Consider the following 227,696-nt stretch of genomic DNA (forward strand, 5'->3'; position numbering starts at 1 on the left):
TTAATAGGACGAAGAAGGCTCCGCTGAAGGGGAATGTGGCGCCGACGCCCGCGTTGCCGGACAGGACCAGCGCCGCGGTCTCCCCGCTCGCCTTCGATCGCTTCATCCAGGGGATCGTGATGGAGCCGATGGTCGCCACGATCGCTGCCCGTTGTGAGCCACCGCTCCGAAGAGTCCGGATGCGACGGTCGCCGCATACGCCGACCCGCCGCGATATCTGCCCAGAAGTGAGCTCAGGATGTCGACCATCCGGCCGACCAGGCCGGTCCGGCTGAGCAGTTCGCTGACGAACACAAAGGCCAGTGCGGCGAACGTGATCTCCGACTTCAGGCCGTCGACCAGGCTCTTCCAGCCGACTGCCAGGGCGTCCGACCCGGCGAATGCCGCGGTCACGAGAAATCCGACCGCCATGGCTTCGCCGATGTTCCGCTTGAACACGGCATTCCAGATCACGATCGCCGCGATGAAGGCCGCTAAGGCGTAGATCGCGTTCATCGGAAGTCCTCGATCAGGCCTGCTTCGGCGTACGCCGCTTTGACTGACTGTCCAGTCAGGAACTTGTGCAAGAGCATCGCATCCGGTGCCGCCTCGGTGCCGAGCCCGACCGAGAAGTGGCTCCAGTGCTGGACTTCTTCGGGTAGTGGACCGACGATCCGCACGTCTGGGACGAACTTCAGCTCGCTCAGCTGCTGGATCGCCAGATCTGCACGTCCGTCCACAACGGCCAGTGCCGTGAACCCCTTGTCCACCACGGTAGCGCGCGCGTTCACCTCGGCCGCGATACCGAGGTGCTCGATCATCGACGCGAAGTAGATACCACTGGCTCCGGTTCGGGAGTACGCGACCGAACGTGCCGACGTCAGCGCTTCGCAGAGTGCTGGAACGGTTGATATGTCCGGGACCTGCGTGCCTGCCGCGACGGCGACGCCGATTCCGGTCTTGGCAATGGGAACCACAGAGTCGAACACCGCCAGCGACTCGGTCACCGCGACGATGACGTCCGGTTTCGCACCGGCTTCGATTCGCTTCATCAACACTGTCGTCGGATCGAACACCGTGTCTACCGCGACACCGGTTTCCGTTGTGAACTGGGGAATCAGCGAGTCGAGGGCCTTCTTGACCGCGAGGGCGCTGAACAGGTGGAGCATCGTGGGATTCCGTTCGTCATTGAACAAGAGCCTGTCGCTGCTGCTCGGTCAGCGGCCTGGTGGGCATGCCGTGCAGCAGCAGGAAAATCTTGGCTGTGTGTTCGATCTCGTCGAGCGCGTCGATGGCTGCGGCGAGATCGGCTCCGGCGATGACCGGTCCGTGGTTGCTGAGCAGCAGGGTCGAATGATCCGCGGCCGCACGGGCCACGTCGGCGGAAATTCCTGTGTCTCCTGGGGCATAGTACGGAAGCAGAGGGAGCTTACCAACACGCATCGCGAAATAGGCTGTCAGGGCTGGAATCGCGTCGGCAGAGTCGATGTCGGCAAGGCATGAGACCGCAGCAGAATACGTCGAATGCGTGTGTACCACGGCATTCGCGGTCGGTCGTTCGCGCAGCATGATGGCGTGCAGGAACGCCTCTTTGGACGGTCTGGGTCCACTCAGGTGCTTGCCGTGAACGTCCATCACGGACACTTCTCCAGGCAGGAGTGTGCCGAGAGATGCCCCGGTCGGTGTGACGAGAACCTTGTCGCCAACACGGACCGAAACATTTCCCGTGCTGCCATGGGTCAAGCCGCGTTGGTAGAGCGACCGCGCCGCAGTGACGAGTTTGTCGCGTTGATGGATCATCGCGTTGCCTCCACGAGCAGCTCGACGGCGCCGAAGTTGCCGGATTTCAGCAACAGGGCCAGATCCGGCATCTCGACCGGGTGAATCCACGGCACACCGGCGTCCGCCAGTTCGCCGATCGTCCCGCCGCTGATTCCCAGCGCGCTCACCACAGCACCGGACGTCTCACCGCCGGTCACGACAAGCCGCCGGACACCACGGCTCACCAGCCCTGTGGCAACCAGCGCGCATGTTGCCTCGAGAATGCCGGAAGCTTCCTGCACCCCAAGGACTTCCTGCGTCCGCTGCAGGTCGACCGGGCCCATGGACGAGTAGATCAACGGCGCCGCGCCGTCCGGCAGACCGTCGTACCAGGTCAGGGCCGCGGCGGCGAGGACCTCCGGATCGGTGTGGGTCACGGGATCGATCCGATACGCCGGCCTGCTCGCCCGGATCATCGCGGCCACTTGCTCCAACGTTCGCGCGGAACAACTGCCCGAGAGCACTGCCGCTCGCCCGGCCAGGGACGGATTCGTCGACAGGCTCAGAGTTCCCGGTTTGGCTGCGGCAATGCCACGGGCCAACCCGGCCGCACCGGCCACCAGCGCCCGTTCTCGAAGCGCTTTCCCCAGAACGCGCAAGTCTTCCGAATCGACCGCGTCGAGGAACAGATAACGCGCGGTGCAGTGCTCCAGAATGCTCCCAAGATCACCGTGCCGCACCGAATCCAGCTCCACGACTCCGACATCCCGGTCGGTCTGTGCTCGCAGGAGCCGGGGCAGGGAGGACTCACGCATCGGATTCACCGGATGGTCTCGCATGTGCGACTCGGCCAGCAACAATGAGCCGACGAACAAGTACCCCTGGTATTGCGTTCGGTGGTGCTCCGGCGAGCTTGGCGTCATCGGGACGACGTCAACCGACATCGCATCGGCGACGGCATCCAGGAGCGGCCCGATATTGCCTGCGGGCGTCGAGTCGAAAGTGGAGCAGTACTTGACGTAGATCTGGTCACTTCCGTGACGACGTAACCATTCAAGCGCCTCCAACGACTGGGCGACCGCTTCTGAAGCCGGTGCCATTCGGCTCTTCAACGCGATGACAATGGCGTCGTGCTCGGGCAGTTCCGCCGAAGACGGCGGCACACCGAAGAAAAGCAGAGTTCGCAGGCCTTCGGACCGGAAGGCCACGGCGACGTCCGCGCCGCCGGTGAAGTCGTCCGCGATCGTTCCGATCATGCTGTGACCACCGACCTCAGTTTCGCCGCGGCCGAGCGCGGCCCGGAAATGACAGGGACATCAAGTGCCGGCGCGCACGGCGTCAGCGAGTACTGCGCGAGCAACACAGCATCCACCGAGGAAACGTAAGGAAGACAGGCCTCAAGGATGCGCGCAGGAACCGTGACCACACCGACGGCATCTGGATGGTCAAGCCGGGCCATGGTGTCCCGCAAGGCAGACTCCAGCGAGGCGACAACGAGAATTCTTTGATACGCAAGCGCTTCCTCGAAAGCTGCCGCATCGGGAGCCAGGACCGCGACAGGGAATTCCGCCGCCGCGACGAATCCGTACATCGAACACGTCAACAGCACAGCATCGGCGTTGTCGGCGGCGTACGAGATGAGCCGCCGCATCCGGGCTTCCAGGGAAGGCGTGACACCGCCGGATTTCTCCGCATCCGGCAGCAGCTTGTCATCGAGGATGTTCCACGGATCAGCCTCGGGGAATTCCTCAGCCAGAGCCGAAACGGCCGGCTCGATCGCCGTCGTCGTCGCACTGATCAAAGCGATTCGCATGCCGCCAACTCCTTCACCCAGCGCAGTCCCGCGACCGTGTCCGCCACCGGCCGGTACTCGCAGCCGATCCAGCCCTGGTAATCAGCGCGCAGAACGTCGAACACCGAATGCCACGGGACTTCCCCGGTTCCGGGCTCATGGCGATCAGGGGGATCGGCGATCTGGACGTGAAACGTCATTGGCAGGAATTCCCGCAATGCCGCAACGAGATCGTCCTCCACGATCTGCGCGTGGTAGACGTCGAACATCAGCCCCACGTGCTCAGCACCCACCGCCTCGACAACCGCGGCCGCCTGCGCGTGGGAGTCCAGCACGAATCCAGGCTTGTCACGTTGGTTTTGGACTTCCAGGACCAAGCGGACGCCGGTATTCCTGGCCAATTCGGCGGCCAACGCCACATTTGCCACGTAGTCGACGAAACTGGACTCGGACGACCGGATTCCGCCGACGAGATGCAAGAATGAGCTGCCGAGCGCGACCGCGTAGTCGAGCCCTTGGGACACCGCCGCACGGAAATCAGGGTCCAGGCAGGTCCGCGGAGTGTTGATCAACACCTGCCTGAGACCGGCATCGGACAACCACTTCCGCACCTGCGCGGGCTTGTACGGGTACGGCGATGCGTACTCGACGCCGGCGAACCCGGCAGCGGCAGCCGCGTCGAACCGTTGCTCGAAGGGAAGTTCGGGGAACAGCCACGAGAGGTTGGCATCGAAACGCATCACGTCACCAGGTTTTCCGGAGTCCGGCCCTGCAGGACGTCGATCACCTGCCGGGTGGCCATCAGGCTTGATCGGGACCGCGCCTCGACGGTCGCGGCTCCAATGTGAGCGGTGACAATCACGTTGTCCAGTCCCCGCAATCTGCTGTCCGCGGGCAAGGGCTCTTCGCGCAACACGTCGAGTGCAGCGCCCGCCAAGGAGCCGCTGAGAATCGCATCAGCGAGGGCATCCTCGTCGACCACTTCCCCACGAGCCGTGTTGATCAGATAGGCGCTGGGTTTCATCAGGCGCAGCGCTTCCGCGTCGATCAGGTGCCGCGTCGACTCGGAGAGGAAGATGTGCAACGTAAGGAAGTCGGCCGCCCGAAGCACTTCCTCGAAACTCACAGACGAGACACCTGGTTCGGCTACAGGTTCACGGTCGTAGGCGAGCACGCGCATGCCGAGCGCCAAAGCCATCCGTGCCACGGTTTTGCCGATCGAACCGAGACCGACGATGCCGAGCGTCGCGCCTTCGAGCTCACGGCCGCTGCGCTGCTCCCACCCTCCCGCTTGGACACTCGCGATGTTCTGCGGGATGAGCCTGGCGCAGTTGAGCATCAGAGCAAGCACATGCTCGGCCACCGACCGGCGGTTGGCGCCTGGCGTGAACGTGACGGCGACGCCGTTGCGGGAAGCCGCCTCGATGTCGATGTTGTCGTACCCGGCGCCGCACCGGCCGATCACCCGCAGGCGGGACGCGGCGTCGATCACCTTGGCGGTGAAGGCGTCCGTGCCCGCGACGATCCCGTCGACGTCCTCGACGACGTCGAGCAGTTCCTGGCCGGGCTGTTTGAAGACCGTCTCGAACCCGGCGGCGCCCAGCAACCGGTCGACCTCGCCGCCCGGCGCCAGGTAGGCGGTGGTCACAAGCACTCGCTTCGTCATGTTTCCCCTGATCAACGGGGGCCAAATGAAAATACTATAGGATTGATGTCAATACTATAGTTTCAGCCGGCACACTATCGTCGTCCCAGTGACGAAGGAGGGTGCATGACGTCCCCACGGCGGCGCTCCGAGCGGCAGCCACTCGCTGACAAGATGTACGAGGTCCTGCTCGGACAGTTCACCGACGGACGGTGGACCGCCGGCGAACCGGTGAACATCGGCGCGCTGTCCCGTGAACTCGACGTCAGCCAGACCCCGCTACGGGAAGCCCTCGCCCGGCTGGAACACACCGGGCTGGTGCGCCGCGAAGCACTGAAGGGCTACCGCGTCGCTCCCCTGCTCACCGAATACGAGCTGGTCAAGCTGATGGACGCCCGTAAGGTGCTCGAACCCGCGATGGCCTATGAAGCAGCCAGGCGAACCACCCCGGAGTTCCTCGACGAGGTGCTCGACGCGGTGAACGCGCAGGCTTCATTGGACAGCAAGGTGTTCAGCGACTACTGGAAAGCCGACGAGCGCTTCCACCTGCTGATCGCCAAGCAGGCGGACAACCCGTTCCTGGAGACCGCGTACAAGTCACTCGGCGGTCAGGTCCAACGGTTCCGCTTCTTCGCCACGCTCGGCTCCGCGCGCGGCGCCCCCGGCCTCGCGGCCGAGGAGCACCGGGCTGTGCACGCCGCGCTCGTGTCAGGTGATCCCGACGCGGCCGCGGCACGGATGCGTGAGCACATCGAGAACGCCAAGGCACGTGTGCTGAACGACCGCAAGGCGGTCATGAACGACTGAACATGGCAGTGATGTCGGCGTACGCGATCGCGTGGTCGGTGAAGCCGAACGTGCCGTGCTCCTTGAGCTCGCGGGCGGCCGCGATGAAGCTGCCGAGCGCGGTGCGCGACAACGTGCTGCCGAGGCTGACCCGCCGGACGCCGAGCTCCTCAAGTTCCGCCAGCGGGATCGGATCGCCTGTCAGACCCATGACCACGTTCACCGGCCGGTCGACCGCGCTCACCACGGCGCGGATCTCGTCCTTTGTGGTCAGCCCCGGGGCGTAAAGGCAGTCCGCGCCCGCTTCCTGGTACGCCTGCAACCTGCGGATCGTGTCGTCAAGGTCGGTATGGCCGATCAGGTAGTTGTCGCAGCGAGCCGTGAGCAGGAATTTGAATGGCAGGGTTCGCGCGGCGTCGACAGCGGCCCTGATCCGCGCGGCGGCGATGTCGATGTCGTAGCGCTCACCCACTGCCACCCGGCCACGGCCGTAGCCGCGGTCCTCAATGGATCCGCCGACAATGCCGGTTCCTGCAACCGTCAGGATGAACTCGCCGACCTCGTCCGGGTCGTCGGCGAAGCCTTCCTCCAGGTCGGCGCTCACCGGCAGGCCCGTGGCCCCGGCGATGGACCGCAGGTAGGCCAGCATTTCGTCCTTGTCGGTCGCGCCGTCGCGGCGGCCGAGTGAGAAGGCGAACCCGGCGCCGGTGGTCGCTAGCGCCTCGAAGCCGACGTGCTCGAGGATTTTGCTGGTCCCGACGTCCCATGGGTTGGGAATGATGAAGGCCTGCTCACGATCGTGCAGGTCAGCGAACGCGGCGGCTTTTTCCAGCTGAGTGGTCACGGCACGTTGGGTACACCTGCCCACCGACAATTCTCCGACAACCACCTGTCCCCAGCGAGCACAGTGGGTTCATCCACCGGTGAAACCACCAGGTCAGCACCCATTCGGCGGTTGTGTACCGGCCAGTAGGCCCATCGTCACCCCCTGCCATCTGGTAGAACAAGCACCCGTTACGGGCGAAACTCCGATGGAACCGCGGCCAGGCGGTGTGCGTCGGAGCACATGCACGGGGCATTCGATTCGACTGGGGTGAGGGCCGCCATGCCCAACGGGTTTGGAACCGTTCCCGAGGAACTGCGGAACGCGGCGAACAAGATCGGTGACGTTGTCAGCAAAGTGGTCGGTGCCGTCTGGCAGCCGCCGAGCGGCGACTACGGCCACCAAGGTGTCCAGATGGGCTGGTCGGCGTTCATCGAGGACATGAAGAAGAACATCGACGGCCTGCGGGAGAAGGCCGACGGCCACGGCAACGGCTTGATCAGCGCCGCGACGTCCTATTTGGAGAGAGAAACCGGAGTCGGCGACCTGCTCGGCAAAGCAGGCGAGTTCCTCGGTGACACCGCGTCCGGGCTCACCGGCGGAGCGATCGGCATAGCCCCCAACATCTCCTCGCGGCTCAACCCTGAGTCGGCTCCGGGTGTCGGCCCGGCCGCCGCACCCGGACGGATGGTGTTCTGATGGCCGCCGAACTCGGTCAGACCATGGACCCCCGCGAGCTCATCCCGGGGATGCCCGAAGCGATCTCCAACGACCTGAAGTCCCTTGTGGAGAACGTCAAGCAGGTCGCGACGGTCGGCCGCGACCTCGGCAGCGTCGACGTGGTGGAGTGGACCGGCGATGCCGCGTCCTCGTTCCTGGAGATGTTCGGCCAGGAACCGCCGAAGTGGATGCAGGCGGTCGAGGACATGGGTCTCGGCGGCCAGGCCCTCGCCGACTTCGGTGACACGCTGACCTGGGCGCAAGGCCAGGCCCAGAAGGCGATCGAGATGTACACCGAGGCGATGGCCGCGTCCCGTGCCTTCGCCGCGCAGGCCTTGGAGACCGCCCAGCAGGGCGGCATCGTCACCCAGGTCACCGACCCGGCCGCGGCGGCGTTCCACAATGCACAGACCGTTCTGCAGAACGCGCGTGACCAACTGGCTTCGGCGGGCGGCACGATCGCCCAGATGTTCGGCATGCAGCCGGACGGCGAGGGCAAGTACACGGCGCAGGGCCCGGAGCGTGGTTTCGGCGTCGACGGCCACAACCCCAACAAGCCCGGTTGGCATCGCGGGCCTGGCGGCAAGAGCTACAACCGCGAGTTCGGCAGCCAGAACCAGGGCAACATGGGCGACATGATCGGCGGCGTGATGCAGGGCGTGCTGAAGTCGCTCGGCATCGAGATCCCCGAGGGCGAGTGGAAAGCCGCGGCCGAGGCCAAGCTCTGGGGCGCGGAGGCCGAAGGCAAGTTCGACTCGGGCTTCTTCAGCGGCGAGGGCAAGGCCAGCATCGACACCATCGGCGCCGGGGCGGAGGCGCACGCCAAGTGGGGTCCCGACGGCCTCAACGCGGGTGCGAGCGCCGAGGCGTACCTGGCCAAGGCGGAGGCCGAAGGCAAGCTCAACCTCGGCGACCACGCCAGCGTGTCGGGCAAGGGCGAGGTCTTCGTCGGCGCGAAGGCCGAGGCCGAGGCCAACATCGGCTGGGGCGGCGCGGACGTCAGCGCGGGTGCCTTCGCCGGTGCCCGGGCCGAAGGCGAAGTCGGCGCCGAGGTCGGCGGCATCGGTGCCGGTGTCCAGGGCGAGGTGTGGGCCGGTGCCGGTATCGAGGCCGACGCTCAGCTGGGCATGGGTGACGACGGCAAGTTCCACGTCGGCGGTTCGTTCGGCATCGGTCTCGGGTACGGCGGCAAGGTCGGCTTCGACGTCTCGGTCGACCCGGGCAAGGTCGTGGACACTGTCGGCGACGTCGCCGGAGCCGTCGGCAACGGCATCAGCAGCGCGGGCAAGGCCCTCGACCAAGGAGTCAGCAACGTCGCCGGCGGCGTCAAGGACTTCTTCGGACTGTAAAGCGGATGGAGATTCAACCGAATGGCAACCACGATTCCGGTACCGATCGAGTTCTCGCTGCCGGACGGATGGCGTGCCGCCCCGCCTGACGAGGTCGGTTCGCCCAACGTCGCGTTCGTGGCGCTGAAACCGCCCGCGGTCAACGGGTTCACCTCGAACATCACGATCTCCGGCGAGATCCGGCCGGACGTGCCGCTCGACCAGATCGCCGACGAGGCACTCGCCAAGCTGCGCAACCAGGTCGTGCAGATGAAGGTGGGCAACCGTGGCCAGCACGGCAGCCCGGAGAACCCGGGACTCACACAGGCCGTGCGGGTGCTGATCCAGGCAGGCGGCCGCCAGATGGACGTGGCCCAGCTGCAGGTCTTCATCGGCATGCAGGACGTGCGCGACCCCGACCGGCAGGCCGTGCTGCACATCGTGCTGTCCGCGGACTCCGACGAGTTCGAGCGCGTGATCAGCGACTTCCAGCAGTTCCTCACCACCGTCCGGCCGGATCCGGCGGCACAGAACACCAACGGGGGCTGGTGACCATGACCGAGTGGTCAGAGCGTCTTGCGCGCCGGATCGAGGCGATCGACCAGGCAGCGGCGGACAACCGGATGCGCGCCGAGGCGTACCGGCAGATGACCGAGGAGCTCAAAGCCGTCGAAGGCACCGCCACGTCACCGGACGGTATGGTGACCGTCGTCGCCGGAGCGGGTGGTTCGGTCAGGTCCATCACCTTCAGCGACGCGACAAGGTCGACGGACCCGGCCCTGTTGTCCAAGACGGTGATGCACACCATCGCCAGGGCACAGGCGGACGCAGCCCGGTCGCAAGCCGAGGTGGTGCGTCGTGGGCTCGGTGGCTCCGAGTTGCTCGACCGGGTGCTGGCCGAGGAGGAGAAGGTGTTCGGTGACACGCCGACGCCGGATCCCGGGGTGCATTCGCTGCGGCGAGCACCCGCACCCACCACCAGCCGGCCGGGTTACGACGACTACGAGGACGGATTCGACATCTACCAAGGAATGCGCCGTTGAGCCCAATAGCGATCATCGCGATCGTGGTCGGTGGCCTGATCGTGGTGGGCGGCCTGCTCACATGGATGATCATTTGGCTGCGTAAGGACTACCAGCAGCACGAGGCCGGCGTCCTCGACCGGCTGACCGAGGAAGCGCCCAGACGCGGCTGGCGGTTCGAGGAACGCGCGGACAACTACACCGACGTGTTCAACGACGTCGAGCGCTACCCCAAGCTGTCCGAGCCGATCGTCGGACATGCCGCGTCGCCCAAGGCTTTGCGGGCACACGACGTGGTCACCGGCGAGCACAGGGGCAGGCCGTTCATGGCGGCCAAGTTCTGGACGTCGAAGCCGATGGACACCCGTGACGGCGGCGGCTGGGAGTGGTTCCACGCGATCTGGGTGAACACGCCCGCACCGAGGCCCACGCTGGATGTCCGCTCGGTGCCCCGGATGCAGAGCGCCGTCGGGTCCGCGCTGGGTGTCGGCGACCTGAAGATCGGGCACCCCGAGTTCGACGCCCGCTACCAGGTGACCGCGCAGAACGAGCAGTTCGCGCGTGACGTGCTCAGCCCCCAGCTGATCGACCTGCTGCTGACCGATCAGCGCACGTTCCAAGGATTCTGGATCCGCGGCCAGCAACTCGAGGTGATCGGAGACATCGTCGAGGACCACCGCGACCCGGAAAACCTGGTGCCCGCATTGGACCTGCGCAACGACATCATGGACCGAATCCCCCACCAGGTATGGGGATAACCCCCAAACCCCCAAACCTCCAAACCCAACAACCCGCCCCAACCGCACCCGCGCCCTCGGCGAGCGCAGCGAGCCGAGGAAAGCAGGGGGCGAACCAGCGACGCGCGTGTCTGCAAGCGCGGCGGGAGAGTTGATCCATCCGCGGCGCACAGCGGCAAGCGACAACGCTGGAGGCGAGTCGGATGGATAACTCGCCCGCAATGCGATTGCGGACACGCGGTAAACCGATTCGACCAGCCACGCTGAAACGGCGGCGAACTCCCGGCGAACTCGCTGTGCCGCAAAGGCGGACACGGCGTGCCGGAACGGCGGACACGGGGTGCCGCAAAGGCGGACACGGGGTGCCGCAAAGGCGGACACGGGGTGCCGCAAAGGCGGACACGGGGTGCCGGAGTGGTGGACATGGGCAATATCCTCGGCCTATGCGGGGATTACTTGTGACAGCTTTGGTGGCGGCGGCCTTCGGGGCCGCCGCCACACCTGTTTCCGCGGCAACGCCGCCCACCAGGACCGAGACCGATGTCCAGCGCACTGTGGCCGATCCGGCTGCCTGCGGTGATTACGGCGTCGAGTGGAACATCGATCTGCACTCGGTGAACTGGACGTTCTTCGACGACAACGGCAAGCGCGTCAAGCTGGTCCAGCACATCACCGAGGACAACACCGTGCGCAACACCGTCACCGGCCTGACGTTGCGCGACAGCCCGGTCGACTTCGTGCAGACGTCGACGTTCAACCCGGACACCGGGGTCCGCGAGAAGATCTACATCACCGGCACGTCGGTGAACGTGCGCCGTGGCAACCAGCACCTCGTCGACCGTGGACCGATCGTGATCGACGGCCAGACCGGCAAGATCCTCTTCGCCGTCGGGCCGCATCCGATCCGCGAGCTGCTGGACGGCAGCTTCGACATCGCCCGCGCACTGCCTGGGTTCTGCGAGATCCTGCGCTGACACGCGCAGGGGCGCGCGGTCCCCGGTTTTGGCCACTAATGGCGTAATACTGCGTCGGTGCTCGTCACTCCGACCGGTTTGGTGATCTCCCCAGGAGACCTCGTCGACCTGTTGGAATGCGAGCACCGCAGCGTTCTGGACCACGCGCTGGCGCTCAAGCTCGACGGCGCGCCGCAACCGGCCGAGCCGCAGAACTTGCTGGTCGCCAAGCATGGTCTGGCCCATGAGCAGGCGGTTCTCGAGCAACTCGAGGCCCGCTACGAGGTCACCAAGATCGATTTGCCCGCTCCGCAGCCGGATGCGCTGATCCAGGCGGCCGAGCAGACCCGGCGGGCGGTGCGGGCCGGTGCGCCCGTGATCTACCAGGCCGTTTTCTACGACGGGAAGTTCTACGGCCGCGCGGACTTCCTGATCCGTGACAAGAACGGCGGTTACGAGCCACACGACACGAAACTGACCCGGCACCCGAAACCGTCGGCAGTCCTGCAGCTGACGACCTACGCTGCCGCGCTGCGAGACGCCGGGTACCCGGCGGGCCCGGACATGCACCTGATCCTGGGTGACGCAACCAGGCATTCCTATCGTGTCAACGACTTCCTGCCGCTGGTGCAGGACTTGCGGGCACGACTGGCGGAGCGGCTGGCCAAGCCCGCGCGCCTGCCCGAGCAGCTGTGGGCGGATGAACGTGCGGCGTGTGCCACGTGCAAGTTCGGCACGCACTGCGCGTCCGGCCGCGAGAACGACCGTGACCTGTCACTGGTCGCCAACATCCGGGCTGATCAGCGCAGGAAACTCGCCGCTGCGGGCATGTCGACGATCGACGACCTGGCCAACGCGACCGCGATGGACCGGCCGTCGACCATGTCCGCGGCCACCTTCAACGGCCTGCGGTCGCAGGCGGCGATCCAGGTCATCCAGGACGCTTCGCGCACGCCGGACGATCCGGTCGGCAAGGTGGCGTACGAGGTGCTCTCCCCCGAAGTGCTCGCCACCCTGCCGGAGCCGGCCGACGGCGACGTGTTCTTCGACATGGAGGGCGACCCGTTCGCCTTGGCAGGCCAGGGTCTTGAGTACCTCTTCGGCGCGGTGACCGTCACCGGCGGCAAAGAGGAGTTCCGGCCGTTCTGGGCGCACAGCCGCGCGCAGGAAAAACAGGCGTTCGAGGACTTCGTCGACTTCGCGCTCGAGCGCACGGTGAAGTACCCGGGCTCGCACATCTACCACTACGCGCCTTACGAAGTGAACGCCCTCAAGCGGTTGGCGGCCTTGCACGGCACGCGCGAGGAAGCCGTGGACACCTTGCTGCGAACGGGTTCGCTCATCGACCTGTATGCCGTGGTACGCAAGGGTTTGCGGGTATCGCAGCGGTCGTACTCGATCAAGTACCTGGAACCGCTGTACATGCCGGACAAGCGGGACGGTGACGTGGTCAACGCCGTGTCCAGCATTGAGGCGTACGAGGAATACCTCACACTGCTCGCCGCCGACGACATCCCGGAAGCGGAAGCGGTACTGGACGGGATCAAGGACTACAACGAGTACGACTGCGTGTCCACGCACCGGTTGTACCGCTTCCTGTTGCAGGTGCGCACCGAGGCCGGAATCGAGCCGCACCAGCCGGACGAGTCCGAAATGGACGTCCTGATCAACGAGACCGCCGAGGCCGAAGCCGCGGAGCGCCGGGCCGAACGCGCGGCCCGGATCGCGGCCGTGGTCGAGCCGTTGCTGGCTGACTTGCCTGAAGACCCAAGCCAGGCAACGGAAGACGAGCAGGCGCGGGCGTTGCTCGCGGCAGCGGTCGGGTACCACCGGCGCGAAACCAACCCGGCGTGGTGGGACTTCTTCCGCCAAGTCGGTGCCCCGCTGTCCGATCTGGAGTCCGATACCGCTTGCACGGTCCCGGTTTCCGTGCGAGCCGAAGACTGGACGGCACCCAAAGGCCGGGTGCGTAACGCGAAACGCCTCCTGCACGCGCGGTGTGATCCCGACCGGCCGCACCCGTTCGCCCCAGGCGAGCAGGTACGCGTGCTCTACTCAGGAACTCCGGTCAACTGGACGCGCAACGCCAAGGTCATCGAGGAGACGGCCGAGCAGATCACCCTTGAGGAGAGCGCGAAGCCGGACGAGACGACCAATGACGTGCCGATCGCGGTCCTGCCCGGTGACCCGGTGAAGCCGCAGCCGAAAGACGAGGCGGTGTACTCACTCGCCGAGGGCGTGGTCGAGATCCTGCCGATGCTGCCCGCGCATCCGGGCATCGACCTGTTGCGCAGGCTGCCGCCGCAGACCATCAGCGGCAAGCTGCCCCACGGTGAAGACCTTGTCGCCACAGTGATTTCCGCGGTCGACGCGCTGGACGGCTCGACTCTGGCCGTGCAGGGACCGCCGGGTGCGGGCAAGACGTACTTGGCCGGGCGGTTGATCGCGCACCTGATCCGCAAGGGCAAGTCGGTCGCGGTCACGTCGAACAGCCACAAGGCCGTGGAGAACGTGCTCAGCTCCGCCTTGGCCGCCGGTCGCGAGCTCGGCGTGCCGATTCCGTGCGCCAAACGCGCGAAAGGCATGCCTGCCAAGGATTGTGAGTGGGAGCAGCCGAAGGACAACAACTCACTGGTCCGGTGGCGCTCCGACCAGGGCAGCGGGCACCTGGTCGGCGGCACCGCGTGGACGTTCGCCAACGCCGCCATGCGGGAACAGCGTTTCGACGTGTTGATCATCGACGAGGCCGGCCAGTTCGCGTTGGCCGACGCGCTCGCGGTGTCGACCTGCGCCCGTAACCTCGTGCTGCTCGGTGACCCTCAGCAGTTGCCGCAGGTCGTGCAGGGCACGCATCCGGCAGGCGCGGACGCGTCCGCCCTGGGGCATCTCCTCGGCGAAGCCGACGTGATTCCGCCCAGCCTCGGCTACTTCATGGACCAGACCCGGCGTATGCATCCCGGGGTGTGCGACCCGGTTTCCCTACTTTCGTATGCCGGACTGCTGCACGCGCACCCGACTGCGGAGGGGCGACGGGTCGACGGCATCGAACCTGGCCTGTACACGCGCTATGTCGATCACAGCCACAACATCACCAGCTCGCCCGAAGAAGCCGAGGCCGTGGTGGCCACGGTGAAGTCGTTGGTCGGCCGGACCTGGGTGGACGGTGAGGCCACCAGGCCGCTCACCGACGGCGACATCCTCGTCGTCGCACCGTACAACCTGCAGGTCAGGGTGGTTCGGCGGGCGCTGGAGGAGGCCGGGTTCACCGAGACAAGGGTCGGCACGGTGGACAAGTTCCAAGGCCAGGAAGCGCCCGTGGTGCTTGTCACAATGACCTCGTCCGCCGCGGTCGATCTCCCACGCGGGCTGGACTTTCTGCTGTCCCGCAACCGGCTGAACGTCGCTTTGTCGCGTGCGCAGGCGCTTGCGGTGCTGATCTGTTCACCGCGGCTGGTTCAGGCGGACATTCGTGATGTCGAACAAATGCGGTTGGTGTCCGGAATGATCGGTTTGCAACGTGGCGCCCGCCACTGGCCCGCCTGACACTTTTTTGGTTGCTCTGCGTGGCGGATAAGATGGGGGTCACCGTCCTGAGAAAGGCGTCATAGCTCCATGACCAGCGATTTCGACGCTGCGCCGGCCAAGTTCACCACGCTTGGGCTCACCTTCGACGACGTTCTGCTACTGCCCGCCGAATCCGACGTTGTGCCGAGCGGAGTGGACACCTCCACCCAGGTCTCGCGCAACATCCGACTGCGTGTCCCGCTGCTGTCCGCGGCGATGGACACCGTGACCGAGGCACGGATGGCGATCGCCATGGCCCGCCAGGGCGGCATCGGCATCCTGCAGCGCAACCTGTCCATCGAAGACCAAGCCCGGCAGGCCGAGACGGTCAAGCGTTCGGAAGCAGGCATGGTCACGGACCCGGTGACGTGCTCACCGGACGCCACGCTGTCCGAAGTGGACGCCATGTGCGCCCGCTACCGGATCTCCGGCCTGCCGGTCACCGACGAGAACGGCAAGCTGATCGGCATCATCACCAACCGCGACATGCGCTTCGAGGTGGATCACACCCGGCCGGTCCGCGAGGTGATGACCCAGGGCCCGCTGGTCACCGCGCAGGTGGGCGTCTCGGCCGACGCCGCGTTGGGGCTGCTGCGCCGGCACAAGATCGAGAAGCTGCCGATCGTGGACGCCGACGGCAGGCTGCACGGCCTGATCACGGTGAAGGACTTCGTCAAGACCGAGCAGTACCCGTTGTCCACCAAGGACCCGGACGGCCGTCTGCTGTGCGGTGCCGCGGTCGGTGTCGGCGAGGACGGCGTCAAGCGCGCCATGGCCCTCGCTGACGCGGGCGTGGACGTGATCATGGTCGACACAGCCCATGGTCACGGGCGCAACGTGACCGAGACCGTCGCCCGGTTGAAGAAGGAACTCGGCGACACCGTGGACATCGTCGGCGGCAACGTCGCGACCCGCGCGGGCGCGCAGGCCCTGGTCGACGCGGGCGCGGACGGCGTCAAGGTCGGTGTCGGCCCCGGTTCGATCTGCACGACCCGTGTGGTCGCGGGCGTCGGCGTCCCGCAGATCACCGCGATCTACGAGGCTTCGCTGGCGTGCCGGCCCGCGGGGATCCCGGTGATCGGCGACGGCGGCATCCAGTACTCAGGTGACATCGCCAAGGCCATCGCCGCCGGTGCCAGCTCGGTGATGATCGGCAGCCTGCTCGCGGGCACGGCCGAGTCCCCCGGCGAACTGATCCTGGTCAACGGCCAGCAGTACAAGACCTACCGTGGCATGGGCTCGCTGGGCGCGATGCAGTCCCGTGGCGAGGCGAAGTCGTACTCCAAGGACCGCTACTCGCAGGACGATGTGCTGTCCGAGGACAAGCTGGTTCCCGAGGGCATCGAGGGCCGCACTCCGTACCGCGGCCCGCTGAAGAACGTCGTGCACCAGCTTGTCGGCGGTCTGCGGGCGGCCATGGGTTACACGGGCTCGCACACGATCGCGGAGCTGCAGGACGCGCAGCTGATCCGGATCACGGCGGCCGGGCTGAAGGAAAGCCACCCGCACGACATCACGATGACCGTCGAGGCCCCCAACTACACGGCCCGCTGATCATCCCTGGTGAGTGTTTTGGCCGATTGTGACCGGCCAAAACACTCACGACAGCGCCAGGTAGCTTTCGATCTCGTCGGCGCCCCGCCCGGCTCCGCCACTGTGGGCGATCACCGCGCGCATCCGGTCCAGGTTCGCGCGGATGTCCGGGTCCGTGCTCACCCTGGTCACGGCGGCACGCAGGTCGTTGCCAATCCTGTCCCCCAGCCCCAGCTCAAACACCCGATCCGCGTTCGACTTCTGCTCGGGTGTCATCGGCATCGTGACCATCGGGACGCCGTGGCTCAAGGCCTCCATGACGGAGTTCATGCCCGCGTGCGTGATGAAAGCGCTTGCCTGCTTGAGCACCGCCACCTGCGGGAACCTCGGGCGGATCTCGAAATTCGACGGTACCGGGCCGAGATCCACATCGCCGGTGGTCATCGCCACGTGCCACTCGGTGTCGGCGAACGTTTCGATACACGTCCGGTAGAAAGCCTCGTCGGTGAACACCGAACCGAGCGAGATGTAGAGCGACGGCGTGCCGCCCGGTGTCCATTCTTCCTGGTCACGGTCGCCGAGCAGAGGCCCGATGAACCGGTACCGATCGTCGAACGTGTCCCCGCCCGGTTGGAATTCCCGGGGCAGGAACACGAGATTCAGCCGCTCCGGCACCTCAAGAGTGCCTTCGAAATCAAGCGACACACCGTGTTCCGCCGCGAACCGGGCACAGTCCGCCTCGATCTCGGTGGGGTCGATGCCGGTGATCATCCACCGGTGCAACGGAAAAGCGTCGTTGGCGGCGAAGTTCGGGATGGTCCGCACGGCCGGGATGCCGAGTTTCTCCGCGACCAGCCGGGCCGGCCAGTTCGTCGTGTCGTAGATGATCGCGTCCGGCTTCGCGGTCGTGCAGTGGTCGAGCAGGACTCGATAGGTCGCGCTCAACGCCGCGAAGAAGTGCTTGAGCCACCCGGCCAGGAGGTTCTCGTCCGGCGGAATGTAGGGCGACATCTTCGGCAGCGGAAGATGCGTCGAGCCAGCGCCGACGGCCTCTTCCGTCGCGTATTCGACCTGGTGACCACGCCGGACGAGTTCGGCGACAAGCGGCAAGGTCGGAGTGATGTGGCCTTGACCCGTCAGCGTGACGAACAGCAAGCGCATGCGTCCACACTACGGATCCAGCTGCCGCACTTCATCCGCCCACCGATCAAGCAGCTGCATGTCATGCGAAATCGCGAGCACACCCGCCTTTGATTCCTTTTGGTAGTCACGAATCACCGCGACCAAAGCCGCTGTCGTCGACGCGTCCAGCATCGTGGTCATCTCGTCGCACACGAGATATGCCGGGCGCAAAGCCAAAGCACGGGCCAGACAGGCTCGCTGGAGTTGCCCGTCGCTGACCTCGTGGGCGCGCCGATCCAGCAGATCCGGCGTCAGAGCAACGAGTTCCGCGAGGTCGTCCACCCGATCGGGCTTGCCGTTGGCACGAGACGGCTCAGCGATGACTTGACGCAGCGTCATCCGTGGATCGACGGACAGCCGAGGTTGCTGGAACAGCACACCGATGCGGGTCCGGTACTGCCGCGGCGCGCGATACCGGAATCCTTCCACCACAGCACCGTCAATGGTGACCGTGCCGGAGAAAGGCTTGTGCAGCAACGACAACACCCTGGCCAAGGTGGATTTGCCGCTGCCGCTCGGCCCGGCGAGGCCGATGGTCGCGCCGGGCTCGACGGCCAGCGAAATGTCAGTGATCACCGGCTGGCGTGGGTGGTAGCCGGCGGTGATGGCCGTGGCGCTCAGCATGGCTGGTGGCAGGCGACGGCGTGACCGTTCACCCGAGTCAATTGTGGACGGTCAGCGCATTCGTCGGTGACGCGGTCGCATCGAGGCGTGAACGCGCAGCCTGGCGGCAGGTCGGTGAGCACGGGCGGCAGTCCTGGGATCGGTGTGAACGCCCGGTCGGGCAACGAATCGACCAGGCCTCGGGTGTACGGATGGCGTGGCGCGTCGAGGACTTCCTCGGCCGGCCCGACTTCGACGAACCGACCGGCGTACATCACGGCGATCCGGTCGGCCACTCGACGGGCGGCCGAGAGGTCGTGTGTGATGAGCAAGACGGCTCGGCCGTCGGCCACGAGCACACGCAATTCGTCGATCAAGGCGTCGACCAATGCCCGGTCGAGGCCGGTGGTCGGCTCGTCAGCGATGATCAGCCACGGGTCACCGGCGAGGGCCAAGGCCGTGGCCACTCGTTGTGCCATGCCGCCCGACAACTGGTGCGGGTACAAGTCCAGGTCGGCGGGCTTGAGACCGGCCCGCGCGGCAACGGAGTCCGCAGACGGCCTTTCCGAGGCCGGATGCAGGAACCGCAGCGCCTCATCCAACTGGGCCCGGGCCGTGCGTACGGGCGTGAGGTGTGCCGCGGGGCTTTGCGGTACGAGCCCGATCTGCCTGCCGCGGACCTGCTGGCTGAGCACTTGGTCGGACGCGGACAGCAAGTCCAGCGAGCCGAGCATCGCGGTCCCGGCGACTTCCGCGTTGCCGGGCAGGAATCCCAGCAACGCACTCGCCAACACCGACTTGCCACACCCGCTTTCACCCACCAGCGCGAGACATTCGCCGGGCGAGACCGAGAACGACACGTCGCTGACCGCAGACACTCTCGCGTCAGGCAACGTGAACCGGACGGACAACGAGTCAACGGCCAGGTTCCCTGTGACACTCACCATGACAACTCCGAGCGACGCCGTGGGTTGAGCCGGTCCCGCCACACTCCGCTGAGCCCGGAGATCGCGAGTGTCGCGATCACCAGAACCAGCCCTGGCGCCAAGGACATCCACCATCCACCGGTCAGCAACGACCGCTTGGCATCGTTGATCATGTTGCCGATGCTGGCCATGTGCGGCGGCATTCCCAAACCGAGGAAGGACAACGCGGTCTCGTGCCAGACGGCGTGCGGGATCATCAAAGTCGTGGCCAGCAACACCTGCGGGGCCACGTTGGGCAGCAGATGCCTGCCCATCACGCGCATCCGGGACGAGCCTCCGACTATCGCGGCATCAATGAACGGCCTGCCGCGCAACGAAAGGATCTCCGACCGCACGATCCGTGCCGACGACAGCCAATGTGTCAGGCCGATCGAGATGATCACTGACGTCAGGCTCGGGCCGAGCACAGCGACGATCACGATGCCCAGCAACAGGTGCGGTACCGACGCGACCGTGTCGACCAACCGCATGAGCAGCCGGTCCACCCAACCGCCCGCGGCTCCGGCAAGCGCACCGACCAACGTTCCCAGGACCGTCGAGACCAAAGCGGCCACGATCCCGACCATCAGCGAGACGCGCAAGCCGTAGATCACCCGCAACAGGACGTCCCGGCCCATCTCGTCGGTGCCGAACGGGTGCGCGAAACTCGGTGGCCGGTTGGCGATCGCGAGGTCGACGAACTGCTGGTTGAGGTTGACCACCAGCGGCACGACGATCACCGTGACGGCCAGTACACCCAGGATGACCGCTGACGAAAGCAGCCGCACCCGCGGTGATTTGGGCGCCGCGGCCACTGCGATGCGTGATCGCGTGACCTGTCGCCATGAAGTGTCAACCATCGAACCCCACCCTCGGGTCAGCCAACGAGTAGAGCACGTCAGCGATCAGGTTGCCCAGCAGCACCGCCGCGGTGGCCAGCAGTGTCAATGCGCCGAGCAACGCGAAGTCGACGTTCAACGCGGCGTCCACAGTGGCCTTCGCGATCCCCGGCCACGAGAACACCGTCTCCACCAGCAGAGCGCCACTGATCAACTCCGGCAACCGGGAACCGAGCAGAGTGAGGAACGGCAACAGCGACGTCCGCAGCGCGTGCCCGAGAACCACAGTCCGGTCGGGCAGTCCTCTCGCCCGCGCACCGATCACGTAGTCCTGGGTCAGCGATTCCATCAGGTTCTGCCGGATGAACAAGGCGAACCACGGTGCTTGCGAGATTGCCAGCACGGCTGCGGGCAAGATGATGTGCCGGACGAGTTGCCCGAAATCCAGCGCCTGATCTCCGTCGGTGAGCCCGCCACCCGGTAACCACTGCAGTTGCTGCGCGAAGATGAACAGGGCACCGAGGCCGAGCCAGAACACTGGCGCGGCTTCCAGGACGTACGAGCCTGATGTGATCGCCCGGTCCAGCCAGCCACCCTGCCGCCACGCGGCCAGCGTGCCCAGCACCAGCCCGAGCACCAAGGCCATGCCGAACCCGACCGCCAGTAGCAGCGTCGACCAGCCGAGCCGGTCGCCGACCACCTGCGAAACGGGCTGCTGCAAGGACAAGGAGTCGCCGAAGTCGCCCGTGATCGCGTGCCCGAGCCATGCCGTGTACTGCTCCAGCACCGGTTTGTCGACGCCCCAGTTCTCCCGGATCTGCGCCACCCGCTCGGGGTCCGCGCCGATGATCCGTACCCCGAAGTATCGCTCGACCGGGTCGAACGGGGATGCCTTCGCGAGCAGGAACAGCCCGAAGCTGACGATCAGCAGGACCGGGACGGCGAACGCCAGCCTGCGCAGGACCAGCTTGCCGATACCGGATTTCATTTCGGTGACCAGTGTTCGAGGTTCCACCAGACCGCGTGGACCATGCCGTGGTCATGCGGCTCGACCTGTTCCTCGAGCCCGGTCCACTTGTCCCGCATGACATACGTGTGGTCGAGGAACACCAGGAACGCCCAGCCGGGGTCGGCGATGAACGCCTTCTGGAAGTCGCCGTACGCCTGCTTGCGAGCCGCGCGGTCGAGGTTCTTGCGAGCCTCGTCCAGTGCGGTGTCGACCTGAGAGTTCTTGTACAAGGTCATGTTGACGTAACCCGGCTGTCCACTGTAGCGCGAATGCAGCAAGGTGTAGGCCGCGGTGTCCGGGTCGTACGGATCACCGCCGCCCCACACGGCCGCGGTTTCCTTCTGCCGCTGCAACATCAGCTCGAACTTGGTCGCCTCGACCGGTGCGTCGATGCCCAGCTTGGCGAGATCACTGCCGACGGCGAGGGCGAGGTCCTTGCGCAGCGAGTCCTCGGCTGGGTACAGGATCGGCAGTCGCGCGGGCTGGCCGTCCTTGGCGCGCTTGCCGTCCGGCCCCAGCCGCCAGCCTGCCTCATCCAGCAGGGCACCGGCCTTCTGTGCGTCGAAGTCGAACTTTGCCGCCGGGTCGTACCATTCGGCGAGGTAGGGCGAGATCGGTGTCGCGGCTGGCTTTCCGGCACCGGCGAGGACGGTGTCGATCATCGCCTGCCGGTTGATGCCGGTGTTGATCGCGACCCGGACCTTCGGGTCCTTGGTGAACGGAAGCTCCGACGGAATTCCCAGCCCCCGGTAGTCCGCGGACGGGTTCTGCACGACCCGGTAGCCGGACTTGTCACGGTAAGTCTGGGCCAGTCGCGGCGGTAGGACGGTCGCGTCGAACTCACCGGAGGCCATACGGGTAGCGCGTGCGTTGTCGTCGGTGATGTAGACGAAGGTGACAGTCTTGATGGCTGGAGCTTTGTTCCAGTGGCCCTCGTTGGCTTTGAGCACCATCCGGTCGCCCTTGCGCCACTGGTTCACTGTGTAAGGCCCGGTCCCGATCGGCGCGGTGTTGAACGGGGCTGCGTTGATGTCTTGGCCGTCGAAAGCCTTACGCGGCACAATGCCCAGCGTGAGCGTCTGGTCGAACGGCGAGTACGGGTACTTCAGCTTGAAGACGACCGTGCTGTCATCCGGCGCCTCGACCTGGGCGAGCGGGTCGTAACGGGACGCGATGGTCGAGTTGACCTTGGGGTCGAGGACGGACTTGTAGGTGAACACCACGTCTTGCGCGGACAACGGTGTGCCGTCGGAGAACTTGACGCCTTGGCGGAGTTTCGCTGTCCAGGTCAGGCCGTCGGCGGATGCTTCGGGCAGCTTCTCGGCCAGGGCGGGCGTCAGCTTGAGCTTGGCGTCCCTGTCGACAAGGCCGTCGAAGATCTTTGAGGCGCCGTCGGGGGCGTAGCCGAGGATGGGGTTGAGGTTGTCTGGTTCTTGACCGGCGCCGATCACGATGGATGGCGGGCCGCTGGCGGGGCCTTCCTGGGGGACGGAACACCCCGCCATCACAAGGGCACCAAGCAGGACAAACCCGACGACCGTTCGCATACGGCCATCTCATACTAGTAGCCATGGTTTTGCAATAAGCGGTATATCACCAGATGAACGCTGGATGCTGTGGTTGCTTTCGGGGCGCTCTTGGGTCGCCGCGGCGCGCGCTGTGCCTACTTCGGCGCGCTCTGGCTCACTGCGGCGCGCTCTGGCTCACTGCGGCGCGCTCTGTGGTCACCTCGGCGCGCTCCTGTGAGAGGTCGGCGCGATTTGGTGTGGAGCCTCTGCGCCGCAAAGGACAGGGAAAGCGGGCAGGACCTGCGGCCCTGCCCCGCCGACAAGCTTATTTGCGGCGCTACTCCACACAAAATCGCGCCGACTACCACTTTTGGCGCGCCTTTCTGTGCCTGGGGCGCGCCTCCGCTGTTCTTCAGGCGCGCCTTCGCTTGGGGCCGGGCGCGCCTCCGCTGTTCTTGGGGCGTGACTGCCCTTGGGCTGGACGCCTCCGCTTTAGCGTGGGGCGCGCCTTCAGTTGGGGCTGCGCCATCCCGTCATCGCCGGGTGTCGCGTCGGTTGGCGTCGTTGTCCACGTCGATGCGTTCCTTTCGCACCTTCTCGCGGATCTGTTGCTGTTCCGTCACTTCCTCGGCCCTCATGCGAACTTGTTCCACCGGCACGGCTTCCTTGGCCACTACCGGCTTCTCCTCGTGCAGGACTACTTCCTGCTCTTCCTCGCCGATCCTTGCCTTGCCTGCGCGGCGGGGGTCGACCGGCTCGCGCTCGATTCGGATTTCTTCGTGCGACACTGGCACTGTGACCTGCTGTTCTTCGGTCACTACGTGCTTGCGCAGCCGTACTCGGCCGGACTCGACTCGCTTGGTTCCGACGTTCAACTGTTCCTCGGAACGGGTCATTACTTGGTCGCCTTGGCGGCGGTCGCCGGTGCGTTGGGTGGGCATGCCGTAGTACTCGTACAAGCCCATGCTTTCCTGTGCCGACAGCCTTCCGTCGGCTTCTATTCGCGGGGCGTCCTTGATCTTGTCCTTGCCCCAGTTGACGTGCAGGCCGTCGTTCCCTGATGTCGCGCCTGCCAGCGGGACGAAGCTCTCCTTGTGCCCGAACAGGCCAGTGTGGACCGTGACCCACTCCGGCTGCTGCGACTCTTCGCTCAGGTACACCGTTCCGACCCGGCCGACGCGCTCACCGCGCGTGTCGTATACCTCGCTGCCAACGAGTTCCTGCGGTCCCATGCCTTCACCCTCCGTGTCTATAAAGGACAACGTTCGGAAGTCCACGGTCCACTGAGTACGCATGCACTGCAAACCGGGCCGTATTGGACGGCAGGAGATATCCGCTTGTCGGCCACGCTCAGCGAGAACAAGACCGTCAGGGTGAGTGGTTTATCCACAGTGGAAGCGGGTAACGGGAGATACCGCCGCGTGCACTTGCGAGCCCTGTGGGTGACACAAGACTCGGACGCGGGTTTCCAAAGGACTACCAGCCCCACCGCGATGCGGCGGCAGGTGCCAGAAAGCTGTACGCGGGCAAAGGTGCCACGAACTCGGCAGCGTGGCCAGCCACAGCCGCCCGTGCGGTCTCCACGTCGGCCAACGGCAACAGGAAAGCCCTGCGCGCTGTTCCCGGCAAGGACACCGATTCCCTGGCCAGGGCCGCGACCGGGGCGAGCGCGTCCTCGCCCCACTGCGGCGAGCGAAGATACACATGTACCTCGACCAAACCGTCGAGCCGATCGAGATGCCCGCGCAACGTCGTCGCGGACGGTTTCAGCACCTCGACCGGGATCGCGGCCTCGTCATCGGCGAAAGTCCCGAACCGCAACGGCACCACTGGGCCATTGGTCACCATCCCGCAGAGCATCTGCAGGTGGGCCATGGCATCGTCCACGCCCAACGACCGGCCGTCCGGGACCTCGCTGACTACGACGGCCAAGTCCTCCCACGTGACAAGGCGGACACCGGTTGGAACGGGATGCTCAGCGCGGACGACACCATGCAGGCGTAGCCTCATCTCTCCTCTTCGCTCACACGTTCGGTCTGCACCGACGGGGGCGGGACTGGGGGCGGTACTGCCACGGGAATCGCGGGCAGCAGGCCGAACGTTCCGGCGATGCCCTGGGTACCTGGCGGCGGGATGGTGCCGCTGCGGCGGGTCATCTCCACGCGGTGCATGGCTTCCAGATACCGGATGTACGTGTCCACGCTGGCGATCACGATCTTAGCCTCGATGGTCAGGATCTCGATCCCGATCACCGACACCCTGATCGTCGCGTCGATCACGAGTCCCTTGTCCAGCAGGATGTTCAGCGCCTCGGCAAGGCCACCGGGGGCGGGTACGACTGGCGCGCTCATGTCACGGTCCCTTCCACGCCGAGCGCCACCCGCAACTCGGCGAACTGTGCTCGCAATGCGATCAGTGCCTGGCCAAGCCGTTCGACTTCGTCGTCGGTCAGCGAACCGGCCGCCACTCGGCGCAGCGCCTGCCGTTCCAGCAACTCGGCGACGACTTCGAGCACGGCGACCACCAGCCTGCCGAGGCCTTGTCCGGCGTCGGCGGGAATCCGGGCGTCACTCATCTATCCCCACCAGCAGCGCTCTCAGGTCGAGCCGGATCAGGTCGATACCGGCCAGCGAGATGATCACGTCACCCCTGATCACCGCGCCGCAGTCGACGATGCGGTCCAACAGGTCGGCCAAGGACGGTTCACTCACCTTTGAACCGCCAGCTCTATCCGGGTGAACGAGTACGGCGGCCACGGCCCGGTCGTGTGCACGGTCGCGCCAAGTCGTTCCAGCGGTTCGGAAAGCCGGGTGACACTGTCCCGGAATGACGTCTCATTGTCCTGTGGGACAAGGTAAGCGGCGTCCAGTAAGGTGTTCGGCCGGTGTTCCCGGCACGCCGCTTCGGTGGCGTGACAGGACAGCTTGGCGTGCATGTTCTGTGCCGCTTTGGCCTGGTCCCGGTCGCGGGACAACGCGCTTTGCCGGTGCCGCAGGTATTCCGTGCCCGACAGCCCATCGGCCGGCGCTTCCGGCTGGGCGGCGCACTCGACCCGCACGCCCCACTCGCGGTGGCCCGCGACACGGTCGAGCCAGGTCAACGCCTCCTCGCGGCGCTCCCGCAGTAGATCCAACGCCGCCTGCTCGCCGGTCACGACCGTGCCGAACCGCAGCGGCAGCACGGGTTCGTGCTCGAACACGGCACGCACCACGGCGTCGTGTTCACGGGCGAGCGTCGCCAACGCGCTGTCCTCCACTGGATCGGCCTCCAGGTTGGTGAACTGCGCGAGGTCGACATCGGCGACCACAGCGCCGATTCCGTTGTGGGCGATCAACCTCGGTTCGGCGGCTGTGCGCAGCGCGGGGAGTTCGATCTCGCTGTCGCGAGTGATCGCGTAGACGCACAGGCCTTTCTCCACGTTCGCGAGCTGGGCGGCGGACGGCGGCCGGTACGGCTTGACCGCTTCCGCGATCATGGCGCTGACCAGCTGTTCGGACAGCACCTCGACCGCCTTGGACCTGGCCAGCCGCAACGCTTCGGCGAGGATCTGCGGCGCGTGTTGCCGGGCGAGCAGTTCGATCTCAGCGCTCAAGACACACCGTCCGACGCCAGGGCGCGCTCCAGTTCGGCCACCCTGCCGCGCAGTTGTTCCAGCTCACCAGCGGGCTGGACGCTTCTCGGCGCGAAGAACGGATCACCTGTCCACCAGTCCATGCCCAACTCCTTGGCGGTGGACGCGGAGGCGATGAACAGGCGTAACCGCAGCGTCAGCAGTTCGATGTCAACGACGTTGACCGCGATGTCCCCGACGATGACGACGCCCTTGTCCAGTACCCGTTCCAGGACATCGGCGAGCGAACTCGGACTGTTCTCCACAGTGGACATACCTGCCTATATGTCAGTAGTGCCACGCGTATAGCGCCGGAGCCGTTCACAGGACACCAGTGCGCCGCCCTTGTCGACGTCGACGCGATACGTGGCCAGCACGCTGGTGCTGGCCGGGATTCGTTCCAGCTCAACCACATCGATCAGCACGGACCAGCCGTCCGGCGTTGCCCGCACGCCGGTGACGCCGTCCGGCTGACGCCCGGTGATCTGACTGAACTGCTCGGCTGCCAAGTGGATCGCGGTGACCGCCGTGAGGGTGGGCGGCGATCCCGGCGAGCTCTCGGATGACGGTTTCGGTTCATCAGACGATCGCACATTCATCGCGATCATGATCGGTGAGCGAGAACCCGTGTTACCGCGTCCCGGCGGCGACTCCCCAACGGCTGGCATGCCGGTTACGTGAGTTGTCGCAGTGCGCAGCCCCTGCTGGCGGAGTGCCAGTACGGCCGTTTCCGCAAATCTCGACTACTAGGCGTACTCGATTACAAGTGGATAACTCAGTCAAGGGAGTTTACTACCAAGATCTAGACGGCCGAAGATGGGACGAATACGGCCTGCTCCTATCGGGTGATATACGTAAACCGACCGGGGGTGACCATGATCCTGTTCGAAGGCCAGGACGTCGAAGAAGTGCACGAGGTGGTGAGTACCCACTTCGCGCCGCACCGGCTGCGCGTCATCGAGGACCGGGAACTCAATGGCCGGTTCGTCACGTCCCACGTCGGCCCGGTCTCGGTCTTCACGCTCGGTTACGGCGCGACCGTCGAAGTCCGGCCCGGCGAACTGCCGGACATCTACAACATCCATGTTCCGCTGACCGGGTACGGCACCCTATGGGTCGACGGACAGCAGGTCGGCACCGACAACAGCATGGTCGGTCCTGGGCAACGGCTGGACATGCGGTGGAGCGCGGACAGCGACACGCTGATCCTGCGGATCGTGCGCGAGGCGATCGACGACGCGCTCGGCAAGCGACTGGGCGAAATTCCGGCAACGCCGATCCATTTCGACGCCGACATGCACGCAGCCAACGCGGGCTCGTGGCTCGCCGCCGCGCGAATCTTCGGCGAAAGCGCGGCCGCGGGCCTGTTCGCCCAGTCCCCGCTGGCGGCGGCGCACTTCGAGCAACTGCTGCTGCAAGGCTTGTTGGACAGTCAGCCGCACACGTTGACCGATCAGCTGAACGAGTCAGGGAACATCGATCTGCCGGCGGTTCTGCGGCGGGCGATGGCGTTCTGCGAGGAACGGGCGGGCGATCCCATTTCCATCGCCGACATCGCCGTCGCCGCGCACACCGGCGTCCGGTCGTTGCAGCGGTTGTTCAAGACCCGGTTGCAGATGACCCCGCTCGAGTACCTCCAGCGGGTGCGCCTCGACCGCGCGCACCAAGACCTACGGACAGCGCGGGGAACCGTTGCCGAGGTGGCGATGCGCTGGGGCTTCACGCACCTCGGCCGGTTCTCCGCCCTGTACCGCAAGGCCTACGGACACACCCCCAGTGAGACTGTCCGTAGATCAACCCACGGAGAGCAGGCTGGCTCCCCGAGAGGACAACTTGTGTACCGCGGACCCGTTGGCGCGGTGGGTGATCACGAGCCCGGCGTCACGCAGCACAGTGGCGTGCTGTGACGCGCCCGCGACGGAGATGCCGATCGCCCTGGCCAGCTCGGAAGTGTTGACCCGCGGTGCTTCGGCGATCGTGCGCAGCACGTTCGCCCGGGTCCGGCCGAGCAGGGCGATCAGGGACTCCGGCCGTGGCGCGGATCGCTGCGACGTGACCGGTCCGCACCAGCCGAGCTCCCGTTCGACGGGATAGACCAGGATCGGGTCACGCTCGGGGTCGGCCAGCGTGATCGGGCCCTGCCAGCAGAAGAACGACGGCATCAGCGTCAGGCCACGGCCGCCCAAATGGATCTCATGGTCGACCGGGTAGTCGATTTCCAGCACGGGTGCACGCCATTTCATCGACGGGTGCAGCATCGTGAGCATGCTTTCGATGCCGCAATCCGTGGTCAGTTCCGCGCGCTTGTTGCGGTCGGCGCGGACATGCGAGCGAATCGTCTGCCAATGTGGCTGCAGAACGTCTTCGTGGTAACGCCGGATGCTGTTCGCGAGCTGGCGCATGGCGTTCGCGTCACCGTCGGCGATCCCGACCACCCACGTCGGCAGCTTGGTTTCCGCGGCCAGCAGCTGGATGTCGCCGCGCAGCACGGGTTTGCCCGTACTGAGCAGGCTTTCCAGGGCGGTGTCGAGATCGGTGGTGTCCACTGCGGGCGTCAGGAAGTCCGGTGAGTATCCCTTCGGTGGTGCCAGTGTGGCGAGAATGGCCGCCGACGGCCGCATTGCCGCCCGTGCCTGCCGCCGCCAGTTCTCGAACATCAACGAACCACTACTGCCCTGCAACAAATGCATGCTCAACAGCACTTCCCACAGCGGGTGCGGTTCGGCACGAACCCGGATTCGGGCCAGATCGTCCGCGGTGAAATGAATGCGCAGCACTCGTCCCCCTGCAACCAAGTTGGTGCGCCGGCACCCCCCGTGCCGGCCAAGGCAAACGATAGCCATCGGCGAATGCCATGGATATCCACTGGACGACAACCTCGCTGTCGTTGAGTGGATATCCGCCCGGAACCGCCGCCCGGAAACCCTCCCATGATCAACTCGTCGGACGCACCAGCTTTCACATATCCCTGAAACCCCGGGCCGATCATCCGACCTTTCCGGCTTGACCTAGATACCCCCTGCCCGTATGTTGCTCGTATACCGGTAAGGGGTATTCACGGGAGGCAACCGATGTCCGACGACCGTTACTTCACCCGCGACGGCGCCACAATCGCCTACCAGTACACCGGTAGCGGCACACCACTCGGCTACGCGCACGGCGTGTTCCTCAGCCGAGATGCCGTGCGGCGCATGGAGTTATTCGATTTCGACACCTTGTCCGCCGATCGCGGTCTGCTCACGTTCGACCAACGCGGCCACGGCCAGTCCACCGGACGTCCGGTCGTGGCCGACTACACCTTCGCCAACGTCGCACTGGATCTGCTGGGAGTGCTGGACGCGGCCGGGGTCGACGAGCCGATCGACTTCGCCGGATCGTCATGGGGCGCCGCGGCAGCCTTGCACGCGGCGGTGATCGAGCCCGCGCGGTTCCGCAGCCTCGTCTTGATCATCCCGCCGGTGGCCTGGGAGGACGGCCCCGTGCAGGCACAGCAGTGGTACTCCGACACCGCGGACGAGATCGAGCGGCTTGGTGGACCGGCGTGGCGCAAGGCTTGGGCGGACGCCGATCCGTTGCCCATCTTCGCCGACTACCCCAAGTTCGACCTGACGCCCGAGGTGCCCGACGAGCTGTTGCCGTCCGTGCTGCGCGGAATCGGCCAGTCCGACCTGCCACCGCAGGAACTCGTCGGCGAGTTGCGGATGCCGACCTTGATCATGACGTGGGAGACCGATCCCCTGCACCCGGCCGAAACCGCGCAACGGCTGCACGAACTGATCCCGGGGTCACAGCTGCACATCGCGGCTTCAGTGCCGGAGATCCAGACGTGGACCGCACGGACGGCCAAGTTCCTCAGTCTTCGCGAACGATCGTGAACGCCTCGGGCCGCCTTCCGCGAGTCCACTGGCGAAGGTCAGCCGGTTCGCACGTCGTTGAGCCACATCTGCAGGGCGACGCGGCTCTCGCGCAAGGTTCGGGCGTGCTCGCCGAGGCCGGTGTGTGAGTGGCCGTGCCGTGGCGCGTTGGGGCTCCAGAACTTGGAGAACGCGAGCTTGATGCAGTCCTCGACGGTGGTGGCGTGGTAGAGCAGCAGTTCGGCGACGCGTTCCTGAAGTGAACCCGGTTCGCAGCCGAGATCCGTGGCTTCCCGGTGCAGCCTGGCGTACTCGCTGACGATCCTGCCTCCGCGGCGGGCGACGTCGGCGGGCGGCGTGCCGGCCCGGCAGCACTCGGCGATGGTCTCCTCCGCGTTGGGCTGAGCCCGGATGCCCTGATCAACAAGATCGATCAAGGCCGCCAACCGGTTGGCCAGGTCGTTGGGCGGTTCGACCGCCCTCGCCTTCCGCCACATCCCCATGGCCACCTCCACCACCGACGTTGGTGCATGGATGACTTACACAGTAGTGCCCTCGAGGACAAAACAGCAGCTGAAACCCGAAATCCCGGACGCGGTCCGCCAGTCGGACTTGACCTTGACGCGGCGTCAACGTTTTAACTGGACGCATGCGAATCGGGGAACTCGCCGAGATGGTCGGCCTGTCGACCAGGGCGATCAGGCACTACCACCACCGTGGCCTGCTGCCCGAGCCCGCACGGCGGACCAACGGCTACCGAGAATACGGCGTGCGGGACGTGGTCGTGCTCGCCCGGATCCGCAGGCTGACCGAGCTCGGGCTGAGCCTGGACGAGGTCCGCGACGCGCTCGCCGACGAGCAGGGTCGTGACCTGCGCGAAGCACTGGTCGCACTGGACGGGGACCTGGCGAGGCAGGAAGCGGCGATCCGCGAACGCCGGGCCAAGCTGGCTGCCCTGATCGATCGAGCCGAGCTGCACGCCGATTCGACCGTCTCGGGTGAACTCGCCGGGCTGCTCGCCGAGATGCCCGCTCCGGGCGGGGAAATCGGTACGCTGGAACGGGAACTGCTCGCACTGCTGGACATGGCACCGGGCCGGGACGAGGTCGTGTCCGCGTTGCGCGCGCACGCCGCCGATCCCGCGATCCGGGCGCTCAGCGAGGATTTGGCGCGGCGACTGGAAGAACTCGCCGACGCACCGGTCGACGACCCGAGGATCGCGCCGTTGGCGATCGATCTCGTGCGTGGCATCCCGGCGAACCTCGTGCCGTCGGACGTGGATCTCGACCATCCGTTCAACGTGGCCGTACTGGAGTCGCTGAAACCGGCGCAGGCCGAGGTTTTCCGTCAGGCGATGCGACAGGGGGAGGCATGAAGAAACTACTTATCGCTCAGTGGCGCGGTTTCACGGCGCTGTGGTGGTGGATCAGACGCCGCAAGCACGGAACCGGCACTTTGATCGGATACGCCCGCGAGCAGATCCCGATGATCGTCGTGCTGACCGGTGCGCTGGCGCTGGAGACGGCCGTGGTCGGTTTGCTCGTGCCGTGGTGGTGGATCCACATCCTCGATGTCCTCGCGCTGCTCCAAGTTCTGGGCATCGGCGCGGTAATGGTCACCAGGCCGCACTACCTGACCGAGGACACGCTGGTGCTGTGCGAGGGATCGATGTTCGAGCTCCGCGTTCCGCTCACTGTGATCTCGTCGGCCCGCGTGCACCGCAAAGACCACAATGGACCGACTATCGAACTCGCCGACGACACCTTGAGCATCGTCATCGGCAACCAGACCGACGTCACACTCGTGCTGTCGGAACCGATCGCCGTTCCTGGCGGCGAAGCGACGACGATCCGGTTCCGTGCCGACGAACCACGCGACGCGGTCAAGGCGATCAATGAGGCGTCAAGCAAGCTGACGGCGAACGTCCATTAGGTGGTGCCGGACCTCGTGCAAAGTGTGCACGGCGACCCACTTCAGTGATTTCTCCATCGGGCCGGGGTACGTGTAGATCAGCGTGCGCCGCCAACTGGCCTCGTCCAACCGGTCAAGCACAGTGCGGAACAGCAAAGCCGAGTCGGAAAGCTGACGGGCAACGGCTTCGAAGTCCTGCTCGTTGTAACCCTCGTGCTCGGCACGGTCGTCCCGGCCCATCGGCACGCAGTCCGGCGTTTCGGTGCGCAACGCCAGCAACACGCGTTCCCGTTGGACGAGCAGGACATCGCGGACGTGACAGGCGTACTCCAGCGGCGACCAGACACCCGGGCTCGGCCGGTCACGCAGTTTCGCGTCGCTTCGCAGGATTTCCGCGAAGTCCGCGACACCCGCGCTGATCGCCTGCGCCGCCGCTGGATACTCGGTCAGGTCGTATGTGAAGCCACACTCCGAGCAGTGATCCATGGCCTCACATTAACTGAGCGGATCGAGCGTCATGTACGCCTCAAGCGGATTGCCGTCGTGCACAAGGGATTCGTGCGCGCCGACGTCGTCGAAGGCGAAGCCGTACGCCTTGCCGTCGACCATCTGCGAGTGGATCAGCCGTGAGTAGTGGTTGGTCACGGCGTCCTTGTAGAAGTTGGCGTTGCTGGTGTCCGGCTGGTTCGGGTTGGTGATCAGCGTCGAGCGGTTGAACCCGGCGCACAGCGTCCGCGAGATCGGCCCGCGGACCAGGTCGTTCGGCGCGTCGAGCAGCTTGTAGCAGCCGAAAACGCTGTCCGAGTCGGGTTTCTGGAACGAGGTCGCGAAGCCACCGGACGTGTTGGTGAACGTCATCGTGTTGCCCGACACCCGGCCGAAGTACTTGACGTTCGGCTGGTTGGCGAACGGCGTGACCGTCAACGTCCGAGTCGTGTAGTGCGACCAGACCCGGTCGATGTAGTTGCTCATCACGTTGGCCGGCAACGCACCGACGAGCACGCCGTGCCCTGGAGACAAGGCACGAATTCCGTTGTTGCGGATCAGGTTGCCCCAACCCTGTGCCCGCAGCCCGTTGAACACCGCCGTGTATCCCCCGGGCTTGAGGTGACCGGTGTTGCGGACCTGTCCGTTGCCCGCCTTGACGCCGACGGCGTACGGGGCCGAGAACATGTCCACCTGTGTGCTGTTGATCCAGATACCGGAGTCGTTGAGCGTGTACTCCGACCAGCTGAACAGGATGTCGACGTTGGGATCGGTGGGGTTCTGCACCGCCGGCTGGACAAGGCCGCCGGTGGTCAGCTTGAACACCAGCTTCTGGCCGTAGGAGAAGTAGATCCGGCCGGAGAACTTCGGGATCTGGATCGTCCTGGTCTGGCCGTTGGCCGGGCCGACGATGGACGCGTCCGGCGCGGGCGTCGGCGGATTGCCGCCCGCGGGCCAGGGGTGGAACGTGCCGTTGGCGTCGGCCCATCCTTGCCTGCCGGACGAAAGCTGCGTACCGAGGTTGTAGATGTACACCGGACCGCTGCGTCCCGAGCTGTTCTTGATCACGAGCGGGATGGTGGCCGGCACGGCTTGTGCCGCGGGGACAGCGACCACACCCGCCGCGACGGCTGCCGCGGCGACGACGACCGCGAATTTCTTGAGCACCTGCTGTTCCTCCTCAGGGTTGTCCCTCCTGGAGCGTCGACGCCCTCTGCAGGGGCGGTGCTACGAGCACCGGGGCAGGTACTTCAGGGCGCCGACGTGCGCTTTTCCCGTTTCGAACGTGAGAGCGCTCTCACAGGATCAAGGTGACCAGCCGGTATGTCAATGTTTACGGCCGGGCAACGTGCTGTCACTCGAGATCGGCACACGTCCGCTCGTCCGGCAACGCGGGCCGCAGCGTCACGTCGTAGCTGACGCCGTCCACCGACCACGTCGATCTTGGCGACACTTCGGCCACTTCAGCCGCGTCGAACAGCAGGCACATCCCGGCGTTGGTCCGCTCGGCCTGCTTGAACGACCGCAACGGCCACGCGGGCGCGCTCGACGGCGAGCCGGACGTGAACCCGACCGCGAAGACCTTGCTTGGCCGGTACGGACTCGCCTGGCCGGACACCTCCTCGAACCGTTGTCGCAAATCCAGCAAGGGCCCGAACCGCAGGTCGTCCTGATCCGGGTTGGCCGCGGTGGTCTTGTAGCGGCGGTCGCCCGAATTCAGCGTCAGGACAATGACACTGCCGTCGATGATGTTCGGGTTCGAGTACTGCGCGTCCTGGTCGAAGCCCGCGTCATGCATTGCGCTGTACAGCGCCTCGGCCTCGTCGGGATCGATGGCGATCTCCTCGGCGGTGAGCATCGCGCCGTCGCGTTTCCCGGGGCGCAGCACTCGCCCGTCACCGTAAAGGCTGAATTCCGGGACCGCCGCGGCGTCCACGTGACTCGACATAGCCGGAACTTCGGACAACCGCAGCACCAGCGCGTTCCGGTCGGTGGGGATAGGCGGGGCGGCCGCACATCCGACGAGCAGCACCACCGGCAACAGGCAACACAATCGCACACGTACCGGACGGATCCCGGCCACCGGGAGGTTGCCGAGACGGCCAGTTATGGGACAATTCCGCGTTAGGTCCGTGCTTGGGGGAATGACAACGTGCACATCATCGATGAAGCCGCCACGCTCACCGCGAACGGTGGAGGGCTATCGTGAGGGCCGTGTCCACACGCTCGACCAGTCGTCAGCACGGGCTCAGGTAACCGGTGGGGGCCCCGACTGACACCCGGCCGGACGACAACCTCCTGCCGCGCAACCTGCCGCCCGACGTCGGTGAGTTCACCGGCCGGGACGCGGATGTGGCCGCGATCCTGCGAGTGGGCACCCAGCCTTACAAGCGCACGGTCGTCGTTTCCGGCTTCGGTGGCGTCGGCAAGTCCGCGCTGGCCGTGCACGCCGCGCACAAGCTCACCGACCAGTTCCCGGACGGACAGCTCTTCGCCGACCTGCGCGGGGCAACCGGCCGCGAGGTCGACGCGCATGAGGTCCTCGGTCGATTCCTGCAGGCACTGGGCGTCCCCGCGCCCGCCGTCCCGGTCAGCACGGACGAGCGGATAGAGCAGTACCGGTCCCGGATCGCCGGCCGCCGGATGATCATCGTGCTGGACAACGCCCGTGGCGAGTACCAGGTCCGCCCGCTGCTGCCGGGTGACCACAGCAGTCTCGTCGTGGTGACCAGCCGGTCGCGGCTGACCGGGTTGGACAACGCCGAGTCGATCGAGTTGAACTTCCTGCCGATGGACGCGGCGATCGAGCTGCTCAGCCGGATCATCGGGGCCGAGCGGATCGAGAGCCAGCGCGCCGAGGCCGAGCGCATCGTCGAACTCTGCGGCGGGCTGCCGCTCGCGGTCCGCGCGGCGGGCGCGAAGCTGCTGGCCAGGCCGCACTGGCCGCTGAAATCGCTGGTCGTGCGGCTGTCCGACGAGCACAGGCGGCTGGACGAGCTGACCGTCGGCGATCTGGCGATCCGCTCAAGCCTCGGGTTGAACTACGCCGAGCTGGACGAGCAACAGCGCCGCGCGTTCCACCTGCTTTCCGTGCTCGACCTGCCGGACTTCGGCTGGTGGCCGGTGGTGCCGCTGCTGGACGTCTCCCCGCAGGAAGCCGAGGACATCGTCGAGCACCTGGTCGACCTGCGGCTGCTGGAAGTCGCGGGGGTCGACGCGATCGGCCGGGTTCGCTACCGCCTGCATGACCTCGTGCAGCTGTTCGGTGCGGAGCAACACGAGTCCGGTGTGGGGATGGCCGCCGCGGTCACCCGCACGATGAACACGTGGATGCTGTTGATCAACGAGAGCAGCCGCGAGATGCCGCGGGTGACGGTGGCACTGCGGCCGCCGACATTGCCGGACGTCACCGTCGACCCCGCGTTGATCGAGGACGTCCGCGCAGATCCCGAGGAATGGCTGAAGTCGGAGTCCGCCGCGGTCGTGCGGATGGTCGAGCGCGCGTACGAGCTGCGGATCAACTACAACACGATCGTGTCCCTGGCGGCGTTTCTGGCCACGCCGTTCTCGGCACGCAACGAGTTCGACGAATGGCAACGCACGCAGGAAGTCGCCCTTGAGGTGACCAGCGCGGTCGGTGACCAGAACGCCGAAGCGGTCGTACTAGCCGGGCTCGGCCAGCTGCACGCGGAGAAAGACGACTTCCCCGCCGCACTCGAACACTTCCGTAAGGCCGCAAAGCTCGCCGTGATCATCGGTGACGACGCCACGTTCGCGGCGGCGTTGGTCGGGATGGGCACTGTCCACCGCGAGTTCGCTGTCACGGGCGCTGCCGTCATCGACCTGACCGTCGCGGCGGCGCTGGGCGAGGAGATCAACCACCTCGGTGTGGTCGCGGTCGCGAACTACGGTCTTGGCGCGATCAGCCGCGACAAGGGCGACATCGCTGCGGCGACGGCCCAGTTCCAGCGCTGCATCGAGGTGTACCAGAAGGCAGGTGACCAGCGCGGCGCCGCATTGTCGTTGCGCGGCCTGAGCCTCTGCCACCGTGCCGTCGGCGAGTACGCGCCCGCGGCGGAGCTGGCCGCACAGGCAGCGACCATCCTCGAAGGTCTCGGCGACGACCTCGGCGCCGCGTACGCCCGTCAGTCATGGGCGAAGGCCGCATTGCGGCTGGGCGATCACGCCGAAGCCGCCGAGACGCTGGCGAATTGCCTGGAGACGTGTACCCGCAGGCAAGACCGGTTCGGCATGGCACTGATGACCCGGACCCTCGGCGAGCTGCGGCTGGCGTCCGGTGATCTGGCCGCCGCGAAGGACACACTGACCTCCGCAGTGGACCAGTGGGCCGCGTTGGACCTGCCGCTTTGGCAGGCGCGCACCTTGCGCGACCTCGCGGCCGCGACCGTCACCGACGAACCGGCCGCCGCCGAAGAGCACTGGGCCAGGGCCCGGCAGCTGCTCGAAGGGACCGAAGCACGCGAGGTGACCGAACTCGCAGCGACGACCCCGGCGGAGTGGCTCGCAACAGTACGCGGCTGAGAGAAAGCGCCAGTGGTGGCGCTGACCGCCTAGCAGAACGAGCGTCTCGTTCCCATCGCCGCCTTCGGCCCCGCCGGTCCGGCTACGCAGTGGATCGTCAACCAGCCTGGTTTCAGCCTGGCAACAGCGCGACTGTACGAGCAGCTGTACGGGCGACCGTTACCCTCCGGATAGCAAGAACACGCAGCGTGGTGAACGTTTTTCCGGGTCTACGACGATGTTGGGGATCATGACCGGCCTTCGTTACGGGGTACTGGGCCCGCTTGAGGTGGTCCGCGGCGGCAAACGCGTCGCGATCAACGGGCCCAAGCTGCGCGTTCTGCTGGCCACGCTGCTGCTGCAAGCCAACGCCACCGTCTCGATGGACCAGCTCGGCGAGCGGATGTGGGGTGAACGCCCGCCTTCGACCGCGCGCAAAAGCGTCCAGCTGTACGTGATGCGCCTGCGCCGGACGCTCGGCGACGACTCGGTGATCGAGACACGTCCGGACGGTTACCTGCTCAACGCCGAGCCGGAGCAGGTCGACATCCTGCGGTTCCGGCGGCTGACGGTGCAGGCCAGGGAGGCGGCCCGCGCCGGTGACCTGCTCGAAGAGCTGAACAGGCTGAACGACGCGCTGGCGTGCTGGCGCGGCCCGGCGCTGAGCGACGTGCCGTCGGAGTCGTTGCAGCGTGAGACGGTCGCCGAACTGGCCGAAGACCGGCTGCGGACCGAGGAACGACGGATCCAGGTACACCTGGACCTGGGCAGGCACCGCGAGGTGATCAGCGAACTGGTCCAGCTGACCAAGGACCACCCGTGGCAGGAGCAGTTCTGGGTACAGCTGATCCAGGCCCTGCACCGCTCGGAACGGCTCGCGGACGCACTGGACACGTACCGCACTGTGCACCGGAAGTTCCGCGACGAGCTGGGCATCGACCCAGGTCCGCAGCTACAACAGGTGCACAGCATGATCCTGGCCGAGCGCCCGGACCTCAACGGCGAGACGCCGCCCCCGTGCGCTGCGCCGATCAACCAGCTCCCGGCGGACCTGCGTGACTTCGTCGGCCGGGTGGACGTGGTCGAGAAGCTCAGCAGTATGCGCGGCCCGATCACCGTGGTGTCCGGACCGCCCGGTGTCGGCAAGACCGCGTTCGCGCTGCACGTGGCACATCGGCTGCGCGACCGCTTCCCCGACGGCCAGCTGTACGTGAACCTCCAGGGCTATGCCTGCGATCCGCCGCTGGCTCCGGCGACCGTGCTGACCAGGTTCCTGCGGGCGCTCGGTGTGGGACGTGAGGAGATCCCGGTCGATCTGGAAGGCCAGGCGGCCCTGTTCCGGAGTGCGTTGACGGCCAAGCAAATGCTGGTGGTGCTCGACAACGCCATCGACGCCGAACAGGTGCGACCGCTGTTGCCCGCCGAACCCGGATGCCGGGTGTTCATCACAAGCCGCAGCGACCTGCGTGGCCTTGCCGTGAACCCAGGCGCGGATCACCTGCCGCTGGACGTGCTGACCGAGTGGGAGTCCCGGGCGGTGCTGATCGAGCTGATCGGTGAGTCCCGTGCCGAGGCCGAGCCGGATGCGGTGGCGGAGCTGACGAAGGCGTGCGCACACCTGCCGCTCGCGTTGCGGATCGCCGGCGCGAACCTCGCGGCCAACCCACACCGCCGAATCGCCGACTATGTCGTGGAAATGACGCAGTCCGGGCGGCTCGCCGAACTCGCGATCGACGGCGACGAGGCGTCGGCCGTCCGGGTCGCGTTCGACAATTCCTACTTGCGGCTCAGGGAAAGCGACCAGACACTGTTCCGGTTGCTCGGCCTGACACCAGGTCCGGACATCAGCGTCGGTGCCGCGGCCGCACTGTCCGGCGAATCGCTCGCGGAGACCAACCGAGCGCTCGACCGGCTGACCGCGGCCGCTTTGTTGCAGCGGGAATTCGGTGGGCGGTACCACTTCCACGACCTGATCCGTGAGTACGCCATTTCGCAGAAAACCCCGGCGGACTCGGTCACCGCGCTCACCCGGCTGATCGATTACTACCTGCACACCGCGGATACCGCCGCGCGCATGCTGTATCCGGCAACGCCCCGGCTGCCACTGCCCGAATCGAGCGCCGCCCCGGCACCGATCACCGAAGCCACGGCGCTGCGGTGGTTGGACGACGAACGCTACAACCTCGTCGCTGTTGTGCCATGGGCCGCGGCTCACCCCGTACTTCGGTCCTATGCCTGGCGTCTCGTCGACGTTCTGCGTGGATATCTGCAGGCGCGTGGGCACGACCGGGAAACACTCACCGGGTTCGAGGCCGCCTTGGCGGCCGCGCGGGAAGCGGGCGAACCGGCCGCGCAGATCTCCATGTTGGACGTACTTGGCCTGATGTCCTACAACCTCGCCGACTACCAGCGGGCGATCGACTACCACAGCCGAGCACTGGCGGTCGCCGAAGAGATCGACGACCTCAACGCCGCCGCACAGGCACTGCACAACCTCGGCCGGATCCACATCCAGCAAGGCCAGCCCAAACTGGCCGAGGACTGTCACCGGCAGGCACTGGAAGCCGCGCGCAAGACCGGGAACCTGGCAGCCGAAATCCTGGCGCTGAACTACATCGGCGTGGCACACACGTCCTCCGGGCGCCCGGCCTTGGCGTTGGAGTTCCACGAGCAATCGTTGGCGCTGAGCCATTCGAGCGGCAACCGCACCGCTGCTTTCCGCGCCACCAACGGCCTCGGCATCGCCTACTGGAACCTCGGCGAGCTGGACAAAGCGGTGGCGCTGCAGCAGGAGGTGCTGGAGTACTGCCACGAGATCGGGGAACGCTTCGGCGAACTGATCACCCTGGTGTGCCTGGCCGAGATCCAATGCGATCTGGAGAACTACGACACGGCATTGAGCCACGCGCAAAAAGCCATCGCGTTGAGCACCAAGATGAGCGAACGCCGCAGCGAAGCAGGCGCACGCGAGATCATCGCGACCGTCCACAGCAAAACCGGAGCATTCCGCCGCGCGATCGCCGACTACACCGAAGCCCTACGCCTGGCCCGGCAAATCGGCTTCCGCTACGGCGAAATGTCCATCCTCATCGGACTCGCCGCAGCCCACCGCGGCCTCGGCGACGCAGAACTGGCGCTGACGTACAGCGAACAGGCGCTGACAAAATTGCGCGCAGGCGGCCAGTTGCTGCTTGAGGCGAGGGCTTTGACAGAACTGGCGTACGCCCATCTCGCCCTCGACCACCGAGACACCGCCAAGCAGTACATCGACAGCGCGATCAGCCTGGCCAGGGAACGCGGTCAACGGTTGACCGAGGAGCAAGCCCTGCGCATGAAATCACTCCTCACCAACACCTAGGTCGCCCGAAGCGTTCACCGACCCCGATTCAGTTCTTGGTCAGCCGCAGCACGCCGGAGCTGCCCTCCACCGCGACGGCGGTGAACTGGATTTCGTTGTACTTCATGAAATCGCCTTGGTTGGGGCCGGAGCTGACGGTCCCGGAGAAGCCGGAATCGGCAAGCAGGGTGATCGATATGCCTTCGGCCCCAACCGCCGAGACTTGCACCGTTGCTGGTCCCTTTGACGTGTTGACTCGGATCCGGCTGCCTACGTTGACCAGGACCTGACAGGCACCATCTCGGCATGACGCATAGTTCTTGCCGTCCGGTGCCGTCATGGGCTGGCCCGCAAGTGGCGGTGCCGCAGGCGTTGTGGACGTGGTCGGCGGAGCCGAACTGGATGTCGTTGGTGTCGTCGTGGTTGTTGTAGTTGACGTGGTTGTGGTTGGCGGTTGCGTGGTTTGGGGAGCCGTCGAGCCGCAAGCTGTGAGCATCCCGGCCACCAGTATTGAGGCAATGGCCTTCATGGTTTTCCTCACGCGGGGGTGATCAGGACTGTGACGGTGTTGTTCTTGGCACGTTCGCGGGCAGGGAAGAGCGGTGTGGCGCCAGCGCTTCGAACTACGGCTGGCATTCCGAGGGCATCAGCGACCGTTTGTGCCCGTGCGAAGCCGAGTTCGGTGGGGTTGCGGGGTCGGTTGTCGGTATGGCCGGTGATTACCAGCGATACCGCGAACGGCTTGAGTTGTGCCGCGAGTTCGGCGACCGCCGCCGCGCCCGAAGTGGACAGTCGGGCGTCCCGGTTGAACAGGGCTTCGTTGAACGTCACCAACACCGCGTCACCCTGACGGATCACCGCGAAGGCTGGACTGTTCAAAGCCTTGGCCATAGTCACGACCGGAGGCTCGGCGTTCAGCTGGGCGCGTACCGCATCCAACTGACGGGTCAACTCGGCGTGCTGCGCAACCAGGCCGGACATGTCCGGTGGCGGTGCCGGTGGTGGCGTGGTCGGCAACAAGATCCCGACAACGCCGACACCTGCGGCGACGACGAAAGCAACAGGCCACATTGGGCGGCGGCGGAAACGCTTGGCCTGCAACGCGGCGATCCGCCGCTTGCCCTGGACGGCAGCCTCATCGGCCGGGTCCAGCGATTGCACGCGCGACCAGCACTCGTCCGCATCGCCGAGTGCGCCTTGCTGGGCGTGGACTCGGGCGAGCAGGTCAAGTACGCGCGGGTCATCGCTGGATCGGCCGCCAAGCTCCGCCAGTGCCGACATGGCCTGCTGGTAGTCGCCACGACGAGCGGACTCGAGGGCTTGTGTGAGTGTCATCGGCGAGACCGAACGGTCGACGGGGCAGTGTCGTCAGGCAATGGCCGGTCGGGTGGGATCAGGCGGGCGAGCTCGTTGGCGATCGACGTGAGGCGTCCGTTGTCCCCACGCAGCTTGGCGTCCTCGCCTTCGCGGATCAGTTGCCGGACACGGGGGTCACGGCTGTCCGCGAAATGTTCTTTGAGCGAGTTGAACCGGATCGCGGGCAGTTCACCGGTCGTCTCCAGTACGCCGACGCCGATCCTCCGCAAGACCTCGATCTGGTGGTTGACCACCGTTATGTCCCCGGCTTTGGCCGCTTCGTCAAGTTTGCGTTCAGCGTCACGGGCGTCTCGTTTGGCGTTCGCGTCACCGATTTCCTCGGTCAAGTCCCTGACCCAGCCGCGCATGTCCTTGGCTTCGGCGAGCAACCTGGGCAGCTGGGCCGCTTCTTCCGCCTTGTCCAGCAAGGCTTCCGCTTCCCTGATCGAGGCTGCCGCCGACGCCGGCGCGTCCGGGTTGACGTCCGCGGTGTCCAGGCTCTGCCGGATCTTCTCCAGCAGCTTGCGTTCCTCCAACTCCCGGATGAACGCGTTGGGCTCGCTGGAGAGCCGGGCGTACTGCTTCTCCAGCGCGGCGAGGTGCCGCCGGAGGTCCGAGACGCTGGGAGTGTCCGAGCGGCCGAGCTCGACGGCGATCTCGAACTCCTCGTCCAAGATCGGCACATAGGCGTCGACGTGCGGGGTGAAGCTGCGGTCGATCGTGATCGACACCTCGATCTCGCTGCCAGCGGGCACATCGCGGTTGATCTCGTGCGGCCGGATGTCCAGCTGGCCGATCACGGTGTTGCGGTCGGCCCTGGGCCGTTCGCCCTCGATGATCGGCACACGGATCAGACCGGCGCCCGCGCCACGCCGGACATCCACTGTGGACTCAAGCACGATCCGTTTGCTGGCTGGCAGCTCGGCGTTCTTGTGCAGGATCCACTTCACCTCGTTGCCCTCAAGCCAGACACCGACCGAGTGGCTCAGCGTGGACTCCCCGCCCTCCAAGGTCATTCGCTGGTACGAGGTGCTGGCAGGTGAAGTCGGCAGCAGCTCACCGGCAGGCGCACGGAACTCGATGTCGAAGGTGTTCGACGCTTCCTGCGCGTGCAACCGGGTCGTGAACGTCCCGGCGCTGGTCAGCGGAACCTGACCACTGCGCCACGCAGGCTGATGAGCGTTGTTGACGAACTCGATCGTGAACCCGGTCCAGTCATCCCGGCTGTCGTCCACCGCCCGGCCGCCGACCAACGGGTCGGTCCCGCGGCCGGTCGGCTGGTGCTCGAAGTCCAGCCTGACCTGGCCAGCTTCGACCGGTGCCTGCACCACGTCACGCGGAATGCGCTGGGTCCGCGCGAAGATCGCAGCGCCACGAGCGACCACGGTCACCGGGTCCAACGTGTGGTCGAGCGGAATGCCAAGGCCTTCAGCCGGATCGGCCAACAGCGTGCGAAGCGCGGGCGCCATCGTGGCGCCACCGACGAGGATCACGCGGTCGATGTCGCCCGGCTTGAGGCCCTTCTCGGACAACGCGCGGCGGCAGAGCTCCACGGATCGCCGGTACAGCGGCATCGCCAGCCGTTCCACGTCCGTACGGCGGACCACGGTCTCGAACAGCAACCGCCGGTCGTTCTCGTCCGTCAGCTCGACGGCGACTTCGGCGACGTCCACCCGGGACAGTTCGATCTTGGCGTTCTCCGCGGCGATCTTCAGTTTGCCGACGTTGCTGCGCCACCGCGGATGCTCCCGGTCCATCGCGGGCAGATCGCCGTCCACCGCCATCGCCGGGATGAGCAGCTCGTCCACAATGGTCCAGTCGATCAGCTTGCCGCCGAGGAAGTTGTCCCCGGCGTGGTTGACCACAGTGAACTCGCCGTGCAGAACCTGTACCACAGCGGCATCGAACGTGCCGCCGCCGAAGTCGTAGACCAGCCAGAAACACTTCGACGGAACGCCAGCGGCCTGCGCGCTGTATGCCCAAGCCGCCGCGGTGGGCTCCTGCAACAGCGGCGCGAAGTCCAAGCCCGCCAACGCCGCTGCCCGCCTGGTGGCGTCACACTGGTCCAGTTCGAACGCGGCCGGGACCGTGATCACCGCGGCGTGGATCTCCTCACCGAGCTTGTTCCGGACGTCCGCGCGCAGCGACTTCAACACTTCGGCGGACAGTTGCTCCGGCGACATGCTGCGTCCTGAGTCGCCGAAAACCCTTGGCTTGTCGCGCATGCCCATTTGGAGCTTGAACTCGGCGTGGGCGTTCAGCGGGTCGGCTTCGACTCGGTCGCGAGCCTTCTTGCCGACGAACACGCTGCCGCTCTTGCCGATGTACACGGCCGATGGCGTGTAGTCCATCTCCATGTTGTTGCGCACGACGGTCCCGTCCGAGCCCGTCGACACCGCGATGGCACTGTTCGTGGTACCGAGGTCGATACCGAAGTCGACGGTTTCACGCGTCATGCTGTTGTGCTCCTTCACCTTCGGGTTGCGCCACCACGACCTGTCCGATTTGGATGCACCGGCCGGCCCGGTACACCGAAGGCCGCACGGTTTCCGCGACCGTTTCGGTCACGGTTCCCGGCCGCGGCTCATAAGCGATCACGTCAAGAGCGAGGCCAGGGTGGAACGGCATGCCGTCGTGGTCCTGGACCTGCACTCCGGCCTCGGCCAGGCTTTCCTGCGCGGCCTGTGCGTGCCGGGAAGCAAGCCTGCGCGCGCGGGCCGCGTCGCCGTTCTGCTCGGCGGTGAGCTTCTTGCTGACTCGCCACAGGTTCGTCGCCAGATCGGCCATCGCCGAGTCGTCCGACGGCGTCTCCACGATCTCCGGCGGCGGTTCGCCCGGAAGCTCGGGATAGGACTCCGGGATGCGGAACTCGATGGGAAACCTCCGCTGCCGCCAGGCGCCCCGCTTCACCGGTTCACCTTCCCCAACGCCCAGAAATGCATTCGAAGCCGACGGATCCCGACCACCACAATGGAGAAGGCGAGAAACACAAGGGCCCACGGGACCTGCCCCGGGATCAGGTCCTGGACGGCCGCGGCGAGGAAATAGCTCAGCACGACAACCCGCCACCAACGGGCGACCGGGCCGACCGGGATCTTGGCGTGCATGCGTCCCTCGCTGGTCAGGTACGCCGAGAACGCGATCAGCGGGATCCAGGCGAACGTGAACCAGTACGTCGACGTGAACTGGAAACGGTTGTCCCGCCTGCGCTGGCTGTAGTACTTGGTGCCGATGCCGAGGATGCTGATGGACAACGGCGCTCGCTTGACATCGCCGCCGACCCGTTTGTCGTTGGGCGGGATCGACGCCAGCGCCTGCTTCACCTCGCCATCCGGCAACACCCTGAGCAACGCCCGGCGGCGCCTCGCGGCCTTGTTGACCTTGCCGCGGTCGCAGTCCGCGCGCATTTCCCGTGTCAGCTCGGAAAGCCGGATGACTTCGAGGTTCTCGTTGATCAAGTCGATCGTCGCACGCAACCGCGCATATCCCTGAGCCTGTTCGAGCAACCGCACGGCCTCAGCAGGGTTGTCCGTGACCCGGTCGTCGGCGATGGCACAGTTGTTCACCGCCAACGCGACCTGATCGCTGAGTGCCACGGTCAGTTCGTCATCCTTGCCCAGCAACGCGTTGATCACCACCAAGGGCGCATGCGCCTTGGCCAGCAAGGAATCTGCCATGGCAACGGCCTTGCTCTCGTCTGCCTGCACGACATCTTTCGTCGTCTCGCATGCCTGCGAGATCTGTCGTTCGGCTGGACGGACCGCGTCGCGCAACGCGCTGTCGACAGCCTCGTCCGGCAGCCGCGAGTCGTCCAGCACCTCGACGAGGCGGTCGGCTGCCTCGACCCCCAACGAGGCAGCCCGCACCGCGAATTCGGCTGTCACCGCGGCGATGTGGTACGGCAGCCGGTCCCTGAGCCGTCGCACTGTGCCGGTGGTCAGCCGTGGGTCGTCGATCTGCTTGACGCGTTCCCTCGCGAACGCCCAGGACTCCGGGTTGGCGAAAACATCGGCCCAGGCGTCGAGGCTGATCTTCCACAGCGAGTCCAGCCGCGGCTCCTGCTTGAACGGCCCCTGGCTCTCGGCCGCGACAACCTCGCGATGCTCGTCCGGCGCCCACCGCCACAGCAACTCGTGTGCGAGACGTGCGACCGGGTCACGCATGGTCTCGAAGGCAGTCCGGATGGCGTCGGCGTCCAGGTCCGGGTTGAGGCGGCTCTCCAGAATCGCCTCCTCCCGCCTGCGCCGGATCTGTGCGGCGGTCGCGTCCACCGGCAGGCCGGTGACGCCGAAGATGTTGCCCCGGTAAAGATCGGGGCCGGTCACGGCGCGCAGCACGTGATCCAGGTCAGTCGCGGTCTGCATCACCGCACAGCTCCCTCATACTCGACCAACTGCCTGGCGAGCACCATCGCGTTCGGCGTGCGTCTCGTCGGGTTGGGCGCCAGGGCATCAAGGACGATCTCGTCAAGCGCTCTGTCCACTTCGAAATTGAGCGCACTCGGGCGCGGCGGCGTGGTTCGCCGCGACACGCCATCGGGATACGGGTATGTGTCGGTCAGCAGGAGATACGCGACCGCGCCCAGCGCCCAGACGTCCGAGGCACAGGATTCCGCTTGCGCGCCAAGGAGTGATTCGGGCGGCGAGAACGCCAGCGTCACTGAGCCACGAGGTTTGCACGGGTCGGGGTTGGCCACTTTGGCCAGCCCGAAGTCGCTCAGCCTTGCTCGTCCTGCTTGGTCGATCAGGATGTTCTGCGGGGTGATGTCCAGGTGCAGGATCGGCGGCCGCTCCTGGTGCGCGGCGGCCAGGCCTTGGGCCACTTCCCTTACGGTTCTTACGGTTTGACTCTTCGGCAGTGGGACCGGGCGGGGGTTCGCCCAGTTGCGGTGCAGGGTTCCGCCGGGGACGTACTCCATCGTCAGGAAGCTTCTGGTGCCTGCCGTGGTCTGCAGGGTTCCGGCTTCGTAGACCCGGACCACGTTCGGGTGCGTCAGGCGGGTGAGCAGGGCGGCTTCCGCTTGCGGGCCTTGGGTTTTGAAGACTTTCATCGCCTGCCTGCCGAGGTGCGGGTGCTTCACTCGGTAGACCTCGGCGAACGCTCCTTCACCGAGGTAGCGTTCCACCCGGTAACCCGGGACTTCTTTTCCTTCCTGCAGCAGTGCCACCCTCGCCTCCCCTTGTTCCGGGTCGGCTGAACTGTAGGGTCACACCACTGGGACCCCTCCCAGCGTCCTACGGGCGGAGGGCGGCCAGAATCAACGGGTGCCGGAACCGGAACAGGTGCCCGGCCTCGACCAGGAACCCGACCTCCTCGGCCTCCTCGACCGGCCCGACGAGCGAAGTGACCGGCACACCCATCGCCGACGCCACCGCACCGAGGTCGAAAGCCTCGCCCACCGAAGTCGCCTCACGGAGCAACTGCTGAGTCTCGGCGGACAACAACCCGAACCACCGCCGGACAACATCCTCAACGGAAGCAGAATCCCGGATAGCGCCAAGGACATCCAGGGCGAACCCCGGGTTCCCAGCTGTGAGCTCCGCGAGGGGTGTAGCACCGTCGCAGCCGATCAACGTGACGATGTCCGGCGCGGACAACCCGGACAGCCGAAGCACTTCGCCGCCGCCTGGACCAACGCTGGCCCGGAGCCGGTCGATCTCGGTCCGTCGAGGCAACGGCCGGCAAGCCGCCACCACGAGCAACGCCTCCACCTGGGCCTGCTTGCTCAACCGGTGCCAGGCCAACAACCCCGCCTCGTCCAAGTCCTGCAGATCGTCGACGACCACCACCGCGGGCCCGCTCACCGTGGCGGCGTCCTGCGGCGATCCCCACACCACCTGTACGCCAGTGTCCGCGAAAGCCGTAGCCAACAGTGCGGACTTCCCCGTCCCAGGCCCGCCCTCAACCCACACGGTCCCGCCACGCCCCTGGCCCAGCGCGTCCAGTCGCGCCCGCAGAACACCCAACTCACGCTCTCGCCCCACGAACGCCGTAGGTCGCGAGGGACGAGCAGGGGCCGTACGAGGGACCTCGGCGATCTCGTCGTGAACGCGCCGCAGGGCTGCCCCTGGTTCAATCCCCAGCTCGTCGACCAGCCGCTGCCGGGTCTCGTCGAACACGGCCAGCGCCTCATCGGAACGCCCGAACCGGGCCAAAGCGGACATCAAGAGCCCGGTCAGCGACTCCCGAAGCGGATGCTCACCGACCAACCGCTGCAGCTCGGGCACCACGAGCGGATCTGACGCCGCGATCAGCGTTTCCGCGTGTCGCTCCAACGCCGCCAGCCGCAACTCCCCCAGCCGCTGCCGCTGAACGGTGGCGAACGGCGAATCGACCCCGCCCAACGCGTCCCCGTTCCACAAGGCCAGTGCGGCATCCAAAGCGGCCCGGGCCGCGGCGACGTCTCGGCGGTGCCACGCCGCCTGCGCCGTCTCGCGCAAGGCGTCGAATTCGTGAACGTCCAGCTCAGCGGGACCCAGGCGGAGTGAATAGCCCGATCGCTCGGAGACGAGGACCTGGGTATCACGGCCCAGCGCGAGGCGCAGCCGCGAGATGTAGCTGTAGAGGCTCTTGCTTGCTCCCGGCGGCACCGAGTCGCCCCAGACCGCGTCCATCAGGGCTTCCCGGGACACCACCTGGTTGGCGCGCAGCGCCAGGACCGTGAAGACCGCGCGTTGCCTGCCGGGACCAAGGTCGATCTCGGCCGCACCCCGCCAGGCGCTGACCACACCCAGCAACCGGACGCGCAGGGATTGTGACACCCGGAGATCCTACTGGGTGCTTACGGGCAAGTTTTGCCCGACAAACGGCTCCGAACTGGGCTTTGATCTGGTGGTCGAGCGGACGTTCAGCGACCATTTAGCCGAGGTCTCGGTTCGACAAGACTTCATTAAGGTCGCTCGCGCAGACTCTTCGCCACACCGATCCAGCGTGTGGAGGAGTCGATGGAACAGGTGCGCGTGGTTGTCCAGACATCGGACCCGATGTCCCACGTGGGGCTGAGCAGCTTTCTCGGATCTCGCCGCGAACTGACCGTGGTCGACGGCGCCGAGGACCGCCCCGACGTGGTGGTCTTCTCGACGGACCACTTGAGCAGTGACGTGATGGCCCGGTTGCGGCAGACCGCGACCGATATCGGCAAGCCGACCGTCCTGATGACCGGGGATCTCGGTGAGGCCCCACTGCTGACCGTGGTCGAGTGCCATGTCGTGGCGATCCTGCCGAAGAAGACCGCGACCGGGACCCAGCTCGTCGACAGCGTGCTCGCCGCCGCCGATGGCAACGGCGTCATGCCGCGTGACGTGCTCGGCAAGCTGCTGCGCCGGGTCGAGGTGCTGCAGCGGGAGGTGCTCGCGCCGAACGGGCTGAACGCGTCCGGGTTGCAGCCGCGTGAGGTCGATGTGCTCCGGTTGATCGCCGACGGGTGGGACACCGAGGAGATCGCGCAGGAGCTGCGGTACTCCGAACGGACCGTCAAGAACGTCATCTACAACATGACCGCCCGTCTGCACCTGCGTAACCGGGCGCATGCCGTGGCGTACGCGCTGCGTGCGGGGGTGATCTAGGAGGCCTGCCGGATCTCCGACCGCGAGCCAACGCCGAGCTTGGCCATGATCTGCCCGACGTGGGCCTGCACGATCCGCCGGGGCAGCGACATCCGGGTGGCGATCTCCGGGTTGGACAGGCCATTGGCGACCATGGCGGCGATCTGTTGCTCCGCCGCGGAAAGCGTCTCCCAGTCGCTGCCGCCGACACCGGGGACGGCATGCATGGGCTCGCGGATGCCGAACTGGCTCATCCGGGACTTCGCCCTGGCGCGGTCCCAGTTCGCGCCGAGTTCCAGGTAGATCCGGAGGGCTTCGCCGTACGCGTCTGTCGCGGCTGTGCGGGCGTCGCGCGCGGCCAGCAGCACGGCTGCGTCTTCCAAGGCGACCGCGTGTTCGACTGGGCGCCCGACCGAGCGGTAGTGGTCGACGGCCACCAGCGCGGGTTCGGGATCGCCGGTGGCCAGGGCTCTGCAGCGGTGCAAGGCCGCGTACGCGCGAGCAGGCACGCGCTCGTGGTCGGCCTCCATCTCAGCCACCGCCATGGCGTCGTTCACCAGGGCTGAGTCATGCGCTTGGGACAGCCGGATGATCTCCGGCAGCCATTGATGGCGCAGCATCATCTCGGCGTAGGCCGGGTTGAGCACCGGCGCGAACTCAGCCAGGGCACCGGGGATGTCCCCGCGTTGAGTCGCGGCCAGCGCGCGGGCGGCCAGCAGGAAATCCTGGCTTTCCCGCTCCGAGTCGGTGATCACGAGGTAGCGCTCGGCCGCGTCCAGGTTCGCCGCGAGCGCGGCACGGTCGTCCCGGCGCCCGGCGATCAACGCCGACACACCGTGCAGCAACAGGCCAGCCGGACCGGCGTCCATCAGGCCCGCGTACGTGATCGCCGGGCCGTCCTCGGTGATCGCGTCCAGCTCGTAGAGCGCTTCGTCCCAGCGGCCGGTCCAGTAGTAGTGCACGGCACCGGCGACTTGCGGACCGACCGGCAGCCGGTGCTCGACGACGAGTTCGTTGGCGGCACGCAGGTTTTCGTCCGCGTCGGCCATCCGGTCCAGGTTCTGCAACGTGAAGAGCCGGTTGTCCAGCAGGTTGAAGTGCATGCCCGCCAGATCCGCCCGGCCGCGAACCACGTCGATGGCCGCGTCGATGTGGTCGAGCGCCGCCTCGTGGTCCCTTCGGACCGAATCGACGATCCACTGGGTCTGCAGCGCGTGCGCCATCAGGCCGACTTCGCCGCCCGCGGCGGCTTCCTCGTATGCCGTCTTCGCCATGGTTTCGGCGGCGTCGACGTCCGTGACGTCGCGCACGAGGTGAGCGAGCAGGAACTTGCGTCGTTGCCGCCACTCCTGTGGCACCGACTCGTCCACTTCGGACTCGGTGAGCGTCCTGATCGAGTCCTCCCTGCGGCCGCTGCGGTAGATGATCGCGGCGAGCAGCTGCCGGAGTTCCTCGGTGCGGACGGGGTCGGTTGACGCAGCAAGTGCCTGCTCGATTTGCTCGGCGGTGACCCTGGTCAGCCGGAAGAGCACCTTGACCTGGGTGGCCAGCAGGACTTCGCGCGCCGGATCGGCCGGGTCCAGCGTTTCGAGCACACCGGCCAGCAGGTCGGCGGCGACCAACGGGCCGTGGTTGGCGACCTCGGTGACGTGGTCAGCCAGCCAGCCGGACACCCAGGGTTCCAGGCTGGACGCGGCCACGAGTTGTTCGGCGACCCGGATCGCGGGCGCGTCCGTACCGGCCAAGGCCTTCGCGGCCTCACGGTGCAGCACGACCCGGACGGCTGGGGAGATCCCGCCGAGGATTGCCTCCCGCATCAACGGATGCCGGAACACCAATCGCGGTCCTTCGCCGAAGACCACGTTGGCGTCGACCGCGTCGACCAATGCCGTACGCAGGTCTACGGCCGCGCGCCCGGTCAACGCGACCACGTTGTCCATTGTGGCCTCTGGACCGAGTACCGCCATCCACCGGAGGACTTCGTGCGTCTGCTGCGGCAATGCACCACAGGTGCGTTCCACGGCGTCGGCGAGCGACCGAGGCGCAGCTTCGACGTGCACCTGATCGATGTGCGCGACCCCGTCGACCAGGTCGACGGCCGAGTCACGCACCAAACCACGGACCATTTCCCGCAGGTACAGCGGATTTCCCCCGGCTCGGTCGGTGACCCGGCGCAGCAGCCTGCCCGGCCTGCCGCCGACCAGCCGGCCGGTCAACGACTCCACGTCGTTGGGCCGCAGTGGTTCCAGGGAGATCAGCATGGCGCGCGAACGCAACTGGTCGAGCTCGGGACGACCGTGGCCGGTGCGTGAGCACGTCACGAGCAGCAGCGGCAACTGTTTCACCGCCGCGGACAACCGGCGCCAGACGTGCACGCTCGCTTCATCGGCCCATTGCAGGTCGTCGATCACCAGGACAACCGGCCCGTGCGCGCACATCCGGTCGACCAGCGCGAGCATCCGGTCGACCGCGTCGGAGATCGGGTCTTCGTCGTCCTTGCCCGTGTGCATCCGCAGCTGCCTGGCCAGCTCGGCACGGTCGGCGTCCGGGGATTTCACCGTGATGCCAAGGCACTCCATGATCAGCCGGAGCGGGAACCGGATGTCCGGTTCGTCGGCGATCGCCCAGCCGAGCTGACAGCCCTGCTCCCCCACGCCGGCCAGCGCCTCGATCAGCAGTTCCGACTTGCCGATCCCCGGGTCGCCCTCGATCCAGACCATGCCGCCGCGGCCGGCCACCACGTCCGTCACCCGGTCGCGGATCTTGGCCACTTCGGCGGCACGACCGACGAACAGCCGCGCGTCGCTCCGCGCGCTGGCCGCGACGTGCGCGGGCATCACCTCAAGCGGTACGACCGCGCGGTCCTCACCCGCCAGGATCTGCGCGTGCACCTGACGCAACGCCTGTCCTGGCTCAGCGCCGAGCTCTCGCAACAGTGTTTCGCGGGTCTCCTGGAAGACGTCCAACGCTTCGGCGTGCCGCCCACTTCGGGCGAGCGCCAGCATCAGCAGCTCCCGCAGGGATTCCCGCAACGGGTGCTCCCGCACCAGACTGCCGAGGTCGGCGGCGAGTTCCACGTGCTGACCGAGTTCGAGGCGCGCCCGGGCGGAGGCCTCGACGGCACGGAGGTAGGACTCCGCGAGCCGCGTGCGTTCGTGGGTGGCGAAGGGCCCTGGGATCCCGGCAAGCGCCTCGCCGTGCCACATTCCCAGCGCTTCACCCAGCGACGCCGCCGCCGCACCAGCCGACTGCTTGCCCGCCTGCGCGATCAGCCCGTCGTAGACCTTGACGTCGATCCGATCCTGCGGCAGTCGAAGTGTGTAGCCGTTGTCGGCGGACGCGAGCACGTCCTTGCCCAGTAGCTTGCGCAAGTTCGAGATGTACAGGTAGACCGCGCTGGCCGCACTGGACGGCGCGGCCTGTCCCCAGACCGCTTCGATCAGCTCAGCCCGTGACACCACCTGGCCCGCCCGAACGGCCAAGACGGCCAGCACCGCGCGCTGCCGTGGCGGTCCCAGCTTGAGCTCGACCTCGTCTTCGACCACGCTGACCGGGCCCAACACCTGGACACGTAACCGCGACACAGCGACAGGCTACAAGGTGTGAGAGCGCGTACACCAACCGTCAGCTGATCAGCTTCCGGAATATGCCACTTTCGTCAGGTTCATCTGTTTCGACTGGCAACGGGCCGGTCAGGTCGAAATGCGGCGGGACGACGGGCGCCAGCAGGGTGGCCACCCGCTCCCGGGCTTGCGCCTGGGCTTGCCGCAACGTGCGCATGACCGTCGTGGCGAGGTCAGCGGGCGTGAGCCCGAGGTAGGCGCTGGAAGGGAACTGCAAATCGGTGATCTGCCCGTGCTGCCCGACAGTCACAGTCACGATTTTGCGCGGCGCGGTCACCGACACCGAGATCTCGGCTACGCGTCTGTGCAGTGCGGCCAGGTCGTCGAGAGATGGAGACACGCCGGCTCTCCTCACATCTGACGAAATTCCTCGTCCTGGCAGTAAACGAGCCCACTGCCTCGATGAACAAGAAACCTGCCCGAGCGCACCGCCGATGCGTTCCCCTTCGCACTCACCCACCCCGGGTGTCCGAAGTGTCCAGTCCGGTCAGCGAGTACCGCTGGCCAGAAATATAGGTACCGCAACAAAGAATCTGTCCGTGCGGGCGCGTTCGGTCTGCTCGGCGAGCCATTCCCGATCCTCGGTCAACCTGGCGACCGCTGGCAGCATGCGCCCGTCGGTCCAGACCGTCGTGTGCACCTCGACTGTGACGTCGACAAAGCCGTTGTCCAGCAATAGGTTCCGATAACTGCGGGCGACGTACGGACTGGGCAGCGCGTCCGCGCGCTCGCGGAGTACCTGACGGGTCCGGTCCGGGTCCGACGAGTCGATCACCAAGTGTTCCCAGTCCTGGCCGACCAGGACGATCCGGCCGCCCGGGTCGAGCACCCGATGCGCTTGCGCCAAGGCCTTCGAGGGATCTGCCAAGGCGTGCAACACCTTGTCGGCCCGGTAGCCCATGACGTGGTCGACAGGCAGTGAGTACGCGTCGCCCAACCGGAAGTCGTGTGACCATCGGGCCTTTGCCGCCGAGAGCATCTCTGGATCGACGTCGACACCGACCGGTTTCGCGCCTCGCGCCGCAAGCTCCGCGACGGCACGACCAGTTCCGCACCCGACATCCACCACAGGCGCGCCCGGCGGCAACGCAAGCAGTTCGTAGGTGCGGGCACGCAGTTCAGCCGCACCCGGCAACGCGTCGAAGGCGTCCAGCGCTTCGATGAGGGAAGTGGACATGTCCGACATGCTGGGACTTAATGTCGACATGAAGTCAAGCGAGACGTTCGGCGTCGGGCAGGTCGCCGAGCAGTTCGGGTTAGCCACCCACGTCCTGCGGCACTGGGAGTCGATGGGCCTGCTCACCCCGGAACGGGACGGCGACCGGCGGCGCTACCGGGACGCCGACCTCGACCGGATCGCGGTGATCCTGAAGGCCAAGGAAGCGGGGTTCAGCCTCGACGACATCAGGGAGATGTTCGTGGTCGGGAATCCCGGCACGCGCAGGGAGATCATGCGACGCCACCAGGCCGACCTGATCGGCCGGATCGTGGCGTTGCAGGCGTCGCTCAAGCTCGTCGAAGGGGCATTGAACTGCGAGCACGAGGACATCACCCAATGCCCCAACTTCCTCAAGGCAGTGGGACTGGTCAGAAATCAGCGGTGAGGCAAGCCAAGCGGGCGCCCGCGGTGCCGGCGTGGCCGGGATCGGTGTGCGTGCGGGTCTCGTGGATGACGATGGACGAGGCTTCCCGCTCCCCGAAGCCCCACTTCACCCGGGCGACCGCGAAGCCGTTGCCAAGGCGGTCGGTGGTGAAGTCCAGCCAGATCTCGTTGCGCGGGTTGGCGTACACCGGGTTGACTGACGGCTGGACCGGGTCCTTCTTGTCCTGGAAGTGCGGTCCCGAGTCCGCCGGCGCCGGCCCACAAGGCTTGACGTGCACGTGCGCGCCGTACTGGCGCTTGGGCAGCAGGCCCTGAATCGTCAGCAACACGGTCGTGCCCTGCGGCGTGGAGACACTCAGCACGGACAACGTCGCTCCCGCCGGGGCGAGCTTCGGGTTGTAGGTGACGCCACCCGCGTTGGGTTTGTAGGCCTGGAGCTTCGAGGACGCCGTAGTCACCCGCATGGACGGGATCTCAGTCGCCGAGCCGGTGCCACCGATCAGCACCACCGCCGGGACGATCGCGGCCAATGCCAGGTAACGCATAGTCACTCCTCCATTCGGACGCCATTGTGGATAGTGCACCACGCACTGGCCCGCCGCCGAACGGCTGCCCCTGTTCTCTACCATCCGGGTGAGGGGAGGCGCGGAGAAGTGGCACAGGGGATGGAGCCACGGCTGACCGGGCGGGACCGGGAAACAGCCACATTGGCGGGGATTCTGGCCGACGCCGAGCGCGGCACCGGCCGTCTTGTGCTGATCTGCGGTGAGCCGGGTATCGGCAAGACACGGCTCGCCGAGCATGCGGCCCGAGCCGCACGGGATCTTGGCTTCGCTGTGCTCAACGGCCAGGCCGATCCGTTGCAGACCGGTTTGGCGTACGCACCCGTCGTGTCGGCGCTGCGCACACACCTCGATTCCCTGCCCGCGCGGACAAGCACCGAAATGCTGCGCGGCCTGCCTGATCTCGGCAGGCTGATCACCGACCCACGCCTGCCGCACCCCGCACCCGGCGGCGATCCGGCACTCAACCGGACCCGCATGTTCGAGGCCGCGCTGAGGTTCGTGCAGCTCAACGCTCCCCTTTTGCTCATCGTCGACGACTTGCACTGGGCCGACGACGGCACCATCGAACTCGTCCACTACCTCGGCCGGGGCGCCGGCCACGGCCAGTTCGTCGTCCTTGGCACCTGCCGGACACCGCAGTCCGGCCAACGGCTGACCGATCTCGCCACGCTCGTCCGTCGCAATGGGACTGAGCTGGTTCTCCAGCCGCTCAACGTCTCCGATCTCGCCAGCCTCCTGCAGGACCTGCTCGGCCAGCCACCGCACCACGATCTCCTTGCGGAAATGTCGGCGCGCACCAAAGGCGTGCCGCTGTTCGTCAGGGCCCTCGCACAGATGCTTCCCGGGCACGGGCCACTTCCCGCCATCGTGCGAGACCTCGTCCTCGGCAGGCTGCACGCACTCGACGAACCCGAACGCGCCATCCTCGACGTCATCGCCGTGGCCGGAACCTCGGCAACGGCGGAAGTTCTCGGCTTGCCGCCGGGCGATCCGGCGTTGCACAACCTGCTGCGGCAAGGCCACATCGAGGAACACGTCACCGGACGCCAACTCACCTACCGCGTCGCCCATCCGCTCTACGCCGAAGTCGCCTACGCCGAACTGACCGAAAGCGAACGCCGCAAGCTCCACGCCAAGCTGGCGGCCGCGATCGACACAGGCACGCCCGAGACCATCCTCGCGGCCGCGCCGCACTATCGAGGCGCGGGCGAACTCGTGGACACGCAACGAGCCATCGACATTTTCGCCGCCGCCGGAAAGCGGGCCCTGTACGCGTTGGCGGCCGATGAAGCGGTGGAGTACCTCGGCCGGGCACTGGCTCTGGCCAGGGACGCACGGCCGCAGCTCGTGCCGGAGCTGTTGGATTCGCTTGGCCTGGCGTATCAAGGTGCCGTTCGGCTGGACGACGCGGCGGCGGTCTGGCGGGAACGGCTGCAGATCGCACGAGCGGCTTCGGAGGAGACACGGCAGATCCAGTTGCTGGTGCAGTTGGCGATGCTGGAGTCCGAGCGGGGCGACGGGGACGCCGCGCAGCGCCATGTCGACGCGATCTCGCAGCTGCGAGGCGACCGGGACATCGAATACGCCGCGATGCGTATCGCGATTGTCGCCAGGCACATGCCCTTGGAAACCACCCGAGCCACCTACCAGCAGTTGAGCGACTTGTTCGGTGATCGGCCGGACGGGCCGTCACAGGCGATCTTCCACGCCACACAGGCCTATTCGGCCGTGCTCGATCACGAATTCGCCGCCGCGCACCGGCACTTCGTCCAGGCCGAACGGGTCGGTGGCGCCAGTGCAGCGCAGATCCCCGCACTCGCGTTCACGCCACGCCGGATCCACACCGGGGTGAGCCTGCTGCTTGGTGACATCGCCGGCGCTGTCCGGCTGGCAGACCTCGCACGCGCGGCGAACGCGGTGTTCGTCATGCCGTCCGCGGTGTACTCGATGCGGCTGCTCCAGCGGACCGCACAGTACTTCCAGGGTGATCTGCCCGCGACCATCACCGCGCTTGAGGAGGACATCGACGGCAGCACTCAGACCGGCCTGTACCGGCTGACCGCGCGGATGTACGCGTTCCGGGCCTGTCTGCTGGCCGAACTGGGCAGGCTGGACGAGGCGCGACAGAGCATGCGGCTGGCCAGGGCGCGGCCTGCCGTGCGGGACAACGCACTGGATTTCACCTGGGCCACGGCCGAGGCCACCATCGCGTGCTACTCGGGTCAGCCCGAGCGTGCGCCCGCTTTCACCGCGGACGCGTTCCGGTTCACCGACCCGATCATCTGCTATCTCCGGCTGCTCAGCGCGAGCCAGGCCGCGATCGCCGCCAAGGATGCCGCGTCGGCCACTGCCGTTCAGCAGGTGCTGCGTTCGACGAAGGATGACGCGCCGATGATCGACGTGTTGTCGGACCGCCACGACGGTTTGCTGCAGGGAGACGCCGAACTTCTCCGTGGCGCGGCACGCCGATTCGAGTCGATGGGCGCACCACTGCTTGCCGCACAGACCTTGTTGGAAGCCGCGGAGCTGGAGCCCGACCGCGACACCGTTCTCCGCTGTCTGAAGAAGCTGCAACACGTCAAACCATGGTTCGACCGTGCCCGCAGGCTGGCCAGGGCTCAGCGGATCGAACGCGGCGACGGCGTCCTCACCAGGCGGGAAGCCGAAATCGTCCGGCTTGTCGGCGCTGGACTGTCCAATGCGGACATCGCGGCCCGGCTCTTTCTCAGCGCCCGCACGGTCGAGACCCACCTGCGTAACAGCTACCGCAAGCTGGACATCACCTCACGGCTGCGGCTCGCCCAATGGGCTCTGCAACACGACGACGAGCTCTAAACGGGCGCTGTCCCGATCAGACCGTTGCGGGTGACCAATTCGGCCAGCTGTTGTTCGGTGAGGTTCTCGGTGCCCGCCGGCCGGGCGGGAATGACGATGTACCGGGTTTCCGCGTTGGCGTCCCACACCTTGATCTCGACCTCGGGCCGCAGTTCGAAGCCGAATTCCCGCAACACCTCGCGGGGATTTCGGACCACCCTCGACCGGTAGCTCTCGCTCTTGTACCAAGTGGGTGACGGGCCCAGTAAGGCGAGCGGGTAGCAAGAGCACAGCGTGCACACGACCACGTTGTGCTCACGCTCGGTATTGGCCACCGCCTGCAGGTCCTGCACGTGCAATCCGCCGCTCATCGAGAAGTCGAGTTCGGCGATCGCGGCGGGGGCGTCGGCGAGCAGCCGGTCCCGGAATTCCGGATCCACCCACGCCCTGGCCACGATCCGGGCGCCATTGGCTGGTGACGCACGGTTGAGAAAGGCCGCCAGCGTCTCGTCGAGAGCACCCGGAATCACCAGGCCGCGCTCTTCGAGCAGGCTTTCCATCCGCCGGACCCGTGCCGCGATCGGCGCGTCGGAATGATCACCACTCACAGCCGCTCCATGTACCTCTGCCACAGGCTCACCGTCACGGTGTGATCGCCTGTTCCGAACAATTCACCGGCGGTGAACCGGACTGCGTAAACCGTCTCCGCCGGCGCGGAAAACCCCCGTACGACGTCGTCGGGAACCGGATGAGCGCCCTGATTTCCCACGATCGTGCCGACCGCGCCCCGGATGTAGGACGGCAGGCGGGTGTGGTGCGGCGGATCGACGCTCTTGGCCCGGACCCGGTCACCGGTCGTGAACGTCATCCAGCTCCTCCTCGGTGAACACACCCTTCTCGATCAGGAGTGTGCGAATCGCCAAAAACCACCGCTCGTAGTAGGACGCCGCCAGGTACTGGCTGGGTGACAGGCGTTCGATCGCATCGCGGAACTCGTCGAGCTGATAGATCCCGTGCCGGATCAGCGCACCGTTGAGGGCGAAGACGTGTGCCTCCCAGTCCGCATGAAAGGGCGGCTCGTCCTGGTCGGCTTCGATCATGCCGAACCCCTGCACACCGCCCACATCGTTGATCCGGCTCATGATCCGATGTTAACTCTGGGAACAAGACCTCACGCCTAATTCGCAGTCACTGGGTTACCCTCAGTTCATGCAGACCAGGTCACGGCTGAAAGAGGCGTTGACGCTCACCGCCGTGCTCTGCTTCATCTACACGGTCGCGATCTTCTTCACCGCGCTCGGCGGCAAAGTCGACTACGTGTACGCCTGGATCACCGGGCCGGTCGCGATGGTCATCGGGCTTGCCCTGATTTTCCGCTGCCGGCCAGGCGGCTGAGGCCCCGATCGCGGTTACAGTGTCGCGGTGACCGAGCAGCGACTGTCCAATTGGGAACGGCGAACCGAGTGGCCGCTGAGCGCACTCGCCGTGGCGTTCCTTGTCGCATATGCCTGGCAGGTACTGCATGTCAGTGCGCCGGCAGGCGTGCATCTCGGACTGGAGATCACGCTCTGGGTGATCTGGTTGGTATTCGCTGCCGACTACGTGACCCGGTTGATCCTCGCCGAGCGGAAACTGCGGTTCATCTGGCGTCACCTGTTCGATTTGGTCGCGGTGGCGCTGCCGATGGTCCGGCAATTGCGGGTACTGCGGATTGTCACGGTTTTGCGGGTGCTCAACCGCAGGGCGTCGACGGCTTTTCGTGGCCGGGTGGCGATTTATGTCGCCATGGTGACCGTACTGGTCAGTTTCGCCGCGGCGCTCGCCGTGCTGGACGCCGAACGGGCCAATCCGGACGCCGGGATCGACTCGTTCCCGAAAGCCTTGTGGTGGACGCTGACCACGATCTCGACGGTCGGGTACGGCGATGTCTATCCGACCACGTGGGAAGGCAGGCTGGTCGCGGCCGCCCTGATGATCGGCGGAATCGCGTTGCTCGGTGTGATCACCGGAATGATCGCGTCCTGGCTGCTGGAACGAATTCAGCAAAGCGAGGCGACAGTGCAGCAGGAAACCGACGAACTGCACGTCGAACTGGTCACGCTGCGCGAGGAGGTCCGCCGGTTGCGCGAGGAGCTGGCCAATCAGGGCTCCAGTCCACCGCGGGCGATGAGCTGACGCACGATCACGTTGCGTTGGATCTCGTTGGTGCCCTCGCCCACGATCATCAGTGGCGCGTCCCGGAAATACCGCTCCACGTCGAATTCGGTGGAGTACCCGTACCCGCCGTGAATGCGGACCGCGGTCAACGCGATCTGCATCGCGGTCTCCGACGCGAACAGCTTCGCCATTCCGGCTTCCATGTCCACCCGGCGGCCCGCGTCGGCCTCCCGTGCCGCGTGCAGGGTCAGTTGACGCGCCGCGGACAACGACGTGGCCATGTCGGCCAGGTAGTTGCCGATGGACTGGTGCTGCCAGATCGGTTTGCCGAACGACTCCCGGCTTTGCGCGTACGCCAGTGAATCCTCCAGCGCGGCCCGGCCGACCCCGAGCGCCCGCGCGGCCACCTGCAGCCTGCCGGTCTCCAGCCCGGACATCATCTGGGCGAACCCATGGCCTTCCACACCACCGAGAACGGCGGCCAACGGCGCCCGGTAGTCCTCAAAGGACAGTTCACAGCTCTCGACGCCCTTGTAGCCGAGCTTCGGCAGATCGCGGGACACGGTCAGGCCAGGACCGTGTTCGGCCAGCAGGATCGAGATGCCTTGGTGTGCCGGTCGCGCGTCGGGATCTGTCTTGCACAGCAAGGCGATGAGCCTTGAGCGGCGGGAGTTCGTGATCCACGTCTTCGATCCGTTGACGACGTAGCCGTCAGCGGATTTGCGGGCCACCGTGCGCATGGCTTGCAGATCTGACCCGCCGCCGGGTTCGGTCAGCGCCATCGTCGCACGGACCTCGCCCGTGGCCATCCGCGGCAAATAGTGCTGTTTCTGCTCAGGTGTCCCGAATTTGAGCAGGAGCTTGCAGACGACCGTGTGCCCGCCCATCGCGCCTGCCAGGCTCATCCAGCCACGCGCCAGCTCCTCGGTGATCAGCACGTAGCACGGCGTCGAGACCGGAGTGCCGCCGTACTCCTCGGGGACGGCCAGGCCGAAGATGCCCAGTTCCTTCATCCGCTCGATCAACGCCTCGGGGTAGGTGTCGGCGTGTTCGAGCTCGCGGACGACCGGTTTGACGTCTTTGTCGACGAACTGTCTGACAGTCCGGACAATGAACTGTTCGTCGTCGGACAGCGTGGTCATACGATCTCCTCGGCCCGCAACTGCTGGATGTCGCTCGCGCTGTAGCCCAGCGTGCCAAGGATCTGGTCGGTGTGCTCGCCGACATCCGGCACCGGATCCATTCGTGCGGCGATCCCGTCGAGCTTCGCGGGCGGCGGCAACGCCGTCATCGACCCGCCGGGGATGCCGACATCCTGCCAGCGCCCGGCGAGCACCGGGTGGTCAAGGAACTCCTGTACCGAATTGACCCCGGCGTTCGCGATGCCCGCTTTGTCCAGCAGGGCCATGACCTCGGTGCTGTCGATCTCATTGAATCGTTGCGCGACAATGGCGTTGACTTCGTCGCGGTGCTCGACCCGCGCCGACCCGGTGGCGTACCGCGGGTCGTCGACAAGCTCGGGCCGGTCAAGGAACTGCTCGCACAACGAGATCCATTCGCGCTCGTTCTGGATGGAGAACAACACGTCCTTGCCGTCGGCCGCAGTGTAGGCGCCGTACGGGGAAATAGTGGCGTGTTGCGTACCGACTCGAGGTGGTTGTGTTCCGCTGTAACGGGTGTAGTACGCGGGCTGCCCCATCCACTCGGCCAGAGCGTCGAACAGCGTCACGTCCACCGAACGGGCTTTTCCTGTCATGGCACGGGTGTAGAGCGCGGTGAGGATTCCCGAGTACGCGTACATCCCGGCCGCGATGTCCGCAACGGACACTCCGACGCGTGCGGCTCCCTCAGGCGTTCCCGTCAATGACACGAGCCCGGTTTGGCACTGCACAAGAAGGTCGTACGCTTTGCGATCCGCCCATGGTTCGCCGTACCCGGAAATCGTGCACGTGATGAGCTTCTCGTACGTCAGGCTGTCCTTGTCCAAGCCGAGCCTCGCCGCGGCCCCAGGGGCGAGGTTCTGTACGAAGACGTCCGCGCCTGCCAGCAGCCGGTGCAGGATTTCCCTGCCGCGCCCGGATTTCAGGTCGAGCGTGAGCGATTCCTTCGACCGGTTCAGCCATACGAAGTAGCTGGATTGGCCGTGCACTGTGGTGTCGTAGCGGCGGGCGAAATCGCCGCCGCCCGGACGTTCCACTTTGATCACCCGGGCACCGAGATCGGCCAGTTGCCGGGTGGCGAACGGCGCGGCCACAGCCTGCTCAAGGCTGACGACGGTGACACCGGCGAGCGGAAGATCAGTCACTCCGCTACTTTAACTGCCCCCCAGTCATCGATACAGTCATCGATACCGCGTTGCAGGCAGGGCGAGTGAAACGGCCAGCGACTCGTCGAGGAACATCAGGCCGCGCTCCTCGAACTGGGCGAACGCGTCCTCGATCGCCCGCACCGGCACGTCGAGACCGAGCTTGTTCCTGACTGCCGACGCGGTCGTCGGCCGGTCACTGCACGCCAGGTAGATGCGCGCGAGTGTGTCGCGGAATGTGTACGTTCCCTCGCGGCCTTCGTGCCTGCCGTCGTAGATCCGCAGGTATCCCGGCGACGACCAGTAGGTCAGCATCGGCCGCTGTTTCGCTTCCCAGCGATCGCTCCACATGGCCACTTCACTGGCCAGGTCGGCATAGGTCTCGGCGGGCAGCGCGTCATCCATTTCGTATTCGAAGAAGTACGCGACCTTATCGAGGTCGACTGTCTTCGGGTACACGTACTGGTAGCTGCGTTCCGGTGCCCGGTGCCGCATCGTGAACCGGGTGTACATCGGGCTGAACCGCTCCAACCAGACACGTGCGGCACCGACGGGCGGCTGCAGGTGAACGAGGTTCGGGACAACGGCCGCTTGCTTGGCGTAGTCATCGGCGGTCTCGCCGGGAAATCCCCACAGGATGTTCCAGCCGACATCGATCCCGTAATACCGCGCCCAGCGCAGGAGGTTGACGTTCTGCGCGGCCCTGACGCCCTTGTCCATCAAGCGGAGAACGTGGGAGCTCAACGATTCCAGGCCTGGCTGCAAGTGCGTGACACCACCCGCGGCGAGGAGCTTGAGCTGGGCGCGGGTCAGGTTCGCTTTGACCTCGTAGAAGAACTCGTAGTCCGAACCGCTGTCGACGACCGCCGGGAAGACTTCCTTGAGATAGCGCGGGTCCATGATGTTGTCGACGGCTTCGAACCGGAACACGCCGTATCGCCGTGCCTGCGTGGCCAGTTCGGCCAGCACCCGCTCCGGCGACTTGGCGCGGAACTTCATCGTCGTGCCGTTGAGACCGCAGAACGTGCAATGGTGTTTGGCTCCCCACCAGCAGCCACGGGCCGACTCGAACGGAAGCCATACGACCTCGGGCAGCAGACCGGCTTTTTCGGCTCGCTGGAAGTACTCGTCGTACACCGGCACGGGTGTCTCGTCGAGTACTTCAAGGGGCGGCTCCGCGGGAGTCGCGCCGTGTCGACTTGCGACACCTGGCACTGCCAATGGATCAGTACCGTCGGCCAATGCCTTGAGCAGCCGGGGAAACGCGGTGTCGCCTTCGCCGATCACGGCGTAGTCGACGCAGTCGACCGACCGCACGAGCTCCAGGCCCATCTCACCGTCGAAATTGGCCCCGCCGAAGACGGTGACAATGCCCGGAAAGCGCTCCTTCAACCGTCGTGCCAAGGCGAACGACGCGGTGTTCTGCTGGAACGTACAGCTGAACCCGACGACTTGGACTTCGTGCCAGGGAAATCCCCCGACCAGGTCGTCGAGGAACGCAGGCACATCATCATCGCGAGTCCGCGTCAGCCGGTCGCGGACGCGCCCATCATCCGCCAAATAGGACAGTTCGGCCGCGAATTCGTCGGCGAGCAGGGCATCTTGATCAGGCGCGTCCGCGCCGAACGCCTCGACCGAGAACAACCAGTCGCCGATCATCCGGCCACGCATGTCCGCGAGCGCCTGGTAGTACTCGGTCCCGACGCGTGCGGCGAAATCCAGGTTGGCGTGCACCGTACGCACCGGGAAGCCGTTCGCCTCGCCGATCGCCCGCAGCAGTCCCAGTTGGATGGACGGGCGATCGACGTGCATGAACGGCATCGAGACGAGAGCCGTGTGCATGACTACGGCTTGACGTATCTCGTGCAGTACTTGCCGCAGACGAGAGGATCGTCGTACCCGCCGCTCTCATAGCTGATGGTCAGCTGCGTCTTCCCGCCGCGGAAGGCCTCACCGAACTCGGTGGCGTAGGACTGGAAGCTGTTCATGATCGTCTCGGCCGCGCCGGTGAGCATCTTGTCGAACAGCAACCGGTCCTTGTCCGGCAGTTCTCGAGCGAACTTGTCGATCTCCGGCAGCAGGGCGGCGAAATCCTGTGCGCTGGTGGCGTCGTCCATCTCTCCCCTTCGTGGTGGTTATCCCAGTGGTGGTCATCCCAGTTTGGCTCTGACCTCGTCGGCTTCCGGAATTCCGATCTGCTCGAACTTCTCGACCGCGCGTTGCCAGGCGATGTGGGCCGACTCGATGTCGCCCGCGTTCTTGTACGCGTCTCCCAGCGAGGTGAGGGCGATGGCCTCGGAGTGCCGGTTGCCCAGCTCACGGTTGACGTCGACCGACGACTGGTGGCAGACGATCGCGCGCTCGTGATCGCCGAGCCTGCTGTAGGCAAGCCCGAGGCTGTCCCACGTCTGTGCCGCGCCCACGCTGTCGCCGAGTTTCAGTTGCAGGTCAATGGCTTTCTGGCAGTAGTTGAGCGCGTCGACGTGCGCGCCGAGCAGGGCGTGCAGGAATCCGACGGCGTTGAGTGCCCGGCCTTCTCCCGGCTTGTGACCCGCCGCCCGGAACACGTCGAGGCAGTGCTGGGCGTACTTGAGCGCTTCGGCGTGCCGGTTCTCGCGTTCCAGCATCCAGCAGAAGCATTGCAGCACAAGGCCTTCACCGAGCCGATCGCCCGCTTTGCGGTAGAGGCCGAGCGCGACACCCAGCAGTTCGGCGCCTTCGTCCACCCGTCCGAAAAGGACGTGGGACGAGCCGATGAAGCACTGCGCGTACGCCTCTTTGGCCGGATCGCCCATCCTCCGTGCCGCTTCAAGCGCGGGCAGGAGCGCGCTGAGTTGCTCGTGCCGCAGTCCCCGGCGGGTGAAGTACCGGCGCAACGTCCATGCCAGCGACCAGACTTCCTCGTCGAAGCCGTGTGTCTGGTTGATGACGGCCAACATCACGCGGTATTCGGCGTTGAACCACGCCAATGCCCGCGCCTTGTCCGATATGGACTCCACGACGACATGGCCGGGAAGCTCAGGGAAGCCGGGCGGGTTCTCCCGGAACGGGTCGAGCAGGCGGTCCGCCCGATTTCCATTGTGGACGTAATAGCCGAGCATGCGCCGCCGGGCGGCATGCCGGTCGCTGTCCCCTTGGGCGAGTTCGGCGGCGTAGGCCCTCAGCAGGTCGTGGAACTCATAGCGGCCAGGGCTTTCCTCGGCGACCAGGTGCGCTCCGGCCAGCTCGGCCAACGGTGGGCGAACCTGCGCGACCGGCAGCCCGGCCATGCTGGCCGCCGCACGAATGCCGAAGTCAGGCCCGGGATGCAGGCCCAACAACCGGAACAGCCGCGCGCTGGTCTCGTTCAGCTGAAGGTAGGACCACGAGAACACGGCGCGGGGATCGGTCGCCGGATCGGCGCCGGATAACTCGTCCAAGCCTTCGCGCAGCTCGTCGGCCAGCGCGGCGAGGCTGAACTTGGGATGCGTCGCAGCCCGCGCCGCAACCACAGCCAACGCCAACGGAAGCCGAGCGCAGAGCCGGATGATCTCGTCCACCGCTTCGGACTCGGCCGCGACGCGTTCCGCGCCGATCCTCCGCACCAGCAGAGTGCGTGCCTCGGCGACGTCAAGCAGGTCGAGCATCAGCGGATGCGCGCCCTCGGCCACCAGCCCGGCAAGCTGATCCCGGCTGGTGACCAGCACGAGACACTGCGACGAACCAGGCAGCAGCGGGCGAACCTGCTCGGCGTCGCGGGCGTTGTCCAGCACGATCAGCACGCGACGGTCGGCCAGCAGACTGCGGTAGAGCCCGACCTGGGCCTCGAACCCCGCCGGAACCCGTTCGCGCGGCACGTAGAAAGCATCAAGGAACCCGCGCACGGCCTCAGCGGGCGCGACCGGCGTCCCCGTTGGATCGAACCCGCGCAGGTTCAGGTACAGCTGGCCGTCGGGGAAGTCCGCGCGCACCTGGTGCGCCCAGTGCACGACCAGGGACGTCTTGCCGACGCCCGCGGTCCCCGAGACCACGACGATCCGGGCCCGCTCGAGCTTGCCCAACTGTCCTAGTTGCTCTTCCCGGCCAGCGAACCCGTAGACGTCAGGCGGAAGTTGCGCGGGCGCGGCGCTGTTCGCCCGCCGCGGCTTCGGCAACTCGCCCCTGAGCAGCGAACTGTGCAGGGCCTGCAGTTCCGGTCCAGGGCCGGTGCCCAGTTCGTCCGCGAGCCGTTGCCGGATAACGGTGTAACGATCAAGCGCCTCCGCGTCCCGGCCCGCCGCGTGCAACGCTCGCATGAGGACGTGCTCGAACTGCTCGGCCAACGGGTACTCGGCAGCCAGATCGCGGAACACGTCGATGACCTGTGCGGGCCGCCCCAGCCGCAGCTCCACGTCACCCCATTGGACGATCGCATCGAGTCTTCGCCGCGACCAGCGATCCCGGACCTGATCGACCCATTCGCCCTGGACGCCCGCGAGGGGCGGGCCCCGCCACAGCGCCAACGCCTCAGCGAGCGTCGCGGCCTTGTCGGTGTCGCTGAGGTCCTTGCTCTGCTCGACCAGCTGCCAGAACCGGTGCATGTCCACTGAGCCGGGTGGGACGTCGAGGACGTACCCGGCGGGCCGGCGCTCCAGTCTTGCCGTGTCCTTGAGCAGCCTCCGGATCCGGCTGAGGTGCGAGTAGAGGACGTTGCGGACCTCGGCCGGTGGCGTCTCGTTCCAGACGCGGTCGATCAGCGTCTCGATCGGGACCGGTTTTCCGGCGTCCACGAGCAGGGCGGCCAGCACGGCTTGCTGACGTGGCGTTCCCACGTCGGCGAGCTTGCCTCCCGCCCTCAGCTGCACCTCCCCGAACAGCCGAAACTCCATGGATCTCGATGCTTGTCGGTCCGCAAGGTTGCTGCAAGGTCCGCGAGCAGGGCGTGGCGAAATCGTGAAGCCGGTCGGTTGCTCACCGAGCGGGGGAAGACGATGGTTCTGACGGCTCTTGTGCACGGCGCGACGCGCGGACAAGCCTGGGCGTGGGCGACGCTTGTCCAGCGATATCGGCCGCTGGTGTCGGCGATCTGCCGCAACCTCGGGATCACGGGCGTGGACGCCGACGACGTGGCCGGGACAGTGTGGCTTCGCCTGGTGGCGAACATGACGACGATTCGTGACCCGGAGGCCCTGCCGGGCTGGATCGTGACGACGACGCGGCGGGAGTGCTTGCAGATGCTGCGGGACCGGAGTCGCCAGGTGGCCCAGGAGACCGAAGACATGGCGGACGTGTCGTGCCCGGGGCCGGACAACCGGTTGCTGGTGGACGAACGACGCGACGCGCTGCGCGAGGCTATTGACGGACTGTCCGATAGGGATCAGCAGCTGCTGTCGATGTTGTTCGCGGATCCGCCTATTCCGTACGCCGAGATCAGTGCGCGGCTGGGGATGCCTATTGGAGCGATTGGGCCGACCAGGCAGCGGTGTCTTGCACGGGTACGCCGGAGTCCGGGTATCGCCGCGCTGCTGGTCAACGAATGTCACGCTAATAGGAGGCGGGCCGAAGCGGTTTGATACAGGGTTTCGGTCCGGCTGAGGTTCGGCTCAGGGTTCCGGGTACTTGGGTGCGGCCGGCTGGGGCGGCGCTCGTCCTGTTTCATCTGCCCCGGATGTCCGAATCGGGGACTAGGCCGTGTGGCCTATGGTTGGGGCGTGCGCTCTCGTCGGTTGATCGCCGGTCGTTATCGGCTGGAAGAGCAGCTCGGCTCCGGTGGAATGGGTGTCGTGTGGCGGGCCACCGATGAAGAGCTTGGCCGCGTTGTCGCCGTCAAACGGGCGCTTCCGGTCGCCGGTGCACAGGCCAAGCTGCTCAAACGGGAAGCCAAGGCCGCCGCGCGGGTGAATCACCCGAATGTGGTGACGTTGTACGACGTCGTCACTTCTGGCGATGAAGTGTGGCTTGTCATGGAATACCTGCCTGCCAGCACCTTGGCCGGACAGGGTGTGTTGCCTGCGGGCCGAGTCGCGCAGATCGGTGTGCAGCTCGCCGATGCGTTGACCGCGATTCATGCCGCCGGTGTGCTGCATCGGGATGTCAAGCCGAGCAATGTGTTGATGACCAATGACGGGCGGCCGAAGCTCACTGATTTCGGGGTCTCCCGCAGCGTCCACAATGACATCACGGTGAGCAGGACCGGCGGTCTTGATGGGACGCCCGGATATCTCGCACCCGAAGTCGCCCGCGGCGAGGACGCTACCTCCGCATCGGACGTTTTCTCGCTCGGTGCCACGTTGTTCGCGGCGGTCGAAGGTGTGTCGCCGGTCGGTAAAGCCGACAACCCACAGGTATTGGTGTGGCGTGCTGCTCGTGGGGACATCGCGGAATCGCACGGGCCGCTCCGGCAGGTGTTGTCCGCTTTGCTCAAGCCTGATCCGCGTAAACGGCCGACTGCCGCGCAGGCCAAGCAGATGCTTGAGGCCGTCGCCAACGGCATTCGCCAGCGGCCGCCGATCCTGGCAAGGGCGGCGATCCTGCTCGTTCTCGTGGCCACTTGGGGTTTGCTGAGCTATCCGAGTGAGTCTGCCTCCGCCGCTTCTCCCACTGTCGGGGATCCGCACACCGTCGATCCTTGTTCCTTGCTCGACCCGGGGGAACTGAAGCGGTTCGGCAATACCGATCTCGATCCCGACTACGGCAACTTCAACCGCTGTGACGTGCTCATCCGGCCCGAGGAAGGTCCTGGTGAGGTCGATGTCCGGCTGACCTTCGAGCTCGTGCCCAAGACCGGCGAGGTTCCGCCTGGCCAGATCGAACGGGTCGGTCTTGTCCAGGTGGTCAGGCATCCGATCTACAGCGACTCGTCGTGCATGCGCAGTTTGGTCATGCCGGACAAGCGTTACGCCATCCCGATCACCGCGAAGTTCAACCGGACCCGTTTTCCCGTCGACCTCTGTGCGGTCGCGGAGTCTGCCGTGAGTACCGCGCTCGACAGGCTGAAGGGCACCATCCCGCGTCGCGTGCTGCCACCGGCGCCGGACTCCCTGATCAACGTCGATGCCTGTGCCATGCCGGATGCGGACATTCTCGCGCTGTTCCCCGGCGTCGACGCGAACAACCCGGAGCCCGCGTTCGGCGACTGGGAATGCCGCTGGCGCAGCACGACAAGCAACAGCACGTTGATGGTCATCTTCGATCAACGGGATCCGCTCAACGCGAGCGACGGCAAGCAGACGACCTTCGCAGGCCATCCCGCGGCCGTGGAGGACAACGGATACGGCGACAACACGTGTGTGTCGTACATCCAGCACCGCGAGTACACCAACGACGATGCGCGGCCGGCCATCGAGGCGTTGATGGTGGTCGTGTTCGGCCAGCAGACAGCGGACGGCCGGCTTTGCAAACTCGTCACCGACATCTCCGAACCGCTGGCGGCCAAACTGCCTGGTTGAGCGTTCGGGAGGGCTCCCACACGAAAGGGGTTAGCTGTGGTCATCGGAAGGAGCAAGCCCATGACCGAGACGCTCGCGCCCGGGCACAGCAGCCTCGCCCTCGGTGTCCCGCCCGCGACGCCCGGAACGATCTACGCGCTGGCGATCGCCGGTGGCATCGTGTTCGGACCGCGAGAAGGCCGCACGATCCTGTTCGGACGCAACCGGCCGGAAGTACACGTGTGCATCGGTGAGGACGACCGCCGGGTGAGCAGGCAGCACGGTCTGCTCACGCACCAGAAGAACCAGTGGTGGGTGAGCAACACCGGCAGGTTGCCGATCCGGCTGCCCAACTCACGGCTGCTGTTCACCAACGAGGAGCCGATTCCCCTGGTCGAGGGCTACACGCCGCTGTTCGTCGGCGGCTCGGGCGGCCGTGAGCACCTGCTTGAGCTCTACGTGACCGGCTCCGACGTGCAAACTCCGACGTCACGGCACCTCGACCCGACGCATCCGCCGAAGACCTGGCGCCTCGACCCGACCGAACGCCTCGCGTTGGTCGTCCTCGGCCAGCGGTATCTGCTGCACGAAGCCAGGCCACAGCCGTTGTCGTGGACACAGGCGGCGAACCAGCTCGCGCACCTCCAGCCGGACGCGAACTGGACGGCCAAGAAGGTCGAACACCTGGTTGTGAAGGTCCGAGCCCGGCTGTCCAAGGACGGCGTGGCCGGCCTGACCCGTGAGGAGATGGACGAGCCAGTCGGAAACTCGTTGAACCACAACCTGATCCGCGAGTTGTTGACCAGTACGACGTTGGTGCCGCCGGACCTACGCCTGCTCAACCACCCCGACGACTGACCTCGCCTCGATCGCCTTGATGACCGCTGCCATGTCGGCGCCCGCGTAGCCGAGCGCCGATGTCTCGCTGAACAACGCCTCGCAGACGTCCATCAGTGGCGCGGGAATGCCCGCTGCCTTGGCGGCGTCGGTGATCAGCCGCGTGTTCATCCACACGTCGTCGATCGCGGCCTGCACCGAGTAGTCCTCGGCCAGCAGCTTGGGTCCCTTGACCCGCATGATCGGGCTGGACATCTGCCCGCCGGCCAGGACGTCGACGAACGTGCCGAGATCGAGCCCGAGCCGTTTGGCGAACTGGAAGGACTCGGCCAGCCCGGTCACGGTGGCGATCAGGAACACGTTCACCGACAACTTCATCCGAAGCCCGTTGGGAACGGCCCCGCACACGACCGTGTCCCGGCACATCGGCGCGATCAATTGCCGGACAACGTCAACGGCATCGGGATCGCCCGCGAGCATCGCGACCAGCTCGCCATTCTCAGCCGGGACACGGGATCCCGACACGGGCGCCTCGACATAACGGCCACCGGCCGCACGGATGTCGTCCTCAAGCCCTTGGGAATACGCCGTTTCGGTCGTACCCATGTGGACGATGATCCGCCCGGCGACCTTCTCGGCGAACTGCGGCGTGCCCCTCGTGAGGACCTCGTCGATCGCCGAACCGTTGGCCAGCATGAGGATGACCACGTCCGACCGCTTGAAGACCGTCGCCGCGTCCGGCGCGAGCTCGGCGCCAGGCAGATCCTTGCCCGCGGTCCGATTCCACACCAGCAGCGAAGTCCCGGCCTTCACGAGGTTGCGCGCCATGGGGATGCCCATGACGCCCAACCCGATGAACCCGACAGAAGGTGCTCCCATCCCGCCAGTCTGGCAGCGAACCGCAAGCCAGGTGGTCCCTGAAACAAGGGCCAATACTAGTCGGCCAACGCCAGCTCGGGCGCCGGCTTGCGCTCCGATTTGGACGGACGACTGGCCAGCAGCAGGAAGACCAGCGCCACGGCGGCCACGATCGCGGCGATCGGCGGCAGTGCGGTGAGACCCGCCGAGTTGATCACCACACCGCCGAAGATGCCCGACAGCCCGACGCCCAGGTAGATGGCCGAAGCGTTGAGCGACAACAACAAGCCACTGTTCGCAGGCGACAGCTCGATCAGCCAGTTCTGGATCGGCGGGTTCACCGACCAGGTGAACACGCCCCACAGGAACAGAACCACGCCCGCGGCCACCGCGGAAACTGCGGTCAACGGCAACGTCGCCAGCAACCCGACGAACACCACGAAGATCACCAGCAGTGGCCGCTGGCTGCCGAACTTGTCCGTGACCCGGCCGCCCAGGTTGTTCCCGATCGCACCACCGATGCCGTAAACCAGCAGTAAGATGCTGACCGTGGTGCCGTGCACGCCGGCGGTTTCGCCAAGCAGCGGAGCGATGAACGTGAACACGCTGAACGCGGCCAAGCAGCCGAGCACGGTCATCCCGAGCACGTACTGCACCCGCCGGTCGGCCGCGATGGTGAACCGGTCCCGCAGCCGCACAGCGGGCGGCGCGGCCACAGCCGGAATGCCGACCTGCACAGCCACAGCGCCCAGCAAGGACACCAACGCCACCAGCGCGAACACGCCGTGATACCCCAGGCTGGCGCCGATCAGGCTGCCCGCGGGCACCCCGATGATCAGCGCGAACGTCAGTCCCCCGAAAACGATCGCGACCGCCCGGCCCCGGTGGTCCGGCGGGTTCAGCGTCGTCGCGACCATCGTGGCAGCCGGTGTGAACACGGCCGCACCGAGCGCGCTCACCACGCGAGATGCGAGTAGCAGCTCGTACGTGGGTGCGATCGCCGCGAGGCCATTGCCGAGAGCACTGACCAGCAACGCGACGACCATGAGGCGTCGCCGTTCCCAGCGTCCGGTAGCTGCGGCGAGCAACGGCGAGGCGATCGCGTAGGCGATGGCGAAGGCCGTCACAAGCTGGCCCGCGGTCGCGGACGAGACGTTCAAATCCCGGCTTACCGCAGGTAGCACGCCAGAAACGATGTATCCGCTCGTCCCGACGGCGAAGGCACCTGCGGCGAGCAGATAGGTGCGTGGCGACATGACTCTCCCCGAATGGGCTCTTGTTCGATAACCACCGTACTACGACTTCCATCAAACTACGATGGTTATCGAACTTCCATTACCATTGAGGTCATGACCGAGCTGCCACACCCAGCGCGCGACGAAATCCGCATCGAGGCGGTGCTGCATGCGCTCGCCGACCCGGTGCGGCTGCGGATCGTCAAGGCACTTGCCGAGCTCCCGGACGGTGAAGCCATCGCTTGCGGCTCGCTCGACCTGTCGATCAGCAAATCGACGACGACCCACCACATCCGCACGCTGCGCGAGGCGGGCGTGGTCAGAGTGCGGCCTGAAGGCACCAGCCGGATGACGGCCCTGCGTCGTGACGACCTCGACGCGCTCTACCCAGGCATGATCGACGGGATCGTGAACGCGCCGCGTTAACTTGGTCACGTGAGCGAGATCGAGCGGGTCTTCGCCGAGGAGTACGGACGTGCGGTAGCGGTGCTCGTACGGGTCTTCGGCGACATCGACATCGCCGAGGAAGCGGTCCAGGACGCGTTCACCGAGGCCGTCAAGCGCTGGCCGGACGCGGGCGTACCGCCCAGCCCGGCCGGGTGGATCATCACAACCGCCCGGAACCGGGCGATCGACCGGCTCCGCCGCGAGTCGCATCGCGAGGACAAGCACGCGCAAGCCGCCTTGTTACAGGCGCAAGACGACACGCTGGACGAAGGCCCTGTTCAGGACGACCGGCTCCGGCTGATCTTCACGTGCTGCCACCCGTCGCTCGCGACAGCCGCCCAGGTCGCGTTGACGCTCCGGCTGCTCGGCGGCCTGACCACCGCCGAGATCGCGCACGCGTTCCTGGTGCCGGAGCCGACCATGGCACAACGGCTGGTCAGGGCCAAGGGCAAGATCCGCGACGCTCGCATCCCCTACCGGGTGCCGTCCGAGGCTGACCTGCCAGAGCGGCTGTCCGCCGTGCTCGCGGTCGTCTACCTGATCTTCAACGAGGGCTACACGGCCAGCTCGGGCGAGCGTCTCGTGCGCGAGGACCTGTGCGCCGAGGCCATCAGGCTCGGCCGGCTGCTCGCCGAACTCATGCCAGGGGAACCCGAGGTGCTCGGGCTGCTCGGCCTGATGCTGTTGATCGAGGCTCGCCGGGCCGCGCGGACCACGCCGCAGGGCGATCTCGTCCTGCTCGCCGACCAGGATCGGTCGTTGTGGGACAAAGCTCTCCTGGCTGAAGGCCGCCAGCTCGTCCGGGAATGCCTGCGCCGCAACGAACCAGGGCCGTACCAGATCCAGGCCGCGATCAACGCCGTGCACAGCGAGGATCCGACCGACTGGCGACAAATCGTCCAGCTGTACGACCATCTTCTTGCGTTCACGCCGACACCGGTCGTCGCGTTGAACCGGGCGGTCGCGGTGGCCGAAGTGGACGGTCCGGCCGCCGCACTGTCCCTGGTGGACGGACTGAAACTGGACAAATTCCACCTTTTCCACGCGATCAGGGCCGATCTGCTCCGCCGGCTCGGTCGCGTCACCGAGGCGGAGGCGGCCTACGACCGTGCGATCGAGCGTGCCGACAACGCGCCGGAACGTGACCATCTGCGCCGGGCGAAGGAAACTCTGTCGAGATCGACAGGTTGACACTCAGGTGGCTTTCAGGTTCGTTCGCGACCCTGAAGGACGTGAACCAACGGATCGCCGGGATCGACCTGGCACGAGGTCTCGCCGTGTTCGGCATGTTCGCCGTGCACGTCGGACCCGACCCAGCACGAACACAAGGTCTGCTCGGCGATCTGATGCAGGCGACGCACGGCCGCTCGTCGGTGCTCTTCGCCACACTCGCCGGGCTTTCGCTGGCGTTGACCACCGGCAGGCAACAGCCGGACGTCACTGCCCGCGACTACCTCAAGATCGCGATCAGGGCGGTGGTCCTGGTGGCGCTCGGCACGTATTTGACGTTGCTGGGCACCAACATCGCGGTGATCCTCGCGTACTACGGCACGTTCTTCGTGCTGGCGATGCCATTCCTGCGGCTTCGCGCGCCCTGGCTGCTCGGTATCGCTGGTGTGCTCGCGGTTGTGGGTCCGTTTGTGGCCATTTTGTCCAAACAGACGTGGACGACGTGGAGTGGTGACCCACTCGAACAGATCAGCGGCCAAGGCGTGTTGCAGTTCCTGCTCACCGGCTTCTACCCGGCGGTCACGTGGATGCCTTACGTACTGGCCGGAATCGCACTCGGCAGACTGGACCTGACCTCACCGAAGCTGCGGATGACACTGCTGACCGCCGGGCCGTTGATGGCCATCGCCGGTTACGGCGGTTCAGCGATCGCCGTCTCGCAGTTCGGCGGCAGCGTGGTGCCGCAACCTCTTTCGTTCCTGTGGCTGCTGGAGTCCACACCGCACAGCAACACCACGTTCGAAATCGTGGGTGCACTCGGCATCGCGATGTTCGTGCTGTCGTGCTCGTTGTACGTGGCCGAGTGGATCCCCGCACTGGTGCGCCCGATCACGTCGGTCGGCTCGATGTCGATGACGCTCTACACCGCGCATCTCTTCGCGATCGCGGGCCTGACGGCGGCGGCAGTCGAGATCGACCCGACGCTCGAGCTGATTCTGTTCATCTCGGTCGCGAGCCTGTTCGCCACCTTGTGGCTGATGCTGTTCCGCCGTGGACCGCTCGAGTACGCGCTGCGGGCCCTCACACAGCTGGTCCCCGCGCAGACACCACCACGTCCTCGGGTAAAGAGTTTGCCCAGCACTCGATGAGGATGTTGGGATGCCGGGATGGAGCTGACCGTCCTGCTGGCGTTCACCGTCGCATCCGCCCTGATCAGCCTAGCACCGGGGCCGGACATGATGTTCATCATCGCCAACGGGATCGCCCGCGGCCGTAGGGCCGGGGTGATCGCCGCGCTGGGGATGTCCACCGGCATCGCGATCCACACGGTCGCCGCCGCCGCGGGCCTCGGCGCCCTGCTGGCCGCCGCGCCCGTGGCGCTGGACGTCATGCGCATCCTCGGCGCTGTTTTCCTGGTCTACCTGGCCATCACCACACTGCGCGCGTCACGTAAAGCGGCCGCGGCACCCGAAACGCCCGTGCCGCAACGGTCCCTGCGCAAGATGTACGCGATGGCCGTACTGACCAACCTGTCGAACCCGAAGGTGATCCTGTTCTACCTCGCGTTCTTCCCGCAGTTCATCCACCAGCCCGGGTGGCCCGCATGGGTGCAGTTCCTGGTGCTTGGCGGAATCCTGATCTGTGTCGGGTTGTGCGTGGACGCCACGGTCGGGTTCGTTTCCGGCGCGTTGTCCGAATTCCTGGTGCGGCGCCCGGCGATCCGGCGCTGGATGGACCGGGTGTCCGCGGCGATCTTCGGTGCGCTAGCGGTTCGCCTGGTCGCCAATCCCCAATAGCTGCTCGGTCTTCGTCCACAGGCGCGCGGCGAGCTCAGGGCTGGTTCCCCTGGGCTGCCGCCGCTTCAGCCGGCTGAAGTACGCACCGTTGACCGACTGCGCGTCCGCGACCGTTGCCAGGTGCACCAACGGTCGCGCGCCCTGTTCCGGCGTGAGCGCGAGCTTGCCGATGGGTGAGCGCAGCACCAGCTTGAACAGACTGTTGTCACGGAAGAACTCCGAACCGACCGGGCCAGGGTGGAACGAGCTCGCGGTCACGCCCGTTCCTTGGACACGGCGCGAAAGTTCCTGCGTGAACAGGATGTTGGCGAGTTTGCTGTTGCCGTACGAGCGTTGCGCGCCGTACTTGTGGGTGTCGAAGTTGAGGTCGTCGATGTCCAGGCGCGCAAAGCCGTGTGCCGCACTGGCAGTTGTGATCACGCGTGCTTGCGGCGCGGCTTTGAGCCGGTCCATCAGCAGGTGCGTGAGCAGGAACGGCGCCACGTGGTTGACCTGGAACGTGAGCTCGATACCGTCCGGCGTAAGCACCTTCTTGCCGCTGATCAGCCCGGCGTTGTTGGCCAGGATGTCGATCTGCGGGTAGTCCAGCTCGTCCGCGAGCCTGCGGACGTCGTCGAGCTTGGCGAAGTCCGCGAAGTACGGGGTACCGCCGATCTCCTTGGCGATCTTGGTGGTCTTCTCCTTCGATCGGCCGACCACGGCCACATTCGCACCCAAGGCGGCCAGCTCGCGCGCCCCGGCCGCACCGATCCCGGCACTCGCGCCGGTCACCACGACAGTCTTGCCGTCCATGAAGCCCCCTAAAAACGGATAATGTATCCGCTAGGGTATCAGAGAACCGGATGAGCTATCCGCTAAGGCCCCTGATCAGCACGGACACGTACACGTCGGCCCGATCGGGGTCCAGTTCGACGGCGCGTTCCAGGCCGGCCATCAGGTTGCGGACGTCCTCGCCGGTGATCTCCGGCCGAATCACGCCGGCGGCCCTCGCCCGCTCGAGCAAGTGATCCGCCAGGCGCCGCATCTCGGATTTCGCGTGCGTGGTCCGCTCGTCGGCGTCCTCGATCGCGCAGATCACCTCGGCGAGCCCGCCCGACGTGCACAACTGCAGGTCAAGAGTGCGCCGGAGCAGGAACTCCATCGCCGCACGGATGTCCTGCATCTGCGACGCCTGCTCGGTGAGCTGCACCATCGTCGCCAGCTCCTTCCCGACCACGGCCTCGAGCAGTGCGCGCGGAGTCGGAAAATGCCGGTACACCGTGCCGACGCCGACGCCGGCTTTCCGCGCGATCTCGTTGAGCTGGAGGGAGACATTGCCCTCGGCGACTTCAGCCCGCGCCACCTCGAGCACCCGCTCACGGTTGCGCGCGGCGTCCGCCCGCAGATTCGTCACCACGCTCCAAGCCTAACTCCGGATCATCGCCAGCTCTGCCGGTGTGAGTGGGCTGCGGTACGCGGCTCGCAGGACCTTGGCGATGATCTCGCTGTCCTTGGTCTCCGCCAGCGTGACGAACCAGTCCGCACCGGCCGGATATGCCCATTGATAGGACCGTAGGAGGACATCCGTGCTCCGGTCGCTCAGCATCCGGCCGATCGTCTCATCAGGCCAGAACGGCACGCGTTGCTTGGCGTGCTCGAGGCAATCGGGCACGCTCACGTCGTCGTTGATCGCGAGGTGCAGCTCGGAGCTGACCAGCTGAAGGTAGTAGTCCAATCGGAGGTGCGCGATCAGCGCCTCGTCGTGCGGCGCGACGAACAACGGCAGTGCCTGCGCCAAACCTTCAAGCAGCACCTGATGGTTCGCGTGCACGGACAGGACACGCACCCACGGCACGTCTTCGGCGCAGCACCGCGCCGAGTAGCTCGCGCTTTGCAAGGCGTGTCCCAGGATTTCGTGCAATGAAAACTGCCTCGCCTGCACGTCAGTGAACCGCGCGTTGCGCATGTTCAAACGCAGCCGGGCATCCTGGCCTGCGCCGTCCAGCCAGTACGACCAGTACGCGTCGATGTCCGCCGTCTCGATGCTGAGGTTGTACGGTGCCGTAGTGCCCGTTGCCTTTCTCACCAACGGTTCGAACTTGGCTGCCGCGGCACGTAAGGCATCCGGTATTTCGTCGGCCGTCAGGTTCTGTTCGGAGTCAAGCAAATCCCGCCGCGTCGTCGGACCCCACTCGATTCCCAGGTCTTGCATGGCTTTGCGGGCCTGCTCGCCGCGCCACGTCACGTATTCCGAGCTCCAGCCGGCGACTTCGACGCCCTGGGTCCGCCGGACGAACTCACGCAACGGCAGTCGCTCTCCCAGCAACGCGCCGAGATAGGCGAGATGACAGTCGATCCTGTCGGCAAGATCGTCCGTCGCTTCGGCCTTCAGGCGTAACAACTCTTGATACGCGTGGACGCGGCCATTCACCTTGCCGACGTCGCCTTTGCCTTGGCGGCAGTCGTAGTCGATGACCGGCGGCGCCCCCACCGAGATCTCATAGGCGTTCCAAGCGTCCAGAACGTCCTCGATCTCGTCGCGCAGACTCGTTGCCACGCGGCAAACCCTAGCGATCCAGCCGCCGCACAACCTCCGCCATAAGTCGGCACTTGCCCGATTTGTACATAGTGGACGCTATGCGGGTGGCCACACGAGCAGGACCGGACAGGGCGCGTGGTCGACGACGAATCGGCTTGCGTGGCCGAGGCTTCGCGGGCCCGGGTGGCCGCGGTCGCCGTCGCGGGCCAGCACCAGCAGATCGGCGGTCTCGGCCGCCGCGACCACTTCTCGTTCGATCCGCCCGGTGCGCCCGACACGGGTGCACGGCCGGCCGAGCCGCTCGGCGGCGGCGGCCAGAAGGTGTCCGGCAGACGTGGCGGCGAGGCTTTCCAGCGCTGTGCCGGGGTCGCGTTCGGGAGAGTGGCGACCGAACAAACCGGCGAAGGCACCGTGGGCGGCACCAGGCACGTCCGCGCCACTCACGTGCAGCAGGATGATCTCGGTGTCGTCAGGTGTGTGCACGCGGGCAGCATCCACGCACGCCGGCCATGTGCCCTCGACAACCCAGACGACCACAGCCATCGCCTAGCCTCCGATCAGTCGCAACGACCCCCACAGTGCCACTACGGCCAGGATCAGACTCAACGGCACGGTCAGCAGGCCGAGCCGGGTGAACTCGCCGAGGTCGACTTCGTGGTTGTGCTGACGCACGATGCGCCGCCACAGCAAAGTGGCCAGCGAACCGGCGTAGGTGAGGTTGGGGCCGATGTTCACGCCGAGCAGCACGGCCAGTACCGCTCCTGGTCCGGCCGCGACAGTCAACGGCAGGAGCACCAGCACGGCCGGCAGGTTGTTGATCACGTTCGCCAGCACGGCCGCGAGCGCCGCGACGGCGAGCAGTGCGAGCAGCCCGGTACCGCTGGGGATCAACTGTCCCAGCCAGTCACCGAGGCCGTTGTCGACCACAGCGCGGACCACGATTCCCAACGCGAGGACGAAGGCCAGGAACGGCAGTGCCGCCGAGCGGACAATGGTTCGCACAGTCGTGCGGCGGCGGGCCAGCCCTCGTACCGCCAGCACCAGCGCACCGGCCATGGCGGCCCAGGCTGGGTCAATCCCGACCGCGGACGTGACCACGAATCCCACCAGCGTCAACACGACCGTGATCAAGGCGAACACCGGAACCTCGGTCGGCTCGCCAACGTGGGGCACGGCCATGCCCGCGTCCAGATCAGCAGCGAAGAATCGCCGGAAGACGAGGTACTCGACCGCGATCGCCACAAGCCACGGCAACGCCATGACCGCGGCGAACCGCGTGAAACTCAACCCGCTGGCCGCGAACGCCAGCAGGTTGGTCAGATTGGACACGGGCAGCAACAGAGACGCGGTGTTCGACAGGTGCGTGCACGCGTACACCGGCGGTTTGGGGCGAACTCCGGCTCGGGCAGCGGTCGCGTACACGACCGGGGTGAGCAGCACGATCGTCGCATCCAGGCTCAGCACCGCGGTGATCAGCGACGCGAGCACGAACACCCCGCTCAGCAGCCGCCGTGGCCGCCCACCGGCGGCTCGGGCAAGCGATCGGCCACAGGCTTGGAACAGGCCCTCGTCGGCGCAGAGCTGCGCCAATACCAGCACTGCGGCCAGGAATCCGATCACCGGCGCCAGCCGCTCGGTCTCGTCGACGGCGTTGGGCACCGAGATCGCCCCGGTGACGATCGTGATCACCGCGGCCGGGACCGCGACCAGCGCCTCCGGCCATCCCCACGGACGGACCACGGCACATGCCAGCACGAGCAGAAGCAGCACGATCGAGCCGAATTCCGCCAGCCACCCGCTCAGGACCAGCTCCATTCACTCGACCACTGCTTTACGCGACCACTGCCTTCCAGTACATGATCGAACCACGTTCACGACGGGCGCGAGGCCCGCGGCGACCTAGATCTCGGGCTGCACGGGACGACCGCCGAGGCGCACCCGCAGCTCCTCGAGAAAGCGCGGATCCGCCTGTTCCACCTCGACCAAGTCGACCTCGGCCGGTAGCGCGGCCGCGCACTCCAGCAGGTACTTCACGGCTTCGGTGACCAGGCGGTCGCGGTCGATGCCGGGGATCACCAGGTCGTGCAGAAGGGAATCAGGCACCAGGACCTGGTGGTGCGTGGTCAGATCGCCGTCCCTGATCTCCACCGCGAACCGATGGTCGTCGATGTCCAGCACGCGGACCGCCTGACTCATGGATCACAGGTACCCCGTCCGACCCGTAGCAACCGCGTTACCCCGGGGAAACACCGGCAGGTTTCCCTTTCGTGGAAGAAAGTTTCCACTAAGAGGAGGACTTGGATGCGTGGCATGCACCGGTCGATGTTCTTCCAGGTGCTGGCCGGGGTCGTGGCCGGGCTGGCGGTCGGTGCGATCTGGCCGGGCTTCGGCGCCGATCTCAAGCCCATCGGGGACGGGTTCATCAAGCTGATCAAGATGATCATCGCCCCGCTGATCTTCTGCGTGGTGGTCACCGGGATCGCGAAGGTGGGCGACCTCAAGGCGGTCGGCCGGATCGGCCTGAAGGCGATCATCTACTTCGAAGTCGTCACCACCGCGGCACTGGCCCTCGGCTTGCTCGTGGGCAACATCGTCGGCCCCGGACACGGGATGAACATCGACCCGAGCACGCTGGACCCGAACGCCGTCGAGCAGAAGACCGGCGGCGCGCACCTGCCCGGCACGGTCGAGTTCTTGCTGAACATCATCCCCTCCAGCGTGGTGAACGCCTTCGCCACCAACAGCTTGCTGCAGGTCCTGCTGTTCTCGGTGCTCTTCGGGGTCGCGCTGGCCGCGTTCGCCGAGCACTCCGGGCCGTCGCTGGTGCTCAAGATGCTGGACGAGCTGACCCAGATCATCTTCCGGGTCGTCGGCTACGTCATGAAGCTCGCACCCCTCGGTGCCCTCGGCGCGATGGCGTTCATCGTCGGCCAGTACGGCCTGTCCTCCTTGAGCGCTTTCGGCATGCTGATCGCCGCTTGTTACGGTGCCGCGATCCTGTTCTGCCTGGTCCTGGTAGTGATCGCCAAGGTGGGCGCCGACGTGAACCTGTGGAAGTTCATCCGGTTCACGCGGGAGGAGTTCGCGCTGGCGCTGGCCACGGCGTCCTCGGAGTCGGTGATGCCGCGGATGATGGCCAAGCTGGAGCAGGCGGGCTGTCAGAAGGCCGCGGTCGGGCTGGTCCTGCCGACCGGGTACTCGTTCAACCTGGACGGCGCCTCGATCTACCTGTCCCTCGCCACGGTGTTCCTGGCACAAGCAGTCGGCGTGCCGCTGTCACTGGGTGATCAGATCGTCATCGTGCTGGTGCTCATGCTGACGTCCAAAGGCATGGCGGGCGTTCCCGGCTCGGCTTTCCTCGCCCTGTCGGCGACGCTGGCCGCGGTCGGGTCGATCCCCGCGGCCGCGGTGTCGTTGCTGCTCGGCGCCGACCGGATCATGGACTCGATGCGCGTGTTCACCAACCTGCTCGGCAACTGCGTGGCCACGTTCGTGGTGGCCCGCTGGGAAGGACTGTTGAACCGGGATCAGCTGGACGAGGCCTTGGGGAAGGAGGCCGTGAAGACCGCGTGATCACCGACCGTGAGCGTGCCGCCGTGCCGGACAGCGATCTCCCTGGCGATCGCCAGGCCCAGCCCTGCTCCACCGGCGTCGCTGTCGCGTGCCTCGTCGAGGCGGGTAAACCGGTCGAACACACGCTCGCGGTCGGCCTCCGCGATTCCCGGCCCGTCATCGGCCACTTCAAGGATCTCCCTGTCCTCAGTGGACCTCACGCGCACGGTGACGGTCGAGACGGCGTGCCTCGTAGCGTTGTCAACAAGGTTACGCAGCAAGCGATCCAGCTGTTTCGCGTCACCGGTGACGAACGCGGGGCCGTCAACGATCAGCTCGGCGCAGTCGACGTAGCCGTGTGCCACTTCGGACAGATCAACCACGGTTGTCGGCAAAGGCAGCGCGGAATCCAAACGCGCCAACAACAAGAGATCCTCGGCAAGGGCTTCGAGCCGCCGGGTGTCGGTCACGGCGTCGCGCACGACCGCCAGCCAGTCCGCCTGATCAGGATGATCATGCGCCACCTCGAGGACTGTGCGCAGGCTGGCGATCGGGCTGCGCAGTTCGTGTGCCGCGTCCGCGATGAACTGCCGCTGCACCTTGACGGAGTTCTCCAGCCGGTCGAGCATTTCGTTCAACGTCAACGCAAGCCGGGTGATCGCGTCGCGCGTCGGCGGCACAGACACCCGGCGGTCCAACGCACTGGTACTGATCTCGTTTGCCTGTTCCCGGATCTTTTCCACCGGTCGCAAGGCCCGCGTGGTGCCCAGCCACGCCGCGAGTCCGATGAGGACCATCGACGCCGGGACAGCCGGAATCAGGAGCCGGTCCATGGCCACTGCGGGATTGCGGTCGGTCTTGGTCACCTCGAAGGTGTAGATGGCGGCCGTGCCCCGTGGCGTCGACACCTCGCGTTTCCACACGTTCACCGGTGGAGACACCTGGGGCAGCAACGACCGGATCCACTTCCTGTCGTCATCCGACAACTGGACGACGTCGCCGGGGAACATCACCTGTACCACGTTTTCCTTCGGCGCGGGAAGAAGAGCACGACCGATCTGTGTCTCCGCCGCGGCGACAGCCGGACTGGACTCCGTCTGCCCATTGGCGTACACCACTTCGTAGAGATACGCGGTCGACTCGTGGACTGTCGGCACGATCGGAACGCCCAGGTTCAGGGAGATCGCGATCGCGTTCACGGCGGCATCAGCTGCTCTGGTCTCAGCCATGAACCGTGCCGTGTTCACGTCGTCCACGGCGTGCCGCAGCCACACAACACCTGCGATGAGTGGGCCCACGGACATCAGTGTCGCGGCGATCCCGGCACGGACACCGATCGACAAACGGCTCATCCCCAACCGCCGGATCGGAATGTCCACACGCCGTTGCAACGAGTGCGCACTGATGTCGGCGGCTTGCACCCGGATCCACTCCACCGGACGCAACGCACGGGCAGCCGACGCCCACGCCACAAGGACCACGAGCAGCGCGGCAGCCGGAACCCCTAGCCACAGCACGATGTCCAGATCGGACGCCGACGTCGGCCCCGGGTAACCGAGAGGGACGTAGAACGCGATCCGCCCTTGGCCATCGTCGATCGTCTTGACATAGACCTCCCCGGCCGGCCACGAGGTGCTGTACCCCGGCCGGACGGTCGTCTGCACACCCGGGAATCGGAAGATCCGGCCCGCACTGTCGTCCTGGGTCGGCGGTGGCAGCATCGGCCCGCCGATGGCGTCCTCGATCGACTTGATGTCATTTCCCGAGCCCAGCACGCGTCCGTCGCTGTGCACCACTTCGAACACGCCGTCGCGGGTGTCGATGGGCTTTCCGGCTTGCCAGACCGCGATCAGTGAATCCGTGAGCGCTTGCGCCCCCGCCACATCGGCTTCGTTGCGGGAGTCGTCCAGACTGCCGATCGAAAGCCGCAGCCACAACGCGCCAGCGGTGAACAGCACGAGTGCGATCAGCCCGGCCGCGACGGCCGCCCGCACACCCGTGGACCACGACTTAATCGACACGGCCGACCAACCGATATCCCATACCGCGCACCGTTTCGATGCTGTGCAGCCCGAACGGCTGGTCGATCTTCCGGCGCAACGCGCTGACGTGGACCTCGACCACGTTGACATCCCCCTCGTAGTGTTCGTCCCACACGTGCTGGAGGATCTCGTCCTTGCTCAGCACCAGGTTCGGCCTGCGGGCAAGGCACTCCAGGATCGCGAATTCCCGCGCGGTCAGGCTGATTTCCCGCCCACCACGGCGAACCGTGCCCGATCCGGGGTCGACGACGAGATCGTCCACACACAACTTCGCTGGTGCCGCGTGGCCCCGTCGGAGCAACGCCCTGATCCGGGCGATCAGCACGACGTACGAGAACGGCTTGGTCAGGTAGTCGTCCGCGCCGGTGTCCAGGCCTTCAGCCTCGTCGTACTCGCCGTCCTTCGCGGTCAGCATCAGAATCGGGGTGGTCACGCCAGAGCGGCGCAGCTCGGCGCACACGCGGTAGCCGTTCATCCCGGGCAGCATGATGTCCAGCACGATCGCGGAATACGGCCGCTGCTCGGCCATCCACACCGCGTCGGGGCCGTTGTGCACGACATCGACGGTGAACGCGTTCGCTTCAAGGCCGCGTTTGAGCGCAGCGGCCAGCCGCCGCTCGTCCTCGACCACCAGAATTCGCATCACCGCTCACCCAACCACTCCGTGATCGACTTGCTGAAGGCGTCTTCAGCGAGCTTCAGCCGTGCTTCAGCACGCTGTTCCCAGTGTGGGCCGCGTGCTGATCACTCGTCCCACTTCAGTCACCCTCCGTGTCTGGCCGTTGGCGTTCGTATTCTTCACGCTCTACGGCCTGCTGTCGGTCACCAATCACCGTCAACTCGGTACAACCGGCTTCGACCTGGGCATATTCGAGCAGATTGTCCGGGCTTACGCCGGGTTCGAGGCACCGGTGTCGGAGCTGAAAGGCCCCGGTTTCGTGATGCTGGGTGACCACTTCCACCCCATCCTGGCCACCCTGGCGCCGCTGTACTGGATCTTCCCCAGCCCGATCACGCTGCTGTTCGCGCAGGCCGGTCTGCTCGCGGTGTCGGTCGTCCCGGTCACCCGGATCGCGATGAGCATGGTGGGCCGCCAGGCCGGGTTCGTGATCGGGGTGGCGTACGGGCTTTCGTGGGGCCTGCAGACCACTGTGGACTTCGACTTCCACGAAGTCGCGTTCGCCGTGCCGCTGCTGGCGTTCGCGATCGAGCGGCTGCTGCGCGAAGAGTGGACGGCTGCGGTCTGCTGGGCCGCACCGCTGATCCTGGTCAAGGAGGACTTGCCGCTGACTGTCGTGGCGATCGGCGGGTACCTGTGGCTCAAGGGCCAGCGGCGGCTCGGCGGCTGGGTGATGGCGTCCGGTCTGGTCAGCTTCTTGCTGATCCTGAAGGTGCTGATCCCAGCGATGAACCCGGCCGGGGTGTACGGGTTCGCCGGTGATCTCGGCAAGGGGTTCAGCTGGCTCGACCTGCCCGGCAGGCTGTTCGACCACGACAAGAAGCTGGTCCTGCTGCTCTCGGTGTTCGCGCCGACCGCGCTGCTCGCGTTGCTCTCACCGGTGAGCCTGATCGCCGTACCGACGCTGCTGTGGCGCCTGCTGTCGGTCAACCAGTCGCACTGGGAAGCAGGTTTCCACTACAACGCCGTACTGATGCCGATCGTCTTCCTCGCGCTGGCCGACGCCCTGGCCAAAGGCAAACTGATCCTGCCCGCGCAGACGTATCGCAAGGCGCTTCGGGTGGTCCTCTCGGTCTGCGTTGTCGCGTCAGTCATCGGGATCACCACGCTACCGCTCAGCAAACTCACCAACGCAACGACGTGGCAGGCGGATCCCCGGGTCGCTACCGCGCACAGGTTGATGGACATGATCCCGGACGGTGCCACGGTCGCCGCGTCGAACCGGCTCGCACCTCAGCTGACCGACCGCACCACGGTGCAGTTGTTCCCCGCGATACGGCCGCGTACCGCCACGGACGCGGAGTGGATCGTGGTGGACACGCACTTCGCGAACTGGCCGACGTCGGCAGCCGCACAAGCCGCCGAGCTGGCCGGACTGCGCGAGACAGAATACCGGACAGTTGCCGAGCAAGATGGTTACATTTTGCTCAAACGTGCTTGAATAATACGTATGACCATGAGCCGTCGCCAGTTGTTGACTTCCACCGCCGGTGTCGCCTTGGGACTCGGAGCGACCCCGGCGGAGGCCGCCCCCGCAGGCTTCCCCGACTACAAGTACCTGCGCCTGGCACTGGTGAAGAGCAAGCTGAAGTACAACCCGACGAACGAGCTGATCTTCCCGTGCATCCGTGGCACCAAAGGACGTATTCCCAACGCATTGGGGGCGTACTACCTGTACTACGCGCCGCACGACGCACCAGGCGGCATCTGTCTGGCCTACGCGAACTCCCTTGAGGAGGAGTTCACCGAGTACCCGAACAACCCGATCATCTCCCGGAACTGGCCAGGCGAGTACTCGGTGTCGCATGTCTCGTCACCGCACGCGATGTGGAACGACGCAGCCAAGCGGATGTACCTGTACTTCCACGGTGAGAACACGGTGACACGCCTGGCCAGTTCGGCCGACGGCATCAATTTCCGCTACGAGAAGGAAGTCCTGTCGACCAGGCTCATCCCCAACAGCACCGAAACCTCGTACGCCCGCGTTTTCCAGCACTCACTGCCGTCCCGCAACGCCAGCTACGTCATGGTCTTCATGACCAACACCAGCGCGAACCACCGGGACATCGGCTGGGGCTGGTCGGCGAACGCTCGCGATTGGACGTTCGCGCAGACCCCGTTGATCCGGCACACCGACGTCGGCGCGTCCGACATCTCCGGCCCACATCTGTTGTTCCGCAACGGCAGCGTGTACGTCGCGTACCACACCGACATCGGCAGCGGCGGAAACATCCTGATCACCGAGGCCGGTGCCGATTTCTCGCAACGCCGCCACCTCGGCATCCTGCACGACTCGCTGCCCGGCGCACCCGACAACGGCCGCAGTGCCGCACCGAGCTTCGGCACCTACAACGGCCGCGAGTACATGATCTACGAGGCCGGTACCCGGCTGGAGGGCAACATCGCCATCGCCAGGGCCGGGTAAGGCATGGATGAGATGCAGCTGATCCGCGAACTCGGCGACGAGACCCTGTTGGTCACCACCGAGGAACTCGCGCCCGCCCGGGCCCGTCTCCTTGCCGCCGGCAAGCCGCGCCGGACAAATTCGGGACGCTAGAAGCGATCGGGGCGGCAACCCGACAACGCCGCTTCGACGGTGCCGTCGACCAACTCCCGCGCGACAAGGCGGCCCATGGCTGGGGCGAGCGTGACCGCCGCGTGCATCACCGCCAGGTAGAGACCGGGTACATCGGCTACCGGACCGACGATCGGCTCGCCGTCGGCCGGCATTGGCCGTACTCCGAGTCGTGTGCTGAGCAGCTCGACGCTCCCGGCACCGCGGAAAGTGGACCGGACGGCGGCAACGGTTCGTTCGGGCGAGTCCGCGGCGGCGATCAGTCTGTCCGCGGTTACCTGCCGCAGATCGAAGTCCTGAGTGTTGACCACGGTGCGGACCAGACCCGCCGGCGAGCGAAGCCGGAAGAGCGGGCACGGCGACGGCTCGACCGGGACGCGAACGCCGAGCGGCGCGCCCAGCGCGGCCGTGGCGACACCGGCGGCCAACACCACAGTCGTAGCGGAGAGGGGCCCTACGGCCGTCTCGACCCCGGCAACCTGGCCCGCTGCATCCCGGCGGACCGCGGTGACCGCAGTGTCCAGATGTACCTGGGCGCCATGGTCGCGCGCGCCCGCGACCAGCCGCTCGGTCACGCCCACCGCGTCGACGGCGCCGTCGCCGGGTGCCCATATGGCCCACTCCGGCGGATGCCGAAGGTTGGGCTCGAGCGTCATCACGGTGGCCGCGTCCACAATCTCCTGCCCGGGACCTGCCTCCGGCGCGCCGCCCGCCGCGCGCCAGCTCAATGAGCCGGACCAGATCACCGGAAGTCCCGGCAACTCAGCCTCAATACGGCGGTACTCATCCGTCGCGGTGGCCCGAATCCCGGCCGCCGGACCGGCACGCACGCCAGACGCGCCAACCCAAGCGAACGAGTCCGCCGTCACGCCGGCACCTGGCCGCCCGGCATCGACCAACGTCACGGTGGCACCCGCACAGGCGGCGTGATAAGCCACCGACGCACCGACGATGCCAGCCCCGACAACGACTACGTGCCTACCCACCGATGCGCTCGACACGTTGGCGACCTTACTGTCCGCAGCGGCCCTAGCCCTGGCCGATCAAGTCGTTGGTGATCGCCAGCCTGGAGTCGACGCCCAGTTTGCGCAGGATCCGGGACACGTGCATCTGCACTGTGCTGCGGGACAACGAAAGCTGGGTGGCGATGTCCGCGTTCGGCCAGCCCGCCGCGACCAGCCTGGCGATCCGGATCTCCACTCTGGACAGCGGGCCGGTCGGCACGGTGATCGGCCGCAGGCCGAACGGCGCCAGCCGGGACTCGGCGCGGCGAATATCCCATGCCGCGCCGAGTTCGGTGTAGACGATGATCGCGTCGTGCAGGGCGTCGCGGGCCTCGTCCAGTCTGCGGTCGGCTGCCAGCAGGATCGCCGCGTCCTCGGCGGCCATGCCGTGTTCGACCTTGCGGCCGGTCACCGCGAAGTGTTTGGCCACGGTCAGCAGCGCGCCCGGGTCCTGTTCGATCAGCCCACGGCACCACTGCACCGCGGCGGCCGCCCTTGCCGGGCGGACCTCCATTTCGGCTTCGGTCTCACAGACCTTCAAGGCCTGCTCGGCCAGATCGTGCTCGCCGAGGTCGATCGCGAGCCGGACGAGCTTGGGCAACCACTGGTGCCGCAACATCATCCGGGAGTAGCCGTGATCCAGCGCCGGCGTGAGGATCTGGAGCGCCTCGGTCGAGCGGCCGCGCTGCTCGGCGGCCAGCGCCTGGGCCATCATCAGGAAGTCGATGTTGTCCTTGGCTTCCGGCGTCGGATCGGTCAGCTCCGCCGCCATCTTCAGGTGTCGCTCAAGGCTCACCGAATCATCCCGGTGCACGGCGATCAACGCGGCCGTGCCGTGCAGCAGACGGATCACGCCGTGCTGGCGCAGACCGTAGAAGGTGATCTCCGGTCCGTCGCGCATCACCGAGTCCAAATCGGCCAGTGCCTCGTCCCACCGGCCGAGCCAGAAGTAGTGCACGGCCGCGGCGATGTGCGGGCCACTCGGCAGGTTCACCCGGCTGACCAGATGCCGTGCCGCGTCCAGGGTCTGTCCCGCGTCGTCGAGCCGGTCGAGGTTCTGCAGCGTGAACATCTTGTTGTCCAGGAAGCTGACCAGCAGGTCCGCCAGCTCGGTCTGGCCCGAGATGGCCGAGATCGAGACGTTGATGTGCTCGAGTGCCTCCGGGTGCTTGCGCAACATCGACGCGGTCAGCCACAAGTACTGTGACCACTGCGCGATGGAGAAGGCATCCTTGTCCTCGAGTGCCTTCGCCAGTTCGGCCGCCGCGTCCTGCTCGGCCGACACCGGGTCGTAGAGTCCACTTCGGACGACCATCCACCGCAGCGCCTGGTGCCGGGCCCGCCAGTGCTCCGGTACGTCCGGGTCGCCGATCACCTGGTCGAGCGCCTCGATCGCCCGGGCGTTGTCGTGACCGAGATAGTCCAAATAGGCCAGAACAAGGCGCATTTCCGCGGCCCGCTCCGGATCGGTGGTCATCGCGAGCACCGACCGCGCTTCGGCCTCAGGGCTGCGGCCGAGCCAGAACTTGACCCGTGCCAGCCTCGCGGTGAGCGTTTCTCTTGCCTCGTCGCGCAGTCCTGGACTGGTGATGGCGCGTTCCAGCAGTTCGGCCGCGTTGGTCGGCGATCGGCGGGCGACTGCGTTGGTGTTGGCGATGAGCCACCGCGTTACCCATGCGTCCACCGGCACGCCCGCACCTTGCAACTGGGCTGCCACCAACGAAACTTGGGCCCCAGCCTCGTCGAGGGTCTCGGCTGCCTGCCGGTGCAGGGCGACGCGGACGGCCTCGGGCATCGCCTCGTACAAAGCGCGACGCACCAACGGGTGCCGGAACGCGAAGCGCTGTCCTGCCTCACGCAGCACGCCCGCGGCCGTCGCCTCTTCGATCGCCCTGATCAGCTCGGACGCCGGGCGCGTCATCACCGTCGCCAGATCACCGAGGTCGAACTCGACGCCGAGCAACGCGGCCCACCGCAACGCGTCCTTGGTGAGATTCGCCAGATGACCGGTCCGCCGCGTCACGACCGACGCCAACGTCGGCTGCGCCGTGGTCAGTCCTTCGATATCGATGTCGTCGACATCGGCGACGCCGTCGGCGATCGTAACGGCCTTGTCCCGTACCAAGGCGTGCACGATCTCGCGGATGAACGCCGGATTGCCCGCGGCGCTGTCGGTCAGCCCCAGCAAGGTCGGCCCCGGCTCGGCACCGATCAGCCTGCCGGCCAGCTCGGCCGTGCCCGCCTCGTCGAGCGGCTCGAGCAGATGAAGGTCACCGCCCCACGTCGACACGACCGACCGGAGCTGGTCCAGCTCCGCCCGGCGCGGCAACGGCCGCGCGGAACCGACGAGCAGCAAGGGCAGCTGACGGGTCAACCGGACCAACCGGTGCCATACCAACAGGCTCGCGTCGTCGGCCCACTGCAGATCGTCGAGAACCAGGACCACCGGCCCGTCCGCGCACAGCTGGTCGACCAGATCGATCAGCTGCTCGACGGCGGCCAGCAAGGGATCCTCGGGATGCCACGGCTGCGGGTTGCCTGATTCGCCCGCACGCAAGGACTCCGCGACCGCCACCCGGCGCGGATCCGTCGACCGGACTTCGACACCAAGACAGGAGGTGATCAGGCCAAGGGGAAACCGTCTGCCGACCTCGTCACCCGCCGCCCACAGCAGCTGGCCGCCGCGGTCGGCCGCGTCCCCCAGCGCCGCGGACAACAGCGCGGACTTGCCAATGCCCGACTCACCTTCGACCCACACCGCGGCTCCGGAGCCGTGCAAAGCGTCGGCGAGCCTGTTGCGCAACGCCGAAAGCTCGTTGCCGCGCCCGACGAACACGTCCGGCATCGCGACCTTCGCCAGCGAGGGTGTCCGCGGCGCGGGCGTGCTGGCCGTCGGCCGGGCGACGATCTCGTTGTACACGCGGCGCAGGTTGGCACCCGGCTCGATGCCGAGCTGCTCGATCAAGATCTGTTTGGTCTCTTCGTAGACCTCTAGCGCCTCGGGATCCCGTCCGCCCCGGTGCAGTGCGGTCATCAGCAGGCCGCGCAGGCTTTCCCGCAAGGGATGCGCGCTGGCCAACCGATAAAGCTCTGTTACCGCACCATTGATGTCGCCCGAGCCGAGCATGATCTCGGCCCTGCGTTCCAGCGCGGCCAGTCTCAGCTCAGCCAACCGCTTGCGGTGCAAGGCAGCGGACGGGCCCTGGATTCCGGCCAGTGCCTCGCCGTGCCACAGCGCGAGCGCGGCGTCCATCGCGGCCTTCGCCGCGGTCAAGTCACGGCGGTTCCACAGCTCGTTGGCTGATTCCCTGAGCCGGTCGAACTCGATGACGTCCAACTGGCCGTCGCCGAGCTGCAAGGAATACCCGGATCCCGCGGAGACCAGCGTCTGCCCGCCGGACCACCTGGACCGATCGGGTTCCAGCACACGCCGCAACCGCGACACGTATGTGTAGAGACTGCCGCTGGCACCGGTCGGCGGGTTGTCCCCCCACACCGACGAGACCAGATCTTCCCGTGACACAACACGGTTGGCGCGCATCGCCAGCGCCGCGAACACCGCGCGTTGCCTGCCTGAACCGAGGTCGAGCTGCTCCTCGCCCCGCCACGCACTGACTGTTCCGAGCACCTGGACACGCAGGGGCTCAACCGGCTCCGCCGCCATCTCTCACCCCCGACATCTCCCGCGAGGATACCGTGCAGTAGTCCATTCCAGCACAGCCGGAAGTCGGGAAAGGAACACCCTGCGCATATGCGAAAGTTTTTATGAGCTTCCTGTGAAATTCCCTAGTGTGATGCCTTTCACACTACTTTATGACGCTCCGTAACCACCCAGTCCCCTGACCAACAGGGCAGATCTGACTGTCCAAAAGACGCCGAACAGGTGAAACGTCTTCTCCTTCCGCGCCGGATGAGCTTGAATACTTCAGCCGGGCGAGAGCACAAACCGGATCTATCCGGACATTCCGCCGTCTGGGTGACCCCTGTCACCATCGCCGTCAAGGTTACTTGCGGGTTCGTTCAAATCGCGGCAAGAGTTTATGAAGGCCTTTGGCCAAGACTTAATCCCATTCCACAGGCGAGCATGTCGGGAAGGCGCGATGGAACGGGTAAAGGTCGTCATACAAGCCACCGATCCCATCACCTACGTTGGGCTGTCCAGCTACCTCCAGCAGAGACCGGAGGTCTTGGTGGTCGAACAGCGGGATCAGGCCGACGTGCAGGTGCTGTCGACCGAGCGGGTGGGCCCGGAAGCGTTGGCACGGTTGAGGAATTCGGCAGCCGACGGGGGGCTGCCGACTGTCCTGATGACCGGCGAGCTTGGCGAGGCGCCACTGCTGACTCTGGTCGAGTGCCACGTCGTCGCGATACTGCCGAAGAACTCCGTCACCGGAGACCAGTTGGTCGACTGCATCGTGGCCGCTGCCGCAGGCAACGGCGTCATGCCCCGCGATGTACTCGGCACCCTGCTGCGCCGGATCAAGGTGCTGCAGCAGGAAGTGCTGGCTCCCAACGGGTTGAGCGCGTCCGGCCTCGAACCTCGTGAGGTGGACGTGCTGCGGCTGATCGCGGAAGGCTGGGGCACTGAGGAGATCGCCAAGGAACTGGCGTACTCCGAGCGGACCGTGAAGAACGTCATCTTCAACATGACGAGCCGGCTGCACCTGCGCAACAGGGCACACGCGGTGGCTTACGCCCTACGAGCGGGTGTCATCTAGATGCGGCAAGGGCCGTGGCGTCACATGCCGAGCTCGGCCAGTCTGGCCGACGTGGAGTCCAGGTCCCATTGGGCCCCGACTTCCGCGAAGATCGCCGCGGCCTCGGCAAAGGCGGCGCGGGCATCGGAGAAGAGCCCGCGTTCGGCGAACAGTTCGGCGACGTCGCCGAGTGTCGACGCCAGCTCGATCGGCCTGCCCACCCGCCGATAGTGCTCCGCCGCGACCAGCCCCGGCTCGGGATCGCGCGTGAGCAACGCGGTACATCGGTGCAGCGCGCAGAAAGCCCGCGCGGGCACAGGTTCCCTGGCGGCCTCCAGCTCGAGCACCTCGACGGCCTGCTCGACCTTCTCCCAGTCGCCCAGTTTGATGGCGACTCGAACCAGCGGCGGCAGCCACTGGTGGCGCAGCATCATCCCGGCGTAACCCGGTTGCAGGATCGGCGCAAGTTCCTCGTACCCCCGTCGCAAGTCCCCGACTTGGACAGCGACGAGCGCGCGTGCGGCCAGGACGAAATCGAAGTTCTCCAACTCCGCCTTGGTGGTCACGAGATAGTGCTCGGCCACGTCCAGGTGGGCGGTTGCCGCGATGTGATCGCCACGGCGTCCGGCGATCAACGAGAACAGCCCGTGCAGCAACAACCTCGCCGGTCCCGCGTCGATCAGACCGGCGTACGTGATCGTCGGCCCGTCGCCGGTGATGGTGGTGAGCGCCTGCAGCGCCTCGTCCCACCGGCCCCGCCAGTAATGGTGCACCGCGGCGGTCACGTGCAGTCCGATCGGCAGTCCGTTCACCGGGCAGATGTCGGCCGCCACACCCAGGGTGGCGTCGGCTTCGTCCAGCCGGTCGAGGTTCTGCAGCGTGTAGATCTTGTTGTCCAGTAAGTCGTACTGCATTCCGACGTACTCTTTGCGTTCCCGCACAAGGTCGATCGCCTCGTCCACGTGCCGCAGCGCCGCGAGGTGGTCGCGGCGCATCGAGTCGACCAGCCACCTGGTCTGCAAGGCGTGCGCCGCGTAGAAGCTGTCACCCGCCGTGATCGCTTCCTCGTAAGCGTCCTTGGCCGCGATCTCGGCGGTGTCGATGTTGCTCATGTCGCGCCGCAGGTACGCCAGCAAAGCCCGGTGCCGCAGCCGCCACTGCTCCGGCAACGCCGGATCCACCGGTACCTCGGTCAGGATCGAGATCGCCTCGACCCGTCTGCCCTGCCGGTACACGATCGCCGCGAGCAGCTGCCGGACCTCAGCCGCCAGCACCGGATCGGTGCAGATCGCCAGCGCGTGCCGCGCCTTCGCTTCCGGGTCACGGGAGAGCTGGAACAGCACCCGCACCTCGATCGCCTGGAGCACTTCGCGGTTCGGGTCGCCGATGTCCAAGGTGTCGATCACTTGCGCGAGCAGTTCCGCGGCGACCTGCGGAGCGCGCCCGGCGAGCTCGGCGACGTGCTCGGCCAGCCACCCGGCCACCCACGGCTCGACGTACCCGCCCGCGGCGACCAACTGCTCGGACACGCGGTGCGGCGGTGCGCCCGCTTCGGCGAGCACCTTGGCAGCCTGCCGGTGCAGCACACCCCGGGTGGGCCCCGCGATGCCGCCGTAGACGGTGTCACGCATGAGCTGGTGGCGGAAGGTGAGTTTCGGGCCTTCCTCGACGAGGACGTTCGCGTTCACCGCGTCGGTCACCGCGCGCACGAGATACCACACCGGCCGCTCGGAAACCGCGGCGATGTTGCCGATCGTGGCCTCGGGGCCGAGCACGGCCACCCAGACAAGCATCTCTTTCGTGCTGTCGGACAACGACTTTGACGATCGTTCGACCGCGGCGACGAGCGAGCGCGGCGCGTCCTCCGCTTTGGACTCGTCGATGTAGGCGACGCCGTCGATCATTTCCACCGCGCCGTCGAGCAGCAGTGCGTTCACGACTTCCCGCATGTACAACGGGTTTCCGTCGGCGCGGGAGGTGATCCGGCGCAGCACCCGGCCAGGGCGCGCGCCGACCAGCTCGGTCAGCAGCGCTTCACTCTCCACAAAGGAGAGCGGCCGCATCGCGATCGCGGTGCCTCGTTCCGCACCGCTTTCGATGTAGCGCCGCAGCTCGGTCAGCTCCGCCCGGCCGTGACCGGTGTTGGCCGCGCAGATCAACAGCAGCGGCAAGCGGTTCGTTGCCTCGCATAGCCTTCGCCACGTCTGCACGGTGTCTTCGTCGGCCCATTGGATGTCGTCGAGCACGAGGACGAGCGGCCCGGTCGCGCAAATTCGTTCGATCATCGAACCAACTGATTCACCCTGCGGCAGCTTGCGGCCCATTCCCAGGCATTCCAGCATGATCTGCAGCGGGAACCGGCCGGCCAGCTCGTCGGCCACGGCCCAGCCGACCTGCACGGCGTTGATGTCGACGTCCGCCAGCGCGGCACCGAGCAGTGCGGACTTGCCGATGCCCGGCTCGCCCTCGATCCAGATCGCTCCGCCGGCACCCTGGGACACACCGGCGAGTCGCTCACGGACTTGTTCGAGTTCCGCGCGCCTGCCGACAAACGGCCGGTCCTTGTCCCGCGCCGCGCTGCACGGCCGGACATCGAGCCGTGGCGTGTCCGGCTCGGCCTGGAACATCTCGTTGCCCGCCAAGACATCGGCGTGCACCTGGCACAACGCCGGGCCTGGATGCGCTCCCAGCTCCCGCAACAAGGTCGCGCGCGCGTCGGCGAACACGTCAAGCGCCTCCGCGTGCCTGCCGCTGCGGGCCAGTGCGATCATCAGCAGTTCCCGCAACGACTCCCGCAGTGGATGGTCACGAACCAGGACTTCCAGGTCCGCGGCGACCTCGACGTGGTCGCCCAGTTCCAGCCGTGCCCGGGCGAACGTCTCGACCGCGCGCAGCCTGGCCTGTTCCAACCTGGTGCGTTCCTGCTCGGCGAAAGGTCCTGGCACACCGGCGAACGCCTCGCCGCGCCACAACACCAGTGCCTCGCCGAGCTTTTCGGTCACGCCACGGTGGTCTCCCCGTGCCGCCAACGCGTTCGCCTGCTCGCAGAGCTCGTCGAACAGCGTGACGTCCACCTGCTGGGAGTCCACACGCAACGAGTAACCGTTTCCTGAGGACACAATGAGTTCACGGCCGAGGTCGCCGAGTGTCCGCCGCAGGCCGGACATGTAGGTGTAGACGCTGCCGTCGGCGCTGGCAGGCGCGGAGCGGCCCCACACCGCTTCGACCAGCTCAGCCCGGGACACCGTCTGCCCGGACCGCATCGCCAGGACAACGAAAACTGCCCGTTGCCGAGCGGGCCCGAGCCCGATCTCCACGTCGGCGTTGACCACCCTGACCGGGCCAAGCAACTCGACCCTTGGCGCGGTACGCCGACCTTGCTCCCCCAGTGCACTCGCTTCGATCCCGAGAGGCACAAGGTCAACCCTACCCCAGGTTGATCGGGCCTTTCTTTTCGCAGTTTCAATGGCACAACTGAAGCACCTTTAAACCGTTCCGCACCAACAAGATCATTTACAGTTGACCGCGGCTTTACCCATTTCTCTTGTCCATAATGGACAAATTCGTTGTTTCGCGCACGGCTGTAGAGTCTTTCGGGCAAGAGTGATCCTTCCGCGGGCCTGGTCAGGTAATCCTGTGCTGAGTAGTCCTCAGGTCCCCCAAGGAGTTCCCGTGTCGCTCACTCTCTCCGAAGCAGCGGGTGCGGTGCAGACAGGCCACGGCCAGCCGCCCGCGCTCGGCCTGTGGTCGACCGCCGACCGTGGCCGCACACTCGTCGTGCACGTCCCGCACAAGCAGAACGAGCGGATCGCCGATATCTCAGTCAATGAGAACTCACGCTCGGTGCTCGTCGAAGTGGTCCGGATCGGCGTGCCAGGAGACAACGGCGCGAGACTGGTCCGCTCGACCCGGAGCGTGCCGCTCGCCGCGCCCCTTGGCAACCGCAGGCTCACGATGACCTGGGACGGCGCCAAGGTGCCGTTGCTGCAGGCAGTCCCGGCGGGCGGAGAGGACACGCAGGAGTCGGCGGCCGAGCGCGCGAAGAAAGAGTTGGTCACGCTGATCGACACCCTTGAACCAGGGTCAGCGCTGCCATCGGAGCGGGTGCTCTCGGAAAGGCTGGAGATCGCCCGGATGACGCTCAGGCACGCGGTCGACGAGCTGACGCTGGCCGGAAAGGTGTCACGCCGCCGGGGAAGCGGGACCTACGTGGCGGAGTCGAAGCTGCTCTGCCGGATCACCCCGGACGGCCTCGACCTCGACCCGACGTCGCCGGGAGCCGGCTTCGGCCACGTGCACGTGGTCCGGGACGTGGTGGAAGCGGACGAGCAGGTGGCAGCGGACCTCGGAATCGACCGGCGGGATCTGGTACTGCACATCGGCAGGCTGTTGCTGGTCGACCACAGGCCATTCGGACTGGTGTCGCGCCACATCCCGATCGCCCGGCTGGCAGAAACCCCAGGAGCGCCGAGCGCGTTGCGGTGGTTCTCGGAGCGCACGTCCAGGGTGGACACGCGGATCCAGCTGTCGACGGCGACGCCGGCGGAGGCGAGGCTGCTGGACTTGAGCCAGGTCCAGCCCATGCTCGCCTGGCACAAGATCGCGTTGGACGACAAGGACACGCCGTTGGAGCGGACGCGGGTGCTGGCTCGGGGTGACCGGGTTGTCCTCGACCTTTCGGGGCAGTAAGAGCTGGGAACGTTTCCATGGACGGTCCACTGTGTACGTAGTGGCTGGGGTGGCGGGCACAGTGGACCGGACCACGGATGACGGCTTCACGCCAGGCGATAGGCGAATATTTCCGGCAAATTGAACACGTGAGCTAACAATTTCTCGCGTTCACCTGAAACCCGGAACATTCGAAAGCCACAACGCCACGACATAGCACACGTAGGCGCCGGCGCCGCCGAAGAAAGCAGCCAGAAACCCTGCCGGACCAAATCCATGGCCGTGTGGCTCTCCAGCACGCCTGCCAATCGGACCGTCATCTCGGGTTCCCCGTGCTAGGAGGTTTCACCTTTCTGGCCCCATGCCGCAATGCCGAGCCATGTGTAGTCCACAAAGGATGGATCGCGGTAGGCGGCGTGCGCCGATGCCAGTTCTTCGGGGGTGATCAGTCCCGCGGCGATGGCTCGTTCGTCCGTCAGTCGCATTGTGGCGCTTACCCAATTGGCCATCGCTGTACCGCCTTGGACTGGTGGGGCGCAGAGTTCGGCGCCGCAGTCGCGCAGACCGGCGGCTATCAACGGCTGCGGAAGTGTGCGCACCCAACGGGGTTCTGAGCCCAGGCCTTGGCCGTAGATTGTCAGCGCGGCTTCCATGGCGCGGGCGACCACTGGGCGGCTGGAGAGTTCCGGGGTTGGGGCGCCGCCTTCGATCAGCAGTGTTCCGCCTGGTTTGAGCCAGGACACCATTCGCTCTATCGCTGTCTGCCTGGCCGGCAGGTGTTCCATCACGTACCGGCAGTGGATGAAGTCGAATGTCCCCGGTGCGTCGTCGACCAGGACGTCGTGGCGCAGGACTTTGACTCCCAGCTCCGACAGGGGCGCCAGCAAGTCGATCGTCAGATCGGTGGCGACCACCTCACGCGCCCGCGACGCCAGCGCTCGGGCGATCGAGCCCGCTCCCGCGCCGACTTCCAGGCACGACCACGACGACTTGATTCCTGTTCTGTCTATGTTCCGGATGCTGATGGGGTCGAAGACCTGCTCAAGCAGGGCCAGCCGCTGCCGCTCCGTCACGTCCGCTGGGTCAACGAACTCGTGCCACTGAGCCACGCTTCTCCCTCGACGATGGTGTGGAACTCCTCCCAGGAGGACACCGTAGTGGCGGGATGGGTCTGGGTGGGGAAATGCGACCACCACACCGGGCGCGGGTGGCCCGCGGCGATCAGGTCGTGGCAGACGCGCGGGGAGTCGTCGAGGAAGACATCCGTTGGACGGCAGTTCTTGTCCACCGACACCGTCAGCGAGTGCACCGGGAAGGTCCACTTCCGCAGCCATTCGGCTGTCCGATGCCACGCGTCGGAGGCGGCCACGCCGTTGAACGCGCGTGCGGTGATGTAGTGCAGCCGATGGCCGGCACGTGCGAGCCGCTTGACGGCCCGCATCGCACCGGGCAAAGGCGCACCCTCGGTGAAGAGGATGCCGTCACGTACACCGCGGCTGCAGAGGGCGAAAAACTCGTCGTGGTTGAGGCCCCACTGCCGCTGGTACCAGTCCCACGTCTCGGCTTTGTCGAGGCCTATGTCGAGTGAGCGGGACTCCATGCGCTCATGGTCGCCTCAGCCGCGCAACAGCTCCGCAAGGTGCTGCTTGTCCCGGGCGAACCAGACGTGCCGTCCCTTGTTGGTCTCACGGACCCAGTCCTGGAAGGGCTTGCTGGCGTAGCCGGAGACGTCGCCGAGGATCACCAGGCCCACGCCGTAGCTGGTGAACTTCTGCGCCATCATCCCGGCGAACCCGGTGCTCAACGTGAAGAAATCCGAACACAGCCTGCTGGCAGGAACAACCGCCCACTTGGCGTCCGCGCCGTGGTGCCCAGCGGCGACGATGAGGTCCAGCGCGTCGTTCTCGGTGGCCAGGGCCGGGCCGTCGGCGCCGAGAACGAAAACAGGAACATCCTCTATGTGTTCGAGTTGATCGGTCACGCTTTCGATCGTACTAATCGGGGCGATCGATTATCGGGTCGTACATGTCGATCCAGTGGTACAGATCCAGGACCCGGTCGATGCCCCGCCGGACGTTGCTCGGCATCGAAGCCGGGTCCATGGCGATCACGTCGGTCAGCCAGTCCCAGTCGATCAGGGACATCGCCAGGTGGTCGCGGTCGGCGAGGACCTCCTTGGCCTGCGCCTGGAGTTCGGTGTTGTACCGGGGATCCTGCGTCGACGGGTAGGAAGCCTTCAACCGCGCCTGCACCGAACCGGGCACGACGTGCGACGTGGCGTGCCGCAGCAGGCTCTTTTCCCTGCCGTCGAAGGACTTCATCGACCACGGTGTGTTGTAGACGTACTCGACCAGCCGGTGATCGCAGAACGGCACGCGCACTTCCAGGCCGACGGCCATCGAGATCCGGTCCTTGCGGTCGAGCATCATCCGGACGAACCGGGTCAGGTGCAGGTGTGAGATGGTCCGCATCCGGCGTTCCAAGGCAGACTCGGAGTCGAGGTGTTCCACGGCGGCAACGGCATCCGAGTACTGCGCAGCCATGTACCCGGGGATATCCAGGTGACCGCGCAGATGCGGGCACATCAAGGCTGCCCGGTCCCCGCTCATCGCACTGTGGTAGACCAGCCAAGGGAAGTTGTCCGTACCGACCACGAGTGGATCGTGGAACCACCGGTAGCCGCCGAAGACCTCGTCGGCCGACTCTCCGGACAGGGCCACAGTGGACTCGGCCCTGATCGACTCGAACAGCAGGTACAGCGAGGTGTCCATCTCGCCGAACCCGATGGGCATGTCACGGGCCGCGATCACTTTGCGGCGCAGCTCCGGGTCGCCCAGCAGGGCCGACGACAGGGTCACGAACTTGTGCTGCGGGTTGACCATCGACACGACGTCACGGATGAACGGCGTGTCCGGGGTGTCACGGGCCTCGTCGGCACGGAAGGTCTCTTCACGGCCGATGAAGTCGACCGAGAAGGTGCGCAGCTCCGAGCCCACAAAGGACGATGCCAAACCGGTGATGGCACTGGAATCCAAGCCTCCGGACAGCAGGACGCACCGCGGCACGTCGGCCACCAACTGCCGTTCGACAATGTCGGTCAGCAGCTCCCGCACAGTGCCTACTGTGTCCTCAAGGGAATCGTTGTGTGGCTGGGGTTCGAGCCGCCAGTACGTGTGCGCCGCGATCCCCGAGCGAGACACAGTCAGGATCTGGCCGGGCTCGACCTCGTACATCCCCTTCCACAACGCCCAACGCGGTGCCTGCGTGAATGCGACCAGTTCGCGCAGGCCGTCCATGTCGACGATCCGCGGCATGGCCGGGTTGGCCAGAATCGCCTTGGGCTCCGATCCGAACAGGACACCGTCGGGCGTCGGATAGTAGTAGAAAGGCTTGATGCCCAGGCGGTCCCGGACCATCACCAGCTTCTGGTCACGTTCGTCCCAGATCGCGAAGGCGTACATCCCGTTCAGCCGTGAGGCCAGATCGGCGCCCCACTCAAGATAGCCGTGCAGCACGACCTCGGTGTCGCTGGCAGTGCGGAACTTGTGCCCCAAGCCTTCCAGAGCACGACGCAGTTCGGTGAAGTTGTACGTCTCACCGCTGTACACCAGCGTCACGGCACCGCGAGGAGTTTCCACGGTCATCGGCTGCCGGCCACCGGGAAGGTCGATGATCGCCAGCCGGCAGTGCCCGAGAGCCACATGCCGACGCACCCACGTTCCCGACGCATCGGGGCCACGGCAGGACATCGTGGCAGTCATGTCGTCCACAACGGACTGGCGGGTGGTGAGGTCGGCGGAGTACGAGACCCAGCCCGTGATGCCGCACATGTCAACGCGGCCTGGCGATGATGGCGGTGGTCTCCACGGGCAGGTCCGCGACCCGCTCGACCTCAAGACCGGCCCGCTCCAGCAACGACGTGAACTTCTCGACCGTCCGGTGCCTGCCGCCGTTGGTCATCAGCAGGTGGAGGTCCCACAACGCGGGCAACATCGTGGAGTCCGAGTCCACGACGACACGCTCCAGGATGATCAAGCGTCCACCCGGGTTCATCGCTTTGCGGCAGTTCTCGAAGACTCCCACGATCGAGTCGTCGCTCCACCCGGCCAGCACGCGGCACAGGAAGTACACGTCCCCGCCTTCGGGGACCGCCACGAACATGTCCCCACCGAACAGCTCGACCCGGTCGAAGGCCGCCAAATTCTTCCGTGCCACCGGGATCACGTGCTCACGGTCGAGCAACATGGCTCGCGCGTCCGGCACCGCGGACAGGATCGCCGCGGTCAGCTGGCCGGGTCCGCCACCGACGTCCACAAAGGTCTTCCCGGACAGGTCGACGACCTCGGGGACATAGTCGAAGAACAGGTTGCCCGCTTTCATCGCGAGCTGGAAACGCGTTGTGGCTTCTGGGTTCTGACTGAGGTATGTGTACAGCGGGGAACCGTAGGCGATCTCGAAGCCGGCGGTCAGTGTGGTGATGCACTCGACGGCGTGGCCCCAGGCGGTGTAGAACTCCTCGCCGTACAACAGGCACATGTCACGCAGCGAGTCCGGATCGTCCAGCAGCACCGAACTCACCGGGGTGTTGCGGTATCCCCGGACGCCGTCGCCCTCGAACACACCGACCGCGACCAGCAGGCGCATCAGCCGGTGAATGCCTTCCTCCACAGCGCCTGTCGCTTCGGCCAGCTGGGCGTTCGTGGTCTTGCCGTCCTCGATCAGGTCGGGGATGCCGAGTTTGACCGCCGTGTACAGGCACTGCGCGCGCCAGCCGCCGGTGATCAGTTCGACGGCCTCGGTGGCCGCCTTCAAGTCGACCTGCACAACAACTCCTAGGTGGGGATGCCGCCGCGATTGATCACCGGTACCTCGATGCCCAGCGCCCTGAGCTGGTTGAACGGGTTCATGAACTCCCGCTGGACGGCGATCCGGCCGTCCCGCAGCTCGAAGGAGTGGATGAAGTGGTTGCGGTAGTGCCCAGGCGGGTAGGACGGGTAGAGGATCTTGCCTTCGCCGTCGCACTCGGCCCAGAACCGGTTCGGGTCCTGGGTTTCGAAGATCTCGACGTTGAACCAGACCCAGTCGGGGAACATCCGCAGCGACCATTCGCCGTGTGCCTTGAGCTTCTCGTGGCCGGTGGACACGATCGGCTGCTCGGTGTCCCCTGTGTACAGTCCGGCGCTGCCGTCCGGGGTGAAGAGCAGGTAGCGGGTCAGCCGGTTCTCGCCCTGCCTGCTCAGGTAGTCCTCGACGACCGCGCGATGGATCCGCCGCAGCTCACTGTCATTCATTTCGGACCTCCGGAATATTGGTAACGACTGGCCCGGGAAATTGTCAAACCGTGTCCAACCACGGAGTTGGACACAGCGCTGACCGCGAAGCTAGCGTCGAAGAATGCACAACTATGTGGTCGCCGACGTATTCACCGACACGATGCTCGAAGGCAACCCGGTTGCCGTTTTCCTGGACGCGGAGGACATTCCGCCGGACCGGATGCAACGCATCGCAGGCGAGCTCAACCTTTCCGAGACGGTGTTCGTCATGCCCCCGGAAGACGGTGGTGACGTGCGGCTTCGGATCTTCACGCCGGTCAACGAGCTGCCCTTCGCCGGCCACCCGACGATGGGCACGGCGTTTGTCCTCGGCGAGCTGACCGACAAGGACAGCATTCTGCTTGAAACCCGGATGGGCATTGTTCCGTTTGAATTCGACCGCGTCGGCGGAAAGGTGCACCGGGCACGAATGCGGCAGCCCATTCCGGAGTGGCGGCCGTACGAAAAAGCCGATCACTTACTCGAGGCACTGGGCTTGAAAACATCGACTCTGCCGGTCGAGATATACCGGAACGGACCGAGGCACGTGTTCGTCGGCCTGCCCGACGTCGCGGCGCTGTCCGCGCTGCGGCCCGACCTGCTGATGCTGGCCGACCACTTGGACATGGCGGCGAACTGCTTCGCCGGTGCGGGGACCGAGTGGCGGATGCGCATGTTCTCCCCTGCGTACGGGGTGGCCGAGGACGCGGCGACCGGATCAGCGGCCGGACCGCTGGCGATTCACCTCGGGCGGCACGACCTGGTGCCGTTCGGGACCAGGATCGAGATCCAGCAAGGCGTCGAGATGGGCCGGACCTCGAAGATGTACGCCCAGGTGACCGGCACACCGGACCAGATCGACATGGTCGAGGTCTCCGGTCAGGCCGTGGTCATCGCACGCGGAACAATGCTGCTCTGACACCGTGTCAGCGCCGTGACTGCCCGGCGTCAGGGCGGTCCGTGATCGTCATCGCCATGACGAATTCAGAGATCGACAAGAACAGCGCGACGAGCGGATCCGGTGACTATGTCGCGGAAGGCTGGGGCAAGGTCGCCGACGCGTTCCGCGCGAACTTCGACACCAACCCCGGCGAGGTCGGCGCGGCGTGCTGCGTCTACGTGGACGGACGGCCGGTCGTCGACCTGTGGGCAGGCATTGCCGATCGCGAAGCGAACCGGCCGTGGGATCAGAACACCATCGCCTTGGTCGCGTCCACAACGAAAGGCGCCACCGCGATCTGCGCGCACATGTTGGTGCAGCGTGGTTTGCTGGATCTGGACGCCCCGGTGGCCAAGTACTGGCCGGAGTTCGCCGCCAACGGCAAGGAACAGATCCCGGTGCGCTGGGTGCTTTCGCACCAAGCCGGTCTGCCGATCGTCGACGGTCCGTTGACGTTCGAAGAGGCGTGCGCCTGGGACCCCGTCATCCGTGCACTCGAAGCGCAGAAACCGCTGTGGAAGCCAGGAACAGAGCACATCTACCACGCCGCGACGTTCGGATACCTGGTCGGCGAGATCGTGCGTCGGATCACCGGCAAGACACTCGGCACGTTCTTCGCCGAGGAGGTCGCTGGTCCGCTCGGGCTGAGCGCCTGGATCGGGTTGCCCGAGGAACACGAGCCACGGGTGGCCCGGATCGAGTACGCCGCGCCGTTCACCCTTGAGGAGATGACCGCCGGACTGATCGAGATGACCGGCCTGGACGCGGACACGGTTACCGCGTGGATGACCGCCCTGTGGACTCCGGGCTCGCCTGCCGCCCTCGCCGGCACACTGGGCGGTGCCTTCGATCCCACAATGGACATCAACGCGCTGCGCGCATACCGTGCGGCCGAGATCCCAGCTGGGAACATGCTCACGGACGCACGCTCGTTGGCACGGATGTACGCCGCCACGGTCAGCGACGTCGACGGAGTGCGGCTGCTCGATCCGGCGACGGTCAGGCAGGCGACGGAGGTCCACACCGACAAGACGCCGATGCATGGACTGCCGCCGGGGCTGGATCTTCCGGCGGACCGCACGTTCAACATGTCGCTGGGGTTCTGGCGGGCCTGCCCGCCGATGCCGTTGACCGGGCCGGGGTCGTTCGGCCACCCGGGCGCGGGCGGGTCGATCGGCTTCGCGGACCCCGATGCCGGCGTCGGGTTCGGCTACATCACGAACCTCTGGTCCTACCGAGTCGGCGAACCGCGGGCGACGAACCTGGCCGAGGCTGTCCGATCCTGCCTCGGCTGACGGAGTGCCTAGCCTGGGACGGCGGGCCGGGTCGGTGCCCTTGCGGCGGGCGAGCAGCCAGTGCCCGCGCCCAGGCTGCCAGCCGATCCGGTTCGCGACCCACTTCCGCTGCCCGTGCGAGCACGACAGGTTTCACCGAACTAGGGCTGTAACCGGCGGCTCGTCCATCCGTTGCCGTTGCGGTAGTAGCGCAGCCGCCTGTGCAGCCGGTCCGGGCTGCCCTGCCAGAACTCCACAATGGACGGGACCAGCTCGTAGCCCAGCCAGGCCGATGGCCGCGCAAGCGTTTGCCCGCCGTCGGCCAGTTGCTGGGCACGAGCGCGCAAAGCCTCTTCATCCTCAAGCGGCGCACTCTGCTCGGCCGCCACCGACATCGGGTGGGTGCTGGGATGGCGGGCGAACCACAGTTCGTCGCAGTCCGCATCGGACAGGCGGGTCACTGGCCCGGCGATGATCAGCTGCCTGCTTGTCTCGCGCCAGTAGAACACCCCGGAGGCCCACCCGGTCGCGGCGATGTCCTGGCCTTTCTGGCTGCCCGCGTGGCTGGTGAACACCCAGCCGGTGTCCGTGACCTTGATCGTCTGCACGATCCGGTTGGACACCACGCCCTCGGCGTTCGCCGTGGCCAGGGCGACCACGCCGGGTTCACGGACGGTCTGTTTGGCCGCGTCGAACCAGGCACCGAACAACGCGATCGGGTCAGCGGGTGGCTGGTCGAACTCGTTCACAACAGCTCCAGTGAAAGCGAGGGCTCGGCGAAAACGCCTTCGATGCAGGCCTCGACGTCGAACCGGATCCGCTCGGTCGGCGGGTAGCCGATCAACTCGGCCGCCTTGTGCGGCGGTAACGGCTGGTCAGGGCCGGGTGCGGTCTCCCAGAGCATGACCGCGCCCCACCTGTTGCCCGCCCGGTCGGCGATCCAGAACTTCAGCCGCAGCCCGGGCACGTCGGCCCACGGCTTGACGCCTTCGGAGCGCAGGTAATCCCGCAAGGAGTCAATGGTCTGGGTGGAGCGGCTGAGATCCCACCACGCGATCGTGGCCTTCACAGAGCAAGCACCTCCTTGATCCGGGTGGCGAGGATGCGCGGCCCATCGAGGGTGAGCACGGACTCGGCGTGGAACTGCATCGACGAGAAGTGCGGGCCGCGCAAGGCATGCACCTCACCCGTGGTGGCGTCTCGGCAAATCTCCACCTCGCCGACTTTGTCCTCGTCACTGCGTGCGGCGAAGGCGTTGTAGAACCCGACGACCTCCCGGGCACCGAACAGGTCGATCTGGCGTTGGGTGCCCTGATTGGACACCGCACACCGGTGGACGTTCAGCCCGAGCTGGCGGCTGAGCACCTGATGGCTCAGGCAGACCGCGACGAACTTGCGGCGTTCGGTCAGCAACCCGGCGATCGCGTTGTGCAGGTGGGCGATCCGCGGATGCGCCATGTCCAAGGGGTCCCCGGGACCCGGCCCCATCACCACGAGGTCCGCGTTGTCCCATGTGTACGGTTCGTCGAACCGCTTGACCCGCACGCAAAGACCGAGCGACCGCAGCTGGTGCGCGATCATCGCGGTGAAGGTGTCCTCGGCGTCGACAACGAGCACTTCGAGGCCATGCAGACCGGGATCGGGCAGTGGGATCGGCGTCCCGTCGAGCCAGAAGTCCGCCAGGCCGATTGTCCGTTGCTTCAGTGCGGTCCGCACGTCAGGATCGTCGCTGAACTGGTTGCGTTTCCCGGCATCGAACGCGGCCAGCAGCCCGGCCGCCTTGGCCCGTGTCTCCTCCACTTCGGACAGTGGGTCCGAGTGCCGGACAAGGGTCGCGCCCACGCTGATCTTGACGCGGCCGGTGTGTTCGATGTCCGCCGTCCTGATCATGATCGCCGAGTCCATCGCCCGTGAGCCGCCGGGATTGCGGCCGATCAACGCGAGGACACCGCTGTAGTAGCCGCGGCCGCCCTGCTCGTACCTGCTGATCACGCGGCACGCGCTCTCCAGCGGGCTGCCGGTCACGGTCGGCGCGAACATCGTCTCCCACAGGATCTGGCGTGGATCACGCGTCGACCGGCCGGAGATGAAGTACTCGGTGTGCGCGAGCCGAGCCATTTCCTTCAGGAACGGGCCGACGACCCGGCCTCCCTCAGCACAGATGCGGGCCATCATCTTGAGTTCCTCGTCGACGACCATGTGCAGCTCGTCGTTTTCCTTGGTGTCGCTGAGGAACTCCATCAGACCGGCGAGCGTCGGCCCAGTCGGCGGGTATCGGTACGTGCCGCTAATCGGGTTCATCACCGCGACACCGTCGTGCAGGCTGACGTGCCGTTCCGGCGTGGCACCGATGAAAGTGTGCGTTCCGGTGTGGACGATGAAGGTCCAGTACGCTCCGGACTCGCGTTCGCAGAGCCTGCGGAAGAAGGTCAGCGCGCTGGCCGCACGGTATCCGGTGATGTTGGCAATGTACGACCGTTTGATGACGAAGTTGGCGCCGGTGCCTTCGCCGATCTCGTCCTCGATGATCGTCCGGACCGTATCGGCGTATATCTCGTCGTCGACGTCGAAATACCCGTCAGCGAGTTTGATCGGCACAACGGGAATCCGCGCGAGCACCTCGTGCACAGGGAGCACGGCCTGTTCGGTCACCCGCATCGCGATCAGTGGCGAACCGTCGTCCAAGCAGTCGAAGCCACGCTCAGCGATCTGCCGGTACGGCACGACCACAAGGACTTCCTGACCAGGTTCGGAGTCGGGGTCCAGCGGGACGTCGGCAAGGGTGTCCGGTGTGGACATTTCACCGACCAGGACGTCCAGCCGGTCGTGGCCGATGGTGGCGGGCCGGTGCAGCAGCGCGAAAGGTGGCGGATCGGCCGCCAGCACCCGGTCGAGCAGGTCCATTACGGCAGGACCTCCTTGGTGGTCAACACGACCGCACAGCGCTCGGCGGCGTACGTGATCGCCATCCGGTGGTACTCGGGCGTGAAGTCGGCGATCGCGTCGGCCACAACGAAAGCCTGGATGTCATTGGTGAACGCGTCGACCGCGCTCATCAGCACGCCGACATGCGCGTAGACCCCGCAGACGATCAGCTGGTCGCGGCCCTCTTCGCGCATTCTGGCCAGCAGGTTCGACCGGTGGAACGCGCTGTAGCGCCACTTGGTGAAGATCCAGTCTTCGGCATCCGGCGCCAGGGGCTCGACGACCTCACGGTCAACGGGGTCGACCCGCATACCCGGGCCCCAGAAGTCCTTGAGCAGCCCGCGTTGCCGGGCGGTCATGCCGCCGGGCTGTGCCGTGTACGCCACCGGGACGCGGAGTTCACGGCACCGGTCGACGAGCACCGCGATGTTGCCGATGAGTTGATGGGCAACGCTTTCCGGGAACGGCCGGAGGAAGTAGCGCTGCATGTCGTGGATCAGCAACACCGCACGGGCGGGGTCAGTGGTCCAGGTCGCGGTGTTCGGGGGCAGGTCGGCGATCGCGGGCAGCGGGTACGGCGCGATCGCGGGAATACCCACCATTTCGTTGTCTCCCTCAGGGCGCTGTGCGTTCCAGTTGTTCGGCGACCGTGCGCCAGACCCGTGCGCACTCCAGCGCCGCTTGGGCGATCGTTCCCCTGGCGTGCGGCGGCACGTTGCGGACCAGCAACGCCCATCTGTCATTGCTCATCGCGTGCACGTCAAGCAACCGCAACAAGGTCCGGCCGGTTTCGGAGAACCGCAGCGTCGGGTCGGTCCGCAGGTACCGCATGATCGTGACGCGGTCAGGCAGCGGCAACGGCTGAGGTGCACGTGCCTGCGGCTGGCGCCGCTCCTCCACCTTCTTGATGTTGCTGGGTTTCCGGACTGTCGGGTCCTCGCCGCGTTGCAACCTGGCCCGGACGGCCCGTGCGGTCTCCGGGGAGATGCCCGCGGCCTTGGCGACCTGCCGCAGCGACAGGTTCGGGTTCTGCCGCATCAGGTTCATCGCCAGCCTGCGCTTCTCCAGGCTGTTGATCGGGCGGACCCGGCCGTCCTGGCCGATCCGGCTCTCCGGCTGCGGCACCTTGCCGTTGCGGCGGACCTCGCCGATCGTCTTCGCCGACAACCCGGTCACGCTCGCGATCAGCCGATCCGACCAATGTGGATGGCTCATCACGATGCTCTTGGCTGCGGCTTTGCGTTCGGCCAACGACAACGGCAGGCCGTGAGCGACGTTCGCGCGCACCGCGAGCACGAACGCGTCGGCCTCGTCACCGTCGAAGAACCGGACGGCGATGTCGTGCTGATTACGGAGTTTGGCCGCCCGCAAGCGATGCACACCGTCGATCACCCGCATCGTCTGCCGGTGCACGATGATCGGCGGCAACTCGTCCGGCGCGTCGGCAAGGGCCCGGACGTGTTCCAGGTTCTCACCCGCGATCCTCGGCGATCCGGCAACGCGCAGTGCCCTGGTCGGGACCCGCACCACCGGGCTCGCGCCCGAGTTACCGTCGAGGCAGTCGAATTCTTCCCGCGGAAGGCTGACAGCAGCGAAGTTGGTCACCTCGACCTCCAGTACTCACAGCGAACCTGGTGACCCGCAGATGAGAACCAGATTCGCAGTGTGCCGCAGCGCACACCAGTGAGTGAGCCATCAGGCCAAAATGAGGGATTGTGGGCCCCTATATGAGTTTTTCACCCCCGAGTTCACGAGCGAGAATTCTACGGTGGTGTAAATTTTGTGTTCGTCGGTGGTCCGGGCGGCGCGATTTGGTGTGGAGCCTCTGCGCCGCAAAGCAGGACCAACACCGCGGGCAGGACCTGACGGCCCTGCCCGCTGACAAGCTTATTTGCGGCGCCCCTCCACACAAAATCGCGCCTTCGCTCGGGGATGGGCTGGTTTTCGCTGTAGGGTTTTGGCTGGTCAGGTTAGGTTTGGACAGGTTGCGCGTTCCGGCTTTTTCAGGATTTTTCCGTGCCGCCCTTGCCGAATCGGAGGCCTGCGAATACGCCCGCGCCGACCACGACAATGGCGCCGACAATCCATACCCAAACCGGGAGTCCGCCGCTGTCTTCGTTTTCCTGGGCGGCTGGGGCTGGGGTAGCGGTTGTCACCGCGGAGCCGTTCTGGCCTTGTTGTGCCGTCGATGTCGTGGTGGGTGGCGCAGTGGTGGTGGTCGGGGTCGTCGTAGTGGGTGCGGCGACCGCTGCCGTGAGGGTGAATGGCACCTTTCCGCTCACTGGATCGCCGTCTGCCGAAATGACCCGGTAATTGATGGTGTACTGGCCGGCCGGTCCAACTGGCGTGACCGGGGCGGTGACCACCTCGTTCGCGACCGTCACCTGGCCGACCGTCCACTGCGCGCCGGTGGGTCCGGCGACCGAGATGGCGCCTGGTTCGACCTGGACCGGCTCGCTGAAGGTCAGCTGGATCTGGGTCGGTGGCGTGGCGACGGACGCGTTCTTCGCCGGGTTGCTGCTCTTCAGCGACGTGTGCGCGAGCGCGGGAGCGGCGGTGACCAGCAGCGCTGTCGCGCTGAGCAGCAGTGCGGCGGACATGCGCCTGAACATGTGGTGGCCCTTCACGGTGAGGTAGTCGGCTGGCGGTGGACTTTAGTTCCCGGAAACTCCCAAAACTCAGTGGAACTACCGATTAGACCGATCGGGCCAGCCTCGTAGGCTCCGGAGGTGCTCGTCGTTCGGGTGCTGGGACCGGTCGAAGTCGCCGTCGGGGACACCAGGGTGGATCTTGGCGGCTCGTTGCCGCGCAGGCTGCTGGCCGCTCTGGTCGCCGCTGGCGGGCAGGTGGTCGCCGACGATCGGCTGGCCGAGCTGGTCTGGGGTGCGAAGCCACCGGCGAAGGCCGCCGCGACACTTCAGGTTTACGTCTCCCGGCTGCGCCGGGCCTTGGGGCCGGAGGGCCGGGGCCTGTTGGAGCGCGACGGATTCGGCTACCGGTTCGATGCGGCTCGTGCCACGGTCGATGCGTCGCGGTTCATCGAGTTGATCGAGGCCGGCCGTGGGTTGTCGCCGGGCGAGGCGATGCACGGGTTGACCGAGGCTTTGGAGCTGTGGCGTGGCCGGCCGTATGCCGATCTCGCCGAGTCCGACGACGTCGATGCCGCTCGCAGCCGGTTGACCGAGTTGCGTGAGGTGGCGTTGGAGGAACGCGCCGCCGCCCGGCTGGCCACCGGTGATGCCACAGGCGCAGTGCCTGACCTCGAGGAACTCGTGCGAGCGGCGCCTTTGCGGGAGCGACGCTGGGCGTTGTTGGTTCTCGCGCTGTACCGGTGTGGACGGCAGGGGGACGCGTTGGCCGCGGTACGGCGGGCTCGTGCCGTGCTCGCTGAGGAATTGGGTGTTGACCTGGGTGTTGAGCTGCAGGATCTGGAACGGCAGGTGCTCGCTCAGGATCCGTCGCTGCGGAAGCGGCCGAGTGGGCGGCCGTTGACGTCCTTTCTTGGGCGTGACACCGAGCTGGACACCATCGCCAGCTTGTTCGGGGCACAACGGCTGGTCAGCCTGGTTGGTCCGGCCGGGGTAGGAAAGACCCGGCTTGCGGTCGAGTACGCGGATGACCCGTGGTTCGCACGGCTGGCTGATGTGCGTCACCCCGGCGAGTTGCCCAGTGTGGTGGCCGATGCGATCGGCCTGGTCGCGGTGCGGGACGACCCGGTCTCGGCAGTCATCCGGGCCATCGGTGACCGCTCCGGCCTGCTGGTTCTGGACAACTGCGAGCACGTCATCGAGGCTGTCGCCGACTTGGTCGTCGCGTTGCTCCCCCATTGTCCTGGGTTGCGCGTGCTGGCGACGAGCCGTGAACCGCTCGGAATCGATGGTGAGGTCACCGTCGCGGTCCAGCCGCTGCCGCCGAAGTCCGCCGAGGCTCTGCTGGTCGATCGGGTGCAGGCGGTTCGGCCGGGCTGGCAGCCCACCATTGACGAACGGGCGCAGGCCAGCCGGATCAGCGCGGCGCTGGACGGGCTGCCGCTGGCGATCGAGCTCGCCGCGGCGCGCGCGAGAATGTTCGGGCTCGGGGAAATCGCCGAACGGCTCACCGACCGGTTCGCAGTGCTCGGTTCGGTGCCGCGGGGATCGTTGACGGCGCACGCGACACTCGAGGCTGCCATCGGGTGGAGCGTGGACCTGCTGTCCGATTCGGACCGCGCGTTGCTGCTTCGATTGTGGCCTTTCGAAGGCGGGTTCACGTTGGAAGCCGCGGACGCCGTCCGCCCTGCGGCGCAGACCGAGACGACACTGGAGCTTCTGTCCTCATTGGTCACTCGGTCCGTTGTTGTCGCGGATACCAGTGAGATGCCGACGCGATACCTGATGCTGGAAAGTGTTCGTGCCTACTGCCAGTCGATCGACCCGGATCCCGCGTCGGCCCAGCACGCGCATGCCCAATGGGTCACGGGTTTGGGTGAGCGTTGGGTGGTCGCGGTACGCACCAGGCGCGGCGGCCAATTCATGTCGGCGGTCAGTCGCGAGCTGCCGAACATCCGCGCGGGGTTGGCGTATCTGCGTGAACACTCCCCGGACGTCGCGTTGCACACTTTCGGTTTGCTCGCTTTGTTGTTCACTCGCCACGTCCACAAGAAGGAAGCCATCACGTTGGCGTGGGAGCTGTTGCGGGCAGCTCCGGACGCTCCCGTGTTCGACCGGGTGCGCGCCATGGTCACCCAGACGGCGTTGGTCGCCATCGGCGGCGACCGTGACAGCGCGATACAGATCATCAGCGAGGCGTTCCGGCTGGCCAAGAAGATGCCCGTCGATGATCCGGTCGACGTCGCCGAGTTGTACTGCAACCTGGCTTTCTGTTCGGTGGAAGTGGGTTGCCACGACCTGGCCGCTGACGCCGCCAACCAAGGCATCGCGATCGCTTCGCAGCATGGCCTGAGCGGACTCGTTCGCGCGTGCGAGACCGTTCGCGCGGTCGCATTCGTTGTTCGTGCTTACGCGGCAGGCGATGTGCCCGCCATGATCGAGGCTGCCACTGCCGCCAGAAAGCACGGGCAGTCGTTCACGGCCGGGTGGTCGAGTCTGGTCTTGGCCGAGGTGCGGCTGCGTGTCACCGACGAACACACCGACGAGGTACTCGATGCCTTGCGGCATGCGGCAACCGTCATGCTGCGGGAACGTGACATGCCGAATGCGTTGATCGCCTTCAGGTTCGGCGCGCTGGCACTGGCACGCCTAGGTCGCTCGTTCGACGCGGTCCAGTTGCAGGCGGCCGTGCTGCACCATGCCGAGCGGTTCGGCACCATGCCGTCGGCCATGCTCAGCCAGGGGTTCGACTGGGTCGACGAGCCGCTCGCCGACATCCTCCCGCCTGCCGAACGGGCTGCGGCGCAGGCCGCCGGTGCCCGATTGGGCATCACCGAGATGGCGGCTTTGCTTGGCTGAAGGGCGCGTTGCAAGGAACTTGTATGGTTCCTCGACCATAGTGAGCGCATGGAAACGGTGGAGTTCGACGGCCGCCGGTTCGCATATGTCCGACGTGGGCAAGGCGAGCCGTTGCTGCTGATCCAAGGAATGAGCGGGCACTACGGCATGTGGGGCGAGGAGTTGCTGTCCTTGCTCGAGCCGCACTTCGACGTGGTCGCGTACAACCATCGCGGCATCGGGCAGAGCAGCTGGGCGGACGGGCAGTTCAGCATCGCCGACCTGGCCGACGACGCTGCCGGGGTGATCCGCGGGGTCGGCTGGTCCAGTGCGCACGTGTTCGGCATCTCGATGGGCGGCATGGTCACCCAGGAACTCCTCCTGCGGCACCGATCGCTGGTGCGCACCGCCACGATCGGGTGCAGTTGGGCGGGCGGGCCCGACGTGGCGCTGGCCGAGACCGCACGGCGTGCGGTCGAAGCTATGTCCACAAGGGACGTCGACCACGCGCTGAAAACCGGTTACGAGGCCAACCTGTCGCCGCGGTTCATCGTCCCGTTCGAGGACTATGCCGCGATGAGCCTGGCACAGCGAGTGCCGGTGCCCGTGGTGCTGATGCAGTGGGAGGCGGCCCAGCACCACTACACCAGCTCCCGGTTGCCTTTGTTGAACGCGCCTGTGCAGGTCGTGCACGGCACCGGTGACGCGATGATGCCCGTCCGGAACGGTGAACACATCGCTTCGCTGATCCCCGGAGCCAAGTTGGAGTTGCTCGAGGACGCCGGTCACATCTTCTGGTTGGAAGAACCATCCCGGACGGTTGACTTGCTCAAGCAGTTCGTGGCCTTGGCCGCCAAGTAACGCTGCTCAGGGATGCTGGTGGTGCGCTTGGCGGCCCGCAGGTAGGCCGCGTGGGCGGCGGTCAGGTCGCCTGCCATCTCCAGCAGGTGCGCCTTCACCGCGTCCAGCCGGTGGTGTTCGGCGAGCCGGGCGTCACCGTCCAATGTGGCCAGCATGGCCAGGCCGTGCTCCGGACCGTCCACCATGGACAGGGCGATGGCGTGGTTGAGCGTGACCATCGGGTTGGGCCGCATCCGCGACAGGATCCGGTAGAGCACCAGGATCTGCGGCCAGTCGGTGTCCTGCGGGGTCGCGGCTTCGTCGTGCAGCGCGGCGATGGCCGCTTGGAGCTGGTACGGGCCGATCGGGAACCGGGACATGGCGTCTTCGATCAGCTTGGTGCCTTCTTCGATCTCGTCGGCGTTCCACAGCGTGCGGTCCTGCTCGGCGAGCGGGATGAGTCCGCCGTCCGGCCCTGTCCGCGCTTTGCGGCGGGCGTCGGTGAGCAGCATCAGGGCGAGAAGGCCGGCCACCTCGCCGTCCTCGGTCAGTGCGTGCACCGTCCTGGTCAGCCGGATGGCTTCGCTCGTGAGCTCGACACTCTGCAGGTCAGGACCGGACGACGCGGTGTACCCCTCGTTGAAGATCAGGTAGAGCACGTGCAGGACGACAGGTAGCCGCTCGGCCCATTCCGGCTCGGGGATGTCCTTGATCTTCTGTTTGGCGCGGCTGATCCGCTGGCCCATCGTGGCCTCCGGGACCATGAACGCGGTCGCGATCTGCTTGGTGGTCAGACCGCCGACGGCCCGCAGCGTGAGCGCGACCTGGGAAGGCGGCGACAGGTCGGGGTGGCAGCAGAGGAACAGCAGCTTGAGCGTGTCGTCCTGATCGCTGGTTTGCGGGGTGGTCGTGGGTTCCTGGGTGGCCGCGAGCGTCTCCCGTTTGCGCCTGGCCTGCTCACTGCGCCATTGATCGGTGAGCTTGCGCGTGGCGACCGTGATCAACCACGCCTTCGGGTTGTCCGGCACTTCACTCCACTGAACGCTCGCCGCGAGCAGCGCCTCCTGCACGGCGTCCTCGCACGCGTCGAACTGGCCGTACTTGCGCACGAGCAGGCCAAGGACCTGCGGCGCCAGCTGACGCAGCAGGTCCTCGATCATGGTGGTCACATCTCCAGGCCGGCGGAGAACATCACCGGCCGCACCTCGACACCGAACCCGTCCAGCTTCGTGTCCGGGATCATCTTCGCGAGCTCGACGGCCCGCTCCTTGCTCTCGACCTCGACGAGGTAGAAGCCACCCATGAACTCCTTGGCCTCGATGTACGGGCCATCGGTGACAACCTGGACCCCGTTCTGTGACTTGACCACCACAGTGTTGGACGGGTCGGCCAATGCCTGGGTGACGATCAGCTCGCCGGTGTCGGTGATCGTGTTCAGCAGGTTCTGGTGCCCGGCCCCGATCTGCTCGCGCTCCTCATCGGTCAGCGCCGCCATCGTCGCCGGGTTGATGTTCATGATCAGCAGGTACTTCATGGGGATAACTCCTCTCGGTGGCGCCAGCTCCCCGGCGCCTTCACGGATGAGTCGGAGCCCACTGACAACCTTCGACATTCTGCCGGAGAATTTTCTCGTGACCAGGTTGACCAAGCGCATCCACCAGGACTTCGCCCAGGCCGGGACGGTCTTGCAGCTGCTCGACGACCTCGCCGATCGGCACCCCGGTGACGCGATGTTCCGAACCGAACGCCTTCAGGCGGCACTGATCATGCTCGCCAATGGTGACCTCGCCGAACTCCACAAGGCCATCGAGCTCGCCGAGACTGATTGGCGCGACCTGCTCGTCGCCGCTGAGCTCGCCGAAGCCAGTTGGCCTCAGCGCCTCGACCAGGCCCTCGGCCCGCAGTGACGTACGAGCGGGTCGTCAAGCGAACCGGGAGATGTCCCCTGCACCTTCTCGCACGATCTCCGGCTCACCCTGGGAGAAGTCGATCACCGTGGTCGGGACCGTGCCGCACTCGCCTGAGTCGATCACCGCGTCGATCGCGTTGTCCAGGCGTTCCTTGATCTCCCAGCCCTGGGTCATCGGTTCGTCCTGGTCGGGCAGCAGCAGGGTGCTGGACAGCAGGGGTTCGCCGAGTTCCGCGAGCAGTGCCTGGACCACCGTGTGGTCTGGGATGCGCACGCCGACCGTCTTCTTCTTCGGGTGCTGCATCCGCCGCGGGACTTCCTTCGTCGCGGGCAGGATGAACGTGTAGCTGCCCGGGGTCACCGCCTTGATCGCGCGGAACACGTCGTTGTCGACGTACACGAACTGGCCGAGCTGCGCGAAGTCCTGGCACACCAGGGTGAAGTGGTGCCGGTCGTCGAGGTGCCTTATCTGCCTGATCCGGTCGATCCCCTCGCGGTTCCCCAGCTGGCAACCGAGCGCGAAACAGGAGTCCGTCGGATAGGCGATCAGCCCGTCTTGCCGCAACAACTCGACGACCTGCTGAATGGATCGCCGCTGGGGGTTGTCGGGGTGCACATCGAAATACCTCGCCATGCACCCCAACACTAGTCCATCTTGGACGTGCTCACGCGACAATCTTCATCTGCGCCATCATCGCCACTGACGAGTGGTCGACGAAGTGGCAGTGGAACGGGAACATCCCCGTGTACGGCGCGTCGAACTTGATCAGCAGGCGGACCGTCTCGCCGGACGCGATCGACACCGTGTCCTTCGGGTACGCCTCCCACGGCTCGACTGACCTGCCGTTGCGGTCGAGCACGCGGAACTGCACCACGTGCACATGCAGCGAATGCGGGATCGGGTCCGGGTCGGCGTTCGTGACCTCCCAGATCTCCGTACTTCCTCGTTTGACTGTGAAATCCGTGCGGTACGGGTCGTACGGTTTGCCGTTGATCAGGAAGACCAGGTTCTTGAAGTCGAAGCTCAGCACGACTTTCCTGGTCATCATCACCGGTGCGCCGATCGCGGGCAGCACGCTGAGCTTCTGCGGCACTGAACTGTCGTCGGTGTCGGGCATGTCCTTGCGGACGCTGTCGATCACCTCGAACCGCATGATCTCGGTGTTCTCCGGTGTCGTGCCCTGTGCGTTGACCAGCGTGATCGCGCTGCCGCCACGGGCCTTGCTGAAGTCGACGACGACCTCGACCCGTTCGGCGGGCCACAGCGAGATCTCCGTGCGGCGCACCGGCCGGGCCAGCAACCCGCCGTCCGTGGCGACCTGGACGAGCTCGCCGCCGTTGCTCAGCCGGAACGAGAACATGCGCTCGTTCGACGTGTTCACCAGGCGCAGCCGGTACTTGCGCCGCCGGACCCGCAGAACTGGTTGCGGCACACCGTTGACCAGGACCGTGCTGCGGCGCTGCGCGTCGAACATCGCCCACAGCAGTTGACCGTGGTCATCCAATGCGACGTCACGGAACATCAGCGGGATGTCGAACTGGCCACGCGGCAGCATCGGCGCCGCCTTCGGGTCCTCGATCAGGTAGAGCCCGCACAGTCCTTTGTAGATCTGCTCGGCTTCAAGGTGGTGTGCGTGGTCGTGGTACCACAACGTCGAGGCGCGCTGGTCGTTCGGGTAGTGGTAGATCCGTGAGTTGCCCGGCTGGATCACGTCCAACGGATGACCATCGCTGTCCTGCGGCACGATCCCGCCGTGCAGGTGCACCGCACTCGGAGTCTGCAGGCGGTTGGTCACAGCGACCTTCACCGAACGGCCGCGCTTCGCTTTGATGGTCGGCCCGGGAAAGCTGCCGTTGTACGTGATCACTTCGGTCGGCACACCCGGCAGGATCTCCGCGACGCCAGGCTTGACCGACAGTTCGTAGTAGTCCGTCGAACGGTCCGAGTACACAGGGGACAGTACCGGCGGGATCGGGAGTTCGCGGGTGAACGGCTTGGCCTGCGGCGGGCTGCCGACCACCGCGGCCATGAGACGCTCCGCCGGCAGGGCCAGCGCCACGCCACCAGCAGCGCCCAGTTTCAAGGTGCCTCTACGGTTGAGCATCCGCATACCTCTTTTCTTCTACGGAACGCCGAACAGCGCTGTTCCTGCGACGACGAGCACGAACGTGTACTGCAGCACCGTCATCGCGGCCGCCACCGTGCCGGTGAACAAGATCGCGTTCCCCAGCGTCATCGCGGCGACCGGTATCGTCACCAGGGCCGCGAGCACCGACCCGAGGACAGCGAAGGAAAACCGTGCCTTGAAATGGTCGGTTTCGCGGAAGTACCGCCTCGTAAGCCATGCAGCGCCAAGGATTCCCACGGCAGTCAGGTGCACCGCGAGCACGACCAGGCCCGGGTAGTTCACCACGGCCGACCCAGTCACCGGCGCCGGTGGCACGTACTCGGCTTGGTGGTGGCCGCTGGTGACCAAGGCGTGCCGAGGCACAAAGGCTCCAGTGGGCAGGAAACGGGCGTGGTCTCTCAACGCCCACGCGATCACGGCGGCGGTGACAACCGCGAATCCGACCACTGGCACGACCCGCGGCCCACCCGAAACTGTCGTACCCCCGGTGTTGAATGGAAAACGGGGGATCCCCGGGATGGCGGGATTTGTCGAGGAAGCGAGGTCATCAGGGGCCAAGGCGCCGGGCGGTGTCACAGGAACTGCAGGAGCGCCAGGCGAAGGCACGACGCTGTCCGCAGTACCGTGTGGAGCAGCCAGGACCAGGATGGTCTCCTGAGCCGTCGCCATCGCAACCGGAATGCCCGAAACCGTGAGCCATCTGATGTCCAGGGACACTGTTCTCACCACCGCCCGCTTGCGTCCAGGTCAGCAGCCACCGAGTCGCGGATCGGCACTGGCTTCGGCACGGGCGGGACCAACGGCCGCCGGGCGATCCTGTGCCGCAGGGCTCGGGTTACTCGGGTGGTCATCCTGGCCATGGTTCACCCCACCAATGGGCTGGCTACGCGCCTGACCAGCTGGTCGCGGACCCTTGTCGGGATGTCCGGCGCGAAACGGGAGAGGTAGCTTTCGGCGTGCGCGTCCGTGTCGATCACGAAGGGCAGGTCGAACACGACGAGCTTGCGGATCGCGAGTAGGGGCAAGGGTGCGCGCAGAGCCTTGAACCGCGCGTTCCACAGGCCTGGTTCGTCGCAGACCGGGTGGAACTGGCCGATCATCAGGCCGTCGGCCACGAAGGAGTCCTTTGCCTCACGCTGCAAGGCATCCAGCTCGGTCGAGTCCGTGTAGTCCAAGTGCGGCAACGCCAGCAGGATCGTCAGCAGTTCCTGGTCGTCCGGGGACAGCCCGGCCGACAATTCCGTGTACTGAGCTCTCAAGCCAACAATCGCGGCACGAACGTCCGAAGTGGTCGCGGCCGCCAGGTAGTACAAGCCTTTACGCAACGAAGGTTGGGTGTACGGACACACTGGACCGCTTCGGCCGAGGTCGGGGTGAGAGGTCACCAAGTAGTCCCGTGACCATGCCAGGACCTGCCGCACGGAAGGCAAGTACTGCGCAGGCACCTTGCCGTCGTCGACCTCGGCCGCTGTCCAGATCAACACCGCGTTGGTCATTGCGGCTCCCGCCACATCGGTTGCAGCGTCGGTCCGCCGGGAATTTCGATCGTCGTGCCGACGGGCAGGAAGCCGTAACGGCGGGACACTGCCAATCCACCGGACGAGCTGGCCTCGGCGTAGGCCGCGGCGCGGTCGGCGTCGATGCGGGCCATCAAGGTGTCGTACAGCACCGACATCGCGCCGTGGCGTTGGCTGGACGGGCTGACGCCGGCGAACGACAGGTAGTAGTGCGGACGGCCGGTTGGGTGGTGGATCGTCTGCAGGCCGGAGATCGTGGCCATCCGCTCGGCGTCCGGCCCGAGGATCTCGGTGAAGCGGGCGGCCAGTTCCTCGCCGCGGGTCTCGGTTTCCTCCCATGCGCCCGGCGGAAGAAACAACAACGCCGCGTCCCGGGCAGAGTTCGTGTAGACGCTGTTGTAGCGCAACGAGATGTCCAGGAACTCACGGAAGAACGCGGGCAGGATCGTGGCCCGGCGAGCGTCGTCCGGAGTGATCCAGCGGGTCATCGCGTCCTCGTGGAACGCGTCGGCGAGCATCTTGGCCAGCACCTCGGTGTCGGCTGCGGTTGCCAACTGAGCTTCGGACACGGCCTTTCCCTTCAGACTCGAGCGGCGAGTTCTTCGACACGGGCGTGCAATGTGCCCACATACGCCTCGGTCTCCGGCTTCATCAGGACACTGCGCACCACACGGGCGGAATCGGTGTCCTGCGTGACAAGCGGGTGGCGTCGGCGGAAAGCGGAAGCGTCGGTGCGCAGCAGGCTCAGGTAGACCGGGTCGTCCTCGGCCGCCATTCCGGCACGCAGCAACGCGTCCGACCGGGCATCCACAGTGGACATATGGGTACCCGAAGGGAAATAGGTCACGATGTCGAGTTCGGGCTCTTGGTAGAGCACGAGCTCGTCAGAGGCTTCAAGCAGAGAAGCCCAAGCGATCGCGGCGCGGCGGTTGGCCGCCAAGATCTGACCGAAGCCGGACGGAGTCAGTGGCAGCAGCTGCAGGGTCAACCACAGCGCGGCCGCGGCGGCACCGGCCCGTGAGCACTCCAGGCTGATCTCGCCGAGGTGCAACTGGGAGTCGGTGAAGTAGGTGTACGGCGAGTCGTGCGACAAGTGCTTTCCTGCCCGTGGGTCGGCGAAAAGCACTGCGCCGCAACCATATGGCTGCAAGCCATGCTTGTGCGGGTCGACCGCGACGGAGTCGCAGGACGCGATCGCGCGCCATGGCCGCGGGTCGATTCCCATCGCAGCACGGCCCAGAATGCTGTAGAAGCCACCGTAAGCCGCGTCCACATGTACCCGGGCGCCGTATTTCCTTGCCAGTGCGACGATTTCGTGCACCTGGTCGACGACGCCGAGCCCGGTTGTGCCGGTGGTGGCGACGATGGTTCCGACGCGACCGGTGTGCAGGATGTGGTCCACCGCGTCGAGATCGACACGTCCAAGTGCGTCCACCGCAAGCCGGTGTCCTTGAATTCCGAGGACGTGGCACATACGCTCATGCGTGTAATGACATTCCGAGCTGAACGCGATTCCCTTGCCCGGATGCAATTGCCGTGCCACGTACAGCGCTTCCAGATTGGCCATCGTGCCACTGGTCGTCAGGTGGCCGATGTGCGGGCCGAAGCCGACCATTTCGGCGAGCGCGCGTACGCATTCGCGCTCCATTTCGGTGGTGGCCGGACCACCCTCTTGGGCGTGGTTGTTCGGGTTGAACTGCATGGCCGTGAGATAGCCGACGATCGCGGCCGGATGCGGTGGTTTCACCATCTGCCCGGCGTAACGCGGGTGGAAGAACGGGTAGTTGTGCTCCAGGCGTTTCGCGAACTGTTCGAACGCGACGCCGAACTGGTCGTCGGACACGTGATGGGACGCGTGTGGCTGCACCGGGCCGAACTGCTCGGCCCAGGAAGCGGCGAAGTCAGCCGCGCGGGTTAGCCAATACCGCAGATCCATGGCTCAGTTGTACCGAGCCACCCGCAAGAACCCCGCAAGACAACAAAACGGCCCGGGAGGAAATCCCTCCCAGGCCGTGTGCGAGGTACCGCTATGCCGAGAAGTTCGCGATCAACGCCCAGATCGCGGCGCCGAAGCCCAGTGTGGCGAACCACGCCCGGACTCCGTTCAGCCTTACCCAACGGTCTTCGAACTCTTTGCGGACACCGGCGACGTCGGCGATCTTGTCCGGTGGGCCGTACCGGTCGAGCCGGACATTCATCGGCACGTTCCCGCGCACCGTGATGCCGAAACAGATCAGGTAGAGCACCAGGCTCGCCAGCACCGGCAGGAACACCGAGAACGGCTGCCCGATGAACAGGATCACCGTGAGGATGCCGAACAGCGCCGACCCGATGAACGTCATGAAGAACCGGGGATTTTGCACATCCCGGTTGATTTTCTGCATCACGTCGACGAACGTGCGGTCATCCGTACCGCGCAGACTGACCATCACCGAAATGGAGTAGGTGTAGAAAAAGCCGGACACCAGTCCAAGCAGGAGCGTTGTCACGATCAGTGACGCGGCCCTGACCACTTCCATTGTTGTTCCTCCCTGCCCCGCGTGATCCCAGTCGAACGGACAGTATCAGGAAATGCCCGTTTTGAGAGCCTTGTTCGCGCGTCCATGTAGTGCGATCGCGGGCACCAACGCCAACAACGACAACATGCACGCGATCGTGCGTGCCGCGTTAAGAGCGTTCCAGGTGCCTTCGTTGAACGCGGCGCGCGCGGCAGCGAAGTCGGCGATGACGGCGGGATCACCCGCGGCAGCCAGTTTGTCGTTGAGAGGAATGTTTCCGCCGAACGTCAGCGCGAGTGCGACCACATAGAGCAGCATGGCGGCGAAGATCCAGCGTGCGGCGGCGCGGTAGCCCGCCCGCTGGTGCACGATCGCGGCGGCACCGGTGAAGATGAACGCGCCGAAGAAGGCGAACGCGAACGCGCCGGTCTGCACGCCCTCGTTGATCTTCTGCATGGCCACGACGAACGACCGGTCGTCGACCTTGGCCAGCGACGGCATGACCAGGATCGCGAAGGCGAAGAAGAAGCCGGCCATCAGTCCAACTGTGAGGGTGGCCAGGTACAACAGCGGAGCGGCGGCCTTGCTGCGTGGCCCGGCCTGCTGGCCGGCGCCTTGGTGAGCGAGCATCGGACTCGTCCTTCTCTCTGGTGTGGACTCATTGGTAGCAGGCAAGCCGGGCGGAACCGTCCAGTCTTCCCTCGATCGGGGTGAACAGTTCACCGGAACAGCCGATCAACGCCTGCCGAGATCGACGACCGGTGCGATCATGCGCTCGTAGCGCCAAGTCAGCACAGTGTTGCCGATCAGACGCACCGGTGGCGGGATGGACACCGCGGCGGCCACCGCGGCGGTTCGCTTGTCCACGCCGTCGAACAGCCAGGGGAACAGGAAAGCCCGCATGCCGGGACCCGCGCTGCGCATCACCTGATTCTCGATGTCCAGATACTGCTGGCGCGTCAGGTCGTCGACGAACACCGGGAAGACGATCGGTTCTTCCACCTTGAGGTGCTCGAGCAGGATGTTCTCGAACTTCTCGGCCGCCGCCGGGGCCGCGGACACATCGCCGTGCAAGGCTTTGGAGACCTCCAGCATCGACTGGTCGAGCTCGGTGTGGTCGTGCGCGAGCCCTTTTTCCTTCTCCGCGAAGTCCGCCACCCGCTTGCGCAGCGCGGGGAAGAGCACATCATCCTCTGTCCGGTGGTGCCACTCGATCACCTCACGCAACTGGTCGAACCACGAAGCCACCGGGGCTGCGTTGGCACGCGTCACATGAGGCGCTGCCTTCGCGATCCTGCGTGCGTCTCTGCGCATCGCCACGTGCATCAAAGCGAAGCCATGGATGTGCACCGGCAGGCCGCCGACGCCGTTCTCTGTTGACATAGTCATCCCGACCAGATCCCCGTTTCCGCGGTTTTCCGCGCGTAGTCACCGAAATCCCTTGGCTCGCGACCGAGCGCCCGCTGGACGCCGTCGCTGAGGTACGAGTTGCGTCCATCAAGGACTTTCCGGAACATCTCCACATAGGCCAGTGGCAGGCCGTGTTGCCTGAGCATCTGCGCGTACTCGACGAACGTCATCGGCACGTAACTGACCTCCTTGCCCGTCGCCGCACCGATCTCCGCGGCCGCGTCGCCGAAAGTCAGCAGCCGCGGGCCGGATAACTCGTACGTCTGCCCCAGGTGGTGGTCCGTGGTCAACGCGGCGACCGCGACATCCGCGATGTCCTCGGCGTCGATGAACGGCTCGGCGACGTCACTGGCGGGCAGCTCGATCACGCCGTGCCTGACCGGCTCGAGCATGAAGCTCTCGCTGAAGTTCTGGTTGAACCACGCGGCCTGCAGGATCGTCCACTCGGCGCCGCTTTCCCGCACCGCTTGTTCGCTGCCGCCGGCGTGCACTTCGTCGCCGCGGCCGGACAACAACACCAGCCGCTGCACGCCCGCATCGACTGCGGCGGCGCAGAAATCGGCGATCGTCTCGGCCGCGCCGGGAAAGGCGATCTCCGGCGAGTAGACCACGTACACCTTGTCGACCCCGTCGAGCACAGGCCCCCAGGTGCCCCGGTCGTCCCAGTCGAATGGCGGCTGCGCGGCGGTCCGGGATCCGATCCGCACTTGGACACCGAGCGCTTCCAGCCTTGCTGTCACCCGGGTGCCCGTCTTGCCGGTCCCGCCAAGCACCAAGGTCGTCTTGTCGCTCATAACACTCCTAGGCCCGGGAGACAGGTGTCGTCCCGGGCCGCTAGTCAGTAATCCACAAGAATCACGGCGCGCGTAGAGTTCGTAGGGTGTCGAGTTCGGCCAGCCAGCCGGTCAGACTGGTGGTACGCAACAGGCCCGTCCCGATCAGCAGTCCGCGGTAGCCCTCGGCGAGCAACCGGTCGGCGTCCTGGGGCTTGGTGATCCCGCTCGCGCTGACCGGGCAGCGGGTCCCGCTCGCCGCCAGCGCTGGCAGCAACCGGACACTGCGATCGAGATCCCCTAGGCCACGCTCCCGATTCTTGATGTCCTTGTTGTTGACGGCAACAACGCAGTGCTCCGCACTTGGCAACACCTCGATCTCCGCCTCGTCGGTCACTTCGACGAAAGGAGTCAGTCCCAGCTCGAGGCTGCCGTTGATCAGCGTCGGCATGCTTGAGCGCGGCAACAGGCCCGCTGTCAACAAGACCGCTGACGCGCCAAGGTCACGGGCCTTCAGCAGTTGGTCCCGCCGCGTGATGAAGTCCTTCTGCAGCACCGGGCGGTCGGTGAGCGACGCGACCTCGCTGAGCATCGAGTCCGTGCCGCCGAACCACCGCCCGGTGACCACGGAGATGCACGGCGCGCCCGCGGCCTCGTATTCGGCCACGATCTCAGCGATCGACCTGTCGCCGAACAGGTCTTCGCCATTCGGGTCGCGTCGTTTCAACTCCATGATCACCGGGCGGTCCGCCCCGGTGAGCGCATCGACGAAGGTCATGCGACCTCCACATACCTGGCGGTACGCCAACCGCGGCTGATGTCGGTGATGTTCTTGCGCTCGAACCGGCCGGAGTGGTTGCGAGCACCCGTGTCCACGTCGATCCCCTGGAACTGCGGGTGCCGCACGACGGTCTCGTAGTCCCCGCTGTTGTGCGCCGAGATCCCGCCTGCCAGCAGGAAAGGCTTCGAGAAGCTCGGCACCAGGTCCGCGACGTCTCCTGCCTGCAGACGCTGCCCGGTGCTGCCGATCTGGCCGTCGGAGGTCACCACGTCGAGCAGGAACACGTCCACGCCCGCGTTCTCGTACGCCTTGATCAACGGGCGTTCCAGGCACTTGCCGTTCTTCAGGTGCAGCACCTTCACGATGGTCAGGTCGGCGGCCACGGACTGGCGCAGCGCCCGGATCATCGCGGGCATCTGGTAGGCGTGCAGCTGGATCCAGGAGATCCCGGTCCGGTCGATGATCTGCCGCAGAACCTCCACATCGGACAAGAATGTGACGAGTGTCGGTTCGAGGCGACCAGTGGCCCTGGCCGCCTCGGCTAACGTGGTGACTTGTTCGACGGACACTTCGGCCGGTCCGTCGGCCACCCCGTGCCACAGTCCGACCAGGTCGGCGCCCGCGCCGGCGAGCAGCTCGACGTCCGCCTTCGTGGTCGCGCCACACACTTTCAGCAGTTTGCGATCGGCCTTGTTGCGCTTGAATCCGATTTTCATGACAGCCCCAGCATGGATGCGATCCGGTTGTACTGGATTTCGTTGGTCCCCGAGTAGATCGTGCCCGCGACGGCGTTGCGCACTTCCTTCTCAAGGCCGTATTCGGCCATGTAGCCGTTGCCGCCGAAGATCTGCACGGCCGCCAGGCTCGTGTCCAGATTGGCCTGACTGGTCAGCAGTTTCGCGATGGCCATGTCGGTGGTCACGTTGTCACCGCGGACCAGCTTTTCCGCGGTGTCGTACAACCACTTGCGCGAGGTCTCCAGCTTGATCTTCATGTCGACGATCTTGTTGGCGACGGCCTGGTAGCTCGCGATCGGCTTGCCGAACTGCAGGCGCTCTTTGGCGTACTCGACGACTTTGCCGAGCCGGTGCTGCATCTCGCCGACGTTGACGATGAACGAGTACAGGATCTCGCGCTTCATCACGTGATCCAGTACCAGGAACCCGCCACCGACCCGGCCGCAGACCTGGGACGCCGGGATCCGGCAGTCGTCGAAGTACAGTTCGGACAGTGGCGATGTGCGCAGGCCCATCTTCTTGATGGGGTTGCCGACCTCGAAGCCCGGTGTGTCCTTCTCGATCAGGAACGCCGTGATACCAAGCGGTCCGCCATCCGGATGGGTCTTGGCGTACACCATGAACAGGTCCGCGATCGGACCGTTGCTGACGAACGTCTTGCTGCCGTTGAGGATGAAGGTATCCCCATCCCGGTCGGCCTTGGTGCGCATCTGCAACGCGGCCGATCCGCCTGCCGGTTCGGTGATCGCGTGCGCGCCGATGGCGTCACCCGCGATGATCTGGGGCAGGTACTTGTCCTTGAGCGCGGGCGAACCGAAGCGCTCAACGGGGACTCCGACACTGCAGATGGTCGTGGTGATCGAGAAGTTCAGCCCGCCGTCGCGGCACCCCTCACCGAGTCCCTCCAGCACGTACATCGTGGTGAGCAGATCCTGGCCGAGCCCGCCCCACCGTTCGTCGAACGGCAGGCTGAGAATCCCCGACTCGGCGACCAGTTTCCACTTCTGCCACGAGAACACGCTGCCCTCGTCGTTCTCGACGTGATCGGCCGAGAAGGCCTCATGCCACGCGGACAGGCCTTCCCGCAGCTCGATCTGGTCTTCGTTCCAGTCGATCATCACTCGCCCCTAAGCAACCCTCTTGGGCGCATGGCCCAAGAGGGTGTTCGGCTCAGTACTCGGAGAACTCGTCGGTGTCGAGGTTGTGCGCCTCGTCGCCCCGCAGGGCCGGGGTGAACATGCACACCAGGCGCAGGTCTTCGTGCGGGCTGGCGACCAGCCAGTGCGGGTCGTGCTTGTCCAGCGCGTACATCACGCCGGGGGTGATCGGGAAGGAGTTGCCCTCGGTGTCGATCACTTCGCCGGATCCCTCGATGCAGTAGCACGCTTCGAGGTGGTTGCGGTACTCCAGGTGCGACTTGGTGCCCGCCCGGACGAGGGTGTCGGTCAGCGTGTAGCCCATGCCGTCGGCCTCGAGCAGGAAGCGCCGGGACAGCCCGTTGCCCCATTCGACGGTCTTCACTTCGTCGATGCTGCGAATGATCATGGTCAACTCCTTAGTGTGCCGAGAGTGTGAGCGGGGTGGACCGACCGGACGAAGTCCTCGAACTGCTTGACGACGTCCCGGTTGTACGCGAGGGCTTCTTCGACCCGCGCCACTCCCGCGGAGCCGACGATCACCGCGTCCGCCCCGAGGGCGTGCACTGTTGTGACGTCTGCCCGCGTCTTGACTCCGAACCCGACGGCGATCGGCACGTGCGTGTCCAAACGCAACTCGGCGATCGTGCCTGCCAGGTCGGCGAACCCGTCGGCCGGCGCGGTTCCGCTGCGGCCGTACTGGGCGACCAGGTACAGGTAGGCCGAGGCGTGTTCGGCGGCCTCGGCCATCACCTGCTGGGTGGAGACCTTGTGGTAGCACGTGGTGACGACCGGGAGGCCCGCGTCCTTGGTGGCCTGGTAGTACCCGGGTCGCACGCGCGGTGGGACGGCGTGCAGCAGCAGGCCGTCCGCGCCTGCTTCGGCGATGTCCCCGACGACCTCGGCCATCGGCCTGCTCTTGATCGAGTAGCTCCAGTCGGCGAGCAACGCGATCCGCAGCCGGTGCAGCTTCGGCCGGACATTCGAGATGAAGGTGAGTACTTCGTCCAGGCCGACGCCGAGCGCGAGCGCTCGTTCGTGCGAACGCCGGATGACCGGGCCGTCGGTGACCGAGCCGGGGAAGGGCACGGCCAGCTCAAGACAGTCCACTCCGGCGTCGTCGAGCATGAACACGAGGTCCGCCAGTATGTCCAGCGACGGGTCGCCCGCGTTGAGGAACAACGCCAGTCCCGGCTCGCCGTCGGCGATCTGGTCGAAGAACTCAGCCATTGGATACCGCCTTGCGTACGAGGGTGAGCTTGCGCTCCTGCGGCGACCGCATCTTGTCCACAAGGGAACGTGCGGCACCGCTGGTGACTGCTTGCCGCGCGGCGTCGAAGGCGTCCGACCAGTCCTCGATCTGGCCGGTCGCGACGGCCAGCGCCGCGGCGTTGAGGCTGATCGTCTCGGTCACGACCGGACCGGCCTCGCCGGAGATCACCGCGAGGAAGTGGTCGGCGACCAGGTCGAGATCGCGCGCCGGGGCCAAGTCCTCGAAAGTGCCCTTGTCGGAGGTGAACCGGCCGGCCCACAGCCGGATCATGCTGGTGTCGTCGTTGGTGTAGATCACGTTGTCGGCGAAGCCGAGCAGCTCGTCGGCGCCGGAGTCGTTCATGCACAGCCAGATCTTGCGGTTCTTGATGCCCGCGGCGAGCCTGCGCAACTCCGGCTGTGGTGCGTGCACGGACACTCCGGTGACCTGTGCGGCGACCGGCAGGGCCGCGAGGAACGGGCCAAGCGCGTTGACGAACCGGCCGAACGGCTTGAGCCCCAACGGCATGATCACCCTTGCCATCCGCAGCAGCTCGGACGGGTAGACGAACGGTCCCGCGAAAGCGATCCCGTACTTGTCCAAAGTGTCCTCGGTGTGCCGGTACGAGCGGGTCAGGCCGACACCGATGCGCTCGAGCAGATCGATCGACCCGACACTGCTCGTGTACGCCCGTGACCCGGTCTTGACGACCTTGACACCCAGCGACGCGGCCACGAAGGCCGACGCCGTCGAGATGTTGAAAGTCCTTGGCCCGCCGCCGGTCCCGACGATGTTCACGGTACCCGGCCAGCTGGTGGTGACCGGCTCACGCCGTTCGTTCAACGATGCCAACAGGTTGCGCAGCGAGTCGTGGTCGGGCAGCCGGGTGGCCAGCGAGGCCAGCAGGGCGACGGCTTCCCCTCGGTCGAGGTCGCCTGCGCCCAGCTGGTCCCATAACGACCGCCAGGTCTCCCGCTCGATGTTCGGGCGGTGATCCAGCAGGGAGATGATCGCGGGGTGCACGGCGTCTCAGCTCCCTGCCACCTGGCTGCGTGCGTCCTCGATGAACTCGTCGATCGCCTGCACGCTGCGGAAGTTGTTCGGGTCGAGGTCGGTGTCGTGCACCGACAACGCGAAGTGGTCCTCCACCCACGCGATCAGCTTCAGCAGGCCGAGGCTGTCGATCACGCCGTCGGCCAGCAGGTCGTAGTCGACCGCCAGGTCCTCGGGGGCCACGTCGGGCAGGAACTCGTCGATGACGAACTTCTTGATGGCGTCTACGTTGCTCATGACGTCCTTCCTTTACTGGTCTTCTCAACTGGCTTGGCGAAGGCGTTCCGGTCGACCTTGCCGGTCGAGGTCTTCGGCAGCGGCTCGTCGACGATGTGCATGGCCGACGGAATGGCCGCCTGGGGAAGACGTCGTGCGCAGTGCTGGCGCAACGTGAGGCTGTTCAGCTTGCTGTCGGCGGCCCGGTGCACCGCGCACACCAATCTCCGGCCCGCGATCGGGTCCGGCACGGCGACGACCGCCGCCTCCAGCACCGCGGGGTGTTCGAGCAGGACGTGTTCGACCTCGGCGGTGTTGATCGCGACCCCGCGGACCTTGACCTGGAAGTCGCTGCGCCCGATCAGGAAGACCCGGCCGTCTTCCTCGCGTCGCACCAGGTCGCCGGAGCGGAACCACGGCCGGTCGTCGGCGGCGGCCGGGTGCGGCACGAACTTGTCCGTGTGCCTTGTCCGGTCGAGATATCCGGCTGCTTGGAATGGCGTCGAGACGTAGAGCTCGCCCGTTCCGGGTCCATCAAGGACAGTGCCTTCGCCGGTCAGGATGAGCGTGTGCACGCCAGGCAACGGTTTTCCGATGGACACCGGCGGCCGCACGGCTGTGTCACCGTTACCGAGGTGGTGGATGAAGCTGTCGTTGGTCTCGGTGCACCCGTAGATGTTGTGCAGCGAGGCTTTCGGGAAAAGCCGGGGCAGCTCGGCGAGAGTACGGTCCGGGATCGCGTCACCGGTGAACATCACGCGGTCCACGCTCTCCAGCCGGTCCACCGCGGGCTGCACGATGTCCAGCAGCAGGCCGAAGAACATCGGCACGGCTTGGATGATGTTGACTTCGTGGCGCACCAGCATGTCCAGCAGGTGCCTGCCGTTGGCGGCGTAGTCCGGGTCGACGAGCACGACCTGGCCGCCGAGCGCGAGCGTTGTCCAGATGTCCAGCAGGCACAGGTCGAAGTTCAGCGGCGCGTAGTTCAGCACGGTCCGCCCTGGCCGGATGTCGAACTCCGCGCCCGCCCACTCGATGAACCGGTCAATCCCCTGCCGCGGCAGCGGAACGATCTTCGGCAAGCCGGTGGATCCCGATGTGGTCAGCATGAACTGGACGTCGTGCACATCGGTTGCTTCGGCTGCCGTCGTGTCGGCCTCGGGATCTGGCGAGAATTCCGGCTCGCCTTCTGGCGCGAAAACAGCCTGGCAGCCGGCCTGCGCGAACAGGCTCGTCAACGCCGAGTTGGCCAGTGCGGGCGACGGCAGCAGGAACCGGCGGCCGCTCAGGATGGCACCGAGCACGAGCGCCACGGCCTGCGGGGACTTCTTGACCAGCAGTCCGATCGGCTCGCCCGGCTCGAGGTTCGACCACTCGAGCCGGGCCCTTGCCTTGTCAGCGAGTTCGTAGAGGTCGCCGTACGTGGTGACCTCGCCGTGCCAGACCAGCGCGGGTGCGCCTGGTCTGCGGCTGACCTGGGAGAGGAACCTCTCCTTGAACGTGGTCATCAGTCCCCCAGCTCAACCCAGCCGCTCTTGAGAGCGGGACCGGTCGGCGTCTTGCATGCGAACCGCACGAAGGCTGTGCCGATGCTCGACTCTGCGTCGTCTTTCTGCAGCACGATTTCCAGCGGTGTGTCCGGCAGGACGGCTGACGAGAAACGGGCTCCGACGCTCCGTACCCGGCTGGCGTCGCCGGCGCCGTACCGGTCGATGACTTCCTCGGTCACGACCGCCAGCACGCTCATACCGTGGGCGATCACGCCGTTTTCGAAGCCCGCGTCTTTGGCGGCGTTGTCGTCCAGGTGAATCGGGTTGAGATCACCGGAGGCGTAGGCGTACTTCGTCACGGTGTCGCGTGCGATCGACTGCGCCACAACGGTCGGCTCGGCCGTGCTGCCCTTGCCGGGATGCGGCGGCAGCTGGCCGAAGGTGTCCGGGGTGACCGCGCCCACGAGCATCGCACCGGTGATGAGCTCGGCGAACTGCTCGCCGTCCTCGCCGAGCAGCGCGACCTTCATCGCGACCTGGACGCCCTTGAGGCTCTTGCGGGTGCCGACGACGTCCAGCGCGACCGTGACCGGCTCGTCCGCCCTGATCGGCCGCTGGACGTGGATCTCCTGGGAGAGGTGGACCCGGCCGAGCTGCGAGCCGTCCGCGGTGGTCGCGCCGATCAGCCCGACGGACTCGTCGATCACCGGCGAGGCCAGCACGAACGCGTGCAGCGGGGAAGCCTTCCCGTCGCTGGGCGTCAGTCCACTTCGGACAACCTCGCGGTAGGTCGCGATCTCGTCAGCGGTCACCTTGCGGACTGTTCTCGTGGACAGGGTTGGGGTCATACCGGCGTCACCACCAGACAGGCGTTGTGGCCCCCGAAACCGAACGAGTTCGACAACGCGGGCCCGGCCGTCACCTTGCGTGGCTTGCCGTGCACGACGTCGATCTGCATTCCCGGTTCGAGGTGCTCATGGTTTGCGGTTGGCGGCACCACGGACTCGCGCATGGCCATCACCGTGGCGATCAGCTCGACCGAGCCAGCGGCTCCGATCAGGTGCCCGATGACGCCCTTCGACGAGGTCACCGGCGGACCGTCCGGCCCGAAAACCTTGTGCAGGGCGACCGCTTCGGCACGGTCGTTGTGCGGCGTGGACGTTCCGTGCGCGTTGACGTGCACGATGTCCCTCGGCTCGAGGCCGGCGCTCTTGATGGCGCTGGTCATCGCGGTGACCGCACCGGCGCCGTCCGCCGCGGGCATCGAAAGGTGAAAAGCGTCGCTTGTGGCCGCGTAACCAGCGATTTCGGCGTACAGCCGCGCGCCCCGCGCCCGAGCGTCATCGGCCCGTTCCAGCACGACGAAACCGGCGCCCTCCCCCATCACGAACCCGTCGCGGTCCTTGTCGAACGGCCTCGACGCGATCTTCGGGGTGTCGTTTCGGCTGGTCGTGACGGCGTTGAGGTTGCCGAAGGCGGCCAGCGTCACCTCGGTCATGATCGATTCACAACCCCCGGCGATGACGACGTCGGCCTGCCCGGTCTGCAGAAGCAGTCGGGCGTAACCGATCGAGTCGGCGCCACTGGCGCATGTGGACGCGATGGTCAGCGCGGGGCCGTGCCAGCCGAGCTTCATGGACAGTGCGGCTGCTGCGGCGTTCGGCATGTTTATCAGCGGCATCAAGGGGTTCACCTTGGCCGGTCCGCCGGTGTGGTAGTTGTGGGTCTCGTCGTCGCTGGTTCTCCTGCCACCGACGGCGTTTCCGATCACGATGGCCGCCCGGTCCGGGTCGGGCCTCGGTGATCCCGCGTCGGCGTAGGCCTGTAGCGCCGCCGTGACGCCGTATCGTGCGAATGGATCAAGACGCCGTGCCTCTTTGGCACCAAGAACATCGAGTCCTTCGAACCCGGCGACCCGGCAGCCGATCCGCACCTTGTGACGATCCAGTCGCAGGCCGGTCAGCTCAGCGGCCGTCGACCGGCCCGCCCGCAACACCGCCCAGAACTCGTCGAGCCGGCATCCCGCCGGCGTGACCACGCCCATCCCGGTGATCACCACGCTGGCCGTCATCTCGGCTCCCTCCTGAAACATACGGCCAAGTTGTACGTGGCCTGCCGCAACCGGCGCGCAACAAGCGCCGAGCGGGGCCGCATGGAAGATCAAGTTGCTTATCGGCCAGGAAAGCCGTTGGATCGGGGCACATCCGAAAGGCCACTGGGTTACCTGCACAGTTACCTACACAGAGGTGATGACATGTTCCGGAGATCGGCAATCCTCGCCGCGGCACTGGCTCTTGTCGCCACGCCCGCTGCGTCGGCCGACGAAGGACAACTCGAGGTCCAGCTCGAACCCGGCTTCTTCATGACCATTCGAGACGGCATCCTCTACGGCAGCGATTACGTGTCGTACAACGAGTTCTCGATCAAGGTCAAGGCGCTCGAAGCCACGAACGAAGTGAAGTTGTTCGTTTCGCTGCCTTACGAAGTACATGTCGACGGGCACGAGGGAGACGGGTGGACCTGCTGGGACGTCGAGGGCGGGATTGACTGCACCAACACCAAGCCCGCTCTGGCCGGCGCGGAACTGCCGTCACTGCTGGTCCGGATCAACCCGGACTGCGAGAACACCCTTCGCGACTCGTTCGACGTGTACTCGGAGGGCACACACCGCTACGGGATTCCTTTCATCTGTTATCCGACAGGCACGTGAAACCGCACGCCGGGTGCCCGCGAAGCCAGGCACCCGGCGTGACTACATCACGTGGCCGGCCATGAAAAGCTCATGGTGTAGGGGTAGACGGCCACATGGGTGTCGGCAATCCTTTGGACAAGCGTCTGTTGGGGCGCTTGTTGTCCAAGCCGACTGGGGTGGTCGGAAATGCTCATCAGGCTGACAGGCCTCATCACCATTGAGCGTGATGACGCCCCGCCTCGGCATTTGTCCAGCGCACAGGCGCAAGTCGCGTTCGCGCGGCTGACGCTTGAGCGCTCGGGCGGGACGAGCAGGGACCAGCTGGCGGACACGGTGTGGCCGGAGGGGTTGCCCGACACGTGGGCGTCCGCACTGCGCAGTGTGGTCAGTCGCGTACGGGGATTCGTTGTGGGCGGCGACATCGGAGCCAGCCCGCCGATCATCGCGCAAGGCGGCCGATACCTGCTCAAACTGCCGGTGGATGCCCGCATCGACTTGGAAGAAGCCGAAACCGAAGCCACACAGGCGACCGAAGCGTTTGGCAAAGGCGAGTACGACGATGCGGAACGCCTTGCCGCCGCTGCGGTGAACACGCTGGAACGGCCCTTTCTGCCCGACCATGAAGGTGAATGGGTCACCAGTGTTCGTGAGCGGACCGCGGAACTCCTCGTCTCCGCGTTGGAAACGGCAAGCCTTGCGGCGTCGGCAAGACACGACGACCGCAACGCACTGAGGTTCGCCGACGAGGCCGTAAGACGCGCTCCGCTCAGGGAAAGCGCACATCGGTGCCGGATGACCGCGCACGTCGCCGCAGGCAATCGGGCCGAAGCGCTGAAGTCCTACCACGAGCTGCGCAGGATGCTGGCCGAAGAACTCGGCATCGACCCGGCACCGGAAACCCAAGCGGCGTACGCGGAACTGCTCGGCAGTCCGGTCGTCACGTCGACGAGGACTCGCACGCCACGGCCTGCGAGCTCCGCTCCTTTCGTCGGCCGACGACAGGAACTCGCGCGGTTGTCGGCGATCTGGGCGCAAGTCGAGGACGGCGCCTGCCACATGGCTCTCGTCAGCGGCGAACCGGGAATCGGCAAGACCAGGCTGGTCACCGAACTCGCCAAGCGCATCAGCGTCGCCGGCGGCATCGTGATGTACGGCCGATGTGACGAGAAGTCCACTGTGCCCTGCCATGCTTTCGTCGAGGCTGCCAACGGATTCATCGCAGCCACACCGGAGGACTCGTTGCCGTCGCTGAGCCGGGGCACCATCCGTACTCTGGCGGACCCGGTATCGGCCAAACGTGCCGATCTGTTGATGGCCTTGACGGACTTGTTCGTCAAGGCCGCGGCCGAGGAGCCGGTGTTCGTCGTCCTCGACGACCTGGATATGGCCGACGACGACACGTTCACCCTGCTACGGCGGCTTTCCCGGTGCCGGACTGGAACGTCGTTACTCATCGCCGCGACCGCGTGCGCACCTGGACGCCGTCCAACCGCGGCAGATCACTATGCGTCAGCGGTCCACGACGTCGACCGGGACGACTGGCTGCGCCGGATCGCACTTCCGGGCCTTGACGAATCCGATGTGGCCGCGCTGATCCGCCGGATCACACCGGACACCAAGGACATGCCCGAACCGGTGCGCCTGGTGGCTGACACCGCCGGGAACACATTTCTCATCCTGGAACTCCTGCGGTGGCACAGCGACCCGGACAGCACCAAACCGGCGATGCCCTCCGGTGTCATCGAGTACGCGAGCGCCCGGCTCGCCGCGACCGACCACGGCACAAGGCAATTGCTGCGCACCGCGGCCGCCGCTGGCGTGAGCTTCGAACTCGACCTGGTCGCCGAAGCCGCGGAGCTCAACGAGTCCGGCGCCTTCGAAGCGCTGGACACCGCGGTCAGCGACGGACTCCTCGCGGAAATCCAGGCGACACATGAGTACCGGTTCGTCCACGACATCGTGCGCCGCGCGATCTACGAGCAGGCCAGTGCGGCACGACGCCGCTGGCTGCACACCCGGCTCGCGGACGCCATCGAACACCGCCGAGCGGGTGAACTCCGCCGCTACAGCCGCACGATGGCACATCACCGCGCTGCAGGCGCTGTCCCGCATGGAGATCAGCGTGCCGTGCGGTGGGGCTGGCGTGCGGCCGCATGGGCGAGCCAGGACGAGGCCGTTCACTTGCACCGTCAGGCACTGCGGCACGTGCCGTCCGCGGACCACGAACTGCGGGCCGAAGCACTGACCAACCTCGGCCTCGCGCAACTCGCGGCTGGACACGAGGAATGCGAGCAGACCCTGTTGGACGGCGCGATCCAGGCGTTGCACAACGGACGGCTGAACATGGCCGCACAAGCCGCACTTGGCCTCGCGGACGTCGTCCAGGACCGGCCGAGGATGCGCAGTGAAGCCACCGCGTTGATCGAAATGCTCGTGGGGACAGCACCTCCCCGAGCTGTCAGCGCGATCGACGACGTCACGGTCGGCCGGTTGCTGGCGCGCCTGGCCAGGCTGGAACGTCCGATCACCATAGCGGCGAAACCGGCGCTCACCGCGATGTCCCGTGAGCTGCAATTGCTCGAAGGGCCGGCACACGTGCGACGCAGGATGCAGCTGGCCGGGGAGATGCTGGCCGTCGCAGAGGCCGTTGAGGACACGTACGAGGCCGTGATCGCAGCACACCATCGTGCGATGGCCGCTGAACTGTCCGGCGACGGCGACGCTGCGCTGGCAGATCTCATGGCGGCGATCGACAAGGCGGGCAACCCGCTCGGTCAGGCGTTGTCGCTGGACAGGTCGGTCGCGATCGCCGTGACACAAGGTCAATTCGCGCAGGCCACGGCGATGACCCAACGCCTGCACCGGGTTCCGGACGACACCGACCACCGGATCCATCCCGTCCCCGGAACACTGGCTGCGCGTCAAATGCTGGTCGTCAGCTGGTTGCGCGGGAGCACGGACGACAGGTGGTTCTCCAGTACCCGCGAAGCCGCCGAACACTCGCTGATCGCGTTGATCGGCGGTGATCGTGGCCTTCCTCACTTGACAGTGCGTGCGCTCGCCACGGGCGTCGAGGCGATAGCGTCGGGCGACGAGTGGCCGCATATCGTTGGCCTGCTTGCTCTTGGCGGTTATGAGCTGGGTGATCCGACCACAGCGGAGGCGCTGCGCAAGCTGCTGGAACCACACGCGGGGCTCAACTGCGGCGTCGGGTACCGTACTTTCGCCGGATCGGCGTCATTCCATCTTGGCCGGTTGGCGGTTATCGTTGGTGACTGGGACGACGCGGAGCAGCATCTCACCGCGGCTCTCACCGGGTTGGGCGAACGCCAAGCCCGGCCGTGGACGGCCCTGGCACAACTGGCGCTGGCGCGAGCGATGGAGGCACGAGGACGCGCAGGAGACCGAAGGCGAGCGGAAAACCTGCGTGCTGAGGCGAACTGGACCCTCGCCAGCCTCGACCTGCATCCGCGGTCAGCGTAACCAACGGCCCCCTCGTGAGTGGTTCGGTCACACAACTACCTCACGAGGGGGCTGTTCTATGCGACACGTCTCGCGCGCAGCGGCGTCCACGCGCCGGGCGGCCGGTACGTGGGACGACCAGGGCCGGTGGCCCACAGTGACTCGCGGTCAGCACTCGATGCCTGCCGAGCCGCCTTCGCCTTGATCGCACTGACTACCGCGATCAAGGCGGCGAGTTCCTCGTCGTCCGGCTGGCCCTTGAGGACGACGATGTCGGCCGGGGTCATACCGGCGGGTTCCCGTGCTTGGCGTAGGTGAACGAACCGCGCTTGTTGCGCAGCGTCTCCAACGCGCCGACCAGGATGTGGCGGGTCTCCGCCGGGTCGATCACGTCGTCGACCAGGCCGTTCTCCGCGGCGTAGTAGGGGTGCATGAGCATTTCCTTGTACTCGTTCATCTTCTGCGCGCGGGTGGCCTCCGGATCGTCGGAAGCCGCGATCTCGCGCCGGAAGATGACGTTCGCCGCGCCGTCCGCGCCCATCACCGCGATCTCGTTGGTGGGCCACGCGAACGACAGGTCAGACCCGATGGACCGCGAGTCCATCACGATGTACGCACCGCCGTAGGCCTTGCGCAGGATCACCTGGATCCTCGGCACAGTCGCGTTGCAGTACGCGTACAGCAGCTTCGCACCGTGCCGGATGATCCCGTTGTGCTCCTGGTCGGTTCCTGGCAGGAAGCCCGGAACGTCCACAAGGGTCACGATCGGAATGTTGAAGGCATCGCACGTCTGGACGAACCTCGCGGCCTTTTCGGACGATTTGATGTCCAGCACGCCGGCGAAGTGCCTTGGCTGGTTGGCCACGATGCCCACGGTGGTGCCGTGCAACCGGGCCAGCGCGGTGACGACGTTGGGTGCCCAACGGTCGTGCAGCTCGAGGAACTCGCCGTCGTCGACGATCTCCTCGATCACGTCGTGCATGTCGTACGACTGTCCCGGTTCAGCGGGAACGATGTCCAGCAACGGCTCGTTCGTCCGGTCCGCCGGGTCGCTGCACTGCACGGCCGGTGGCTGGGACTGGTTGTTCGACGGCAACATCGAGACCAGGTAACGCACGTCGTGCAGGCAGGTGGCTTCGTCGTCGTAGACAAAGGTCGCGACGCCGTTGTTGGCGTGCACGTCCGCGCCGCCGAGCTCGTTGTGCGTCACCTTCTCCGCGGTTACCGCCTGTACAACGTCCGGTCCCGTGATGAACATCTGCGAGAGGTCACGGACCATGAACACGAAGTCGGTGAGAGCTGGAGAATAGGCCGCACCACCCGCACACGGGCCGAGCATGACACTGATCTGGGGGATGACACCCGAAGCTCGTACATTTCGCCGGAAAATCCCTCCGTACCCGGCGAGCGCGGTGACACCCTCCTGGATGCGCGCGCCCGCGCCGTCATTGAGGCTGATCAAGGGCGCGCCGCATGCTTCGGCCATGTCCATGATCTTGTGGATCTTCTGCGCGTGTGCCTCGCCGAGCGAGCCGCCGAAGATCCGGAAGTCGTGGGCGTAGACGAAGACCTTGCGGCCGTCGATCGTGCCCCAGCCAGTCACCACGCCGTCGCCAGGCGGCTTACGCCGTTGCATGCCGAAACCACTGGCGCGGTGCCGTCGCAGTCCCTCGACTTCCACAAAGGACCCTTTGTCCAGCAACAGGTCCAACCGCTCGTACACGGTCAGCTTGCCGCGCTTGCGTTGTGCCTCGGTGGCCCGGCCGTCACCCGCCCGGGTCTCCTCGCGCAGCAGCTGCAGCTCCTTCACCCGCGTGTGCATGTCCACGACTGCTCACTCCCTTTTCGCGGGCGGCCTTGCCGGGCCGCCCGCGAACTTGTCACTCAGGTGATCGAGACACCGCCGTCGACGCTGATGACCTGACCGGTGGTGAAGTCGCACTCCAGGAACAGGGCCATGCTGCGGGCCACCTCTTCCGGGGTACCGAACCGCGGGATGGGTGACTTGTCGCGGATGGAGTCCATCACGTTGTCCGACAGGTCCTTGGTCATCGTGGTGACCATGAACCCCGGGGACAGCGCGTTCACCGTGACGCCACGGCGGCCACATTCCGCGGCCAGCGTGCGGGTGAAACCGATGATCCCGGCCTTGGACGCGGAGTACGCCGTCTGCCCGGCCGAGGCGATCAGGCCGGACGGCGAGACCACGTTGACGATCCGGCCCCACCGCTTGCGCAGCATGTGTCCAACCGCGACTCGGGAGGTGTGGAAAGTCCCGATCAGGTTGGTCTCGATCACCTGGCGCCAGTCGTCCGGGGACTGCATGGCCATCAGCGCGTCCTTGCGGATCCCGCCGTTGTTCACCAGGATGTCGATCGGCCCGAGCGCGTCGGAGACGTCTTTGTACATCTGGTTGACCGCCTCCCACGAGGCGACGTCTCCGGTCACCACGCAGGAGTCGTTCTCCAGCTTGTCCGCGACGGCCTGGGCCCGCTCCTTCGACGAGTTGTAGTGCACAGCGACCCGGCACCCCAACGCGTCGAGTTCGATGGCCAGTGCCTGGCCGAGCCCGCCGGACGCACCGGTCACGAGTGCGACCGGCGAGTCCGGACGGGCCACATCCACAAAAGATTTCCGGCTGCTCATGCCGAAACACCGCCCCACTTCAGAAGTGCCGACCCCCATGTCATGCCCGCGCCGAAGCCGGCAAGCAGAACCAGGTCACCGTCCTTGAAACGGCCTTCCTCCAGCGCGTCGAACATGGCGATGGGCATCGACGCCGACGCGGTGTTGCCGTACTTCCACAGGTTGGTGACCAGCTTCTCCGGTTTGAGCCCGGTGTGGTCGAGGATCGAGTTGATGATCCTGATGTTCGCTTGGTGGGGAACGAAGTGATCGACGTCGTCGACCGTCAGCCCGGCCTGTTCGAGCGTGGCACGCACCGAACGGACCGTGAAGCGGACTGCGTTGAGGTAGATCTCGTTTCCCTTGATCTCGGAGTAGTGCAGGCCGTCCGCGAACGTGGTCGCGGAGGTCGGCATCCGGCTGCCGCCGGCCTGTACGCGCAGGCTGTCCTGGCGCGATCCGTCCGCGCCGAGGTTCCACGCCAGCACCCGGTCCGTCTCGGTGGGTGTGAGCACGATCGCGCCAGCCCCATCACCGACCAAAATGGACAGGTCGCGGTCCACCGGATTGATCTGCGTCGAGTGGGTGTCCGAGCCGATCAGCAGGATCGGTCGCGGGTCCATCTTCATCATGGCCGCGCCGAAGACGAGACCGTAGATGAACCCCGAGCACTCCGCGTTGACGTCGTGCGCGGACCCGGCGACGCCGAGACCGTGCTGGACGAACGCGGAAGTGGCTGGGGAGAGCTGTTCCGGCGTCGCACTCGCCACAATCAGGTGGGCGATGTCCTTGCCGGTCAGCCCTGCCCGCTCGAGCGCCGCACGACCCGCGTCGATCGCCAGTGAGGCGGTCGTCTGGCCGGGTTCGATCTTCCGGCGCTCGTGGATGCCGCACCGGCTGATGATCCAGTCTTCATCGACGTCGAAACGGGCCGCGAGCTCGGTCGTGGTGACACGCTGTTCGGGAACAGCGATGCCCCATCCGGAGATGTCGAAGCCGTCCACGATGGCTTACGCTGCTTTTTGCACAAGGGCGACGAGCTTGGCGTGCACGTCGCGCATGGTCGTCGTGTCGTCCATGTCGTTGAAGAGTGACTCGTCCGCGCCGACGCCCGGGTAGTTGTTCTGGAACCCGTACAGCCACTCCATCAGGTCGAGTGAGTCGATGTCCGAGTTGCGCTGAATCGCGTCGTCGGGACCCAATTCGGCAGCGCCAGAGACGGCTGCCAGCTGGCCGGCCAGCTCTTCCACGGTGGGCAGTTCCATAGCCTTCGCTCCTCTCGATCACCCTGCCTGCCACATGTGCGCGGCGTCAGGGCTGCCGTTCTGGCTCCGAACTAAACCCCGCGGCGCGCAACGAACCCGCAATCCAGGTGTGTCTTGCGCATCTCTTGCGGCCTGAACGGTGTGCTGGCTCCCAAACACTTTGTTGCCCTCGCGCGCCAGATGCCTGAGGAGGCAGAACCGTGACGAGCACCATCAACCAGAGCGTCAGCACACGCAAGGGCGGTCGGCCGACGCCACACGTGCAGGTCGCCATCATCGGCACCGGGTTCTCCGGCCTTGGCGTGGCGATCCGCTTGCTGGAGAACAAGATCAAGGACTTCGTGCTGCTCGAGCGCGCCGGCGAGGTCGGCGGCACGTGGCGCGACAACACCTACCCGGGCTGCGCCTGCGACGTTGCGTCCATTTTGTACTCGTACTCCTTCGCGCAGAAGTCCGACTGGAACAGTACTTACGGCTCGCGCCAGGAACTGTTCGACTACTTGAAGGACGTCGCCGACCGGTACGGCGTGCGGCCGTACGTCAAGTTCCACCACGAGGTGCTGGACGCCACGTGGGACGAGAACCTGCGCCGCTGGTACATCAAGACCTCGCAGGGCGACTACACCGCGCAGGTCCTGGTCGCGGGCACCGGCTACCTCTCCGACGCGGTCATCCCGGACATCCCTGGTATCGAGGACTTCCAGGGCAAAATCATGCACTCGTCCCAATGGGACCACGACTACGACCTGGACGGCCGCAACGTCGCGGTGATCGGCACCGGCGCGTCGGCGATCCAGTTCGTGCCCGCGATCCAGCCGAAGGTCGCACATCTGGACCTGTACCAGCGCAGCGCGCCGTGGGTCGGCCCGAAGGCCGACAACCCGATCAAGGGCGTGCACGCCTGGGCGTTGAAGCGTGTTCCCGGCTACCGCGCGTTCCGCCGTGGCTGGAACAAGAACGGCCGCGAGATCCTGGCGTTCCTGTTCAAGCGGCCGCCGTTGGCGGAGAAGACGATCCAGGGCATGGCCGCGCGGCACCTGGCCAAGAGCGTGCCGGACCCGGAGCTGCGGGCCAGGCTGGCACCGAACTTCGCGGTGGCGTGCAAGCGGTTGCTGTTCTCCAACAAGTGGTACCCGGCGATCCAGCAGGACAACGTCGAGATCATCAACGGCGCCATCGACAAGGTCACCGAGAACGGTGTCATCGGATCGGACGGCCGTGAGCGCACCGTCGACGCGATCATCCTCGGCACCGGGTTCCTGGCGACCAAGCGTCCAATCGCCGACAAGCTCTCCGGCCGTGGCGGCGTTAAGCTCGCAGACGCCTGGGAGGCCGGCGGGATGAAGGCCTACCGGGGCACCACCGTGGCCGGGTTCCCCAACCTCTTCCTGATGCTCGGACCGAACACCTCACTCGGCCACTCCTCGCAGACGGTGATGATCGAGGCGCAGATCGCCTACGTCGTCGACGCGGTCAAGACGCTGAACAAGCGTGGGCTGTCCAGCGTCGAGGTCAACCCGGAGGCGCAGGAGGCGTACAACAAGGAAATCGAGTCATGGCTGGACGGTTCGGTGTGGGACGCCAAGACCTGCACCAGCTGGTACACCGACTCGACCGGCCGTAACCCGTCCATCTGGCCGGCCAACACACGCAAGTTCACCCGCGGCACCAAGAAGTTCGACCTGGACGCGTACCAGGTCGCGACGCTGGCTGGTGCCGAGACGCATGCCGACATCAAGGCATAGCGGGAAATCCTGACTGGAGGGGTTCGATGGGCAGCAGCGCACACTCCCGGCGCAACATCCTGAGAGGGATCGGTGCCGGTGCGGTTGTGGTCGGCTGGAACGCGGTGACCGGCACCTGGTCCACGGCATCGGCTTCGGCCGAAGGCGTGATCCCGGTGCCGCCGTTGGACGGCACGCTGGAGACATCACCGGCCGTGCTGGGTGAGTTCTCGAAGGACTGGGGCGGTTTCATCACCGCGACGCCGAAAGCCGTGCTGCGGCCCGGTTCGGTGCAGGATGTCGTGAAGATCGTGAACTACGCACGGGCGAACTGCCTGAAGGTCGCGGTGAACGGTCAGAGCGGCACATCCGACGACCAGGAATCCCACTCCTTCTGGGGCAACGCCGCGGTGCCCGGTGGTATCGCGATCGACGCCAAGGGATTCTCGACGATCCACAGCATCACCTCGACCCACGCGATCGTCGGCGCCGGTGTGTCACTGCACCAGCTGTCAGCGGCTACTTTGGACCGTGGCCTGATCGTCCCCTCCCAGACGGATTACTTGCGGTTGTCGGTCGGCGGTGTCGCGTCCGTCGGCGGTTTCGGTGGCACGGTCCCGAAGTACGGCCTGTTCTCGGACATGATCGAGGAGGTCGAGGTCGTCACCGGTGCGGGACAAGTCCTGACGGCGTCGCCTTCGGTACGCCCCGACCTGTTCAACGCGGTCATCAACGGTGCCGGTCAGGTCGCGGTCATCACCAAGGCCAAGGTGCGGCTGATGAAGGCACCCGAGCGGGTGCGGATGTTCACCCTGTCGTACACCGACCTGGCCAAGTGGCAGCGAGACCAGGAGTTCCTCATGCGGGACGGCCGGTTCACCCACCAGGGTGGCGGTTTCTCGCGTAAGCCGGACAACTCCGGTTGGTGGTACCAGATCGAGGCCGGGTACTACTACTCGTCGCCTTCCGTTCCGGACGATGCCGCTCTGCTGGCCGGGCTCAACGACGAGCGTTCGGCGTTGCAGGTGCACGACCACTTGTTCCGCGACTGGACGTTCCGGGTCGACCCCGGCGAGCAGGCGTGGAAGGACGGCGGGTTCTGGGACGGCCCGCACCCGTGGCTGCACCTGCTCGTCCCTGCTTCGAAGATCCAGACGTTCGTTCCCTTCGTGCTGAACGAACTTCAGGTCGAGCAGCTCGGTGCGGGCTTCACGATCCTGTCGCCGTTCCAGACCGCGAAGGTCACCCGGCCGTTGTTCGCCAAGCCGAACGAGCCAGTGGCCTACCTGTGCGACTTGCTGAGGATGCCGCCACCCGGCGACCCGAACATCCAGGCCTACCTCGCCCAGAACCGCCGGTTCTACGAGAAGCTGGTGTCGCTGGGCGGCAAGCGGTACATCATCGGCGCGATACCTGGCATGACACCGACGCAGTGGCAGCGTCACTTCGGGACGGTCTGGCCGTTCCTGGTGGCGTCCAAGCGCCGCTACGACCCGGATGGCGTGCTCACACCCGGTCAGGGGTTCTTCTCCTGACCAGTCTGGTCCTACTCGCCGTGGGACAAAGGGCGGGGGCAGGAGCTATTGGAAAGCTCCTGTCCTCGCTCCAGCCAATGTAGACCTAGGAGGCGTAACCGTGAGCGGCTACGACATCATCGACGAGGCGTTCATCGACACATCGCCCGACCTCGTCTGGCAGGCGCTGGTGGCGGAACTGGGTGGGGCAGCCGGGTTCTGGGTGCCCTTCAACACGTTCGCCGCGACCGGCCCGGCCGACCAGGTGGGCACCGAGGTGAAGTGGACCGTGCACCCGAAGGGCTACGACAAGGGCGGGCCCAAGCTGCGCTTCACTTCCCGCACCACATATGTCGACCCAGGCAGGCGGCTGGACGCGGAGTACTTCGAAGGCGTGTTCCGCGGAACAGTCACCTTCACCGTCTCCCCGGTCAACGGCGGGCTCGCAAGCCGGATCTCGATCCACTTCAAGGCCGTTCCACAGGGCATCGCGAAGGTTCTGGCGAAGGTGGCGGATGTCGGCGGGAAGCACTCGCAGGCGGCGCAGCTGGCCTTCTCGAACCTGAACACCCTGCTGGGTGGAAGGCACACCGCGAATGGAGCCCCGCGATGAAGGCGACGACGAGTGATGGCGCCGCAATCGCCATTTCGGTTCACGGTCCGGCTGACGGCCCTGTTGTTGTGCTGTCTCACGGTTGGGCTGCTGGCCGTGCGGTGTGGAATGCCGTTGTCCCTCAGCTTGTTGCTGCCGGGCTTCGGGTCGTGACCTACGACCAGCGCGGGCACGGCGAGTCCACTGTGGGCGTTTCACCGATTGGTATTGCCCGGTTCGCCATGGACCTCGGTGACGTCCTGTCCACTGTGGACGCGTCGGACGCGGTCGTGGTCGGGCACTCAGGCGGCGGATTTGCCGCGCTGTGCCATGCGATCAGTGACTCTTCCCGGATCGGCGGGCTGGTCCTGCTGGCCACCGCGGCACACGACCAGAACACGCCCAAGGGTGAGGTCCGGCTGATGGGCAACCCGGTGTTCTCGTTCGCCGTCCGGCGAGGACCGTTGGGGCGCAAGATGATCAGCAGCACTGCCGGACCGGACATCTCGCGGGATGCCCTGGAGGCTCACCGGGCTTTGTTCGCCGGTACCAACCGCAAGGTGCGGGCCGCGTGCTTCGGGTGCACCACCGGTATGGACCTGCGGCCAGGTCTTGCTTCGATCTCCGTTCCCACGGCCGTGCTGCACGGTGACGCGGACACCGTGATCAAGCCGGAGCTGGGCCGCGTGGTCGCGGAAACCTTGCCCAAGGCGGATTTCGAGGAGATCCCCCGCGCCGGGCACGTGCTTCCACTTGAGGCTCCCGACCGTGTTGTCCGTGCGGTCTTGGAGCTCACCTCGCGCTGACACAAATGGCCACGGCGGTTGCCGTGGCCATTGTGGTGTTTCACCTTCAGATTCCTCGTGGATGCTCGGCCGCAGCTCATTTTTAGACCGAGCACCCACGAGGAAGTCTTTTCTAGTACCGGTAGTGCTCCGGCTTGAACGGGCCTTCCACGTCCACGCCGATGTACTCGGCCTGCGCCTTGGTCAGCTTGGTGAGCTTGACGCCCAACGCGTCCAGGTGCAGCCGGGCGACCTTCTCGTCAAGGTGCTTCGGCAGGCGGTAGACGTCCTTTTCGTACTCGCCCTGCTTGGTGAACAGTTCGATCTGGGCGATCGCCTGGTTGGTGAACGAGTTGGACATCACGAACGACGGGTGGCCGGTCGCGTTGCCCAGGTTCAGCAGCCTGCCCTCGGACAACACGATGATCGAGTGTCCATCCGGGAACTTCCACTCGTGCACCTGGGGCTTGATCTCGATCTTCGCGATACCCGGGATCTTGGCCAGTCCGGCCATGTCGATCTCGTTGTCGAAGTGCCCGACGTTGCCGACGATCGCGTTGTGCTTCATCTTCGACATCTGCTCTGCCGAGATGATGCCGAAGTTGCCTGTCGTGGTGATGAAGATGTCGCCCTTGTGCACCACGTCGTCCAGCTCGACGACCTCAAGGCCCTCCATCGCCGCCTGCAGTGCGCAGATCGGGTCGATCTCGGTCACGACCACGCGGGCACCCTGACCGCGCAAGGCTTCCGCAGCGCCCTTGCCGACGTCGCCGTAGCCGCAGATGACCGCGAGCTTGCCACCGATCATGACGTCGGTTGCGCGGTTGATGCCGTCGGCCAGCGAGTGCCGGATGCCGTACTTGTTGTCGAACTTCGACTTCGTCACCGAGTCGTTCACGTTGATCGCCGGGAACAGCAGCTCGCCGTCCTGCGCCAGCTTGTAGAGGCGCTTGACGCCGTTCGTGGTCTCCTCGGTGACGCCGCGGATCTCCGCTGCCACCTTGGTGAACCGCTTCGGGTCACGGGCGAAGCTGTCGGCCAGCGTCTTCAGAATGAGGCTGTATTCCTCGTTGTCGTCCGCGGTCGGCTGAGGGACCGCGCCCGCCGCCTCGAACTCGAAGCCCTTGTGCACCAGGAGCGTCGCGTCGCCGCCGTCGTCCACGATCATGTTGGGCAGCTCGCCGTTCGGGAACTGGAACAGCTGGTCGGTGCACCACCAGTACTCCTCGAGCGTCTCGCCCTTCCAGGCGAACACCGAGGTGCCGGCAGGTGCTTCCGGGGTGCCGTCACGGCCGACGACCACGGCCGCCGCCGCGTGGTCCTGCGTGGAGAAGATGTTGCAGGACACCCAGCGGACCTCGGCGCCGAGGTCGACGAGAGTCTCGATGAGCACCGCGGTCTGGATCGTCATGTGCAGCGAGCCGGCGACCCGAGCGCCCTTGAGCGGCTTGCGGTCGGCATATTCTCGCCGGATGGCCATCAGACCAGGCATTTCGTGCTCGGCGAGCTCGATCTCCTTGCGGCCGAAGCCGGCGAGGGAAAGGTCTTTGACGGCGAACTCCAGACCGTTCACGGTCTGCAACACAGGACACACCTCCTAGTAAATAGGAGGCGCCCTTGCATGGAGTGGATCAGGCCGAGCGTGGCGGACGGAGTCGAACCGTCCGTTGCAGCGCCTCTCGGCCTGATCCCAGGTTGGCAGACCCGCCGCGGGGCTGTCAACCGACGAAGAAGTTCGCCATCATCGCCATGTCCTCGTGCTCGAGGTTGTGACAGTGCATCATGTACCGGCCGCGATATCCGTCGAACCTGGCGAGCACCTCGACCACCTCGTACGGTCGCACGTCCACTGTGTCCTTCCAGCCCGCGTCCCGCGCGTCCGGCCCGCCCGCACCCCGCGACAGCACTTGGAAGTGCGCGAGGTGCAGGTGCACCGGATGGTGGAAGTCGCTGGAGATCCGCCACTTCTCCACGGTGCCGAGCTTCGGGTCGGCGAGGCTTTTCGCCGCGTCGAACAGCTCGCCGTTGATGGTCCACATGCGTGCGCCGTGATGCTTCGTCGTGGTCCGGAAGTCGAACGTCCTTGTCACAACCGGGTTGTCGAGCTTCTCGATGTCAACGAGCTTGTCCGGTACAGGAGCACTCTTCGGTCCCTGCCGCACCACCTTGAACCGCATGACCGGGCCGTCCAGCCGGTTCGTCAGGGTGATCTCGGTACCGACTGGACAGTCGTGGAAGTCCACCACCACGTCGAACCGCTCCCCTGGTGTGACGGTCAGGCTCGGGTGTTTCCTCGGCTTGTCCAGCAGTCCGGCGTCACTCCCGATCTGGACCAGGTCCGCAGCTGGCTCAAGCGCAAGCTCGTATCGACGGGCGTTCGAGCCGTTCACGATCCGGAACCGATACCGGGTCGCGTCGACTTCGAGGACCGGCCACGGCGCACCGTTGACCAGGATCACATCGCCGAGCACGCCGTTGGCGTACTCCTTCTCGACTCCCGGGCCGTGGTGCAGCGACGGGTACAAAAAGGACCCGTCTTCGTCGAACGCGCGGTCGGTCAGCAGCAACGGCACGTCGTACTTGTCCGCGGGCAGCCCGAGGTTCTCCTCCTCAGTGTCCGTGACCAAGCACATCCCGGCCAGGCCACGCCAGACTTGCGGAGCCGTGAAGTCCATCCGGTGGTCGTGGTACCACAGTGTGGCCGCACGCTGTTGCATCGGATAGGTGTATTCCTTCTTCCCCACCGGGTTCACCAGATCCGTCGGGTATCCGTCGGACTCCGGCGGGGTCACCCCGCCATGCAGATGCATCGAGGTCGGGACTTCAAGTTCGTTGCGCAGCTCGACTACTGCCTGGCGTCCTTGTCGCAAGTGGAATGTCGGGCCAGGGAATGTCCCGTCATACCCCCAGATTCGCGTCCGGACGCCAGGCAGGATCTCCACATCTCTGGCCTGTTGGGCAAGGGTGTAGTACTCGACACCGCCTTGCACCCGAGCCGGCCGCTTGACCTGTGGGATCGGCAAGGGAGTCGTGAATGGTGTGGGTAACGGTCTTTTGCTGCGTAGTAGACCGTTGTTGCCTGCCTGACCGGCGACCACGAACCCCGTCGTGCCGATGACCGCCGCGCCCGCGAGCAAGCCGAGAAAGCGTCGCCGCGATGTCATTTCGGCTCCAAGCGGTACGCGAAGGACAGTGATATCAGCGTGATGCCCGCGCCGAGCAGAGCTACCCCCAGTGGAATGTGGAGACCCAGGTCACGCCCGTGCCCAAGGCCGATCTGCGCGCCCGTTGCCAGGAATGCCGCGACCCCCACCAACGTCATCCGCAGCGGCGCCCGCAGCACCAGCGACGCGACCACCCAGAAGATCGACGCCGCCGCGACCACGGTGGAGTTGACGTCGTGCATCTCCAGGAACCCGGTGTCCCCCGTGACGAACTGACCCGCCAACACCGCTTGGCCGAGGACGGCGAGCAGGAACAGCACGGCGGTCGTGCGTAACACCCACACCATCGGTTTCTTGTTCACAGCACGGAATCCTGGCGCGCGCGAGCACTCGCGGCGTCCGGCGTGGGATGACAATGCCGCCTACTCCCCGGGGAGTAGCCGCGACCGGGCATACGTCCCCTGAAGTACAGCCAGCGACCGGGTCGTCCCGCTAATCTGCGCAGGTGAGCAGCAATCGGCAGTGGGCCGTGGACATCGGCGTGGCAGTCGCGGTCACCGCGCTGTTGATCGCACTGGTCGAGGCGTCACCGAACCCGATGAGTGTGACCGGCTACACACTGATGCTCACCAGTTCCCTCTCGATCGCGCTGCGGCGGCGTTTCCCGGTAGCTGTCGTGCTGCTGTGCGCGTTGTGCACCGTCAACGTGTACATCCTCGACGGGCCGGACATCCCCGTCGAAGTGCCGTTGCTGTGTGCCTTGTTCTCCGCGCTGCGGTTCGGTCATCGTGTCATCGGCATCGGCACTGGTGTGACGTACCTGCTGACCATGGTGGTGTTCAACGTCTTCGTGTTGCCGGGCCATCCGGCCAGGGAAGAGATCCAAGACCGGATCTTGCTGCTGGGCTGGTTCGTCGCGGCGATGGTGCTCGGTGAGACCGCCCGGCTTCGTGAGAAGCGTGCCGAGGATCAGGCGCGTAACCACGAGGAAACGCTGCGTCGTCGTGCCGGAGAAGAACGGCTGCGCATCGCGCGAGAACTCCACGACTCGCTGACGCACAGCATTTCAGTGATCAAGGTCCATGCCGGAGTCGCTATCCATCTCGCCCGCAAACGCGGCGAAGAAGTACCCGAGGCGTTGCTGGCGATCCAGGAAGCCAGCACGGACGCGGTACGTGAGCTCAGGGAGACGTTGAGTGTGCTTCGAGGCGAACCTGACACCAGCGGCCTCGACCGGCTCGACGACCTGGTCGACCGCGCGCGAAGTACCGGACTGCCTGTTCAACTGACGATCACGGGTCAGCAGCGGCCGTTGCCGACCGAGATCGACTGTGCGGCTTACCGGATCGTGCAGGAGGCGTTGACCAACGTGACCCGGCACGCCTCCGCGGCCGCCGCAGCGGTCCACGTGGAATTCGGGAAGCGGGTGCTGACATTGCAGATCGACGACGACGGCACCGCAACACCGGACGCGCCAACGGTTCCAGGAGTCGGGTTGATCGGCATGCGTGAGCGCGTCACGTCGTTGGGCGGATCATTGTCCGCAGCACCAAGGAAATCCGGTGGGTTCAGGGTCCGAGCGGAGTTGCCGGTCTGATGATCCGTGTCCTTCTCGTTGACGACCAGGCGTTGATCCGGGCAGGCTTCCGGGCTTTGCTCGCCGCCGAGGACGACATCACCGTCATCGGTGACGCGGCCGACGGCGCCACCGGCGTCTCGCTGGCGAGGCAACACCGTCCTGACGTCGTCCTGCTGGATGTGCAGATGCCCGTGATGGACGGAATCGAAGCGACCCGGCAGATCGCTTCGGATCCCGCACTGGCCGATGTGCACGTGGTGATCCTGACGAACTACGGGTTCGACGAGTACGTCTTCAACGCTTTGCGCGCCGGTGCCAGCGGGTTCCTCGTCAAGGACACCGAACCCGAGGACCTGCTGACCGCGGTCCGGGTGGCCGCACGCGGTGACGCCTTGCTGTCCCCCGCCATCACCCGCCGGCTCATCAGCGAGTTCGTCACCCGCACACCGCAGCCTGGACCCGTGGTCGGGTTGGACGACCTGACCAACCGGGAAAAGGAGGTCATGGCCTTGGTGGCGAAAGGGCTGACCAACGACGAGATCGCCGCCCGGATGGTGATCAGCCCGACCACCGCCAAGACCCACGTCAGCCGCGCGATGACCAAACTCGGCGCCCGCGACCGCGCCCAACTGGTCGTCTTCGCCTACGAATCCGGCCTCGTCAGGGTGAGCTAAACCGCCGTGTCCACCATTCCGGCACCCCGTGTCCACCATTCCGGCACCCCGTGTCCACCATTCCGGCACCCCGTGTCCACCATTCCGGCACATCGAGTCGCACGTTCCAGCACCATGAAATTCCCCAAGCGCTTCCTCGGGGAATTTCACGATGCCGGAGTGGCCAACACGGTGTGCCGCAAAGGTCGACACGGTGTGCGGCAAGGGTGGACACGGGGTGCTTGAAAGGTGGACACGGCGGGATCGGGGCGGGGGTCGGGGTCAGGGTGGGGTGACCACCAGGCAGGCGTTGTGGCCGCCGAAACCGAACGAGTTCGACAGGGCCGGGCCTGGGGTGATCGGGCGTGGGCTGCCGTGCACCACGTCGATTTCCATCCCTGGCTCCAGTTCCTCGTGATTCGCGGTCGGGGGTACCACGGCGTTCTGCAGTGTCAGCACCGTCGCGATCGCCTCGACCGCACCTGCCGCACCGATCAAGTGCCCGATCACTCCCTTGGTCGACGTCGCCGGCGGCCCGCCCGGGCCGAAAACCTTGTGCAGCGCATTGGCCTCGGCACGATCGTTCAACGGAGTCGAAGTCCCGTGCGCGTTGACGTGCACGATGTCCGACGCCTGCAACCCTGCGTCCGTGATCGCCTGCGTCATCGCACCGATCGCGGACGCGCCATCAGGCAAAGGCATCGACAGGTGGTACGCATCGGCTGTGCAGCCGTAGCCCGCCACGATTCCGTGGATTCGGGCACCTCGGGCCTGAGCGTCTTCAAGGCGTTCCAGGACAACGAATCCGGCACCCTCACCCATCACGAAGCCGTCGCGGTCCTTGTCGAACGGGCGCGACGCCTTGTCGGGTGCGTCATGCCGGCCAGAAACAGCGTTCAGCTTGCCGAAAGCCGCCAACGTCAACGGGCTGACCGTCGATTCCGCGCCACCGGCCAGAACCACGTCGGCACGGTTGGCGCGCAGCATCAACACGGCCTGTCCGATCGCGTCCACCCCAGCGGCACACGTCGTGGCGATTGTCATGGCAGGACCACGCCACCCCAGCTTCATAGCCAACGTAGCCGCACAAGCATTCGGCATGCTTACCAAGGGCAGCAACGGGTTCACCTGCTGCGGACCGAACAGGTAGTAGTTACGGGCATCCTTGTCCGTTGTCCGCCTGCCACCGACCGCGTTGCCGACCACAATGGCCGTACGGCCCGGGTCAGGCTTGGGCGAACCAGCGTCGGCGTAAGCAGTCAGGCCCGCGGAGACGCCATACCAGGCGAACGGGTCCATCCGGCGGGCTTCCTTGGCCGTGACCAGGTTCAGCTCGGCAACGCCACGCACGGAACAGCCGAAGCGGGGTAAGTCGTTGTCCGCCTTGTCCTCGACCTCGAACGGTGCCGCCACGGACTTCCCGGCCAGCAGGGTGGACCAGAAGTCGTCCACTGTGGAGCCTGCCGGGCTGACCACGCCGAGGCCGGTGATCGCGATCATGACAGCAGCCCGGTCTGCCGCGCCGCACTGATGAACGAGTCGATCGCGAAGTCGATGTCCGCGCGGCTGTGCGCCGCGGTGATCGCGATCCGCAGCCGCGCGAGGCCTGGCTGCACGGCCGGGCTGATCACCGGCAGACCGATCACGCCTGCCTTGCGCAGCGCGGTGGCGTAGTCCCACGCGTTCTGGTCCGAGCCGACGATCAAGGGCACGACCGCGGTCTCGCTGTCGCCGGTGTTGAAGCCTGCCTGCTTCACGATGTTGCGGAAACGCGCCGACTCGCGCTGCGCGTACGTCACACGCTCCGGCTCGCGGTCCAGAATCCGCAGGGACTCCAGCGCCGCACCGACCTGGGCGGGCGCGAGTGCCGCTGAGAACAGGAACGGCCGGGCGAAGCGCTTGACGTAGTCCATGAACGGCTTCGAGCCGACGATCCAGCCACCGTTGGCCGGGATCGCCTTGGACAGCGTGCCGACCTTGATGTCGGCCTTCACCTTGTACTCGAAGTGTTCCTCGATACCGCGGCCGGTCGCGCCGATCACACCGAGTGCGTGCGCTTCGTCCACCATCAGCAGCGCGTTGTGCTTGTCGCACACCTCGCGCAGTTCCGGCAACGGCGCGATGTCGCCGTCCATCGAGTACACGCTGTCCACGATGACCAGCCGGGTTCCGCCCGGCTCGGTTGCTTCCAGCCTGCGGTCGAGGTGAGCGGGGTCATTGTGCCGGAAGCGGGTCAGCGTGGCGCCGGTCAGCTGCGCTCCGTCCACAATGGACGCGTGGTCCAGCTTGTCGAGGAAGATCGTGTCACCGGGACCGCACAACGCGCCGATCGTGCCGACGTTGCCCGCGTATCCCGAGCTGAACACGACCGCGCTCTCCCTGCCAAGGAAATGCGCGACCTCTTCTTCCAGTTCCTCGTGCAACGGGATCGTGCCCGCCAGCGCACGCACACCCGGAGTACCTGTTCCGTACTCGTCGATGGCGGCTTTCGCCGCGGTGACGACTCGTGGATCGCCGTTCAGCCCGATGTAGCCGTAACCGGACATCATGAGGAGACGCTCGCCCTCAAGCAGGACGTACGGGGTGTTGCCGTCCGCTGTGTACGGCACGAAGTTGTTGCGGCGACTGGAGTCCCACTCGAGTTGCTTGATCCGCTGGCCGACCGCTTCGATCTTCGGCTCGAGATGCCGCCAGGCTTCCGATGCGTTCACGTGCGTCTCCTCAACCACTGGACGTCGCTCTACAGGCAGTTCTACGCATCGCCCGCAAGCCCGGCGCAACAGCCGTCTAGGATCACCGGGTGGCTTCGCTCGAGACCGCGAGCCCGGCGTTGGAGGTCCTGCGCCGGGTGTTCGGTTACGACTCCTTCCGCGGCGAGCAAGAGACGATCGTCGAGCACGTGGCCAGCGGCGGCGACGCGCTCGTGCTGATGCCGACCGGTGGTGGCAAGTCCCTCTGCTACCAGATCCCGGCGCTGGTGCGGCCGGGTGTCGGGATCGTCATCTCGCCGTTGATCGCGTTGATGCAGGACCAGGTGGACGCGCTGAACGCGCTCGGCGTTCAGGCCGGGTTCCTGAACTCCTCGCAGGACTTCGAGGAACGCAGGCTGACCGAGGCGATGTACCAGGCGGGCGAGCTGGACCTGCTCTACCTGGCGCCGGAACGGCTGCGCGTGCCCGCGACGCTCGACCTGCTCGACCGTGGCCGGATCGCGTTGTTCGCGATCGACGAGGCGCACTGCGTGGCGCAGTGGGGGCACGACTTCCGCCCCGATTACCTCGGCCTGTCCGAGCTGCACGAACGCTGGCCGAAGGTGCCGCGCATCGCGCTGACCGCCACGGCGACCAAGGCCACCCACGCCGAGATCGCGTCCCGGCTCAAGCTGGATGACGCCCGGCACTTCGTCGCCAGCTTCGACCGGCCGAACATCCAGTACCGGATCGTGCCCAAGGCCGAGCCGAAGAAGCAGTTGCTGGACCTGCTGCGTACCGAGCACAAGGGTGACGCGGGCATCGTCTACTGCCTGTCGCGTTCCTCGGTGGAGAAGACGGCCGAGTTCCTAGTCGCCAACGGCATCGACGCGGTGCCGTATCACGCGGGGCTCGACTCACGGACGCGTGCCGAGAACCAGGCACGGTTCCTACGCGAGGACGGCCTGATCGTAGTCGCGACCATCGCGTTCGGTATGGGCATCGACAAGCCCGATGTCCGGTTTGTCGCCCACCTCGACCTGCCCAAGTCGGTCGAGGGCTACTACCAGGAGACCGGGCGCGCGGGCCGTGACGGCCTGCCGTCGACCGCATGGCTGGCGTACGGCCTGCAGGACGTTGTGCAGCAGCGCAAGCTGATCGACCAGTCCGACGGCGACGACGCGCACCGCCGTCGGCAAAGTCAGCACCTGGACGCCATGTTGGCGTTGTGCGAGACCGTCGAGTGCCGCCGGGTGCAGCTGCTGGCGTATTTCGGGCAGGAGTCCACGGCGTGCGGCAACTGCGACACGTGTCTGACGCCGCCCGAGTCATGGGACGGCACGATCGCCGCGCAGAAGCTGCTGTCCACGATCTACCGGCTGCAGCGGGAGCGGCGGCAGAAGTTCGGGGCCGGGCAAGTGATCGACATCCTGCTCGGCCGCAAGACCGCGAAGGTCATCCAGCACGACCACGACACGCTGACGGTATTCGGCATCGGTGAGGAACTGTCCGAGAGCGGCTGGCGTGGCGTGGCGCGGCAACTCCTGGCCCAAGGGCTGCTCGCGGTCGAAGGCGACTACGGGACGTTGGTACTGACCGACGCCAGCGCCTCGGTGCTCCGCAAGGAACGCACGGTGCTGTTGCGGCGCGAGAAAGTCACCAAAGCCGCCGCCAAGACCGCCAAGAAAGCGGCCGTCGAGCTGCCCGCCGAGGCCGAGCCGCTGTTCGAACGGCTCAGGGCCTGGCGCGCGGCAACAGCCAAGGAACAAGGCGTTCCGGCGTATGTGATCTTCCACGACGCAACACTCCGGGAGATCGCGACGTCATCACCACAGACGCTCGAGGAACTCGGCCGGGTCAGCGGAGTCGGCGAGAACAAACTCGCCAAGTACGGCCAGCAGGTGCTCGACACGCTGAGCGGGTGAGAACGGCGGTTTTTCGGGGTACCCGGGCGTCATCGGGACGACGCCGGGAGCCAGCATGTTCACGCCCTATGAGCGCAGACAACTCCGTCTGATCGAGGAGTGGTTCGAGCAAGACGACCCGCAACTCGCGCGCACCCTGCGCTCGGGTCCGGTGAAACGCCAGTCGGCCGTGCCACAGTCGGTTGTGCTGGCCGTGGCGGGATCTCTCGGTTTGCTGGGCATCATCACCGGGGCGTTCATGCTCATCTTCAGCGCGCTGGTCGCGGGCACCGTCGCCTCCTGCATGATCGTGTCGAGGCGGAAGACCGACAACTGATCACGCGGTGAGGTCACGCCGCTTGAGGCTGATCAGACCAGCTCCGGCGATCAACGCGGTCGCGGCCGTCAACACAATCAGCGGCGTGGCGTCGAACGCGGCGCCGGTAAGGATCTTCGGCAGGTGGTGGAACGGGACCACCTGGTTGGCCAGCCAGTAGTCGACGCCGAGGATCGGTCCGAGCACCTCGCCGAAGACGTTCAGCATCACGAAAACCGTCCACACGCAGGCCACAGCCAGCCGCGGCAAGGCGCCGAAGACGAACACCGCGATCGCACCAAGGATCCAGACCGCCGGGATCAGGGACGCGGTGGCAGTGAGGACTGACGCAAGCCGGCCGTAGACCAGGCCGACGGCGAGCCCACCGGCCAGCATCATGACCGCGACGCCGAGCCCGACGAACGTCAGATGCTGTGCCGCCCAACGCATCCGGCTGAGCCCCGTGGACAGGGTGAGCTCGGCCCGGCCGGTGGTCTCCTCGGTCCGCATTCGCAAGACGGCCAGCATTGGGTACAACGCGGCGATGTAGCCGAAGCTCAAAATGATCAGCCAGATGAAAGCGTCCGCGACGTCGGCGTCGGGTGTCATGGCGTAGCGCTTGAAGAATTCCTGCGCGACCGTGCCGGACCGGTCAGCCATGTCCCGCATACCGCCGGCAACACTCGCCGTGGCCAGACCGACGACGACAAAAGCCGCCGTCCACCCGATGAGCTGGCCGCGATGGATCCGCCACGGAAGATTCGTGCGCCCACCCGCGCGCCCGGGCGTTGCCGCAACGGCACCGGCCCCGAAGTCCCTGTGCGCCGCCAGCCAGTAGGCCGCTGCGGCGGTCAAGATCGCAAACCCAACGGGCACAGCCAAAACCCACCACCGATTGCCGCCGTACGGCTGAACGAGGTGAGCCCAGCCCGTCGGCGACAACCACCTGAGCCACAGGACACCGCTGCCGTCAGCCACAAACCTGAGCACGTAGCCAACGCCGAGAACAACTCCTGCGATGGCGTTCGCTGTCCTCGCTCGCTCGGTGAGTTGTGCCGCCACAGCGGCCACGGCCGCGTAAACACAACCCACTGCGGCAACTGACGCCCCGAAAGCCAATGCTCCTGTCACGCCAAACCCAGCCAGCGACGCGGCTGACAGCAACCCGATCAGGATGCTCAACCCAACCGTCTCGATGACGCTTGCAGTCAGCAGCGCGAACCGTCCGACGCGTAGAAGTTCGACGCTGCCAGATTCCTCTTCTGCTCGGGTGTGCCTGATGACCATGAGAACAACCATCAATCCCACGAGCGTCAGGGCGATGTCGCCGATCTTCCACAAGGCGAGGTTGCCCAGGCCGTCCCCGTGCAATTGGCCCGTGAACGCGCTGTGAGAGCGGAGTTGCCCTTGGCTTCCGCGGCGAACTCCGCCCTCGCCTGCGGCGTCGGAAACGCCTGCTCATACTGCTTGGCCGTACCTAGGACGAGCGCGGGTACGAAGATCGCCCACACCGCTGCCCTTACCCGGTCCTGCCGCAGGTTGTGCCCCACCAGCCGCCAGGTCCCCACCAGTTCCCCAGACATGCTTCACAAGCTACACACTTTTCACAACTTAGTGAAGATACGGGTTGTCCACCGAAGTACGATGGATCCATGCCCGCGTCGGGCGAAGTGCCAGTCACGAACATGCTGCTGTACTTGATGATCGCGATAGCACCGACGGCAGCGTGTTGGGCACTGCTGCGCCTGCCACGACTGGCCCGCCGGTTGCGGCGGTCCGACCCGGTCGCCACCAACCCGCCAATCGAGCGTGTCGCCGCGGACTTGCGCCGGGTCCACCGGATCATCGTCGGCTACGGGCCAGGAACACCGATGATCCGCCGCACTGGCGCACTGCATGCGTACGACGCCTTGCTGATGCAGGCATGCCGCGCGATCGACGTCCCGCATCGGCTCGACCAGTTGCCGACCGGCACGCCCTTGGAAGTTGAACGGCTGCGCGTCGAGGAGTCACTGATGTCAGCGGGGCTGGTCATCCGCTGAGGCAGACTCGCCGAATCGGCTTCAACCAGCGAAAACAGGGTTGACCGGCGGAAACGCCATGTCCGGTTCACTCACCTGAAAAAGTCGTGCCCCGGCCGCTGGGACAGGGCATTGACAGGCTACGATCCTCGTGTTGAATTCAGGTCTTAAACAAAGTCTTAACATATAGCCGCCGCTGTACCTCCCCGTATCCCCTGCACAGGAGGCCTCCGTGGCACCTCGCCCGTTGTGGCGTGCGGTCTTACCGTGCGTCACAGTACTAGCCACCGCGCTTGCCGGCGCACCGATCGCGAACGCCGCGACTGAGCACGAAGCTGAAGACGCGACCATCTCCCAAGGTGTCGTCGAGTCGAACCACGCCGGGTTCACCGGCCGTGGCTTCGTCAACTACGACAACCTGGTCGGCAGCTACGTCGAGTGGACTGTCCCCAACACCTCGGCCGGTCCGGCCGACCTCACGTTCCGATTCGCCAACGGCACAGGCGTGAACCGGCCGATGAACATCACCGTCAACGGTGTCACAGTGGCCAACAACCAGGCCTTCAACGGAACTGGCGCGTGGACGACCTGGCAGACCGCCACGGTCCGGGCAAACGTTCCCGCAGGCAACCTGACCATCCGCGCGACGTCGACGACCGTGAACGGCGGGCCGAACGTCGACAAGCTCACCGTGTCCCTTGTGGACGGACAGGCGCCGAGCGCGCCAGCCAACCTGCGCTCCACCGGCACGACACACAACACGACTTCGCTCGCGTGGAACGCGGCGACCGACAACATCGGCGTCACCGGCTACGACGTCTACCAGCACGGCCAGCTGATGAAGAGCGTGGCGGGCAACGTCCTTGCCACCACGGTCGAAGGCCTGACGCCGGACACCGAGTACCAGTGGGCAGTGTTCGCGAAGGACGCGGCAGGCAACGTCTCGCCGGGCAGCAACATCATCTTCGTGCGAACCAGCCCCGCCCCGCCGGACAACCAGGCCCCCACGGTTCCCGGCAACCTGAACTCGCCACGCAAGACAGCGACCACTGTGGACCTGGCATGGACCCGGTCGACGGACAACGTCGGTGTCTCCGGCTACGAGATCTTCCGCGACGACGTCCAAAGTGGAACTGCGGACGGCTCGGCGACCAGCACGACCGTTGCCGGCCTGACCGCGGGCACGGCTTACCGCTTCAAGATTCGCGCACGGGACGCGGCAGGCAACGTTTCCGCCTTCAGCAACGAGATCACCGTGACACCGTCCAACAGCGGCCCGTCGGGTGTGCCGAACCCCGGCACCGTGACCACATTGGCCAGTGGCGTCGATGTTCCGTGGGGCCTGGTGTTCCTGCCGGACGGCTCGGCCCTGTTCGCCGAACGCAACTCCTTCAACATCTACCGGCTGACCGAGTCGGGCCAGCGCGCCCTCGCCGGCCGGATCAACCAAGCAGTCGGAACCGGCGGTGAAGGCGGCCTGCTCGGCCTGGAAGTCGCGTCGACATTCGCGACAGACCACTGGCTGTACGTCTATCACACGGCCAACGAAGGCAACCGCGTCATCCGGATTAAGTACGAGAACAACCAGCTCGTGCAGAGCACGTACCAGATCCTGGTGCAAGGCATCGGAAAGAGCCAGTTCCACAACGGCGGCAGGCTGCGGTTCGGCCCGGACGGCAAGCTGTACATCAGCTCCGGCGACGCGCAGAACGCCAGCCAGGCACAGAACAACAGCTCCCTCAACGGAAAGATCCTGCGGATCAACGCCGACGGCACGATCCCGTCGGACAACCCGTTCGGCAATGCGGTGTGGAGCAAGGGACACCGCAACCCGCAAGGCCTGGACTTCGACTCACAAGGCCGTTTGTGGGCAGCGGAATTCGGGAATACGATCATGGACGAGGTCAACCTGATCACGCGGGGCGGCAACTACGGCTGGCCCAACTGTGAAGGGACAAGCGGAAGCTGCGGTGGCTTCATCGCACCGAAGAAGACCTGGCCGACCAACCAGGCGTCGCCAAGCGGGCTGACCATCATCAACGACCACGTGTTCGTCGCGACAACGGTCGGCCAACGCGTCTACCGCATGCGGATCGACGCCAGCAGCAACCTCGTCGAGCAACAGCAGTACTTCCAAGGCACGTACAACCGCCTGCGGACAGTGGAAGTCGACCAACAAGGCGACATCTGGCTGACCACGACAACAGACAAGGACGGACAAGCCAACAACGACCGGATCCTGCACGTGGACATCGTGTACTCCGGCGGCTAAGTCCGGCACAGACCGCTCGGATGGCCGGGACAACTGGCGGCGCTCCGGCCATCCGAGCACCTCCGCTCTGGGCGACCCTGCTCGCCGACTGCGCTTCGCTTGTCGGCTCGCCGGGTCGCTTCGGATTATTTTGGGGGGCCGAGCCCCCCAAACCCCCCACGGTGCGTGCTCCGCACCTTCCAGCGCTGGGCACTTTGCTCTTGGACCAGCGAGCGGGCGGGGCTTCTTCGCAACTCGGCACTTCGCTCGGCGGCAGAGATGTTCGCTCCTTGCCTTGCACCTGCGGCGTGTTCTGCGACAAATCCTGCCATCAGGGGAGCCCTTGATTTCACGTTATCGCAAGGGTCTGACAGTTTCGGGTGGGCGAGGTTCTGCCTTGGCCATTGGTCAGTACTTCACTTGGTACCAGATGTTCACCGCGTGCTCGACCGCTGATGTCTTGGTCCTCTCCAGCTTCACTTGGGTTCCGCCGGGGTGGTCGAAGAGGCGGACTCCGTCGCCCAGCATCACCGGCGTGATGATCGTGAGCACCTCGTCCAAGGCCTTGGCCTCGATCAGGCCGTGGGCCACGTTGGCGCCGAGGACGTTCACATACTTGTCCCCCGCGGCCGCGAGGGACTTCGCCACGGCCTCTTCGATCGAGTGCACGAAGGTCACGCCGGGCACAGGCCTGGCAGGAGCCTTGTGGGTCAGTACGAATTGAGGGCCTGACCAGCCGCCGCCGAAGGCTTCGCCCTCCTGCGGTGTCTCGCGGTAGGGGTCGTCTCCGCCGAAAGTTCGGTTGCCCGCGAGGATCGCGCCGACGTCGCCGATCAGGTTGTCGATCAGGGGGTTGGGGCCGAGATAGTCCGTCAGCCATTGCATGTCGCCGCCGGGCCCCGCGATGAAGCCATCCGCCGACATCGATACCGAGTAGAGCATTTTCGCCATCGGTCACCTCCAGGCGTGTAGACCGGTCGCCGCGCCGAAACTCATCGATTCACGAACCCGTAGGTCTTGACTGATCACTGGTCAGCCAAGCAGCATCAAGTCATCGGATGACTACCGCGCGATCCGCCGCAACGCGAGGGACCGATGCCCCGAGATCGGGGGAAACGTCGGATGTTGCGACGGGTTCCTGCACCCACTGGAGTGTGAATGCGAACACGGCGAACACGACCCAGACCGGCGGTGGCCCTGTTGACCCTAGCCGCCCTGCTCGCGAGCACGACAAACGCCGTCGCCCAGGAACCGAGCATCCCTGCCCCGGTCACGGTCCCGCTGGACCAGTACTTCGACAACGACGGGATCGACTCGGCGTCAGCCCGGGACGGCAACTTCGACGGTTCGGGCTACACCTTCCCCGCCGAGGGCCTGCCCAGCGGCCAGATCCAAGTCGACGGCGTGCCCTACGCGTTCCCCAGCGCCGCACCCAACACCAAGAACAACGTCATCGCATTGGGCCAGCGCGTCAACATCCCCCGCGGCCGCTACCACGCGGCGCACTTCCTCGTCGCGGGCAGCTACGGCATGGCCTCCGGTACAGCGACCGTGCATTACGCCGACGGCGGCACAACAACCGCATCCATCGGCGGACCGGACTGGTACAGCACGAACGGCCCGATCTCCGCGCCGTTCCGTTACAGCCCAAGCGGCACTGACCAGCACCAAGTGTCCATCTCCACGGCGCAGATCTGGCTGGACGCCAGCCGCGAAGCCGTCGCCCTCACCCTGCCGACCACCAAACCACCGCAGCCCAACCAGGCGAGCCTGCACATCTTCGCGATGACCGCGCAGCCCGCGGCCAAAGGCAAAGCATTGGCGCTACGGCAAAGCCGCTCAACGACAAAGCTGATAAACGGCGAGCAGTCCGTCGAGACGACTGTCACCAACCTCGGCGACGAATGGATCACCGAACGGGACGCGGTGCAGGTCACCGTTGACGTGTTCGGCGCCAGAACCGTCAGGCCTGCACAGATCCGCAGGCTCGCACCCGGTGACGAAGCGCGCGTGCGGATCGGCATTGTGCGCACAGGCGCACCAGTGGACACGATTGTGAACGGAAAGGTTGTCGCGCAAGGACGGCGTCTCAAGGCCGAGCAACCGGTCCGGTTCACGCTCGGCGTCAAGGACTACCAAGCCACCGACGCCTCGCTGGTCACGCACGAGTCGCCGTATTGGTTCGACGACGCCAAGTTCGGCATCTTCATCCACTGGGGCATCTACTCCGTGCCCGCGTGGTCGCCTCCCGGCGAGCAATACGCCGAGTGGTACTGGCGGTGGATGGAGGACAAGAACAACGCTGTCCACGCGTACCACGAGAAGACCTACGGCAAGGACTTCAAGTACGACGACTTCATCCCGCAGTTCACCGCGAACAAGTACGACCCCAAGGCTTGGGCACAACTGTTCCAAGAGGCCGGTGCCAAGTACTACGTACTGACTTCCAAGCACCACGAGGGTTTCGCGCTGTACGACTCCAAAGTGTCCGGTCGTGACTCGGTCGACCTCGGCCCGAAACGGGACCTGGTCAAGGAGTTGTTCGACGCGTCCCGCAAGTACACCCCGGAGATGCGCAACGGGCTCTACTTCTCCATGCCCGAGTGGTACAACCCGGACGGTCCGTGGATGGGCCACGGACCGAAGAACCCTTACACCGGAGCGGATGAGCCCTACACCGGCTATCAGTCCGGCAGGGACTTCGTCCACGACTACCAGGCGCCCCAGATGCGTGAGATCGTCCACCAGTACGACCCGGACGTGATCTGGTGCGACATCGGTGGTGCGAACGACAGCCGGACCGTGCTCGCGGACTACTTCAACCGCGCCAAGAACCGGCCGAACCCGAAGGACGTCACAGTCGATGACCGCTGCGGAATTCCAACCCACGACTACACAACGCCGGAGTACACCACCTATCCGGACACTGTGGTCAAGAAGTGGGAGGCCAGCCGCGGCCTCGACCCGCGTTCCTACGGCTACAACAAGGCCACGCCGGACAGCATGTACATGACCGCCGACGAGGTTGTGGACACGCTTGTCGACGTGACCAGCAAGAACGGCAACTTCCTCCTTGACATCGGCCCACGCGCGGACGGCTCGATCCCGGAGATCATGCAGACCCGGCTGCGGGAGACCGGCGCGTGGCTGAAGACCAACGGCGAGTCGATCTACGGCACGACGTACTGGTCGCGAATGGCCGCGCAAGGCCAGTTGCGGTTCACCGTCAAGCAGAACGAGGCCTTCTACATCACGTCCCTCGACAAGCCGGGCAACCAGGTCGTCGTGGACGCGCCCGTGCCGGTCAGGGACGGCGACAGGCTCACCTTGCTCGGCTACAACGGCCCGCTGAAGTGGAGCAAGCAGAACGGAAAGCTGGTGATCGACGTGCCGCCGACCGCGCAGGCAGCCGGACAGCACGCCTGGGTGTTCAAGTTCAGCCAGTAGCCTCGATCAGCCAGGAAGCGGAGTCGTACTCGATTCCCTTCTCGGTCTGATGCAGGGCCATGTCGGCGCGAAGAGCAGCGAGCACGGACTCTCGCTGCTCTTCGTCGACCAACTTCTGGAACTGGCTCGCGATGAACTCGGCCGCGTCCTCAGGGTCGCGGCCGAAGTACATCGTCCTGGTCAGCCCGGTGATCCGGACGTCGTCGAAGCCCGCCTTGCCCAGCAGGACCTTGACCCGGTCCGGGTCGCTCAGCGAGAACGCGTGCACCCCGTCCGGCGGCGGCTTCGGCAGGTCACGACCGGCCGCCAGAATCGCCCGGAACGTCGTGAGCCACACGTTGTCGTCCATTGGTTGCCAGGCGAGCAGGACCAGCCTGCCGCCCGGCTTGAGCGCACGCCGGATGTTGGTGAACGCCGCGACCGGGTCCTCGAAGAACATCGACCCGTTGCGGCTGATCGCTACGTCGAATTCGGCATCAGCGAAGGGATGCACCTGAGCATCTGCTTGTTCGAAGCGGACATTCGCGATCCCGTCGGACCGGTGTCGTGCCAACGCGATCATCTGCCCGGAAAGGTCGACCCCCAGAACTTGCTTGGCGCTCGCGGCCGCCGTCCGGGTCGTTGTGCCGCTGCCGCATCCGATGTCGAGCACGCTGTCGGCCGGCTGGATGGCAGCCGCGTCGAAGAAGGCCCCCATGTAGTTCGCGATGCCCTCGTCGAGCCGGTCGGCGCGCTCCACCCAGAAATCGCCCTCGCCGCCGTTCCATGACTTCCACTGTTCGACGTTGGTTTCGCCCATGGGCGTCATCGTGGCAGGCCGATGTCCAGCAGGTCCTCCAAATAACGGCGCAGGGCGGCCGAGTCGTCGATCCGGATCGTGCCGGGCGTGGTGATCAGCGAGAGGATCAGCCGGCAGCACCACTCGACGATCACAGTGGGGTCGACCGCCGGGAACTCGCCGTCGGCGATGGCCTGTTTGACGTGCGGCGTGAACAGGGCGAGACCGGTCTGGATGACCTGCTCGGAGTTCACCGTGAACCATGGCAGGACCGCCAACGGTGTCTCGCGCAGCACCTTCTGCAGCAAGGCGTGGTTCCTGGCGTACTCGACGACGATGATGATCGTGTCGACGAACCGCTGCCGGAGCGTCCCCGGCTGGGTCACGATCGGCTCGGCGCTGGCGTGCATCCGGGCGATGTCCCGCTCGATCAGTGCCATCACGATGGCGTCCTGGTCGCCGACGTACTTGTAGACAGTCGGCCGGGAGACGCCCGCTCGTTCGGCGATCGCGGCGTGGATCCGGGCGCCGGGCGGGCACTCGAGAAAGCAGGCCACAGCGGCATCAAGGATCTGGTCCTTCAGCGACTCCGCCATAACCCCAGCTTATCGAGCCTGTTGACCGGGCGCACCCATCGGGTTTACGTTTGATGAGCAGACGTAAAAGGGGTGCGCGATGAGGGACACCGAGCAGGACGCTCAGCGGTTGCTCAACGGGTCGGTCCGGCGCTCGTACGACTCCGCCGTGGACATCGACTGGGACGCCCCATTAGAGGACGGCAAGTACTTCCTGCCGCCGAACCTGTCCGCGCTCTACGACACTCCACTGTGGCATCGGATGACGCCGGAGCAGCGGATCGAGCTGTCCCGCCAGGAACTGGCGAACCTGCTGTCCGTCGGGCACTGGTTTGAGAACGTGCTCAACCAGGCGCTGCTGCGGATGATCTTCGACGCCGATCCCGCCTCGCGGCACACGCACTACGCGTTGACCGAGATCGGCGACGAATGCCGCCACATGCTGATGTTCGGCAGGTTGATCGAGAAGATCGGCGCACGGTACTACCGCCAGCCGCGAGCCCAGCTGGCGATCACCAGCTCGCTCCCGCGCAGGCTGCGTGGTCTGCACCTCTGGGTCGGTGCGCTGATCGGTGAAGAGATCTTCGACACCTGGCAACGCAAGATCATGGACGACCCGGGCATGCAGCCGGTCGTTCGGCGGATGATGCGCATCCATGTCGTGGAAGAGGCACGGCACATCCAGTGGGCGCGCGAGGGCGTGGCGCGCCGGATGCGGTACGCGTCCTGGTGGGAGAAGGAAACCATCGGCCGGATGGTCGGGTTCGGCGGCCAGTTCTTCAGCGACCAGTTGGTACACCGCCGGATCTACGCGCGCGCGGGTCTCAACGCCGACGAGGCATACCGGCAGGCCGTGGCCAACCCGCACTACCGGCAGGTCAAGCAGGAGGGCTTCGACAAGCTCCGCCGCTTCTTCGACGAGCAGGGCATCTTCCGCGGCAAGGCCAGGGAACGCTGGCGCCAGGCGGGTTTCATCGCATGAAGGTCGCGCTGATCGACGTGCCCGACCGGATGATCCGCATGCTTCCCGGTTTCGCGGTGGTGTTGCTCGACGAGGCCGTCGGCTACGAGTTCGACCCGCGGTGTGACATGTGGACGGTCACTGCGCCGAATGGCCGAACCACAACGGCACGGGTCATCGTGACGAGCTTCCCGGTGCCCGGTCCGAACGCGTTTGTGTTCGAGCACAACAACTATCGGTACATCGCGCGCTGCCTGCGGATGATGGGTCTGCAGGACGCCAGACGCATCGAGGTCCGGCCGGAAGCACGGATCTCGTACCGCCGTAAGCCCGACCCGCACAACTACATCTTCACGCCCTACGAGAGCGACCTCGACGAGACGCACCGAGGCCCGGCCGTCCTGACCGTCGACGGCACGCAGATCGACGTCAAGGTGCACCTGATGGGGCACCTCCAGCCGATTGACGGCAGCTATCGCTGGTACGGCCGGATCTTCGCGGATCCCGACGTCACCTCGGCGCACAAGAGCGGCCGGAATGACGTCACTGTCCGGATCCCGGGCGGGCAGGACCGCGCTGGGCGGCTCACCGAAGTCGACCCTTGGGGCAACATCCGGATCACCGGAAGCGGCCGTCCGCCCTTCCCCTATCCCTGACCAAGCGCTTGCACGAGCTTCTCGGCGATCGCTGGATCGGTGTCGCCGATCATCAGGTCGAGCATCGCGTCGTCGCGCAGCCGGACGGTCACCGAGGAGTCGGTGATCTTCGCGGGCCGCCGGGCGACCCGGTCGGTGAACGCCGACGATCCCACGCTGTCGACCACGACCAGGGCCAACGTCGTGCCGTCCGGCTTGCGGAGCGTGCACGTGCCGTTCTCGATCGCCTTGACCACGTCGAAGCCCAGCGTGTTCTCAGCGACCGTGCACAGTTGAAGGACCTGCACCGGCCTCGGCAGATCGATGAACTGCCCGGCGTTCAGGGGCGTCGACGCGAAGGCGATGGTGCCGTCATCGTCCACATCGGGCAGATCGTCGGTCTGCCTTGCCAGCACCGGAACGAGCTCTTCGAGCAGGCCTCGGACCGTCGACTCCAGGTTGGCGGCCGCCTGCGCGCGCAGGATCGGCGTCCGCTTGCTGGCTGAGCGGTAGCCATCGGTCTCGGCGATGCTGACGTCGATGACGACCTTGTTGTTCACATTGACCTGAGCGGGCCTGCCGCCGACCTGCTGGGCCGGCGCGAACTTGTCCCACACGGCCTGCAGGGTCAGGTCGATCGTGGTCTTGCGTTCGTCGGAGATACGGCACGTTCCCTTGACACGCTCGCGGAAAACCATGTTGGAGTTCAGCACGTCGCGCAACCGCTCATCCGGCAAAGCGTTGCACAGCACCTGGGATGCCGTGTCCGAATGGACGTAGCTGAGCGCTTCCCCGCTCGACATCGGCACAGCTCGCGCGTGGTCCGCCGGCGGTGGCGGCGGTGGCGCTTGCTCCTGCGCCGCGGTACTGCATCCAGCAACCAACAACGCGCACACAATCAGAACGCGAACCATGGTCCCCTATTTCCGGCCAGCGCTTGTACGACAAGACCTCGGTCGCCTACCGAGTGTCGGTGAACAGCATCTGGTTTCGGGACAGTACACCCAGCGGAATCAGCCGATCACCGGGGTTCATGATCTACCGCAGCCCGCACGAACGTGCACAACACAGGTCTCACAACGGTTTCCGCTGATCAACTAGCGCCTTACCGGATAGCGGAGTTCCGGTGAACGACAACCGCCGGGCCTCTTTCAGCACAACAGACCATGAGCCGACGCTTCATGAATCCCCCAAGGACGGCGTCAGGGGATTCGGGCACACCACGCTTCGACGCCTGCGAGCGTTTTCTGCTTGATGTCGTCCGGAGCAGCCGAAACCGTGATGGAATGCTTGGCGATCGCAGCGAGTTCCTCGCCGGACAGGCCGATCATCTCCCGGGCGATCGAGTACTGATCGGTGACGTTCGCACCGAACAACAGCGGGTCATCGGATGCGAGGGCCACCGGGACGCCTGCGTCGAGCACCTCACGGATCGGCAGCGACGCATAGGACGCTACGCCAAGTGGCGGATAGGACGTCGGGCAAACCTCAAGGGCCACTTGATGTTCGGCCAAATGGCCTAGCGTGTCAGGGTCGCGCATCGCGGTGATGCCGTGTCCGATTCGGTTGGCGCGCAAAGCGTCGACACATGCCCGGACGTGCCAAGCGTCTTCGTAGAAACCGCCATGTGGCACCGACATCAGGCCGGCGTCCGTGGCGATCCGGCACGCTTCCACGAAATCGTCGATCCGGCCGCGGCGTTCGTCATTGGACAGACCGAAGCCGACCACTTTGGTATACCGGGTCGCCAGCCGGGCCAGCATGGTCGCGTGGTCGCCGGGTTTGGCCCAGCTGGACGCGATGATCAGGCCGCAGGGTTTGCCTTCCATCGCGTCCAGCGCAACCTCGACCACGGGGTCGTATCCGCCGAGCAGCGGTGCGTACGAGGTGGGATCCAGCTGGATCTCCACCCACGTACACCCGTCGGCGAGGTTGTCCTCGATCGACTCGGTGATGATGCGGTGGATGACTTCGGCGCTCCGGACCACGGCACGCCTCGCGTCATACCGTTCCTGGAACGCTTCCCACAGCTGTGCCTCCCCCATCGGCAATGGCGGAGGCACAGTCAACCCGTGGACCGCGGCCAGCTCTTCGAGCGTGGCCTGCCGCATCCCACCAGTCAGGTGCAGGTGCAGGTTCGCCTTCGGCAGTTCCCGGAGATCATCCACCTCACCACACTAGGCGCATGCTCCGAACACTTCCATTTCCCACAACGAGAAGCCGTACGGTGTCGCGCGGGATATCCCGTTCATCCGGACGTATCTGGCCGAGCCCGAGACGTTCAGGTCCTCGACCCCGCCGGAGCCGAAGGACTGGGTGAACGCGTCTGTCCACGTTGAACCGTTTGTGGACAGTTGGATGGCGTACGCCCTGCCGTAGGCGACCTCCCAGTTCAACCGGACCCGAGTGATCTGCTGGGTGCTGCCGAGGTCGATCTGCAGCCAGTTGGGTTCGTTGTGCGCCGAGGACCACCTGGTGCCGGTGTTCCCGTCGACCGCGAACGCCGCAGCCTGGTTCGGGCTCTCGATGCTGGACGCCGTCACCGGCCGGTTCCGGGAGATCAGCGGACCGCAGGTGGGCGGTGGGGTCGGCGGCGGCCCAGCACCCCGCGTGTACACCGCGACGTAGTCGACGAGCATCGGCCGTCCGGGAACCGTGGCACCAGTGGGAGTCGCTCCACCGGCCAGCGCGTTCGGGAAAGCGCCGCCCATCGCCACGTTGAGCAGGATGAAGTACCCGGCGTGGCTGGTCATGTTGTTCCATGTACCCGCGTCCATCTGGTTCTGGCTGACCTGGTGGAACTGCTGGCCGTCGACGTACCACCGCAGCTGGTTCGGGCTGATCGACCGATCCCACTCGAAGCGGTACGTGTGGAACGCGGACTGGCACGACGCGCCAGGGCAAGCCCGGCTCGCCCCGATGCCCGTGGTCTCGTTGCACGGACCACCCGGGCTCACTCCACAGTGGAGCACGCCCCATACGGCGTTGATACCGTTGACGTTCTCCATGACGTCGTACTCGCCGATGGACGGCCAGTTCCAGTAATTGCCGCGGTACGGCGCGCCAAGGGCCCAGAACGCGGGCCAATAACCCAGCGCGGCTTGACCGGTGACGTTCGGCATCTGGATCCGGCCTTCGATCCGCAGCACACCGCCTGCCGGTGCTTTGAAGTCGGCACGGCGTGTCTCGATGCGCGCCGACGTCCAGTTCCCGGCGCCGTCACGCAGCGGGGTGATGCGCAGGTTTCCCGCGCCGTCGTGCGCGAGGTTCGAGGTGTTGCGGGTGTAGTTCTGGATCTCTCCGGTGCCCCAGTTCGCCGGACCGCCGGGGTAGGAGTGACCAGTGTCGATGATCCAGTCGTTCTCGTTCGGCAGGGTGTTCGCGCCGCCGGTGAAGTCGTCGGCCCACACCTGCGTCCACCCCGCGGGCGGCGGGGGCAGGGCGGCTTGTGCGGCGTCGAAGTGGATCAATAAGGAGCCGATCAGGGCGCCGGTCAGCGCGACCGCCCTGACCTTCCGACCATGTCTCGCCATGACTACCTTCCCTCGAGACGTCGTTGACCCTTGGGATTCGCGGGCGCAGGGGATGCCCGGTGAGAGCGCTCTCATCGCATTCTGGGCCCAGCGGTGAAGGTGTGTCAAGAGAGCACACCAATAGCGGGCCTCAGCGAGTGGGCACCGAAGCCCTTAGTGGGTTACGACTAGTCCTAAGACATTCTTGTCATTTCAATGGACCGGGATACGTGCCGATTCGACGGCAAAGTGCCGCGTATTTCAGCCCGGATCACTCCTCAAGCAGGCCGAGTTCATGCGCGACCACCAATGCGGCCGCCTTGCGGTGCACCCGTAACTTCCGGAACAGGTTGCCCTGCAGGTTCTCGACAGTGCGTACGGATATACCAAGCAATCGCGCGGTTTGTTTGGTGGTGTGCCCCTGGGCGATCGCGGACAGGATCTCCTGTTCACGCGGGGTGAGAGCGAGCTGCCATCGGCGCCATTCCCCGCCAGGCGGCCCCAGCACCGCACGCGAGTACGCGGAACTGATCAGCACGTACCCGGCGTTCGCGGCCTCGACGGCCGGCACCAGCAAACGGTCCATTAAGGACGAAGGCAGGACCGTCACACCACTGGCAACGGCCTGCGCCATCAGGTGTTGCTTGGGTTCTTCGCTGGTGACGGCAACGACACCACGGCCTGGCTGTGCGCTCCAGCTCGTCGGCTGCGGATCGATCAACACCGTGACGGCCGAGTCGTCCTTGGTGTCGCCTTCCGCGCGTTGCTTGGGCACGGCCTGCGTGTCGACCACGATGATGTGGTGTTTGTCGAACACTTCCCTTGCCCGATCGGCGACCGGGCCGTCGCTCTTGGCCAGTACGACCCGCAGGCCAGGTCTTCGTTCCTGCGCTAGACCGTCCAGCCTCGCCGGTTGCGCCTGCGACAACAGGCCGAGACGGACTGCGCTGGCCGCGGCGTGCGCCTGGTTGTGGACGCCGAGTTTGGCGAAGATGCGCTGCTTGTGGTTCTCCACGGTATGCGGGCTGATCCCCAGTTCCAGTCCGATTTGCCGAGGTGGATAACCCGCGCAGACGAGGTAGAGGACTTCCAGTTCCCGCTGGGTAAGCGCGTCCCCGCCGCCGCGCTTCGCCCGTGCGGTCTCAATTGCCGAGGACGGCGCCCTGATCGCCGCCAGCAACGCCTCAAGGCCACCGGAGTACGGCACCAAAGCACTCACTCCGGCTTCATAGGCCCGAATCACCTGCCCGGTCGTCAAAGATTGATGCAGGCCAATCATTCGCATCGGCCTGCCGGGCGGCAACAGCAGCGAAACCAGCCGATCGTTGCTCCATCTGGGCGCGTCCGCCTCGAACAGCGCGATGCTTGGCCTGCGCAGGTCGCAGAGCTGGATGAGTTCCGGCCCCGACGCTGCGGTGCCGAACATCGCGATATCCGGCTCGCGCGCCAGGTGCGCTGCGAGCATTTCGCGGAACAACCGGTTGTGATGCTGCAGGACAACACTGAGAACGGTTTCCACCATGGCCCGACCCCCGGTCCGTTTCCCGCATCATGGCACAACCAAGGGTTTACGAACAGATCGGAACATTCCCACCAATTGCTTGCGCCGAACGTGGGGAATGCGGGACAACTATCCTGTTTGATCTTGACTGGACGTGGCCGGTTCCGTTGTATATCGGTTGGTTCAAGGTTGTAAATCGTTGTTCCCCTTAGCCTTGGGAGACCCGATGAAGCGCTTGGCCCTGACGTTGGCCGCCGCCTTAGCGATCACCACGCCGATGACCGCACACGCAGCCGATGCCTCAATCGCGGGCATAACGGGCGTGGGAGTGCACAACGCATACGAACAAGGCACTTTCCCATGGATGATCGACGCACTGGAGTCCGGTGCGTCGATGCTCGAACTGGACGTCTGGCAGAACTTCCTTGGCAGCAGGCGCTATCAAGTGAGCCACGAACCATGGGCACCGGCCAACAACTGTTCCTCCGCGACGACCTTCAGCGCATTACGCACAGGCTCACGCAACCAAAGCATGGAAGCATGCCTGCGGAACATCAAGTTATGGCACGACCAGAACCCGAACCACCCACCACTGATCATCAAACTGGAAGCGAAGAACGGCTACGACGGCCGAGGCGGGTTCGGCGCTGCTCAGCTTGACGCACTGATCGCTTCGTCGCTGGGTGCGGGAAACGTGTTGAAGCCCGCTGACGTCAAGGGAAGTCACGCGACGCTGGACGCGGCGGTGAAGGCAGGGGCTTGGCCGAGCCGGGAGGGGTCGCGCGGGAAGTTCTTGTTCACCTTGATCACAGGCGCGTTCGAAGTCGGCAATCCCTTTGACAACTACGACACGCACCACGAATACGCGGACTACCTCACGGGCCTCGGCAGCAACTTGGGGTCGGCGATGATGTTCCCGACGATCAATGGTGCGTCGGCCACGGATCCTCGCGTCGGGGACAACGGTGGCACGAGGGCGCAGTGGTACGTGACGTTTGATGGGGATGCGAACGGGTGGTTCGCGGGGGACACCAGCTTCTACACCAGCAACAACTACTTGGTGACGATGGCGAGTGTCCACAATGTCGCTCCGGCCATCGATGGACGGAACCCGACCGTCCAGCAGGGACAGGACAAGGTCCGCCAGGTGGCAGCCAAGGGCGCCACGGTGGCATCGAGCGACTGGAACAACCCTGCGATTGTGAGCTTCACGGTTCCCCGGGGCTGACACGGCACTGGTGTCAAAAGGTGGTTGGGGCGACGCAAGGCCAACCAAGAAGGCTGAGGAAGGTGACCACAGAGCGGCACAAGATCAGCCAAGAAGCCAGAAGAAGGTGACCACAGAGCGACGCCGGTCGGCCGAAGAACCCTGAAGAAGGTGACCACGGAGCGGCGCGATTTTGTGTGGGGTGGCGCCGCAAATAAGCTTGTCGGCGGGGCAGGGCCGCAGGTCCTGCCCGCTTTCCCTGCCTTTTGCGGCGCAGGGGCCCCACACCAAATCGCGCCGCCCCAACCACCTGGCAAATCACAGGGAAGCATGCAAGGTCGCGACAGCAACCACTTGACGATCACGGGCAGAATGCAAGATCGCCGCAGCAAAGCCCGAAACACCGAAGGCCGCCTCCCCCACGGGAAGGCGGCCTCCAACAAAGCAAACTCAGTGCCCGCGGACCCGCTTGATCGTGTCCCGGTACCACAGTGCACTTTGCTTCGGTGTGCGGACTTGGGTTTCGTAGTCCACGCGAACAATCCCGAATCGCTTCTCGTAGCCGTAGGACCACTCGAAGTTGTCCATCAACGACCAGGCGAAGTACCCGCGCACGTCGGCCCCCGCCTGACGTGCACGCGCGACCGCGCCGATGTGGGTGTTGAAGTAGTCGACCCGGTCGAAGTCCCTGACGAAGCCCGCGGCGTCCGGCTCGTCGTCGAATGCCGCGCCGTTCTCGGTGATCACCATCGGCAGGCCCGGGTAGTCCTTGGACAGCCGGACCAGCAGCTTGGTGAACTCGTCCGGCACGATCTCCCAGCCCATCGCGGTCACCGGGTGACCTTGCGGGATGGAACGCTCGACGGGGTTGCCGTCCGCGTCGCGATCCTTGCCGTTCTCGTCGAGGCCCGAGAAGACGTGTCCACTGTAGAAGTTCACACCGAGCACGTCGATCGGTGCCGAGATCACGCTGAGGTCGCCTGGCCGGACCGGGATCCGGATACCACGCGCCGCGAGGTCTTCGACCACGTCAGCCGGGTAACGACCGTGCACCAACGGATCCATGTAGATCCGGACGCCAAGGCCGTCGGCGCGGCGGGCCGCGGCGATGTCCAGCTCCGAGTCCGTCGCGGGCTCCGAGGTACCCATGTTCAGTGTGATGCCCAGTTCGATCGGACGAGGCGCGGCGGCCCGCATCCGTTGCGTGGCAAGGCCATGACCGAGCAGGAGGTGGTGCACCGCCGAGATCGCCGCGGGCATGTCCTGACGGCCAGGTGCCTGGCGGCCGTTGCCGTAGCCGAGCATTGCCGAGCACCACGGCTCGTTCAGCGTCGTCCACGTCTGTACGCGGTCCTTCAGCTGGTCGAACACCAGCATCGCGTAGTCGGCGAACCGGTATGCGGTGTCCCGCACCGGCCAGCCGCCTTCGTCCTCCAGCTCCTGCGGCAGGTCCCAGTGGTACAGGGTGACCCACGGATCGATGCCCTTGCCCAGCAGTTCGTCCACCAGCCGGTCATAGAACGCCAAGCCCGCGTGGTTCACCGGGCCACGACCGCCCGGCTGCACGCGCGGCCACGCCACCGAGAACCGGTACGTGTCGACGCCGAGTGAACGGATCAGCTCGACGTCCTCCGGCATCCGGTGGTAGTGGTCGCAGGCGACGTCACCGTTGTCGCCGTCGTGCACCATTCCCGGAGTCCGGCAGTACGTGTCCCAGATGGAGGGTGTTCGCCCGTCCTCGTCATACGCTCCTTCGATCTGATACGCCGAAGTCGCGACACCCCAACGGAATGAGGACGGCAGCGTGTCGATCGGATCGGTGCTTTCCCTTGTTTCGGGGGTTCCGACGGTTGGCGCAGTTGTATCCATAGGTCTCCTAGTCAGAACCATTCAGTGGATGGGGTGCAGCCAGCAGGCCACCGTACGCTGCTGACCGGTATGTGTCTCGGGAATTCCCAGCACCGGCAGGTTCGTCGCGCACGGGTCGAAGGCCTTGGGACAGCGTGGATGGAACGCGCAGCCGGTTGGCATCGCGCGCAGATCCGGCGGAGAGCCGGGGATACCGGTCAGTTCCCTGCGCGGCCCACGCAGCGCGGGGAAGGAGTGCAGCAAACCGTCACTGTAAGGGTGCAGTGAGTCCCGGTAGATTTCCGCGGCCGGTGCCTCTTCGACGATCCGGCCGCCGTACATGATCGCGATCCGGTCGGAGAACTCGACCAGCAGCGACAGGTCGTGCGTGATGAACAGCACCGAGAAGCCGAGCCGCTCACGCAGCTCGATGATCTGGCCGAGGATCTGCCGCTGGATCACCACGTCCAGCGCCGTGGTCGGCTCGTCCATGATCACGACCCGTGGATCGAGCGCGAGCGCCATGCCGATCATCACGCGCTGGCGCATGCCACCGGACAGCTGGTGCGGGTACGCCTCCAGCCGGTCGGCGGAGATCCCCACCAGCGACAGCATCTCCTTGGCCCGGTCGAGCCGGGAGCGCGGGGTGGATTCCGGGTCGTGCGCCTTGATCACGTCGGTCATCTGGGTGGAGATCTTGTGCACCGGGTTGAGCGAGTTCATCGCGCCCTGGAACACGATCGCGGTCTCGGCCCAGCGGAACTTGCGCAGTTCAGCGTCGGTCATCCGCATGATGTCGGCGGTTTCGCCGTTCTCGGCGTGGTAGATGACCTCGCCGCCCGCGATCACCCCTGGCGGCGGCAACAACCTGGTCAGTCCATACGCGAGGGTCGACTTGCCGCTGCCGCTTTCGCCTGCCAGGCCGAGTACCTCACCCCTGTGCAAGGTGAGGTTCACATCCTTGACGGCCTGCACGGCCTCGTCGCCGAGTCCATAGTCGACATCGAGGTTCCTGACCTCGAGCACGGCGTCGCTCATATCGAGTCGTCCTTCCGCCCAAAGCCGAGCACCGGGGTGAACCCGACCCGCATCCGCACGCTGTGCCCGTCGACCGTCTTGACCTTGGACTTGCCGTTGCTGCGCAGGCGCGGGCTGACGAACTCGTCGATGCCGAAGTTCAGCAGCGACAACGCGGTGCCGAGCAGCGCGATCGCCAGACCGGCCGGTACGAACCACCACCACGCGCCCTGAGCGAGCGCTTGCTGGCCCTGCGCCCAGAACAGGATCGTGCCCCAGTTCCAGTTGTCACCACTGGTGTTCACACCGATGAACGCCAGTGTGATCTCGGAGGTGACGGCGAAGATCACCGTGCCGATGAAGTTCGACGCGATGACCGCGGTCAGGTTGGGCATGATCTCGAAGATGATGATCCGCCACGTCTTCTCACCGGTCGCCCTGGCGGCTTCGACGTAGTCCCTGCGCCGCAACGAGAGCGTTTGCGCTCTGAGCACGCGGGCGCCCCACGCCCACGACGTCAGCCCGATCACGAGCGCGATCGTGAGGTCGGTGGTCTCCGGCAGGATCGACGTGATGATGATGATCAACGGCAGTGCCGGGATCACCAGGAACACATTGGACAGTGCGGACAAGCTCTCCGCCCCGGCCCCGGAGAGATACCCCGACGTCACACCGATCAGCAACGACAGCACTGTCGCGATCGCGCCTGCGAGCAGCCCGACCAGGATCACGCTGCGAGTACCGGAGACCAGCTGGCTGAACACGTCCTGACCGAGGTGCGTCGTGCCGAGCCAGTGCGCGGCGGACGGCCCCTCGACCAACGCGTTCGACCGCGCGGACGGGTCGTAGGGCGCGATGAACGGCCCGATGATCGCCAGCACGACGAAGAAACCCATCATCCCGAGCCCGATCGCGGCCTTCGGGTTGGCGACGAACCGCAGCCTGCGCCGCTTGGCCTTGATCGGCGCGGCGGCGACCGGCGTCGCGTCCACAACAGACGGTGTGGCCATCGCTCAGCCCTCCCTTCGGGTACGCGGGTCCAACAGCATGTACGCCAGGTCCGCGACGAAGTTGGCCAGCAACACGGACAACGTGATGATCAGGAAGATGCCCTGCAGCAACGGGTAGTCCTTGGTGCCGACGCCCTGGAACAGCAGGAAGCCGAGCCCCGGGTAGGAGAACACGATCTCGACGAGCAGTGTCCCGCCGACGATGAAGCCGAGGGACAAGGCGAAGCCGGACACGTTGGGCAGCAACGCGTTACGTGCCGCGTAGCCGACCATCACCCGGCGTTCGGGCAGGCCCTTGGCGTGCGCCACCGTGACGTAGTCCTCGGACGCCACCGTGACCATCATGTTGCGCATGCTAAGGATCCAGCCGGCCATCGAAGAGATCAGGATGGTGAACGCGGGCAGCAGGCTGTGCTGGATCGCGCTGCCGATGAACTCCATGTCCCAGCCGGGCGTCAGCCCGGTGTCGTAACCGTTGCTGGCCGGGAAGAAGCTGTCCGGTCCGGTCAGCAGCGCGATGGCGATCAAGCCGAGCCAGAAGTACGGAATGGACGACAGGAACGTCGTCACCGGGATCAGCGCGTCGATCCATGATCCGCGCCGCCACCCGGCCAGCGTGCCGAGCCCGGTGCCGATCAGGAAGCCGATCACGGTGGTGATGCCGACGAGCAGCAGCGTCCACGGCAGCGCCTGGCCGATCACCTCGCCGACCTGGCTGGGGAAGAACGTGAACGACATCCCGAGGTCGCCGCGGAACAGCTGACCCCAGTACTTGAAGTACTGCGAGAGCAGGCTTTCGTTCTTGTCCAGTCCGAAAAGGATGTACAGCGACTGGATCGAGTCGCTGGTCATCTGGCCGCGGGCCTTGGTGATCAGCGACTGCACCGGGTCACCCGGCATGACCCGGGGGATGAAGAAGTTCAGCGTGATCGCGGCCCATGCGGTGAAAACGTAGAAGAAGACGCGTTTGAATAGATAACTCATCGCCTCTCCTCCGCGTACAGCCAGCACGCCGCGAAGTGTCCTTGACCGTCGCCGATGTCGAACCGCGGCGGCAGGTCGGTCTTGCAGCGGTCCATCACGTGCGGGCAGCGCGGGTGGAACCGGCAACCGGACGGCGGGTTGATCAGGCTGGGCGGCTCGCCCGTGCCCCGGTCCTTCTCGCTCACCGCGTGCGCGGCGATCTGGTCGGGATCCGGTGCCGAGTCGATCAACAGCTGCGTGTACGGGTGCGCGGGCCGCTGGGTGACGGTCTCGCTGTCGCCGCCTTCGACGATGCGCCCCGCGTACATCACGATCGTCTCGTCGGCGAAGTACCGCGCCGAAGCGATGTCGTGCGTGATGTACAGGATCGCCAGGTTCAGGCGCTCCTTCAGATCCCGCAGCAGGTTCAGCACGCCGAGCCGGATCGAGACGTCCAACATGGACACCGGCTCGTCGGCGAGCAGCGCCTCGGGATCCGCGCCGAGCGCACGGGCGATCGCCACGCGCTGGCGCTGTCCGCCGGACAGTTCGTGCGGGAACTTGTCGATGTAGCGCTCCGGCGGCGTCAGCTGCACCCTCGTCAGCAGATCCGCGAGCGCCTTCTCCAGGTCCTCTTTGGTCTTGCCCGCCCGGTTGTGGATCTTCAGCGCCCTGGTCAGGTGATACCGGACGGTGTGCACCGGGTTCAGCGACGCGAACGGGTCCTGGAAGATCATCTGGACCCGTTTGGAGTACGCCCGGAACTTCTTGCCGGACTTCACTGAGACCGACTCGCCGTGCAGCTTGATGTCGCCGGAGGTCCGGCCGTACAGCTGGGCGAGGAGCCTGGCCACAGTGGACTTGCCCGAGCCGGACTCGCCGACGAGCGCCGTCACCCGGCCACGCCGCAACGTCAACGTGACGTCGTCGACCGCCCGGACCACCCTGGCCACTCTGGAAAGCACCTCCCGGCCGCGCTTGCGGACCGGGAAGTGCTTGGTCAGGCCATCGGCCTCCAGAACCACCTCGGTGGTCTCGGAGGCCGACGCCTTCATACCGCTCGCCGTCATGAGGCCGTAGCTGGCTTGAGGCTCATGATGATGTCCAGCGCGTTCTCCTGCGTCGGCTGCGCGGGAGCGTAGTTGTTCTGCTCGTCCGGCCAGCCGACCCAGTTCTTCGTGCTGTACTGGCCGCCCACGTTGCCCTCGGAGGTGATGATCATCGGCATCTCGTCGACGAAGATCTTCTGCAGCTCGTTCATCGCGGCAGTACGTGCGGCCTCATCGGTGGCGTTGGCGTACGTGTTGAGCGCCGCCGTGGCCGCCGCGTTCTCGAACCGGCCGTAGTTGCCGTTGATGCCACCAGTACCGATCGGCTTGTACAGCGCGCCGTCCATGATGGTCTGGTAGATGTCGTACGGCGTGTTGCCGTTGTTGGTCCACCGCATCGAACCGCCGAAGTCACCGGTGTCGATGGCCTTGCCCCAGGCATCCTGGTTGATCTTGTCAACCGTGCTCTCGATCCCGATGCCCTTGAGGTTGTCCTTGATGATCTCCAGGTTGGTCACGTAGTCCGACCAGCCGGACGGCACGATCGTGCGCAGCGTGACCGGCTTGCCGGTCGGGTCGAGCAGCGTCTCGCCCTGGTAGCTGAAACCGTTGCTGGTCAGCAGCGCCTTGGCACCGGCGACGTCGATCTTGTAGTTCTGGCCCTTGAACTCCGGCGCGATGAACGGCTCACCGGCCGGGGTCGGGATACCCGTGACGTTCTCGATCTTCGGGTAGAAGTACCCCGCCTCGCCCTGGGTGAAGATGTCGTCGCGGTTGACGACCATGCTGACCGCGCGTCGCAGGTACTTGTTGTCCCACGGGGCGACCTTCGTGTTGATCACCAGGCCGTGCACACCGAGCGCGGAGGGGAACCACAGCTTGTAGTTCTTCGGGTCCTTGCTGGTGTAGACCGCCTGCGGGTTCGGGATGAACACGTAGCTCCACTCGGCCTGGCCGGTGGCCAGCGCCGTGGTCTGCGCCTGGTTGTCGTTGTAGGAGGTGTAGCGGATCTCCTTGACCGCGGGCGCCTGCTGCCAGTAGTTGTCGCGAGCGACGACCGTGACGGTCTGCGGCGTGAAGGTCTTGAGCGTGTACGGGCCGCTGCCGATCGGGTTCTTCACCGTCTCGGTGGCCGGTGACGAGAACGTCGACCACTGGTGCTTGGGCACGATGAACTGCTCGTAGATCTTCTTCTGGTAGACGAACTGCGAGCCCTCGAAGCCCAGCGTGACCTTGTTGCCCTCGAAGCTGATGTCCTTGTACTTGACGCTGTCGATGTTCAGCCCGGGGTTGTCGCGCAGCAGTTGGAAGGTGTAGGCGACGTCCTCAGCGGTCAGCGGCTTGCCGTCGGACCACGTCACGTTGTCCCGGATCGTGAAGACGATCTTCTTGTAGTTGTCCGACCACTCCCATGAGCTGGCCAGCCACGGCTTGGTGACGTCGTTCGACCGGATCTCGTTGTACATCACGAGCGGCTCGTAGATGGCCCGCATGTATCCCGACTGGCGGGCAGCCGACGTGTTCACGAACGGGTTGTTGTTCTCCGTCTGCGGGCCGTTGGGCATGCCAACGTTCAGCACGGTCGTCGCGCTGGTGTTGCTGGCCCCGCTGTTGCTGCTGCTGCAGGCGGCGAGGCTGGCCATCGACAGGATGCCAGCGAGGGCTAAGGCGGCAGTGCGCTTGGCTCGCATGGATCCTCCTTCGTGGTCTTGGTTCGGTTGTGGAACTACTCTCGGGCACAGCTTTGGGACAACTCGCGAACTCACCCGGCATGCGGCGGTGCCGGGGTATCTCGACCCCTGCGTGTACGTGCATGGACACGCTCTCACGTTCGCCGGTCGCGATCCGGCCAATGGGTGGGAGTCAACCGCGTGGCTCGGGTCACGTCAATAACGGGCAGGTTACGAAATCACCCTAAATTTAAGGCGTAAAGTAATCATTGCTTCACCGAGCCGCTCACCAGATCGATCCGCCAGTACCGCTGCAAGGCCAGGAACAGGGCAATGACCGGCAAGACGGACAGCAGTGTCCCAGTGATGACCAACGAGTAAAGCGAAGCCTCTGCGGCGCCGTGCCGCAAGAGGCTGTACAGCCCAACTGTCACAGGGAACTGACTATCACTGGTCAGCATCACGAAGGGCAACAGGAAGTTGTTCCAGATGACGATGAACTGCAGCAGGAACACGGTGACCAGTCCGGGTGCCATCAGACGCAGGCCGATCGACGTGAACAGGCGAAACTCCCCGGCACCGTCCAGCCGCCCGGCCTCGAGCATGGACTCCGGAACGGACGCGGCCGCGTAGATCCGGCACAGGTAGATGCCGTACGGGTTGAACAACTGTGGCAACAACACGCCAATGAACGTGTCCGTCATGCCCACTTTGGACAGCAGCAGGTACTGCGGGATGGCCAGCACGATCTGCGGCAGCAACACGCCCGCGAGGATCGTGTTGAAGATGACCTTTCGCCCGAAGAACTCGTATTTGGCCAGCGCGTACCCCGCGGCGGCCGAGACCAGCGACGCGACGACGCCGCCGATCAGGGCGTACAGGAAGCTGTTGAGCATCCAGCGCCAGAAGATCCCGTCCTGATAGGCCGTCAGGTCCCGGATGTTGGTGACCAGTCCGCCGTTGAACGACGGCAGGTACGTCGACGTGGAGAACAGCTCCGCCGGGGACTTCGTCGCCGCGACGACGATCCACAGCGTCGGCGCGAGGGTGTAGACGGCGCCGAGCACCAGGCCGATCGTGGCGAGGTTGACCCTCCTCATCGGACACCTCGCTGCACGACCTTCGCGGCGACGAACGAAACGATCAGCGCGGCCACCGTGAACAACACCGATGTGGCCGCCGCGCTGTAGATGTCGGAGTCCACAAAGGCGTCCTTGTAGATCTTCATCATCGGTGTCCACTCCGACGAGATCGCATTGGACAGCGGCCGGAGGGTGAACGGCTCGTTGACCAGCTGCAGCGCGGCCAGCACGCTGAACAGCGTGCACATCGCGATCGCCGGGCGGACCAGCGGAACCTTGATCCGCAGCGCCATCTTCCATTCACCGCACCCGTCCAGCCGCGCGGCCTCGTATACCTCCGAGGGGATGGACCGCAACGCGGTGAAGACGACGATCATGTTGAACCCGGCCGCGCCCCACACCACCACGTTGGCCACGGAGAAGAAGACCGAAGTGGACCCGAAGAAGTCCGCACCGACCGGACTGGTCGCCGGCAGGTAGAGAAAGCCCCACAACAGCGTGGCGATCACACCAGGCACCGCGTAAGGCAGGAAGATGGCCAGCCGGGTGAACCTGGTCAGCCTGGTCCGCGGCACGTCGAGCAGCAGCGCGAAAAGCAAAGCGAGCCCGACGGTCAGCCCGACCGTGATGACGCCGACGAGCAGCATCCGCACCACGCTGCCGATCAGCTCCGGATCGGCGAGCACACCCTGATAGTTGTCCAGCCCGACGAAAACCACCCTGCTGCCCGCGGCCAGCAGCCCACCACTGACCTTGCGCGCCTGGAAGCTCAGCACGAGTGCGTAGATCCCAGGCGCGACAACGAACAGCAGGAACAAGACCACCGCGGGCAGCACGAGGAAGTAAGGCAGACCCTTGGTTTTCCTCATGCACCGCTTCCTAGTTCAGGGTGAACCCGAGTTTCTTCATATCAGCGACGGTCGCGTTCTGCATGGCGTCCAGCGCACCGGCAAAAGGACTGTCGGCCTGCATGGCCTTGCCGAACGAGTCGGTGTAGCTGGCGAACGTGACCGTCACGTTCGGACCCCACATCGGGAAGCTGCGGGCGTTCGGCGCGGACTGCTTGATCACCTCGTAGTAGTCCGTCTGGTTGGGCATGAACGGCGGCGGCTGCGTCAAGATCGGCAGTGACCTGCCCGAAGTGGACGCCGGGTACACGTTGATGTTCTTGATCTGAGCCGTCACGGCTTCGGCATTGGTGTTCAGCCACGACACGAACTTCGCGGCCTCGGCCGGCCGCTTGGAGTCTGTGGTCACCGTGATCGCCGAGCCACCCCAGATCCCAGTGGCCTTGTCCCCCGCCTGCCACGTCGGCAGCGGCGCGACGGCCCATTTGCCCTTGGTGTCCGGAGCGATCCCGGCGAACTGCGCGGGCGCCCAGGCACCGGAGATCCACGTGGCCAGCGTGCCGTCGTTCATCTGCTTGTTCCACTGCGGGGAAAACGACGGGCCTTTGTCGACGACACCGGCCTTGACCAGGTCCTCCCAGTACGCGGCGACCTTTTTGGACGCCTCGCCGTTGATGTCGACCTTCCAGTTCGTCCCGCTGGTCGACCACCAGTCAGCACCGTTCTGCTGGGCCAGTCCGGCGAACCAGCCGGGATCGGCGGCATCGAAGTTGGTGATGAACGTGTTCGGCGCCTTCTGCTTGAGAGTCTGCGCGGTCTGCTTGTACTCATCCCAGGTCTTCGGCACGGTCAAGCCGTACTGCTGGAACAGGTCGGTCCGGTAGAACAGCATGAGCGGCGCGACGTCCTGCGGGATGCCGTACACCTTGCCCTCGAACTTGGTCGCCTTGAGCGTCGGCTCGTCGAAGTCCTTGACGGTGTCCGATGTGTACTCGGTGATGTCCCGCACGACACCGCCGGACACCAGCGCGGGCAGCGACTGGTACTCGACCTTGGCGATGTCCGGGCCGTTGCCGGCCTGGTGCGCGGTGACCATCTTGTTGACCAGCTGGTCGCCACCGGCCGGGTTGGTCAGCGTGACCTGGATGTCCGGGTTCTGCGCGTTCCAGATCGCGACGACCTTGTCCATGTTGGGGTCCCAGCCCCAGAAGCTCAGCTCGGCCTTGCCGGTCGGAGCAGGCGCCGCGCCCTCGTCACCGCCGCACGCGGTGACGGCGAGTGCGGCAGCCAGCAGCACTGCGGCGAGTCTTCGTTGACTCCTCATGGTGTACTCCGCTCACATGTGTGTCAGTGGGGTTCCTCCGCCGCGACCCGGGACTCTACCCGGCGACGCCCGCGGTCCACCCCGGCAAGTTCAGCCCCGCAACTTCAGCCCCGCAGTTTCAGCGGAGTGCGCTGAACGCCGATCCATTGCCGCTTGGTGAAACCAGGCATCTGGTTCTCCGCGCCGTGGCGCGCGTGCGCGTCGTTGACGTGCACTTCGCCTGCCTGCAACTGCTCGGCGACACGCATCCCGCGGATCAGGTCAGCGCTGAACACCGAGTTCATCAACATGGGATAGCCGTTGACGAGGTCGATCGCCTCGTCCTCACTGTCCACAACGGTCACCGGGATCACCGGCCCGAAGATCTCCTCGTCGAAAGCGGGCATCCCCGGCCGGACATCGGCAAGGACGGTCGGCCGGTAGAACAGACCTTCATACGTCCCACCGCTGACCAACCGCGCGCCCATCGCGATCGACTTGCCGACGATGTCGTTGTGCACCCGATCGCGCTGCTTCTCGCTGATCAGCGGCCCTTGATCGACAGCGTCGAACGGATCTCCGACCTTCAGCGCCGCAACCCGTTTGGTCACGGCGTCGAGATACGCCTCTGCGACATCGCGGTGCACGATGTGCCTGCTCGCGCTGATGCACGTCTGCCCCTGGAACTCCAGCGAGGCGATCATCGCGCACGACGCCGCCAACTCGATGTCGGCGTCATCGAGGATGACGAAGGCATTGCTGCCGCCCAGTTCGAGGCGGATGTTGCGAAGGCTGCTCGCGGCGGCCTCGGCGATCCGGATGCCGATCTCGCGTGAGCCGGTGAAGTCCATCAGGTCAAGACCGGGATGCGTGGCAAGCGGCCAGCCTGCCTGCTCGCCGTCACCGGGCACGACATTGAAGACGCCGGGCGGGAAACCGGCTTCGTGTGCGGCCTCGGCAAGGACCTGGCCACCGATGACCGGTGTCAGTTCGGCCGGCTTGAGCACGATCGTGTTGCCGAACGCCAAACCCGGGCCCACCGCGCGCATCGCGAGGTTCATCGGGTAGTTCCAGGGCGTGATCAGGCCGATCACCCCGAGGGGCACCGCCCTGGACAGCGACAGCTTCCCTGCCTTGTACGGCGGGAGGATGTCGCCGGCGTTCTGGCCCACCTGCACGGCGGAGATGCGCAGCTGCTTGATCGACGTGCCGACCTCGTCCTCAGCCTTGGCTCGTACTCCCCCGGTTTCCCGCATGCTCTGCTCGACCAGCTCGTCGAAGCGCCCCTGCAGCACCTCGGCGAACTCGAACAGGAGGTTTGATCGTTCCGGGGCGCTGGTGGCGGCCCATGCCTGCTGGGCTTGCCTGGCGGCAAGCACGGCCCGGTCAATGTCCTCTTTGGTGGCTTTGGCGTAGGTGCCTAGCTGCTTGCCGGTGGCCTTCTCGTGGACTGGGCCCGTTTGTCCCGAGGCAGCCGGGGTGAACTGTCCGTCGATGTACAGCTGGGCTTCCATGCCGCCTCCGGGTCACGAGGACTTCTTCCACGACTTAAGGTAAGTCTCGAAGCCTCAACCGTCAACGGGTGTCCCCAATGAGTGGTTGCCAGGGTCAGCACCCACGAGCTCTACGCTGGGAATTGGCCACTAAGCAGGCCGCGCCCCCGTCGCCAGGAGCTGCAGAACGGGCAAAGTGGCAGCGCCGAGCGCGACTTCGGCATTGCCCAGCTGCCCCAACTCGATTTCGGTCTGCGCGAACAAATAAGGCAGTGCGTGCCGTTTGACCGCATCCCGCACAGCCGCCAGAACAGCCGGCCCGAGCACAGCCGATACCCACCCGGACAGCACAACCTTGTCCGGATTGAGCATGTTGACCAGGTTCGAGATCCCGATCCCGAGATACTCCGCGGTCTGCGCGACCACGCGCTGAGCGTCCGGATCGCTCAACCCCACCAGCTCGACCATCTTCGACTCAGTGTCCGAAGCGGACAGATCCTTGCCGTAGCGGCCGAGGATCGCCTCAGCCCCAACGTAAGCCTCAAGGCACCCGCGCGACCCGCACCGGCAAGCAGCCCCGCCGACCTGCACCACGGTGTGGCCCCACTCAGCGGTCACCGATGTCGCTGAGCGGTAAGAGTCCGACCCTGTGGCGACCGCAGCGCCCACACCGACGCCCAGCAGGGCAATGACGGCCCGCGACGCGTCCCGGCCAGCGCCACGCCACATCTCGGCCTGCCCCAACGTCCGGGCGCAGTTGTCGACGTACAGCGGCGCGTCCACCAGGGGCCGCAGCATCGAGACCAGCGGAACGCCGGACCACTTCAGGGTCGGCGCGTGGACCAGACCATCCGACAACACCGCGCCTGGCACCCCGACACCCACGCCCAGCAGAGATGCCGAGTCGGTCGAAGCGGTCACCGCGGAGATGCCCTGTACGACCAGCTGCACGACCTGCTCGGGATCGAGTTTTGTGTCCGCTATCGGGTATGTGGCCGTATCCAGCGTGTTCAGCGTGCAGTCGAAGAGTCCGACCTGGACATGGGTCTCTCCGATGTCCACGCCGACGACGTTGCCGAAATCCCGGCGGACTTGCAGCAGCGTCCGTGGACGTCCACCGTCCGAGTCGACCGAGCCCGCCTCGGCTACCATTCCGTCGCTGATCAGGTCCGATATGACGTTGCTTACCGTGGCTGAGCTCAGGCCTGATGCTTGCATCAGTTCGAGCCGGCTGCCCGGTCCGTCGAGGTAGAGCCGCGACAACAACGCCGATCTGTTGTGTCGGCGCAGGTCACGCGTTGTCTGCTGGGTGGACCGGAGCACGTATGGATTGTGCCATGTCCGGACATCACCACCGGTTGGCTTTACTTGAAAATTTAATTTATGGCCGGTATTTAGGCTGGTGAGGCATGCTGTTGCTGGCTTGCAGCCAGAGAGGGGTAGTCATGGCTCCGAAGCGCACCACCGTCCGGGACCTGCGCCGCAGCAACCGATCCACCCTGCTCTCGAAGCTGTTCTTCGACGGCCCGCTGAGCAGACACGAGCTGAGTCAGCTGACCGGGTTGAGCGCGGCGACGGTCAGCAATGTGACCGGGGAGCTCGTCGAGGACCGGCTGATCATCGAGGCAGGCCTGGTCGAGTCGGACGGGGGCAGGCCGAGGGTGCTGCTGCGCGTCGATCCCCAGTACGGGCACGTGATCGGTATCGACGTCGGGGAGACCGGGGTCAAGGTCGAGCTGTTCGACCTGGCGATGAACCGGCTCGCCGCGGCCGATCACCCGATGACTTCGCCGAAGCCGGACCCTGGCGAGGTGGTCGAGCAGATCGTCTCCGGTGTCGACGAGGTGCTGCGGGCGTCCAAGGTCGAGGAGCACACCGTGCTCGGCATCGGTGTCGGCGTGCCAGGGACGGTTGAGAAGAGCGAGCCGGTCGTCGTGCACGCGCAGACCATCGGCTGGGAGGGCGTGGCGCTCGAGCAGTTGTTGCGCACCGGTGGGATCACACTGCCGTTGTTCTTCGACAATGGCGCCAAGACTCTTGGCCAGGCGGAGATGTGGTTCGGCGCCGGGCGTGGCGCCAAGCATGCCGTGATCGCGTTGATCGGGTCTGGCGTCGGGGCCGCGGTGATCGCCAACGGGACCACGTATCGCGGGTCCACCAGCAGTGCGGGCGAATGGGGCCATACGACCATCGTCTACGACGGCAGGCCGTGCCGATGCGGGTCACACGGCTGCCTTGAGGCGTACATCGGTGCCGAGGGGATCCTTGACCGGTACCGCAAAGCCCGCGGTGGGCGGGACGTTCCCGGTACGGACGAACAGTCCCAGTTGGACGCACTGGTGGCCGCCGCCGTCCGGTCGAAGACCGCGGCCAAGGTGCTTGAGGAGACCGCCGGCTATCTGGGTGCGGGAATCGCCAACCTGATCAACCTTTTCAATCCCGAGCGGATCGTGCTCGGCGGGTGGGCCGGTCTGTCCATTGGCGGACGTCTGCTGCCCATGGTTCGACAGGTCGCGCGGGCACACGCGTTGCGGCATCCCTATGGCGTGACGTCGATTGAGCTCTGCCAGCTCGGTCCGGACGCGGTCGCGGTCGGTGCCGCGACGCTGCCTGTGGCGGCGATGCTCGACGAAGGCGCGGATCCCAGGGAAAATACGGCCGCTGCATAAGTTGATCTTTGCCCCGGTGGACCGGCGCGGCGCCGGTCCACTCAAGGCCTCCCCTGCCGGAGGTCCGATTCCGGAAGGTACTGGTCAACTGTCTATTGAGGACAGCAGCATGTAGACCATTCGCACCAAAGCTGTGAATTGGCTTGTGGTGCAGGCCACATGCAGGAAACACCGCCGGGCCGCGCCGCGTCAAGGGTGGCGCCACTGAACGCGGGTCAATTTCGGTGTCGTCACTGCAGGCCACAGCCTTGTTCACGTCTTTTTTTGAGGTTAAAATAATCACGGGCGACGGTGCCCGGTCGGCAGTCGATCAAGCCGGGTGTTGCCGCCCTGGTCTAGACCATGCATACTGCAGACATCGCAGCAGATTCCTTTAGTTTAAACACTTAAAAAACTTAATCGGGGTGGCGCACACCCCGAGTGAGAACGCTCTCGCAACCCCTGCACGAGAGGTGACAAAGATGTCCAGCCGCCTGTCTTCACGGCGGACTCGGGCCGGGGCCGTGCTTTCCGCGGCCCTTGTGCTCGGTTCAATGCTGGTCGGCACTGCGCTGAGCACGCAGGCATCCGCCGCCCCCGCCCCTGACGTGGGCATCGCCGCGACCACTTTCGCCGACGAGTTCAACGGTCCCGCTGGGACTCCGGTCGACGGCAGCAAGTGGAACCACGAGATCGGCGACAACGTCAACAACCACGAACGCCAGTACTCCACCAACCGCACCAGCAACGCTTCGCTTGACGGCCAGGGAAACCTGGTCATCACCGCGCGCCGGGAGAACCCGGGCAACTACAACTGCTGGTATGGCCGTTGTGAGTACACCTCGGCCCGGCTCAACACGATCGGCAAGTTCAGCCAGACGTACGGCCGGTTCGAGACGCGGTTGAAGATGTCGCACGGGCAAGGCATGTGGCCCGCGTTCTGGATGATGGGCACCACCGGCGGCACATGGCCGAACAACGGCGAGATCGACATCATGGAGAACGTCGGATTCGAGCCCAACACCGTGCACGGCACCATCCACGGGCCCGGCTACTCCGGTTCCGGCGGCATCGGCGCCGCGTACACCGGTCCGCGCTTCGCTGACGGCTTCCACACGTTCACCCTCGACTGGTCGCCGAACCTGTTGATCTGGTACGTGGACGGCCAGGAGTACCAGCGCCGCACACCCGCCGACCTCGGTGGCCGGACATGGGTGTTCAACGACCGGCCGTTCTTCATCATCCTGAACCTGGCTGTCGGTGGTTACTGGCCCGGTGACCCGAACGCCAGCACGCCGTTCCCGAACAACCTGACAGTCGACTACGTCCGTGTCACCAACACGCCTGGCGGCGGTGGCGGAGGCGGCGGCCAGATCACCGGCCTCGCAGGCAAGTGCGTGGATGTCGCGGGTGCCAGCAACGCCAACGGGACTCCGGTTCAGATCTACGACTGCAACGGCAGCAACGCGCAGCGGTGGACCCGCAGCGGCAACCAGCTGCAGGCTCTGGGCAAGTGCCTTGATGCCGCCGGCGGCGGCACAGCCAACGGAACGCTCGTACAACTGTGGGACTGCAACGGTTCTGGTGCACAACAGTGGGCCATCAGTGGTGCCAATGACATTGTGAACATCCAGGCCAACAAGTGCCTCGACGTCACCGGCAACAACTCGGCCAACGGCACGAGACTCCAGATCTGGGAGTGCACCGGCGGTGCCAACCAGAAGTGGAATGCCGCTGTGTGACATGCCAGGCGCTGCGTCGGATCCCCTGCACCCGACGCAGCGCCTCCCTTTTTCTCTCTGCAACTAGCTCGTTACGACGACGAACGAGGTAGCCCCGCCATGCCGAAAAACCGCCGCAATCCTTTCCTTTTCGGTGCCGTATCCCTGCTGACGCTGACCGCGCTCGCCATCCCGACGCCTGCCCAGGCCGCCGGCGAGACCGTGAACATCTGGCTCACCACCACGAACGACGCCGACGGCGTGAACGTCACCCGCGGCCTGCAGCAGCAGACGCCGGTGAACTTCGCTCCCGGCACCGGAACCGGCGCGGTGACCATCACCGTTGACGAGAACACCCAGTTCCAGCCGTTCGAAGGCGCTGGAGCGTCCTTCACAGACTCCGCCGCGTGGCTGATGAACTCAAGCAATATCCTGTCGGCGAATACTCGCAGCGAAGTCATGCGGCGACTGTTCGATCCGAACACCGGCATTGGCGTGAGCTTCATCCGCAACCCCATGGGTGGTTCGGACCTCGCTCGGTTCAGCTACACCTATGACGACATGCCCGCCGGGCAGACCGACCCGACGCTCGCCCGGTTCAACATCAACCACGACCTCGCGGACGTCGTTCCCCTGACGCGCCAGGCGTTGCAGCTCAACCCGGCACTCACCGTGATGGGTTCGCCGTGGTCGGTCCCGCCGTGGATGAAGGACAACGACGACTACAAGCTCGGCTGGGTCGAGTCGCAGTACTACCCCGCGCTCGCGCAGTACTTCGTCAAGTACGTGCAGGCCTATGCGGCACAAGGTATTCCGATCAAGTTCGTCACCGTGAACAACGAACCGACGTGCTGCGCCAGCTACCCGTCGACCATGTGGAACGGTTCCGGCCTGCAGTTCTTCACCAAGAACAACCTGCTGCCCGCGTTGCAGGGCGCCGGACTGTCCACAAAGGTGCTCGCACTGGACTGGAACTGGGACCAGTACGCGGGTTACGGCGCGCCGACGGTCAACGACGCCGCGATCCGCAACCACCCGAACTTCGGCGGGATCGCGTGGCACGGCTACGGCGGGAACGTATCGACGCAGACCCAGGTGCAGAACCAGTACCCGGGAATTCCTCAGTACGGCACGGAAATGTCCGGTGGACTGTGGGTCGGCAACCAGCACACCGACGACATGAACTACATCATCAACACCACGCGCAACTACGCCCGTACGGTGACCAAGTGGAGCCTGGCGATGGACCAGAACCACAACCCGCACAACGGTGGTTGCAACCAGTGCACCGGCCTGATCACGGTCCACAACGGTGACGGCAGGCACGGCCAGGTGGACTACACCGTCGAGTACTACACGATGGGGCACCTGACGAAGTTCGTGAAGCCGGGTGCGCGCCGGATCCAGTCCAACGACAACGCCTCGGTGAAGAACGTGGCTTGGCGCAACGCCGACGGTTCCAAGGCCCTGATCGCGTACAACACCACTGGCAGCACACAGAGCGTGCGCGTGAACTGGGGTGGCCAGTCGTTCACGTACAACTTGCCGTCCCGCACGTCCGCGACCTTTACGTGGTCCGGTGCACAGAGCGGTGGCGGTGGCGGTACCGGGCAGATCACCGGCCTCGCGGGCAAGTGCGTGGACGTGGCCGGTGCCAACAGCGCCAACGGAACCGCAGTGCAGCTCTACGACTGCAACGGGTCAAGCGCCCAGCAGTGGACCCGGTCCGGCAGCCAGCTGCAGGCCCTGGGCAAGTGCCTTGACGTCTCAGGTGGAGGCACCGCGAACGGAACGGTCGTCCAGATCTGGGACTGCAACGGTTCCGGTGCGCAGCAATGGAACGTGACCGCCTCGAACGACATCGTCAACACCCAAGCCAACAAATGCCTCGACGTGACCGGGAACAACTCGGCCAACGGCACAAGACTCCAGATCTGGGACTGCACCGGGGCCGCCAACCAGAAGTGGACAGCCCCAGCCTAAGTCGCCGTGTCCACCTTTGCGGCACACCGAAACACACATTCCGACACCATGAAATTCCCGGAGCAAGGGGTGCCAAGGGGATTTCATGGTGCTGGAGTGGTCGGCACACCGTGCCGGAATGGTGGACACGACTTTCCCTGCCATCCATCGGAGAGAAGTATGTTCAGACGAAGAATCGCCATGGTCGCCAGCGCAGCCGCCGCGCTGGCTGTGATCGCCCTGCCGTCCGGTACGGCCAACGCGGCCGTCGGACAGATCACTGGCCTGGCCGGCAAGTGCGTGGACGTCGCGGGTGCCAACAGCGCCAACGGAACCGCCGTCCAGCTGTACGACTGCAACGGCACCAATGCCCAGCAGTGGAACAACACGGGCTCAGTGCTGCAGGCGCTCGGCAAGTGTCTTGACGTCGCCGGTGGCGGCACCGCCAACGGGACCGTCGTCCAGTTGTGGGACTGCAACGGCAGTGGCGCGCAAAGCTGGGTTGTCAGCGGCGCCAACGACATCGTCAACACCCAGGCCAACAAGTGCCTTGACGTCACTGGCAACAACTCCGCCAACGGCACCCGGCTGCAGATCTGGGAGTGCACCGGCGGTCCCAACCAGAAGTGGAACGCACCTGCCGGTGGTGGCGGCAACCCTGGCGGCTTCGTCGTCACCGAGGCCCAGTTCAACCAGATGTTCCCCGGCCGCAACGGCTTCTACACCTACAGCGGACTGGTCGCCGCGCTGAGCTCGTACCCGGCCTTCGCCGGGACCGGCAGCGACGTGACCCGCAAGCAGGAAGCCGCGGCGTTCCTGGCCAACGTCTCCCACGAGACCGGCGGTCTGGTGCACGTCGTCGAGCAGAACCAGGCCAACTACCCGCACTACTGCGACTGGGGCCAGCCCTACGGCTGCCCGGCCGGACAGGCCGCGTACTACGGCCGCGGCCCGATCCAGCTGAGCTGGAACTTCAACTACAAGGCCGCGGGCGACGCGTTGGGCCTGCCGCTGCTGAACAACCCGTGGCTGGTGCAGAACGACGCGGCCGTCGCGTGGCGTACCGGCATCTGGTACTGGATGACCCAGAACGGCCCAGGAACCATGACCCCGCACAACGCGATGGTCAACGGCCGCGGTTTCGGTGAGACGATCCGCAGCATCAACGGTTCGCTGGAATGCAACGGCGGCAACCCCAGCCAGGTCCAGAGCCGCGTGAACAACTACAACCGCTTCGTCGGCATCCTTGGCGTGCCCCCAGGCGGCAACCTCTACTGCTGATTCATGACCAGGAAGCGGCACTCACCTCGCCCAGGTGAGTGCCGCTTCGTGCGTTCCTAGAACTTCACCGTCACTGTGTCCACATCGAACAGGAAGCCGGAGCCTCCGGTGAACACGAGGTAGAGCGTCCCGGACGCGGTTGCGCTCAGATTCGCCGACACGGTCTGGAAGTTCTCCCAGCCGCCCGTGACCGGGACCGTGACGGATCCCAACAACGTTCCGGTCGGCGAACCAGACCGGACCTGGATCGTGCCACCCGAACCCGCCGAGGACACGCGAGCCTCGAAGGCCTTGGCGCCAGACGTATCCACAGTGGAATACGCGGCCCAGTCACCGTTCTCGATGTAACCGGCCGTGTGTCCGCCGCTGGCATTGGCATGCGGGGCGGGTTGGACGCCCGAGGTCGACGAATACCCCTCACCCTCGACCGTCTTCGACGGCCCACCGCTCGGTGAGGTGTTGAAGGTGAACGCGTCGATGTCGAACAGGTTCCCCTGGCCCGTGACTCCCTTGAACACCAGGTACAAGGTGGTCGTTCCGGATGGGACATTGCTCAGGTTGCCCGACACGTTGGTGAACGTGTCCCAGCTGCCTGTGTTGGGGATCTGGACTGAACCAAGCAAAGGTCCGGTTGCCGAGCCGGTGCGGACCTCCATCGTGCCGCCGGGGCCGCCGGAGGAAGCGCGGACGGTGACACTGGTCGCACCGGTCAGCGAGTACGGCGTGAAGGCGACCCAGTCGTTGTTGTCGGTGAACCCGACGGTCGTGCCACCTTCGGCCGCGCCGTGCTGAGCGAGCTGCACACCACCGTTCTGGCTGGTGAAGTGCTCGCCCTGTCGATGCCGTGGCTGCAGGATGTTCTCGTCGTGCGTGGTCAAGCCGCCGTTGTCGGTGTACTCCGCGTCGAACACGCCGTAGACGTTCGCGGCTGGGTCGTGTTCGCCGTCGATCGGCACCGGGATCGACCCGGTACAGCCATTTCTGGATGTGATGTCATGCCGGTGGCTGTCGTGGCCAAGCTTGTACGTCACCTTGACCCGGCTGCAGTCGATCGTGCCGTCCTCCGGGTCCGACACGTTCACCTGGAACGGCACTGTGTCACCGAAGGAGAACAGCTGGCCGTCCACAGGAGACTGAAGGCTCACCGATGGCGCGGTGTTGCCCACGGTGATCTGCACGTTCGCCGAACCGGTCAAGCCTTGTGGATCACGGACGGTCAACGTGGCCGTGTACTTTCCGTTGGCTGTGTATGTCTTCGACGGGTTGGCCTGCGTCGAAGTCGTGCCGTCGCCGAAGTTCCACGAGTACGTCAAGGCCCCGCCTTCGGGGTCATTGCTTCCCGCGGATGAGAAGTTGACCGCCAGCGGGGCCGGGCCAGAGGTTCGGTTGGCCGAGGCGACCGCGACGGGGTTGCGGTTCTGGCCACCGATGTACTCGATCCGCCAGAGCGCTTGGTTGCCGGATCCGGTCCCGTAGTCCAGGACGTACAGTGCGCCGTCCGGACCGAAGTTCATGTCCATGACCTGCGTACCGGTCCACGGGAACGCGCCGATGTCACCGACACCTCCGGTGGAGGTGACTTCGATCGCCTTGATCCAGCGGCGACCGTACTCACCCGCGAAGTACCGGCCGTTCAACGACTGCGGGAACTTGATCGACGAGTTGAGGTTGGCGTCGTACCGGTAGACCGGGCCGCCCATCGGCGACTCCGAACCACCGCCGAACTCCGGTGGTGTGCCGCTGTCGCCGCCGTACTTGATCCACGAAGGCTTGGCGGACGGCAGGGTCTGCTGTCCGGTGTTGCGGAACGAGTTGTTCGTCGGGCCGCCCGCGCAGTTGAACTTCGCACCGGAAGGTCCACTAGGGAACTGGTAGTCGTTGTACGTCTCCTCCGGCGTGTTCGTCCCGGTGCAGTAGGGCCAGCCGTAGTTGCCTGGGCCGGTGATCCGGTTGAACTCGACCTGGCCGTTGGGGCCGCGGTTGGGGTTCGTAGACCCGGCGTCCGGTCCGTAGTCGCCGAGGTACACGATCCCGGTCGCCTTGTCGACGTTCATCCGGAACGGGTTGCGGAAACCCATCGCGTAGATCTCAGGCCGGGTGTTGGGTGTGCCGGGAGCGAACAAGTTCCCGGACGGGATGGTGTACGTGCCGTCAGGCTGCGGCTTGATCCGCAGCACCTTGCCGCGTAAGTCATTGGTGTTGCCGGACGAGCGCTGGGCGTCGAACTGCGGGTTGCGGTTGGTGCGCTCGTCAATTGGCGTGTAGCTGTCGGACTGGAACGGGTTGGTGTCGTCACCCGTTGTCAGATACAGGTTTCCGGCGGTGTCGAAGTCGATGTCACCGCCGGTGTGACAGCACTGGCCGCGGTCGTTCGCCACCCGGAGCACGACCTTCTCGCTGGCCATGTCCAGGGTGTTGGCAGTGGTCAGGACGAACCGGGACAGGTGGAGCTCGCCCTTCCACCTGTCCCAGTCCGCCTGTGTCCCCTCGGTCGGCGCATCGCCGCTCGGTGTGGCCAATTTGGGTGAGTAGTAGAGGTAGATGAACCTGTTGCTCGCGAAGTTGGGGTCGGCCGCGACCCCTTGCAGGCCTTCCTCGTCGTGGGAATACACGTCGAGCTTGCCCGCAGTGCTCGTGTTGCCTGCCGCGTCGGTGACACGGACTGTGCCGTCACGAGCGGTGTGCACCACGGATCTGTTCGGCAGGATCGCGAGCGACATCGCCTCGCCGAGTTCGTTCGGCCCGAGCGCCAGCTGCACCTGCTGGTAGTCGCCCGGCGGGATGACCGATCCTGCGTTTGCCACGGGGGTGGGGATGCTGACGGCGGCGGTGACCATTAGTGCGGCCGTGAAGCCACACCGACGCCGCCCGGGGGACGGGGCCATCGGTGTCCTTTCTGGACTTTTACGGGATGCGGTACGCCTGCAGCTCGGCGATCTGCCCGGCGGGCCAGCCGGTGTTGCCGGTGAAGTGCAGGCGGAACGTCCGCTGGGCCGTGGCGGGGAAGGTGATCGTCACGGTGTTGCGTGACGCGGGATCGAAGGTGTAGCCCTTCGCGGGGACAATCGCCGAACCGTCGCCGTACACCGTCAGGGTTTGCGTTCGGGGACCCCATGACGGTGGCAGGGACAGCACAAGCTTGCTCACCTCGGTGGCAGTGCCGAGGTCGAGCGTGAGCGACTGGGGGAAGGCGTGATTCGCGCTTTCCCAGTAGCTGTTGGTATTCCCGTCGTTCGCGTTGACCGCTGGATACCCGTTCTGAGTGCTGCTGGCGGATATCGGTTTGCCCTGTGCCAGATTCGGGTTCGTGGGCGGAATGCTCCCGCCGGTGAACTGGCCGACCCAGTACTTGGTGCGGTCGAGGTACGACGTCTCCGCAGCGGACCCGGTCTTGCCGTATGCGCCTTGGTACGTCAGATAGCCGTGTCCCGCGGGCGGGTTCGACCGGGCAGGTTCGATGGTCGAGCCCTCGTGCCATTCATTGAACGACGTCACCGAGACCCATGTCGGCGCGCCACCGGTGGCCGGGTTGAGCGCATTGCTCCACTGCCTGTCGTACATCGCGCCGTTGTCACGGTGGACCGTCGGTGTCGTGTTGCCCGGCACCCCACGGTCGTCGATGTAGCCAGGCGCGACCGAAGGCGCCCACACCAAACCGTTGGCCTTGCAGAAGTCCGACGCGGTCTTCCAGCCGGGCGCGGTCGCACCGGCGATGCCGTCGTAGGTGTACATCCCGCCGAAGTGGGCGACCCTGGCCGGGTCGGTGGTCTGCGCCAGCACGATGCTGGTCGACTTGACCTGCTCCAACGCGCTCCAGTCGGTGATCCGCAGACTTTCGAAGACGTAGAACGCGCCACGGTTGCCGTACCGGTAGAACGCCGGGCTGCTGCCGTACTTGGCGTTGATGTAGTTGATGTCCGAGACTGTGGACTCGGCGGTTCTGGTGCCGTACGGCTCAAGGTGCCAGGCGACCTTGATGCCATGCCGCGCGGCGGAGGCGAGGATGGCGGGCGCCATTCTGTCCTCATATGACCCTTGCCCCCACCAGCTCGAGATGATCGTGCCCGCGCCGGACTGCTGGATCCAGCGCATGTGTTGATCGATCACCGCGGTGTCGCCGGAGTCGTAGGCACCTAGCGCCGGGTAGAAATCGGCACCGATGTCATCGGGTGGAGTGTGGCCGCCTTGCTGCCAATGCCGGTAATTCCCGTTCAGTGACGGGTTTCCATACCACGGGTAGTAGAAGAGATGAACGTCAGCCGCAACCGCCTGCACCGCCAAGGAGGCCGACGCCGGCGGCGCCGTGACCATGCCGAGGGTGAGCAGGAAGACCAGCAGGCCGACAATGCTTCGCAGGGTTCGCATGTCTGTCTGCTCTCAATCCTCTGGCGCCATTGCCAGATGACCGGGATAATAAGTTCAGCGCCTCTACTAAAGCAAGATATAAACTACATAACGCAAATTTCTGACTTATACTGGACACGGCTTCACCATTCGCTAAACCCGCGACGGACTCCGTGGGCGCGACGCACAGCGAGAACGGACAACGTCCTTCCGAGTCAGAGATAGCCACGGCTTGACCGTTCTTTTGTCACGTCCGGCCTAGCGACGTCCCCCAGGACCGCTGCCACCTCGACGAATCCCGGAATTCACCGGTTGATTATTTGCCGGATTGCTCCATTGGTATGAGCCAAGATCCAACGCAAAGGCGCGCAGGTAACGGCCATATGCCCAACCCGTATCTAGGGATCGCGTGGGGAGCTCGCCCAGGGCTCTGGAGAGGGAGGACGAATGTCGGCAGGGCCGCAAGTCAGCCCCGAGACAACCGGGTACCCGGCCACCGCGTCGGGGTTGATTCGAGTGCTGCTGGTCGTGGACATGGATCTACTGCGCGACGCACTCGTGACACTGTTATCCGAACAACACGACATGGAGGTGGTCGCCGATCTGAAGTGCGATGACAACGTTATCCCGATAGCGACGAGGATTCGGCCCGATGTCGCGGTGATCGATGTGGACCAGCCGTGCTCCCGTGGCCTGGCAATGATCCCGGAGCTGCGTGCCCGGCTGCCGCGCATGCAGGTCGTCGCATTGGCCGCGGCCAGCCCTCCTGGTCTGGTCCAACGGGCGCTCACCGCCGAGGTGCTGGGGCTTGTCGACAAGAACGCGTCGGCCACCCGGTTGATCGCCGCGATCCGTGGTGCCGCACGAGGTTCGCAGGTGGTGGACGTCAATCTGGCTGTCGCCGCGCTGGCGGCGGGACCGAACCCGTTCACGCCGCGGGAACTGCAGGTACTTCGATTAGCCGCCGACGGTGCCTCCGGACCGGAGATCGCCTCCCGGCTGTCGCTGTCCAAGGGGACCGTGCGGAACTACTTGTCCAAGGTGATGAGCAAGACTTGCGCCCGCACCCGCATCGATGCCATCCGGATCGTGCGTGAGGCGGGCTGGTTGTGACCAATGCCCCCAGAGGTCTCGGTACAACGGTGACCGCCGTACGAGCGAAGCGTGGTCGCCGACCGCGGCTGTGACCCCGTCCAATACGAGGATCCGCTCGGCTCGCCGCGCTGAGCTGATCCGGTGCGCCACCACGATGAGCGTTCCACCTCGCCGTGCGAATGCTTCCTCGGCGCGCCGTTCGGCCACCGGGTCAAGGTGACACGTGGCCTCGTCGAGCACCATGAGCCGGGCCGGGCTCAGATAAGCCCGGACCAACGCGATCAGCTGCCGCTGCCCCGCGGACAGACCCGACGGGTCGAGCTGGTCGCCGATCTTCTCGACCAGGTCACGTGCACCGACGGCGGCGACCGCGTCCTGGATCTGGGCGTCGGTCGCGTCCGGCCGCAGATACGTCAGGTTGTCCCGCAACGGGCCTGCGAAGACGTAGGCCTCTTGGGGGATCAGCACCCGGTCCGCCGCGTCCAGGTCGCCCGCTCGTATCCCGCCGAACCGGATCGAGCCCGCGTCCGGTTCACGCAGGCCGCAGATCAGGCTGGCCAATGTGGACTTCCCGATCCCGCTCGGGCCGACCACCGCGAGGTGTTCTCCCGGCAGAATGGTCAGATCGAGGTCACGCAGGATCGGCTCGGAGTGCGGGCCGTAAGCGAACCGGACATCACGCAGGATCAAGTCCTCGCCTTGGCGGTCATGCTCGCGTGGCCCCTCGACCGGCGGGATCGTCGTCTCGTCCAGGATCCGGCCGAGCGTCACCACGAACCGCAGGCCGCTGCCACCGACTCCGGCGATGACGGCTTGCAGGGCCGGTTGCAGGCCGGAGACCACGTACGTCAGGCCGCCCATGATCAGACCCGCGGTCAGTCCTTGTCCAACCAGCCAAGGCCCGGCGATCAGGATGGCGGCCAACGGAAGCCAACCACCGACGGCGAAACACGCGGTGCGCAGGGCGGCGACTTTGGCCATCGCGCGTTCGGCGGCGGCCTGGTCGTGGATCGGGCCGGACACCATCGCGGCAGCGTGATCTTCGGCGCCGCATGCGACCACGTCCCGCGTTCCGGCCAGCACAGTGCCCGCGCTCGCGGCGAGTCTCTCGTCGGCCAGAACCGAAGCTCTTTGCTTGGCCGCCGCGAACCCGAGTGTGGCGAGAAAGGCACCAAAACCGAGCAGGAACGGTGGCAGGATCAGCAACACCACGACCGGCGCGAGCGACAACAGGCCGATGACCACGCCGACAACGGTGACCACAAAGCTCCGGATCACGACGATCAGTCCGGCATACGTGTCCCGGACGATCTCGACTTGCCGAGTCAGCCGGGCCAACGCGCCTTCGTCTGGTTGCCCGGACACACCTTTGTACAACGCGCTGCCGACAACCCGGCGGACGAGGTCGTCACGGAAGGGCTCGACCAGCTCGCCGAGGCGCTGGAACACCTTGCGTGATCCGGCCGAGCCGATCACCGCGGCCACCATCAGCACAGCCAGCCAGCCGAACCCGACGACGGGCCGACCGGCCAGGAATCCGTCATCGACGGCATTGGCCACCGCGAGCCCGGATATCGCGGTGGGCAAGGCTTCCGGTATCGACCAGCCGAGCAAGGCGAAAGCGGGCCCGGCTCGCAGCGCGGCGACACCGAACCGGACCTCGCGCTTCACTCGGCCGCTCCGAAGACGTCCTGATACGCCGGATCTCGCCACAGCACTTCGTGCGGTCCGACCGCACGCACCCGCCCGGAGTCCAGCCACACCACAAGGTCCGCTTTCGCGGCCGTGGCGACTCGGTGCGTGATGATCAACCGCGTGCGGTGGCCGTGGTCCTCGGTCAGCGTCCGGCCGATCTGCATCTCGGTCACCATGTCCAAACTGGACGTCGCGTCGTCGAGAACGAGCAGCCGCTCGGCGTTCCACGCGCGGGCAAGGCCAAGGCGCTGGGCTTCACCGCCGGACATCGGCGCTTCAGCCAGCGGTGTGTTGTAGCCCCGCGGCAGCCGGCTCACGAACTCGTGCGCGTGCGTGGCCTTCGCAGCCGATCGGACGTCGCCTGCACGACCCATACCGATCGCGTCCGCGACGGTTCCTCCTACCAATACGGGGCGGTCGAACGCGCAGCCGATGGCTTTGCGCAGATCCTCATGCGTCAGGAACTTCAAGGGGACGTCGTCGAGAAGCACATCACCGTTCGCTGGTTCGGTGAGCCGGGCCGCGACCGCCGCCAGAGTCGACTTTCCTGCGCCGGACCGGCCGACCACCGCGATCGCCTTGCCACCTGGCAACGTCAGCGTGACATCGTCGAGAACCGCTGTCTCTCCCCTGTAGACGGTGATGTGCCGGAACTCCAGCCGTCCTTTGCCTTCCGGGAGCCAGAGATGTCCGTAGCCGATCGGCTGGACGTCGAGAACCTCGGCCGCGCGGTTGGCACCGGCCTTGGCTCTGGCCAGACGGCTGAAGACACTCGTCATGCTGCCGAGCCCGGCGCCAAGGACCGCGTACTGCAATGCGGCGAACAACTCGCCGGGAGTGATCCGTCCATTCAGGAGTGCCACGCCGCCGGCGGCGAGCACCGACACTGTCACCAGTGGACCGACCACACCGGCGTGCGACACAGAGCGAGCGAGCACTTGCCAGCTGGCCATTCCCTGGTCGTGCAAAGTAGGCAGCTCACGCAACACGCGGCGTTTCTCTTCGCACAACGTGCCCGCTGCCGCGATCGTGCGGGCACCGGCCAGCGATTCCGCCAGCCGGGCCGCGATTCTTCCTTGCACTTGCTGGTATGACGTGATGACTTGGGCGGTTCGGCGGGTGAAAGCCCGCAGTACCAAGGCGACGAGCGCGACACCGCCGAGAAACGCGACCGCGAGCCACGGATCGATCACCACGAGCAGGACAAGGCTGCCGGCAGGTGGCAGCACCGCCATCCACACAGTGACCACGGCCGGGCCCGCTTGTGCGGCGTCCACGGCGTTCCCGGACACCCGGGTGACCAGATCCCCGGTGTCGAAACCACGATCCGGGCCGGCCGCGAGCAGGTGCCGGACCAAGCGCTCGCGCAACCATGCGGTCGTGCCGGCGACGCAAGCTACGCCAGCGAAGGAATCCACCAGGTCCGAGGCGATGCCCACCGCGATCAACAGCCCCGCCATCACAAGCCAGGTGGAGCCGGGACTGCCAGTAACGATTGCGTCAACCGCTTTGCCAAGGACAAAGGGCAAGGCGAGCGTGCTCAATGTACCGACCAGCGCGGATACTCCGATCACCGGAAGCAGGCGGCCTCCGTGCCGTGCGATCGCGCCGAACGTCGTCACCACGGGCTCCTATAGTTGGGGCGCGACCCCGGGGCGAGCGACAGTCGTCCCGGGGTCGCGCTGCTCTAACGATCTACGACTGTGTCAGTGGCAGATCAACAGCGACAGGCCGGAGGTGCCGCCGCACAGGGTGACGCTCAGGTTGCTCGGGCAGCTGTGGCCGCTGTTCGAGCTGCCACCGCCGTGGCCGCCGGTCTGCGGCGCGGCTTCCATGCCCTGCAGGTCAAGAACAGACATCTCGTCTACTCCTTGTGTCGGGGGTTACTGCGAACCCGCACCGGTTGGCGCGGGCGTCTGTGGGGCCGCGCGGCGCGTGGGCGCCAGCAACGGCAGGTGGACCGGCTCGTCATGCAGAGCCATTCCCACCGCGAGCAGCACACCGGCGGTGCCGGTGGCCAGGTCCATCGAAAGTCTCAGCAAAGCCGTTCCGGGGTAGGCGATTCCGTCCCCGTACGGCAGGGCGTGCCAAGCCAGATTACGGATCTGCTTGGTGACCAAGGGGTCCGTGCCAGGCATGCGACCGGCGAGATAGGCGAGGATCCCGGCGCGCCCGGTGAACAGTCCAGGCAGGATGTACATTGTGGATCTCGCCGCGTTCTCGATGCCGCGGTTGGCTTCGACGAACTGGTCGTCATGCTTGCGAGCCAAGTACTCGTCGAGAACAATACCAAGGCCGACACTGCCGCCGTCAAGGTACGGCATGGTCCGCCAGCCCTCGTTGATCTCCAGAACACCGTTGTCCCGCAAGAAACAGCGCTTCAGGTCCTGGCGCAACGCGTTGGCGGCCCGGTCAAGGAAGTTCGCGTCACCCGTGTCGTCATAGGCACGCAACAACAACAGCGCTTGGCCGGCACGCCCACGGAACAGCCCGGCGTGCGGATGTGTTCCGCCGCTGATGCCGGAGTCGTCCTGGTCGTCAGGGCGCTCCGCGACCAGCTCCGCGGCCCGCAGAGCGGCCATCCGCAGCGCCGGTTCGCCTGTGCGGTCAGCGAAGTGCAACAGGTTCAGCCCGATGCCGGACAGCCCGGTCATCAGGTCGGGACCGACCGCTTCCCACTTCTCGCGAAGGCAGATGTCCAGTGTGTCCAGTGCCTGCTGGCGGTAACCGAGATGGTCCATGGTGAACGCGGCGCCATGCAGTCCGTCGAACAGGCCGATCCGTGACCCGCCCGCAGGGCTCGTCGCCCGGCGCACAAGCCAGTCCTCGAACTGTTCGCAGCGGTGGCCACCGGTGACCGACAGGGCATAGAGGACACCGGCGGCACCGTGTGCGAGGCCGAGACCGCCCACGCCGAACTGCCTGGGGTCGCCCGGAAACAACCGGTCGTCACGGTCCGGCGTGGCACTCGCGACGATCGCGCGGACCATGTCGTCACGCACCTTCGGCCACCCGGCCCGGTCGGTGGTGATGCGCGGGCTCGGGGTCGCCGGGGTGTCCGGCGGGACGATCACATCGACGCCCTTTTCCAGGAACTCCCGCGACACTGGGAAGTGCTCGGCGATGATGTCGGCGAACTGGCGTGCCTTCACCCGGTGCAGCCCAAGCAGGTTCGTCATCGGCAGGAACAGCGCGAGCCGCAAGCACGCCACCGCGTACTCGTCGACGCCGAACCCGGTGACCGAGCGCGGTGCGGTGAAGCCCGGATTGCCAAGGCCCGGCCGGGTCGCCTCTTCCACCGGCGCTGCCACTTCGTAGTCAAGCAAGGCGATTGTGTCGTCCTCGCGAACGATGATGTTGAACAGGTGCAGGTCGCCGTAGACGATCCCGCGCTCGTGCACCGCCTTCATGGTCTGTTCGACCTGCCGGTGGATCTTCACGGCCCAGTCGGTGAACCGGGCGTGGTCCTCGTCGGTCGCGGCCGGGTCGATCAGCGGGTACCGCATGGTGATCGCTTTGCCGAGCACGTCACCCTTGACGTACTCCATCACCATGAACCGGTGCTCCCCCAGCCAAAACAGGTCGTAAACCTCAGGAATGCCAGGGATCCCAGCGAGCCTGCGCAGGGTGTTGTGCTCACGTTCCAGTCTGCGCACGGCGTCGTGCGCCCAGGCGTCCAGCCCCGCGTGCGGGCGAGCCTCCTTGAGCACGACCTCTTTGCCGGTCCGCGTGTCCTTGCCGACGTAAATGCCGCCGCCGTTGGAGAAGTGCACGACACTGTCGAATGTGTACGGCAGGTCGGTCACCGTGACCGCGTTGCGAGCAGCCAAGTGCGGTTCGAGGAAGCTGGGCAACGTGACCCACGGCGGGGTGTAGAAGACCGGGCCGCGCCGATCGGCCACAAGCGTTCCGTCCGGCGCGGCGATCGCGTCGACCACTTCGCCAGTCTCGTCCACTGTGTACCGATTGGCGAACGCGCCGTACCGGACGTACAGCGGCCCCTTACCCCAGCGCAGGTCGCTGAGGATGTACGGACTCGGCTCGCCTTCCAGGATCTCGCCGAGCTCGGTCAGTATCCGCTCGCATTGGCCGTCGTCCTGCGGGTAGATGGTGACGAGCTTGCCGCTGAAACCTCGCGGAGCGTATTTGGAAACCCGGGCGGTCAATGCGGAGCGTGACCGGAGGAACTTGAACTGGATACCGCGCGGCACGCAGTAGTCGAAGACCTTGTCGATCACGCGGCTGGCGTTGTCCGGCGTCGCCGACGCGTGAATCTTCCAGCCTTGCAGCGGAGTGTTCTGGGTGCCGGGGTTGAGTACGAACCAGTCGTCCTGCTCGTAGCAAGTCCATCCGTCCGGCAATGCGCGGTGTGCCGCCGCGAATGACTCGCCGGCCGTCTGCTCGGAGTGCATCGCGTCGTAAAACGACGGATCCGCCATGCAGTAGGCCTCGTACTCCTCGTTCATGGCTGCAATCGTTGTTACCTGTTGGCTGGACGCATAGTGAGTTCCGTCATCAGGCGACTACGCGCCTGTCACCAGCTGACGGTGCGTTTTTCACATCCGCCGGTTCCGGGGCGTAACGCTCCGATCATCCAGTGCGATGCCCCATTTGACGAACGGGCTGGTCACCAAAGCCCCCCGTGGTGCCCACCCCGTTTGTCAGTGACATCAGCCCACTGCGCGCAGAGCTTCAGTGGGTGAAAGTCTCGCGGCACGCGCGGCCGGGTATATCCCGGCCAGCGTGCCGGCGAAAATACTCGCTGCCAGCCCGCCCAACAATGCCGCAGGCGGGACGACCACATCCCATTCCCGCACAGCGGCATACCCGGCGGTCACGGCTGAGCCGATGGCAAGCCCGGCGATTCCGCCAAGGTGGGAAAGAACCACCGATTCGACAAGAAATTGCACGCGGATGTGGCGACGGCTCGCGCCGAGTGCACGGCGCAGGCCGATCTCGCCGCGTCGCTCCAGCACTCCGATCACCATGACGTTGGCGATCCCGACCGTGCCGACCAGCAGGGCCACCCCGCCCAGTCCGAGGAACAGGCCGTTGTACGCGCTTTCCACCGCACTGCGGGCGACAAGGACGTCCGACGGGCGGCTGACTTTCACCGCACCCGGGTCCGCCGGATTGGCTGCTGTGGCCAGTTGCGGCACCAGCGCTTCGACGGCTTCGCTGGCCGAGCGCTCGTAAACAGTGGTCGGCGCACCGTCGAAACCGAACAAGGTCTGAGCGGCGGGATAGCCGACCAGCGCTGCGGAATCAATGGTCTGGTCCAGTAGGGCGGTGCCGAGAACCCCGATCACGGTGAACCACTGGCCGCCGAGGAACACCTGGTGCCCTGCGGTGACGCCGAGCCTGCGGGCGGTCGCCGCACCGAGCACCGTCGTCGGATACCGATCGATGGCTTGGTTGAACCACGTCCCTTCCACCACCGGGACCTGCAGTGTCTCCGGCAATCCAGGACTGGCAGCCAGAATCGAGATGCCGCCGGTGCTCACCTCCGGCATGCGGTCGTGCCGGTACACCGCACCTGGCACGCGCCCGACGTGCGCGACCTGTTGCACGCCAGGCAACCGGCCGATCATCGCCGGTGCTTGCGGCGGCAGGGTCGCGGTGTCGCCAAATGCGTTGTTGCCTGGCCGCACGGTCAATAGATTGGTTCCCAGCTGGTCGATCTGCTTGAGCAGACCGGCCTGGCTGGACGCGGAAACCCCGAGCACGGCGACCACACAGGCGATACCGATCGCGATGCCGAGGCAGCTCAACGTGGTCCGCAACGGACGACCGCGGATCCCCAGCAGGCCAAGGGAAATTGCATCACGCGGGCGCAATCTCACTGGATCACTCCATCCTGGATGCGGACTGTCCGAGGCATGCTCGCGGCCAGCCGGTCGTCATGCGTGATCACCACGACCGTCGTCCCAGTCTCGTTGAGACGCCTGAGCAGGCCGGCCACCGCGGCACCCGACCGGGAGTCGAGGTTTCCCGTGGGTTCATCGGCCAGTACGACATCCGGTCGCCCGACCACCGCACGAGCGATCGCGACCCGCTGGCACTCGCCTCCGGAAAGCTGCCCCGGCCGATGTTTCATCCGGTGGGACATGCCGACACTCGCCAACGCTTCCGCCGCACGTTCCCGGCGCTGCTGCCGCGGTGTCCCGGTGTACAGCAGCCCGGTGGCCACATTGTCCATTGCGGACAGCGTCGGGTTGAGGAAGAACTGCTGGAACACGAACCCGATGTGGTACGCCCTGACCACGGCCAGCCGGCGGTCCGGCATACCGGTGATGTCCTGCCCGGCGACACGGACCGTGCCCGCGGTCGGCTGATCCAGCGTTCCCATGATCTGCAACAAGGTCGTCTTGCCTGAGCCTGAGGGGCCGACAACTGCGACGAGTTCACCGGATCGCACGATCAGGTCGATGTCCCGGAGCACGGTCAACTCTCCGTACTTTTTCGTGACCTTGTGTAGCTCAAGGGTCATATCGTCGGCACCTCCACCCGCATCCCCTCGACCAGTCCCGGGCTGGTGATCTCGACCCGGCTGGCGGTGAACAGGCCGGGCTCGACCTCGATGGTGTGCCTGCCGTTCTGGTCGACCACCACAACCGCGTACGCGCCGCCCGGCACGACAGTCAGCGCTTCGATCGGGACTGTGAGCACCCCCCGCCGCGACTCGCCAGGAAAGATCACGGTGACCGGGCCCTCGAACACCCCGCCGAGCTCTGCCTCCGGGCTCGTGATCAGGATGTCCACCCCGATGGTCTGCCGCTCCTGGTTCGTGTTCTGCTGCCCGTTCTGCTGCGGTTGGGTGGCAGTGGACTCGATGGTCTTGACCACTCCGGTGACCGATCGGCCGCCGAACAGTCGCACCTGGACGGTCTGATCCACCGCCGCCATCGAACGATGCCGCCGGTCGAGGTCCACGTGCACACCGTGCTCGGTCCCCGTCCCGGTGACGAGCGCTTCACCTGGCCTGGCCATCGCACCGACCAAGCCGTTGGTTGCTGTCACCCGCACCGGACCCGCCGCGACGAGTGCGTCCCCTGGCTCGACCGTGCCGGTCTCGGTGAGGCCGAGCGACTTCTGCCAGCGCTTCACCGCGTTCACGGTCGCCGAGGTGTACGTGTCGTCCGGGGTGAAGGTCGCGTGGCCGAGATCGACGAGATTGCGTTCGAGTTGCCGGACGTCCTCCCCTTCCACAGCACGGTTCAGCGGCCGGTAGAACGGCAACGTGCCGTAGAACAACGGGATCGGCCGCTGATCGACCGCGTACACCTGCTGCCCACGGGAGATCACTTGGCCAACGCCGGGCATAGCCGTGACCGTGCCTTGCCGTTGAGCGACAAGCTGGATCGACCCGACGTAGCCGAGCTGGCCCGGCTGTTGGATCGACGACACCAGGTCGCCGCGCGTGACCGGCGCCGTGGGCAGCGGTTTCTGCTCAGCCTGCGGCTGGGCTTGGCTCGTGCATGCCGTGGCGAGCAGGACAGTGGCCACTATCCAGCCCCTCACTTGCCGTTTCCTCCCTTGCCGGGCGGGCTGTCCAGTGCTTCGCGCATCTGGGGCGGCAGATGCTCGTCGCACGCTTCGAACGCCGGTTGCCACGCAGGCGAGTCGTAGAGGTTCTTCTCGATGGTGAACCTGTTGTCGGGCGTCGGATCCGGCATGTCCACACCGTGCTCCCGCATGCACCGCGCGAAAGCAAGCCATTGCTCGGGCGTGCCTTTCTGGTTCGGCACGCCCGCCGCGACCATGGCGTCGTTCAGCGGCTGACGGCACTGCTGCCGGTCGGTCTGATACCCCTGCGTACGCCGTTCGTCCTCGGGTTCCTGGAACACCGGCAGGCCGTCCTCGTTGAAGGCCGGGTCGGGCACTTGGTGTCCGCGGTCTCGCATGCACTGGCTGAAGCCGACCGCGGTCCGGCTGATCTCCTCGGATTTCGCAGGCTTGACCGGTTCCGTGGTCGCCTGACAGCCGGCCATGACGACGGCCGCGATGATCAACATGGCTTTTCTCATGGGCCGCACCCTGCTCGCGGGCGCATCAACGCCGCGTGCGCGAAAGTCTTGAACTCGTCTTGATCCGCCCGGGTGTCTACTGGGACGTATGCGTGTGCTTGTCGTCGAGGATGACGCCGTGCTGGCTGAGGCGATCGCCCGTGGCCTGCGGCGGCACGCGATGAGCGTCGACGTGGCAGTCGATGGCGCGCGAGCCTTGGAGTGCGCGGCGGTCACGCGATATGACGTGGTCGTGCTCGACCGTGACCTGCCTGGTGTGCACGGCGACGAGGTCTGCAGACAACTGACCGGCGACAGCACCCGGATTCTGATGCTGACGGCCGCTTCGACCGTGCGTGACCGGGTCTCCGGGTTGAACCTCGGCGCCGACGACTACCTGCCGAAACCTTTCGCGTTCGACGAGCTGGTCGCCCGTGTGCACGCCTTGCTGCGTCGGTCAGCGCCCGCCCGTGCCCCGGTGGTCTCCCGCGCCGGGATCACACTCGACCCGGCGCAGCGCGTGGTGTTCCGCGATGGCCGGTTCATTCGCTTGTCCCCTAAGGAGTTCGCCGTGTTGTACGTCCTGCTTTCGGCGGATGGCGCGGTGGTCAGCGCCGAAGAGCTGCTCGACCGCGCGTGGGACGAGCACGCCGACCCGTTCACCAACAGCATGCGCACCACGGTCGGGACGCTGCGCAAGAAGCTCGGCGAACCGCCTGTGATCGGCACGGTGGTCGGCGCGGGATATCAGATCCGATGAGACTCACCGCGCGCACCCGGCTGACTTTGCTGTTCTCCGCGTTGATCGCGTTCTCCGGCGCTGTGTTGGCGGTGATCGTCATCGTGCTCGCGTTCACGCCCAACCGGGCCAATGCCGAACCCAAGATCCCGGCGAACAAGGTTGTCGTGATGGAGAAGTCCCAGATCGACCAGCTCGGCGTGGACATCAAGGCACAGGCACGCACCGAACTGCTGGACCGGTTGATGCTCGGCGCCGGGATCGGGATCGGCGTGCTGACCGTGGGTTCAGCCGGGCTTGGCTGGCTACTTGCCGGTCGGGTGCTGCGGCCGGTGCACGTCGTCTCCGGCACCGCACGGCGGCTTTCCCAGCAGAACCTGCACGAACGCATCCCGGTCAGCGGTCCGCAGGACGAAATGCGCGAGCTGGCCGAAACCTTCAACGACATGCTGGCCCGTCTGCAGCGATCGTTCGATGCCCAAAGCCATTTCGCCGCCAACGCGGCACATGAGCTACGCGGCCCGATGACCACACAGCGAACTCTGGTCGAGGTCGCCGCCTGCGCGCCCGACGCCCCGCCCCCGCTGCGCGAATTGGCCAGTTCGCTCGGCCCAGTGCTGGACCGTCAGGAACGTCTGGTCAACGGCCTGCTGGAACTCGCGTGGAGCGAGCACGGCGTGACCAAGGTCGAGCCCGTGCGGGTCGACTCGCTTGTCCGCGCGCCGGGTGCTTCGCTGTCGCTGCAACCTTTGACCGTGCGCGGCGATCCGACGCTGCTGGACCTTATGGTGGACAACCTGGTCCGCAACGCCTTCACCCACGGCCGGGAAGTCTGGGTCAGCACCACGTCGGACTCGTTGTGCGTGGAGAACACCGGCGAAGTGGTGCCGGCTGAGCGGCTCGCCACCTTGACCGAGCCGTTCCGCCGGGGCAGTCAGGACCGCTTGAACAGCAACGGAACGGGTCTCGGTCTGGCGATCGTCAACGCTGTTGTCCGTGCCCACAACGCCTCTCTCGAGCTGACGCCGCGGCCCGGGGGCGGAATTCGCGCGACAGTCCGGTTTCCAGCTGGCACCATGCGGTGAATGGCTCGCCTGCGTGACATTGTCATCGACTGCAAGCACCCCGCGTCGCTCGCCCGGTTCTGGGCGGCCGTGCTGGACGACTACGAAATCGCCCCTTACGACGACGAGGAACTAGCCCGGCTGCGAAGTATCGGAGTCGAGTCGCCGGAGGACGACCCCACTGTCCTGCTGCAACGCCTTGACGGCGCGCCACCTCGGATCTTCCTGGTGCTGGTGCCTGAGCCGAAGACCGTGAAGAACCGCGTCCACCTGGACATCGACGGTGACGTCAACGCGGTACTGGCACTCGGCGCGACACTCGTCGCGAAACACGAAGGTCATCACCTCCTCAACGACCCGGAAGGCAACGAGTTTTGCGTTATCCCGTGATCCACGAACACCCGTTGGCGTACGTCCTCGGCCTTCAAGGCATCGCGTTGCTGCAGGGATTCATCGGTGAGCACGACCGGGACTTCATCGAAGCCAGACTCGCGGAGATCCGTGAGCTGCTGGACAACGAGCAGCTCACCCAGGCTGTCGAGGTCACTCCGGTGAGCACAGTGGACGGTTACCGGACCTGGTCGGCCACGTACGACAGTCCGTCCAACCCGGTCTTCGAGATGGATGTGCCCATCCTCAAGGAGATCCTCGCGGACGTGCCTGCGGGTATGGCGTTGGACGCGGCTTGCGGGACCGGCCGGTACGCGGAACTCCTTGCCGGGCAGGGACACCGCGTGATCGGTGTGGACAGTTCGCCGGACATGCTCGAGCGGGCCCGCAAACGCTTGCCGGACAGCGAGTTCCGCGAAGGCACTCTGCATCACCTGCCGGTCGACGAGGTGGACCTGATCCTGTGCGGGCTCGCGCTGACGCACAACCCGGACCTCGGGCCCATTTTCGCGGAGTTCGCCAGGGTGTTGCGGCCCGGTGGGCACCTGGTCGTCGTCGACATGCACCCGGACGCCATCCTGCGTGGCTCCATTCCCACTGTTCGCGGGCCGAAGGGCGAGCCGTGCCGGGTCGTCACGTATCGCCACTCGATGGGTGACTACCTCCGCGCGTCGCTCAGCAACGGCCTCACGGTCCGGCGCTGTGAGGAACTGCGGAGCGCCTCGATGCTCGAGAAGACCGACAGCCCCGGTCCGTGGGATGTCTGGCCGTGGTCGTTGGCCGCGTTGGCGCCGGAGGCCGCGTACGCCGCCACCGGTCCACAGATGGTCATCTGGCATTTCCAAGCCGATATCTTGCACACGATGTAATCGCGCGCTAGGGTTCGGTTATGACCGAGCCGGACGCCAGGAACCTCCTTCTGCTCGACGAGCAGGCCTGCTTCGCGTTGTACGCGGCGTCCAGGGCGGTCACGGACGTGTACCGGCCACTGCTTGCCGAGCTGGACCTGACATATCCGCAGTACCTCGTGATGCTGGTGCTGTGGGAGCGGGACAACCAGCCGATCAAGCAGATCGGTGCCGCCCTACACCTCGACTACGGCACCGTCTCCCCGCTGCTCAAGCGGCTGGAGGCGCGTGGGCTGGTGCAACGCAAGCGACAGGCGGACGACGAGCGAAGCGTCGTGGTGAGCCTGACGCCGGAGGGTGTCGCGATGCGCGAACGCGCAGTGGCGATCCCACCCGCGATCGGATGCGCACTGGGCCTGAACAACCAGGACCTCGGTGTACTCATGGATCTGTTGCGGCGAGTCACCACGTCCGCCCGGACCACAGCACAAGAAGGAGAACACTGACCATGCCAAGCCGCGACGCGACCACCCACTGGGAAGGCGACCTGCAGACGGGTGGCGGCAACGTCACCCTGGACTCGTCCAACGCCGGACAGTTCCGTGTCACCTTCCCGGCCCGCACCGGCGACCCGGAGGGCATGACCAGCCCGGAAGAGCTGATCGCCGCGGCGCACTCGTCCTGCCTGGCGATGAACTTCACCGGCACGGTGAAGAAGGCGGGCTTCACACCGGGCACTGTGGACGTCAGCGCCGAGGTCACGCTCGGACCGGACCCCGAGGGCGGCTTCAAGCTCACCGAGATCGCGGTGACGCTGGTCGCCAAGGTCGACGGCCTCGACAAGGACAAGTTCGCCGAGCTCGCGGCGACCGCCGAGAAGACCTGCCCGATCTCCAAGGCGCTCGCGGGCACGACCATCACGCTGGACGCTTCGCTCGCGGAGTAGTCCGACAGTGGTTAACGTCATGAATCATGACGGTGAGCAGGCGTGACCTACTCGTGGGACTGGGTGCGGCCATGACCGGTTTCGGCATGGCCGCACCGCCCGACTGGGACCGGTTGCGCAGACGACTCGCCGGACCTCTTTACCTGCCACAGGATGCTGGCTACGCCGCGGCACGGCAGGGGTACTTCACAATCCACGATGGACAGCGCCCGGCCGCCGTCGCTCGCTGCACGCGGATCGAGGACGTCCAGGCCTGTGTGGAATTCGCGGCCGCCACCAGGACACCGGTGAGCGCACGCAGCGGAGGCCACAGCTACGCCGGATACTCCACACGAGACGGCAGCCTGGTCGTGGATCTACGCCAGCTCGCCGGAATCCAGCTCTACCCGGACGGCACGGCCGTGATCGGCGCTGGCGCTCAGCTGATCGACGTCTATGCGACCCTTGCTCAAGCAGGGCGACTGCTTCCCGGCGGAACCTGCCCTTCAGTGGGCATCGCCGGACTGACGTTGGGCGGCGGGATCGGCGTCACAGCACGGAAGTACGGCCTGACGTGTGACCGGCTTGTGTCTGCTCAGATCGTCACCGCGGACAGCAGGCTGCGGACTGTTTCCGCGGTGCAGGAACCTGAGCTGTTCTGGGCGTTGCGGGGTGGTGGCGGCGGGAACTTCGGCATTGTCACGTCGTTCACCTTCCAGACTGCCCCCGCTACTGACCTGACCGTGTTCGCACTGGAGTTCCCGGCCGCCGCGCTGCCCGCTTTGCTTGGCGGCTGGCAGTCTTGGCCCGTACCCGACGAGGTGTGGTCGAATGTGAGCGTTCCAGGCGATCCACAGGCCACCACATGGGTCGACGGATGCTTCGTCGGTTCTTCCTCAGGTGTCCAGCCACATCTCGACAAGCTCACGCGACTCGTTGGTACGCAACCCCTTGCGCGGATAGTCAAGCAGTTCAGCTACTTCGACGCGATGCGGTACTTCGCGGGATGCTCGGAGCTGTCGCTGAAGGAGTGCCGTCCCAACTGGACCAGCGACGCTGGCCTGCTCGACCGCGGCGCTTACGTCGCCACTTCGCGAATGATCGGTGCACCACTGCGTGATCCGGCCGCCACAGCGGCTCTGCTGCGCAGTTCTCCGGGGCTGACAACGCAGTTCGACAGCTTCGGCGGCGAGATCGCCCGTGGCCCCGACACCGCTTTCCCATACCGGCAAAGCATCGCGAGCATGCAGGTCACGCACGAGTTCGACGGCACAGCCCGGCAGGCCATCGCCCACGTCCGCGACGAAACCGCGCGCGAATTCGGGCAGACGGGCTACATCAACTACATCGACCCGCATATGCCCAACTGGGCACAGGCGTACTACGGCAGCAACCTCGCCAAGCTCCGCACGATCGCCCGTCGCTACGACCCAGGTCGGGTCTTCGCGTTCGCCCAAGGTCTCAGTTGACCTCAAGCATGGTTGAGCTACCAGGATCATGGCATGGACACCGAGATCGCCGCGATCAAGCAGGTCATCGCCACTGTGGAGCACTCGCAGCAGAACGAGCTGCCGGACGAGTTCGTGAGCCTGTTCCGAGCCGACGCCATCTGGACAACCGGTCACGGCAAGCGCCTGACCGGCAGAGACGAGATATCCACCTTCACACACAAGGTTCTGCCCGGCGCGATGCGCGACTCGACCTGCGCCTACGAGGTCGTCGACATCCTGTTCATCCGGCCGGATGTCGCCGCCGTCAAGGCGCGGGCCCGGTACCTCACTCTCGACGGGCAGCAGATCGGTAACGAGGGCACGCCGCTGTACGTCATGTCCAAGGAGAACGGCGAGTGGAAGCTCGTGGCCTGCCAGAACACTGAAGTCCTTGACTTCGAGTCCACTTGAGGTTCCAGGATGGCGGCATGCGAAACCACACCGCCATCTTCCTGTCCCAGCAAGCCCACCGGGCCCGCACACCATGGTCGAAGGGCCGCGACCGCGGCACCCTTTCGGCCAGGCCGCCGCCTAGACGTCGAAGAAGACCGTCTCGCCCTCGCCCTGCAGGCGGATGTCGAAGCGGTAACCGTCCTCAGTGGGCTGGGCGATCAACGTGTGCCGTCGCGCGGGATCCACACTGGACAGCACTGGATCCGCAGGGTCGTCCGCGAAATAGATCCGGGTGACCACGCGGTTCAGCAGGCCACGGGCGAATACCGAGACGTCGATGTGCGGAGCCTGCCCGGGAATCGCACCCGGCAACAGCGTCAAGATCCAGTAGTTGCCGTCCACATCGGTCGGGCAGCGGCCGAAGGCACGGAATTCCTTGCGCAGCGGGCCGGACGGGTCGTCCGGGTGGTCGAAGTGCCCGTCCGGGTCGGCCTGCCATGTCTCGATCAACGCGTCGGGCACGGGGTTTCCCGCGCCGTCGAAAACCGTGCCGACGATCCGGATCGCGCCGGGGGTGTCGAGAGGGACGACAGTCGGGCCGTCGGGCCAAGGAAGCCCGATCGACAGGTACGGTCCGACGGTCTGCGAAGGAGTCGTCATGCGTTGCCTCCGCTGTGGTCGAGTCCGTCGCATGACAACTTCACTGTGTTGAATGATTCGCTCGCAAGCTCGCTCATGCGTCGTCCACCTCCTCCTCGAAAGGCGTGGCGTCCTGGCCACGCAGCACGATGTCGAACGAGAAAGCCAAGGCCCAGTTCGGAATCGTCCGCGAGATGTCGAACGACGAGATCATCCGGGCTCGGGCCGCCGGATCCGGGACCGAGTTGAAGATCGGGTCCTGGGCGAACAGCGGGTCGTCCGGGAAGTACATCTGGGTGACCAGGCGCTGTGTGAACGACCGTCCGAACACCGAGAAGTGGATGTGCGCGGGACGCCAAGCGTTGTCGTGGTTCTGCCACGGGTACGCGCCCGGTTTGATCGTGGTGAACGTGTACCGGCCCTCGGCGTCGGTCAAAGTCCGCCCGACACCGTCGAAATTCGGGTCGAGCGGGCTCGGCCAGCGGTCCTGGACGTGCTTGTAGCGACCGCCCGCGTTCGCCTGCCAGATCTCCACCAACGAGTTCGGCACGGGCTTGCCGTTGCCGTCCAACAGCCTGCCGTGCACGATGATCCGCTGGCCTTGCGGCTCACCGGCGTGCTGTGCGGTCAGGTCGTTGTCGTTGGCCCCGAGCCTGCCTTCGCCCAGCAACGGCCCCGTGATCTCGGTCAGCTTCTGCGGCAACAGGACCGGACGCTGCAACGGGTGCCGGAGCGCCGTCGACTTGTACCCCGGGCTGTCCAGTGGCGGATGAGTGCCGGGCGCATCGCGTAGATACAACGGTTTCCTCCTACGGGAACGGTAGGCCGACGTAGTTCTCGGCGAGGCTGGTGGCGGCGGCGGTCGACGATGCGGTGTACCGCAGTTGGGAAAGCTGCAACCGGTGCTGGAACGGGTCGGCGTCGTGCGCCCGGTGCAGCATGCTGGTCATGAAGTACGAGAAGTGCTCGGCACGCCAGACCCTGCGCAGGCAAGTGTCCGAATAGGACTCCGCAAGGTCGGTGCGTCCGGACTGCAGAAGTTCCTTGAAAGCACGCGACAACACCAGGACGTCGTGTACGGCGAGGTTCATCCCCTTGGCACCGGTCGGCGGCACGATGTGCGCGGAGTCGCCCGCGAGGAACAACCGGCCGTACCGCATCGGTTCGACGACGAAGCTGCGCATCGGCGAGAGCAACCGCTCCAGGATCGGGCCCTCGTGCAGCGAGAAATCCCCGTCGATGGCGAACCGCGCATGCAGTTCGTCCCAGATCCGGGCGTCAGACCACTGGTCGAGCGAGTCCGACGGGTCGACCTGCAGGTAAAGCCGTGTCACTTCGGGCGTACGCATGCTGTGCAACGCAAAACCGCGCTCGTGGTTCGCGTAGATCAACTCGTCGTTCGCGGGCGGCGCCTTGACAAGAACGCCGAGCCAGGCGAACGGGTACACGTGGTCGTACACGGTCAGTTCACTGTCCGGAATGGACGGTCGGCTGACGCCGTGGAAGCCGTCGCAGCCCGCGATCACGTCCGCCTGGATCTCCTGGACGGCACCGGCGGAGTCCTTATAGGTCACTCGCGGCCGGTCGCCGGTCACGTCGTGCACTTCGACGTCGGAGACTTCGAAGTGGATCTGCGCGCCCGCCTTGAGCCGCGCAGCGATCAGGTCTTTGACGATCTCCTGCTGCCCGTAGACAGTGATCGTCCGGCCGGTCAGATCGGTCAGCGCGATCCGGTGGTCCTCGCCGTCGAACCGCAGGACGATGCCGTGGTGCGGCAAGCCTTCCCGGTCGAGTCGCTCGGCCAGCCCGACGTCCCGCAGGAGCTTCACAGTCGGGTCTTCGCACACGCCGGCGCGCACTCGCCGTTCGACGTAGTCCCGGCTGCGGTTCTCCAGGATCACCGAGTCGATGCCGTCCAGCCAGAGCAAGTGCGACAACAGCAGACCGGCCGGTCCGGCCCCGACGATCGCCACCTGAGTGCGCATGACTGAAGAGTTACGGAAAATCGCCACGTCAGCGACTCTAGTTTCCACTCACCGGAAGGCACACTTGGAGTCATGACAGGCGAGTCGGTGTCCAGCCGGGTGTTCCGGCTGCTGGACGCGTTCTCCGAGACCAAGCCGGCGCTGACGCTCTCCGAGCTCAGCACGTTGGCCGACCTGCCGCTGAGCACGACCCATCGGCTGGTCGCGGAGCTGACCGACTGGGGTGGGCTGACTCGCGGCGCGGACGGGCGGTACCGGATCGGCCTGCGGCTGCTGGCGATCGGATCGCTCTCACCAGGCAGTTTGAGCCTGCGCGAGCGGGCGATGCCGTTCCTCGAGGACCTTTACGAGGCGACGAGGCAGAACGTGCAACTGGCCGTGCGGGATGACCTTGACGCGGTCTACCTTGAGCGGATTTCGGCACGTGGCGCGGTCAGCATCCTGACCAGGGTGGGCAGCCGGATGCCGCTGCACGCGACCGGCGTCGGGCTGATCCTGCTCGCGCACGCCGACGATGACGTGCGGGAACGCGTCTTCGCGGCACCACTGGAGCGCTTCACCGCGAAGACGATCTCCACGACGAAACAGCTGCGCGAGACCCTGGCCGCCGCCCGGCGGGACGGTTACGTGGTCAGCGACCGGCAGATCGAAATGATCACGCAGTCGATCGCCGCGCCGATCCGGGACGCGTCAAACACCGTCATCGCGGCGTTGTCCATCGTCGTGCCGATCGAAACGGACGCACACACGCTCGTGCCCGCGGTCCGCGCCGCGGGTCACGGCATCTCACGTGCGATGGGCTGGCGGCCCAAGGCGCTCAGGCGGTGATCCTGACTTCGGTGCAGGTGCAGCCCCCGGTGAGCTGCACGCACTCGAGCACCAGCTCGTGCGTGTCGACTTCCAGTTCGATACAGGTGACGTCGGTGCATTCGGCTGTGCCGTCACTGTGTACGACAAGGCTGCCGTGACAGTGGTCGATTCCCCGGCTGCACAGCACGCATTCGGTGGAAATCATGCACTTCGTACTACCCCATCAACCGTGTCGCACCCTCATCGACACGCCGAGCGAGGTCAGCGTTCCGAGTCGTTCTCGGCGCGACCGATCAGCTCTTCGATCTCCCATTTGCCGAACAGCTCGCGCAGTTCGTCGAAGATCGGTGTCTCCCCCACAGTTGCGTTGGTCATGGTCCCCTCTCCCTTCACACAGCGTGTACACCCGTATCCCCCACGAGTCGCACACCTGTCACCCGTATGACGTAAAGCGGACTCATTTCATTCCGCCCCTCTGCCGTGAGCTACGTCTCATTTGGCTTCTACGGTTCATCCTGAGACAATGTTCGAGATGCGAATTGTCGTTCGCATTGCGCACACACTGCTGGCGCGGGCAACACGGAGGCGTAATGGCGTCGATAACGTCGTTGGCGGAGGCCGTCGCCGACCTGGTGCACGACGGTGACCAGGTCGCGCTGGAAGGCTTCACGCATTTGATCCCGTTCGCGGCCGGGCACGAGATCATCCGGCAGGGCCGCAAGAACCTCACGCTCGTGCGGATGACCCCGGACCTGATCTACGACCAGCTGATCGGCGCGGGCTGCGCGCGAAAACTGATCTTCTCGTGGGGCGGGAACCCCGGGGTCGGTTCGCTGCACCGCTTCCGCGACGCCGTCCAGCACTCATGGCCGGTGCCGCTGGAGATCGAGGAACACAGCCACGCGGGCATGGCCAACCGTTACGCCGCTGGCGCGTCCGGGCTCCCGTTCGCTGTGTTGCGCGGCTATACGGGCACTGACCTGCCGAAACAGACCGACACGATCAAACCGATCACGTGCCCGTTCACCGGACAGACGCTCACCGCGGTGCCCGCACTGAACCCGGACGTGGCGGTCATCCACGCCCAGCGCGCGGACCGGAAGGGAAACGTGCAGCTCTGGGGCATCACCGGGGTGCAGAAGGAGGCCGTGCTCGCGGCCAAGCGGTCCCTGGTCACGGTCGAGGAGATCGTCGACGTTCTCGATCCGCGTCCCAACGCGGTCACGCTGCCGAGCTGGGTCGTCACGGCCATCGCTGAAGCACCGAACGGCGCGCATCCGTCGTACGCCCACGACTACTACGTACGGGACAACGAGTACTACAAGGCATGGGACGCCATCAGTCGCGATCGGGACGAGTTTCAGCGCTGGCTTGAGAAGGAGGTCCGATGACGTATACAACCGACGAGATGATGACCGTCGCGGCTGCGCGGGTTCTGAAAGACGGCGCCTCCTGCTTTGTCGGCATCGGCCTGCCCAGTACAGCGGCGAACCTCGCCCGTGCGACACACGCGCCGGACCTCGTGCTGATCTACGAGTCCGGCTGCATCGGCGCGAAGCCTGACCGGCTGCCACTGTCCATTGGCGACGGTATTCTCGCCGAGACAGCTGATTCCTTGGTCAGCGTGCCGGAGATCTTCAACTACTGGCTGCAGCCCGGCCGGATCGACGTCGGCTTCCTCGGCGCGGCACAGCTGGACAAGTACGGCAACATCAACACGACCGTGATCGGCGACTACGCCGATCCCAAGGTGCGGCTGCCCGGGGCGGGCGGGGCGCCGGAGATCGCCGCGTCGTGCAAGGAAGTCGTGATCGTGGTTCGCCAGAGCAAGCGCACGTTCATCGACAAGCTCGACTTCATCACGTCCGTCGGCCAGGGCGACCGGTCGTCGTTCACCGGCGCGGGCCCGCAGATGATCATCACCGATCTCGGTGTGCTGCGGCCGGTCGACGGCGAGTTCACGCTCACCCAGATCCACCCTGGAGTCGAGGTGGCCAAGGCGATCGAGGCGACCGGCTGGGACTTGAAGGTGTCGCCCGACCTGACCGAGACTCCCGCGCCGACCGGCGCCGAGTTGACCGCGTTGCGGAAACTGGCAGGCTGACCTCGTGTTCGACGAACTATTCGGGGCACGGGACGACCAGGCGTGGTTGCGGGCCATGGTGGACGCCGAGAAGGCGCTCGCCACTGCGCTGGCCAAGGCAGGCGTGATCCCCGCTTCCGCAGCCACCGAGATCTCGCAGTGCCCAGCCGAGTTCGACCCGGCGGAGATCGGCAGACAGGCCGTCGGGCCGGGAAATCCCGTGGTTCCGTTGGTTCAAGCGATGCGCGGCCGCGTGTCCGACGAAGCAAGCCGGTATGTCCACTTCGGAGCTACCAGCCAGGACATCATGGACACGGCCGTGATACTGGTGGCCAAGAACGCTGTCGCGGGCATGGTGGCTGATGTGGACGCTGCCGCGGATGCTTGCGCCAGGTTGGCCGATGAGCACCGGCACACGATCATGATCGCGCGCACGCTGATGCAGCACGCCTTGCCCACAACGTTCGGGCTCAAGTGCGCGGGTTGGCTGGTGGCTCTGGATGAAGCGGCCTCGAACCTCAGACGGGTCCGGTTCGCCGCTCAGCTCGGCGGGGCCGTGGGAACGTTGTCGGTGTTCAGCAATACCGAGGTGCCACGGCTGTTCGCTGCGGAGCTGGGCCTCGCCGAGCCGCTGATTCCGTGGCACACCAACCGGACCAGGCTGGGCGAGCTCGCCGGTGCGCTCGGTGTCCTTGCCGGGGTGCTCGGCAAGATCGCCTTGGACGTGACGCTGCTGGCGCAGACCGAGGTCGGTGAGGTCGCGGAGTCGTCCGGCGGCGGCTCGTCGACCATGCCGCACAAGCAAAATCCGGTCCGGTCCGTGCTGATCACCGCCGCTGCCAAACAGATCCCCGGTCTCGTGGCGACCATGCTCGCCGCCATGCCGCAGGAGCACGAACGGGCGGCGGGTGCTTGGCATGCTGAATGGGAAACTCTGAATTCAATGTTCAGCATTCTGAGCACAGCGTGCACCCGCACCCGGGACCTGGTGGCCGGGCTGCGAGTGGACCGGGACCGGATGCGTGCCAATGTGGACATGACCGGTGGCCTGGTGATGGCCGAAGCCGTCGTCACCGCGCTGGCCCCGGCAATCGGACGGGCCGCAGCCGCGGGCATCGTCAAGGAGATCGCGACATCCGGGCACCCGTTCCGCGCGGCGTTGCTCAAGGACCCACGGGTCCGGCTGTCCGAAGAAGACATAGACAAAGCACTGGATCCGGCCGGTTACCTGGGTTCGGCCGACGAGTTCATAGATCGGGCGTTACGACGATGAGCGACTTCGTGCAGTCATTGGAACGCGGCCTCGCGGTCATCAGAGCGTTCGACGGCGACCACCCCGAGATGACGCTCAGCGATGTCGCCAGGGTCACCGGCCTGACCAGGGCCGCCGCCCGCAGGTTCCTGCTCACGTTGGTCGACCTGGGCTACATGCGTACCGACGGGCGGCTGTTCACGTTGCGCCCCAAGGTCCTTGAACTCGGCTACTCGTACCTGTCGAGCCTCGGCCTGCCCGACGTCGCCCAGCCACACCTGGAAAAGCTGGCAGGCGAAGTCCACGAGTCCTGCTCGGTGTCCGTCCTGGACGGCCCGGACATCGTCTACGTCGCCCGCGTCCCCACCAAGCGGATCATGAAGGTGATGATCGAGATCGGCACCCGCTTCCCAGCGCACGCGACCTCGATGGGCCGCGTAATGCTTGCCGCCCAGGACAACCTGGACGACTTCCTCGCCACGACGACGTTGACCGCGTTGACCGACCGGACGATCACCGACCCCGCCGAGCTGAAGTCAGAGTTGTCGCGCGTCCGCGCCCAAGGCTGGAGCATGGTGGACGAGGAACTGGAGCACGGCCTGCGCTCGATCGCCGCCCCGATCCGCAACAAAGGCAAGGTGATCGCGGCGATCAACATCTCCACCCACGTCAGCAGGCCGATCGAGAGCGTGCACGCCGACCTGGTCCCGCCACTCCTGGCCACGGCCGAAGCGATCTCAGGAGACCTTGGACTCTCGTGAGAGTTTCCGACCGGTGGGAACCGGCGAAACGCTCACGAGCCCTTAGAGGAACCGGATATCGCTGATCTTCCAGGTTTCCCCGACCTTCTCCGCGTTGATCAGCAGTTGGGCCGCGGCGGACTCGTGCTTGTCGCCTTGGACGGTCTGGCGGTCGATGAAAACCAGGAGACGGGCGGAGTCCGGGTCTAGGTCCGTCACGCCGATCGAGCGCACGGCGGTGGTGAGCACCTGCTTGGTCTCAGCGGCGTGCTTCTTGGCCGCCTCAAAGTCCGTGTTGTACTGCTGCATCGCCGCGCCTGTCAGAACCTCTTGGGCGGCAACGGAAGTCCGGTCCATCTGGCTCGGGTCGTACGAGAACACCGTGCGCAAGGCGCGTCCGACTTGGTCGGTCACGGCGTTTGTGCCCGCGACGTCAACGAGGGCGGTGTTCGCGGGGCCTGGCGATCGGGACAACGAGAACCAGAGCGCCGCGCAGCCACATAGGATGATCACGCCGCCGAGGATGCCTGCGATGGTGGGCTTCATGTTCCGACCACCTCCAGCGCGCTGACCTTCCACCCCATGTCTGTCCTCGCGAGGTCCACGTCCCATCGGCTTACGCTGGTCGTTGGCTGGGCGCCGTTCTGGCTTACCGAGACCTCGACCGCGGCGATCATGTTCGCTGTGCCGCTGTACGTGTTCATGGTCGTGATCGCGGCGACGACCGGGTTCGCTCTGGCGACCGTCTTGGCACCCAAGGCGGCCTGCCTGTCGGTGTCCCGGTTGCGGTTGAGGCGTTCGAGCAGCGGCCCGGTTGACGCTTCCCGCCAGCGGTCGAAGTCGGCGTCGAGGTTCTGGTAGTCCACTGTGTTCAACTCGATGACCTGCCGTACTCCCACCTCGAGCACGGCGTCGCGTTGCTTGGCCAGATCGGCTTCCGAACTGTTCGCGGACGTCCACCAGCGCCAGCCCGTAAAACCGGCCGCGGCCACCGCCAGCACCGCGAGCACAACCAGAATCCGACCGATCACCTGGGCAAACCTAGCAACTGGCCGATGTTCTGCAAACCGGTGCTGCCACGGTTCAGCGAGAGAACCCCTGGAAGCCGCGGCGACTGCTGCGTGGCCTGACCACCCGGTGAGACCTGTTTCGGGACGCCCGCGAAAGGTGCGTTCTGTGAACCGCGCACACCGATCGGGCTGTTCGGCGGCTCGGCGCAGTAGGCGTTGCGGTTCACCGGGATGGGCTCGGTCTGGCTGGCCGAGCGTTGTTTCGTGCCTTCGTAGCCCTTCACGCAGGGTGGCGGGTCGAAGAAGTTCAGCATGATCCCGAGGTGCCCGGTGCCGTCCGGTGCCGTGCTCGGCGTGAACGCGGAGATCACCGGGTAGGCGACCATGAACTGCTCGATCGCGGCCGTCCGGCTGGTCGTGATCGAGGTGGTGGTCAGCAGGTTCGCGAACACGACGCCCAGGTCCGGGCCGGACCTGCGCAGGATGTCCACGACCTGGTCGGCCACGGCCGGCGTGACCTCGATCAGCTTGCGCAGGTCCGGGTCCGACGTCTTCAACTGCTCGGACAGCTTGCGCAGCCCCGACGAGAACGCGATCAACTGCTGAGCGTCGGCCTGCTGGCGTTCCAGGACGGTCCGCCCAGTGCTCAGCAAGCCGGTCGTCTGCGGCAAGTGCTGGGTCGCGGTGGCGGTGAACTGCCCCGCCGAGTCCAGCAGCAACTGCAAGTCGTTGCCTGTTCCGGCGAACGCGGTGTTCAACTCGTCCACGACCGTGCGCAACGAGTCGACCGGGACACTCCGAACGAGCCCGTCCAAGTTGGACAACATCGTCTCGGTCGCCGGTGGGATGCTCGTGCGGTCCCTGGGAATCACCGATCCCGCCGCCAGATAAGGTCCGCGCTGACCACCAGGCTGCAGGTCCACGTACTGCTCGCCGATCGCGGACCGGTTGGCCACCACGGCTTTCGTGTCGGCGGGGATCGAATGCCCGGTCTCCATCACGAGTTCGACGTTCACCCCGTCCTCCACGAGGTGCATCTCGCCGACCCGGCCAACGGTCACTCCGCGATACGTGACCTCGGCGTTGGTGAAGATCCCACCAGAGTCACGCAGTTGCATCGTCACGACGTATCCGCTGGCCCCGAAAAGCCGGTCCAGCCCGGCGTATCGGGCGCCCGCGTACGTCACAGCGACCACGGCGATCACGATGAACGCCACGAACCGCCACTTGACGCCTCGGGTCAGCATCAGCCACCTCCCAGCAAGGTCCCCAGCAGCCCGGCGAGCGGCCCCTGGTTGGCAGGCGGTGTCCCGTTCTGCGGCAGCAGATCGGGGAGGATCGGCACGGGAATCGGCAACGGCAGCGGCCCGGTGTTGTTGCCGTACGGCTGGCCAGGCGGCGCGATCAACGTCTGCCCGGAGTTGGACAGGTTGTTGATCATCTCGGTGAAGTCGAGGCTGAGCCGGGCATCCACATTGAAGTAGTCACCGCGCACGGCATTGACCGCATAGGACGGATACGGATACGTGACCAGGTACTCCAGCGCGATCGGGAGCTTGTCGCCGGTCTCAACGAGCTTGCGCAAGGTCGGCTCCAGCAGCCTCAGGTCCGCGACCAGATCGGCCTTGCTGCGGTTGACCGTATCCACGGCGACGCCCGACAGGGTGTCCAGCGCGGTCAACATCCCAGTCAGTTGAGCCCGCTGCTGCTCCAGCACCTTCAAGCCCGGGGACAGGTTGTCCAGCGCGTTGGTGAGATTGCCGGTCTGGGCGAGCAATGTGCCGGAAAGCTTGTTCAGCCCGTCGATCGCACGAACGATGTTGCCGCGCTGCCCGTCCAATGTCGACACGAGGGTCTTCACGTTGACCAGCAGTTCCCGGATCTGCGTCTCGTTGCCAGACAACGCCTTGTTGAGTTCGCCGACAATCGTCCGTAGTTGCTCGACACCGCCGCCGTTGAGCAGCATCGACAGCGCGCCCAGCACCTCTTCGACTTCGGGGTTGCGGTTGGTGCGGCTCAACGGCACGACCGCGCCATTGCCCAACTGGCCTTGCGGCGGCTCGCCGACAGGCTCGCGCAACTGGACGTACTTCTCGCCCAGCAGACTGGACTGCCGCAGTTCGGCGCCGGCGTTCGCGGGCAATGTCACCGCGCCGTTGACGACCAGGGTCACCACGGCCATCTTGTTGTCCGGCGACAGTTCGATCTTGGAGACCCGGCCGACAGACACGTCGTTGACCTTCACGCTGGCCTGCGGCACAAGATCGAGGACATCCCCGAACTGGGCAGTGACCGTGTACGGGTGGTCACCGATGTCCGCACCACCCGGCAGCGGAGTGTTGTACAGCCCGCCGAACCCGCCCTCCGTGCATCCGGCGGCTGCCATCGCTGCCACCAGCAACGGCATCACCTTCATGCCACGACGGCCACCCTTGGCGTCAATACCCGACATCGGTGGCTCCCCTGTCAGGCCAAGGTATCGGCGGGGTCTGACAGAATCGGTTCATCGGCGCAGCACCTCCAGCAAAGGCACTGGAAGCGGCGGCAAGGTCCCGTTTTGCAGTGCTGTCAGGGTCTCGGCGACGGTCGGCAGCTTCAGCGTGCCGTCCAGCACCGGTGCCAGCTTCTTGCAGGTGTCGGTCAAGGTCGCGGGAACCGCCTTGGGCGTGCCTGACTCGATCAGACGGCACACCATCAGGATCGGCGGGTGGGTGAACTCGTTCAGGTCCGCCCGGACACCGATCGTGCCGGACGCGGCGTCGTACGAATTGATCAGGTTGGTGGCACCGACCGGGGCGACATCGAGGATCTCGGCGATCGCGGCCCGCTGGTCGACCAACGCCTTGGTCACGCCGGTCAGCTTCTCCACATTGGACGCCAGTAGGTCCTTGTTCTCGCCGACGAAGTCCTTCACGTCACCGAGCGCCACCGCCAACGAGCTCAGCGCCTCGGCGACCTCTTCCCGGTCGTCCGCGAGGAACGTGCTGACGTCCGCCAACCGGCCGTAGAAGTCATGCACGGCCTTGTCGCTGCTCGCGAGTGCCTCGGTGAACTTGCCGAGACTGTCCACTGTGGCGAACAGGTCTTCGCGCGACCCTGACAACGTGTCCGCGGCCGCCGCGAGCTGTTTGACCGTGTCGTTGAGGTTCTGGCCGTTGCCTTTCAGTGTTCCGGCCAACGTGTCCAACAGGTTCGACACCGAGCCGTCCTTGTTGGCACCGTTCGGCCCGAGGTCGGTGGTCAGCTTGTTCACGCTGGCATACAGGTCGTCCAGCTCGACCGGCGATGCCGTGTTGGCCCGCTCGATGACCGCGCCGGACGCCATCGCTGGCCCGTCGGTGTAAGCAGGCATCAACTGGACGTACCGGTCGGAGACCAACGAAGGCGCGACGATGATCGCCTTGGCTTGCGCGGGAACCTGGATGCCCGAGTCGAGCAGCATGTCGACCTTGACCTGCTCACCCGCCGGCTGGACGGCCACGATCTCGCCGACCGGCACACCGAGTATGCGGACAGCGGATCCTGAGTAGACACCGACGGTTTTGTCGAAGTACGCCGTGACACGCATTCCAGCGGGGGTCCTGAGCAGCCACCACAGGCCAGCAGCCAGGATCAGGCCGAGCACACAGATGGTCGCGACCATCCTGGCCGAGCTGCGCTGACGCTGGGTCCGGAAGGTCATCGGCCACCTCCGGAGATCGGCGGCAGGCAGCCGTCCGGGTTGATCGTCAACCCGTTCGTCTTGCCCGGACCGAGATTGACGTAGGGCGGCAGCAATCCGCACAGATAACCCTCGAACCAGCGACCGTTCCCGGTCGTGTTGGTCGAGATGCGGACGAAGGGCGCGAGCGCCGCGAGCCCACGGCTCAGGTTGTCCTGATTTCGTTGCAGGAGTGAGGTGACCTTCTCCAGCTGCTGCAACGTCGGCTTGAGCTGGGTCCGGTTGTCGGCGACAAGCCCACGCAACTCTGCCGCGAGATCCCTGGTCCCCTTGAGCAGCTGATTGATCGCTTCCTTGCGGCGCTGGATCTCGGCGAGGAGCAGATTGCCGTCGTTGATCAGCTTGACGATCTGGTCGTTGCGGCCCGCCAGGGTCTTGGACACCTGACTGGTGTTGCCGAGTAGCTCGGCGAGTGCCTTGTCCCTGCTGGAAATCGTCTTGGACAGTGCCGAAAGGCCTTCCAGCGCACCACGCATGTGCTCGGGCGTGTCCTTGAACGTGTCCGCGACCACCTGGAAGCTCTCCGCCAGCTTGGCGGTGTCCAAATTGTTCACCGTGCTGCTCAAGTCACCCAGTGCGGAGTTCACGTCATACGGTGTGGTCGTCCGGGTACGGGGAATCGGCTCGCCTGGATCTTGCGAACCCGTGCCACCGGGCTCCAGCGCGAGGTACTTCTCGCCGAGCAGGGTCTTGATGCCGATCGCCGCCTTGGTCTGATCACCCAGCCGGACGTCCCTGACCTTGAACCTGACCCGCACCTGGTTACCGGCAAGCGCCACTGTGGACACCTCGCCGACCTTCACACCGGCGATCTGGACCTCGTTGCCGTCCGCCAGACCCGCGGCTTCGCTGAAGTACGCGGAGTAGTGCGTTCCCGTGCCGATGATCGGCAAGTCGTCGGAGAAGAACACCGCCAGCGTCGACAGTACGAGGATCGCCAGCGTCGCCGCTCCGACGACCGCCTGGTTGCGTTCTTTGCGCGGCGACGTGCGTTTCCCAGCGGAGCCGCCAAACAGCACAGGTTTCATGGGCCGCACCTCTCCGGCATCTCGGTCGTCGGCACCGGGAGCAACGTCATCTGCAGGTTCAACGCCGAGATCCCGACTGTCCCGGACATCCGGCACAGGTAGAAGTTCAGCCAGCTGCCGTAGCTGACCGCACGGGTGAACGTGTCGGCGCGATGTTCCAAGCCCTTGAGCATC

At 65.9% G+C, this 227,696-nt stretch carries 218 protein-coding genes, 1 pseudogene and 1 riboswitch (2 of these 220 only partly in view); of the genes and pseudogenes, 73 read left to right on the plus strand and 146 right to left on the minus strand.

Features of this window, described 5'->3' with window-relative positions; all coding sequences use genetic code 11:
- The 8 genes in view from B9C43_RS20585 to B9C43_RS20615 are tightly spaced (at most 16 nt apart) and all read right to left on the minus strand, a layout consistent with a single transcriptional unit that may run on beyond the window.
- Nucleotides 1-106 carry the 5' end (the start) of a TRAP transporter large permease subunit gene (locus B9C43_RS20585; RefSeq protein WP_268811573.1) on the minus strand. Its footprint begins 842 nt before the window's first position, so only the first 106 of its 948 coding nucleotides appear in the window; its start codon is at nt 104-106; the stop codon falls past the left edge of the window.
- On the minus strand, nt 103-495 hold the full coding sequence (locus B9C43_RS59605; RefSeq protein WP_200825622.1) for a TRAP transporter large permease subunit: 393 nt from the start codon (nt 493-495) through the stop codon (nt 103-105). The genes B9C43_RS20585 and B9C43_RS59605 overlap by 4 nt, the downstream gene beginning before the upstream one ends.
- Nucleotides 492-1,148: a molybdate ABC transporter substrate-binding protein gene (locus B9C43_RS20590; protein WP_084428535.1), complete on the minus strand. Its 657-nt coding sequence runs from the start codon at nt 1,146-1,148 to the stop codon at nt 492-494. The genes B9C43_RS59605 and B9C43_RS20590 overlap by 4 nt, the downstream gene beginning before the upstream one ends.
- Nucleotides 1,149-1,164: 16 nt before the next feature.
- The gene (gene otnC, locus B9C43_RS20595; RefSeq protein WP_084428536.1) at nt 1,165-1,779 is read right to left on the minus strand and encodes a 3-oxo-tetronate 4-phosphate decarboxylase; all 615 of its coding nucleotides are present in this window, start codon (nt 1,777-1,779) and stop codon (nt 1,165-1,167) included.
- Nucleotides 1,776-2,996: a 3-oxo-tetronate kinase gene (gene otnK, locus B9C43_RS20600; protein WP_084428537.1), complete on the minus strand. Its 1,221-nt coding sequence runs from the start codon at nt 2,994-2,996 to the stop codon at nt 1,776-1,778. Before otnK ends, otnC begins: the two co-directional genes overlap by 4 nt.
- Entirely contained in the window at nt 2,993-3,553 is a 561-nt protein-coding gene (locus tag B9C43_RS20605; RefSeq protein WP_084428538.1) for a hypothetical protein, read from the minus strand. The genes otnK and B9C43_RS20605 overlap by 4 nt, the downstream gene beginning before the upstream one ends.
- Complete coding sequence (locus B9C43_RS20610; RefSeq protein ID WP_084428539.1) at nt 3,538-4,272, minus strand: hydroxypyruvate isomerase family protein; 735 nt, start codon at nt 4,270-4,272, stop codon at nt 3,538-3,540. Before B9C43_RS20610 ends, B9C43_RS20605 begins: the two co-directional genes overlap by 16 nt.
- Nucleotides 4,272-5,198, minus strand: coding sequence for a phosphoglycerate dehydrogenase (locus B9C43_RS20615; protein ID WP_084428540.1), 927 nt, complete (start codon nt 5,196-5,198; stop codon nt 4,272-4,274). The genes B9C43_RS20610 and B9C43_RS20615 overlap by 1 nt, the downstream gene beginning before the upstream one ends.
- 105 nt (nt 5,199-5,303) lie before the next feature.
- Here B9C43_RS20615 and B9C43_RS20620 point away from each other — a divergent pair, with 105 nt between their 5' ends.
- Nucleotides 5,304-5,984, plus strand: a complete 681-nt coding sequence (locus tag B9C43_RS20620) for a GntR family transcriptional regulator (RefSeq protein ID WP_084428541.1) — start codon at nt 5,304-5,306, stop codon at nt 5,982-5,984.
- Here B9C43_RS20620 and B9C43_RS20625 read toward each other — a convergent pair.
- Nucleotides 5,971-6,807, minus strand: coding sequence for an isocitrate lyase/PEP mutase family protein (locus B9C43_RS20625; protein WP_084428542.1), 837 nt, complete (start codon nt 6,805-6,807; stop codon nt 5,971-5,973). The two genes, B9C43_RS20620 and B9C43_RS20625, sit on opposite strands and share 14 nt — an antisense overlap.
- A 261-nt stretch (nt 6,808-7,068) precedes the next feature.
- Between B9C43_RS20625 and B9C43_RS20630 the strand changes: the two genes are divergently transcribed.
- From B9C43_RS20630 to guaB, 8 genes are all read left to right on the plus strand, one after another.
- Complete coding sequence (locus tag B9C43_RS20630) at nt 7,069-7,485, plus strand: hypothetical protein (protein WP_084428543.1); 417 nt, start codon at nt 7,069-7,071, stop codon at nt 7,483-7,485.
- Nucleotides 7,485-8,855 carry a cell envelope integrity TolA family protein gene (locus B9C43_RS20635; protein ID WP_051895425.1) on the plus strand — a complete coding sequence of 457 codons (1,371 nt, stop codon included), beginning with the start codon at nt 7,485-7,487 and terminating at the stop codon, nt 8,853-8,855. The genes B9C43_RS20630 and B9C43_RS20635 overlap by 1 nt, the downstream gene beginning before the upstream one ends.
- Before the next feature lie 21 nt (nt 8,856-8,876).
- The gene (locus tag B9C43_RS20640; RefSeq protein WP_033383248.1) at nt 8,877-9,386 is read left to right on the plus strand and encodes a DcrB/PsbP domain-containing protein; all 510 of its coding nucleotides are present in this window, start codon (nt 8,877-8,879) and stop codon (nt 9,384-9,386) included.
- A gap of 2 nt (nt 9,387-9,388) precedes the next feature.
- Nucleotides 9,389-9,877 carry a YbaB/EbfC family nucleoid-associated protein gene (locus B9C43_RS20645; protein WP_033383250.1) on the plus strand — a complete coding sequence of 163 codons (489 nt, stop codon included), beginning with the start codon at nt 9,389-9,391 and terminating at the stop codon, nt 9,875-9,877.
- Nucleotides 9,874-10,614, plus strand: a complete 741-nt coding sequence (locus B9C43_RS20650; RefSeq protein WP_084428544.1) for a hypothetical protein — start codon at nt 9,874-9,876, stop codon at nt 10,612-10,614. The genes B9C43_RS20645 and B9C43_RS20650 overlap by 4 nt, the downstream gene beginning before the upstream one ends.
- Nucleotides 10,615-11,036: 422 nt before the next feature.
- The gene (locus B9C43_RS20655; RefSeq protein WP_143446478.1) at nt 11,037-11,567 is read left to right on the plus strand and encodes a hypothetical protein; all 531 of its coding nucleotides are present in this window, start codon (nt 11,037-11,039) and stop codon (nt 11,565-11,567) included.
- Nucleotides 11,568-11,648: 81 nt separating this feature from the next.
- Nucleotides 11,649-15,089, plus strand: coding sequence for a TM0106 family RecB-like putative nuclease (locus tag B9C43_RS20660; RefSeq protein WP_084429109.1), 3,441 nt, complete (start codon nt 11,649-11,651; stop codon nt 15,087-15,089).
- Nucleotides 15,090-15,158: 69 nt separating this feature from the next.
- Nucleotides 15,159-16,664: an IMP dehydrogenase gene (gene guaB / locus B9C43_RS20665; protein WP_033393011.1), complete on the plus strand. Its 1,506-nt coding sequence runs from the start codon at nt 15,159-15,161 to the stop codon at nt 16,662-16,664.
- A gap of 45 nt (nt 16,665-16,709) precedes the next feature.
- Here the strand turns inward: guaB and B9C43_RS20670 are convergent, their stop codons facing one another.
- The 14 genes from B9C43_RS20670 to B9C43_RS20735 all read right to left on the minus strand — a co-directional run bounded on the left by B9C43_RS20670 (nt 16,710) and on the right by B9C43_RS20735 (nt 26,958).
- On the minus strand, nt 16,710-17,804 hold the full coding sequence (locus B9C43_RS20670) for a macrolide family glycosyltransferase (protein ID WP_084428546.1): 1,095 nt from the start codon (nt 17,802-17,804) through the stop codon (nt 16,710-16,712).
- 9 nt (nt 17,805-17,813) lie between these two features.
- A complete protein-coding gene (locus tag B9C43_RS20675) occupies nt 17,814-18,449 on the minus strand; it encodes an ABC transporter ATP-binding protein (protein WP_084428547.1) in 636 nt (211 codons plus the stop codon).
- Complete coding sequence (locus B9C43_RS20680) at nt 18,443-19,375, minus strand: ABC transporter ATP-binding protein (protein ID WP_084428548.1); 933 nt, start codon at nt 19,373-19,375, stop codon at nt 18,443-18,445. Before B9C43_RS20680 ends, B9C43_RS20675 begins: the two co-directional genes overlap by 7 nt.
- Nucleotides 19,369-20,253, minus strand: a complete 885-nt coding sequence (locus B9C43_RS20685) for an ABC transporter permease (RefSeq protein ID WP_084428549.1) — start codon at nt 20,251-20,253, stop codon at nt 19,369-19,371. The genes B9C43_RS20680 and B9C43_RS20685 overlap by 7 nt, the downstream gene beginning before the upstream one ends.
- Nucleotides 20,246-21,220, minus strand: a complete 975-nt coding sequence (locus B9C43_RS20690) for an ABC transporter permease (protein WP_084428550.1) — start codon at nt 21,218-21,220, stop codon at nt 20,246-20,248. Before B9C43_RS20690 ends, B9C43_RS20685 begins: the two co-directional genes overlap by 8 nt.
- Nucleotides 21,217-22,788, minus strand: a complete 1,572-nt coding sequence (locus B9C43_RS20695; protein ID WP_084428551.1) for an ABC transporter substrate-binding protein — start codon at nt 22,786-22,788, stop codon at nt 21,217-21,219. Before B9C43_RS20695 ends, B9C43_RS20690 begins: the two co-directional genes overlap by 4 nt.
- A 494-nt stretch (nt 22,789-23,282) precedes the next feature.
- On the minus strand, nt 23,283-23,981 hold the full coding sequence (locus tag B9C43_RS20700; protein WP_084428552.1) for a DUF2382 domain-containing protein: 699 nt from the start codon (nt 23,979-23,981) through the stop codon (nt 23,283-23,285).
- 244 nt (nt 23,982-24,225) lie between these two features.
- Nucleotides 24,226-24,759, minus strand: coding sequence for a GvpL/GvpF family gas vesicle protein (locus tag B9C43_RS20705; protein ID WP_084428553.1), 534 nt, complete (start codon nt 24,757-24,759; stop codon nt 24,226-24,228).
- Nucleotides 24,756-25,100 carry a gas vesicle protein GvpJ gene (gene gvpJ, locus B9C43_RS20710; RefSeq protein WP_033392391.1) on the minus strand — a complete coding sequence of 115 codons (345 nt, stop codon included), beginning with the start codon at nt 25,098-25,100 and terminating at the stop codon, nt 24,756-24,758. The genes B9C43_RS20705 and gvpJ overlap by 4 nt, the downstream gene beginning before the upstream one ends.
- Nucleotides 25,097-25,324 carry a gas vesicle protein GvpK gene (gene gvpK / locus B9C43_RS20715; protein ID WP_033392392.1) on the minus strand — a complete coding sequence of 76 codons (228 nt, stop codon included), beginning with the start codon at nt 25,322-25,324 and terminating at the stop codon, nt 25,097-25,099. The genes gvpJ and gvpK overlap by 4 nt, the downstream gene beginning before the upstream one ends.
- Nucleotides 25,317-25,460: a gas vesicle protein gene (locus B9C43_RS20720; RefSeq protein ID WP_235038746.1), complete on the minus strand. Its 144-nt coding sequence runs from the start codon at nt 25,458-25,460 to the stop codon at nt 25,317-25,319. The genes gvpK and B9C43_RS20720 overlap by 8 nt, the downstream gene beginning before the upstream one ends.
- Nucleotides 25,457-26,341, minus strand: coding sequence for a GvpL/GvpF family gas vesicle protein (locus tag B9C43_RS20725; RefSeq protein WP_143446479.1), 885 nt, complete (start codon nt 26,339-26,341; stop codon nt 25,457-25,459). The genes B9C43_RS20720 and B9C43_RS20725 overlap by 4 nt, the downstream gene beginning before the upstream one ends.
- The gene (locus B9C43_RS20730) at nt 26,338-26,634 is read right to left on the minus strand and encodes a gas vesicle protein (protein ID WP_033392393.1); all 297 of its coding nucleotides are present in this window, start codon (nt 26,632-26,634) and stop codon (nt 26,338-26,340) included. Before B9C43_RS20730 ends, B9C43_RS20725 begins: the two co-directional genes overlap by 4 nt.
- Nucleotides 26,635-26,640: 6 nt before the next feature.
- Entirely contained in the window at nt 26,641-26,958 is a 318-nt protein-coding gene (locus tag B9C43_RS20735) for a gas vesicle protein GvpO (RefSeq protein ID WP_084429111.1), read from the minus strand.
- A 276-nt stretch (nt 26,959-27,234) separates the two neighbouring features.
- Between B9C43_RS20735 and B9C43_RS20740 the strand changes: the two genes are divergently transcribed.
- Entirely contained in the window at nt 27,235-28,266 is a 1,032-nt protein-coding gene (locus B9C43_RS20740; RefSeq protein ID WP_143446480.1) for an AraC family transcriptional regulator, read from the plus strand.
- Here B9C43_RS20740 and B9C43_RS20745 read toward each other — a convergent pair.
- A complete protein-coding gene (locus B9C43_RS20745; protein ID WP_084428556.1) occupies nt 28,153-29,136 on the minus strand; it encodes a winged helix-turn-helix domain-containing protein in 984 nt (327 codons plus the stop codon). The genes B9C43_RS20740 and B9C43_RS20745 overlap by 114 nt on opposite strands.
- A 294-nt stretch (nt 29,137-29,430) precedes the next feature.
- Between B9C43_RS20745 and B9C43_RS20750 the strand changes: the two genes are divergently transcribed.
- Nucleotides 29,431-30,234 (plus strand): alpha/beta fold hydrolase, encoded by an 804-nt coding sequence (locus B9C43_RS20750; protein WP_084428557.1) that lies wholly within the window; start codon nt 29,431-29,433, stop codon nt 30,232-30,234.
- A 38-nt stretch (nt 30,235-30,272) separates the two neighbouring features.
- On the opposite strand, the gene B9C43_RS20755 is transcribed toward B9C43_RS20750, so the two are convergent.
- Nucleotides 30,273-30,716, minus strand: coding sequence for a hypothetical protein (locus tag B9C43_RS20755; protein ID WP_033392397.1), 444 nt, complete (start codon nt 30,714-30,716; stop codon nt 30,273-30,275).
- 146 nt (nt 30,717-30,862) lie between these two features.
- Here B9C43_RS20755 and B9C43_RS20760 point away from each other — a divergent pair, with 146 nt between their 5' ends.
- Nucleotides 30,863-31,588 (plus strand): MerR family transcriptional regulator, encoded by a 726-nt coding sequence (locus B9C43_RS20760; protein ID WP_084428558.1) that lies wholly within the window; start codon nt 30,863-30,865, stop codon nt 31,586-31,588.
- Nucleotides 31,585-32,145 (plus strand): hypothetical protein, encoded by a 561-nt coding sequence (locus B9C43_RS20765; RefSeq protein WP_084428559.1) that lies wholly within the window; start codon nt 31,585-31,587, stop codon nt 32,143-32,145. Before B9C43_RS20760 ends, B9C43_RS20765 begins: the two co-directional genes overlap by 4 nt.
- Here the strand turns inward: B9C43_RS20765 and B9C43_RS20770 are convergent.
- From B9C43_RS20770 to B9C43_RS20780, 3 genes are all read right to left on the minus strand, one after another.
- Nucleotides 32,116-32,610, minus strand: coding sequence for a DinB family protein (locus tag B9C43_RS20770; protein ID WP_084428560.1), 495 nt, complete (start codon nt 32,608-32,610; stop codon nt 32,116-32,118). The two genes, B9C43_RS20765 and B9C43_RS20770, sit on opposite strands and share 30 nt — an antisense overlap.
- Before the next feature lie 9 nt (nt 32,611-32,619).
- Nucleotides 32,620-33,777 carry a glycoside hydrolase family 64 protein gene (locus tag B9C43_RS20775; protein WP_084428561.1) on the minus strand — a complete coding sequence of 386 codons (1,158 nt, stop codon included), beginning with the start codon at nt 33,775-33,777 and terminating at the stop codon, nt 32,620-32,622.
- A 187-nt stretch (nt 33,778-33,964) separates the two neighbouring features.
- Nucleotides 33,965-34,645, minus strand: a complete 681-nt coding sequence (locus B9C43_RS20780) for a hypothetical protein (RefSeq protein ID WP_084428562.1) — start codon at nt 34,643-34,645, stop codon at nt 33,965-33,967.
- Between the two features lie 224 nt (nt 34,646-34,869).
- Here B9C43_RS20780 and B9C43_RS20785 point away from each other — a divergent pair, with 224 nt between their 5' ends.
- Together B9C43_RS20785 and B9C43_RS20790 are read left to right on the plus strand one after the other, a co-directional pair.
- Nucleotides 34,870-37,152 (plus strand): tetratricopeptide repeat protein, encoded by a 2,283-nt coding sequence (locus tag B9C43_RS20785; protein WP_084428563.1) that lies wholly within the window; start codon nt 34,870-34,872, stop codon nt 37,150-37,152.
- Nucleotides 37,153-37,381: 229 nt separating this feature from the next.
- On the plus strand, nt 37,382-40,489 hold the full coding sequence (locus B9C43_RS20790; protein WP_084428564.1) for an AfsR/SARP family transcriptional regulator: 3,108 nt from the start codon (nt 37,382-37,384) through the stop codon (nt 40,487-40,489).
- Between the two features lie 28 nt (nt 40,490-40,517).
- On the opposite strand, the gene B9C43_RS56765 is transcribed toward B9C43_RS20790, so the two are convergent.
- Nucleotides 40,518-40,697 (minus strand): hypothetical protein, encoded by a 180-nt coding sequence (locus tag B9C43_RS56765; RefSeq protein WP_160096610.1) that lies wholly within the window; start codon nt 40,695-40,697, stop codon nt 40,518-40,520.
- A gap of 77 nt (nt 40,698-40,774) precedes the next feature.
- Between B9C43_RS56765 and B9C43_RS59610 the strand changes: the two genes are divergently transcribed.
- A complete protein-coding gene (locus B9C43_RS59610) occupies nt 40,775-40,900 on the plus strand; it encodes a hypothetical protein (protein ID WP_268811574.1) in 126 nt (41 codons plus the stop codon).
- 105 nt (nt 40,901-41,005) lie between these two features.
- Here the strand turns inward: B9C43_RS59610 and B9C43_RS20800 are convergent, their stop codons facing one another.
- The 6 genes from B9C43_RS20800 to B9C43_RS20825 all read right to left on the minus strand — a co-directional run bounded on the left by B9C43_RS20800 (nt 41,006) and on the right by B9C43_RS20825 (nt 48,585).
- The gene (locus B9C43_RS20800; RefSeq protein WP_084428566.1) at nt 41,006-41,803 is read right to left on the minus strand and encodes an OmpA family protein; all 798 of its coding nucleotides are present in this window, start codon (nt 41,801-41,803) and stop codon (nt 41,006-41,008) included.
- Nucleotides 41,800-44,280 carry an Hsp70 family protein gene (locus tag B9C43_RS20805; protein ID WP_084428567.1) on the minus strand — a complete coding sequence of 827 codons (2,481 nt, stop codon included), beginning with the start codon at nt 44,278-44,280 and terminating at the stop codon, nt 41,800-41,802. Before B9C43_RS20805 ends, B9C43_RS20800 begins: the two co-directional genes overlap by 4 nt.
- Nucleotides 44,270-44,734, minus strand: coding sequence for a hypothetical protein (locus tag B9C43_RS20810; protein WP_084428568.1), 465 nt, complete (start codon nt 44,732-44,734; stop codon nt 44,270-44,272). Before B9C43_RS20810 ends, B9C43_RS20805 begins: the two co-directional genes overlap by 11 nt.
- Nucleotides 44,731-46,188 (minus strand): hypothetical protein, encoded by a 1,458-nt coding sequence (locus B9C43_RS20815; RefSeq protein ID WP_143446481.1) that lies wholly within the window; start codon nt 46,186-46,188, stop codon nt 44,731-44,733. The genes B9C43_RS20810 and B9C43_RS20815 overlap by 4 nt, the downstream gene beginning before the upstream one ends.
- Complete coding sequence (locus B9C43_RS20820; protein WP_084428570.1) at nt 46,188-46,991, minus strand: serine/threonine-protein kinase; 804 nt, start codon at nt 46,989-46,991, stop codon at nt 46,188-46,190. Before B9C43_RS20820 ends, B9C43_RS20815 begins: the two co-directional genes overlap by 1 nt.
- A gap of 67 nt (nt 46,992-47,058) precedes the next feature.
- Nucleotides 47,059-48,585 carry an ATP-binding protein gene (locus B9C43_RS20825; RefSeq protein WP_084428571.1) on the minus strand — a complete coding sequence of 509 codons (1,527 nt, stop codon included), beginning with the start codon at nt 48,583-48,585 and terminating at the stop codon, nt 47,059-47,061.
- A gap of 183 nt (nt 48,586-48,768) precedes the next feature.
- On the opposite strand from B9C43_RS20825, the gene B9C43_RS20830 reads away from it, so the two are divergent.
- Nucleotides 48,769-49,389 carry a helix-turn-helix transcriptional regulator gene (locus tag B9C43_RS20830; RefSeq protein WP_033392418.1) on the plus strand — a complete coding sequence of 207 codons (621 nt, stop codon included), beginning with the start codon at nt 48,769-48,771 and terminating at the stop codon, nt 49,387-49,389.
- Here the strand turns inward: B9C43_RS20830 and B9C43_RS20835 are convergent.
- The 3 genes from B9C43_RS20835 to B9C43_RS20845 all read right to left on the minus strand — a co-directional run bounded on the left by B9C43_RS20835 (nt 49,386) and on the right by B9C43_RS20845 (nt 54,168).
- Entirely contained in the window at nt 49,386-52,952 is a 3,567-nt protein-coding gene (locus tag B9C43_RS20835; RefSeq protein ID WP_084428572.1) for a BTAD domain-containing putative transcriptional regulator, read from the minus strand. The two genes, B9C43_RS20830 and B9C43_RS20835, sit on opposite strands and share 4 nt — an antisense overlap.
- A gap of 40 nt (nt 52,953-52,992) precedes the next feature.
- Nucleotides 52,993-53,331: a YbaB/EbfC family nucleoid-associated protein gene (locus B9C43_RS20840; RefSeq protein ID WP_160096612.1), complete on the minus strand. Its 339-nt coding sequence runs from the start codon at nt 53,329-53,331 to the stop codon at nt 52,993-52,995.
- 147 nt (nt 53,332-53,478) lie between these two features.
- Entirely contained in the window at nt 53,479-54,168 is a 690-nt protein-coding gene (locus B9C43_RS20845) for a methyltransferase domain-containing protein (protein WP_084428574.1), read from the minus strand.
- Here B9C43_RS20845 and B9C43_RS20850 point away from each other — a divergent pair.
- On the plus strand, nt 54,167-54,595 hold the full coding sequence (locus B9C43_RS20850) for a helix-turn-helix domain-containing protein (RefSeq protein WP_327222713.1): 429 nt from the start codon (nt 54,167-54,169) through the stop codon (nt 54,593-54,595). The two genes, B9C43_RS20845 and B9C43_RS20850, sit on opposite strands and share 2 nt — an antisense overlap.
- Here the strand turns inward: B9C43_RS20850 and B9C43_RS20855 are convergent.
- Nucleotides 54,579-55,139, minus strand: a complete 561-nt coding sequence (locus B9C43_RS20855) for a superoxide dismutase family protein (RefSeq protein ID WP_084428575.1) — start codon at nt 55,137-55,139, stop codon at nt 54,579-54,581. The genes B9C43_RS20850 and B9C43_RS20855 overlap by 17 nt on opposite strands.
- 108 nt (nt 55,140-55,247) lie before the next feature.
- Here B9C43_RS20855 and B9C43_RS20860 point away from each other — a divergent pair, with 108 nt between their 5' ends.
- Nucleotides 55,248-57,995: an ATP-binding protein gene (locus B9C43_RS20860; RefSeq protein ID WP_143446482.1), complete on the plus strand. Its 2,748-nt coding sequence runs from the start codon at nt 55,248-55,250 to the stop codon at nt 57,993-57,995.
- Here the strand turns inward: B9C43_RS20860 and nthA are convergent.
- Genes nthA through B9C43_RS20875 form a run of 3 tightly spaced genes read right to left on the minus strand, consistent with a single transcriptional unit; the run spans nt 57,992 to nt 59,116 of the window.
- A complete protein-coding gene (gene nthA / locus B9C43_RS20865) occupies nt 57,992-58,582 on the minus strand; it encodes a nitrile hydratase subunit alpha (RefSeq protein ID WP_033392305.1) in 591 nt (196 codons plus the stop codon). The two genes, B9C43_RS20860 and nthA, sit on opposite strands and share 4 nt — an antisense overlap.
- Complete coding sequence (locus B9C43_RS20870) at nt 58,579-58,842, minus strand: SH3-like domain-containing protein (RefSeq protein ID WP_084428577.1); 264 nt, start codon at nt 58,840-58,842, stop codon at nt 58,579-58,581. The genes nthA and B9C43_RS20870 overlap by 4 nt, the downstream gene beginning before the upstream one ends.
- Nucleotides 58,823-59,116 carry an SH3-like domain-containing protein gene (locus tag B9C43_RS20875; protein WP_084428578.1) on the minus strand — a complete coding sequence of 98 codons (294 nt, stop codon included), beginning with the start codon at nt 59,114-59,116 and terminating at the stop codon, nt 58,823-58,825. Before B9C43_RS20875 ends, B9C43_RS20870 begins: the two co-directional genes overlap by 20 nt.
- A gap of 67 nt (nt 59,117-59,183) precedes the next feature.
- On the opposite strand from B9C43_RS20875, the gene B9C43_RS20880 reads away from it, so the two are divergent.
- Entirely contained in the window at nt 59,184-59,369 is a 186-nt protein-coding gene (locus B9C43_RS20880) for a hypothetical protein (RefSeq protein ID WP_033392304.1), read from the plus strand.
- A 27-nt stretch (nt 59,370-59,396) separates the two neighbouring features.
- On the plus strand, nt 59,397-60,149 hold the full coding sequence (locus tag B9C43_RS20885; RefSeq protein ID WP_084428579.1) for a potassium channel family protein: 753 nt from the start codon (nt 59,397-59,399) through the stop codon (nt 60,147-60,149).
- On the opposite strand, the gene B9C43_RS20890 is transcribed toward B9C43_RS20885, so the two are convergent.
- Genes B9C43_RS20890 through B9C43_RS20910 form a run of 5 tightly spaced genes read right to left on the minus strand, consistent with a single transcriptional unit; the run spans nt 60,116 to nt 67,283 of the window.
- Nucleotides 60,116-61,273 carry an acyl-CoA dehydrogenase family protein gene (locus B9C43_RS20890; protein WP_084428580.1) on the minus strand — a complete coding sequence of 386 codons (1,158 nt, stop codon included), beginning with the start codon at nt 61,271-61,273 and terminating at the stop codon, nt 60,116-60,118. The genes B9C43_RS20885 and B9C43_RS20890 overlap by 34 nt on opposite strands.
- The gene (locus B9C43_RS20895) at nt 61,270-62,436 is read right to left on the minus strand and encodes a CaiB/BaiF CoA transferase family protein (RefSeq protein WP_084428581.1); all 1,167 of its coding nucleotides are present in this window, start codon (nt 62,434-62,436) and stop codon (nt 61,270-61,272) included. Before B9C43_RS20895 ends, B9C43_RS20890 begins: the two co-directional genes overlap by 4 nt.
- 36 nt (nt 62,437-62,472) lie before the next feature.
- Complete coding sequence (locus tag B9C43_RS20900; RefSeq protein WP_084428582.1) at nt 62,473-64,278, minus strand: RiPP maturation radical SAM C-methyltransferase; 1,806 nt, start codon at nt 64,276-64,278, stop codon at nt 62,473-62,475.
- A gap of 2 nt (nt 64,279-64,280) precedes the next feature.
- Nucleotides 64,281-64,553: a hypothetical protein gene (locus tag B9C43_RS20905; RefSeq protein ID WP_084428583.1), complete on the minus strand. Its 273-nt coding sequence runs from the start codon at nt 64,551-64,553 to the stop codon at nt 64,281-64,283.
- Between the two features lie 33 nt (nt 64,554-64,586).
- On the minus strand, nt 64,587-67,283 hold the full coding sequence (locus tag B9C43_RS20910) for an AfsR/SARP family transcriptional regulator (RefSeq protein WP_084428584.1): 2,697 nt from the start codon (nt 67,281-67,283) through the stop codon (nt 64,587-64,589).
- Nucleotides 67,284-67,385: 102 nt separating this feature from the next.
- Here B9C43_RS20910 and B9C43_RS20915 point away from each other — a divergent pair, with 102 nt between their 5' ends.
- From B9C43_RS20915 to B9C43_RS20925, 3 genes are all read left to right on the plus strand, one after another.
- On the plus strand, nt 67,386-67,967 hold the full coding sequence (locus B9C43_RS20915) for an RNA polymerase sigma factor (protein ID WP_033392308.1): 582 nt from the start codon (nt 67,386-67,388) through the stop codon (nt 67,965-67,967).
- A 138-nt stretch (nt 67,968-68,105) separates the two neighbouring features.
- A complete protein-coding gene (locus tag B9C43_RS20920; RefSeq protein ID WP_143446483.1) occupies nt 68,106-69,842 on the plus strand; it encodes a serine/threonine-protein kinase in 1,737 nt (578 codons plus the stop codon).
- Between the two features lie 60 nt (nt 69,843-69,902).
- Nucleotides 69,903-70,679: an FHA domain-containing protein gene (locus B9C43_RS20925; RefSeq protein ID WP_084428586.1), complete on the plus strand. Its 777-nt coding sequence runs from the start codon at nt 69,903-69,905 to the stop codon at nt 70,677-70,679.
- Here B9C43_RS20925 and B9C43_RS20930 read toward each other — a convergent pair.
- Together B9C43_RS20930 and B9C43_RS20935 are read right to left on the minus strand one after the other, a co-directional pair.
- Nucleotides 70,650-71,537, minus strand: coding sequence for an NAD(P)-dependent oxidoreductase (locus B9C43_RS20930; RefSeq protein ID WP_084428587.1), 888 nt, complete (start codon nt 71,535-71,537; stop codon nt 70,650-70,652). The two genes, B9C43_RS20925 and B9C43_RS20930, sit on opposite strands and share 30 nt — an antisense overlap.
- Before the next feature lie 56 nt (nt 71,538-71,593).
- Nucleotides 71,594-72,772, minus strand: a complete 1,179-nt coding sequence (locus B9C43_RS20935) for an MFS transporter (RefSeq protein ID WP_084428588.1) — start codon at nt 72,770-72,772, stop codon at nt 71,594-71,596.
- 93 nt (nt 72,773-72,865) lie between these two features.
- On the opposite strand from B9C43_RS20935, the gene B9C43_RS20940 reads away from it, so the two are divergent.
- Genes B9C43_RS20940 through B9C43_RS20955 form a run of 4 tightly spaced genes read left to right on the plus strand, consistent with a single transcriptional unit; the run spans nt 72,866 to nt 76,164 of the window.
- Nucleotides 72,866-73,177, plus strand: coding sequence for an ArsR/SmtB family transcription factor (locus B9C43_RS20940; protein WP_084428589.1), 312 nt, complete (start codon nt 72,866-72,868; stop codon nt 73,175-73,177).
- A 9-nt stretch (nt 73,178-73,186) separates the two neighbouring features.
- Nucleotides 73,187-74,389, plus strand: a complete 1,203-nt coding sequence (locus tag B9C43_RS20945; protein ID WP_084428590.1) for an RNA polymerase sigma factor — start codon at nt 73,187-73,189, stop codon at nt 74,387-74,389.
- A gap of 41 nt (nt 74,390-74,430) precedes the next feature.
- Complete coding sequence (locus B9C43_RS20950) at nt 74,431-75,516, plus strand: heparan-alpha-glucosaminide N-acetyltransferase domain-containing protein (protein WP_143446484.1); 1,086 nt, start codon at nt 74,431-74,433, stop codon at nt 75,514-75,516.
- 18 nt (nt 75,517-75,534) lie between these two features.
- Nucleotides 75,535-76,164, plus strand: coding sequence for a LysE family translocator (locus B9C43_RS20955; RefSeq protein ID WP_084428592.1), 630 nt, complete (start codon nt 75,535-75,537; stop codon nt 76,162-76,164).
- Here B9C43_RS20955 and B9C43_RS20960 read toward each other — a convergent pair.
- From B9C43_RS20960 to B9C43_RS20985, 6 genes are all read right to left on the minus strand, one after another.
- Nucleotides 76,132-76,956 carry an SDR family NAD(P)-dependent oxidoreductase gene (locus B9C43_RS20960; RefSeq protein ID WP_084428593.1) on the minus strand — a complete coding sequence of 275 codons (825 nt, stop codon included), beginning with the start codon at nt 76,954-76,956 and terminating at the stop codon, nt 76,132-76,134. The two genes, B9C43_RS20955 and B9C43_RS20960, sit on opposite strands and share 33 nt — an antisense overlap.
- 55 nt (nt 76,957-77,011) lie before the next feature.
- Complete coding sequence (locus B9C43_RS20965) at nt 77,012-77,560, minus strand: TetR/AcrR family transcriptional regulator (protein WP_033392289.1); 549 nt, start codon at nt 77,558-77,560, stop codon at nt 77,012-77,014.
- Between the two features lie 9 nt (nt 77,561-77,569).
- A complete protein-coding gene (locus B9C43_RS20970) occupies nt 77,570-78,700 on the minus strand; it encodes a peptidase MATCAP family protein (RefSeq protein ID WP_084428594.1) in 1,131 nt (376 codons plus the stop codon).
- Between the two features lie 78 nt (nt 78,701-78,778).
- Nucleotides 78,779-79,165 (minus strand): universal stress protein, encoded by a 387-nt coding sequence (locus B9C43_RS20975; protein WP_200825623.1) that lies wholly within the window; start codon nt 79,163-79,165, stop codon nt 78,779-78,781.
- 63 nt (nt 79,166-79,228) lie between these two features.
- Nucleotides 79,229-80,497, minus strand: a complete 1,269-nt coding sequence (locus tag B9C43_RS20980) for an SLC13 family permease (RefSeq protein ID WP_200825624.1) — start codon at nt 80,495-80,497, stop codon at nt 79,229-79,231.
- An 84-nt stretch (nt 80,498-80,581) separates the two neighbouring features.
- Entirely contained in the window at nt 80,582-80,878 is a 297-nt protein-coding gene (locus B9C43_RS20985) for a hypothetical protein (protein WP_143446485.1), read from the minus strand.
- A 105-nt stretch (nt 80,879-80,983) separates the two neighbouring features.
- Between B9C43_RS20985 and dctA the strand changes: the two genes are divergently transcribed.
- Nucleotides 80,984-82,255: a C4-dicarboxylate transporter DctA gene (gene dctA / locus B9C43_RS20990; RefSeq protein WP_033392282.1), complete on the plus strand. Its 1,272-nt coding sequence runs from the start codon at nt 80,984-80,986 to the stop codon at nt 82,253-82,255.
- Here dctA and B9C43_RS55700 read toward each other — a convergent pair.
- Entirely contained in the window at nt 82,210-84,255 is a 2,046-nt protein-coding gene (locus tag B9C43_RS55700; protein ID WP_200825625.1) for a sensor histidine kinase, read from the minus strand. The genes dctA and B9C43_RS55700 overlap by 46 nt on opposite strands.
- A complete protein-coding gene (locus B9C43_RS21000; RefSeq protein ID WP_084428598.1) occupies nt 84,245-84,919 on the minus strand; it encodes a response regulator transcription factor in 675 nt (224 codons plus the stop codon). Before B9C43_RS21000 ends, B9C43_RS55700 begins: the two co-directional genes overlap by 11 nt.
- 94 nt (nt 84,920-85,013) lie before the next feature.
- On the opposite strand from B9C43_RS21000, the gene B9C43_RS21005 reads away from it, so the two are divergent.
- Genes B9C43_RS21005 through B9C43_RS59615 form a run of 3 tightly spaced genes read left to right on the plus strand, consistent with a single transcriptional unit; the run spans nt 85,014 to nt 87,512 of the window.
- Nucleotides 85,014-86,396, plus strand: a complete 1,383-nt coding sequence (locus B9C43_RS21005) for a DUF2079 domain-containing protein (protein WP_160096614.1) — start codon at nt 85,014-85,016, stop codon at nt 86,394-86,396.
- 9 nt (nt 86,397-86,405) lie between these two features.
- Complete coding sequence (locus B9C43_RS21010; RefSeq protein ID WP_084428600.1) at nt 86,406-87,380, plus strand: glycoside hydrolase family protein; 975 nt, start codon at nt 86,406-86,408, stop codon at nt 87,378-87,380.
- A 3-nt stretch (nt 87,381-87,383) separates the two neighbouring features.
- Nucleotides 87,384-87,512 (plus strand): hypothetical protein, encoded by a 129-nt coding sequence (locus tag B9C43_RS59615; RefSeq protein WP_268811575.1) that lies wholly within the window; start codon nt 87,384-87,386, stop codon nt 87,510-87,512.
- Here the strand turns inward: B9C43_RS59615 and B9C43_RS21015 are convergent.
- Together B9C43_RS21015 and B9C43_RS21020 are read right to left on the minus strand one after the other, a co-directional pair.
- Complete coding sequence (locus tag B9C43_RS21015) at nt 87,509-88,531, minus strand: NAD(P)/FAD-dependent oxidoreductase (RefSeq protein ID WP_327222729.1); 1,023 nt, start codon at nt 88,529-88,531, stop codon at nt 87,509-87,511. The genes B9C43_RS59615 and B9C43_RS21015 overlap by 4 nt on opposite strands.
- A 28-nt stretch (nt 88,532-88,559) precedes the next feature.
- On the minus strand, nt 88,560-92,198 hold the full coding sequence (locus B9C43_RS21020) for an ATP-binding protein (RefSeq protein ID WP_084428602.1): 3,639 nt from the start codon (nt 92,196-92,198) through the stop codon (nt 88,560-88,562).
- A gap of 436 nt (nt 92,199-92,634) precedes the next feature.
- Here B9C43_RS21020 and B9C43_RS21025 point away from each other — a divergent pair, with 436 nt between their 5' ends.
- Nucleotides 92,635-93,252, plus strand: a complete 618-nt coding sequence (locus B9C43_RS21025) for a helix-turn-helix transcriptional regulator (RefSeq protein ID WP_033392278.1) — start codon at nt 92,635-92,637, stop codon at nt 93,250-93,252.
- Between the two features lie 20 nt (nt 93,253-93,272).
- Here B9C43_RS21025 and B9C43_RS21030 read toward each other — a convergent pair whose 3' ends face one another.
- The gene (locus B9C43_RS21030) at nt 93,273-96,647 is read right to left on the minus strand and encodes an ATP-binding protein (protein ID WP_143446486.1); all 3,375 of its coding nucleotides are present in this window, start codon (nt 96,645-96,647) and stop codon (nt 93,273-93,275) included.
- 256 nt (nt 96,648-96,903) lie between these two features.
- On the opposite strand from B9C43_RS21030, the gene B9C43_RS21035 reads away from it, so the two are divergent.
- Nucleotides 96,904-97,920 (plus strand): GntR family transcriptional regulator, encoded by a 1,017-nt coding sequence (locus B9C43_RS21035; RefSeq protein ID WP_084428604.1) that lies wholly within the window; start codon nt 96,904-96,906, stop codon nt 97,918-97,920.
- A gap of 314 nt (nt 97,921-98,234) precedes the next feature.
- Here the strand turns inward: B9C43_RS21035 and B9C43_RS21040 are convergent, their stop codons facing one another.
- Genes B9C43_RS21040 through B9C43_RS21065 form a run of 6 tightly spaced genes read right to left on the minus strand, consistent with a single transcriptional unit; the run spans nt 98,235 to nt 103,190 of the window.
- The gene (locus B9C43_RS21040; RefSeq protein WP_160096616.1) at nt 98,235-99,008 is read right to left on the minus strand and encodes a class I SAM-dependent methyltransferase; all 774 of its coding nucleotides are present in this window, start codon (nt 99,006-99,008) and stop codon (nt 98,235-98,237) included.
- Nucleotides 98,969-99,499, minus strand: a complete 531-nt coding sequence (locus tag B9C43_RS21045) for a 5' nucleotidase, NT5C type (protein WP_084428606.1) — start codon at nt 99,497-99,499, stop codon at nt 98,969-98,971. The genes B9C43_RS21040 and B9C43_RS21045 overlap by 40 nt, the downstream gene beginning before the upstream one ends.
- A 15-nt stretch (nt 99,500-99,514) precedes the next feature.
- Nucleotides 99,515-99,880, minus strand: a complete 366-nt coding sequence (locus tag B9C43_RS21050; protein WP_084428607.1) for a DUF4180 domain-containing protein — start codon at nt 99,878-99,880, stop codon at nt 99,515-99,517.
- Nucleotides 99,881-99,893: 13 nt separating this feature from the next.
- Nucleotides 99,894-101,729 carry an asparagine synthase (glutamine-hydrolyzing) gene (gene asnB, locus B9C43_RS21055; protein WP_084428608.1) on the minus strand — a complete coding sequence of 612 codons (1,836 nt, stop codon included), beginning with the start codon at nt 101,727-101,729 and terminating at the stop codon, nt 99,894-99,896.
- 1 nt (nt 101,730) lies between these two features.
- The gene (locus B9C43_RS21060; RefSeq protein WP_084428609.1) at nt 101,731-102,723 is read right to left on the minus strand and encodes a methyltransferase; all 993 of its coding nucleotides are present in this window, start codon (nt 102,721-102,723) and stop codon (nt 101,731-101,733) included.
- An 8-nt stretch (nt 102,724-102,731) separates the two neighbouring features.
- Nucleotides 102,732-103,190, minus strand: coding sequence for a PhzA/PhzB family protein (locus B9C43_RS21065; protein WP_200825626.1), 459 nt, complete (start codon nt 103,188-103,190; stop codon nt 102,732-102,734).
- 103 nt (nt 103,191-103,293) lie between these two features.
- On the opposite strand from B9C43_RS21065, the gene B9C43_RS21070 reads away from it, so the two are divergent.
- Both B9C43_RS21070 and B9C43_RS21075 read left to right on the plus strand, forming a co-directional pair.
- Nucleotides 103,294-104,130, plus strand: a complete 837-nt coding sequence (locus tag B9C43_RS21070) for a PhzF family phenazine biosynthesis protein (protein WP_084428610.1) — start codon at nt 103,294-103,296, stop codon at nt 104,128-104,130.
- Between the two features lie 56 nt (nt 104,131-104,186).
- Entirely contained in the window at nt 104,187-105,446 is a 1,260-nt protein-coding gene (locus tag B9C43_RS21075; protein WP_084429116.1) for a serine hydrolase domain-containing protein, read from the plus strand.
- Nucleotides 105,447-105,586: 140 nt separating this feature from the next.
- Here B9C43_RS21075 and phzG read toward each other — a convergent pair whose 3' ends face one another.
- From phzG to B9C43_RS21105, 6 genes are all read right to left on the minus strand, one after another.
- Nucleotides 105,587-106,174, minus strand: a complete 588-nt coding sequence (gene phzG / locus B9C43_RS21080) for a phenazine biosynthesis FMN-dependent oxidase PhzG (RefSeq protein ID WP_200825627.1) — start codon at nt 106,172-106,174, stop codon at nt 105,587-105,589.
- The gene (locus tag B9C43_RS21085) at nt 106,171-106,494 is read right to left on the minus strand and encodes a hypothetical protein (protein ID WP_033392265.1); all 324 of its coding nucleotides are present in this window, start codon (nt 106,492-106,494) and stop codon (nt 106,171-106,173) included. Before B9C43_RS21085 ends, phzG begins: the two co-directional genes overlap by 4 nt.
- A complete protein-coding gene (locus tag B9C43_RS21090; RefSeq protein ID WP_084428612.1) occupies nt 106,491-108,329 on the minus strand; it encodes an anthranilate synthase family protein in 1,839 nt (612 codons plus the stop codon). The genes B9C43_RS21085 and B9C43_RS21090 overlap by 4 nt, the downstream gene beginning before the upstream one ends.
- Nucleotides 108,329-108,952: an isochorismatase family protein gene (locus B9C43_RS21095; RefSeq protein WP_084428613.1), complete on the minus strand. Its 624-nt coding sequence runs from the start codon at nt 108,950-108,952 to the stop codon at nt 108,329-108,331. Before B9C43_RS21095 ends, B9C43_RS21090 begins: the two co-directional genes overlap by 1 nt.
- Nucleotides 108,953-108,965: 13 nt before the next feature.
- Nucleotides 108,966-109,955 (minus strand): ParB/RepB/Spo0J family partition protein, encoded by a 990-nt coding sequence (locus B9C43_RS21100; RefSeq protein ID WP_084428614.1) that lies wholly within the window; start codon nt 109,953-109,955, stop codon nt 108,966-108,968.
- Between the two features lie 398 nt (nt 109,956-110,353).
- Nucleotides 110,354-110,950 (minus strand): copper resistance CopC family protein, encoded by a 597-nt coding sequence (locus B9C43_RS21105; RefSeq protein WP_143446487.1) that lies wholly within the window; start codon nt 110,948-110,950, stop codon nt 110,354-110,356.
- Nucleotides 110,951-111,079: 129 nt separating this feature from the next.
- On the opposite strand from B9C43_RS21105, the gene B9C43_RS21110 reads away from it, so the two are divergent.
- Nucleotides 111,080-113,797, plus strand: a complete 2,718-nt coding sequence (locus B9C43_RS21110; protein WP_084428615.1) for an AfsR/SARP family transcriptional regulator — start codon at nt 111,080-111,082, stop codon at nt 113,795-113,797.
- Between the two features lie 48 nt (nt 113,798-113,845).
- A complete protein-coding gene (locus B9C43_RS21115; RefSeq protein WP_084428616.1) occupies nt 113,846-114,637 on the plus strand; it encodes an alpha/beta fold hydrolase in 792 nt (263 codons plus the stop codon).
- Here the strand turns inward: B9C43_RS21115 and B9C43_RS21120 are convergent.
- Complete coding sequence (locus tag B9C43_RS21120; RefSeq protein WP_084429120.1) at nt 114,562-115,776, minus strand: RNA polymerase sigma factor; 1,215 nt, start codon at nt 115,774-115,776, stop codon at nt 114,562-114,564. The genes B9C43_RS21115 and B9C43_RS21120 overlap by 76 nt on opposite strands.
- 5 nt (nt 115,777-115,781) lie before the next feature.
- Complete coding sequence (locus B9C43_RS21125; RefSeq protein WP_033392257.1) at nt 115,782-116,150, minus strand: YciI family protein; 369 nt, start codon at nt 116,148-116,150, stop codon at nt 115,782-115,784.
- A 97-nt stretch (nt 116,151-116,247) separates the two neighbouring features.
- On the opposite strand from B9C43_RS21125, the gene B9C43_RS21130 reads away from it, so the two are divergent.
- Nucleotides 116,248-116,523: a hypothetical protein gene (locus tag B9C43_RS21130; RefSeq protein ID WP_200825628.1), complete on the plus strand. Its 276-nt coding sequence runs from the start codon at nt 116,248-116,250 to the stop codon at nt 116,521-116,523.
- Between the two features lie 15 nt (nt 116,524-116,538).
- Here B9C43_RS21130 and B9C43_RS21135 read toward each other — a convergent pair whose 3' ends face one another.
- The 21 genes from B9C43_RS21135 to B9C43_RS21230 all read right to left on the minus strand — a co-directional run bounded on the left by B9C43_RS21135 (nt 116,539) and on the right by B9C43_RS21230 (nt 133,588).
- Nucleotides 116,539-117,159, minus strand: a complete 621-nt coding sequence (locus B9C43_RS21135; protein ID WP_084428618.1) for an L-threonylcarbamoyladenylate synthase — start codon at nt 117,157-117,159, stop codon at nt 116,539-116,541.
- A gap of 31 nt (nt 117,160-117,190) precedes the next feature.
- Nucleotides 117,191-118,630 (minus strand): multicopper oxidase family protein, encoded by a 1,440-nt coding sequence (locus B9C43_RS21140; RefSeq protein ID WP_160096618.1) that lies wholly within the window; start codon nt 118,628-118,630, stop codon nt 117,191-117,193.
- An 18-nt stretch (nt 118,631-118,648) separates the two neighbouring features.
- Nucleotides 118,649-119,107 carry a hypothetical protein gene (locus B9C43_RS21145; RefSeq protein WP_143446488.1) on the minus strand — a complete coding sequence of 153 codons (459 nt, stop codon included), beginning with the start codon at nt 119,105-119,107 and terminating at the stop codon, nt 118,649-118,651.
- 269 nt (nt 119,108-119,376) lie between these two features.
- Nucleotides 119,377-119,505 carry a hypothetical protein gene (locus B9C43_RS59620; RefSeq protein WP_268811576.1) on the minus strand — a complete coding sequence of 43 codons (129 nt, stop codon included), beginning with the start codon at nt 119,503-119,505 and terminating at the stop codon, nt 119,377-119,379.
- Between the two features lie 12 nt (nt 119,506-119,517).
- Complete coding sequence (locus B9C43_RS21150) at nt 119,518-120,150, minus strand: DUF6875 domain-containing protein (RefSeq protein WP_033381301.1); 633 nt, start codon at nt 120,148-120,150, stop codon at nt 119,518-119,520.
- Nucleotides 120,147-120,740, minus strand: a complete 594-nt coding sequence (locus tag B9C43_RS21155) for a hypothetical protein (protein ID WP_033381297.1) — start codon at nt 120,738-120,740, stop codon at nt 120,147-120,149. Before B9C43_RS21155 ends, B9C43_RS21150 begins: the two co-directional genes overlap by 4 nt.
- Nucleotides 120,741-120,751: 11 nt before the next feature.
- Nucleotides 120,752-122,107, minus strand: a complete 1,356-nt coding sequence (locus B9C43_RS21160) for a pyridoxal phosphate-dependent decarboxylase family protein (RefSeq protein WP_084428620.1) — start codon at nt 122,105-122,107, stop codon at nt 120,752-120,754.
- Nucleotides 122,108-122,198: 91 nt separating this feature from the next.
- Nucleotides 122,199-122,690 carry an anthrone oxygenase family protein gene (locus B9C43_RS21165; RefSeq protein ID WP_084428621.1) on the minus strand — a complete coding sequence of 164 codons (492 nt, stop codon included), beginning with the start codon at nt 122,688-122,690 and terminating at the stop codon, nt 122,199-122,201.
- Nucleotides 122,691-122,735: 45 nt separating this feature from the next.
- The gene (locus tag B9C43_RS21170) at nt 122,736-123,299 is read right to left on the minus strand and encodes an anthrone oxygenase family protein (RefSeq protein WP_051895008.1); all 564 of its coding nucleotides are present in this window, start codon (nt 123,297-123,299) and stop codon (nt 122,736-122,738) included.
- A 105-nt stretch (nt 123,300-123,404) separates the two neighbouring features.
- Nucleotides 123,405-124,058, minus strand: coding sequence for a hemerythrin domain-containing protein (locus B9C43_RS21175; protein WP_084428622.1), 654 nt, complete (start codon nt 124,056-124,058; stop codon nt 123,405-123,407).
- Complete coding sequence (locus tag B9C43_RS21180; protein ID WP_084428623.1) at nt 124,055-124,873, minus strand: NmrA family NAD(P)-binding protein; 819 nt, start codon at nt 124,871-124,873, stop codon at nt 124,055-124,057. The genes B9C43_RS21175 and B9C43_RS21180 overlap by 4 nt, the downstream gene beginning before the upstream one ends.
- Before the next feature lie 61 nt (nt 124,874-124,934).
- Entirely contained in the window at nt 124,935-125,630 is a 696-nt protein-coding gene (locus tag B9C43_RS21185) for a beta/alpha barrel domain-containing protein (RefSeq protein ID WP_084428624.1), read from the minus strand.
- Nucleotides 125,627-126,349, minus strand: a complete 723-nt coding sequence (locus B9C43_RS21190) for a phosphoribosylanthranilate isomerase (protein ID WP_084428625.1) — start codon at nt 126,347-126,349, stop codon at nt 125,627-125,629. The genes B9C43_RS21185 and B9C43_RS21190 overlap by 4 nt, the downstream gene beginning before the upstream one ends.
- Nucleotides 126,346-127,488, minus strand: a complete 1,143-nt coding sequence (locus B9C43_RS21195; RefSeq protein ID WP_084428626.1) for an acyl-CoA dehydrogenase family protein — start codon at nt 127,486-127,488, stop codon at nt 126,346-126,348. Before B9C43_RS21195 ends, B9C43_RS21190 begins: the two co-directional genes overlap by 4 nt.
- 52 nt (nt 127,489-127,540) lie before the next feature.
- Nucleotides 127,541-127,915, minus strand: coding sequence for an ectoine synthase (locus B9C43_RS21200; RefSeq protein WP_033381306.1), 375 nt, complete (start codon nt 127,913-127,915; stop codon nt 127,541-127,543).
- Between the two features lie 2 nt (nt 127,916-127,917).
- A complete protein-coding gene (gene trpA, locus B9C43_RS21205; protein ID WP_033381307.1) occupies nt 127,918-128,736 on the minus strand; it encodes a tryptophan synthase subunit alpha in 819 nt (272 codons plus the stop codon).
- On the minus strand, nt 128,729-129,781 hold the full coding sequence (locus B9C43_RS21210; RefSeq protein ID WP_033381308.1) for an anthranilate phosphoribosyltransferase: 1,053 nt from the start codon (nt 129,779-129,781) through the stop codon (nt 128,729-128,731). Before B9C43_RS21210 ends, trpA begins: the two co-directional genes overlap by 8 nt.
- A 6-nt stretch (nt 129,782-129,787) precedes the next feature.
- Entirely contained in the window at nt 129,788-130,048 is a 261-nt protein-coding gene (locus B9C43_RS21215) for an acyl carrier protein (RefSeq protein WP_033381309.1), read from the minus strand.
- Nucleotides 130,045-131,535: an AMP-binding protein gene (locus tag B9C43_RS21220; RefSeq protein WP_084428627.1), complete on the minus strand. Its 1,491-nt coding sequence runs from the start codon at nt 131,533-131,535 to the stop codon at nt 130,045-130,047. The genes B9C43_RS21215 and B9C43_RS21220 overlap by 4 nt, the downstream gene beginning before the upstream one ends.
- Nucleotides 131,535-132,365: a MaoC/PaaZ C-terminal domain-containing protein gene (locus B9C43_RS21225; RefSeq protein ID WP_143446489.1), complete on the minus strand. Its 831-nt coding sequence runs from the start codon at nt 132,363-132,365 to the stop codon at nt 131,535-131,537. The genes B9C43_RS21220 and B9C43_RS21225 overlap by 1 nt, the downstream gene beginning before the upstream one ends.
- On the minus strand, nt 132,362-133,588 hold the full coding sequence (locus B9C43_RS21230; protein ID WP_033381314.1) for a beta-ketoacyl-[acyl-carrier-protein] synthase family protein: 1,227 nt from the start codon (nt 133,586-133,588) through the stop codon (nt 132,362-132,364). Before B9C43_RS21230 ends, B9C43_RS21225 begins: the two co-directional genes overlap by 4 nt.
- A gap of 183 nt (nt 133,589-133,771) precedes the next feature.
- On the opposite strand from B9C43_RS21230, the gene B9C43_RS21235 reads away from it, so the two are divergent.
- Nucleotides 133,772-134,227, plus strand: coding sequence for a hypothetical protein (locus tag B9C43_RS21235; protein ID WP_084428629.1), 456 nt, complete (start codon nt 133,772-133,774; stop codon nt 134,225-134,227).
- Nucleotides 134,228-134,395: 168 nt separating this feature from the next.
- Nucleotides 134,396-137,692 carry an ATP-binding protein gene (locus B9C43_RS56770; RefSeq protein WP_160096620.1) on the plus strand — a complete coding sequence of 1,099 codons (3,297 nt, stop codon included), beginning with the start codon at nt 134,396-134,398 and terminating at the stop codon, nt 137,690-137,692.
- A 56-nt stretch (nt 137,693-137,748) separates the two neighbouring features.
- On the opposite strand, the gene B9C43_RS21245 is transcribed toward B9C43_RS56770, so the two are convergent.
- The 5 genes from B9C43_RS21245 to B9C43_RS21265 form a co-directional block, all read right to left on the minus strand.
- Nucleotides 137,749-137,958, minus strand: coding sequence for an acyl-CoA carboxylase subunit epsilon (locus tag B9C43_RS21245; protein ID WP_084428630.1), 210 nt, complete (start codon nt 137,956-137,958; stop codon nt 137,749-137,751).
- Entirely contained in the window at nt 137,955-139,493 is a 1,539-nt protein-coding gene (locus B9C43_RS21250) for an acyl-CoA carboxylase subunit beta (protein WP_084429122.1), read from the minus strand. Before B9C43_RS21250 ends, B9C43_RS21245 begins: the two co-directional genes overlap by 4 nt.
- Before the next feature lie 62 nt (nt 139,494-139,555).
- The gene (locus B9C43_RS21255; protein ID WP_033381319.1) at nt 139,556-140,317 is read right to left on the minus strand and encodes a 3-oxoacyl-ACP reductase family protein; all 762 of its coding nucleotides are present in this window, start codon (nt 140,315-140,317) and stop codon (nt 139,556-139,558) included.
- The gene (locus B9C43_RS21260) at nt 140,314-141,300 is read right to left on the minus strand and encodes a 3-oxoacyl-ACP synthase III family protein (protein ID WP_033381320.1); all 987 of its coding nucleotides are present in this window, start codon (nt 141,298-141,300) and stop codon (nt 140,314-140,316) included. The genes B9C43_RS21255 and B9C43_RS21260 overlap by 4 nt, the downstream gene beginning before the upstream one ends.
- A gap of 6 nt (nt 141,301-141,306) precedes the next feature.
- A complete protein-coding gene (locus B9C43_RS21265) occupies nt 141,307-141,561 on the minus strand; it encodes a hypothetical protein (protein WP_084428631.1) in 255 nt (84 codons plus the stop codon).
- A gap of 200 nt (nt 141,562-141,761) precedes the next feature.
- Here B9C43_RS21265 and B9C43_RS21270 point away from each other — a divergent pair, with 200 nt between their 5' ends.
- The 4 genes from B9C43_RS21270 (at nt 141,762) to B9C43_RS21285 (ending at nt 146,197) form a co-directional block, all read left to right on the plus strand.
- Nucleotides 141,762-143,306, plus strand: coding sequence for a flavin-containing monooxygenase (locus B9C43_RS21270; RefSeq protein ID WP_084428632.1), 1,545 nt, complete (start codon nt 141,762-141,764; stop codon nt 143,304-143,306).
- A 26-nt stretch (nt 143,307-143,332) separates the two neighbouring features.
- A complete protein-coding gene (locus B9C43_RS21275) occupies nt 143,333-144,820 on the plus strand; it encodes an FAD-binding protein (RefSeq protein WP_084428633.1) in 1,488 nt (495 codons plus the stop codon).
- A gap of 100 nt (nt 144,821-144,920) precedes the next feature.
- Nucleotides 144,921-145,412, plus strand: coding sequence for an SRPBCC family protein (locus tag B9C43_RS21280; RefSeq protein ID WP_200825629.1), 492 nt, complete (start codon nt 144,921-144,923; stop codon nt 145,410-145,412).
- A complete protein-coding gene (locus tag B9C43_RS21285) occupies nt 145,409-146,197 on the plus strand; it encodes an alpha/beta fold hydrolase (protein ID WP_084428635.1) in 789 nt (262 codons plus the stop codon). The genes B9C43_RS21280 and B9C43_RS21285 overlap by 4 nt, the downstream gene beginning before the upstream one ends.
- A gap of 112 nt (nt 146,198-146,309) precedes the next feature.
- Here B9C43_RS21285 and ahcY read toward each other — a convergent pair whose 3' ends face one another.
- From ahcY to B9C43_RS21300, 3 genes are all read right to left on the minus strand, one after another.
- Nucleotides 146,310-147,770 carry an adenosylhomocysteinase gene (ahcY, locus tag B9C43_RS21290; RefSeq protein WP_033381323.1) on the minus strand — a complete coding sequence of 487 codons (1,461 nt, stop codon included), beginning with the start codon at nt 147,768-147,770 and terminating at the stop codon, nt 146,310-146,312.
- An 8-nt stretch (nt 147,771-147,778) separates the two neighbouring features.
- A riboswitch (S-adenosyl-L-homocysteine riboswitch) is annotated at nt 147,779-147,863 on the minus strand.
- Between the two features lie 31 nt (nt 147,864-147,894).
- Nucleotides 147,895-149,340 (minus strand): multicopper oxidase family protein, encoded by a 1,446-nt coding sequence (locus B9C43_RS21295; protein WP_084428636.1) that lies wholly within the window; start codon nt 149,338-149,340, stop codon nt 147,895-147,897.
- Complete coding sequence (locus B9C43_RS21300; RefSeq protein WP_084428637.1) at nt 149,337-149,702, minus strand: hypothetical protein; 366 nt, start codon at nt 149,700-149,702, stop codon at nt 149,337-149,339. Before B9C43_RS21300 ends, B9C43_RS21295 begins: the two co-directional genes overlap by 4 nt.
- A gap of 143 nt (nt 149,703-149,845) precedes the next feature.
- Between B9C43_RS21300 and B9C43_RS21305 the strand changes: the two genes are divergently transcribed.
- On the plus strand, nt 149,846-150,937 hold the full coding sequence (locus B9C43_RS21305) for a sensor histidine kinase (RefSeq protein ID WP_235038747.1): 1,092 nt from the start codon (nt 149,846-149,848) through the stop codon (nt 150,935-150,937).
- Nucleotides 150,937-151,593, plus strand: coding sequence for a response regulator (locus tag B9C43_RS21310; RefSeq protein WP_084428638.1), 657 nt, complete (start codon nt 150,937-150,939; stop codon nt 151,591-151,593). Before B9C43_RS21305 ends, B9C43_RS21310 begins: the two co-directional genes overlap by 1 nt.
- Before the next feature lie 261 nt (nt 151,594-151,854).
- Here B9C43_RS21310 and B9C43_RS21315 read toward each other — a convergent pair whose 3' ends face one another.
- Nucleotides 151,855-153,072 (minus strand): beta-ketoacyl-[acyl-carrier-protein] synthase family protein, encoded by a 1,218-nt coding sequence (locus tag B9C43_RS21315; RefSeq protein WP_084428639.1) that lies wholly within the window; start codon nt 153,070-153,072, stop codon nt 151,855-151,857.
- Entirely contained in the window at nt 153,069-154,283 is a 1,215-nt protein-coding gene (locus tag B9C43_RS21320; RefSeq protein ID WP_033381335.1) for an aminotransferase class I/II-fold pyridoxal phosphate-dependent enzyme, read from the minus strand. The genes B9C43_RS21315 and B9C43_RS21320 overlap by 4 nt, the downstream gene beginning before the upstream one ends.
- Nucleotides 154,284-154,372: 89 nt before the next feature.
- On the opposite strand from B9C43_RS21320, the gene recQ reads away from it, so the two are divergent.
- Nucleotides 154,373-156,187 carry a DNA helicase RecQ gene (gene recQ / locus B9C43_RS21325; RefSeq protein WP_084428640.1) on the plus strand — a complete coding sequence of 605 codons (1,815 nt, stop codon included), beginning with the start codon at nt 154,373-154,375 and terminating at the stop codon, nt 156,185-156,187.
- Nucleotides 156,188-156,242: 55 nt separating this feature from the next.
- Nucleotides 156,243-156,503, plus strand: a complete 261-nt coding sequence (locus B9C43_RS21330) for a DUF3040 domain-containing protein (RefSeq protein ID WP_084428641.1) — start codon at nt 156,243-156,245, stop codon at nt 156,501-156,503.
- Here B9C43_RS21330 and B9C43_RS21335 read toward each other — a convergent pair whose 3' ends face one another.
- Both B9C43_RS21335 and B9C43_RS55705 read right to left on the minus strand, forming a co-directional pair.
- The gene (locus B9C43_RS21335; protein WP_143446490.1) at nt 156,504-157,769 is read right to left on the minus strand and encodes an ABC transporter permease; all 1,266 of its coding nucleotides are present in this window, start codon (nt 157,767-157,769) and stop codon (nt 156,504-156,506) included.
- 26 nt (nt 157,770-157,795) lie between these two features.
- Entirely contained in the window at nt 157,796-158,065 is a 270-nt protein-coding gene (locus B9C43_RS55705) for a hypothetical protein (RefSeq protein WP_143446491.1), read from the minus strand.
- Nucleotides 158,066-158,134: 69 nt separating this feature from the next.
- Between B9C43_RS55705 and B9C43_RS21340 the strand changes: the two genes are divergently transcribed.
- On the plus strand, nt 158,135-158,524 hold the full coding sequence (locus B9C43_RS21340; protein ID WP_084428643.1) for a hypothetical protein: 390 nt from the start codon (nt 158,135-158,137) through the stop codon (nt 158,522-158,524).
- Between the two features lie 211 nt (nt 158,525-158,735).
- Complete coding sequence (locus B9C43_RS21345) at nt 158,736-160,775, plus strand: PQQ-dependent sugar dehydrogenase (protein WP_235038748.1); 2,040 nt, start codon at nt 158,736-158,738, stop codon at nt 160,773-160,775.
- A 387-nt stretch (nt 160,776-161,162) separates the two neighbouring features.
- On the opposite strand, the gene B9C43_RS21350 is transcribed toward B9C43_RS21345, so the two are convergent.
- Entirely contained in the window at nt 161,163-161,705 is a 543-nt protein-coding gene (locus B9C43_RS21350) for a dihydrofolate reductase family protein (RefSeq protein ID WP_084428645.1), read from the minus strand.
- A 249-nt stretch (nt 161,706-161,954) separates the two neighbouring features.
- Here B9C43_RS21350 and B9C43_RS21355 point away from each other — a divergent pair, with 249 nt between their 5' ends.
- The gene (locus B9C43_RS21355) at nt 161,955-164,201 is read left to right on the plus strand and encodes an alpha-L-fucosidase (RefSeq protein ID WP_235038749.1); all 2,247 of its coding nucleotides are present in this window, start codon (nt 161,955-161,957) and stop codon (nt 164,199-164,201) included.
- Here B9C43_RS21355 and B9C43_RS21360 read toward each other — a convergent pair.
- Both B9C43_RS21360 and B9C43_RS21365 read right to left on the minus strand, forming a co-directional pair.
- Nucleotides 164,191-165,000 (minus strand): class I SAM-dependent methyltransferase, encoded by an 810-nt coding sequence (locus tag B9C43_RS21360; protein WP_235038750.1) that lies wholly within the window; start codon nt 164,998-165,000, stop codon nt 164,191-164,193. The two genes, B9C43_RS21355 and B9C43_RS21360, sit on opposite strands and share 11 nt — an antisense overlap.
- Before the next feature lie 5 nt (nt 165,001-165,005).
- Nucleotides 165,006-165,575, minus strand: a complete 570-nt coding sequence (locus B9C43_RS21365; protein ID WP_033381340.1) for a TetR/AcrR family transcriptional regulator — start codon at nt 165,573-165,575, stop codon at nt 165,006-165,008.
- A gap of 79 nt (nt 165,576-165,654) precedes the next feature.
- Between B9C43_RS21365 and B9C43_RS21370 the strand changes: the two genes are divergently transcribed.
- On the plus strand, nt 165,655-166,536 hold the full coding sequence (locus tag B9C43_RS21370) for an AurF N-oxygenase family protein (RefSeq protein ID WP_033381341.1): 882 nt from the start codon (nt 165,655-165,657) through the stop codon (nt 166,534-166,536).
- Nucleotides 166,533-167,171 carry a DUF4873 domain-containing protein gene (locus B9C43_RS57580; RefSeq protein WP_200825630.1) on the plus strand — a complete coding sequence of 213 codons (639 nt, stop codon included), beginning with the start codon at nt 166,533-166,535 and terminating at the stop codon, nt 167,169-167,171. Before B9C43_RS21370 ends, B9C43_RS57580 begins: the two co-directional genes overlap by 4 nt.
- Here B9C43_RS57580 and B9C43_RS21380 read toward each other — a convergent pair.
- The 4 genes from B9C43_RS21380 to B9C43_RS21395 form a co-directional block, all read right to left on the minus strand.
- Nucleotides 167,162-167,953, minus strand: a complete 792-nt coding sequence (locus B9C43_RS21380) for a hypothetical protein (protein ID WP_143446492.1) — start codon at nt 167,951-167,953, stop codon at nt 167,162-167,164. The genes B9C43_RS57580 and B9C43_RS21380 overlap by 10 nt on opposite strands.
- A gap of 399 nt (nt 167,954-168,352) precedes the next feature.
- The gene (gene add / locus B9C43_RS21385; RefSeq protein ID WP_200825631.1) at nt 168,353-169,318 is read right to left on the minus strand and encodes an adenosine deaminase; all 966 of its coding nucleotides are present in this window, start codon (nt 169,316-169,318) and stop codon (nt 168,353-168,355) included.
- A 9-nt stretch (nt 169,319-169,327) separates the two neighbouring features.
- Nucleotides 169,328-170,683, minus strand: coding sequence for a galactose-binding domain-containing protein (locus B9C43_RS21390; RefSeq protein WP_084428649.1), 1,356 nt, complete (start codon nt 170,681-170,683; stop codon nt 169,328-169,330).
- A gap of 250 nt (nt 170,684-170,933) precedes the next feature.
- Entirely contained in the window at nt 170,934-172,184 is a 1,251-nt protein-coding gene (locus B9C43_RS21395) for a response regulator transcription factor (RefSeq protein WP_084428650.1), read from the minus strand.
- 205 nt (nt 172,185-172,389) lie between these two features.
- Here B9C43_RS21395 and B9C43_RS21400 point away from each other — a divergent pair, with 205 nt between their 5' ends.
- Entirely contained in the window at nt 172,390-173,391 is a 1,002-nt protein-coding gene (locus B9C43_RS21400) for a phosphatidylinositol-specific phospholipase C domain-containing protein (RefSeq protein WP_084428651.1), read from the plus strand.
- A 429-nt stretch (nt 173,392-173,820) separates the two neighbouring features.
- Here B9C43_RS21400 and B9C43_RS21405 read toward each other — a convergent pair whose 3' ends face one another.
- From B9C43_RS21405 to B9C43_RS21455, 11 genes are all read right to left on the minus strand, one after another.
- Entirely contained in the window at nt 173,821-175,239 is a 1,419-nt protein-coding gene (locus tag B9C43_RS21405; protein ID WP_033381349.1) for a GH1 family beta-glucosidase, read from the minus strand.
- Nucleotides 175,240-175,260: 21 nt separating this feature from the next.
- The gene (locus B9C43_RS21410) at nt 175,261-176,256 is read right to left on the minus strand and encodes an ABC transporter ATP-binding protein (RefSeq protein ID WP_033381350.1); all 996 of its coding nucleotides are present in this window, start codon (nt 176,254-176,256) and stop codon (nt 175,261-175,263) included.
- Complete coding sequence (locus tag B9C43_RS21415) at nt 176,253-177,245, minus strand: ABC transporter permease (protein ID WP_033381351.1); 993 nt, start codon at nt 177,243-177,245, stop codon at nt 176,253-176,255. The genes B9C43_RS21410 and B9C43_RS21415 overlap by 4 nt, the downstream gene beginning before the upstream one ends.
- Before the next feature lie 3 nt (nt 177,246-177,248).
- Complete coding sequence (locus B9C43_RS21420) at nt 177,249-178,229, minus strand: ABC transporter permease (RefSeq protein ID WP_084428652.1); 981 nt, start codon at nt 178,227-178,229, stop codon at nt 177,249-177,251.
- Nucleotides 178,226-179,263, minus strand: a complete 1,038-nt coding sequence (locus B9C43_RS21425) for an ABC transporter ATP-binding protein (protein ID WP_235038751.1) — start codon at nt 179,261-179,263, stop codon at nt 178,226-178,228. Before B9C43_RS21425 ends, B9C43_RS21420 begins: the two co-directional genes overlap by 4 nt.
- A gap of 11 nt (nt 179,264-179,274) precedes the next feature.
- Nucleotides 179,275-180,948, minus strand: a complete 1,674-nt coding sequence (locus B9C43_RS21430) for an ABC transporter substrate-binding protein (RefSeq protein ID WP_033381353.1) — start codon at nt 180,946-180,948, stop codon at nt 179,275-179,277.
- Nucleotides 180,949-181,193: 245 nt separating this feature from the next.
- Nucleotides 181,194-182,027 carry a carbohydrate ABC transporter permease gene (locus B9C43_RS21435; protein ID WP_084428654.1) on the minus strand — a complete coding sequence of 278 codons (834 nt, stop codon included), beginning with the start codon at nt 182,025-182,027 and terminating at the stop codon, nt 181,194-181,196.
- Complete coding sequence (locus B9C43_RS21440; RefSeq protein WP_084428655.1) at nt 182,024-182,878, minus strand: carbohydrate ABC transporter permease; 855 nt, start codon at nt 182,876-182,878, stop codon at nt 182,024-182,026. The genes B9C43_RS21435 and B9C43_RS21440 overlap by 4 nt, the downstream gene beginning before the upstream one ends.
- Before the next feature lie 10 nt (nt 182,879-182,888).
- Complete coding sequence (locus B9C43_RS21445; protein ID WP_033381356.1) at nt 182,889-184,181, minus strand: ABC transporter substrate-binding protein; 1,293 nt, start codon at nt 184,179-184,181, stop codon at nt 182,889-182,891.
- Between the two features lie 104 nt (nt 184,182-184,285).
- Nucleotides 184,286-185,674, minus strand: a complete 1,389-nt coding sequence (locus B9C43_RS21450) for an aldehyde dehydrogenase family protein (protein WP_084428656.1) — start codon at nt 185,672-185,674, stop codon at nt 184,286-184,288.
- Nucleotides 185,675-185,803: 129 nt separating this feature from the next.
- Nucleotides 185,804-186,976 (minus strand): ROK family transcriptional regulator, encoded by a 1,173-nt coding sequence (locus B9C43_RS21455; protein ID WP_033381358.1) that lies wholly within the window; start codon nt 186,974-186,976, stop codon nt 185,804-185,806.
- Nucleotides 186,977-187,098: 122 nt separating this feature from the next.
- Between B9C43_RS21455 and B9C43_RS21460 the strand changes: the two genes are divergently transcribed.
- The 4 genes from B9C43_RS21460 (at nt 187,099) to B9C43_RS21475 (ending at nt 193,265) form a co-directional block, all read left to right on the plus strand.
- Nucleotides 187,099-188,322, plus strand: a complete 1,224-nt coding sequence (locus tag B9C43_RS21460) for an ROK family transcriptional regulator (RefSeq protein WP_084428657.1) — start codon at nt 187,099-187,101, stop codon at nt 188,320-188,322.
- Nucleotides 188,323-188,783: 461 nt separating this feature from the next.
- The gene (locus tag B9C43_RS21465) at nt 188,784-190,043 is read left to right on the plus strand and encodes a glycoside hydrolase family 16 protein (RefSeq protein ID WP_084428658.1); all 1,260 of its coding nucleotides are present in this window, start codon (nt 188,784-188,786) and stop codon (nt 190,041-190,043) included.
- Between the two features lie 99 nt (nt 190,044-190,142).
- Nucleotides 190,143-192,005, plus strand: a complete 1,863-nt coding sequence (locus B9C43_RS21470; RefSeq protein WP_084428659.1) for a ricin-type beta-trefoil lectin domain protein — start codon at nt 190,143-190,145, stop codon at nt 192,003-192,005.
- Between the two features lie 159 nt (nt 192,006-192,164).
- A complete protein-coding gene (locus B9C43_RS21475; RefSeq protein ID WP_084428660.1) occupies nt 192,165-193,265 on the plus strand; it encodes a chitinase in 1,101 nt (366 codons plus the stop codon).
- A gap of 56 nt (nt 193,266-193,321) precedes the next feature.
- On the opposite strand, the gene B9C43_RS21480 is transcribed toward B9C43_RS21475, so the two are convergent.
- Nucleotides 193,322-196,069, minus strand: a complete 2,748-nt coding sequence (locus tag B9C43_RS21480; protein ID WP_200825632.1) for a carbohydrate-binding protein — start codon at nt 196,067-196,069, stop codon at nt 193,322-193,324.
- A gap of 100 nt (nt 196,070-196,169) precedes the next feature.
- On the minus strand, nt 196,170-197,630 hold the full coding sequence (locus B9C43_RS21485) for a discoidin domain-containing protein (RefSeq protein ID WP_084428662.1): 1,461 nt from the start codon (nt 197,628-197,630) through the stop codon (nt 196,170-196,172).
- 426 nt (nt 197,631-198,056) lie between these two features.
- Here B9C43_RS21485 and B9C43_RS21490 point away from each other — a divergent pair, with 426 nt between their 5' ends.
- Complete coding sequence (locus B9C43_RS21490) at nt 198,057-198,722, plus strand: LuxR C-terminal-related transcriptional regulator (protein ID WP_033381366.1); 666 nt, start codon at nt 198,057-198,059, stop codon at nt 198,720-198,722.
- A gap of 216 nt (nt 198,723-198,938) precedes the next feature.
- On the opposite strand, the pseudogene B9C43_RS21495 reads toward B9C43_RS21490, so the two are convergent.
- The 8 genes and pseudogenes from B9C43_RS21495 to B9C43_RS56775 all read right to left on the minus strand — a co-directional run.
- Nucleotides 198,939-200,192, minus strand: a pseudogene (locus B9C43_RS21495) (ATP-binding cassette domain-containing protein); the annotation flags it as partial.
- Nucleotides 200,193-200,371: 179 nt separating this feature from the next.
- Nucleotides 200,372-202,021, minus strand: coding sequence for an ABC transporter ATP-binding protein (locus B9C43_RS21500; protein ID WP_084429130.1), 1,650 nt, complete (start codon nt 202,019-202,021; stop codon nt 200,372-200,374).
- 84 nt (nt 202,022-202,105) lie between these two features.
- Nucleotides 202,106-202,258 (minus strand): SapB/AmfS family lanthipeptide, encoded by a 153-nt coding sequence (locus B9C43_RS55710; protein ID WP_125727639.1) that lies wholly within the window; start codon nt 202,256-202,258, stop codon nt 202,106-202,108.
- Between the two features lie 24 nt (nt 202,259-202,282).
- Nucleotides 202,283-204,865, minus strand: a complete 2,583-nt coding sequence (gene lanKC, locus B9C43_RS21505) for a class III lanthionine synthetase LanKC (RefSeq protein WP_084428664.1) — start codon at nt 204,863-204,865, stop codon at nt 202,283-202,285.
- Nucleotides 204,866-205,069: 204 nt separating this feature from the next.
- Nucleotides 205,070-206,242 (minus strand): ABC transporter permease, encoded by a 1,173-nt coding sequence (locus B9C43_RS21510; protein ID WP_033381373.1) that lies wholly within the window; start codon nt 206,240-206,242, stop codon nt 205,070-205,072.
- Complete coding sequence (locus B9C43_RS21515; protein WP_084428665.1) at nt 206,239-206,889, minus strand: ABC transporter ATP-binding protein; 651 nt, start codon at nt 206,887-206,889, stop codon at nt 206,239-206,241. Before B9C43_RS21515 ends, B9C43_RS21510 begins: the two co-directional genes overlap by 4 nt.
- Complete coding sequence (locus B9C43_RS21520) at nt 206,886-207,920, minus strand: peptidoglycan-binding protein (protein ID WP_160096622.1); 1,035 nt, start codon at nt 207,918-207,920, stop codon at nt 206,886-206,888. Before B9C43_RS21520 ends, B9C43_RS21515 begins: the two co-directional genes overlap by 4 nt.
- Nucleotides 207,917-208,426, minus strand: coding sequence for a hypothetical protein (locus B9C43_RS56775; protein WP_160096625.1), 510 nt, complete (start codon nt 208,424-208,426; stop codon nt 207,917-207,919). The genes B9C43_RS21520 and B9C43_RS56775 overlap by 4 nt, the downstream gene beginning before the upstream one ends.
- Before the next feature lie 88 nt (nt 208,427-208,514).
- On the opposite strand from B9C43_RS56775, the gene B9C43_RS21530 reads away from it, so the two are divergent.
- The 8 genes from B9C43_RS21530 to B9C43_RS21565 are packed head-to-tail and all read left to right on the plus strand — an operon-like array spanning nt 208,515 to nt 214,272.
- Entirely contained in the window at nt 208,515-209,165 is a 651-nt protein-coding gene (locus B9C43_RS21530) for a response regulator transcription factor (protein WP_033381377.1), read from the plus strand.
- Nucleotides 209,162-210,229 carry a sensor histidine kinase gene (locus B9C43_RS21535; RefSeq protein WP_084428668.1) on the plus strand — a complete coding sequence of 356 codons (1,068 nt, stop codon included), beginning with the start codon at nt 209,162-209,164 and terminating at the stop codon, nt 210,227-210,229. Before B9C43_RS21530 ends, B9C43_RS21535 begins: the two co-directional genes overlap by 4 nt.
- Nucleotides 210,230-210,598, plus strand: a complete 369-nt coding sequence (locus B9C43_RS21540) for a VOC family protein (RefSeq protein ID WP_084428669.1) — start codon at nt 210,230-210,232, stop codon at nt 210,596-210,598.
- A complete protein-coding gene (locus B9C43_RS21545; protein ID WP_084428670.1) occupies nt 210,595-211,467 on the plus strand; it encodes a class I SAM-dependent methyltransferase in 873 nt (290 codons plus the stop codon). The genes B9C43_RS21540 and B9C43_RS21545 overlap by 4 nt, the downstream gene beginning before the upstream one ends.
- Before the next feature lie 20 nt (nt 211,468-211,487).
- Nucleotides 211,488-211,952, plus strand: coding sequence for a MarR family winged helix-turn-helix transcriptional regulator (locus B9C43_RS21550; protein WP_033381381.1), 465 nt, complete (start codon nt 211,488-211,490; stop codon nt 211,950-211,952).
- 2 nt (nt 211,953-211,954) lie between these two features.
- Nucleotides 211,955-212,392: an OsmC family peroxiredoxin gene (locus tag B9C43_RS21555; protein WP_033381382.1), complete on the plus strand. Its 438-nt coding sequence runs from the start codon at nt 211,955-211,957 to the stop codon at nt 212,390-212,392.
- Between the two features lie 26 nt (nt 212,393-212,418).
- Nucleotides 212,419-213,840, plus strand: a complete 1,422-nt coding sequence (locus tag B9C43_RS21560) for an FAD-binding oxidoreductase (protein WP_084428671.1) — start codon at nt 212,419-212,421, stop codon at nt 213,838-213,840.
- A gap of 33 nt (nt 213,841-213,873) precedes the next feature.
- Entirely contained in the window at nt 213,874-214,272 is a 399-nt protein-coding gene (locus B9C43_RS21565) for an SgcJ/EcaC family oxidoreductase (RefSeq protein WP_084428672.1), read from the plus strand.
- 120 nt (nt 214,273-214,392) lie between these two features.
- Here the strand turns inward: B9C43_RS21565 and pcaG are convergent, their stop codons facing one another.
- The 3 genes from pcaG to B9C43_RS21580 form a co-directional block, all read right to left on the minus strand.
- Nucleotides 214,393-214,914 (minus strand): protocatechuate 3,4-dioxygenase subunit alpha, encoded by a 522-nt coding sequence (gene pcaG / locus B9C43_RS21570; RefSeq protein ID WP_033381385.1) that lies wholly within the window; start codon nt 214,912-214,914, stop codon nt 214,393-214,395.
- 73 nt (nt 214,915-214,987) lie between these two features.
- Entirely contained in the window at nt 214,988-215,692 is a 705-nt protein-coding gene (gene pcaH / locus B9C43_RS21575) for a protocatechuate 3,4-dioxygenase subunit beta (protein ID WP_033381386.1), read from the minus strand.
- A gap of 10 nt (nt 215,693-215,702) precedes the next feature.
- Nucleotides 215,703-216,878 (minus strand): 4-hydroxybenzoate 3-monooxygenase, encoded by a 1,176-nt coding sequence (locus tag B9C43_RS21580; protein ID WP_084428673.1) that lies wholly within the window; start codon nt 216,876-216,878, stop codon nt 215,703-215,705.
- A 72-nt stretch (nt 216,879-216,950) separates the two neighbouring features.
- Here B9C43_RS21580 and B9C43_RS21585 point away from each other — a divergent pair, with 72 nt between their 5' ends.
- Nucleotides 216,951-217,706: an IclR family transcriptional regulator gene (locus tag B9C43_RS21585; RefSeq protein WP_084428674.1), complete on the plus strand. Its 756-nt coding sequence runs from the start codon at nt 216,951-216,953 to the stop codon at nt 217,704-217,706.
- On the opposite strand, the gene B9C43_RS21590 is transcribed toward B9C43_RS21585, so the two are convergent.
- The gene (locus B9C43_RS21590; RefSeq protein ID WP_033381389.1) at nt 217,696-217,893 is read right to left on the minus strand and encodes a hypothetical protein; all 198 of its coding nucleotides are present in this window, start codon (nt 217,891-217,893) and stop codon (nt 217,696-217,698) included. The two genes, B9C43_RS21585 and B9C43_RS21590, sit on opposite strands and share 11 nt — an antisense overlap.
- 385 nt (nt 217,894-218,278) lie before the next feature.
- Between B9C43_RS21590 and B9C43_RS21595 the strand changes: the two genes are divergently transcribed.
- The 4 genes from B9C43_RS21595 to B9C43_RS21610 are packed head-to-tail and all read left to right on the plus strand — an operon-like array spanning nt 218,279 to nt 221,784.
- Complete coding sequence (locus B9C43_RS21595) at nt 218,279-219,079, plus strand: CoA transferase subunit A (protein ID WP_084428675.1); 801 nt, start codon at nt 218,279-218,281, stop codon at nt 219,077-219,079.
- Nucleotides 219,076-219,792, plus strand: coding sequence for a CoA-transferase subunit beta (locus tag B9C43_RS21600; RefSeq protein WP_084428676.1), 717 nt, complete (start codon nt 219,076-219,078; stop codon nt 219,790-219,792). The genes B9C43_RS21595 and B9C43_RS21600 overlap by 4 nt, the downstream gene beginning before the upstream one ends.
- 4 nt (nt 219,793-219,796) lie before the next feature.
- Complete coding sequence (gene pcaB, locus B9C43_RS21605; protein ID WP_235038752.1) at nt 219,797-221,044, plus strand: 3-carboxy-cis,cis-muconate cycloisomerase; 1,248 nt, start codon at nt 219,797-219,799, stop codon at nt 221,042-221,044.
- Nucleotides 221,041-221,784 carry an IclR family transcriptional regulator domain-containing protein gene (locus tag B9C43_RS21610; protein ID WP_033381392.1) on the plus strand — a complete coding sequence of 248 codons (744 nt, stop codon included), beginning with the start codon at nt 221,041-221,043 and terminating at the stop codon, nt 221,782-221,784. The genes pcaB and B9C43_RS21610 overlap by 4 nt, the downstream gene beginning before the upstream one ends.
- 42 nt (nt 221,785-221,826) lie before the next feature.
- On the opposite strand, the gene B9C43_RS21615 is transcribed toward B9C43_RS21610, so the two are convergent.
- The 7 genes in view from B9C43_RS21615 to B9C43_RS21645 are tightly spaced (at most 51 nt apart) and all read right to left on the minus strand, a layout consistent with a single transcriptional unit that may run on beyond the window.
- Entirely contained in the window at nt 221,827-222,309 is a 483-nt protein-coding gene (locus tag B9C43_RS21615; RefSeq protein WP_084428677.1) for a hypothetical protein, read from the minus strand.
- Nucleotides 222,306-222,794: a hypothetical protein gene (locus B9C43_RS21620; RefSeq protein ID WP_084428678.1), complete on the minus strand. Its 489-nt coding sequence runs from the start codon at nt 222,792-222,794 to the stop codon at nt 222,306-222,308. Before B9C43_RS21620 ends, B9C43_RS21615 begins: the two co-directional genes overlap by 4 nt.
- A complete protein-coding gene (locus tag B9C43_RS21625; RefSeq protein ID WP_084428679.1) occupies nt 222,791-224,020 on the minus strand; it encodes an MCE family protein in 1,230 nt (409 codons plus the stop codon). The genes B9C43_RS21620 and B9C43_RS21625 overlap by 4 nt, the downstream gene beginning before the upstream one ends.
- Nucleotides 224,020-225,225, minus strand: a complete 1,206-nt coding sequence (locus B9C43_RS21630) for an MCE family protein (protein WP_407657112.1) — start codon at nt 225,223-225,225, stop codon at nt 224,020-224,022. The genes B9C43_RS21625 and B9C43_RS21630 overlap by 1 nt, the downstream gene beginning before the upstream one ends.
- A gap of 51 nt (nt 225,226-225,276) precedes the next feature.
- Nucleotides 225,277-226,455 carry an MCE family protein gene (locus B9C43_RS21635; protein WP_084428681.1) on the minus strand — a complete coding sequence of 393 codons (1,179 nt, stop codon included), beginning with the start codon at nt 226,453-226,455 and terminating at the stop codon, nt 225,277-225,279.
- Nucleotides 226,452-227,522: an MCE family protein gene (locus B9C43_RS21640; RefSeq protein ID WP_084428682.1), complete on the minus strand. Its 1,071-nt coding sequence runs from the start codon at nt 227,520-227,522 to the stop codon at nt 226,452-226,454. Before B9C43_RS21640 ends, B9C43_RS21635 begins: the two co-directional genes overlap by 4 nt.
- On the minus strand, nt 227,519-227,696 hold the end of the coding sequence (locus B9C43_RS21645; RefSeq protein WP_033381398.1) for an MCE family protein. Its footprint extends 854 nt past the window's final position; 178 of the gene's 1,032 nt are visible here — the last part of the coding sequence; its start codon lies off the right edge, out of view; its stop codon occupies nt 227,519-227,521. The genes B9C43_RS21640 and B9C43_RS21645 overlap by 4 nt, the downstream gene beginning before the upstream one ends.

Source organism: Kibdelosporangium aridum (genome assembly GCF_900176515.1).
Classification (GTDB): domain Bacteria; phylum Actinomycetota; class Actinomycetes; order Mycobacteriales; family Pseudonocardiaceae; genus Kibdelosporangium; species Kibdelosporangium aridum.

What these genes read in the sequence shown, in the direction of transcription:
- B9C43_RS21460 (WP_084428657.1), top strand. Translation starts at nt 187,099, where the DNA reads ATGGCTCCGAAGCGCACCACCGTCCGGGACCTGCGCCGCAGCAACCGA.
- B9C43_RS21285 (WP_084428635.1), top strand. Translation starts at nt 145,409, where the DNA reads ATGAAGGCGACGACGAGTGATGGCGCCGCAATCGCCATTTCGGTTCAC.
- B9C43_RS20740 (WP_143446480.1), top strand. Translation starts at nt 27,235, where the DNA reads ATGATCCTGTTCGAAGGCCAGGACGTCGAAGAAGTGCACGAGGTGGTG.
- B9C43_RS21150 (WP_033381301.1), bottom strand. Translation starts at nt 120,150, where the DNA reads ATGACCAACGCGGTGTTGATCTGGACAGCGGCCGAGGTCGACGACGGC.
- B9C43_RS59620 (WP_268811576.1), bottom strand. Translation starts at nt 119,505, where the DNA reads ATGACCACCCGAGTAACCCGAGCCCTGCGGCACAGGATCGCCCGGCGG.
- B9C43_RS20765 (WP_084428559.1), top strand. Translation starts at nt 31,585, where the DNA reads ATGAAGAAACTACTTATCGCTCAGTGGCGCGGTTTCACGGCGCTGTGG.
- B9C43_RS21615 (WP_084428677.1), bottom strand. Translation starts at nt 222,309, where the DNA reads ATGAAGCCCACCATCGCAGGCATCCTCGGCGGCGTGATCATCCTATGT.
- B9C43_RS21465 (WP_084428658.1), top strand. Translation starts at nt 188,784, where the DNA reads ATGTCCAGCCGCCTGTCTTCACGGCGGACTCGGGCCGGGGCCGTGCTT.
- B9C43_RS21400 (WP_084428651.1), top strand. Translation starts at nt 172,390, where the DNA reads ATGAAGCGCTTGGCCCTGACGTTGGCCGCCGCCTTAGCGATCACCACG.
- B9C43_RS59615 (WP_268811575.1), top strand. Translation starts at nt 87,384, where the DNA reads ATGGATGAGATGCAGCTGATCCGCGAACTCGGCGACGAGACCCTGTTG.
- B9C43_RS21600 (WP_084428676.1), top strand. Translation starts at nt 219,076, where the DNA reads ATGACGTATACAACCGACGAGATGATGACCGTCGCGGCTGCGCGGGTT.
- B9C43_RS21635 (WP_084428681.1), bottom strand. Translation starts at nt 226,455, where the DNA reads ATGACCTTCCGGACCCAGCGTCAGCGCAGCTCGGCCAGGATGGTCGCG.
- B9C43_RS20755 (WP_033392397.1), bottom strand. Translation starts at nt 30,716, where the DNA reads ATGGGGATGTGGCGGAAGGCGAGGGCGGTCGAACCGCCCAACGACCTG.
- B9C43_RS20905 (WP_084428583.1), bottom strand. Translation starts at nt 64,553, where the DNA reads ATGGACGACGCCACCAGCGCACAGGATTTCGCCGCCCTGCTGCCGGAG.
- B9C43_RS21075 (WP_084429116.1), top strand. Translation starts at nt 104,187, where the DNA reads ATGACGAATTCAGAGATCGACAAGAACAGCGCGACGAGCGGATCCGGT.
- B9C43_RS20590 (WP_084428535.1), bottom strand. Translation starts at nt 1,148, where the DNA reads ATGCTCCACCTGTTCAGCGCCCTCGCGGTCAAGAAGGCCCTCGACTCG.
- B9C43_RS21180 (WP_084428623.1), bottom strand. Translation starts at nt 124,873, where the DNA reads ATGAGCGACAAGACGACCTTGGTGCTTGGCGGGACCGGCAAGACGGGC.
- B9C43_RS20930 (WP_084428587.1), bottom strand. Translation starts at nt 71,537, where the DNA reads ATGGGAGCACCTTCTGTCGGGTTCATCGGGTTGGGCGTCATGGGCATC.
- B9C43_RS21380 (WP_143446492.1), bottom strand. Translation starts at nt 167,953, where the DNA reads ATGTCGAGCGGGGAAGCGCTCAGCTACGTCCATTCGGACACGGCATCC.
- gvpK (WP_033392392.1), bottom strand. Translation starts at nt 25,324, where the DNA reads ATGAGTGACGCCCGGATTCCCGCCGACGCCGGACAAGGCCTCGGCAGG.
- B9C43_RS20855 (WP_084428575.1), bottom strand. Translation starts at nt 55,139, where the DNA reads ATGCGTTACCTGGCATTGGCCGCGATCGTCCCGGCGGTGGTGCTGATC.
- B9C43_RS21610 (WP_033381392.1), top strand. Translation starts at nt 221,041, where the DNA reads ATGAGCGACTTCGTGCAGTCATTGGAACGCGGCCTCGCGGTCATCAGA.
- B9C43_RS21640 (WP_084428682.1), bottom strand. Translation starts at nt 227,522, where the DNA reads ATGAAACCTGTGCTGTTTGGCGGCTCCGCTGGGAAACGCACGTCGCCG.
- guaB (WP_033393011.1), top strand. Translation starts at nt 15,159, where the DNA reads ATGACCAGCGATTTCGACGCTGCGCCGGCCAAGTTCACCACGCTTGGG.
- B9C43_RS21315 (WP_084428639.1), bottom strand. Translation starts at nt 153,072, where the DNA reads ATGATCGCGATCACCGGCCTCGGCGTGGTCAGCCCGGCAGGCTCCACA.
- B9C43_RS20890 (WP_084428580.1), bottom strand. Translation starts at nt 61,273, where the DNA reads ATGACCACGCTGTCCGACGACGAACAGTTCATTGTCCGGACTGTCAGA.
- B9C43_RS20690 (WP_084428550.1), bottom strand. Translation starts at nt 21,220, where the DNA reads ATGAAATCCGGTATCGGCAAGCTGGTCCTGCGCAGGCTGGCGTTCGCC.
- B9C43_RS21540 (WP_084428669.1), top strand. Translation starts at nt 210,230, where the DNA reads ATGGCTCGCCTGCGTGACATTGTCATCGACTGCAAGCACCCCGCGTCG.
- B9C43_RS20940 (WP_084428589.1), top strand. Translation starts at nt 72,866, where the DNA reads ATGACCGAGCTGCCACACCCAGCGCGCGACGAAATCCGCATCGAGGCG.
- trpA (WP_033381307.1), bottom strand. Translation starts at nt 128,736, where the DNA reads ATGGCTGAGTTCTTCGACCAGATCGCCGACGGCGAGCCGGGACTGGCG.
- B9C43_RS20630 (WP_084428543.1), top strand. Translation starts at nt 7,069, where the DNA reads ATGCCCAACGGGTTTGGAACCGTTCCCGAGGAACTGCGGAACGCGGCG.
- B9C43_RS20680 (WP_084428548.1), bottom strand. Translation starts at nt 19,375, where the DNA reads ATGGTGAGTGTCACAGGGAACCTGGCCGTTGACTCGTTGTCCGTCCGG.
- otnC (WP_084428536.1), bottom strand. Translation starts at nt 1,779, where the DNA reads ATGATCCATCAACGCGACAAACTCGTCACTGCGGCGCGGTCGCTCTAC.
- B9C43_RS21450 (WP_084428656.1), bottom strand. Translation starts at nt 185,674, where the DNA reads ATGGAAGCCCAGCTGTACATCGACGGACAGTTCACCCCGGCTGCCTCG.
- B9C43_RS56770 (WP_160096620.1), top strand. Translation starts at nt 134,396, where the DNA reads ATGCTCATCAGGCTGACAGGCCTCATCACCATTGAGCGTGATGACGCC.
- lanKC (WP_084428664.1), bottom strand. Translation starts at nt 204,865, where the DNA reads ATGAACGAGGAGTACGAGGCCTACTGCATGGCGGATCCGTCGTTTTAC.
- B9C43_RS21365 (WP_033381340.1), bottom strand. Translation starts at nt 165,575, where the DNA reads ATGGCGGAGTCGCTGAAGGACCAGATCCTTGATGCCGCTGTGGCCTGC.
- B9C43_RS21515 (WP_084428665.1), bottom strand. Translation starts at nt 206,889, where the DNA reads ATGACCCTTGAGCTACACAAGGTCACGAAAAAGTACGGAGAGTTGACC.
- B9C43_RS21235 (WP_084428629.1), top strand. Translation starts at nt 133,772, where the DNA reads ATGTTCCGGAGATCGGCAATCCTCGCCGCGGCACTGGCTCTTGTCGCC.
- B9C43_RS21390 (WP_084428649.1), bottom strand. Translation starts at nt 170,683, where the DNA reads ATGGCGAGACATGGTCGGAAGGTCAGGGCGGTCGCGCTGACCGGCGCC.
- B9C43_RS21395 (WP_084428650.1), bottom strand. Translation starts at nt 172,184, where the DNA reads ATGGTGGAAACCGTTCTCAGTGTTGTCCTGCAGCATCACAACCGGTTG.
- B9C43_RS20640 (WP_033383248.1), top strand. Translation starts at nt 8,877, where the DNA reads ATGGCAACCACGATTCCGGTACCGATCGAGTTCTCGCTGCCGGACGGA.
- B9C43_RS21360 (WP_235038750.1), bottom strand. Translation starts at nt 165,000, where the DNA reads ATGGGCGAAACCAACGTCGAACAGTGGAAGTCATGGAACGGCGGCGAG.
- B9C43_RS21275 (WP_084428633.1), top strand. Translation starts at nt 143,333, where the DNA reads ATGGGCAGCAGCGCACACTCCCGGCGCAACATCCTGAGAGGGATCGGT.
- B9C43_RS55710 (WP_125727639.1), bottom strand. Translation starts at nt 202,258, where the DNA reads ATGTCTGTTCTTGACCTGCAGGGCATGGAAGCCGCGCCGCAGACCGGC.
- B9C43_RS21470 (WP_084428659.1), top strand. Translation starts at nt 190,143, where the DNA reads ATGCCGAAAAACCGCCGCAATCCTTTCCTTTTCGGTGCCGTATCCCTG.
- B9C43_RS20830 (WP_033392418.1), top strand. Translation starts at nt 48,769, where the DNA reads ATGGAACAGGTGCGCGTGGTTGTCCAGACATCGGACCCGATGTCCCAC.
- B9C43_RS21310 (WP_084428638.1), top strand. Translation starts at nt 150,937, where the DNA reads ATGATCCGTGTCCTTCTCGTTGACGACCAGGCGTTGATCCGGGCAGGC.
- B9C43_RS20845 (WP_084428574.1), bottom strand. Translation starts at nt 54,168, where the DNA reads ATGTCCACTTCCCTCATCGAAGCGCTGGACGCCTTCGACGCGTTGCCG.
- B9C43_RS21255 (WP_033381319.1), bottom strand. Translation starts at nt 140,317, where the DNA reads ATGAGCAGCCGGAAATCTTTTGTGGATGTGGCCCGTCCGGACTCGCCG.
- B9C43_RS21445 (WP_033381356.1), bottom strand. Translation starts at nt 184,181, where the DNA reads ATGAGGAGTCAACGAAGACTCGCCGCAGTGCTGCTGGCTGCCGCACTC.
- dctA (WP_033392282.1), top strand. Translation starts at nt 80,984, where the DNA reads ATGCGTGGCATGCACCGGTCGATGTTCTTCCAGGTGCTGGCCGGGGTC.
- B9C43_RS20760 (WP_084428558.1), top strand. Translation starts at nt 30,863, where the DNA reads ATGCGAATCGGGGAACTCGCCGAGATGGTCGGCCTGTCGACCAGGGCG.
- B9C43_RS21555 (WP_033381382.1), top strand. Translation starts at nt 211,955, where the DNA reads ATGCCAAGCCGCGACGCGACCACCCACTGGGAAGGCGACCTGCAGACG.
- B9C43_RS21590 (WP_033381389.1), bottom strand. Translation starts at nt 217,893, where the DNA reads ATGATTTCCACCGAATGCGTGCTGTGCAGCCGGGGAATCGACCACTGT.
- B9C43_RS21425 (WP_235038751.1), bottom strand. Translation starts at nt 179,263, where the DNA reads ATGAAGGCGTCGGCCTCCGAGACCACCGAGGTGGTTCTGGAGGCCGAT.
- B9C43_RS21435 (WP_084428654.1), bottom strand. Translation starts at nt 182,027, where the DNA reads ATGAGGAGGGTCAACCTCGCCACGATCGGCCTGGTGCTCGGCGCCGTC.
- B9C43_RS21490 (WP_033381366.1), top strand. Translation starts at nt 198,057, where the DNA reads ATGTCGGCAGGGCCGCAAGTCAGCCCCGAGACAACCGGGTACCCGGCC.
- B9C43_RS21535 (WP_084428668.1), top strand. Translation starts at nt 209,162, where the DNA reads ATGAGACTCACCGCGCGCACCCGGCTGACTTTGCTGTTCTCCGCGTTG.
- B9C43_RS21190 (WP_084428625.1), bottom strand. Translation starts at nt 126,349, where the DNA reads ATGAAAATCGGATTCAAGCGCAACAAGGCCGATCGCAAACTGCTGAAA.
- B9C43_RS21225 (WP_143446489.1), bottom strand. Translation starts at nt 132,365, where the DNA reads ATGACCCCAACCCTGTCCACGAGAACAGTCCGCAAGGTGACCGCTGAC.
- B9C43_RS20985 (WP_143446485.1), bottom strand. Translation starts at nt 80,878, where the DNA reads ATGAGTCAGGCGGTCCGCGTGCTGGACATCGACGACCATCGGTTCGCG.
- pcaG (WP_033381385.1), bottom strand. Translation starts at nt 214,914, where the DNA reads ATGACGACTCCTTCGCAGACCGTCGGACCGTACCTGTCGATCGGGCTT.
- B9C43_RS21230 (WP_033381314.1), bottom strand. Translation starts at nt 133,588, where the DNA reads ATGACGGCCAGCGTGGTGATCACCGGGATGGGCGTGGTCACGCCGGCG.
- B9C43_RS21125 (WP_033392257.1), bottom strand. Translation starts at nt 116,150, where the DNA reads ATGAAGTACCTGCTGATCATGAACATCAACCCGGCGACGATGGCGGCG.
- B9C43_RS21020 (WP_084428602.1), bottom strand. Translation starts at nt 92,198, where the DNA reads ATGGCGGCGGAGCCGGTTGAGCCCCTGCGTGTCCAGGTGCTCGGAACA.
- B9C43_RS59610 (WP_268811574.1), top strand. Translation starts at nt 40,775, where the DNA reads ATGACGCATAGTTCTTGCCGTCCGGTGCCGTCATGGGCTGGCCCGCAA.
- B9C43_RS21475 (WP_084428660.1), top strand. Translation starts at nt 192,165, where the DNA reads ATGTTCAGACGAAGAATCGCCATGGTCGCCAGCGCAGCCGCCGCGCTG.
- B9C43_RS20655 (WP_143446478.1), top strand. Translation starts at nt 11,037, where the DNA reads ATGCGGGGATTACTTGTGACAGCTTTGGTGGCGGCGGCCTTCGGGGCC.
- B9C43_RS20695 (WP_084428551.1), bottom strand. Translation starts at nt 22,788, where the DNA reads ATGCGAACGGTCGTCGGGTTTGTCCTGCTTGGTGCCCTTGTGATGGCG.
- B9C43_RS20735 (WP_084429111.1), bottom strand. Translation starts at nt 26,958, where the DNA reads ATGAATGTGCGATCGTCTGATGAACCGAAACCGTCATCCGAGAGCTCG.
- B9C43_RS21090 (WP_084428612.1), bottom strand. Translation starts at nt 108,329, where the DNA reads ATGGACCTGCTCGACCGGGTGCTGGCGGCCGATCCGCCACCTTTCGCG.
- B9C43_RS21440 (WP_084428655.1), bottom strand. Translation starts at nt 182,878, where the DNA reads ATGAGGAAAACCAAGGGTCTGCCTTACTTCCTCGTGCTGCCCGCGGTG.
- B9C43_RS20880 (WP_033392304.1), top strand. Translation starts at nt 59,184, where the DNA reads ATGCAGACCAGGTCACGGCTGAAAGAGGCGTTGACGCTCACCGCCGTG.
- B9C43_RS20675 (WP_084428547.1), bottom strand. Translation starts at nt 18,449, where the DNA reads ATGCTGAGCGCCACGGCCATCACCGCCGGCTACCACCCACGCCAGCCG.
- B9C43_RS20900 (WP_084428582.1), bottom strand. Translation starts at nt 64,278, where the DNA reads ATGCACACGGCTCTCGTCTCGATGCCGTTCATGCACGTCGATCGCCCG.
- B9C43_RS20700 (WP_084428552.1), bottom strand. Translation starts at nt 23,981, where the DNA reads ATGGGACCGCAGGAACTCGTTGGCAGCGAGGTATACGACACGCGCGGT.
- B9C43_RS20620 (WP_084428541.1), top strand. Translation starts at nt 5,304, where the DNA reads ATGACGTCCCCACGGCGGCGCTCCGAGCGGCAGCCACTCGCTGACAAG.
- B9C43_RS21625 (WP_084428679.1), bottom strand. Translation starts at nt 224,020, where the DNA reads ATGCTGACCCGAGGCGTCAAGTGGCGGTTCGTGGCGTTCATCGTGATC.
- B9C43_RS21430 (WP_033381353.1), bottom strand. Translation starts at nt 180,948, where the DNA reads ATGCGAGCCAAGCGCACTGCCGCCTTAGCCCTCGCTGGCATCCTGTCG.
- B9C43_RS21165 (WP_084428621.1), bottom strand. Translation starts at nt 122,690, where the DNA reads ATGGAAGTGGTCAGGGCCGCGTCACTGATCGTGACAACGCTCCTGCTT.
- B9C43_RS21045 (WP_084428606.1), bottom strand. Translation starts at nt 99,499, where the DNA reads ATGGAGTCCCGCTCACTCGACATAGGCCTCGACAAAGCCGAGACGTGG.
- B9C43_RS20870 (WP_084428577.1), bottom strand. Translation starts at nt 58,842, where the DNA reads ATGACGTTCACGACCGGTGACCGGGTCCGGGCCAAGAGCGTCGATCCG.
- B9C43_RS20980 (WP_200825624.1), bottom strand. Translation starts at nt 80,497, where the DNA reads ATGGAGCTGGTCCTGAGCGGGTGGCTGGCGGAATTCGGCTCGATCGTG.
- B9C43_RS21340 (WP_084428643.1), top strand. Translation starts at nt 158,135, where the DNA reads ATGCCCGCGTCGGGCGAAGTGCCAGTCACGAACATGCTGCTGTACTTG.
- B9C43_RS21175 (WP_084428622.1), bottom strand. Translation starts at nt 124,058, where the DNA reads ATGACTATGTCAACAGAGAACGGCGTCGGCGGCCTGCCGGTGCACATC.
- B9C43_RS20685 (WP_084428549.1), bottom strand. Translation starts at nt 20,253, where the DNA reads ATGGTTGACACTTCATGGCGACAGGTCACGCGATCACGCATCGCAGTG.
- B9C43_RS20850 (WP_327222713.1), top strand. Translation starts at nt 54,167, where the DNA reads ATGTCCGACATGCTGGGACTTAATGTCGACATGAAGTCAAGCGAGACG.
- B9C43_RS21135 (WP_084428618.1), bottom strand. Translation starts at nt 117,159, where the DNA reads ATGGCGAGGTATTTCGATGTGCACCCCGACAACCCCCAGCGGCGATCC.
- B9C43_RS21565 (WP_084428672.1), top strand. Translation starts at nt 213,874, where the DNA reads ATGGACACCGAGATCGCCGCGATCAAGCAGGTCATCGCCACTGTGGAG.
- B9C43_RS20610 (WP_084428539.1), bottom strand. Translation starts at nt 4,272, where the DNA reads ATGCGTTTCGATGCCAACCTCTCGTGGCTGTTCCCCGAACTTCCCTTC.
- B9C43_RS20875 (WP_084428578.1), bottom strand. Translation starts at nt 59,116, where the DNA reads ATGAGCCGGATCAACGATGTGGGCGGTGTGCAGGGGTTCGGCATGATC.
- B9C43_RS21220 (WP_084428627.1), bottom strand. Translation starts at nt 131,535, where the DNA reads ATGACCACGTTCAAGGAGAGGTTCCTCTCCCAGGTCAGCCGCAGACCA.
- B9C43_RS20805 (WP_084428567.1), bottom strand. Translation starts at nt 44,280, where the DNA reads ATGACGCGTGAAACCGTCGACTTCGGTATCGACCTCGGTACCACGAAC.
- B9C43_RS21185 (WP_084428624.1), bottom strand. Translation starts at nt 125,630, where the DNA reads ATGACCTTCGTCGATGCGCTCACCGGGGCGGACCGCCCGGTGATCATG.
- B9C43_RS59605 (WP_200825622.1), bottom strand. Translation starts at nt 495, where the DNA reads ATGAACGCGATCTACGCCTTAGCGGCCTTCATCGCGGCGATCGTGATC.
- B9C43_RS20925 (WP_084428586.1), top strand. Translation starts at nt 69,903, where the DNA reads ATGACCGAGACGCTCGCGCCCGGGCACAGCAGCCTCGCCCTCGGTGTC.
- B9C43_RS20955 (WP_084428592.1), top strand. Translation starts at nt 75,535, where the DNA reads ATGGAGCTGACCGTCCTGCTGGCGTTCACCGTCGCATCCGCCCTGATC.
- B9C43_RS21115 (WP_084428616.1), top strand. Translation starts at nt 113,846, where the DNA reads ATGGAAACGGTGGAGTTCGACGGCCGCCGGTTCGCATATGTCCGACGT.
- B9C43_RS21000 (WP_084428598.1), bottom strand. Translation starts at nt 84,919, where the DNA reads ATGCGAATTCTGGTGGTCGAGGACGAGCGGCGGCTGGCCGCTGCGCTC.
- B9C43_RS20615 (WP_084428540.1), bottom strand. Translation starts at nt 5,198, where the DNA reads ATGACGAAGCGAGTGCTTGTGACCACCGCCTACCTGGCGCCGGGCGGC.
- B9C43_RS21595 (WP_084428675.1), top strand. Translation starts at nt 218,279, where the DNA reads ATGGCGTCGATAACGTCGTTGGCGGAGGCCGTCGCCGACCTGGTGCAC.
- B9C43_RS21585 (WP_084428674.1), top strand. Translation starts at nt 216,951, where the DNA reads ATGACAGGCGAGTCGGTGTCCAGCCGGGTGTTCCGGCTGCTGGACGCG.
- B9C43_RS20790 (WP_084428564.1), top strand. Translation starts at nt 37,382, where the DNA reads ATGACCGGCCTTCGTTACGGGGTACTGGGCCCGCTTGAGGTGGTCCGC.
- asnB (WP_084428608.1), bottom strand. Translation starts at nt 101,729, where the DNA reads ATGTGCGGCATCACGGGCTGGGTCTCGTACTCCGCCGACCTCACCACC.
- B9C43_RS20750 (WP_084428557.1), top strand. Translation starts at nt 29,431, where the DNA reads ATGTCCGACGACCGTTACTTCACCCGCGACGGCGCCACAATCGCCTAC.
- B9C43_RS21120 (WP_084429120.1), bottom strand. Translation starts at nt 115,776, where the DNA reads ATGATCGAGGACCTGCTGCGTCAGCTGGCGCCGCAGGTCCTTGGCCTG.
- B9C43_RS21405 (WP_033381349.1), bottom strand. Translation starts at nt 175,239, where the DNA reads ATGGATACAACTGCGCCAACCGTCGGAACCCCCGAAACAAGGGAAAGC.
- B9C43_RS20915 (WP_033392308.1), top strand. Translation starts at nt 67,386, where the DNA reads ATGGTTCTGACGGCTCTTGTGCACGGCGCGACGCGCGGACAAGCCTGG.
- B9C43_RS20605 (WP_084428538.1), bottom strand. Translation starts at nt 3,553, where the DNA reads ATGCGAATCGCTTTGATCAGTGCGACGACGACGGCGATCGAGCCGGCC.
- B9C43_RS21025 (WP_033392278.1), top strand. Translation starts at nt 92,635, where the DNA reads ATGGAACGGGTAAAGGTCGTCATACAAGCCACCGATCCCATCACCTAC.
- B9C43_RS21140 (WP_160096618.1), bottom strand. Translation starts at nt 118,630, where the DNA reads ATGCTCAACCGTAGAGGCACCTTGAAACTGGGCGCTGCTGGTGGCGTG.
- B9C43_RS21335 (WP_143446490.1), bottom strand. Translation starts at nt 157,769, where the DNA reads ATGGTCATCAGGCACACCCGAGCAGAAGAGGAATCTGGCAGCGTCGAA.
- B9C43_RS57580 (WP_200825630.1), top strand. Translation starts at nt 166,533, where the DNA reads ATGAAGGTCGCGCTGATCGACGTGCCCGACCGGATGATCCGCATGCTT.
- B9C43_RS21550 (WP_033381381.1), top strand. Translation starts at nt 211,488, where the DNA reads ATGACCGAGCCGGACGCCAGGAACCTCCTTCTGCTCGACGAGCAGGCC.
- B9C43_RS21370 (WP_033381341.1), top strand. Translation starts at nt 165,655, where the DNA reads ATGAGGGACACCGAGCAGGACGCTCAGCGGTTGCTCAACGGGTCGGTC.
- B9C43_RS21580 (WP_084428673.1), bottom strand. Translation starts at nt 216,878, where the DNA reads ATGCGCACTCAGGTGGCGATCGTCGGGGCCGGACCGGCCGGTCTGCTG.
- B9C43_RS21215 (WP_033381309.1), bottom strand. Translation starts at nt 130,048, where the DNA reads ATGAGCAACGTAGACGCCATCAAGAAGTTCGTCATCGACGAGTTCCTG.
- B9C43_RS21350 (WP_084428645.1), bottom strand. Translation starts at nt 161,705, where the DNA reads ATGGCGAAAATGCTCTACTCGGTATCGATGTCGGCGGATGGCTTCATC.
- B9C43_RS21485 (WP_084428662.1), bottom strand. Translation starts at nt 197,630, where the DNA reads ATGCGAACCCTGCGAAGCATTGTCGGCCTGCTGGTCTTCCTGCTCACC.
- B9C43_RS21250 (WP_084429122.1), bottom strand. Translation starts at nt 139,493, where the DNA reads ATGCACACGCGGGTGAAGGAGCTGCAGCTGCTGCGCGAGGAGACCCGG.
- B9C43_RS21160 (WP_084428620.1), bottom strand. Translation starts at nt 122,107, where the DNA reads ATGGATCTGCGGTATTGGCTAACCCGCGCGGCTGACTTCGCCGCTTCC.
- B9C43_RS21245 (WP_084428630.1), bottom strand. Translation starts at nt 137,958, where the DNA reads ATGACCCCGGCCGACATCGTCGTCCTCAAGGGCCAGCCGGACGACGAG.
- otnK (WP_084428537.1), bottom strand. Translation starts at nt 2,996, where the DNA reads ATGATCGGAACGATCGCGGACGACTTCACCGGCGGCGCGGACGTCGCC.
- B9C43_RS21095 (WP_084428613.1), bottom strand. Translation starts at nt 108,952, where the DNA reads ATGGTGGGTATTCCCGCGATCGCGCCGTACCCGCTGCCCGCGATCGCC.
- B9C43_RS21415 (WP_033381351.1), bottom strand. Translation starts at nt 177,245, where the DNA reads ATGGCCACACCGTCTGTTGTGGACGCGACGCCGGTCGCCGCCGCGCCG.
- B9C43_RS20705 (WP_084428553.1), bottom strand. Translation starts at nt 24,759, where the DNA reads ATGAGGCTACGCCTGCATGGTGTCGTCCGCGCTGAGCATCCCGTTCCA.
- B9C43_RS21530 (WP_033381377.1), top strand. Translation starts at nt 208,515, where the DNA reads ATGCGTGTGCTTGTCGTCGAGGATGACGCCGTGCTGGCTGAGGCGATC.
- B9C43_RS20910 (WP_084428584.1), bottom strand. Translation starts at nt 67,283, where the DNA reads ATGGAGTTTCGGCTGTTCGGGGAGGTGCAGCTGAGGGCGGGAGGCAAG.
- B9C43_RS20815 (WP_143446481.1), bottom strand. Translation starts at nt 46,188, where the DNA reads ATGCAGACCGCGACTGACCTGGATCACGTGCTGCGCGCCGTGACCGGC.
- B9C43_RS21265 (WP_084428631.1), bottom strand. Translation starts at nt 141,561, where the DNA reads ATGGAACTGCCCACCGTGGAAGAGCTGGCCGGCCAGCTGGCAGCCGTC.
- B9C43_RS56775 (WP_160096625.1), bottom strand. Translation starts at nt 208,426, where the DNA reads ATGAGAAAAGCCATGTTGATCATCGCGGCCGTCGTCATGGCCGGCTGT.
- B9C43_RS21010 (WP_084428600.1), top strand. Translation starts at nt 86,406, where the DNA reads ATGACCATGAGCCGTCGCCAGTTGTTGACTTCCACCGCCGGTGTCGCC.
- B9C43_RS55705 (WP_143446491.1), bottom strand. Translation starts at nt 158,065, where the DNA reads ATGTCTGGGGAACTGGTGGGGACCTGGCGGCTGGTGGGGCACAACCTG.
- B9C43_RS21070 (WP_084428610.1), top strand. Translation starts at nt 103,294, where the DNA reads ATGCACAACTATGTGGTCGCCGACGTATTCACCGACACGATGCTCGAA.
- B9C43_RS21200 (WP_033381306.1), bottom strand. Translation starts at nt 127,915, where the DNA reads ATGATCATTCGCAGCATCGACGAAGTGAAGACCGTCGAATGGGGCAAC.
- B9C43_RS20730 (WP_033392393.1), bottom strand. Translation starts at nt 26,634, where the DNA reads ATGTCCACTGTGGAGAACAGTCCGAGTTCGCTCGCCGATGTCCTGGAA.
- B9C43_RS21630 (WP_407657112.1), bottom strand. Translation starts at nt 225,225, where the DNA reads ATGTCGGGTATTGACGCCAAGGGTGGCCGTCGTGGCATGAAGGTGATG.
- B9C43_RS20645 (WP_033383250.1), top strand. Translation starts at nt 9,389, where the DNA reads ATGACCGAGTGGTCAGAGCGTCTTGCGCGCCGGATCGAGGCGATCGAC.
- B9C43_RS20670 (WP_084428546.1), bottom strand. Translation starts at nt 17,804, where the DNA reads ATGCGCTTGCTGTTCGTCACGCTGACGGGTCAAGGCCACATCACTCCG.
- B9C43_RS21410 (WP_033381350.1), bottom strand. Translation starts at nt 176,256, where the DNA reads ATGAGCGACGCCGTGCTCGAGGTCAGGAACCTCGATGTCGACTATGGA.
- B9C43_RS20960 (WP_084428593.1), bottom strand. Translation starts at nt 76,956, where the DNA reads ATGGACGGCAAGACTGTCGTGGTGACCGGCGCGAGTGCCGGGATCGGT.
- B9C43_RS21560 (WP_084428671.1), top strand. Translation starts at nt 212,419, where the DNA reads ATGACGGTGAGCAGGCGTGACCTACTCGTGGGACTGGGTGCGGCCATG.
- B9C43_RS20770 (WP_084428560.1), bottom strand. Translation starts at nt 32,610, where the DNA reads ATGGATCACTGCTCGGAGTGTGGCTTCACATACGACCTGACCGAGTAT.
- B9C43_RS20935 (WP_084428588.1), bottom strand. Translation starts at nt 72,772, where the DNA reads ATGTCGCCACGCACCTATCTGCTCGCCGCAGGTGCCTTCGCCGTCGGG.
- B9C43_RS21295 (WP_084428636.1), bottom strand. Translation starts at nt 149,340, where the DNA reads ATGACATCGCGGCGACGCTTTCTCGGCTTGCTCGCGGGCGCGGCGGTC.
- B9C43_RS20800 (WP_084428566.1), bottom strand. Translation starts at nt 41,803, where the DNA reads ATGACACTCACACAAGCCCTCGAGTCCGCTCGTCGTGGCGACTACCAG.
- B9C43_RS21170 (WP_051895008.1), bottom strand. Translation starts at nt 123,299, where the DNA reads ATGCTCGCTCACCAAGGCGCCGGCCAGCAGGCCGGGCCACGCAGCAAG.
- gvpJ (WP_033392391.1), bottom strand. Translation starts at nt 25,100, where the DNA reads ATGAGCGCGCCAGTCGTACCCGCCCCCGGTGGCCTTGCCGAGGCGCTG.
- B9C43_RS21105 (WP_143446487.1), bottom strand. Translation starts at nt 110,950, where the DNA reads ATGTCCGCCGCACTGCTGCTCAGCGCGACAGCGCTGCTGGTCACCGCC.
- B9C43_RS21330 (WP_084428641.1), top strand. Translation starts at nt 156,243, where the DNA reads ATGTTCACGCCCTATGAGCGCAGACAACTCCGTCTGATCGAGGAGTGG.
- B9C43_RS20635 (WP_051895425.1), top strand. Translation starts at nt 7,485, where the DNA reads ATGGCCGCCGAACTCGGTCAGACCATGGACCCCCGCGAGCTCATCCCG.
- B9C43_RS21195 (WP_084428626.1), bottom strand. Translation starts at nt 127,488, where the DNA reads ATGATCGACTGGAACGAAGACCAGATCGAGCTGCGGGAAGGCCTGTCC.
- B9C43_RS21065 (WP_200825626.1), bottom strand. Translation starts at nt 103,190, where the DNA reads ATGAATGACAGTGAGCTGCGGCGGATCCATCGCGCGGTCGTCGAGGAC.
- B9C43_RS21420 (WP_084428652.1), bottom strand. Translation starts at nt 178,229, where the DNA reads ATGAGTTATCTATTCAAACGCGTCTTCTTCTACGTTTTCACCGCATGG.